Source organism: Flavobacterium olei (assembly GCF_039749035.1).
Taxonomy (GTDB): Bacteria; Bacteroidota; Bacteroidia; order Flavobacteriales; family Flavobacteriaceae; genus Flavobacterium; species Flavobacterium olei.
Genome location: NZ_JBDKWC010000006.1, coordinates 1 through 230,686, shown reverse-complemented (window position 1 = coordinate 230,686; position 230,686 = coordinate 1). Strand labels below are relative to the sequence as shown.

Below are 230,686 nucleotides of genomic sequence, written 5' to 3'. Positions count from 1 at the left end.
ACCGGCCGGGAGATATAAAGTTCCCGAAAGCTCTAATCCGTCTTTGCGTTTGTATTTAATAACTTCCTTACTTACGTCTTTGATGCTCTCAAACGGATTTTTAAAATCTGTTATAGGACTTAAGCTGTTTTGTTTTTTGATATTTCTGAAATAGTAATTCGGATATTCTGTTTTAGATTGTATCTGAACAAGAATTTTACCCGATTTAAAATCTTCAATTTCCAGAATGTCTTCTTTTTTATCTTTATAAGGAGACGTGTAGATACGTTTTGATTTTAATGTTACAAAATCGAATTCATCTACAAACGGAAATTGTCCTTCCTTTGTATATCCGTCTCCAATTCTGTAAAGATTATTTTTTTCGATGGCTAAAATATATTTATTATAGGCATTTTTTTTAGTTTCGAAAACCCCCGGATCTGAATATACATCTTGTGAGTTACGATCTGTAATTAATTTTGGCTGCTGAGCAGGATTCGCGGGATTAATTAAATAAGTTTTGGTATTTCTGGTATCATACCATTCATCTGAAAGTACTGCCAGATTATCATTTCCCCAAACAATGTCATTGTAACGCTGAGGTGTTTTTACCAGCGATGCAGCATCTTTATCAAAAGGAGCTTCCCACAGAAAAACTTCATCTCTAAATTCTACCTTATTGGCAGGATCTCCTTCGTCTAAGGCTACGACATAAGATAATGTTGCCGGCTTGTCATTTCGCCATGTCATTTCTCTTTTTCCTTTTCGAACAGCCATAAAACCTTTTGGCATAATTTCGTTTAAAGGAACTTCGTTTACCGTTTTAATCTCTTTTCCGCTAATATCATAAACTATGGTTTTAGATGGAAATCGGTTTAATGGAACCACATAAGAAAAAGGTTTTTGAATTGTCGTCAACATAATATAGTTTCCGTCAGGAGAAATTCTTTCTCCGGCAAACATGGCAGCGTCTTTAAACAGAACGGCGTCACCATTTACTTTTACTTTATACAATTCAGAGGTGACGCTGTTTTCAAAATTAGCTTCATCATTCTTGTTTTTCAGCATGTCCGGATAGGTCCTGTTTTGTGATTTTTGTCCGGAAGTGTTCGAAACAATCGGGCCGGTTGGTAAATCTTTTTTAGAATCTAAAAGCGGCTGTCTGTTTTTTGGAAGCATTTTCACTAAAATAGTTTCACTATCCGGAAACCAGCTAAATGGGTTTCCGAGATTAGCATTAACCCTTGCTTCTGTAAGTTTTACAGCCTGAGAAGAAGCAACATCTAAAACCCAAAGTTCTACACCCGAATTTGTCGTGTGGGAGAACAACACTTTCTTGTCGTTTGGTGACCATAAAATGTTCGTAATTTTAGGATTTTCAGGCAGACCTTTAACCTGAATTTCTTCTTTACCGCTAATTTTTCTTAATTTAAGATTAGTTGTATAAGTTGCTGTGCTCGAAATATTGGTAACAGGATTAATTCTTAAACCTGCTAAGCGCACTTCGTCCTGATTTAAATCGTCCAGGGTTTTATATGTGTTTCTGTACAAAAAGAGCATATTTTCCTTTTTCGTATCCATAGAGACAGTAGGAGCTCTTTGATAATCTACCAGATCTAAAATTGATTTTGAGGGTTTTTGGTATGTTAAATTCTCCTGCGCGTAAGAGAAAAAACCGATGTTTAAAAGCAATAACAACGTAACCTTTAATTTCATAAGTTGAATTTTATGGGTTTATAAAATGGTATTCAAAATGTTTGTCTAAGATACTTTTGTCTTGTTACATTTTTGTTCTTAATTTCAATTTTTTTCATTAATTCTGCCTAAAAACTAACTTTTTGTAAAACAATTTATTTTAAATACTCTTATAATTAAAGTATATTAAATTGATAATTACGAAAAAAAGAGTAATTTGTACTCTAATGTTTTAAAGTATACTTAAATTTGCATTCGAAATTTTAATAAATAAAATACATGATGTATCATTCAAAAATAGCTGGCTTAGGATATTATGTGCCTGATAATGTGGTAACAAATGATGATTTGTCTAAGATAATGGATACCAATGACGAATGGATTCAGGAAAGAACAGGAATTCAGGAGCGCAGACACATTATTCGTGGAGAAGATACTACAACTTCAATGGGAGTAAAAGCTGCTAAAATTGCAATAGAACGTTCGGGAGTTGCCAAAGAAGATATTGATTTTGTGGTTTTTGCCACATTAAGTCCGGATTATTATTTTCCAGGACCAGGGGTTTTAGTGCAGAGAGATTTAGGTCTGAAAACGGTTGGTGCATTAGATGTAAGAAATCAATGTTCCGGATTTGTTTATGCAATTTCTGTTGCCGATCAATATATTAAAACCGGAATGTATAAAAACATTTTAGTAATCGGATCTGAAGTTCATTCTACAGGATTAGATATGACAACCCGCGGGCGTGGAGTTTCGGTAATTTTTGGAGATGGGGCGGGAGCGGCAGTACTAAGCCGTGAAGAAGATCTGACAAAAGGAATTTTATCTACACACCTGCATTCAGAAGGGCAGCATGCCGAAGAGTTAGCTTTACAGGCACCGGGAATGGGAGCACGTTGGGTAACAGATATTTTGGCCGATAATGATCCGAATGATGAAAGTTATTATCCTTATATGAACGGACAATTTGTATTTAAAAATGCAGTAGTTCGTTTTGCAGAAGTAATTAACGAAGGTTTAGAAGCAAACGGACTTCAGGTTTCGGATATTGATATGCTTATTCCGCATCAGGCAAATTTGAGAATTTCGCAGTTCATTCAGAATAAATTCAAATTAAGCGACGATCAGGTTCATAATAATATTCAGAAATACGGCAATACTACGGCTGCATCTATTCCAATTGCTTTAACCGAAGCCTGGGAACAAGGAAAAATAAAATCTGGAGATACAGTAGTTTTAGCAGCTTTCGGTAGTGGATTTACCTGGGCAAGTGCTATTATCAAATGGTAGAATAATATCATCTTACCTTATATTTTTTAAAACCTGCTTCGTGTTTGAAGCAGGTTTTTTATTTCTATATTTTTATTTTGGCTGTCAGGCTGAGCGGAGTCGAAGCCCACGTTCCAATTGGATCGCCCTTCGACTCCGCTCAGGGTAACAAGTATTACTTTTATTGTTTTTATTTTAGATTGAGATATTTTTTTTGTCCGCTGAGCGAAGTCCAAACCTACGTTCTTATTGGCGCGCCCTTCGACCCGCTCAGGGTGACAAGTATTACTTTTAATTATTGTTTTTATTTTAGATTGGGATATTTTTTTTGTCAGGCTGAGCGGAGTCGAAGCCCACGTTCTTATTGGCGCGCCCTTCGCTCAGGGTGACAAGTATTACTTTTAATTATTGTTTTTATTTTAGATTGGGATATTTTTTTGTCAGGCTGAGCGAAGTCGAAGCCCACGTTCTTATTGGAGCGCCCTTCGACTCCGCTCAGGGTGACAAGTAGTATTTTGTTTATTTATTTATTTATTTATATTTCAGATTGAGAGAGTTTTTTTGTCAGGCTGAGTGGAGTAGAAGCCAACGTTTCAATTGGCGCGCCCTTCGGCTTCGCTCAGGGTAACAAAGATCTCATATAATTATAGTGGTAAAATAATGAAATAATTTTCTTACTTTTAATCAATTTAAATTTGAGAAAAAATGAAACTATATTATGTGTATATCTTAAAATGTTCTGATGCAAGTTACTACACCGGAATGACAAATGATATTAATAGAAGATTGACAGAACATAGTTATGGGTCCAATACAGAAAGTTATACTTATAATAAAAGACCATTAGAATTAGTTTTTTGCACAGAATTTAATGATGTCAATCAGGCCATTTTATTTGAAAAACAAATAAAAGGCTGGAGTCGAAAAAAGAAAGAAGCTATAATAAATGACAGATGGGAAGATTTGAAAAAACTTTCAGAATGTTTAAATAAAACAACTCATAAAAATTTTAATTAAAAGAATGTTTAGTGTTAAATTAGCGTTTGATCCTGCTTTAGATAATAGTCAGGTTTTTATTGAAGGTGAGAAATCTTTTTTAAAATTGAAAAAATGAAAAAAAACCAACTCGAAATAGCTTGTTTTAATTATGAGTCCGCTCTAATTGCTCAGTCAAATGGCGCGGACAGAATTGAACTATGTGAAAACATGAAGCTTGGAGGCACAACGCCAAATTCTATTTTAGTAGTTAAAGTCCGCGAAAGCTTACATATAAAAATGCATGTTATCATCAGACCGCGGGGCGGCGATTTTGTTTATTCTGACGAAGAGCTGACAGAAATGAAACAAGACATCAAACAGTATAAAAAACTCGGCGTTGATGGTTTTGTGTTCGGAATTTTAAAAGATAACGGAAAAGTAAATAAAAAACAAAATAAAGAGTTAGTGCATTTGGCGCATCCGCTTTCCTGTACTTTTCATAAGGCTTTTGATGTTGTTAAAAATCCTGAAAAAGCGCTGGAAGATATAATTGAATGTGGTTTCAAAACCATCTTAACATCCGGGCAGGGTGTCAATGTAGAGGAAGGAATCTTAGCATTAAAGAGAATTCAGGAATTGGCTGGCGACAGAATCGAAATTATGCCCGGCGGCGGATTAAGATCTTCAAACATCAAATTACTTCAAGAGAAATTAGATCTCACTTTTTATCACTCGTCGGCAATTACAGATGATTCCGAAACTGCGAATCCGGAAGAAGTAAAAGAACTTCGCAACTTCCTGTAAATAAAAAAAGTCCGGAATGGCATCTCCGGACTTTCTTCTACAAGAAATTATTCAAAATATTAAAAAAAGCTTTTAGCAGAGCATATTAAAACATACCTCCTCCGGCTTTATTTGTATTATCTTCTCTCTGTTTACGCTGTAAATTTTTAATCTTAGCGCCTCCAAAGTTGTATGTTAAACCTACGTAAACAGTCTGGCTTTCCCATGTAAATCTTCCTGTAACAGGATAAGGATACATGCTGTCAAAAGCATATCTCATAGTATTGAAAACATCATTAAAACGAACGCTAATGTTCATCTTGTTGTCTAACAAAGTGTAGCGTGAACCGATGTCCATTTTATACATTTCGTGGCTGTTATTCTGAAGTCCGTCGACAGCACCTCTGTAAAATCCGAATAATAAAAAGCTTAAACGTTTGTTGGCCTTAAAGTTTGAGTTCATACGGCCGTTGAATGCGGCAACCGTAACTTTTCTTTCTAACGGATTACTTGTATCTGTTGTAGCGTCGTATAAAAATACAACTCCCTGCTGGTTAATACTTGAGAAATCTATCGATGGAGAAATATCCCACCACTTTGTAATTTTATAATTAAATGAAGCTTCAAAACCATATGATGTATTATGATCGTAATTGGTAAAAGTCAGAATTTGTCTGTTACCACTAGGATCTGTATCATCCGGATATAAAATTCTACTAATCTGGTCATTGATGCTTCTCACAAAAACTCCCGCTGTAAAACTTCCTTTCTCAAGTGTTTTAGTATAATTCACTTCTACAGAGTTCGTAAACTGAGGTCTTAATTCAGGATTTCCTAATGAAGTTAACAACGGAGTAGAAAATTCACGAATTGGTTTAGTCTGTTCTAAACTTGGTCGGTCAACACGACGGCTGTAACTAAATTGCAATGTGTTTTTTTCATTAAGGTTATAAGTTAAATAAGCAGATGGATATAAGGTGATATAATCATCATCAAATTTAGTCTCGCCAAAATTTAAATTTGCCTGTACTTTATAACTTTCAAAACGTGCTCCTACCTGATAGCTGAATTTTTTGAACTTCTGACCAAATGTTACATAAGCAGAATATATATCGGTATCGTAAGTATAGTTTGATGATGGCATAGATGCTAAAGGATTTCCGGTGGTGTAATCATTACCGGTTCTTGTAATTCTGGCTTCAGCACCCGCTTCAAGAGTTGTTTTTTCGTTCAACGGATTAACGTAATCGATATTAAATGTACTTAATTTACGATCTGCTTTAATAAGATCATTGTACACTACACTATTACTGGAATTGTCCGGTGCTGTAGACTGCGTATCAAAATTTGCGTTCTGATCTTCTTTACTATCACTGTAATTCCCTTCAAAATCTAAAGTATGACCTTCTTTTTTAAAGATGTGTTTATAGGCCAAATTGTAAGTTCCTGTTTTTTCCGGGCCCCAATATCTCGATTTTTGGTACACGTTTAAAAAGTCAGGATCGTCGTTATTATAATCGATATTAGTGTTTACAAATCCTTTTCCTGTAGACTTGTTTTGATTGGTATAGATAGACAATGTGTTGTGATCATCGATTAAATAATCCATACCGATTTTGTACAGGTAAGAATCATTATCGTTCATTACATCAAGAGTTTGGGTAATATCCTGATCGTATCTTTTAATTAAACCATCATTAAAATAAGTTCCAAAGTTTTGTCCTACATTCCCGAAGAAATTTACTTTTCCTGTTTTATAATTCAGGTCTAAAGACTGATTGTATTTTGCATTTTTGCCAAAAGTGATTCCGCCGCTGTAACTTCCGTTAAAACCTGTATTAGCATTTTTGTGCAGAATAATATTAATGATTCCCGACATTCCTTCCGGATTGTATTTGGCACTTGGATTTGTAATCAGCTCAATTTTTTTAATAGACGTTGACGGAATTTGTTTTAACAATTGTGCCGGATCAATATTAGACGGGCGTCCATCAATCAATACACGAACATTATCATTTCCGCGAAGCGAAAGTTTTCCATCCTGATCCACATTCACAGAAGGAATATTGTTCATAATGTCAGATGCAGAAGCTCCGGCAGTTGTTAGATCTTTTCCAACATTAACCACTTTTCTGTCAATTTTTTGCTCAATTGTCGAACGTTCTGCCACAATGTTCACCCCTTTCAGTTGTGTAGCTTCTTCTTCCAAAGAAACATTTACAGTTGCGGCTTTTTTGTTTTCGCTTAAAAGCACAGAACCAATGTATTTTCTAAATCCAATATATTGAATTTCGATTGTATAGCTTTTTAAAGCAATGTTTTTAAACGAAAAATCTCCGTTGTCATCCGTGTTCACTCCAGAAATCACTTTTCCATTTTCTTTTAGAGAAACTGTGGCATAAGAAATTGGAGCCTTATTCGATTTTTCTGTAATTTTTCCAGAAATCGTTCCCGAATTCTGGGCTTGTGCGGTTGCAAATACCCCCAGTAATGCAAGCAGAAAGAATTTTAATTTCATGATTTTTTCCTGATTATTTTGATTTGATTGATGATGATTTTGTTTTGTTAGTTTTCTTTTTTTTTTGCGGCTTCAAAAAAATGAAGTCACTATTAAGACTCTTTAGTGCACGATATGTTACAAGAAAAATTAGAAAAATTTATATTTTTTTTGTGAGAGGCTGTTTTTTAAGAGATTAAGCTTTTGATGTTTTGATAATTTTGACAGTTTAAAATCTGGTTTTTTTATCGAATTGAAGCTGTTCTTCTAAATTTAATATGTTTTTGATTTTCTCTAATTGATGAATAAGCATTATCTTTGCTCACTTTAAAAATAAGTTTACATGTCATTATCACAAATTCTTACACCTTCTATACAAAAAGCAATACAGGCATTATTTGATGTTACTGTTGATAAAATCGAGTTTCAAACTACCAGAAAAGAGTTTGAAGGCGATATTACAATGGTCATTTTTCCGTTATTGAAGGTGATTAAAAATACTCCTGCCGAGTTGGGAAATAAAATTGGAGATTATCTGGTTGAAAATGTTTCTGAGGTAGCACGCTTTAATGTAGTATCCGGATTTCTGAATATTGTTATTTCTGACAGTTATTATGTAAACTTTTTTAACGCAATAAAAGATCAAAAACCATTTGGATTTGTTGCACCTAATCCGGCTGAAAAAGCGGTTATGGTAGAATATTCTTCTCCAAATACGAATAAACCCCTTCATCTGGGTCACGTTCGTAATAATTTATTAGGCTATTCTGTTGCCGAAATCTTAAAAGCTTCCGGCAAGAAAGTATATAAAACGCAAATTATAAACGACCGCGGAATTCATATTTGTAAATCGATGCTGGCGTGGGAGAAATTCGGTAATGGAGAAACTCCGGAAACTTCTGGTTTAAAAGGAGATAAATTGGTCGGTAAATATTATGTTGAGTTTGATAAAGCATATAAAAATGAGATCAATGGTTTAATTGAAAGTGGAAAGACAGAAGAAGAAGCCAAAAAACAAGCGCCGATTATTGTCGAAGCTCAGGATATGCTTAAGAAATGGGAAGCTGGTGATGAAAAAGTTATTGCGCTTTGGAAAATGATGAACCAATGGGTATATGCCGGTTTTGAAACTACGTACAGTAATCTGGGAGTTAATTTTGATAAATATTACTACGAAAGCAACACTTATCTTTTAGGAAAAGACGTTGTTCAGGTAGGTTTAGATAAGGGAGTTTTTGAAAAAGATCCCGACGGTTCGGTTTGGATAGATTTGACAGATGAAGGTTTAGACCGTAAAATTGTTTTACGTTCTGATGGTACAGCTGTTTATATGACACAAGATATTGGAACGGCAATTCAGCGTGTAAAAGATATGCCGGATGTGGGAGGAATGGTTTACACAGTAGGAAACGAACAGGATTATCACTTTAAAGTATTGTTTTTAATTTTAAAGAAATTAGGTTTCGACTGGGCTTCGAATCTTTATCATTTGTCTTACGGAATGGTTGATTTACCTTCCGGAAAAATGAAAAGCCGTGAAGGAACTGTTGTAGATGCAGACGATTTAATGCAGGATATGACGGATACTGCCAAACAGATTTCAGAAGATTTAGGAAAACTGGACAGCTATTCACAGGAAGAAAAAGCAAAATTATATAAGACAATCGGTTTGGGAGCTTTAAAGTATTACATTTTAAAAGTAGACCCTAAGAAACGTATTTTGTTTAATCCTGAAGAATCTGTTGATTTTGCCGGAAATACAGGTCCGTTTATTCAATATACTTACGCCAGGATTCAATCTATTATTCGTAAGGCCGATTTTGATTTCAATGTAACGCTGGATGAAGTTGAAGTAATTCACGAAAAAGAAAAAGAACTTTTAAAACAGATCGAACTTTTTCCTGAAGTAATTCAAAATGCAGCACAAAATCATAGTCCGGCTTTGATTGCAAATTATACATACGATCTGGTAAAAGAATACAATTCATTTTATCAGTCTGTTCATATTTTAGGAGAAGTTGATTTAACAAAAAAAATATTCAGAGTTCACCTTTCCCAAAAAGTTGCCGAAGTTATTAATTCGGCCTTCAGACTGCTGGGAATTGAAGTTCCCGAAAGAATGTAGTAATAAATAGAATGAATTTTAAAGCCAATAGTTTTATAAACTATTGGCTTTTTTTATTGTTTTTTTGGCTTTAAGAGACGTTTTTAAATTTAATTCAATTCTATTTTTGCCTCAGATTTATTGTTGTGAGGATAATCAGACAAAAAAACATAAAACTTAAAAAAAATCTCTGATATACGTTTTAACTATTTTGAATTAGTAAGCTTTTAGTAAAAATAATATAGGGTAGAAAACCGTCTTTAAAGGCGGTTTTTTTATTTCAAAGATTTAAATAATAAATTTAATCTTACAAATATTAATGTTAAATGTATTTAAAATCTTGTTAAAAATAATTTAATTATTTAAGTTGCGCCCCTAAATTAAAATAGCTATAGATGAGAAAAAAAATTAAACTGATATTAGCAGTGGTATTTGCTTTAACAACGCAAATATTTTATGCTCAGAATCGATCAATCTCAGGGATTGTATCAGATGGAAATGGTCCTATTCCGGGAGCGAATGTAGTGGTGAAAGGTACAAAATCAGGAGTGCAAACCGATTTGGACGGCAAGTATAGTATTAAAGCGAAAACAGGAGATGTTTTGGTTTTTTCTTACGTTGGTATGAAAGATTTAAATTTGACTGTTACATCAGGTACAGTTTTTAATCTTAAAATGAAGGAGGAAGGGGAAGAATTAAAAGAAATTGTTGTTGTTACAGCAATGGGAATTAAAAAAGAGAAAAAAGCATTAGGATATGCTACTCAGGAGATTAAATCTGCAGAATTAACTAAAGGAAATAATAATAGTCTTTCTGGTGCTCTTCAGGGAAAGTTAGCTGGAGTAAATATAACACCCTCGAGTGGGGCTCCGGGAGCTTCTTCTCAAATTGTAATTCGTGGTGCTCGTTCATTTACGGGAAATAATACACCTTTATATGTTATTGATGGGATGCCAATAGCATCAATGGCTGACTATACAACAGGGAATAGTGTTTCAGGATCCGATAGTGCAAACAGAGCGGTAGATATTGATCCGAATGACATTGAATCTATCAACATCTTAAAAGGACAGGCTGCATCAGCAATTTATGGACTTAGAGCTTCAAATGGAGTTATAGTAATAACTACAAAAAGTGGCAAGGGAGCTTCTAAAAATGGAAAGCCTACTATAAATTTTAGTAGCTCAGTTACTGCTGACAATATTTCCAGAAAAATTGATTTCCAAAATGAGTATGCTCAGGGAACAAATGCTGTTTATAATCCTACAAACTCATTATCGTGGGGCCCTAAAATTTCTGATTTACCGGATAGTCCAACTTACGGAGGTAATGTTCCTAACGCTTTGAATGGTGGAAATATAACATCTCATGCTGGCAAATATTATGTTCCACAAAGAGCTACAGCAGGTCTAGATCCGTGGGTCTCTCCTAAAGTTTATGATAATTTTGGTGATTTTTTTAAAACTGGAATAACTGTAAATAATTCGTTAAGTATTACGCAGGCAAATGATAAAAGCAATTATGCATTTAGTTTAGGATCTTCTAATCAGGATGGTTTTATACCTGAAACTGGACTTACACGCTATAATGCAAAAGCTTCTTTCAGCACTAAATTGGGAGATGACTGGAGAACTGGTTTTGTGGGTAATTATGTAAATACTAAAATTCAAAAAGCGACCAGCGCAAATGACTCATCGGTTGCAGGTGCATTTGCAAGTCCGGTTAGTTACAATTTAAAAGGAAATGGATTTGAAAGTCCAACAGATCCATATAAGCAGATTTATTACAGGCCAACAGGATTTAACAATCCTTATTGGGCAGCAGCCCATAATATATTTGACGAGCAAACGGATCGTTTTTATGGGAATAGTTATATTGAATTTACGCCAAGTATTTCGATGGATAATAAACATAAAATAACATTCCGCTACCAACTTGGTGCGGATATTTACACAACTAATTATAGAGATATCGAAGAATATGGAAATAAACAGACTACAGAAGGACATCTAAATATTTATGGAATTTCATCTCGAACTGTAAATTCATTACTTACTGCCAATTATGAATATAAAATTTCAGAAGATTTAAATTTAACCGCTTTAGTTGGTAATGAAATCAATGATAAATATGAAAAGACATATGAAATGATCGGTAATGATCTTAATTTTGGTGGTTGGGCTAATTTAGCTAATGCTCAGCAAACTATTGCCACAGATAATATTACTAAAAACAGAACCTTCGGTTTATTTGGAAATATAAATATTTCATACAAGAACTTCATTTTTTTAGGAGGTACTATACGAAATGATATAGTTTCTTCCATGCCAAGAAACAATCGTTCCTTTGTATACCCTTCAATATCATTAGGGGTTGTCTTAACTGAATTAGAAGCTTTAAAAGGAAATTCAGTATTGTCTTTTGCTAAATTAAGAGGGTCATGGGCTGAAGTGGGACAAGCCGGAAATTATTATGCTAATTACTATTCGGTTCCAAATTACGGTGGTGGTTTTTGGTCAAATGCTCCAGTAAGTTATCCTATTGCAAGTGTTAACTCATACATTCCAAATAATATAATGTACGATCCAAACTTAAAACCTCAAAATACAAGATCTTATGAAGTAGGTGGCGAGTTTAGATTCTTTAAAGATCTTATCAGTTTAGAATATACATTCTCAAAACAAAATGTTGTAGACCAAATTTTTCAAGTTCCCTTAGCGGGATCAACAGGAGCCGCAACTTTGGTTATGAATGGAGGAAAAATTCATACAAACAGTCATGAACTAGTTTTAGGTATAACACCAGTGAGATCTACTAATTTTGATTGGACTATATCTGTAAACTACACCCAAATAGACAATTTTGTTGATGAATTAAAAGAAGGAGTGCCAAATATTTTTTTAGGTGGATTTGTTACACCTCAAATCAGAGCTAGTATTGGAGAACGTTTCCCTGTAATTTATGGTACGGCATTCGCCAGAGATGATAAAGGAAATGTTTTAGTTGACGATAGTGGATTGGCAATAGCTGGTGAAACTAAATCACTTGGTGAAGTGGCTCCAAAATTCAATTTAGGTGGGACAACCTCTTTTAGATACAAAAAAATCACCCTGGCCGCTACTTTTGATTGGAAAAACGGAGGAAAAATGTATAGTGGAACAAATTCATTGTTAGATACTTATGGATTAAGCACTAAGACAGGAAACCGTGATGAATTATTAGTTCAAAAAGGAGTGACTACATCTGGAGAAGTAAACACAAAAGCTGCTACAAAACAAGATACTTATACGAGATATTCGAACATTGCAGAAACAGCTGTATATGATGCTTCTTTCGTGAAAATAAGGGAAATTTCATTAGGATATACTGTTCCACAGTTTTCAAAAGGATTCAACATGCGTGTTTCTGCATTTGCAAGAAACATTTTGCTATCCTCTAAAATCCCAAATTTGGATCCTGAATCATCACAAGGGAATAATAATATTGCGGGAGGTTTTGAAAGGTTATCTATTCCACAAACTACTAGTATAGGCGTTGGAATGAATTTCACAATTAATTAATAATTTAAATTATGGAAAAATATAAAATCATTTTGCTTTTATTGATTATGTCAATAACATTCAATTCTTGTTCAGAAGATAAAATGGACGATGTCAATAAAAACGTAAATAACCCACTAGATGTTCCAACTCGTTTTGCAATCACTGATGCGATGACAAGTACAGCATTTAGCAATACAGGTTCAGATATTTCATTTTATTCAGGTATTTATGTAGAGTTAAATGCAGGTGGGTTTGGTCAAATGTATAATGCAGAAACCAGAAATGGAGAACCTCAAAATCAAACCACTTTTAACAATTCCTGGAACAATCAATATCAAACAATGTATAATCTGAAGTTGATTATTGAGAAATGTACAAATGGTGAGGAAAAGGGTAATTATACTACATTAGGAATTGCACAAGTCTTATATGCATACAATTTAGCATTACTAACAGATATGTATGGAGATGTCCCTTTTTCAGAGGCTTTTAAGCCTGGAATAATATTTACACCTAAATTGGATCGCCAGGAAGATCTCTATAAAATTATTTTTACAACTTTGGGTGAAGCCATAAATAACCTTGAAAAGACATCTTCTTATCCACTTTTAGGAGCTCAGGATATAATTTACGCAGGAAATAAAACTAAATGGATAAAGGCAGCTAATGGATTATTGGCCCGCTATACTTTGCGTCTTTCTTTCGTTACTCCTGATTACGATAAGGTTCTGGCTTATGTAAGTAAATCTTTTACTAACAATAATGATGAATTTAAGACAAAAAATGACGGTATTCCAAATCCTTATTACCAATTGGATAATGACAGAGGATATTTATTTGCGAGTAAAAGTTTGCATGATAAATTAGTTTCAAGACCAAATGATCCGCGTGCTCAGGGCTATTTTGAAAAAATTCAAAAAACAACCGGCGCACCTTTTACAAATGAATTTTTTGTAAATGGAGTTAGTCCACAAAGTCAAAATTATTCTTACTCAGCTTTGCTTGATGCGACTAATCCCATATATATGTTGAGTTATCATGAATTATTATTCATAAAAGCAGAAGCAGAAGCAAGAAAATCTAATTCTTTTACAAATACAGCTAATTTAACTGCAGCAGTAACTGCAGCTTTTAATAAAAATGAATCAACTAATTTTTCAAATACCGATGCTGCGTCCTATGTCGCGGGGTTAAATATTTTGACTAATGCGGATCTATTAAAAGAAATTGCTGTACAAAAATACTTAGCTTTTTACGAAAACGAATGTGCAGAGGCGTATAATGACTACAGACGCTTATTGGCAATGTATGGATCTTCGGCGGCACACCCAATACAGTTGGCAAATCCTCTTAATTCCACAAAGTTTCCATTAAGATTACCTTATGGGAATTCTGATGTTTCTGCTAATAAGAATGTTAAAGAAGCATTTGGAGATGGTACATATGTTTACAAAGAAAAAGTATGGTGGGCAGGTGGTACAAGATAAATAATGTTGAATAAACCATGATCAAAACAAAAAGCCGGAAGTCTAAAACTTCCGGCTTTTTCATAACAACTAATTCTAATTACTTAACAAACTTGTCAATGATTTTATCTGTTTCTGCTTTTGCAGTATCTGGCTTTAAATCAAACAATAGAGAATAAAGTGCTTTACGGTCTACCTTGGCTTCTAAGTTTAAATCTTTGTTTCTGTCAAATAAGGTTTGCCATTTATCACGGACATTTTTCCATAATGCATTATTAGCAACCCACCATTTTTGAGCGGCCTGACATTTAATGTCCGGAACTTTAGTATAGACGTCAAATCCTTTTTCCTGTGCTAACAATACATCTTTACCAGAATCGTCGCGAATCAATTTGTCATTATCTTGTTCGTGATTCCATCCTGTAGCTGTAATTTCATGAATGTTTCTTCTCTTTAAAACATTATAATCATTACGTTTTGTCTGCTCTCTTCTTGGTAATGGAGCATCGGCAACATTTGCCCAATAATCTTTTCCGTCAACGTGAACCCAGGTTGAAGATCCTTCATATCTTGGACTGTCATCTACCTGATATACTTTTTGAGTCCATTGGCCTTTAACAGCTTTCTTGTCTAACTTTTTGTATTTCCACGAAGTTCCTTTATCAAAAGAATATAAATCTGTGTTTTCATATAACCAGTCTTGTCTCCAGTGTTTGATAATCATATCATCACTTACAATCAGTAAATGCTGCATTACAATTTTGTTGGGAGTATCTTCCAGTAATTCTACCCATTCTAAAGCAGACTCGTGTTTTGTTTCAGATGGCTTATAAGTCAGAGTATCTTTTGGATATGAAAATGTTTCAGTAAAATTAAATTTCACTTCATAACAACCACACATTGACTTAATCGACTTTATGTCTTGTTGTTTCTTGTCCTGACTAAATCCAAGACCACATGTTAAAGCCATTGCGGCTGACAAAAAAAGGCTTTTTGAAATCATAACTTATTGTTTGTTTTAAATTTCGGCAAATATATAAATTTTATTTAGAATAATTAAAAATAGTTATATATTTGCCTTGTTATTAAGACTGAATAAAAATAATGAAAATAAAAAATACCTTGTTTGCCGGCTTGCTAATTTCAACCTGTTCTTTTGCACAGCAGAGAGATACAATTAAATCGGCTGAAAAATTATCAGAAGTTGTGGTTACAGGACAATTTGAACCTCAATCTATTAAAAAATCTGTTTTTAATGTTCGGGTGATTTCCAGCAAAGACATTCAGAATCTGGCGGCGAATAATTTATCAGATGTGCTAAATCAATACTTAAATATTACCGTTAGACCAAGTGGAACAAGTGGTCGCTCCACTGTTTCTTTATTTGGATTAGATGCTCAGTATTTTAAAATTCTGGTTGATAATGTGCCCTTAGTAAATGAAGGAGGTCTTGGGAATAACACAGATTTGTCACAAATTAATTTGAACGATGTAGAAAGAATTGAAATCGTAGAAGGTTCAATGGGCGTAATTTATGGTGCGAATGCAGTGAGTGGAGTTTTAAACATAATTACAAAAAAATCTTCTCCATATAAATGGAATATAACAGCTTCTGTTCAGGAAGAAACGGTAAAAGATGAGTATGCTCTATTTGATAAAGGTCGTCATATCCAATCTTTAAGAGCCGCTCATACAATAGATGGCAATTGGTTTGTAAGTATTGGAGCTAACCGCAATGATTTTCAAGGTTTTTTGGATGATAAAAACGGGAAAGATTATTTCGAAAATGATCAAACAAGAGGTTACAGATGGCTTCCAAAAGAACAATTAAATGGTAATGCTTTAATTTCATACAGCAAAAATAATTTTAGAATATTCTATAAATTCGAATATCTGGATGAAGATGCTGATTATTATAATACAACAGTTCAGTCTGGTTATACTGCTTCTTTGGGTTCTTATCGTTATGCTAATGACAAGAGATACTTAACCAACAGATATTTCCATAATCTAAATGCTTCTGGCAAAATGTTTGCCCGATTAAACTATAGTGTTTCGCTTTCACATCAGAAACAAGAACGAAATGTGGAGGATTTCTGGTATTATCTCTACACTAAGACCGAAGCGAATAATACGACTGTGAAAGATCAGTCAATGGAGGTTCTTTATTCTACAGGAACTTTAAGTAATTTTTTTTCCAGTAAAAAGATCGATTTACAGATTGGTTATGAGTTTGCAAACAATCAGGGTTTTGCATTGGTTCAGGAAGGAAATAATATGTATTCTCCTGTTCGAAAAACATTAGAAAATTATGATTTTTTTGCCTCTTCGGAAATTATGGCAACATCACGATTTTCTGTACGACCGGGTTTGCGTTTTTCAGCTCAATCGCAATTTAAAGATCAGTATGCCTCTTCTCTAAATTTAAAATATTCATTTGATGGCGATTATGAGTTGCGCGGTTCTTACGGAACTTCATTTAGAACACCAACTTTTGATGAGCTTTATACTAAGCAGATTTTTGATGGTCACTTTTTTACCGGTAATGAAAATCTTATTCCGGAGACAAGTACTTCTTATGAGGCGAGTCTTAAAAAATCATTTTCGATTAGTTCAGACTTCAAAACTTCAAGCACATTTGCAGGAAGCTTCTTAGATGTAAATGACCGAATTGATATGGCTCTGGTAAGGTTTAACCCTGATACAGGAAATCCGGAATATCAATACATCAATATTAGTAAATATAGAATGTGGAATTTTTCTACAATGAATCAGTTTATGATTGGCAAACTGAATTTTAATCTTGGCGCTGCTCTTATTGGCGTTTCCAGAAAAATAGAAAATCTGGTTTTTGCTTCAGACAATAAATATCTCTATTCTTTTAATATTAATAGTAGTTTTTCATACCAGCTTCCAAAGTGGAATACCATTTTTTCTGCCTTCTACAAATACAACGGCAAAACTCAACAATATATTGAAGGATCTTCCTCTTATGTTTTATCTGAGGTTGATCCCAGTCATTGGCTGGATGCTTCAGTTCGTCAGGGGTTTTTCAAAAATCAATTAGAAGCTACCATCGGAGCCAGAAACATTTGCAATGTCACAAATGTTAGGCAAACCAATACAAATCAGACTGCAGGGCATGCTGGTTCATCAGAGATGATGCTGGCTTACGGGCGTTCTTATTTTATAAAATTAACCTATAATCTTAATCTTTAAATAAATATTTATTACCATGAAAAAGACAATTCTATTTCTATCATTCGCATTATTAACACTTGGAGCATGTTCCAGTGACGACGATACAGCAGTTGAAATACCTTCTGTAGGGGCAACAATTCCAGCTTCTGTCGGAGGAGGAAATCAGCCAAATCAATTGTACTTAGATTTAAGTACCGGAGAATCTAAATCTGTAAACAGAGCTTCTTGGGACTTTGGTTTTTCCGGCGGGGCAGACTTTAGAGTAGTAATTAATGGTTCGCTTAAAATGGCAGTTAAAAAATTAGCCACTTCAGATATTACACTTGTACAGGAAAGCGATGCTAATGTGACTGTTGGTGCGGGCACAACGGCAGCTTCAAATGGATTCGTTGATAATCCAACCGGAGTATTAGCGGGTGCTGGTTTAGGAATCGGAACTGCGATTGCTGAGATTTCTGCAACAGATGCAGACAACAAAGTTTACTTAGTAAATTTAGGAAATGCAGTTTCTACTTCAAAACCAACAGTAGGTTCTGTGATTGTTGACGGAGAGGCAAGAGGGTGGAAAAAAGTAAGAATTTTGAGAAGTGGAAATGGATACAAAATTCAATATGCAGATTTAGCTTCTACAACTTTTACTGAAAAAACAGTTTCTAAAGATGCTGATTTTAATTTTACATTCTTCTCCCTAACTACAGGAAACACTGTCTCTGTTGAGCCGCAAAAGGCAAAATGGGATCTAAACTTTACCACATTTACAAATTACCTGAACACGGGAACTGAAGTAACTTACGGATATTCAGATTTTATTGTTACTAATATGAAAGGTGGAACTCAGGCTTATCAGGTACTAACTACGGAAAAAACGTATGAGGCTTTTACTAAAGCAGATGTTGCTGTAGCAAACTTTACTGCTTCAGCAACAGATCAAAGAATAATCGGTGCAAACTGGAGAAATGGTGGTGGACCAACAACTTTGCCAAGTATTAGAACAGATCGTTTTTATATTATTAAAGATGCTGCAGGAAATTATTATAAAGTTAAATTCCTTACAATGGTAAACGCTGCAGGAGAAAGAGGAAATGTAACTTTGGAGTATGCAATTTTAAATTAAATCTTAGATGAAAATCCAAAACAATAAGATTATTTCATTCTCAAATGCAATGCAACGCATTCAAAATTTAGTTAATCATTAGCTTTGTTTTTTTTATTTTTTTTTTGATTAAGAGGTTAGATTCGTCTAGCCTCTTTTTTTTATCTACTTTCTTGTTAAAATGAAAGAGAAACAAAATGTTATTCTATCTTTGCACAAGTTTTTTCTGCAGTAAATTAACCGTGATTTTAATTGGTTTAGTTTTTGTTTGCAGTTCTTCAAATTATTATAATTATTAAGTGAATACAAAATCTTATTTTTTTCAGTCTTTTGCTATTGTGGCTTTGGCACTCGTAGCTTTTATTGGGTTTAAGCAAATCCTGCCGGACAAAATATTTCCTGAGAGTAAACTCGATTCTAAAAATATACTGATAGACAGTCTGCTTTTAGAATCTGTTGCCGAAGACTCTTTAGCGGTCGATAACGACAGTCTGGCGGCAAGCGAAAGAGCACTCAATAAACAAAAAATTGTCTTTGATGAAACAGAAGGAATTGAATTTCCCGCTGAAACTTTTGAGACTTACAAAGGGTATCAATATCTCATTCATTTTTATGAAAGATTGTATCAGTTAGAAAAAAATCCGCAGAATAAGGTTAGAATTGCTTACTACGGAGATTCCATGACCGACGGAGATTTAATTGTGCAGGATGTTCGAATGAACTATCAGGAGCGTTTTGGCGGAAACGGAGTGGGCTTTGTTTCGATCAGTTCTGAGTCTGCAGCTTCCCGTGGATCTGTAAAATCAACGTATTCTAAAAATTGGAAAGCACAATCGTACCTGAATGTCAAAAGACCTACAAGCCCTTTTGGCGTAAACGGCCATGTGTTTTTTGCAAATGATAAAACCAATACTACCTGGGTTCAATACGAGGCAGGATTGAATAAATATTCTACAACATTAGACAATCCGACTTTGTTTTATGGACGTGCTTCTAAAACAGGAAAAGTGAACTTTATTATCGGAAAAGATACGTTAAGAAAAACGTTGTCACCGAATAATTTAGTCAATACCTTAAAAGTTTCCTCCGGAAGTTTAAAAGCATTTAAAGCTAATTTTGTGCAGGCTGATTCGATTCCGATTTACGGATTTAATTTTGATAATGGAAGCGGTGTTCACGTAGATAACTTCTCGCAGAGAGGAAATTCCGGACTGCCTATTTCGATGTTTAATGCTGAGGTGATGAAAGCTTTTAATACTAATCTGAAATACGATTTAGTAATACTCCATTACGGTACCAATGTTTTAAATTACGGAACAAAGAACTATTCCTGGTACGAAAAAGGAATGACAAAAACGGTGAATAAAATTAAAGAATCGTTCCCGGGAGTTTCTATTTTAATTGTTTCTACAGCAGACAAATCCACCAAATATGATTTGGAAATGAAAACCGATTCGGCAGTTGTTCCTTTAATGAAGGCACAAAAACATTATGCCCTTGAAACCCAATCTGGATTCGTAAATTTATATACACTCATGGGTGGCGACGGATCGATGATTAAATGGGTAGAAGAAGTTCCTGCAAAAGCCAATAAAGATTACACTCATTTTAATCAGCGTGGTGCAAAGGCAATTGGGAATTTATTATACGGACAATTAAATAAAGGTTACGAAGAGTATAAAGTGCTTAGGGAAAAAAGAGATGCTGATGCAATTAAAAGAAAAGCGGCCAGAAAGACTAAGGCCGATTCCGTCTCAGTAACAAACGACAGCCTATGATAAATAAAATCATTATTTTCTTTTGTTGTCTTTTTTTCTCAACAAATGACAAGACGCCCAAAACAGATTCTCATGTAACTTCAAAAAATATGATTCAAAAAGTAGATACTGCTGCAAGTGAGATTTCTTCTGATGATCCCATTTATAATGCGAAAGTGTTAGAAGGCTTTTTTAAGAAATTAAAAGAGAATGAAAATCAGAAAAATCAAAAGATCAATATTGTCCATATTGGAGATTCCCACATTCAGGGAGATTTAATGACAAATGAAATCAGAAAACGTTTGCAGAGTCAATTCGGAAACGCAGGAAGAGGTTTGGTTTTTCCTTACCAGCTGGCAAAAACAAACGGATCTTACAATGAGCGCTTTAAATCCAACAGAACCTGGGGAAGTTATCGAAACATTCATCCCTTTAAAAGTAATCCAGTTGGTTTGACCGGTATTGGACTTTGGAGGGACACGGGAGGATTTGTAGTCGAAATGAATGTAAAAGATCCGGCATATAAATTCAATACAATCAAAATTATAACGCCTCAGAATCAGGATATGTTTGATCTGGCTATTTCTTCTAAAATCAATTCCATTCAGACAACAGAAAGAAAAGTCATTACGCATAAAATTAAGAAAGGTGAGGTATTGGGCAGTATTGCAGACAAATACAATGTCTCGATTGCTGAAATCAAAAGAGACAATCGTTTAAAGTCAAATGCTATTAGAGCAGGCAGAACTTTAAAAATTGCGACAAACGAAACCAGAGCAAAAACCATTTCGATGTCTGAGTTTGTATCTCTGGATATGCAGTCCGATTCTTTTTCACATTATTATAATTCAGAAAATGCTTTAAACCGGATTTTTTTGATTCCGAATAAAAAGGCTTCCAATTTTGAGTTAAACGGATTGATTTTAGAAAAAGATTCACCCGGATTAATTTACAGCGGAATTGGGGTAAATGGAGCCAAATTTTCAGATTATAATAAATATCCATTGTTTTTTGAGCAGTTAAAATCGCTTCATCCTGATTTGTTGGTTTTTTCGCTCGGCACAAATGAAAGTTATGATAAACTGGAATCCGGAAAGTACATTCAGGAATTAAGAGAATTTATCAGCAATATAAAAGCACAAAAAATAGAGGCTTCCATAATTGTCATGACGCCGCCTCCTTCATTATTAAGAAGAAAACCGAACACTTATATTCAGGATTATACCAAAGATATAATTGAAATCGCTAAAAAAGACGGTTTTGCTGTTTGGGATTTATACGATGAATTTGGCGGAATGAGCGGTATTCAACAATTAAAAGTTCAGGGATTAATTGGATCCGACTGGGTACATTATTCTAAAAAAGGATACGAAAAACAAGGTAAAATGTTTAGTGAAGCTTTAGAAAAAGCATACTATAATTATAAAAAATAAAGATCACATTGATAACAATTGAAAGCATCAATAACTGGTTTATTGAAAATTTTGGTGCCATTACAACAGAAAAAGCAGAAAGTTGGTTTGTTTACAATCCCGACGAAAAACTTTTGTTTAATACCGGATTATTCCTGGGCTTATTTCTGGTTTTCTATTTTGTATATGGTTTTTTACGCAAGACATTTTATTTGAGATTAACCTATGTTATTCTTTTTTCGCTTTTCTTTTATTATAAATCAAGCGGCATTTATTTTCTTTTACTACTACTTTCCTCTGTTGTCGATTATGGTTTAAGCCAGATTATTTACAGAGAAAGACGTGATAGCGTAAAGAAGGTATATTTGGTAATTAGTGTTATTTTGAATTTAGCACTTTTAGGCTATTTCAAGTACATGAACTTTTTGATTGTAACTTATAATGACATGTTTAGCGGTAATTTCGCATTACACAATGTATTTCTTCCGGTCGGAATTTCGTTCTATACTTTTCAGTCCATGAGTTATATTATTGAGATATACCGTGAAGAAATAAAACCCACAAAAAACTACATCGAATATTTATTCTTTGTTTCGTTTTTTCCACAGTTGGTTGCCGGTCCAATTGTACGCGCAAAAGATTTTCTTCCGCAGATTTATCAAAAATTAAATTTAACGAAACAAGATGTAAACAATGCTTTGTTTTTAATAATTGGCGGATTAATAAAGAAAACCGTAATCTCCAATTACATCTCGGTAAATTTTGTCGATCGTGTTTTTGATACGCCGCTGAGCTACACCTCTTTTGAAAATCTGATGGCTTCTTACGGATATGCAATACAAATTTATTGTGATTTTTCCGGATATTCAGATATGGCAATTGGTATCGCATTATTGTTAGGATTTAAATTACCCGAAAATTTTAGAACGCCTTATAAATCTACCTCTATTACCGATTTTTGGAGAAGATGGCATATTTCGCTTTCCACCTGGTTAAAAGACTTTCTATACATTTCCATTGGAGGAAACAGATCGGGATCTTTTGCCGGATATTTATTTCCAAGTTTATTTTTCTTCGGATTATTACTCTGGGGTATGGCAAATTATACAACCAGTATAATTCCGTTAATCGTAGCTTTTGCAAGTATTTTACTTTTCTGTTTATCATTTTTACTTTCCAGTAAAAGAAAACAGACTTTAGTAACCAATTTTAATCTCTTTACTACCATGCTTTTGGGCGGATTATGGCATGGAGCAGGAGCACAGTTCATTGTTTGGGGAGCGCTTCACGGATTGGCATTGGCAGTTCATAAAATTTTCATGGAATTCTTTCCTTCCAAAAAAGATAAAAGTCCAAATTTTCTATGGCGATTTTTCTCCATTCTGATTACATTTCATTTTGTGGTTTTTTGCTGGATTTTCTTCCGAGCCAGAGATTTTGAAACCGCTTTACAGGTAATCAACACTATCGGTCAGTTAACATTTGAGCCGGAACTTTGGAAAACAATAGTTTTAGGTTATAAAAATGTATTTGGTTTAATGCTGTTTGGTTATGTTTGGCATTTCTTACCAGAATCATTTACAACAGGAATGAAATCTGTTTTTGATAAAACACCTTTATTAATAAAAGCCATAATTTTAGGATTTGTATATTGGATAGTTTACGCAACAGCGGTAGCCGGTTCTCAGCCGTTTATTTACTTTCAGTTTTAGTCATAGGTAGAAAGGTTCAGAGCTACAAAGGCGCAGAGGTTTTTTCTTCTTGCGCTTTTTTTGTTGCTGCGAAGGCGCTAAAGCACAAAGTTTTTTTTCTCTCGCAGATTTAGCAGATTTATTTTGAGTTTTTGTTTCACGCAGATTCGGCAGATTTTAGCAGATTTAATTTTTTGATTATATAAAAATAGAAATCTGCATAATCTGCTTTAATCATTTTAAATCTGCGTGAAATAACTTTGCGCCTTAGCGCCTCTGCGAGATTTTTTTTCAATAATAAAATCAGCTTTATCTGCTAAATCTGCGGGAGAAAAATAATTAGAGAAATTAGTGCATTTCGTGGCGAAAAAAGCTTTGTGCCTTAGCGCCTTCGTGGCTGAAAAAAAACTTTGTGTCTTTGCAGCTATTAACCTTAAAAATAAAAATTGCCTGAAATATCTAATTAGATTATCTTTGCACTTCTAATAAAGAAAATGATATGTTTGATAATTTAAGTGATAAGTTAGATAAAGCGTTCCATATATTAAAAGGACACGGTAAAATTACAGAAGTAAACGTTGCCGATACCTTAAAAGAAGTTCGTCGTGCGTTGCTTGATGCCGATGTTAACTTTAAAATTGCTAAAGATTTTACGGCAAAAGTAAAAGAAAAGGCGATAGGTCAGGATGTATTGACAACACTTCAGCCAGGACAATTATTAGTAAAGTTAGTTAAAGACGAACTTACTGAATTAATGGGAGGAGATGTTGCCGGTGTAAATCTTTCAGGAAACCCGACAGTAATTTTAATGTCCGGTTTACAAGGTTCGGGTAAAACAACTTTCTCAGGAAAATTAGCCAACTTCTTAAAAACAAAGAAAAATAAAAAACCACTCTTAGTAGCGTGTGATATTTACCGTCCTGCGGCGATCAACCAGTTACATGTTGTAGGAGATCAAATTGGTGTTGAGGTATACTCAGAGCCAGAGAATAAAAATCCTGTAGAAATTGCTCAAAACGCAATTAAGCATGCAAAAGCAAACGGTTTTAATGTGGTTATCGTCGATACAGCAGGTCGTTTGGCAGTAGATCAGGAAATGATGGACGAGATTGCGCGTGTACACAAAGCAATTGAGCCACAGGAAACTTTGTTCGTTGTCGATTCTATGACAGGACAAGACGCAGTAAACACAGCAAAAGCATTCAACGATATCTTAAATTTTGACGGAGTTATTTTAACGAAGTTAGATGGTGATACACGTGGTGGAGCTGCCCTTTCGATCAAATCAATTGTAAACAAGCCAATTAAATTTGTAGGTACCGGAGAAAAAATGGAAGCAATTGATGTTTTCTATCCGGAACGTATGGCAGAGCGTATCTTGGGAATGGGAGACGTTGTGTCTCTTGTTGAAAGAGCGCAGGAGCAATTTGACGAAGAAGAAGCAAGAAAACTGCAAAAGAAGATTGCTAAAAACGAATTTGGTTTTGATGACTTTTTAACGCAGATTCAGCAGGTGAAAAAAATGGGTAATATGAAAGACCTTGTCGGAATGATTCCAGGTGCTTCTAAAGCTATGAAAGATGTGGAGATTGAAGATGATGCTTTCAAACATATCGAAGCGATTATTTATTCGATGACTCCGGGAGAAAGAAGTAAACCGGCAATTATCGACGTAAAAAGAAAAGCCAGAATTGCAAAAGGTTCAGGAACAAAAGTCGAGCAGGTAAACCAGCTAATGAAGCAGTTTGACCAAATGAGCAAGATGATGAAAATGATGCAGGGACCGGGCGGAAAAAACCTGATGAAAATGATGGGCGGTATGAAAGGAATGCCGGGCGGAATGCCGGGAATGCCAAAATAAAAATAATAAAAGTTTCAAGTTTCAGGTTTCAGGTTAAGAGACTGAAATTTGAAACTTTTTTCGATAAATAAATTGCGTTTCGTTTTCAACGTGAAACATGAAACCTGAAACAAAATAAATTTAAACCAGAAACACAACGACAATGCAAATATTAGACGGTAAAAAAACATCTGACGACATTAAAAACGAAATTGCAGCCGAAGTTCAGTCCATAAAAGATGCTGGAGGAAAAGTACCTCATTTAGCAGCCGTTTTAGTGGGAAACAATGGAGCAAGTTTAACTTACGTAGGAAGTAAAGTAAAATCCTGCCAGCAAATTGGCTTCGATTCAACTTTAGTAGCTTTACCGGAAACCATTACCGAAGAAGAATTACTCGCAAAAATAAAAGAATTAAACGAAGATGATAATCTGGACGGATACATCGTTCAGTTGCCATTGCCAAAACATATTAACGAAGAAAAAATACTTTTAGCAATAGATCCGGTTAAGGATGTTGATGGTTTTCATCCGACAAACTTTGGAAGAATGGCCTTAGAAATGGAAACGTTTATTCCCGCTACGCCATTCGGAATTATGGAATTGCTGGAACGCTATAAAGTAGAAACTTCAGGAAAGCATACCGTAGTTATAGGAAGAAGTCATATTGTAGGACGTCCGATGAGTATTTTAATGAGCCGCAAAGGAAATCCGGGAGATTCCACAGTTACATTAACGCACAGCCGTACTAAGAACTTAGCAGAATTTACTAAAAATGCCGATATCATCATTACAGCATTAGGAGTTCCGGAATTTTTAAAAGCCGATATGGTAAAAGACGGAGTTGTAATCATCGATGTTGGAATTACCAGAGTAGACGATGCATCAAACTCAAAAGGGTACGTAATAAAAGGTGACGTTGATTTTGACGGAGTAAGCAAAAAAGCCTCATTCATTACTCCGGTTCCGGGTGGAGTAGGACCTATGACAATCGCAATGCTGTTAAAAAATACACTTTTAGCACGCAAAATGAGAAGCGCACAAAACAAATAATTGTGACCTTAAAATATATTTTAAAAACCTGTTCCATTGAACAGGTTTTTTTATGCGCTAAATTTTTTGAACCCATAGCAATATAGATTTCAAGTATTTGAATAAAAGACAAAAAATGAAACTCATTTCTTCACACATAACTGATACAGGTAAAATACCTTTGCAAAAATAATATGAGCATTCAGCCTGCTTAAAAACCAAGCAAAGCGGTACTTTAATATATTATTAATACTTTAAACTTTCTTCTTCTAAAAATAAAGGATACTTTTGCAGCACCTTAAAAACACTTCTCCAAATGGACGATTATTATTATTCGTTAGTATTAAATTAAAGCAGCTTCTGAATTTTAAAATGCTGCAATAAACCTGTATTTTTGAAATGAAAGCCTTTTACACCAATAACAACGGATTAGTAGAAATCCCAAAATGGACTTCAGACTGCTGGATTCATATCGAAGCTCCAACCGAAGCAGAAAAAATATATTTACTCGAAGAACTGCAAGTTCCCGAAGCTTTTTATAATGACATCGAAGATATCGACGAAAGACCGCGTATCGAAATCGAAGACGGCTGGACGCTTATCATCATGCGTATTCCTGTAAAAAGTAACGATATCAAAATCCCCTTTCATACCGTTCCGCTCGGAGTCATTTTCAAAGACGATATCTGCGTCAGCATTACTTTTGACACCACAGAAATAATCCCTGATTTTGTACAATACTCACAACGTAAAAACATCATAATCGAAGACAATTTAAATTTAGTTTTGAGACTGCTTTTGTCCTCAAGTGTCTGGTATTTAAAATATCTGAAACAAATTAACCAAAAAATCAAACTGGCCGAAGATAATTTAGAGAAATCAATCAAAAATGAAGAATTGCAGGCTTTGCTTCAAATCGAAAAATGTTTTGTCTTTTTTATCACTTCCTTAAAAGCAAATGATGTTTTATTTCAACGAATAAAAAATCTAAAAGCGCACAAAGCCAGTTACGATTCAGAATTACTGGAAGATGTCGAAATCGAACTCAATCAGGCACAAGATACCGCCAATATTTACAGCAACATCCTAACCGGGATGATGGACGCATACGCCTCTGTAATCTCCAATAATATGAACAACATCATGAAGCAAATGACTTCCATTTCAATCATATTAATGATTCCGACATTAATTGCCAGTTTGTACGGCATGAACGTACCAAACGGTTTAGAAGAAAGCAAATACGGAATCTGGGTAGTATTATTCGTTTCTATACTTCTTTCTGTTTTCGGGGTTTTATTATTCAAACGCAGAAGATGGTTTTAAACATAAATCAAAAATAATTCAAAAGCTTTTTCGTTAGAAAGGCTTTTCGTTTTATTATTGGGGCGTGACCTTGTTATGGCAAGCGGGCAAAACACTTTGCGCTCATTCGCCCGCTTGCCATAACAAGGTCGGGCTATCCACGCTACTTCGGTAGCTTGCTCCTATCCCTCACGCTATCCGTTTTCAATATGAAATTCATGATTATATTTTTATAAAAGCATTAAATTTCAGTAAATGGGACACACCTTTTAGAAGATCATTGATAAAAAAATTGCAGCTATTGCACAGCTAAATATCACAAAGAAAAAACCTTTGCGTCCACAGGCTTCTGGACTACGAAAAATCCCTGCGTTTCTTTACAATAAACTATTTTGAAAAAAAACCAGATTTTAATTTGTCAATCCAAAATAAATAATAACTTTGTACTGCAAAGTACTTTAATTATGAATCAAAAGCACCAAGAAGATTTAGCACATATTCGTTCCATGATGGAGCGCTCTTCACGATTTATATCATTAAGCGGACTTTCAGGAGTTTTCGCTGGTCTTTCAGCTTTAATTGGCGGAATCTATGTGTACCAGTTGTTCAAGTCAAACGGGATGGATTATCTACAAGATGAGCATAGATTATATTCGGCAAATTTAGTTTCAGAATTATTTTGGATCGGAATCATAATCCTAATCTCAGCCTTTCTGTTCGGCATTTTTTTTACCATCCGAAAAAGCAAAAAATACAATTTACCCATCTGGACTTCGGCTACAAAAAAGATGTTGTTCAATCTTGCTTTGCCGCTTATTGCCGGAGGTATATTTTGTCTGGCTTTAATCTACCACGGATATTTTGGTTTGGTAGCCCCATCAACCTTAATATTTTACGGACTTGCATTAATAAATGCTGAAAAGTATACTTTTTCAGATATAAAATATTTAGGTTTTTCTGAACTAATTTTAGGATGTATTTCCCTTTTCTACATCGGTTATGGTTTGTTGTTCTGGATCTTAGGATTTGGTATCTTACATATCGTATACGGATTAGTAATGTTCAAAAAATACAAATAACCCAATGGGAATTATTGATAAACTAAATAAGGATTTTGAAAGCCGGGTCAGACTAGGAATTATGTCTGTTCTGATGGTTAACGACTGGGTAGATTTTACCGAGATGAAGACGCTTTTAAATATCACCGATGGTAATTTAGCAAGTCATTCCTCGGCGCTTGAAAAAGCCGCATATATCGAAGTTAAAAAAGAATTTGTAGGCAAAAAACCAAAAACATCCTATCAGGTAACAGATCTGGGGCGTGCCGCATTTAAAGAACATTTGTCCTATCTTGAAAAATTAATGAAATCCTAATATACTATTTTTTTATCCAAAAACTTTGAATTACAAAGTACTTTTAAACCTTAAGACAATGAAAAAACACCAAATTATCCTAGCTTGCAGTTTAATTTTCATACTGCTTTTTTACAACGAATCTGTCGGAATCAATCTTTCTGTTTTTGGCGTAGTACTAACGCTGCTAATTAGTTATTTCTTTCAGGAAAAGTTTGTAGACCGCTCACATCTTGTATTGGTCGTGACATCCATATTGTCCTGCTTTGCTTTTGCGTGGTATGGCGATGCTGCATCTTTTTTTTCTTTGGCATTATCCATACTGTTTTTGCAATTTAAAACCCAGGACGGACAACTGAAAATGATACAGGTTTTTCCGCTGATCTTCTTAAACGGCATTACTTCTCTAGGTCGGATATTTATCTTTAGTCAATGGCTGCCGGAAAGAAAAATTCACAACGATTTTGCTAAAAAGCTCGTTGCTTTTGTAATTATTCCCGTCGTTTTTCTGGGGCTATTTTTTATAGTGTATTCCTTCGGGAGCGATCATTTCTCCTCTATATTTACAGATTATCAGCTGGATATTAAATTCTATCAGTTAATTGCCATGTGCATTTTAGGATTTTATATTTCCTTCAGCTTTTGGAATTACTGGGTTCCGGATGTTTGTTATCCATACAATTCAAAATTGAATAATGATTTTACAAACGTTTCTGAAATCAGAAATCAAAGTACATTTTCATTTTTAGATCTCGAATTTGAGAGAAAAAGTGGCGAAATAACCTTGTTTTTATTAAATATTATGTTGCTGGTTTTTATCGGAACCTATAATTATGAGCAGTTTTTTGAGGTAGTAGAAAAAGCAAATCTGAGTTCGGATACACACGAACGTGTTAATGCTGTTATTTTTTCTATTCTGATGGCAGTTGGAGTAATTCTGTTTTATTTTAAAGGCGGCTTTAATTTTGATGAAAAAGCCGGTTCACTAAAGAAACTGGCTAAAGTCTGGATTTCCCTCAATGTGATTTTGATTATAAGTGCTATAATTAAAAATTCAGAATATGTATCATTTTATGGTTTGACATATAAAAGACTGGGCGTCTATGCTTTTCTGCTTTTGGCTATTATCGGATTAATGGTTTCGTTCCAAAAAATAAGAAGACAGAAAACAAATGCCTTTCTTTTCAATCAGATGATTTGGTATTTTTATGCGACAGTTCTTTTGTGCAGCTATGTAAACTGGGGAAGTTTAATCACCAACTATAATATTTCTGTAAAGAAAGGAGTAGAGCCGGTCTTTTTAAGCGGGTTAAACTTTAATGACGAAACAAGGCGTGCCTATTTTAAAACAAATCATCTGAACGGAAATTATCAGGAAAGTTCGAGAGAGCAAATGATTTCTAATTATCAGAATGAAAGTTTCTTGTCTAAAGCTTTGTATTATGAGTTTTTGGACAAAAAGAAATAAATCAAAAAATCCCATTCATTTTTAAAGTGAATGGGATTTTATATTTTTTAATTATCGCCTCTTTTCTTAAATCGCGGATCGTGTTTAGAAATAAAAGCATTTCTTCTTGTCGGAGTTGGTTTTGGAGCCTGAGTTTCAACTTTTGGAAAACTGGCTTCTTCCGTTTTACTCGATGGTTCAATTAATTGATTTAACTCTTTAATCTCATCATCTGTTAAATCACGATATCGTCCAACCGGAACATCCAAAGAGATATTAATGATTCTGATACGTTTAAGCGCTGTAACTTCATAACCTAAATATTCAGCCATTCTTCTAATCTGGCGGTTCAATCCCTGCGTTAAAATGATTTTAAAAGTAAATTTACTTATTTGTTCTACTTTACACTTTTTGGTAACGGTATCCAAAATCGGAACTCCATTTCCCATTCGCTGGATAAAACGTTCTGTAATAGGTTTGTTCACCGTAACGGTATATTCTTTTTCGTGATTGTTTCTGGCACGAAGAATTTTATTGACAATATCACCGTCATTGGTCATAAAAATCAATCCTTCACTGGCTTTATCCAGTCTCCCAATCGGGAAAATACGTTTTGGATAATTAATATAATCTACAATATTATTTCGGACTTCAAGATTGGTTGTACATTCAATTCCAACCGGTTTATTGAAAGCCAGATAAATCAATTTTTCGTTTTTTTCAACAATTAATTTACCGTCTATGCGTATTTCATCAGCAGCGGAAACCTTAGTTCCCATTTCAGCCACGGCACCATTTAATGTTACGCGTCCTTCTTCAATCAATTTATCAGCTTCACGGCGTGAACAGTAGCCTGTTTCGCCAATAAATTTATTCAGACGTTTTAAATTTTCTTCCATACTGCAAAAGTAGTCAAAAAATGTATTTTAGACTTCAGATTTCAGATTTTACATTCGTGAAAATCTGCACTGTCGCTTGAAGCTTCTTAGCGTTCAAACATTCCGAAGTCTCGTTTTGCATCTGCAATTCTCAAATGATAATTTTTAAAAATTTTATTTCTGCTTTTAGATTGAGCATATCTATGCATTTCTAGATTCGCCATTACGGATACTTTCTTGATCTTCCAGAAAGTATTTTAAGATTGTTGTTTAGACATTTTAGACTTCTGAGAATGAAAGAAAATTTGACTAATCCCAGAATCTCTGAACCTTTGTACCTCTGTTACTTTGAACCTTCAGAAAACAAAAACTCAATCACTTTCTGGTACAAGTCATCGTCATGCATTCCGTGTCCCAAACCGGTAGTTTCAATAAACTGACTGTTTTTCCAGTTACTGGCAATCTTTTTTCCTTCGGCAAATGCAACGATTTTATCTGATGTGTCGTGCGCGATAAATCCAGGGACATTAAATCCGGAAGCAAATTTTTGTCCTGAAAAATCTTCCAGTTTAAAATTGAACCGATCGAGAAATTTGCTTTCTAAGAGGGAAAACATTTTAGTATTCAGACTCAGCATTGAGATATAATTGTCAATCAAAGTTTTTAAATCTGATGGCGCTCCTAAAATTACCATTTTTTTGATACTGGTATCTGGAAACAAATGCTGATGATAAATGCAGGCTGCGCCGCCTATAGAATGTCCGATAATAATTTCGGGCTGGTATTTTTCTACGGCTTTATTAATAAACTCTGCATACAACGGGACATTAAATTCTTTTCCACTGCTCTGACCGTGGGCCGGCGCATCCAATGCAATAATGGTACTTCCTGATTTTTGAAGATGAGGCAATGTTTTTTTCCAGCGTGATGCATTACTTTCCCAACCATGAACCAATAAGATTTTAGTTTCGTTTCCTTTCCAGATGTACGTTTGAAAGTGATGATCATCATGATGAAAAGTTTCGGTCTCTGTATTTTGTAAAATTTTTGGAAGTGTTTCTTTTTGCAGCCGTCCAATTCTGGGCTGGCTAAAAAGTGCGTAGGAGAGTTCCATTGCTTTTTGCGGACGAACATAACTCAGAAAGTTGATATAAGACCCAACTGATTTTAATGTAATGAAACGAATTCCTTTTTTAATTCTCAAAACTTAAATTTTTAATATAGATATGCTTTTAAAAGATTTGCCACGAATCACACAAATTTAGCACGAATTTTTATTCTAATAAGAAGTAAAATAAAAATTAGTGTAATTAGTGAATTCGTGGCAAAAGTGATAATAAAAAAGTCCCGATTAAATCGGGACTTGATATTTAGAATTTTGTGAACAATTGTTCCATTTTTTCTTTTTCTTCTTCTGCTAAAGCACTGTCAACTAAAATTCTTCCTGAATGCTCATCAGTGATGATTTTTTTTCTTGAAGCAATTTCAACCTGTGTTTGTGGTGGAATCGTGAAGAAAGATCCTGCAGAAGCTCCTCTTTCGATAGAAACCACAGCCAATCCGTTACGAACACTAGTTCTGATTCTTGTATAAGCAGCTAATAATCTGTCTTCGATTTGTGCAGAGAACTCAGCAGATTTCTCAGTAAGGAATAATTCTTCCTTTTGAGTTTCAGCCATAATTGCATCCAATTCAGATTTTTTATGTTTTAAATGAGAGCTTTTTCCATCAAGTTTTTCTTTTAGATTAGAAATAACTTCTTTTTTGTGCTCGATAGAAGCTTTCATTTCTTTGATTTGCTTTTCAGCCAATTGAATTTCTAATTCCTGAAATTCAACCTCTTTTGTCAAAGAATTAAATTCTCTGTTATTACGAACAGATTCTTGTTGTTTAGTGTATTTTTTGATCACCTCTTTATGCTCGTCAATAGCATTTTTCTTTGCTTTGATTTGCTCCTCAATTACTTCAAGTTCACTTTTCAGTTTCTCTGAACGTGTGCTTAAGCCCGCAACTTCATCTTCCAAATCTTCAACCTCTAAAGGAAGTTCTCCTCTAACGTTTCTGATTTCGTCAATTCTAGAGTCAATAAGCTGTAAATCGTATATTGCTCTTAACTTGTCCTCAACACTTAATTCTTTCGTATTCGTCATATTCTATAAGTACTTAACTGGATTTGTATTTTCTTCCGATAAAATGATTGCAAAATTAAGAATTTTTTTTCGAAGATAATCAACAATATAATTTTTTGTATAGCGTTCGCTCTCAAAATGACCAATATCGGCCAAAAGCAACTTGTTTTCAGCCTCATAAAACTGGTGATACTTCAAATCTGCAGTCAAAAAAGCATCGGCTCCGGCCATAATTGCATTTTTTATAGCAAAACTTCCTGAGCCTCCCAAAACAGCAACTTTCTTTATTTTTTTGTTTAAAAATTCAGAATGACGAATTCCTTCTGCCAGCATTTTATCTTTTACAAAGTGAAGAAAGTCTTTTTCATCCATTTCGTTTTCCAGTTCCCCAACCATTCCCAAACCAATATTCTGATGTGAATTTTCAAGACTATAAATTTCATACGCCACTTCTTCGTAAACATGATTTGCAAAAAGCGCTTTCAAGATTTTGGACTGTAAATGTTTTTCAAACGTAACTTCTATTCTTATTTCATTGGTTTCACTAAGTTCGTGACGTTTTCCTATTACAGGATCACTGTTCTCATTTCCTTTATAAGTTCCGATTCCGCTGGAATTAAAACTGCATTCGTCATAATTTCCTATTGTTCCTGCACCAGCATCAAATAACGCCTGACGCACTTTTAGGGCATTTTCTGGCACAGTATAAGTGACTAATTTTTGAATAAAGTTTTGTTTCGGAATCAAAACTTTGGTATTTTTTAATCCTAATGCATCACAAAAAATTTTATTTACTCCCCGCGAATGATTGTCAAGTGCGGTATGGACGGCATAAATAGCGATATCATTTTTTATTGCTTTTAAAATAGCACGCTCTACATAATTTTTTCCCGTTATTTTTTTGATTCCAGAAAATAAAATAGGGTGAAAGCAAACTATCAAATTGCAATTTTTAGAAATGGCTTCCTCAATTACATTCTCCAAAGCATCGTGACAAACTAAAACACCTGTACTTTTGGTTTCAGAATCCCCGACTAAAAGTCCGACATTGTCAAAATCTTCGGCGTAAGCCAAAGGAGCCATTTCTTCGAGAACTGAGATTATATTTTTTATTTTCATTTTATTTTTTTGTTTGAAGTTTCAGGTTTTAGGCTTTCGCAATTTTGCAAAACTTGAAACTTGAAACAAATTTTTGAGAGCAGATTAACAAAACAAATTAACGAAAAATATTATACTTTCGTGAGATGAAAATAGATCTTATATATTTCTCCTATGTATTATTGCTTAGAAATATTTAGATAATTCATTTGTTTTTCAAAAAAAAACTAAATAAAAATAAACTAATTTCAGTATTCAATGGAATTAGTTTTTAAAAATAAGGAATGACTAAGAATAAAAAAATAAATGTTCAGGGAATTGATGTAGTGGTGTATGAGGACAATAAAGAAGATTTTATGTCATTAACTGATATTGCCCGACATCGGGATAGCGAACGCAGTGATTATGTATTGCAAAACTGGATGAGAAATCGCAGTACGATTGAATTTATTGGATTATGGGAAAAATTTAATAATCCTGATTTTAATTCCATCGAATTCGATGGAATTAAAAATTTAGCAGGTTCTAATAGTTTTTCTCTAACGCCAAAACGATGGATTGAAAGTACAAATGCTATTGGAATTATTTCGAAAACAGGAAGATACGGAGGAACATTTGCTCATAAAGATATTGCTTTTGAATTTGCCACATGGTTAAGTGCTGAATTTAAATTTTATCTTATAAAAGAATTTCAGCGGTTAAAGGAAGATGAAGGCAATTCTAAAAAAATAGAATGGAATGTACAAAGAACTATTTCTAAAATTAATTACTCCATACATACAGATGCGATCAAAGAAAATTTAATTCCACTGCTAATAGCTCATAGTGAAAAGAGTTTTGTATATGCTGATGAAGCTGATTTGTTGAATGTTGCATTATTTGGTAAAACTGCGAGACAATGGCGTGAAGAGAATCCGGATGAAAGAGGAAATATTAGAGATTCAGCTTCCATAGAACAATTGGTGGTTTTGTCAAATCTTGAAAGTATTAATGCTATGTTGATAAAACAGGGAATTTTACAAGATGAAAGATTATTAAAAATGAATGAAATTGCAATCTATCAGATGAAATCGCTAATTAAGTCTAATATTTCGAATAAATTAAAATGATGAAATTACTCCGCTACATCCTTTTCCCATTCGCCATTGTATATGGTTTCATTACTTCAATAAGAAATTTTCTTTTTGATAAAGAAATTCTAAAATCAACTTCATTTGATATTCCCGTTATTGCTGTCGGAAATCTAAGTGTTGGAGGAACAGGAAAAACGCCGCAAATAGAATATTTAATTCGATTATTATCGAATACATATAAAATCGCCACTTTAAGCCGCGGCTATAAAAGAAAGTCGGAAGGTTTTGTTTTGGCTGATAAAAATTCGAATGCCGAAATTCTCGGCGATGAACCTTTTCAATTCTATCAAAAATTTCCAAATGTTATGGCTGCCGTTGATGCCAATCGTACAAACGGAATTCAGCAGTTACTTTCGCAAAGCAAAAAACCAGAAATTATTCTGCTCGACGATGCTTATCAGCACAGAAAAGTAAAAGCGGGTTTTTATATTTTACTGACTTCTTACGGCGATTTATTTGCAGACGATTTTATGCTTCCTACGGGAAATCTTCGCGAAAGCAGGAGTGGAGCCGATCGCGCGAATATTGTGATTGTAACCAAATGTCCAAAAGATTTAACGAAAGAACAGCAAATTAAAATCAATCAAAAATTAAAATTAAAACCTTCACAGGAATTGTATTTTACTTTTATCGATTATGATGATTTTGTCTTTAATGAAAAAGAAAAAATAGCAGTTTCAGAAATCAAAAAAAAATCAAAACTACTTTTGGCAGGAATTGCAAAACCACAGCCGTTTTTTAATTATTTAAAAAACGAATCTGATGAAAGTTTGACTTTTCCGGATCATCATCATTTCTCAGAAAATGATTTAAAAGAGATTCAGAATAAAGCGCAAAATAGAAAAATAATCACAACAGAAAAAGACTTTGTTCGTCTTAAAGATTCAGGTCTTTCTAACTTATTTTATCTGCCAATAAAAAGTACCTTCATTAATAAAGGAAATAATTTTGATGCCATAATAATTGAGTATGCTAAAAAAAACTTAGAATCTTAGCAACTCAGGACCTTAGAACCTCAAAAAAATCTAATCAAAAAACTTAGCTATTGTGCTGTAAAATTCATCCGGAACAAAAGGTTTGGTGATCACATCATTCATCCCAAAAGAAAGCAGCATGTCGCGGTTTTCGTCAAGCGAAATAGCTGTCAGGGCAATAACAGGAGTAGATTTGTCAAATTCCCTAATTAGTTTGGTAGCAGTTGTTCCGTTGATTCCGGGAAGGTGAACATCCATTAAAATCATATCAAAACGTTTAATTTTTAGAAGCTCGACAGCGTCTTCACCATTGTCAACAATCTCGCACGTAATACTTTTGTTTTCCAGCATTTTGCGGGTTATCATTTGATTGATTTTGTTGTCCTCAATCAATAAAATCGATTTGTTTTTCAATTGTTTGTCATTATATGGTTTTACTTCCTCAATTACTTCAAGTGGTTCATTATTAATTTTAAAATTCAACCTGAAAGTAAAAGTAGAACCTTTACCGACTTCACTTTTTAATTTTATTTCGCCACCTAAAAGCTCGATTAGTTTTTTTACAATAGTGAGTCCCAGACCGGTTCCGCCATATTTTCTGTTTACCTCGATTGATCCCTGCGAGAAGCTTTCAAAAACGCTTTGAAGTTTGTCTTCGGGAATCCCGATGCCGGTATCTACAATCTCAAAATAAACCGTTGCGTTTTCGCCTTCCTGAGAATATAATTTTGCAATAACATTTACGTTTCCGTTTTGAGTAAATTTTAATGCATTGTTAATCAAATTCAGAATGATTTGCGATAATTTGGTAGGATCGCCCATTAAGTTATCCGGAATCGATTTGTCAATTTCCAGATTGAAATAATTTTTATTGGCTGTCGCTAATTCTTTTAATGAACTTTGAATATTAAAAAGAAGTTCCTTCAGATTAAAGCTGATATTTTCTATTTCAACTTTCGTAGAATCGATTTTATTGACTTCTAAAATTTCATTGATAAAAGTCGTGAGATAATTTCCTGAAAACTTTAGGGATTCTAAATATTTTAACTGCCTTTTCTTCGGATTATCTTCCAGTAAAATATGTGTAATTCCGTTAATGGCATTTAGAGGCGTCCGCAGCTCGTGACTTACCGTCGATAGAAACTCAGATCTTGCCTTTGAAGCTTTTTCTGCTTTATTTTTGGCGAGAATTAATTCTTTGTTCTTTTCGCGAAGTAATAAATTATTCTGATTTCTAATGATGTTGTTTTTGTACAATGCCAAACTTAAAAGCGATAAAATCGAAATCAGCGCAATTGCCAAAATACTGACCAGTTTGGAATAGCGATAAGTTTTTAGTTGGAATTTCTCTTCGCTTTCTTTTTTAATTGAATTATTTAGAGATTGATTTTTCTTGAACTTTGCAAATTCATTTAAATCAACTTTTGCATTTTTTAATTTTAAAATATAATTTTCAAGCTGATAATGTTCATCTAAATAAGAATAGGCTAAGTCGTAGTTTTTATTTTTTTTATAATACTGACTAATAGCCAGGACAATTTTTGATTTTTTTGCAAAATCATTGTTTTTAGCATTGTATTCCAATGCTTTGTCAAAATAAATTATAGCAGAATCATTTCTTTTAAGCTGCATCTCAATTAAGCCCAGTTGATAATAAGAATCAACTTTAGTATTTATAATAGATGAATTGTCGGGTTTAAGAGTTATTTTTCTGAAAGTGTTCGCGGCTTCGACAAAATCTTTGTTTGTTTTTAATGCGAAGGCTTTTTGATAATCTAAAAGATCAGCATGATCATTGATTTTTAGATTTTGTAATAAATCTTCGGCTTTTGAGTAATAAATATTAGCCGTTTGATAATCTCCTTTAGCTGTATTGCACAGTCCAATATAATGAAGTGCTAAAACTTTGGTACAGCTGGGTTTGAGGGTGTCAAATAAAGAAACGGTTTTGTGGAATTTTTTTAAAGCCTCTTCAAATTTCTGCTGGTTATAATAAATTCTGCCCAGTTTAAAACACTGGATAGCAAGGTTTGCTTTCTTGCCGTTGACCTCGCAATAATGAATAGATTTTTGAGTGACCGGCGCAGCGTGATCGTATTTTTTTTTACTAGTATTAGTACTTGCCAGTTTATTGTAATAGGTAACGCTATCTGTATTCTTTTTAGCCTGAGAATACAAAAACGAGTTAAAAAGACAAACAACAATAAAAAGGTAATACTTCATGTATGGCAATGCTTTACAATGAACCTTATTTTTTTCTTATTAGTAAAATTAAATCGATCAGTCTTGATGAGTAACCAATCTCGTTATCGTACCAGCCTACAACTTTTACCATTTTATCGATAACAGATGTTAGCTGAGCATCAAATAAACAAGAATGTGTATTGCCAATTACATCAACTGAGACAATCGGATCTTCTGTGTAATCTAATATTCCTTTTAAATTTGTTTTTGAGGCTTGTTGGAATGCGTTATTAATTTCTTCGATGCTAACGGCACGTTTTACATTGAAGGTAATGTCGGTTAATGAACCATCGGGAACCGGAACCCGAATACCACAACCGCCAATTTTATTGTGCAATTTAGGAAAAATTTTTGTTAATGCCTTAGCTGCACCTGTAGTTGTTGGAACAATTGACTGACTGGCGCCTCTCGCGCGGCGCAAATCCTTATGTGGCTGGTCATGAAGACTTTGATCGGTGGTAAAAGAATGTATTGTTGTGATGTAAGCCTGCTCAATTCCACACAATTCTTCAATGATTTTAATCATCGGAGCAGCGTTATTTGTTGTACAGCTTGCATTAGAAACTATATTTTCGTCTCCATTTAAAATAGTATCATTAACACCCAAGACAACAGTTTTAATCGTATCAACTTCAGAAGGTGCCGAAAGAATTACCTTTTTGGCCCCCGCGTCCAAATGAGCATGTAGTTCTTCGTGTGTTTTATATTTTCCTGTCGACTCGATCACAATGTCAATCGAATGCGATTTCCAGTCTAAGTTTTTAATGTTTTTTTCATGAAAAAAGAAAAAATGCCTTCCGTCAACAATGATGCTGTTTTCGTCATGACGTACTTCAAAAGGCAAAACACCGTGAATACTGTCATATTTTGTTAAATGCGACATGGTTTTGTTGTCTGCAATATCATTTATGGCAACGACTTCTATTTCCGGGTGATTTAAAAGTAAACGGAACAAATTTCTTCCAATTCTTCCAAATCCATTAATGGCAATTCTTGTTTTCAATGTTTTGTTTATTCGTGTAACTGTTTAATCGTTTAATCGGTTTTGCAATTAGACGATTAAACGATTAAACTTTTTTATAAAATATGTTTTTGTGCTTTATAAGAAGAACGAACAAGCGGTCCGCTTTCGACATGTCTGAACCCTAATTCAAGACCAAATTTCTCGTATCTTGCAAATTGTTCAGGCGTAATAAATTCCTTTACAGGAAGATGCTTTTTACTTGGCTGCAGGTATTGTCCAATTGTGACAACGTCTACGTTTGCATTTCGCAGATCGGTCATAGTCTGAAAAACTTCTTCTTCAGTTTCTCCCAAACCCAGCATAATTCCGGATTTAGTTCTGTTAATTCCTTTTTCTTTTAAGTAACGAAGTACTTCCAGACTTCTGTCATATTTTGCCTGAATGCGAACTTCACGGGTCAGACGTCTTACAGTTTCCATATTATGAGAAACCACTTCGGGATTGGCTTCAATAATACGGTCTAAGTTTCTTTCCATTCCCTGAAAATCCGGAATTAAAGTTTCAAGAGTGGTCTGCGGATTCATTCTGCGAATAGCTCTAACTGTTTCCATCCAGATAATTGAACCTCCGTCTTTTAAATCATCTCTGTCCACACTTGTAACTACCGCATGTTTGATGTTCATGATTTTAATAGAGCGGGCTACTTTTTCAGGTTCATCCCAGTCTACTGTTTCCGGTCTTCCGGTTTTTACGCCGCAAAATCCGCAGGAGCGGGTGCAGACATTTCCAAGAATCATAAAAGTTGCAGTTCCTTCGCCCCAGCATTCGCCCATATTAGGACAGCTGCCCGAAGTACAAATAGTATTTAAACTGTATTTATCAACCAAACCTCTCAGTTCAGTATATTTTTGTCCAATTGGAAGTTTAACCTTTAACCATTTAGGTTTTCCAGGCTGTACATTTTCAACGGCTGTTTCCATATATCAAAATTCAAAGTACAAAGATACGGAATGTTGTTTATTTGAAGACGTTAATTTAAGATTCGTTTATTTTTCCTTTAAAACGAATAATAAAGCATGTCTTAGTAAATAATGCCGCAAATAAAACAGGAGAAAAAGAAATAATGAATTAAAATCTTAACCGGAAAATGATCTAATTTGGCATGATTTTTATATATAATATTGAGGTTTAATTTCATATGTGATGATTTAATTTTTTTTATATTTAATAGTTCAAAAACAGAAGTTGATTTGAGAAAAATAGCATTTAGATATAGTACATTTGTTGTTAAATTGTAATTGTAAAAAAACATGAAAAAGAAATTTATAATAGCAGGACTTTTATTTGCAGCATTTGGTTTAACCAAAGTGACTGCACAGATTAATTTTGGAGATAAGGCAATTGGCGCAGTTCAGAAAGGAGTAACAGGTTTTACTTTTAGTAATGCCGATGCAGCAAAATTATCAAAAGAAGCTGTAGTTAAATTAGATGCAGAACATGAAATTGCTCCGGCAACTGATGGTTATGCTGTGAGATTAAATCGCGTATTTGGAAAACATGCCACAACAGACGGATATACTTTAAATTATAAAGTATATAAAATTAAAGAAGTAAATGCTTTTGCAACAGCAGACGGAAGTGTTCGTGTCTATTCAGGTTTGATGGATATTATGGATGACAATGAATTAGTTGCTGTTATCGGGCATGAAATTGGACATGTTGTAAACAACGATTCAAGAGATGCAATACGCGCTGCTTACCAAAAAGAAGCCTTAATGGATGGAGCATCTTCACAATCTGCCACTTTAGCGAGCGTAACCGATAGTCAGCTGGGTAAAATAGGAAGTGCAATTATTGACAGTAAATACAGTCGTAAACAAGAATCTGAAGCTGATTTATTTGCGTACAATTTCATGAAAAAGAATGGCTATAATGTTAACGCAGAAGAGTCTGCATTTAAAATTTTAGCTAAAATGAGTGAGGGTTCTCAGGCGTCATTTATTGATCAGATGATGAGTTCACATCCTGATTCTCAAAAGAGAGCAGACGACGCAAGGAAAAGGGCAGAAAAAGATGGTTTGTATAAACCTTATGTACAACAAAAGATTGCTAATACAGTTCCGGCTAAAAAAGCCACAACAAAGAAAACGACTGCAACAAAAAAGAAATAATTTTTTTTTAATTGTATAAGAAACCCGGCAGATTTAAATTTGCCGGGTTTTCTTTTTATCCTAATACATGAAATGCAAGAACTTTTTGCACATCATAAACGTTGACAGATTTATTGAATTGTTTTACAATACTTGGATAAAGTTCACTTGAAACCCAGATTTTTAATTCGGCATCAAGATCAAAAGTTCCCGCTGTTTCGATACTAAATCGTGTTATACTTTTATAAGCGATAGATTTATATTCGGTTTTGCTTCCGGTGATCCCTTGTACATCAACTAAGATTAATCTCTTGTTTGTAAAAATGAAAGTGTCGCGAATGAGTTTAAAACCCATTTCGATTTCTTCGTTATCAGTAAGAAGCTGTCCGTATTTTTTAATTAGATCTTCCTGGCTTACAGTACCTGCATTGCCCAGAATAGCAGAAAATATTCCCATTATTTTTTGTTTAAAATTAGTAAAAATTGATATTTGAAGTAGTAAAAGTAATAGATTTTAAAGTGATAATAAATAAAAAAAAGCAGAACCTAAGTTCTGCTTTTCTATGCTAAATAAAAATATATTATTCTACTTCCGTTTTTATTGTAATTGGAAGATTATATGCTGTTCTCACAGGTTTTCCGTCCAGAATTCCCGGATTCCATTTTGTTTTTAATGATTTTAGCACTCTGACTGCTTCTTTACCCATTCCGTATCCGGGATCGTTTTTAACGATAATGTCTGTAAGTGAGCCGTCTTTTTCAACAACAAAAGAAATGTATACTTTCAATGTTTTTTCAACATCCAGTTCCGGTCTGCGGAAGTTGTTTCCCACATATTTATAGAACTGACTAATTCCGCCCGGAAATTCCGGTTGTTTGTCCAGAATAGCTGAATTCACGGGATCGTTTGTTGGAGGTGCAACTGAAGCAACAACTCCATTTCCTCCTCCGTCTGTTGTTGGTAATACATTTGTAGAAGTTCCATTTCCGCTAGCATTCTCTACAACAGCTACATTTTGTTTGTTTGGAGCAATTTCATCGACTGCATTTTGAGTTGTTGCAACCACAGGATTGGTTAACTGAACTGCATCTGTTTTACTCGCCGCAGTTTGCTCAACTACAGGTGCAGGCGGAGCTGGCGGCGGTGGCACAACCGTAGGATCAATGTTTACCGGAGTAATCGGATCGTAAGGTATAGGTTCAGGCGTGGTTTCAACTGGTGTAGTTGTAAATTTGCTAATAACTGCAGACGCACTTCCTATAGCCGTTAATAACAGTAAACCCATAAACAGAGCGGTGACAGAATTTTTAGAATTCTCATGGCGTAATTGATATGCGCCGTACTCTTTGTTTTTGTTTTCGAAAACAAGATCAGTCCACTTGTTTTCATAAATACTTAATTTAGACATAATTTTTGGGTTTTAAGGTTAAGTAACTTTAAATCATACGCAAAAAAGTTTTAGGGTTGTGCTGACAACATGAAGTTGTAGTTTTAATGTTGTATAAATATATTTTTAAGAAATAAAATACGAATAGTTTATTCTTTGTTTAAAGATAGAAAATTATCTATTACGTTCGATGATTTCTGCTAATAATTTTTTAGCACGTAATAGTTTTACTTTTACACTGCTTAAAGGTTCATTAATCTTAATGGCAATTTCCTGATAAGACATTTCCTGAAAATAACGCAGCTGAATAACTTCCTGATAGTGGGGTTTAAGTTCTTTAATGCATAGAAGCAGGCGGGAAAGATTCTGTTCTTTAATTAGAGCATCTTCGGCAGATGGAGTAGGGTCGGCAATATTGTATGCCTGTTGGTCTTCGTTGTCTGTGATTTCGATAAAAAGATTGGTTCTCTTTTTTCGTAATAAATCAATATAAACATTTTTTGCGATCGCAATTAGCCAGGTATTAAACTGAAATTCCGGATTGTACGATGCAATTTTGTCAAAAGCTTTGGAGAAAGTTTCTATCGTAATATCTTCTGCAATAGTTTCATTTTCTGTGCGTTTAAGCATAAAAGCATAAACCTCATTCCAGTAGTGATCTAATAAAAAAGTAAAGGCGATCTGATCGCCTTTTTTTGCTTTTTCTATTTTAGAATTTATTTCCAATATACCGGTTTTGAAAAGATATTAGTTATAAAGATATTAATTTGCGTTAATATTAGCACTATCTCAACAACCGGAAACCAAATTTTAATGTCATTTTCTTTAAGTTTTCCTGCCGAGCATCCCACAACTGTCCAGACAACGGTATAGCGTGTTGCTAAAATGGCCAATACTGCAATCCACTGGAATTGAAAAGCCAACAGAATAATAACTAATAAAAAGAAGAATAATTGTGAGCAGTAGAATAGTCCCAACTGCATTCTGTCAAAAAATTTATAATGTTCTGCAGTAGAAACATGTCTTCTTTTTTGGGTAAACCATTCTTTATACGTTTTCTTTGGTTCTGAATAAGTAAAGCTTTCAGGAGTATAAGAAATAGTGGTATTCACTTTGTTAGAAGCCTGGTTTATAAACAAATCATCATCGCCGGAGCGAATTTGAATATGGTCTATAAAACCGTTTACGTTAAAAAACTCTTCCTTTTTATAAGCCAGGTTTCGACCAACTCCCATGTACGGAAAGCCAATTTTTGCCCATGAAAAATACTGAATAGCCGTTAAGATGGTTTCAAAACGAATGATTTTGTTTAAAAACGAACGTTCTATTTTCTCGTAGCCCCCATAACCCAGAACAATGGTTTTGTTCATCGTAAATTGGGAAGTCATAGAAGTGATCCAGTCTTTCGAATTTGGATAACAATCGGCATCTGTAAACAATAGATAATCCTTTTTTGCAGCCTTTATTCCAAGTGTCAAAGCGTACTTTTTGTTTCCCCAAAAAGCTTCATTGTTTTCCACTTTTACTAAACGTATGTTCGAAAACTCTTTTTCGAATTCTTCAAACACTTCCAGCGTTTCATCACTCGAAGCATCATCAATTAAAACGATTTCAAAATCCGGATAATCCTGCTGTGCCAGAAGCGGAATGTATTTTTTTACATTTTCTTCTTCGTTTTTAGCACAAACAACTACAGATACGGGAAGATTTTTTGAAGTAAAATGCTGCGGTTTGCTAAAAGCAAATTTTCCAAAAACGCCGAGATAATAAAATAGTTGAACAACAACAATAGCAATAAAAAAGTAAAATATGTATATAAGCATCTGATTTATTAAGTTCTATTAATTTCAAGTTCTGCGAGTACAAATGTACTTATGAATTGGCTAAATTCAATAGCTTAAGCCGATTTACTTTCGGCATTTTGACATTTCTTCTGCAATTGCAATAGACTGAGCGTTTTCAGTTTTCTTCAATTCAGAAATTATATTTTTATAATTGTGATCATCACGGTTTTGCGATAGTTTTTTGGTTGCCTGAATTTCGTCGATTTCGATTTCAAATCCAAATATTCCTCTCGCTTCCCGCATTGTTTTTTCTGATAATTCTTCAACTCTTACCGGATTCTCAGAGTGTTCTTCGTATTTATCAACCAGCTTTTTTAATTGCTCAACAGATTTTTCATACGCTACAATTTTAATTCTCCCGTAAACATGTACGGCTATATAATTCCATGTTGGAACATTTTCATGATCGTACCACGAAGAAGAAATATAACTGTGCGGACCTGTAAAAACCGCCAAAACCTGATCGTTTTCTTTAAAACCTTCCGCCTGCGGATTTAATTTTGAAATATGTCCCTGCAGAATTTCTTTTCCTTCAGCATTTATTTCAATTTCTATCGGAATATGGGTTGCGGTCAATTTCCCGTTCGTGTGATTAATCAGGATTCCGAAACTGTTATCTTTTAGAAAATTTCTGATTTCTTCCGGATTTTCGTTTTTGTATAAATCAGGTGTGTACATTTTTTTTCTTTTATAGGTTCAAAGGTTCAAAGAAGCAAAGCTTCAAAGGTTTGAAAACGTTGAGTTCTAAATTACATTCACTTCTGCTTCAATCTGAATTCCGAATTTTTCAAATACTGTTTTTTGAACTTCTTTTGAAACGGCTAAAATTTCCTGTCCCGTTGCATTTCCGTAATTTACTAAAACCAAAGCCTGATTTTTATGAACTCCCGCATCACCAAAACGTTTTCCTTTGAAACCTGCCTGCTCAATAAGCCAGCCAGCGGGAACTTTTACTTCAGTTTCTGAAACTTCGTAATATTTCATTTCCGGAAACTTTTGATGGATTTTTTCGAATTCAGATTTTGCTACAATCGGATTTTTAAAAAAGCTACCACTGTTTCCAAGCTCTTTCGGATCCGGAAGTTTACTTTGTCTAATTGCAATTACAGCATTACTAACATCTTTTAAAGTTGGTTCAGAAATGTTGTTGTTAGCTAATTCTGCTAAAATATCCCCGTAAGAAGTATTAATCTTATGATTGCGTTTTGTCAGTCTAAAAACCACAGAGGTAATGATATACTGGTCTTTTACTGCATGTTTGAAAATGCTTTCGCGATAGCCAAAATTACATTCAGCATTCGTAAAAGTTCTTATTTCCTGAGTCTCAATATTCATCGCTTCGCAGGAAACAAAAGTGTCTTTAATCTCAGTTCCGTAAGCACCGATATTTTGAACCGGAGTCGTACCTACATTTCCGGGAATAAGTGACATGTTTTCTAATCCTCCAAAATTATTATCAATTGTATACAAAACGAAATCGTGCCAGGTTTCGCCGGCCTGACTTTCAACCCATACAAAATCGTAATCTTCTTTAATGATTTTTTTGCCCTTTAAATCAATGTGAATCACCAGAGCATCAATGTCTTTTGTTAAAAGCATATTGCTTCCGCCTCCCAAAATAAATTTTTTCTCGGTTTTGTTTTCTTGTAGAATTGTTTTCAATTCTGCTGTAGAATGAACGGCAACAAATTGTTTTGCTTTGGCTTCAATACCAAAAGTGTTGTATTTTTTTAAAGAAAAATTAGATTGGATTTCCATAAATGAAAGGCTTTTTAATATGTCTTCAAAAGTATGAATTATAATTTTTGGTTTAACCTGAAAATGTAAAGTTTGTTGTCGAATTTTAACGCAAATATGCAAAGGTTTTATCTTAGTTTGGGCCTCAGAAAATCAAAAGTTCTCAAAGCTTTATGAGTAATAGCTTTGCGAACTTTGTGTAAACTTCGTGCACTTTGCGGTTAAATCATTTTTGAGAATCCAACAACTCATGATACTTATCCGCAATAACCTTCATGTTAATATCATAATTAGCATTTTCTTCAACAAATTTTCTATTCTCAATAATCGCCAGATTGCGAGATTCAACATTTTCAAAAGACCAAATTAATTCTTCGGCTAACATTTCAACATTATCAATTTCAATTAATTGTCCGTTTTCACGATGCGTGATCCAGCTTTGATTTCCCGGAATATCAGAAACAATTGGATAACAATTGCAAGCCATCGCTTCAAACAAAGAAGCAGAAACGCCTTCGGTAATTGGCATGCTGATGTATATGTTAGATTGCTGTAAAAGTTTTGGAAGTTGAGTATTCGGAATTCTTCCGGTAAAAATCACTTTATTTTCGATTTGTAATTCTTTTGCCAAATCTTTTAAAAATTGCAATCTCGTTCCGTCACCGACAATAGTCAATGAAAAATCAATTCCTTTTTGATTTAAAATTCCGAAAGCTTTTAGGATAGAATCATGTCTATATTCTGGCTGAAGCGAACGTGTTACAATGGCGCTAATTTTGTTTGAAGTATTTGTTAAAGGTGTAAAAAACGTTAAATCTATTCCTTTTGGGAGAACCAGAACTTTGCTCATGTCAACGCCATTTTCTCTCATATGAATTGTCATTACAGGACCCCACGCGTGAATCAAATGCGTTTTTTTGAAAGCATATTTCTGAATGATCTTTTTAAACGGATATAAGACAGAACCTTCAGGCCATAAATCGGTTCTTCCTTGCTGTGCAATCGCAATTCTTTTTGAGCCTGATAATGCAGCGAGAAAACCGTAACTTGTTGTTCTTTCAGCAATAACCATATCTGGTTTTTCCTGTCGAATAATTTTTCTAATCGAGATCGGAGAAAAGAGATATTCTGCAATACGTTTAAAACGGCTGGTGTTTGGTGTTTGAAGTTCCCAAGTAATGATTTCAAAATCGCCAAATTCTTTCAGACCTTTCATCCAGGTTATAGCGTCGGCGCGATAAGATTCTCCAAGAAAAAGTATTTTTCTTTTCATTATAAAAGTTTTTCGTTGCGAATTCACGAATTAATTTTGATAATTCGTGAATTCGTGGCGATTTTTTTATCTCTACAATTATTCAGTCTCTAAAGCACGATTGATAAATTCGTTCAAAGGCTTTAGAGCGATTAATTTCTGAGTCATTTTTTTTGCGAAGTCTTTTTTGGTAACTTCAGAAATGTCAAATTCCTGCGTTGCAGTATAACATTTCAATTTTAAAAATTCAATTGCCGGATGATCCTTTTCATAACCTCGCGGCATACTTTTAAGTGAGTTGTTTTCATTTATATCCAGACTTCCAAATTCCTTTTTAAAATTTTTGTCTGCTAAAATTGCTTCCAGATCTTCATGAAAAAAGGCAATCTCTTTTCGGACTTTTTTCAACTCACCTGCGTCCGGCGAATAAAAACCGCCGGCAATAAAACTGCCGCCTTTTTCGATATGGACATAATAACCCGAGCGGTTTGCGCCTTTTGCACCTGCAGAAAACCAAAGTCCCAAATGTGATTTGTAAGGTGATTTATCTTTAGAAAAACGAATGTCACGATTAATTCTAAAAGTACAATCTTTAATTTCTAATAATTCTAATGAAGGATCAAGAGGCTTCATTAAATCCAGAAATTCGGTTACCAGCTGATGATAATCTTTTTTAAAAACTTCATATCGTTTTTTGTTTTCCTGAAACCAGTCTCTGTTGTTGTTCTTTTTTAAATCGTCTAAAAATTGCAATGATTCTTTCGTTAGCATATACCTTTATATATTATTTATTGCAGTTAATGTTTTTGCTAATTTACTGATTTCTTAAAAGAAAGTTTGCCAACGAATTGTTTTTTGCCACGAATTTCACAAATTAACACAAATTTTATCCCTTTAATCTGAGGCGAAAATGTTGCCGCAAAGATTTCAACCACAAATTACACAAATTTTCGCAAATTAATTTCTAACCAGTGTATCTACAGATTTCATAGATGCGCACAGATTTTTAATCATACAATCCTCTATTCTGAGCCAAAAAATAATTTGTGAAAATTTGTGTAATTTGTGGTAAAACCTCTCAATCTATGGCTAAAATAATATGAGTAAAGTTAATTAGGGGAAATTTGTAGAATTCGTGGTAAACAAAAAACTTTATAGATTAAATATCTTATAACTCTGGTGCGTCGATTTTACAATTGCCTCCGTTCTTTCGGGATGGGTATCCGAAATAAATAGCTGTCCAAAAGTTTCGCTGTTAACCATTTCTACTATTTTCGCAACCCGGGTTTCGTCCAGTTTATCAAAAATATCATCAAAAAGCAAAATAGGTTTTACGCCGCTTTGTTTTTTCAGAAATTCAAATTGCGCCAGTTTCAGCGCGATCAGAAAAGATTTCTGTTGTCCCTGAGATCCGAATTTTTTTATCGGATGCGAATCAATTTCAAAAGATAAATCGTCTTTATGAATTCCGACAGTTGTATAATGAAGAACACGATCCTTATTGATACTTTCCTGTAAAAGTGTTAAAAGGTCTTTTTCAAACAAATGACTTTCATAAACCAGCTGCACATTTTCCTCAGAACCGGTTATGTCGTGATGGTGTTTATTAAATATAGGTATAAACTGCTGCAGGAACTCTTTTCGTTTTTCAAAAATCGATTTCCCATATTGATTCAGTTGCTCATTATATATAGATAAGGTGTCATTGTCGAAAACATGATTTAAAGCAAAATATTTTAAAAGTGCGTTTCGCTGTGTAATTACCTTTTGATAATTGATTAATTCATGCAGATAAGCCGAATCGAGCTGCGAAATCACGCTGTCCATGAATTTACGACGAGTTTCGCTTCCTTCAACAATCAAATCCCGGTCGGCGGGTGAAATAATTACAAGAGGAACAAATCCGATATGATCAGAAAATTTATCATACGCCTTACCGTTTCGTTTCAAAACCTTTTTCTGGCCTTTCTTTAAACTGCAGACAATCTGTTCGGTTCTTTCATTCTTTTCCAGTTCGGCATCGATCACAAAAAACTCCTCGCCATGCTTAATATTTTGCACGGCAAGCGGATTAAAATAGCTTTTTCCGTAAGCCAAATGGTAAATAGCGTCAAGCACATTGGTTTTTCCAATGCCATTTTTCCCTACAAAACAGTTGATCTTTGTGTCGAAATCAAAACTTGCTTCAGAAAAGTTTTTATAATTGAATAATGAGATTTTGTTTAAATGCATTTTTAAAGGAAAATCAAAGATAAATTACCGCTTTAAGACAGTAAAAATTTGAGGGTGCAAATTACCGAAAATTATCGATATAACAGAGTTAACGCAATTCGCAAACAAATTTATTTTGGCACTTCCGTGAAAGTAAAATTGAATAATAAATTTATTTGTTTTAAAATAGTGATAAAATTGAATTTTTTTACGTCAATTTCAATAAAAATTTTATTTTTGCCGTTCACTAAATAAATTTTAAATGGCAACTTACAATAAAAGAGGATATAAGACACCAAAAGAAAAGGAAATTACAGAGGTTACTGAAGAACAACAAGTAGTTATTGACGAAAAAGACAGTACTACAGCTGGTGTTTTCTCAAAATTAGATGAGACAGCTTCAAAAACTGAGGATTGGGTGGCTAAAAATCAAAAAATTATTATTGGTTTAGTTGCTGGTATTGCAGTTGCGACAATCGGATACCTTGCTTACCAAAAATTTATTGCAACTCCTAAACAAGAAGAAGCTGCAAGTGAAATGTTTGTTGCTCAGCAAAACTTCGAAAAAGCAGTAAACGGTGTTTCAAGTGATTCATTATACAAATTATCATTGAACGGTTCAGAAGGTAAATTTGGATTTATTAAAATCGCTGACGAATATTCAGGAACAGATGCAGGAAATTTAGCTAATTACTATGCAGGTATCGCTTATTTAAATACTGGTAAATACGATGAAGCGATTAAATATTTAGGTGATTTTAAATCTGAAGATGTAATCTTAAGCGCTTTGGCTAAAGGTGCAACCGGAGATGCTTATTCTCAAAAAAATCAACAAAAAGAAGCACTTGACTTTTACGTAAAAGCTGCCGAATCTAACAAGAATGATTTTACAACGCCTCGTTTCTTATTAAAAGCGGCTAAAACTGCTTTGGCTTTAGGGCAAAAAGAAGATGCTTTAAAATATTTAAACGACATTAAAGATAATTACGACAGTACTCCGGAAGCTGCATCTGTTGATGCTTTGATCGGATTAGCACAATAAAAATTTTAGTTCCGATGCTTCGGAATAGATTTTAGATTCGTAAATTAGCAATCTTAAATTTAATATCTAAAATATAAAATATAGAGATGGCTACTGAAAATAAAAATTTATCAGAATACGATAAAAACACAATCCCAAATGCGAAAGACTTTCGATTTGGGATTGTTGTTTCTGAGTGGAATGATACCATAACAGAAGGACTTTATAATGGCGCTTTTGACGCTCTGACAGATTGTAATGTACCGGCTCAGCAAATTATCCGTTGGAATGTTCCGGGAAGTTTTGAGCTGATTTATGGAGCAAAAAAAATGCTTCAGACACAAAACGTCGATGCAGTTATTGTAATTGGCTGCGTGATTCAGGGACAAACCAAACATTTTGATTTTGTTTGTGAAGGTGTTACACAAGGAATTAAAGACCTGAATGTGCAAACCGATATTCCTGTTATTTTCTGTGTTTTGACAGACAATAATATGCAGCAATCCATTGACAGAAGCGGAGGTATTCATGGAAATAAAGGAACCGAGGCGGCAATCGCGGCTATTAAAATGGCTTACATCCGTCAACAGGCTTCTATTGCTCATGCTTACAATCAGCCATTATTAGCTTCAGGGGCAATTCAGATTGAAGACACTCCAAGAAAAATAGAAAACGAATAAAACACAATTGTTTTAAAATAATTAAACCTGTACTGTGTAATGACGGTATAGGTTTTTTTGTTTTTTTTATGACAGCCGTTATTCTAAAACCAAACCAAAATTCACTAAATTTGTACCTCTTGGTTTATAAAACCTACCTAAACTTTAAAACTATTTTTGCTTAATGTCGAGTATTATTCAATTGCTTCCTGATCACGTTGCTAACCAGATTGCTGCTGGAGAAGTGGTTCAAAGACCCGCTTCAGTCGTAAAAGAATTATTGGAAAATGCCGTCGATGCCAAAGCAACTGATATAAAATTGATTATCAAAGATGCGGGAAAATCTCTAGTTCAGGTTATCGATAACGGTGTCGGAATGACGGTTACAGATGCCCGTTTGTGTTTTGCCCGACATGCTACTTCAAAAATCCGTCATGCCGAAGATTTGTTTTCACTTGGAACAAAAGGTTTTCGCGGAGAAGCGCTGGCTTCTATAGCTGCGATTGCGCATATGGAAATGAAAACGAAGCAGGATCAGGACGAACTTGGAACGCACATCGTCATTGAGGGCAGTAAATTTGTCTCGCAGGAAGTGGCGGTTTTGCCCAAAGGAACTTCTTTCTCTGTTAAAAACCTGTTTTTTAATATTCCGGCACGTCGTAATTTCTTAAAGTCAGACACAGTTGAGTTTCGTCATGTTATGGATGAGTTTCAGCGTGTAGCACTGGCACATCCCAATATTCATTTTAGTTTTTATCATAACGGAAGTGAATTGTACAATCTTCCGGCTTCTGGTTACAGGCAAAGAATTGTGGGAATCATGTCAGGAAAAACCAATGAAAAATTAGTTCCTGTAAATGAAGAAACTGAAATCATTAATATTCAGGGGTTTGTTTGTAAACCTGAATTTGCCAAGAAAAACAGAGGGGAACAATTCTTTTTTGTAAACGATCGTTTTATAAAAAGTGGTTATTTGCATCACGCGGTAATGTCTGCTTACGACGGATTACTTAAAGACGGCTGTCAGCCAAGTTATTTCCTTTATTTGCAGGTTCCTCCAAATACCATTGATATCAACATACATCCTACGAAAACCGAAATTAAGTTTGATGATGAGCAAGCGTTATACGCGATATTGCGGGCGTCAATTAAACATAGTTTAGGGCAATTTAACGTGGCACCGGTTTTAGATTTTGAGCGTGATTCTAATTTAGATACACCTTATCATTATAAAGATGTAGAGGCGGAAGTTCCTACAATTCAGGTAGATGGAACATTTAATCCGTTTACAGATGACAAAACCAATCAGCATTACAGTAAAGCGGGTTCAGCATCCTCCGGTTATAGTTCAGGTTCTTTATCTGCTGGAGGATCTTCCTATTCGGGATATTCTAAACGTGTAGAACCAACAGCAAGCTGGGAAAGTTTGTATGTGGGTCTGGACATCGAAAATCCCGAAACGATAGAAAGTTCACCTTTTACATTCGAAAATGAAGAAGTTACTTCTTCTTTGTTTAATGATGATGAAGTAGAACAGGCACCTCAGAGAACGTATCAGATCCATAAAAAATATATTGTTTCGCCAATAAAATCAGGAATGATCATTATCGATCAGCAACGAGCACATCAACGTATTTTGTACGAGCAGTTCCTGCTGAATATGACAGTCAACCAGGCTTCCAGTCAGCAATTATTATTTCCTTTAGATTTGTTTTATTCGTCAGGCGAAATGAAACTAATTGAGGAATTAAAACCTTCTCTGGAGACAACAGGATTTGTTTTTGACGAAAGTAAATCAGATCATATTATAATTTCGGGAATTCCTGTAAATATTACCGAAAGTGAAGTTTCTATGGTAATTGAGCAATTATTAAGTGATTTGCAGGACGGAATTCCGGCAAGCAGTTACAGTCAGAATGATACCATTGCCAAATCGATGGCTAAAAGTTTAGCGGTTAAAACGGGATCTTATTTAACCGAAAAAGAACAGGATAATCTGGTAAACGGACTATTTGCCTGTAAAGATCCCAATATTTCACCTTTTCAAAAACCAACTTTCATTACCATGCGTGTGGAAGATATAGATAAAAAGTTTGCCTTATGATGAATATGACACCAGTAGTTAAACAACTGCTTATAATTAATATAATATTTTTTATCGGATCTTGGTTAGTACCGGCATCTGAACAATATTTTGCTCTTTTTTTTCCTAGAAGTGATTTTTTTCAGTATTGGCAACCTTTTACGCATATGTTTATGCACGGTAATATTTTGCATATAGCATTTAATATGTTTGCAATGGTATCATTTGGTTCTGCTTTAGAGCATTTTTGGGGAGGAAAAAAATTTATTTTTTTCTATATTTCTTGCGGACTTGGGGCAGCATTGCTGCAAATAACTGTGAATTATTTTCAAATGCAATCTGCTTTAGAACCTGTCAGTAATTTAGCTTTTTCGGATAATACATTACATCAATTATTAAATGTGAATTTTTCTGATGGAATTAGTTATCGTGGAGATTTGTTCTTAGAGGGAATTAAACCAATTTTAGAGAACTCAGGTAAAACAAATTTGACTCAAGAAGGTTTTAAAGGTTTGTTTGATGCAGCGATTATTAATCAAACCCCTATGGTAGGTGCTTCAGGTGCTATTTACGGATTGTTAGTTGCTTTTGCTTTTATGTTTCCTAATGCAGAATTAGCTTTAATGTTTATACCGATTCCAATAAAAGCTAAATATTTTGTTCCTGGAATTTTGGCTTTGGATTTGTTTCTGGGTTTTAAAGGGGACTCTTTATTTGGAAGTGGAGGAACTGGCGTTGCTCATTTTGCTCACGTTGGAGGGGCAATTATTGGATATATAATGATGTTATACTGGAAAAAAAATCAGTTTAATAACAATCGTTGGAATTAATTTTTAACTTTAAAGTGCAAATTAAAAAAAGTAAATAAGTCTCTATGAATATTCTTGACGATTTAAAATTACAATATAAATTAGGCGGTATTGCAATGCGCGTTATTTATTGGAATATCGGGTGTTTTTTGATTTCCCTAATTTTCTATAATTTTTCAATTGGTGAGTTTTATATTCCAAACTGGCTGGCATTATCTTCTGATCCTCAGGTTTTTTTATACAAACCCTGGACCTTTTTAACCTATGCTTTTTTCCATTTTGGTTTTTGGCATTTGCTTTTTAATATGCTGGTTTTAAATTTTGCCAGTAATTTGTTCCTGACCTTTTTTACCCAAAAGCAATATTTAGGACTATACATTTTAAGCGCTATATTCTCTGGAGTCGTTTTTGCATTAAGCTTCTACTTTTTAGGAAACGCAGCTACTATAGTTGGCGCTTCGGCGGCAATTATGGCAATATTAGTTGCCGCAACCACTTATCAGCCTTTAATGGGCGTTCGCCTGTTTCTTTTCGGAAATGTTAAGCTTTGGCATGTTACCGCTGTAATTCTGCTTTTAGATTTGCTGCAGTTCCGCCTGGGCAATATGGGAGGCCACATTTCGCATTTAGCGGGAGCTTTATTCGGATTTGCTTATATTAAATTGCTGCAAAATGGCACTGATTTAAGTATCATAGTTTCTAAAATATTAGATTTTTTCACGAATTTATTTAAAAAATCTCCTTCGACCCCATTTACAAAAGTTCATAAAAATTACAAGAAACCTACCGAAAAACCTTCATCAAGAATTGTTACGAAAGACAAAACGCAACAACAGATCGATGAGATTTTAGACAAAATCAGTCAGTCCGGATACGATTGTCTGACAAAAGAAGAAAAAGAGTTTTTATTTAAAGCCGGAAAATAACTTGTAAGAAATAATATGAAAAACCTTTCTTGGTTTAATAAAATAATGTTCTTTTTGAATATAGTGCTGACTGTGCTTACCTTCAGCGTCTATCTTCTGCCTTTCTTAGCACCTAAAAGTTTCCCGCTTTTATCGGTGCTTACACTGTTTATGCCTGCTTTTTTTGTCGCAAACGGATTCTTCTTCGTTTATTGGGCAATTCAGTTTAAAAAACGCCTGATATTGTCAGGATTGGTATTGCTGACCGGAATTACTTTTATCAGTAAATTTTATAAATTTTCAGGAACAGAATATCTGGAGGATGAAAAAGATTTTTCTGTAATGAGTTATAACGTACGCCTTTTTAATGTCTTTAAATGGCTGGATCGTGATGATATTCCGTCGAATATAAAAGCTTTTATAGATGACAACGATCCGGATATTCTATGTATTCAGGAATATTCAAATTCGGCACATTTAGATCTAAAAGTATATCCGCACCGTTTTATCTTTATTGATGGAAAAAAAATAAAAACCGGACAGGCTATTTTCTCCAAATTTCCGATTATTGAAGAAGGAAAAATTGTTTTCCCAAAGTCAGACAATAATGTTGTATATGCTGATATTAAGCGGGGAAAAGACATTATTCGTGTTTACAATATGCACCTGCAGTCTATTCGGATTTCTCCTGATGTTAACGAAATTTCGAACGATATTGATAATGTCAACCAAAAGAAATCGCAGCTTATTTATAACCGAATCAGTAAAGGCTTCAGGCAACAGCAGGAGCAAGCCGAGATTTTTAAGGAGCATATTAAAAAGTGCAAATATCCTATAATAATCTGTGGCGATATGAATAACAGTCCTTTTTCTTATGTCTATAGAAGTATAAAAGGAAAACTAAAAGATGCATTTGAAGAAGCCGGAGAAGGTTTTGGAGCTACGTATAAATTCCGTTATTATCCTGCCAGAATCGACTACATCTTTACTGACAGTAAAATGAAAGTAAAACAATTTGAAAGCTTTTCTGATTTTGAAAACTCAGATCATTATCCGATTATGACAAGACTTTCGATGGAATGATTTTTTTTGTAAAAAGTAAGAAGTAAAAAGTAAGAAGTAAAAAGTAAGAAGTAAAAAGTAAGAAGTGAAAAGTGAAAAGTGAAAAAATTCATTTTACAATCACAATTTACATCTAACATTTAACATTTAACATTTCACAATCTATACTATTTTCTGCCCTTTCAAATAATCCATTGCAAATTTACCTTCATTAAATAGTAAATCCAGGACACTTAAGTTATTGATGAAACCATGTTTGTCATCAAAAACCTGAGTATATTTTTCAAAAGTATTGGTGTCTTTTTTCCCATTTGCCAGATATCTGAAATCAGTAAAATCGGGTGCTTCATGAAAGTATTCCGCAGTTTTTGCAAACTCTGTTTTCATTCGGAGGCACTTCGTTACAATGTCAAAAGCTTCAAAATTAAGATCCATTAAATAAATGTGTTTCTTTTCGAAAATAGGGGCGATATCATCTTCAAAGAACTCAAAGAAGGGCGAACTTCTATATGCAGCCTCAAGCGATTTAAAATGCTGTTTCTGCCAGTCAAATTCATTCTCAATCAAAATGTCTTTTGTCTTTTGATGTGCTTCCTTTGAATGTTTAACGGGAATATTTAATAACTGAATTCCGTTTGGACTGTAGATATAAGTTCTGTTTCTATTGGTCTGCTTCTGAAAATTATCTTCCATTTCAAAAGTAATGGTCTCAGATTGTGCAATAACTGCAAAATGACTAATAGATGGGAAATAAGTAGGAAGGATTAAGGAATTCATGATTATTGTATGTTTTAAAAAGTTTCAGGTTTCAAGTTTCAAGTTTGTGTAAACCTGAAACTTGAAACCTGAAACAAAAATAACACTATTTTTTATGCTTTATTTTCTCTTCTTTTTTTCCAGATAAAATCTCCCACGAAATAGATGGCAAGAAGTATAAGGAAATATTTGAAATAAGATTGTGGCTGACCTTCGCCATCTACAGTTGTAAATACTCTGTTCCAGCGAATTTTATTAATGCCTTTTCCGTTTGTATCCCAGCTCATCCAGATAAATACTGGTTTTCCAACAATATGATTTTCAGGAACGTACCCCCAGTATCTACTGTCTTCAGAGTTATGGCGATTATCTCCCATCATCCAGTAATAATTCTGTTTGAAAGTATAGGTTGTGGCGGGCTTTCCGTTAATTAAAAATTTAGAACCTTGAAGCTCCAGTTTATTTCCCTCATAATTTGTAATGATCTCTTTATAAAAAGGAAGAGATTCATTGTTTAAGGCAACTGTTTTTCCGGCTTCAGGGATATAAATAGGCCCCATATTGTCCTGACTTCCTTTATTGATGTGAGGGAATATTCTGTTATCGTCCTGATTGTCAATTATTCTTATTACTGCAGTAACTCCGGGAGTGTTTTTAAATCTTTGAGCTCCGGCTTCTGTTAATGAACCTAAATATAGAGTATCTCTTTTTTCAGTTCTAAAACCGGCAGGATCTGTAATGTCTAATTCCTTAAAAAGAGTTTCAAAATCAATTGATGTTTTGCCGTCTAAAGCAACCTTATAAGAATATTGAGGCCTCGCTCTTTCCGGTAAAATTAATTTTTTTCCGTTGATGAAAACAAAACCATCCTTTATAGATAAGCTGTCTCCCGGGATACCAACACATCTTTTGACGTAATTTGATTTTTTATCAATAGGTTTAATTACACCGGGTCTTCCTTTAGGTTCGAAAAAATAATGTACCGTGTCGACCGGCCAGTTGAAGACCACGATATCGGATCGTTTTATTTTCTGAATAGCAGGTAATCTTAAATAAGGTAATTGTGGCCAGCTTAGATACGATTTGCTTTTTGTTAATGGAATAGAGTCATGCACCATTGGCAATGCCACAGTAGTCATTGGAACTCTAGGGCCATAATTTAATTTGCTCACAAATAAGAAATCACCAATTAAAAGAGATTTTTCTAATGATGAAGTCGGAATTGTATAAGGCTGTACCACGTAAGTGTGTACTAAAGTCGCTACTATAATGGCAAATAATAAAGAGCTAATTGTGTCTCCAGTTTTATTTTCAGGAGTTAATTTCCTGTCTTTTCTATATTCTAATTTTTGAGTATAATTGACATAATAGATATAAAAACCTAAAGTAAAAAGTCCTAAAATGGTATCTAAAGTCGATCTTTTACCAAATGTTCTTAATGTTTCTACCCATACAACCGGAAACATGATCAGGTTAATAATGGGAATAAAAAGCAAAATTGTCCACCAGGTTGGGCGACCAATGATTTTCATTAAAACAATAGAATTGTATACCGGAATTGCAGCTTCCCAGCTTTTTCTTCCCGCTGCCTGATACAGTTTCCATGTTCCTAAGAAATGAATAATTTGTACGGCTAAGAAAAATACGAACCAAGCATAAAATGTCATAATAGTGTGTTTTTAAATTAAATTCAGAATAATGCTAATTCAGAATTCTTGTTTTTTTATTATAAGTTTAATACATCTTTCATAGTGAAGATTCCTTGTTTTCCTGCAAGCCATTCTGCTGCAATTACAGCACCAAGAGCAAAACCTTCACGATTATGAGCGGTATGTTTTATTTCGATACTATCTATCGCAGAGTCGTAATTTACAGTATGTGTACCAGGAACTTCGCCAATTCTTTTTGCCTCAATAGTAATTTGCTTTGTCTGTTCTTTATCGGTAGATTCATTTGCTTTACCATCTGCTAAAGTCCAGTTATTGTAGTCACTGTTTTCAATAACGCCCTGAGCCAGGGAAATTGCTGTTCCGCTTGGGGCATCCAGCTTATGGATATGATGAATCTCTTCCATTGATACCTTATACGAATCAAATTGTCTCATTATTTTTGCCAGATACTCATTTAGTCCGAAGAAAACATTAACGCCAAGACTAAAATTGGAGCTGGAAATAAATCCGCCTTTTTTCTCGTTGCAAAGTGTGATCATTTCATCATAATGTTCCAGCCAGCCTGTTGTTCCCGAAACTACAGGAACATTAGCATTGAAAGAAGCAGAAATATTATTTACAGCAGCAGAAGGAACACTAAAATCAATGGCAACATCTGCAGTTGAAAGTCCGTCATAAGCATTAAATTCATCTTTCTTTAAAACTATTTCATGACCTCTTTCTAAAGCAATTCGTTCAATTACTTTACCCATTTTTCCGTATCCTAAAAGCGCAATTTTCATTATGATATTTTTTTGATTTTACAATAGAATGAAATCTATCAAAAGGTATAATTAAAGGTTAGTCCTACATTTGGTTTAAATGTTACATCTGCAGGATAAATTTCGGGACGCATTGACAGTCTTTCGTTTACGTTAAACTGAATTAGCGCCGCGTCTACATTGGCGTCTATAATATTTAAGACATAAAAGCCAACAACAAATAAAGCAGACAAATCTCTGTTTCTCTGATAAAATTTCTGGCCCGCAATAAGTCTGCTTTCATCCAGAAATTGGTAATTATCGTCATTATAGCCTTCTAATCTTCTTTTGTAAGCGTCGCGATAATCGTGGTATTTTTTGTTGTTGTCTATGTAAAAATACAAACTGGTTCCTATAGCTCCGTAAACCAATGGGATTTTCCAGTACTTTTTATTATATGCCTGACCTAAACCTGGCAAAACAGCAGAATAAAAAGCTGCTTTAGCGGGTCTTAACGGGTCTATTTCTACTAAAGCAGTAGTGTCTTTTACGACCAAAACCGTGTCTTTTTTTACCTGGGCAAAAAGAGAAACGGTTCCTGTAAGAAAGAACAACAGACCGATGGGGACAATTTTATTCACTATCCGTTTATTAATTTTATAATTCTGTTAAAGTCGGCTTCAGAATTAAATGGAATTGTAATTTTTCCTTTTCCGTTACCAGCGACTTTTATATCAACTTTTGAACCAAAGTAATCGTTAAAAGTATTTTTTTGAGTTTCTCTTACCACAAATGCAGAGTCAACTTTAGGTTTTCCATCTGCTTTAGGCTGATTGCCTTCGTGATAATTTTTAACCAGAGCTTCTGTTTCGCGGACAGATAAATTCTGACTAACGATTTTTTGGTAAATATCGGTTTGAACGTCCAGATCATCAATATTTATAATTGCTCTACCGTGCCCCATGCTGATAAAACCATCGCGAATACCGGTCTGAATAATTGGGTCCAGTTTTAAAAGACGCAAATAATTGGCAATTGTAGAACGTTTTTTTCCAACGCGATCACTCATTTGTTCCTGAGTCAATTGAATTTCGTCAATCAAACGTTGGTAAGAAAGTGCAATTTCAATTGGATCTAAATCATGACGCTGAATGTTTTCAACCAGGGCCATAACCAGTGATTCATTGTCATTCGCAATACGAATGTAAGCGGGAACATGCGTTAAGCCTACTAATTTAGAAGCACGAAGACGACGCTCTCCGGAAATTAACTGATATTTATTAAACTCTAATTTACGAACAGTAATAGGCTGAATTACGCCAAGTTCTTTAATAGAAGTGGCTAATTCACGTAACGATTCTTCATTAAAATTGCTTCTGGGCTGAAACGGATTTATTTCGATAGCACTTATTTCAAGCTCAATGATGTTTCCAACAACTTTGTCAGCATTTTTATCTTCTACTGATTTAATATCGTTTTCCGGATCTTTTAATAATGCTGATAATCCTCTTCCTAAGGCTTGTTTTTTAATTGCTTTTGTCATAAAAACTATTTGCTGTTTTTCTTTATAATCTCCTGAGCTAAATGAATATAGTTTACGGCACCTTTACTTGTTGCATCATAATTAATGATACTTTCACCAAAACTTGGAGCTTCGCTCAATTTTACATTTCTTTGAATCACAGTATCAAAAACCATATCATTAAAGTGTTTTTGCACTTCTTCTACAACCTGGTTTGATAAACGTAATCTGGAATCATACATAGTAAGTAATAATCCTTCGATGTCAAGATCCGGGTTGTGTATTTTTTGAATACTCTTAATCGTGTTTAGTAATTTTCCTAATCCTTCAAGAGCAAAATATTCGCACTGAATAGGAATAACTACAGAATCTGCAGCTGTTAAAGCATTCAGGGTTAACAAACCTAGCGAAGGCGCGCAGTCGATAATGATAAAATCATATTCATCTTTTACACTTTCTAATGCTTTTTTAAGCATGTATTCGCGGTTTTCTTTGTCAACCAATTCAATTTCGATGGCAACAAGGTCAATGTGAGCAGGTATCACGTCAACATTTGGAGCCGTACATTTTAGGACAGCTTCCTTTGGTGTTATACTGTGCTCAAGAATCTGATAAGTCCCATTTTCAACGGTTTCTACGTCAATTCCAAGGCCAGATGTAGCATTCGCCTGAGGATCAGCATCGATCAATAAAACTTTTTTCTCTAAAACACCTAACGAGGCAGCAAGATTTACCGATGTAGTGGTCTTTCCAACGCCTCCTTTTTGATTAGCAATAGCAATGATTTTGCCCATTTATTTTCTGAATTTTGAACCGTAAAAATACAATTATTTATGGTTTTTGAAAATCTATTTTGTTAACATTTAAGAAACTTTGATTAATCGTTGTTTAATGGGTGTTCGACAGAAAATAATTGTAGTTATGAGTAAAATCGCCGTTAAGATTTGTATGAATTTAAATAATGTTTCTGATGTAAAAACAGCTGAATTTATTTTTTTTCAAAAAAAAGCTGTTCGCAAATTTTATCACAATACAAATTTCCCTGATTTTACTTTTTGTTTTTTCCCTGAAACAAATTGGTACTAATTCATTTGTCGCTTTTAATATATCTCATGATGTTTTTAAATAAAAAGTTTATTTGGGCTGATAAACCGCCAATTGTCGGACTTTGTATAGTTTTTGATAAGAAATTAGATCTCAAAACGGAACAGATGGGTTGAGGATTATTGCTATTTTAGGCTTCCTGAAAAACTTTATAATTATATCTATCAAACCACAAAAAATGAACATCTTTAAAAAAATGATTTCAATTTCAGCAGCGTCTTTATTTATGCTGATGCTATGCAGTTTTGTTTCTTCTTATTCACCTGATGAAAAAAATCAGCTTAATAATGTTGAACGCAAAATCGTTTACAACAAAAAGAAAAAAAACATAACTATATCATGGTCACCATTTGGTACCTCGGGGAATTATATTATTACGAGAGGAGGAAGTCGTCTGTCTTCGGATTTTATTGAAATCGGCTCAACCTCAAAATTATCTTTTACCGACAATAAGCCAAATTCAGACAAATATGAAAACTACTATAAAGTTACGCGTGGTTCTGAGGCAATACTTATTTCTTTAGAAAATCAGATTTTTGGAAATAATGTGTATTTCTATGACAGAAAATATGAGAAAGCAGAAAGCTCCAGAAACGAAATGAATTCACATTTTGCAACTATCGGATTGGGTGGTGCCAATGGTGAATGGACTACAAAACGTCAGGCTTATTATTTTAAGGCAAATGTAAAAGGTCAGACTTATGATTCCGGCGGATCAGGTTCTGCATCTTCGGCGGAAGCCAATTCTATTGAATTAGGATTTTATTCTCATATCGGAGGTCTCGGAAGATTGCCTTCAGATGTTAAATTAGGTTCGGTTTTTACAAGGCCTCATCTTTCGGGTGGGGCAAACGCAACCTGTACATTTTGGCGTTCTGTAGAAAATGTAGATGTCATGCGTGATTTTGCATGGACAGTATCCCAGTCAACAAGTGCACGCAGGATGCTGATTGAAAGTACTTCAAAATATATTTCAGATATAGGAAGTACTAACTTTTGGGGCAGTGGCGGTTTTATTGCCGATACTCATTATACTACAACACGACCAAATTGGGGTGGACAACAGCAATGGTACACCAGAAATGCTGTTTTCCCTGTTGGTTCAGGAGCAATGGGCGGTTCCTACAATATGGTTTGGCAGGGATGTATGAATCCGCCCGCGGCAGACGATGCCAATTCGACAATTGCTACGACACCTATTATTAAAGAAAAGCCTTTTTTGTTTATTGATACTGACGGTGAATACAAAATTTTTGTTCCGGCCTGGCAAAAGGACAGGATCGGGCTGTCATGGTCTTCATCAGATATGGGAAAAGGAGAAATTCAGGATTTGATAAGCAAATGGTATGTCGCTAAGGAAGGAGATACAGATGCAGAAATAAATGCTGCGCTAACGGCCGGTAAAAATATATTTTTTACTCCCGGACATTATTCGCTAAATGCTCCGATTCAGGTCAACAGAAAAAATGCCATTTTGTTAGGCGCCGGAATAGCCTCTGTAACTCTGGAACCAACTGAGAAAAACAAATGGGGCTGTATTTATGCCGATGATAAGGAAGGAATTATAATTGCAGGACTCCTTATGGATTCGCTGAATAGTACTACTTATCAGGTTAGAATTGGAAATGAAGAAGCGAATCAGGATCATTCTCAGAATCCGATTTTGCTCACAGATATTACCTGTAGAGTGGGTGGAGTACAATCTAAAAATATTCAGATCCAGGCTTCAATGCAGATTAACAGTAACAATGTGGTCGGAGATCACTTTTGGTTGTGGCGTGCCGATCATGGTTCGCAACCGGGAGGAGACGCAAGGTGGGTGAGGGACAGATGCAAAAACGGACTTATTGTTACGGGAGACGATGTTACACTTTATGGTCTTTTTACGGAACATTATCAGGAATATGAAGTGCTTTGGCTGGGCGAACGCGGAAGAACCTATTTCTTTCAAAACGAACCTCCTTATGATGCACCAAATCAGAAAAGCTGGAGCAGTCAAAATGGTAGAGTTGATGGGTATGCGGCATTTAAAGTAGCAAATTCTGTAAAAGTCCATAATAGTATCGGCATGGGATCGTATGCGGTTTTTACAGGAACTGATGGCAAGGTGAACAAACAAAACGGATTCGAAGCACCAAACAGCCCAAATGTCAAACTGGAGAAAATGTGTATAACACGTTTCGCTGGTCCGGGAAATGTTAAAAATGTGATTAATAGTACCGGAGGAAGCACGGCAACGGGAACAAAACGCGTGGCATTATACAATAATAATGATGGAGTACAGCCATATGATGAAGAATTTACTTTGCCGGATAAGGAATCGTATCCTGCTTATATAAGTATGGAGAAGTAAAATAATATGGTCTGTTTAGATATAAACTCTGAGGTATGATTCTTCAGAGTTTATTGTTTTATATATTTCCGATTTCAATAGGTCAATTCTATATTTGTGAATTTAAAGCAAAAAAAAAAGTCTTTTCAAATTTGAAAAGACTTTTGTCGGGGTGGCAGGATTCGAACCTGCGGCCTCCTGCTCCCAAAGCAGGCGCGATAACCGGGCTACGCTACACCCCGAAAGCGGATGCAAAGATAGAAATAAATTTCATTTTCAAAAGGAAAAATTGAAAATAAATAAAACTTATTTCGACATAGTTATTTAGGATTTATTTTCGACCTTATTTTTTATAATAAAGTTTACATTTGCAACTCAAAATAACTATTACTATGTCAGATACAATCGAAAAAATTAAATGCCTTATTATAGGTTCTGGTCCTGCAGGTTATACCGCGGCTATTTATGCAGCCAGAGCTAATATGAATCCAGTATTATATCAGGGAATGCAGCCTGGTGGTCAGTTGACTACGACAAATGAGGTTGAAAATTTTCCCGGTTATGTTGATGGAGTTACAGGACCGGAAATGATGGTTCAGTTACAAGATCAGGCAAAACGTTTTGGTGCTGATATTCGCGACGGTTGGGCAACAAAAGTTGATTTTTCCAAAGATATTCACAAAGTCTGGATCAATGATTCGATCGAATTACACTGTGAAACTGTAATTATTTCAACAGGAGCGTCGGCTAAATATTTAGGATTGCCATCAGAACAACACTACTTAAATATGGGTGGGGGAGTTTCGGCTTGTGCTGTTTGCGACGGATTTTTCTACCGTAATCAGGAAGTTGTAATTGTTGGAGCTGGAGATTCTGCCTGCGAAGAAGCACATTATCTTTCTAAGCTTTGTAAAAAAGTGACGATGTTGGTAAGAAGCGAAAAATTCAGAGCTTCTAAAATCATGGAAGAGCGTGTTCGCAGAACTGAAAATATCGAAATTTTAATGAACCATGATACGCTTGAAGTTCTTGGAGACAATCAGGTTGTTCATGCTATAAAAGCATTAAACAAAACAACCGGAGACGTGATCGAAATTCCTGCAACAGGTTTCTTCGTAGCAATTGGTCATAAACCAAATACAGATATCTTTAAAGATTACATTAAATTAGATGAAACAGGTTATATCGTAAATACTCCCGGAACATCTTTTACAAATGTTCGCGGTGTATTTGTTGCAGGAGATGCTGCAGATCACGTATATCGTCAGGCAATTACTGCTGCCGGAACAGGATGTATGGCTGCATTAGATGCTGAAAGATATTTAGCTTCTAAAGAGTAATTTTTTTGTTTCAGGTTTCAGATTTTTAATGTTAATCTGAAGCCTCTATAAATATAAAGTCCCGTTCGTTTGAACGGGACTTTTTTATTTAATATCGCCAAGTTTTTTCTTTGAAGTTGTCTTTGCGTCTTCGCGACTTTCCGGTGCTATATTCAGTATTTCAACTTGAAACCTGAACCTGAACCTTGAAACTTGAAACCTGAAACTTCAAACCTGAAACAAAAAACTTATTTAATCTTCTTAAACAATTTCGCCTCTTCAGAAAAACGGGTTAATTGTATCGTTGGATTTCCAAAAAGAGAAAGTTCGGCTTTGTCTCCAAGAGCTAAAGATAGCGTTGTTTCAGCAAGAATAGTTCCAACGGCATAATTCTCAGCTGTAACATTTGCATCTTTCAGCGTAAATTTTGCTCCGGTGAAAACCGAATTATTATCTAAACGTATAGTTGCTTTTTCTGCAATACCTTCAATTGCAGCAGTTGATTTTTGATATAAATCACATTTAAATTTGATAGCAGAAACCAATGTTTTTACCGTTGCATTTTTACTCAGTTGCAAACTTCCATCTTCAGCTTTCAGATTTAATTCTGTTTTTGATTTGTCATCGGCAATAAGGGTAAATTTTTTAGCATTCACATTCAAAAATAATTTAGAAAAGTCAACACAATTCATAGTAATGTCATCCAATTGTAGTTCCTGAATCGCATACACAATTGCTTCATTTTTCGTGATCACCTTATTTAATGATTTGGTGTAAGTAACCTTAACCGATAACTTTTTGAAAATGCTAGACTCTTTATTGGTATATAATCGAAGGGTTTTTTCTCTTAAATCCATTCCGATAATATCATGAAGATTATCATCGGCTTCAATTTTAATTTCGTTCTTTTCTCCTTGTTCCAAATAAACTTCCAGATTATCATCGACTTCAATGGCATCAAAACTTCCAACTTCTTTTACTGACGTTGTTACAACTTTAGAACCTTTAATTTTTTCCCTTCTTTGAGCGAAAGTAAGTGTTGTAACAAATAATAATAGGAGCAGCGCTGTACTTTTTTTCATTAATTCTAGATTTGATTTTGACAAATATAAAAAAATCATCCACTTTTGATGAATGATTTCGTTTATATTTAACAGTTAGAAAATTTAACCCTGGTTGATACTTCCTCCTGAACTTGCGGTTTTTTCAATTGTTTTAGGAACATTATTATAGTTAATGCTTCCACCGCTTGAAGCTCCGGCTTTCAGACTTAAAATTGGGTGTACTTCAAGGCTTCCTCCACTTGATGCGTCTGCTTCAATATCGTTTGCTAATAATTTTCCGGCATTTACACTCGCACCGCTGGAAGCTCTGAAAGATGTTTTTAAAGATTTTCCTTCAATTGTAATAGAACTCCCGCTGCTGGATCTTGCTTCGATATTATCCGATTCAATGTTCAGGTTCATGGTAGCTGCACTAGAGGTTTCCAATTCAACATCCTGACCTGCAATAACATTTTTGCTTTCGATACTGGATGCGCTCGAAGCTTCCAGTTTATTAATAACAGGCATTTTAACCGTTACCTTTTTCATTGTTACATTTCTGAAAGAACTGAATTTACAGCTGATTACAAGAGTCCCGTTTTCAACTTTAGTTACAATTTCTTTCTGAAGATTATCGTCAGCTTCCACTATGATTTCCTTAGTATCAGCTTGTTCGATAACCAAATCAATTGCGTTGCTTACTTTTACATTTGTAAAATCTCCAGAAACAGTTCTCTTTTCTGTTGTCACATTTCCGCTTCCTTCAATAGCATTTACATTGAAGTTGCAGGAAGCAAATAATAAAGCAGTAACAGTAGCAACTATAAATTTCGTAATATGAATGATTATTTTGATCATGGTTTTAGTTAATTTTAATTATTACTCCGTTTTTGTCAGTGGTTAGCTTTCCAGAAGTTTTTTTGCTGTTTAGAACTTCTTTTCCATTTATTTTAATAGATACTTCTTTTACAGTATCATTTTCGATTGTATTTATTTCCTCATTATTCTCGCTGTCCTCTTCATCAACCGGGCAGTTTAAGCATTTAGCTTTTGAACCGATTACTTTATAGGTGTAATCATCGTCATGGTTCAAATTAAAAAAGTCATCATCATAATTAAAATAATCCCTAACAGAAGAATCTGCTTTAATTAATTGTCCCTCTGGTAAGTACAAATAAATGTCAACTTCCTGTCCTCTGAACTTGTTTTTTACATCTGTCAGGAAAAAGTTATCCAAAATTAAGTGATTTCCAGCAACCTGAAGCTTATAATTAATTTTTTCTGCTCTTTTTTTAGCATTAGAAAGTGAATTTCCTCTTGCGCTTTTTTCAATCTGAAGATAAGGAGACGTTTCATCGGTATGCAAAACATGTAAACGTACATCATTAGAATAAATCAATTCGTTGTTTGCAGAATCCTGTACAAATTCAAATTCTCTGTAATGATTCAGGCTTTTTGCGTAATAATCGTTGTATCTGAATTTTACAAATAATGTATCTGTAGGTCTGATGGCAACAACTTCTTTTTGCACTACTTTATTTTCCTGCGAAATTTCAGTTGCCTGTTTAATTCCGATACTAATTGCAATTGCAACAGCGATAATCCAAACGGCTAATAAAGTATATTTTGCAATATTTCCAACTGGTTTTAAGTTTGGAGATAATAATTTGAATCCTAATAAAGTCAGGAAAAAAAACGGAATTCCGACTGCAAAAAGCATTAATAAACCAAATGACCAGATTGGATATTCTGTAAAGTTGCCGGCTTCAATAAAGTTCTGCCATGGAAAATCTATAAAAATATTAGTTCCCAACGTGAAGACTCCGATCAAAAGCATGATCAAAACTATGATTCCCGACATGATTAAAACTACTCCTAAAAACTTAGCAAAGATTTTAAAAACGGTCATTACAAAGTCTCCAAATGAACTACTTATTCTCCCAGCTCCCGACTTTACCTGGTTTCCCATTTTGTCATAATCTGCATTTTTAAATTTATCAGATAATGACTCGATTTCTTCACGAACCTTTTTTTCAATGTTAGAAATAGTCACCGGTTCTCCTGTCATTTCCAGTTTTTCTGAAGTGGTAACTGCTTCCGGAGTTACAATCCAAAGAACAAAATAAGCCAGGATTCCGGTTCCGAAACCTGCAAAAACAAAGATTAAAAAGATGATTTTAATCCAGACAGCGTCAATTCCGAAATAATGTCCTAAACCTGTTGCAACCCCACCGATCATACCTTTTTCTTTATCACGGTATAATTTTTTGTGTTTTCTTGCCGTATAATCATTAAAAGATTGGTTAGAATTTTCTTCGTCTTCAATTCGGTAATCTTCAGGTTGTCCCATTACCGCAATCACTTCGTCAACATCTTTCAGTCCAACAACATGTTTTTCACTTTTTTGTTTTTCTGTTAATAATTCAGAAACACGCATTTCAATATCTTTAATAATTTCATCCTGACCGGACGAGTTGTTAAGAGATCGTTTTATAGCGTCAAAATAGCGTGTCAATTTTAAATATGCATCTTCATCGATGTGAAAAAACATACCGCCTAAGTTAATATTTACTGTTTTGTTCATGACTTATTGATTTTGATTGGTGATTAGATTTACAGCGTCAGACAATTCTGTCCATGTGCCGCTAAGTTCGTTTAAAAAGGTTTGGCCTATCTCGGTTAGTCCATAGTATTTTCGAGGTGGTCCTGAGGTCGATTCTTCCCAGCGATAGTTAAGTAAACCGTCATTTTTTAGTCTGGTTAACAACGGATAAACAGTTCCTTCTACCACTAGTAATTTTGCGTTTTTCAGCGTGTCCAATATTTCAGAGGTGTAGGCATCTTTTTCTTTTAATACAGATAAGATGCAAAACTCAAGAACACCTTTGCGCATCTGTGCTTTTGTGTTTTCAATGTTCATAATTTCATTTTGTTTTTTTTTGATTGAACAATTCGTTTTTTGATTGATGATGATTGATTGATGATTGATCGTTTTTGAGGTTTCCCTCGTGAACTATAACTTTTAAGCTTTGTCACACTGAGCAATGTCAGGCTTCGGTAAAATGTTATTTTATAAAGGGAATTGTCATAGGATATTGGTATAATTCTCCGTTTGAAGCCTTTATCGAAGCGTAGATTACTAAAAAGAATTCAACAAATTTTAAAACCCCGAAAAGCACTACCGCTGTTAATCCGACACTTAGCAGGCCAATGTTTCCTTCAAAATGGAAGTTTCTGATAACAAAATCGTCATTAAAAACAGCTTCTATCGGAAGATTCTGCAGCAAAACCGTAATGAAAATCGGAATTGCAATAAGCGCTAAAATTAAGCTGTAAAGCAATATACTTAACTGAAAGTTTAAAGCCTGTTTTCCGTGGTGATCTGCAAATTCAGATTTGTCTTTGTAATTGGTCCAGATTACCAATGGCAAAATATAATTTCCAAACGGAATAATATATTGGCTCAAAGTACTCAAATGAGTAAATGCGGCTGTATTCTTTTCTGATGTTTTTTCCATGATGAGTGGTGTTGTTGTTTCCATGATTAAAAGTATATAGTAATTTCTTATGCAAATATATATCTAAAAGACAGTATCTTGTTTTACATAGTACCAAATATTAACATAAAATTAACAAATAGAACATTTTTAAATATCGGATATAGTATTGAAAATCATTGTAAAATACCGTGTTTACTAAGCGGAAGAGGATCTGCAAAGAATATATTGTGCGTGCATAGTTTTTTTGTATTTTTACATAAAAAATATATCACATGGCACTTTCTGCATCCAAATTCAATAAATTCGTGTTTTTTAAACTGCCTTCGGCATTTATTTGTGGAGTTCGTGTAAAAGCTATAAATGAAACTAGCTGCACCGTTACAGTAAAACACAGATGGATCAACCAGAATCCGTTTAACTCGATGTATTTTGCGGTGCAGGCAATGGCTGCCGAATTAGCAACCGGAGCTTTGGTTATTTCCCAGATTCAGCAAAGCGGAAAAAAAATATCGATGTTGGTTGCCAATAACAAAGGAAACTTTACCAAAAAAGCGACTGGTAGAATTACTTTCGTTTGTAACGACGGACATTTGATTGCAGATGCTATAAAAAAAACAATCGAGACAGGCGAGGGCCAGACATTCTGGATGAAATCTATCGGAACCAATGAGCAAGGTGTTCAGGTTTCTGAAATGGATTTTGAATGGAGTGTTCGATTAAAATAAAAACAGCCCCAATTTCTGAGACTGTTTTTATTGAAAAGTATAGGTGTTATTTTTTAATTATTTTAAAGCTTTCACTGCTTCCATTTTCAAAAATAACTTTGACAAAATAAATTCCGCTCATCAGATTTAATGGTGATACGTTTACCTGCGTATCAGTATTGTTTGTAAAATCCTGATTCCATACCTGCCTGCCGCTTGCTTCGTATATCGTGATTTGCGAAATGTTAGCTTCAGCTTTTACCAATTCAATTGTAAAAACTTCATTAAAAGGATTTGGATAAACCTTAAATAATTTGTTTGACGTAAAATCAAAATCTTCATTTCCTAAATTCGGATCGTAAGTTCCGGCTTCATTATTGTTTTTATCTAATGAAGTAACCACAATAAATTTAGTATCAACCTGATCCTGCGTTAGTGTAAATTGATTCCCAGCTGTTATTTCGATAATTTTTGAGCCATCATCTTTATTGGTTACCGCTTCTGCAGAATTGTTAAAGGCATAAATTACATATTTTACCGGTAAATCTCCATCAGCAGCCGCGGCCGGAGTTTCCCAGGCTAATGTTGTACCAGTAATCTGAATGTTTGCCGGCTTATTGGGACAAATTTCATCTTTGCCAGGAATAGGAGGAGCAAAAGATTTGTATTTATATTCTGCTGCGCTTAAATTGGTATTTATAGATTTTGAATTGGTTTTAATAGAAGCATAACTGTACGCAATCTGCCCGAAAGTTGCGTTCATGGTAGCAGCTCTGTTTTGAATCGTCTGATTTTGTAATTCTGTAGAAGTCCAGTTGTTGCTGTCATCCATTTTATAAAATGCCTGACTCACATATAATTGTTTGTTTCTGGCTTTTATCTCGTCATTCCACCACTGCGAAAGCTTTACATAATCCTGTGCTCCTGTAATTTTCCAATACAATTGTGGCGCGAGATAATCTACTTTTCCGGCGTCCAGCCAGGCAATCGGATCGTAAAATAAGTCATTATAAGAAGATCCTCCTGTTATGCCGGCTGGTACACCACTTTTCCAGATTCCGGACGGACTTACTCCAAAAACTACATTTTTGTTTAAATTGGTATTAATAACCTGAATAGCATCGTAAACCATTGCAATCAGAATATTTCCGTTTTCCCTTCTCCAGTTTGCCAACGTGAGTCCGTTGGGGTTATGATCAATGAAAGCCTGACTATCCTGATTATTTGGAGCTGCAGCCATCGAACCGCTTGGATAAAAATAATCATCAAAATGAATTCCGTCCACATCATATCGCACGGCAATATCCTGAATTATAGAAACAATATAATCGCGAACTTCAGGTAAACCAGGGTTTAAGATTTTTAAATTGGCATTATTGGCAGCTGTAATTACCCAAGATGGATTTTTATTTACAGGATGATTAGGCGCATTGGTGTACGTACCATTTTTGGCACGGTAAGGGTTTATCCACGCATGTAAGTCCAATCCTCTTTTATGAGATTCTGTAATGGCAAAAGCCAAAGGATCCCACACCGGATTTGGAGCAAGCCCTTCTGTTCCAGTCAAGTAATAGGACCAAGGTTCTGTAGCAGATACATACAGCGCATCACTGGCCGGACGAACTTGAAGAAAAACCGTATTGTAGCCATTGTTCTGAAGATTGTCCAGAATTGTAATTAATTCTGCCTGCTGAACAACGGGAGAAGACAGTCTGTTTGTGGGCCAGGTCAAATTAAAAACAGAAGGCAGAAACACGCCTCTCAAATCTCTTTTGGGAGTTGTTTTACTAAATTCTGCGTCTTGTATGCATTGTGCTTTTAATTGACAAAAACTCAAAAGCAGCCAAGTCAATATTGCATTTTTTAAAAAATGAAGAGTAGTTTTTTTCATGGTAAGTGGTTTTTTGGTATAATTATCTGAGGATAAATATATTAAAAAAAGCAACTTAGCTCAGTTATTTTGCATTTTATTATTTTTTATTTTTGATTTAGGGTTAAAAAACGCAAAAAAATGCAATTATTAATCTACTTGGTTATAAAATTTAGAAAGGGGAATAAAAGAAATCTTAACCTTGACGAGGAGATTTTTCAGATTTAATAATCCGCTTCATAACCATGGCCATTCTTTCCATAAAAAATCAACCATTTTGCTAAAGAAAATACAATGTGTAATTTGTTTTCAAGACTTGTTTCATCATCAGCCTCTTTTGGCGGATATCTTTCATCACATAAATATTCTAAATTATTTTTTTTAGCTATTAAAAGTGCAGCAGTCATTAATTGCTTTCCATAATTTAAAGTTTCATCAGCGGATTTTGTCTCCCATGCTTCCAAAACTACTTCTTCGCCAATTATATCCTTACAATCTAATAGAAAACTGCCTCTAAAAACATTTTCATCCTGCCCCATAGATCTGTAAATAGGAACGCCATCTTGTTCTTCGGCTAATTCGATGACATAATATCCATGATATTCAACATAAAAATCATCTTCAGATAGTAGTTTATCGCTTTCAGAATATTTATTTTTCAACCAGTTATTGGCAATTTGATCATATCCTACTCTTGGAGCTTTTATAGTTACGTAACCCGGTATTTGATTAGCAAACCATTCTTTGAGAAGTTCTTCCTTAGATAAAATTCTTTTACCTTTTAACCTGTCAAGAAGACTAATCTTCTGTTTTTCTTTTCCATCAATAATTCGCATTATCTGGTTAAATCTGTTTTCAAATCCGGGCTTGGGTTTTCCCATTGGTCTCATATCTAATCCCATTTCAAGCTTTATTAAATTAATACAATTAGAAACAGTAAAGATATTAAGATTTTTCTTATACAAAGATTAGTTCAATAAAAAAAGAACTCAAGAAATTAAGGTTGTTTTGATAAAGCAAATGGAAATGCTCTTAAGTAAGTAAAGCTTACTAATTTTCTCGGTATTTCCGGCTTTTATAAGTAAAAAATGACAGAATCTACCTTTATAATTTAATCTATTGGGGTATTTTCTAGATATACAGCTTCATGTTTGAAGTTGGAGTTGACGAGCAGTTTCAATTTTAGGTCACTTTTTCCTTGTTTAGGAATACAATATTTTGAGAAGGATCATCACTTATTAGAATAAACCAAAATGCAGGGTATTAATATAATGTTCTCATTCTTCTGAGTAATATTGGGAAACCCATTTATCAAAATCCTCTTTATATTCTTTTTGCGCAGTTGCAATAATAGCTTCTGTATCTTCTATAGTAACGGGATCAAGATTAAATTTTTCTTTAAGCCAATTTATATATTCCGAAAAGTTTTCACTTTCTTCATAATCTTCTTCGTCTTTATAAAAATACACTTGTTCATGATCTACAGAAATTTCATTATCAAATGTCAGCAATCTCATAAATTCGAAAATGTTTTTGGCAATAACATGATAGCCGCCTTCATCTCCAAAAACTATAACTGGAAGTTCGTTTAAAGATTTTCCAGAATCGTTATTCCACAAAACATACATAGAACCGGAGCCATTTGCCTGTGCGAAAGGCATTAATTTGTCTAAAAATGCTTCATCTTCAGACCAGCTTGCAATTCCGTCTTTCTCATCTAGCAATAAACCGAAACCCTGAGAATAATTCTCGAATCCCAGTTCGTCGTTTATTTCAAATAATGAAACTAATTTATCGGTAATTTGGCCGTCAAAATTCTTTTTGAAATCTTCTAATGTCATAAGGTTTATAATTTTAAATTATTATCGGATTGCTTCTTATTTCAAATATATAATTTAAATAAACTTAAATGACTTAAATGGTTTTAATAAATCAATAATTCAAATTGACCCCAAACCCAATTCCCATATCGCTGTCATAATGCGTTGTGATGCCAAAGTTTCTGGCAACAATATATTTCAAACCAGCCATATATTCTTTATCTGTATTCCACATTAAATTCATGCGCAAGCGTCTTGAAAGCGGGATATCTTTTCTTTCAAACTGCAAACGTACATTTCCATCGGTATAAACTTCAACTTGCGCTTTAATCAACATGGGTAAAGTATATTCCAGTCCGGCACTAAAAACAGAGCGATTGTCTTTGGTATTGCTTTGACGAAAAAGATTTTGTTCCTGTTCGTCCTTTCCCATTTTTCTGTAACGCCAGTCAAAACCGATGAACGGCATCAACCACTGATTTTTACCGATATATCTCCCAATATGTGTTTCCGTTTCATAACCATGTTTGTCATTGTAACCCAAACGCCATTCGGTTCCAATGCTCCATCTGGTATTGCTGAACATGGCTTCACCATCATTTCCATTCGTGGCAAAATCATTTTCTGCCATAAAATGAAACATTCGATCGTCCATTTTTAGCATTTTAAAAGCCATTTCCGGATGATGAATCAATGGATTTGGAGCTGAATTTTCATAACTGAAAATCCTTCCCATCCCCGCCATCATGTGATATAAAATATGACAGTGAAAAAACCAGTCACCGTCTGCATTTGCCTGAAATTCGATCGTATCGGTTTCCATTGGCATAATGTCAATTACATTTTTTAGGGGAGCATAATCGCCGTGTTCGTTCAGAATTCTAAAATCGTGTCCATGTAAATGCATCGGATGGCGCATCATCGAACCATTATATAAGGTAATGCGAACGTTTTCTCCTTTCTTAATTAAAATTTTATCGGTTTCAGATACCACTTTATTGTCCAGACTCCAGACATAACGGTTCATATTTCCAGACAACTCAAAACGAAGTTCTTTAACCGGAGCGTCTTTTGGAAGATTGGTTTTAAAAGGCGATTTCAGCATTCCATAATTTAAAGTGACCATTTCCGGAGTTTCTATGCTGTCACTTTGCATTTTCATTTGCTCCATATTATGATTAAAATGATCCGTCATCATGGATTTTTCGGTTTGATCTTCACCGGAAATTTCAGGATACATTACGGCATTCATATCCATTTTATTCAAAGACATATTCATGCCCATATCGTTCATTTCGCCATTCATTTTCATCATGTCGTTCATCATTTTCATTCCTTCAAAATATTTTAATTTCGAAAGATGATGAATGGGTTGTTTTTCTCCGTTTCCTAAAAACAGAGATGCCGATCCCGTTCGATCTTCGGCTGTAGCCAGAAAAGCAAAAGATTTATTGTCTTCGGGTATCGTGACCACAACATCATACGTTTCAGAAACCGCAATAATCAAGCGGTCCACTTCTACAGGTTCAACATCATTTCCGTCGCTGGCCACAACGGTTATTTTTCCGCCGCCGTAAGTCAGCCAGAAATAGGTTGAAGCACCTCCGTTGGCAATCCGTAAACGCACTTTTGAACCTGGTTTAAAATTAGAAAGCTGTTGTTGGTTTTTTCCATTCAACAAAAACTTCTCATAATACACATCGCTGACGTCCATCGCGTTCATTCGTTTCCATTCGTTGGTAACTTTGGTCGAAAAATGTTTTTGTTTTATTGCTTCGGCATAACTTTGAGTGGTTCCTTTTTTTATGGCAAACCAATCATTGGCATTATGAAGCATTCTCTGAATATTCTCTGGTTTCAAATCCGACCACTCGCTGAGAATAACCGGAATTGTCGGCAGATCATCGATTCCTTTTCGGATAGTGGAGTCATCTTTTTTCTTATTAATGATAAAAAGACCGTACAAGCCAATTTGTTCCTGCAAACCAGAATGACTGTGGTACCAATACGTTCCGTTCTGAATAATAGGGAACGAATATTTATGGGTCGTTCCTGCTTCAATCGGCATTTGGGTCAGATACGGAACGCCGTCTTCTTTATTCGGAAGAAATAATCCGTGCCAGTGCATCGAAGTCGTTTCTTTTTTTAATTGGTTATGAACGTAAATTTCCGCCATATCGCCTTCTGTAAAAGTCAGAGTTGGCATCGGAATTTGTCCGTTTACTGCAATGGCCCTTTTCTCTTTCCCCGAAAAACTGACAATTGTGTCACGAACATACAAATCGTAACGAACCACTTTTTGGGCTTTTAGCTGGAAAGCAATTAGAAAAATAATAAGGATATATTTTATTTTCATGATAATTACAATTTTAGATTTCTCAATCGCAGCGCATTCACAATAACCGATACAGAACTCAAACTCATTGCCACCGCGGCTAACATCGGCGAAAGCAGAATGCCGAAAAACGGATACAGAATTCCGGCAGCAACAGGAACTCCTAAAGTATTGTAAATAAAAGCAAAAAAGAGATTTTGCCTGATGTTTGACATAACGGCATGACTCAGGTTTTTGGCTTTTACAATTCCGTTCAAATCGCCTTTTACCAAAGTAATTTTGGCACTTTCGATAGCCACATCTGTTCCGGTTCCCATCGCAATCCCAATATTAGATTGGGCTAAAGCCGGAGCATCATTAATTCCGTCGCCCGCCATTGCGACCACTTTTCCTTCTGCCTGCAAGCGTTCAATTTCTTTTAGTTTGTCTTCCGGCAGGCAATCGGCTTTAAAAGAACTCAAATGCAAATGTTCGGCAACAGCTTTTGCGGTGTTATGATTATCGCCCGTCAGCATAATTACCTCAACACCCTGATCAATTAAATCTTTTATCGCTTGGGCACTGTTTTCTTTTATGGCATCTGTAATCGTTACGTATCCCATAACTGTTTTGTCAATTGCAATGTATGAAACTGTTTTTCCTAAATTTTGTTCGGTGATTACTTGATTTTCAAAATCTTGAGAGATCGAAGCTTCAATTTCATCCATTAATTTTTTATTTCCCAGAGCAATTTTTCTGTTTTCTATGTTTCCCAAAACTCCTTTTCCCGTAATGGTTTCAAATTCCTGGACATCTTTGGTTTTTATATTTTTTGCTTCCGCGAAAGCGAGAATGGCTTTTGCCAAAGGATGCTCACTATGCTGATTTAAGGAAGCAATGTTCTGAAGCAGAAAATCTTCATCGTTATTAATCGCATATATTTTTTCTACCGATGGTTTTCCCTCTGTAATAGTTCCGGTTTTGTCGGTTATTAACACATCGATTTTGTTCATGTTTTCCAGCGCCTCGGCATTTTTAATTAAAATTCCATGCTGCGCACCTTTGCCAACTCCCACCATAACCGACATTGGAGTTGCTAATCCTAAAGCGCAGGGACAAGCAATAATTAAAACGGCAATTGCATTGATTAATCCGTAAACATAAGCAGGTTCGGGACCGAAATTAGCCCAAAGAACAAAAGTCAAAACTGAAATTAAAACTACCGTAGGTACAAAATATTTAGAAACACGATCGGCCAGTTTCTGGATTGGTGCTCTGGATCGGCTCGCGTTATTTACCATTTCGATAATTTGCGAAAGCATGGTTTCTGAACCCACTTTTTCGGCTTTCATCACAAAGGATTTTGTGCCGTTTATAGTCCCTGAAATAACGGAATCGCAAATTTTTTTTTCAACCGGAATGGGTTCTCCTGTAATCATCGACTCGTCGACATGGCTTTCACCGGAAGTTATCTTTCCGTCAACGGGAATTTTTTCTCCGGGTTTTACCCGTAATAAATCGCCTTTTTTGATATTGTGAATTGAAATTACCTTATCCACTCCGTTTTCTACTAAAGTAGCTTCCGTTGGAGCTAATTTCAATAACTCTTTTATTGCTCCGTTCGTTTGTCCGTGTGCTTTGGCTTCTAACAATTGTCCCAGCAAAACCAAAGTGATGATGACTGTCGCAGCTTCAAAATACAAATGAATCGTTCCGTGATGTGACTTGAACTCAGACGGGAAAATATCCGGAAAAAACATTCCGGCAATACTGAATAAAAATGCAACGCTGGTGCCGATTCCGATTAGGGTGAACATGTTTAAATTCCAGGTAATAATCGATTTGTAAGCGCGGACAAAAAACATCCATCCGGTATAAAATAAAACCGGAAGTGAAAATAAGAACAGAACCCAATTCCATTTTTCAACAGACATTATACTATATAAAGGATTATTCGGAATCATTTCTGACATTGAAATAATAAAAATGGGAAGTGTGAACAAGACCGCGATTTTCATTTTTTTCCATAAATCAGAATAGGTTTTGTTTTCTTCATCAGAAGCCTGGATCGGGACTAAATCCATTCCGCAAATCGGGCAGTCGCCGGGTTCGTTGGAAATAATTTCAGGATGCATCGGACATGTATATTGGATGTTATTAATGGCAACCTGAGGAACCAAATCCATTCCGCAAACGGGACAATCTCCTGGTTTGTCATACGTTTTGTCTCCTTCACAATGCATGGGACAGTAAAAAACGCCTGTTGCATTTTGGGGCAAAACAGTTGTTTTTTTAGGATCGTGATGTGAATGTTCTTTTTTGGACGAACAGCAGGATTTTGCTTCTCCTGAATTTGCTGCGGTTTTCATCTCAATTGTATAATTTCCTGCAGCACTTAAAGCTTCCTGAAATTTCTCGGTTGAGACATGTTTGTCCATTTTGATTTCTGCCATTGGCGGATCTAAAGTAACTTCTGCCTGAATACCTTCTATTGAGTTTAAAGTTTTTTCAACCTTAGTCCGGCACCCGTTGCAGGACATTCCTGAAATTATATAGTGATGAGTCATTGTAGTAGTATTTAAGTATTACAATGCAAATTTCCGAAGTATTAATGAGGACAGTTTGTAGAATTTTAAGAATGATTTGTAAGATTTATAAAATCCCGAATAACGTTGAGATTTTTTTTCACGCAGGTTTAAAAAGATTTAGGTAGATGTTCACAGATTAGTTAATAAAAACATCCACATTATACTGTGACATCTGCATAGTATGTGTAAAAAAAAATCTTTATTCTTCCAATATAAATAGCTTTTCGAATTTAAAACTTGTTTATAATTTGCGCTTAAAAAACTGTAAAAATTATTCCACTGTGCATACATATTTGCGGTCTTAACGGTTAAAAAAAACCAAACATAATTAGTAAAAATAAAAACAGCACAATTTTTGTATCTTTGTATATATAATAATTAGATTATGACAACGATAACCATAAATGAGCGTACAAAAGCGGGCAAAACATTGCTTGAACTTGCGAAATTATTGGCTGTAACCAATAAAGGGGTTAAAATTGAAGAAGGAGAAAGTCCATATAATCCAGAATTTGTTGCTGAGATTCAAAAAAGATATGCTGATTATAAAAGTGGAAAATCTAAAACTACAGTAATTGATCCTAATGATATATGGGGAAGTTTAGGATTGAAATAATTCCGGAAGCCCAACTAGATATTGCAAAACATTTAAAGTCCGGCGATAAGGGAAGTATTAAGAAAATTGCAAAAATTCTGGAAGAATTGGCGGAACATCCATTTGAAGGAATTGGGAAACCAGAAGCTCTTAAATATCAATTTTCAGGATTTTGGTCGCGAGAAATAAATAAGAAAGACCGAATAATTTATAGTGTTGAGGAGGAAATTGTGACTGTCATTGTAATTTCTGCAATGGGACATTATTCAGATAAATAAAAAACGTGCTGATCATCTCAGCACGTTTTCTGTTTTAAATAAAACTACAAATTCTCCAGTTGAATACGCATTTTATCTTTAGATTGTTTGAAAGAAGTAGGAGTAAAGCCAGTGATTTTCTTAAACTGATTACTCAGATGAGCCACATTGCTGTAATTTAAAATATCGGCAATTTCGCTTAACGAATGCTCATCATAAACCAGTAATTCTTTTACTTTTTCAATTTTCTGACTAATAAAGTATTTTTCTATTGTTGTATTTTCAACTTCAGAAAATAAATTACTTAACGAATTATAATCCTGGTTGAGGTTTTTTGAGAGATACTCTGAAAGGTTAATTTTGAGATCATTGTTTTTATGATGTACCAAATCGACAATAAGATTCTTGATTCTTTCTACCGTTTTGGTCTTTTTATCATCGATTAAATCAAAACCTAAATTTTGAAGATTAGAAAGAAGTATGTCTTTCTGACTGTCTGTAATATTGTATTCAAGTTCAACTTCGCCCAATTCAACAGCAATAGCAGGAAGTCCAAGCTTTTCAAACTCAGACTTCACGACCATTATGCATCGGCTGCACACCATATTTTTGATGTAAAGCTTCATTTTTATTTAATCGTTTCGACCACGTTTCCGCAAGTTAGCATAGAAGAACCATAATAAGGGTTTTTAACCGCTTTTTCTTTGCTTAACCAGTCAGCATCTGCCATTGGGCAGTATTGTTTGTATACTGGCTGAGCAGGATTTGAAACTTTTAACAAGTCGTATGTGTTTTTAGATAATGACTTAAAAGTCTCGCGTTGCTTTTTTAGATCAGTTGTTGACGAAATACTTTTGGCATCGGCAGTTAGTTTTTTTACCACTTTCATCCAAACGGTATGTTCGTTACTTTTTAGTTTGTCCATTTTTACTGCAGTAATAGCCGTTAATAAAGTTGCAGCTTTCGCTGAAGTCAGTTTGCTGTCGCTTTTTATTAACGCATCTTTTACGGTAAAATAGGCATCATACACAGACTGAAGCTGACCCGCCTCTATAATTTCAGTTGTTTTTGTTGTGTTATTTGCAATACTATTATTAGTAGTAAATAATAAGGTAAAAACAGTTGCCAGTGCTATAAGTGATTTTTTCATTTGTAATAATTTAAATAGTGAAGAAATTTGATTTTCCGAATTAATTTTTCAACTTCAAATTTAGCTAAAAAATCGTCGTGGAATTGCTTTTTATGATTTCGCTAACTACAGTTTCTTATAATCGGTGGGTTTCATGTTTTTACGTTTTTTAAAATAATTGGTGAGATGACTTTCATCGGTAAAACCAAATTCGTAAGCAATCTGTTTGATCGGCAGTTGGTTGTTGTGGAATCTTTTTTCGATTAATGTTGTTCTTAAATTATGAATATATTCGCGATAACTTATACTAAATGTTCGTTTGAAGTACGCACTAAAATAACTTTCGGCAATATTAAAATTTGCGGCAATAACTTTTACCTGAACCAGCTTTGGCTGATAAATATTCTGATGGATATAGTTGGCAATTTGTTCATTATCCAAATGAGTCGATTTCAGCTGCAGGTTCATTCCGCGAATCGTCTCTTTAATTAAACCAAAAAGAGAAAGAATTTGATGGAATATAATTGGAGAGGCAGAAACATCATTTTTGCAATTGTATGCTGAAATGTTTTCTACTGTGTTTTTAAAATAGTCCTGCAGGGTTCGTCAAATTTTAAAACGGTTTCCTTTAATATTTTATCCCTCATAAAAACCTCTGGTGTATGAATAAGATATTCGTCGCAAGTAAGATTTTGTTGCGAGTTAAAATAATTGTCGGTGAATTTTATAAATACAAACCGGGTACTTTTCTTGATATCAAAATAATGTTCGTCATCTGGTGAAATTACAAATAGATCACCGGCTTTGTAAGGTAAGAGGTTGTTGTTTAAGTGGTGAATACCGCTTCCTTTTTTGATGTAAATGATTTCGTAATACGTATGCGTGTGGGGAGGAAGGTGAAATTTCTCTTCTTCGAATTCGTCAAGGACAAGCGTTTGAAACTGATTTAACTTCGGCATAACTTAAATATACAATTTTATATCGCAAATATACAAGTTCTTATTCGATTAACGGTGTTAATTTTGCAGTGTAGAAATCATTCCTTTCTACATTTAATAAAATGAAAAAAAGTCTTATTGCGCTCTCGTTGGGGGGCTTAACTATCGGAATTACAGAATTTGTAATGATGGGCCTGCTGCCCGACATTGCTTCAGATATGAAGGTTACAATACCTGTTGCGGGTTATCTAATTTCGGCTTACGCATTGGGTGTGGTTATTGGTGCGCCTTTACTGGTAATTGCGGGGAGAAATTACGCTCCTAAAAAAATGCTTTTAATTTTGGCTTTGATGCTAGCAGTTTTTAATGCTTTGTCTATTATTGCACCGGATTATAATATTTTATTTGCTTCGAGATTTCTGTCTGGGTTGCCCCATGGCGCATTCTTTGGCGTAGGAGCGGTGGTTGCCAGCCGTCTGGCTGATAAAGGTAAAGAAGCTCAGGCAATTTCCACAATGTTTGCCGGTTTAACAATTGCTAATTTAATCGGCGTTCCCATTGGAACGTATATTGGGCACCATTTTGTTTGGCGCTATACATTTATTTTAATTGCACTGGTTGGTTTCTTTACTTTATTAGCGATTTATTTATGGATGCCCAATCTGGAAAAAGGCGAAAGTGTGAATATGAAAACACAGCTTCAGTTTTTTAAGAAGAGAGAAGCCTGGCTCATTATCGGAATTACAGCAATTGGCTTCGGGGGATTGTTTGCCTGGATTAGTTATATTGCCCCTTTATTAATTAATGTGTCAAAATTTTCTCCCGAAGATGTATCGTATATTCTGATTCTAGCAGGATTAGGAATGGTCGTTGGTAATTTTACAGGAGGAAAACTTGCAGACCGATTTTCACCGGCCCCCACTACGCTTGCTTTATTAATGGTTATGTCTGTCGATTTAATTTTGGTGTACTTTTTCTCATTCAATCAGTATGTTTCTTTGTTTCTGACTTTCTTAACCGGAGCAATATCATTTTCTGTAATCGCGCCGATCCAGATGCTTATGATTCGTACTGCTAAAGGAGCAGAGATGATTGCCTCTGCATCACTTCAGGGAAGTTTTAATATCGGGAATGCTTTGGGTGCTTTTTTAGGAGGATTACCTTTAGCGGCAGGGTTCAGTTATTCTTCTCCTAATTTAATCGGAGTTCTGATGTCAATTATCGGAATGATTATTACCATTGTACTCATTCGATTGCATAAGAAAAAGATTCAGATACAGCCTGCATAAAAGATACCACATTTTATATTTAAGCCCTTAACATTTGTTTAAGGGCTTTTTTGTTTCATAACATTAATACTCCTTATAGTCAGAATTACCTTTTCTTTGATGGTTAGTCATCCTTTATAAGTAAATTCTTTTTAAATTTTTTTATTGGAAAATCAAAATTGAAATTTTTTTTAAGATGTTTTTAACTTTTTAAGTGTAAAAATAACACCTAATAATATTGCAACGAATTAAGATGTAATCGATTGTTTTTTTATAAAAAACAAATGAAATACCCAATTCGTAATAATATATTTAATGTTTTAAGTTCCTAAAAATTATACATCTTATATAAAAAAGTCATTATTTTTTTGATATATAATTTTATTTGGGAAATTTTTGTGAATTTTTATTTTTCATTTCAAAAAAATATCTATGTTTGTGTAATCGATTACAACTTTATTTGAAGTCTTCGCAATCGATTAAGTAAACAGAATGAAATTCTCCTTAATTAACTGCTTATGTGCGGTAATAAAAATTTTACTGTTAAATAAAAAACCTCAATAATAATTACGGCAGATTTAGATGTAACCACAAAAAACCACTTAAACTTAACTAAACGACTTTTAATAACTTAAACAATCAACCATGAACTTTAAAGAACTATTAAACAAAGGAGCAAATTTTTGCTTTAAACTTGTTTTCTTACTCTGCTTATTGATCGGTATTCAGGTACACGCCCAAGGCACAACCGTAGAAGGTACCGTGAAAGATGCTGCGGGACTTTCTCTGCCTGGAGTAAACGTCCTGGAGAAAGGGACGAAGAATGGAACCTCTACAGATTTTGACGGGCATTATAAACTTAAATTAACCAATCCAAAAGCTACATTAAGTTTTTCTTTCATCGGATTTAAAAGCATTGATGTTGCTGCAGATGGAAAAACGAAAGTAAATGCTACAATGTCTGAGGATTCTAATAACTTAAATGAAGTGGTTGTAATTGGTTATGGAACTTCTAAAAAATCTGATTTAACAGGTGCTGTTTCTACCATTTCAGGAACCGATCTGAAAAAAGTACCTGTTGCCAATGTAGCAGAAGCTTTAACAGGGAGAATTGCAGGGGTACAGGTAACTTCTTCAGAAGGTTCTCCTGATGCTGATATCAGAATCAGAGTTCGTGGAGGAGGTTCTCTAACGCAGGATGCTTCACCTCTAATTATCGTGGATGGATTTCCGATCAACAGCATGAACGATATATCTTCTTCAGATATCGATTCTATGACTGTTTTAAAAGATGCTGCTTCAACTGCAATATACGGATCGCGTGGTGCAAATGGGGTAATTCTTATTACAACAAAAAGTGGAAAAGACGGAAAGATTGCCGTTAACTTCAATATGTTTTATGGTATGAAAACCATGGCCAATCCGATTGATGTGCTGTCTCCTGAAGATTATACAAAATGGCAGTATGAATATGCGATGCTTTCTCAAACGGGAACAAAAGTGTCTTCTGATCCGGCTTCGTATACAAAATACTTTGGAAACTGGCAGGATCAGGATCTGTACAAAGGTTTAAAAGGAGATAATTGGCAAAAGCAGATTTTCGGGCGTACAGGAGAAGTTCAAAGTCGTGATTTAGGAATCAGAGGGGGAACAGATAAGCTTAATTATAATTTTAATTACGCTCACTATGATGAAAAAGCCATTATGATTGGTTCAAATTATAAAAGAAATAACCTTTCCCTGGCTTTAAAAAGTAAATTAAATGATAAGATTGATGTTGGTTTTACTGTTCGTTATTCAGATACGGAAATTGATGGCGGAGGAGTAAACGAACAAAATGAAAAATCTTCAGCAGACTCACGTATGCGTACTATTGTAGGTTATGCACCGCTTCCGGTAGCAGGTTTGACTTCTGAGGATGTTTCCGGTGATGGTTCAGATGTCTTGGTAAACCCTTTTAGATCGGTGTATGATAATGAGCGTCAGCAATTTCGCAAGAACTTTAATATGTTAGGAAGTTTTGGATGGGAAATTGTAGATAATTTAAAATTGAAGGTAGATTTAGGTCTTGATAATTTTAACACTTTAGATTATCGCTTCTACGGATTAACAACTTATTATATTGCAAATGCTCCGGTTGGTCCGTTGCAAGGTATGCCGGCAATGATTATGTCGGACGGCAAAGAGAGACGTTTTAGAAATGCAAATACGTTAAACTATGATTTCAAAAAGTTCATGGGAGAAAGTCATCACTTGACAGCTCTTCTTGGAGAAGAAAGCATTTCATATAATTCCAATACGGTAACTAATACAATTCACGGATATCCTACGTTTTTTGATTTTGAAAAAGCAAAAACGCTGACAACTCAAGGAACGCCACAATCGATAGAAAACTACTACAGCCCTGACGACAGATTATTATCGTTTTTTGGACGTGCTAATTACGACTATAAAAACCGTTATCTTTTATCAGCTACGTTTCGTGCAGACGGATCCAGCAAATTTTTAAATCAGAACCGTTGGGGTTATTTCCCGGCTTTTGCTGCAGGATGGAAAATTTCGGAAGAAAGTTTTCTGAAAAACAAATCCTGGATTGATCTTTTAAAAGTAAGAGCCAGTTATGGGGAGGCAGGAAATAATAACATTCCTGTGGGGCAGCAGGTTCAGATTTTTCAATCTACGGCAACAACCTGGATTAATGGCGTTACCAGTATTTGGGCACCTTCCAAAACAATGCCAAATCCAGACCTGAAATGGGAAACCACAGTTACACAAAATGTTGGTTTGGATTTTGGATTTTTCAAAAATCGTTTAAGCGGTAATTTTGATGTGTATAAAAATATCACCAGCGATCTCTTAATTAATTTCCCGGTTGCAGGATCAGGTTACGACTTTCAATACCGTAATATGGGAGAAACACAAAATACAGGTTTCGAGGCTACAATAAATGTTGTAGCGATTGAGAAAGCCAAATACGGATTGAATTTTTCTTTCAATATGGGAATAAATAAAAACCGTATCAATTCATTAGGCGTAATGAACAATTTCGGAGCTTCCACAGGTTGGGCTTCTTCGCAAATTGGAGATGATTATTTAATAGAGGTCGGTTCTTCACTAGGAACAATGTATGGTTATAAAAATGATGGAAGATACGAAGTTTCAGACTTTGATTATGTTGGAGGAAAATATGTATTGAAAAGCGGAGTAGTGAGCGCTGCGACAACTTTGGTTGGTGACGGAAGTTCTCTTAAACCGGGAGATATGAAATTGAAAGATGTTAATGGAGATGGTAAAGTAGACCTAACCGATAAAACGGTTATAGGTAATGTAAATCCTAAAAGTTCAGGTGGTTTTGTAATTAATGGAAATGCTTATGGATTTGACTTAATGGCTGCTTTTAACTGGAGTATTGGAAATGATGTATACAATGCCGATAAAATTGAATTTTCTACAGCGACCGCTTCAGGGCAGTATAAAAACCTGAATTCGACAATGGCTGACGGAAAAAGATGGACCAATCTGGATCCGGTTTCAGGTCAGTTAGTAACAGAGCCAAATGCATTAGCAGCTCTTAACGCTAACACTACAATGTGGTCTCCTTACATGAGAAGTGCAATATTTACAGATTGGGCAGTTGAAGATGCATCATTTTTAAGATTAAATACTTTAACATTAGGTTATACCGCCCCTGAGATGTTTACATCTAAACTTGGAGTTTCTAAATTGAGATTCTATCTGACGGCAAGCAATGTCTTTGTATGGACCAACTATTCGGGTTCTGATCCGGAAGTTTCAACAAGAAGAAAAAACCCACTTACACCAGGGGTAGATTCAAGTCCTTATCCAAGAAGCAGACAAATGGTTTTTGGGTTGAATCTTAATTTCTAATTTTAAATTATTACACAATGAAACATAAAATAATAATAGCGGGATTGATTATTGCGGCTTTATTTAATTCTTGCCAGCAATTTGAAGACGATTATTTAGATACAGAGGCACCATCAACATTAGATCCGGCTTTGATCTTTTCTGAACCCGGACTTGCCAAAGGAGCTATTGACGGAATAAAAGTACCCTTTGCAGAGACAAACTCTTACAGAGGAAGATTTTTGCCTTATTACGGACTAAATACCGACGTAGAATGGTATAATGCCTCTCAAACGGCAGGAGATAAAGCAGATTTATCTGTTTACGATGCAAAGCCTGGAAATACAGAAATGAATACTACGAATAATGCGTATTCTATGATGTTCTCTGGTATTGAGCGTGCAAATGTTTGTATTAAAGGAATACGTCAGTACGGAAATCCTGCTCCAGGAACAGAAATGGGACAATTGTTAGGGGAAGCCTTAACACTGAGAGCGATTTATTACGCTGATTTGCTTAAAGCCTGGGGAGATGTGCCGGCTCGTTTTGAACCGATTGCTACAGCGACCTTGTATTTGCCTAAATCAAGCAGAGATGTGATTTACAAACAATTAATTGCAGATTTAGGAGAGGCATCAACATTGGTTGCGTGGCCTAATCAAACCGCTTACACCAGTACTGTGGAACATGTAAATAAAGCGTTTGTTAAGGCTTTCAGAGCACGATTAGCAATGGTCGCAAGTGGGTATCAGCAATATCCTGACGGAGTAAGAAGAAGCTCGGATCCGGAACTTTCAGTTGCTAATATGTATGCACTGGCATTGAAAGAATCACGTGAAGTAATTCAGAGTGGAACGGCACATTTAGAGACCACTTTTGAAGGGTTATGGAGAAAATACAATGAAGAAAATACTACTGCAGGAGGAGAATCTCTTTGGGAACTTCCTTTTGCTGACGGACGTGGCAGAATGCTGTTTACTTTCGCCGTAAAACATACCGCTGCTCAGGATCAGTTTCAGGCAAATGGAGCAAACCGTGGTGGTGTAGCAGGGCCGTTGCCATTTGTTTTCTATGATTATGATCAGGCTGATACCCGTCGTGATGTTACCTGCGTACCTTATAAATATGGTGCTGCCGTTAATAATATTGCAAAACAGGAAGTGGGTACATTAGATACATGGTATTTTGGTAAATATCGTTACGAATGGATGAAACGTTATGTGACTTCTACTAATGATGATGGAGTTAATAAAATGTACATGCGTTATGCCGAAGTTCTTCTTATCGCTGCTGAAACAGCAAATGAATTAGAAGGTCCGGGCGCAGCAGCTCCTTATTTAAAAGAAATTCGCAGAAGATCATTTCCTGCAGCTGCCCATGCTGTTAAAGTAGAGGCATATGTAGATGCTCTTACCAGTAAGGAAGCCATGCTTAATGCGCTCGTTAATGAAAATAAATATGAGTTTACCGGTGAGATGGAGCGTAAACAAAACTTAATTCGCTGGAATTTATTAAAAGCAAAATTAGACGAAGCCAAAGTTAAAATGGCCAACTTATCTACCCGCTCAGGCGAATATGCAGATGTACCGACAACGTTGTACTATAAATTTAAAGCAGATAATGTATCTCTTGATATCTACGGATTAAACAGAGGAGAAAATATAAATCCGGGAACCGGTTATTCCTCTTCTGTCTGGACATGGACCGGAACAGCAGCAGATGCTAAGATAAATTCATTGTATAAACCGGGAGTTAATCCGGATAACAGACAATACTGGCCAATCTGGCAGGTGTTTATTGATGGAAGTAACGGTCAGTTAAAGAATGATTTTGGTTATTAGATCTTAAAAAAATAAAAAGTTATTATGATGAAAACAAAATATATATTTAAAGGATTAATAGCCATTTTAGTACTTGCGATTGGAATTTCCAGCTGCGAAAGTTATAATGAAGGGTTATCAGACGGAATAGGAAATAGCAGAGAATTTTCTCCAATTGGTCTGAAAGCGACAATTCGAAATCAGACCACAGTCGAATTAACATGGACGGTTAAAACAGATGAAAATGCAGATCATTATGTAGTAGAATTTAGTGCCGATGATCCTGAGTTTAAAACTATTTACAAAACTTTACAGGTCACAGCGGCGCAGTTGCCTATTCAGGTTCCTTTGGAAGGAGAAACCGTTTATTCTATCAGAGTAAAAGCGGTAAATGGTGCAGGCTTAGAAGATTCAAAATGGTCGGTTACAACGGCAACAACTTTATCTGAGCAATTATTTTCTACTGTACAACCAGTAGATATTGATGCAAAACAAGTTACTTTAAGATGGGTTCCTAATAGCTCAGTTACTCAAATTTCTGTAATGCCGGGAAATATTGTTCACGAAATAACTCCCGCAGAAAAAACAGCTGGTGTAGCTATCGTAACAGGTCTTACCGGAGAAACTGCATACACTGCTACTTTATTAAACGGCGTCAAGAAAAGAGGTGTTGTAACATTTACTACAGGCATTGACATAGGAACTGGTATATTGGTTAAAACAACTGATGATATATTCCAAAAAATTACTGATGCGCCTTCTGGATCTGTTTTAGTTTTTATGCCTGGTGATTACACAGCTCAGACAGGATTAATAGCGATAAACAAAACCTTAACGCTAAGAGGTTTGAAAACCGCTGACAAATCAAAACTGAAAGTTAATTTCACTCTTGCTAACAATCCGGCTAGTCCAAGTGAAGTGGTTAATTTTTCTTTAATAGATCTTGATTTAAGCGGATCAGGTTTAACTGGTGGTGCAATTGTCATTAGTACTGCGGCTCCAACACAATTAGGAGATGTTTTAATTAGCAATTGTAAAGTTCATGATTTTCCTTCTCAGTTAATGTATGGAAATGCATTGGCAAGATTAAAATCGTTCACAGTCGATAATAGTATTATTAAAAATGTGAATACAGCATCCGGAGCAGATTTTATCGACTTCAGAACTACGTATGTTGCAAATGTAAGCTTAACAAAAAGTACATTTGACACTTGTTCATCTCGTGATTTTATCCGTTTAGATGCTGCTGCGACATTATCAGGTGGAAGTTTAACGAGTACTGTGTTAATTGATGCCTGTACAATATATGCTCCTACATTGCCAGCTGCAAGTAGAATTTTATACGTACGTTTTCTTTCAAATGCATCAACAGTACGTAATACATTGTTCGCGGTTGGATCAGCAGTTTATACTAACTCAACTGCAACAGCTGCCCCGACGTTCTCAAATAATAATAATTTCAATTCGCCTGGTTTGCAGCTTGCAGGAAGTAATAATAGAACTGACACTTCTGCGACTTTACTGGATCCTCAATTTGCAAGTGCGGCGACAGGAAATTTCACACTTGGAAATCAAACTTTAAAAGACAGACAAGTAGGAGATCCTTTGTGGAGACAATAAAAAATAATCATGGTTGGTTAATTCTAAAAGAGGGATACACTTTATTGTATCCCTCTTTTTTTTAATTGTCTGTTGCTGTCTTATTCAATCGAAAGATCAAATTTTTGAAGCAGTCCTGCAAGTGCGGTATGCGAGACTTTAGTTCCTTTAATCTTGTTTTCTGAAGGATCAAAGGAATAATTTGCTGAGGTTCTAAAATCGGTTTTCTCCAGAATAGCTTCCACGAAAGTGGCACCGGAAAGATCGCAGCTTTTAAAAACCGCCAGAGACAAATCGGTATTAGAGAAGTCAGTTTCTTTTAGTGAACAATCTGTAAAGTTTGTTTTCTTTAATTTTTTATAAATGAAAGTTGAATAATCTAAAATACAGTCTTCAAAATTCATTGAAAATAAAAAACTGTTACACGCGCTAAAATCAAGTCCCATTAATTTACATCCAATGAATTTGATGTTTTTCAATCCGGTATTGCGTAAAGTCGTCAACGAAAGATTGCAATTTTTAAAAGTACAATCCAGAAAATCATTGTTGCTTAAATCGCTTTTAGAAAAATTGCAATTAATAAATTCGCAGTTAACAAATTCGGTATTGGCTAAACTCTGATCCGAATAATCGATCGTTTCAAAACTTCGGTTTTGGTATAATTTTGATTCCATAAATAAAAAAAAAGGCGTGTAAAGATTTTATTCCAATTCGGTACAATCGAAAATAGTATTGTTTTGAAGTAAAGCTGAAACATTCAGTTCGCTGTCTACCCTTAGAATATTATCACAATCTTCAAGATCGAAATTCCAGACAGAATCGGGAAGTAATTCGTTCAACAGCACAGAAGCCGATTCGAATTTGGACTGATTATCAACGGAAGTTTTAAAAACATAAATCATAATTTGCATTTTGAGCACGCAAATTTCTGAAAAACGGGTTCATATTTGTTAGGATTCTATAATCAATAATTAGGACTTATCAATCATTTTTCTGTATCGAATGGGAGAAATTCCTTCGACCTTTTTAAAAAACCTGCTAAAGTAAGATTGGTCATCAAAGCCTACCTGCGTTGCAATTTCGCCTACAGAAAGTGTGGTTTGAAACAGTAAATATTTGGCTTCTAATAATATGTTTTCGTCAATCCATTTTACGGCCGATTTTCCTGTTACCGTTTTAACACATTTGTTGAGATGATTGGGTGTTACGCTCAATTGCGAAGAATAATAATTGACCTGATGATGGGTTTTTATATTTTCATGAATCAGTTCCTTGAATTTTGAGGTAATCATTTCAGAAGCCGAAATACCTTTAGAAGTTTTAACGGCGTTTTTATTCATTTCATAAAACAAGGTAATGAGATAGGACTGCACAATATTCAAATCGGCAATCTCTGTTTCAGAATATTCTTTTCTTAAACGTTCTAATATATTTGTAACCGAAATAACATCTTTTGAAGTCAGGGTAATTTTAGGATTTCCGGAAATTTTCAAAAAATCAAAATCATTAAGCAATTCACGGCTGCCATATTTTCGAATCAAAATATCAGGGTGAAACTGGCAAATGTAGCCTTTATGTATATTGTTGACATTATCCAGAGAAAAAATCTGACCCGCCGGTATCATAATTATTTCATTATCGGTAGTGACATATTCCTGATAACCCAGCTTCATGGTGTGCTCACCCGAGGAAATAAAAATTAAAGTATGACAAGAATGTTTAGAAGGCGGCACAGGATGCTGCATTTTCATTACTTCTTCGATTTCGAGACAGAAAAAATGATCAGAATTCGATTTAAAAAGCAAATGAATGGGATTGTCTTCTCCCAGAAACTTCTCCCGAAATCCTGTTGGGCTGTAAGTCTTTATTTTTTCTGCCGGTTTCGTTTTCATATCTAATAATACAGCCTGAAATCCAGTAGTTTGCACAAATTGTAATGTTTGAGATATAAATCTTCCACCACTTCAATTAGATTGTCATTTTCCTGATAAAGACTAAAAAAAGCCTTGTCAATCGTACTGCAGCTAGCGATTTTATTATACGTAGATCCGTAACCTGAAATTGCCCGGGCACCGGTTATATCCAGAAAATATTGTGCTTCTTCTTCGTTTAAATCCAAAACCTTCAAATTTGCAAAATGAATGATTTTGCCTTTCATTTTTCCCTCAAACAATTCGGCAATTTCTTCGATGCTGTAATAATAATCATGTAGGCAAATGTTGTTTTCCTGTCCGGGCATGGCCAGATAAATGATTTCATAATCCTTAAAATTATGATCTTCATAAAGTAAAATGTTTAAACTTTCTTCTAAACCTTCAATTGTATCACAGGTTTTATGAATACTCGAAATACCCTGGTCAAAAGCCAGTTCTTCGAGGCATTTTACAACATGGGTTGGTCTTTGATCGTCTACATCTTTAACCCCTTCCAGGCAGAAAATAAATTTTTCACTATCCATGCAGTTTTCTCTTTCTGTTTTTAAGGATTGAAATTCTTTGTTTTATTGGTTCTGACAAAAGTATTTTTTCTAAAATAAAATCTATCATAGAAAGCAGAATTTAACGTGTTTTTTTGATTTTATATTTAGGTTGCAACTTCATAAATTTTTAACCGTATTTTTGTAACCGAAATAAATTACGCATGATACAAATTAACCAGACAGCCTCTTTTGCTGTTGAAGATATATTATTCTGTTTTGCACTAGAATCTGAGGCAGCAGAAGTTTTTAAAGAACAAAATGTTTTATTTACGGGAATCGGAAAAGTAAATGCCGCTTACGAATTGACAAAAGCCATTCAGAAGAAAAAACCTGCTGTGATTATAAATTTAGGATCGGCTGGAAGCAGCTGTTTTCAAAAAGGAGAGGTAATCTGCTGTACCAAATTTGTACAAAGAGACATGGATGTCCGCGGTTTGGGTTTCGCGCATTATGAAACACCTCTTTCCGGTCTGCCTCCGGTTTTGGAATATGGTTTATTAATGGATAATCTTCAGGAAGGAATCTGCGGAACAGGTGATAACTTCGAAATGGGACATTGCTCAGACGCGTACAATGTTGTAGATATGGAAGCCTATGCTTTAGCGATGATTGCCATGAAAGAAAATATTCCTTTTTTAAGTTTAAAATACATTTCTGACGGAGCCGATGATAATGCCGCGGAAGACTGGACGGTTCAGGTTCATAAAGCAGCAATTACTTATGGTAAAATTTTGGGGTTGATTGGAGAGGAAGTTGAAGAGTTTTAATTTTTTAGAGAACTATTGGCAAAAATTATATTTTTATAGATCTTGATCAATTGCAAATAGTGATTATGTACCATCTTTGTCATCCCGAGGAACGAGGGATCTTCGCAAGTAGCTCTGCATGTAAATATATCAATCTTAGGAATATAAATAATTCAAAAAATCTAAATTAGGATTTATACTTTTAACTAATTCTAATTTTTTATTTCTATTCCAGCCTTTTATTTCTTTTTCACGCATAATGGCTTCTTGTATCCAGGTGAATTTTTCATAATATAGAAGAAATTTAACATTGTATTTGGAAGCAAAAGTTTTATTTTTTAAAGTAACGTTTTCGTCATGCTGACTTAAACGCAGCCGTAAATTATTAGTGACTCCAGTATAAAAGACAGTTTTTGACTTATTTGTTAGAATGTAAATGTAGTATGTATGAAAACCTTCTGATAATTGCATTTTGGTAACTAGATATTTTTCTTTAAATGCAAATATAATATATAAGAATTTGCTTATTTATATAAAAATTTTTTATATCTCAAATATTATATTTTGGCGAGCTACGTGCGAAGATCCCTCGTTCCTCGGGATGACAAAGATTGTGTATATGCGTATGAGATTTGATAATAAGTGGAAATAGTTATATATATTTAAAATACCTTTAAATCAACCACTAAAAAGTACACTTACACCCCTAAAAAAGAAAAAAACACCGCCTTTTAATTTTCGCATAAACAGTATTTTGCAATCCATCCGATTTATTTTTTTCATAGGTTTATTATAATCAAATCATTCGGATTTTATTAAATTTCGTTTATGCAGCATATTAAAATCTACTATTTAAGTTTTATTGTTTTTCTCTCTATTTTTTTTGGTGCAAAAGCGCAGCAATCCGATTTGTATTTTGATCATATTGATTACGATGCGAGTTTTTCGCAAAGTATGATTTCGAGTATTCATCAGACCAAAAAAGGATTTATTTTAATCGGAACAGCAAACGGATTAATCAGTTATGATGGTTACGATTTTTTGAGATATGTGTACAACAAGGACATTCTCAACAGCATTAGCAACAATCATATTAATGTGATTTTAGAAGATAGCGAAAGACAGCTTTGGATCGGAACAAACAACGGTTTAAATCGCTACAACAAAAACGAAAAGACCTTTCTGCGTGTCGATGTTCAGAAAATAAAAGGTGGACGAAATTATATTTCATCCATAATTCAGGATGATCAGAACAGAATCTGGATTGGAACTTTTGGCGGCATCAAAAAATTAAACAAACAAAAATATATTTTAGAGGAAATCTCAAACGATCATAATTCGCCTTTTAGAAAAAGCAGGGTTTTATCTTTGTTTTATGATCGCCAGTATGGGGTTTTGGTTGGAACTTCTAAGGGCCTGGAGTGTTTTGATCCCAAAAATGGTTCGAAAAAAGCAGTTCCGAAAGCCGTGGCAGAGAATGAAGCTTTGATGAAATCGAAAATCTGGAAAATCATTAAAGAGAAAAACGGAGATTTATGGTTTGCAACCGAAGCAAACGGTGTTTTTAAATTGGATGCAGATAAAAACAGTATAAAAAATTATCTTCTGGATACCAATAACAGAAACAGTTTGCCGTCAAATTGGGTCAATGATATTGTGGCTGTTGACAATAATACCATTTGGTTTGCTACAAAAAATGGTTTGTGCGTATATAAAAAAGACAGAAATGAATTTACCAAATACGGGCACAATCCGTTGCAGAGTTACAGCCTTTCTGATGATGATATCAAATGCTTTCTCAAAGACCGCCATAACGATATCTGGATTGGGACAAATGGAGGCGGAGTTAATTTTTTTCAGAAAACCAACACCAATTTTACCAATATACGCGAAGTTATTAAACCCAATTTTGGTTTAAATGCCGCTTTTGTAAATGCTGTCGCGATGGAAAATGACCATTCCATCTGGGTGGGCACCAACGGAGGAGGATTAAATTATCTTGATTTCAAAAACAATAAAAACGCTTCGTATCAGATTGAAGGTTACGATTTTGACAAAAGTGTCAATATGATTACGGCCCTGGCCAATCAGGACGGGCAAAATCTGTTTTGCGGGACTTTCAACGGATTATTCAAATTCAATAAAAGCAGTAAAACATTTCAGTTTGTATCGCTTTCGCGGAAGGATTCCAAAGAACGCGAACGCCCGATTACCTGTTTGCTGATGGATCATGACGATTTGTGGGTGGGAACAAACGGCAACGGATTAAAGAAAGTGATGCCCGACGGAACAGTCGAAATCTACATGGCTGACGGCAGTTCCAATTCGCTCAGCGACAATTTTATAACCCACATTGTAAACAGAAAAGACGGACTCTGGATTGCCACACAGTACGGTCTGAACTATTTTGATAAAAAATTAAAACAGGTTACAAAGGTTTTTAAAACTGGTTCAAAAAGCGGACTTTCCAACAACAGTCTTACCGTAATGTTTACCGACTCTCAAAATAGGTTATGGGTGGGAGCTGAAAGCGGGGGTGTGAATTTGTTTGATGAAAAAAAAGGACGTTTCTTCGAAATCAACCGATCCATGGGGTTTACCGATGAAACAATCAAAAGTATTTCAGAAGATGCACAGGGAAATATCTGGATCAGCGACAATAATTTGTTGTATAAAATAAAAACAAAAGTACTGAGCCCAGTCCTTACTATTGCCGATTTTGAAATCACTTCTTTTTCGTCTAATGATGGATTGAAAGTAAAACAATTTTCGAATAACTGTAGTTTACAACTCAATGATAAACAATTAGTTTTCGGATGTTCCAACGGTTTGATTGTTTTTAAACCTCATAAATTAATTAAAACAGAAGACAAATCGCCAATTGTTCTCACGAAGCTGATCGTAAACAATGAAGAAATTAAGCCAGGAAATAAAGAGGTCTCTTTGGGAAAACGAATTAGCGAAACTTCAGAAATTACCTTAAAACACGATCAGGGTTATATCGGATTGGAGTTTAGTGCAATGAATTTTATTTCGCCTGAAAAAAATGAATATGCGTATAAATTGGAAAGTTCATTCAACAAAGACGAATGGCATAGTATTGGTTCACAGCATTATATAAATCTTACGAATTTAAATTCGGGAACTTATACGCTGAAAATTAAAACCTCAAACGGAGGCGGAGAATGGAATCCGACTATTAAAACGCTGAAAATTACCATGCTGCCGCCGTGGTGGAAAACCTGGTGGGCTTATTTGTTTTATATCGCGTTATTGACAGCCGCTTCGGTTTTATTGTTCCGATTTTTTAGAAATCGTGAATTGTTAAAACAAGCGTATTATCTGGAACAAATTGAAAAAGAGAGACAGGAAGAATTGTATAAAATGAAACTGGATTTCTTTACCAATGTTTCACACGAAATCAGAACACCTCTCACTTTAATCAGCGGTCCGGTTGAGGAACTTTTGAGCGGTGCAGAAAAAGGTTCTAACCTCGAGAATAAATTAAAAACGATCAAAAGCAATTCGGATCGATTATTAAAACTCGTTAATGAATTAATGGATTTTAGAAAAGCCGAAAAAGGAAGCATGAAAATCTATTGCGAACAACAGGATATTGTTTCATTTTGTTTTGATATTTATGAATCGTTCCGGGGCATTGCAGTCGAGAAAAAAATCGATTACAAATTTGTGCTGAATATCAACACGGCTTTAATCTATTTTGATAAGAATCAGATGGAAAAGGTGATTTACAACCTGCTTTCAAACGCTTTTAAATTTACGAGTAAAGGTGGAAAAATCACTTTGGCGGTCGAACAAAAAGACAATTCTGATGCTATAGAAATTAAAGTAAAAGACAACGGAATCGGTATTCCGGACAACCGAAAAAAGAAAATCTTCAAAAACTTTTTTCAGCTTGACGATCGTGGAAGCGCCAATTTAGGAAGCGGAATTGGTTTGGCTTTAAGTAAAAGTATTGTAGAACTGCATCACGGGGAAATTAAAGTACAGACAGAAGAAGATCCCAACTTCAATACCATTTTTACGATCAGGCTGAAAAAAGGGAAAGAGCATTTTAAGAAATCTCAAATCATCGAAAATGAAAGGACGTTGAGTGAAAATGCCAATCCGATTTCGGATGTAAAAACAGAAATTGATGTATACGACAGAGAAGATCCGGTAGAAACAGACGGCAGTAAAAAAACAATTTTAATTATCGATGATAATGAAGAAGTTTTGTCTTTTGTATATGATGTTTTGCATACAGATTACAGGATCTTAAAATTCACAGGTGCATCTGACGCATTAAATTTCATGGAAAGAGAAATTCCGGATCTTATTATTACCGACGTTATGATGCCCGAAATGGATGGTTTTGAATTGTGTACCATTTTAAAAACAAACCTCAACACAAATCATATTCCGGTTATTTTATTGACGGCGAAATCTTCAACTTTAAACAGAATTGAAGGACTTTCAACGGGAGCAGATGCTTATATTTCGAAACCTTTTAGTATCGAAGAACTGAAACTGACGATTGGCAATTTATTATCGGCTAAAGAAATCATGCGCCAGAAATACGGTGAAGGTTTTATTACAGATACAGAAAACGAAAGTATAAATACTCCGGAAGGTTTATTTGTTAAAAAACTGACTCAGATCATCGAAAATAATCTGGACAATACCGATTTTGATGTAAATGATCTCGTCAACGAAATCGGAATGAGCCGAACTGTCCTTTATAAAAAAGTACAATCCCTAACCAATCAGTCGGTTGCCGGTTTTATAAAAAATATGCGATTAAAGAAGGCAGCAAGTTTATTAGTCAATACGAGTTATTCTGTCTCCGAAGTAACCTATATGGTTGGTTTTAATGATCGAAAACATTTCAGTAAAGAGTTTAAAAAGTTTTATAGCCTTTCTCCAACGGAATATAAGAGCTCTCAGGGTAAATAGTTTTTAACCGAAATGACGCTAAGATTTTCGCAAAGTCCGCAAAGTTTTATTAATAGCTTTGCGGACTTTATGTTTTTAATCTTTGCGTGCTTTGCGGTTAAAGTATAGAATTGTTGCTTTTGAAAATCTCCCACAATTCATTTGTTTCTTCCTGATTAGGAATTCCGGCACTGCCACTTCTTTTGCAAACTTTATAGAGATAATTTAAAAATCTATTGTCTAAAGATGGCAATCTAAAATCTGTTTGTTTTTTAACTGAAAGTTTTGAGTCAATGCCAATTGTATTAGGTTCTGATCTGTCGACAGAATGTCCTCTTAAATATAATGCTTTTATAGGGTCGTAATAGTCCCGAGGTATCAATACTAGCTCTCCTTCCTCCAATTATGTTTCTTAATTCATTAAGTTCTTCTTGAAAATCTTCCATGTTTTATTTCATACAAATAGTATGACAATGTACGTAAAATTTAAAAGAGCTTTGCGGACTTTGTGCTTTTAATCTTTGCGTGCTTTGCGGTTAAATTAAATTATCATCAAATAAATTTAATTTTTTTACTGGTTGTATAATTTTTAAGTTTTTTATTACGAATACCTCGAAATAAGGCTTTTTTAGTTGTAAAAAAAACATTTACGCCCCCAAATGGGAATATTTTTCTCCCCTGCAAGCGTCATTTATTGGTCACATTTGCATTAAAATCATAACTGATTTCTATCTAACTAACCAATAAATAACTTATGAAAAAAAACAAACAGGAACAGATGTTCTTTCCTGGAGGGAATTATCTCAGACTAATTTTATTGTTTTTGATGTGTATCATGTATTCAAATATACACGCCCAGGAAACTCCCATTTCAGGAAAAGTAGTTGACCATGCAGGAATCCCATTACCAGGAGTAAATGTGCATGTAAAAGGTACTGCAAAAGGAACGCAAACCGATTTTGACGGTAATTTCACCATTAGTACTGCTCCAAAAAGTACACTCGTTTTTTCTTTTATCGGAATGGACGAAGTTTCGGTTGATACAGAAAATAAGAAAAACCTAAAAGTAGTTTTAAAAGAAAGTTCACAGGCATTAGACGAAATTGTCGTTGTGGGTTACGGCACCAAAAAGAAAAGCGACGTAATTAGTTCTGTGGCGTCTGTAAAACCGGGCGATCTCACCAAAGTTGCCACTTCAGACGTTGGGGAAATGCTTCGCGGAAAAGCGGCCGGAGTTCAGGTAAGTTTAGCCGATGGTGGTCCGGGAAGTTCATCTTCAATCCAGATCAGAGGAAAAAAATCGATTAACGGAAGCAACGAGCCCATTGTAATCGCCGACGGAATCGTGATTGGAAGTATCAATGATATCAATGCCAATGATATTGCTTCTTTAGAAATTCTAAAAGATGCCGCTGCGCAATCCATCTATGGCGCGAGAGCATCAAACGGGGTTATCTTGATTACGACCAAAAGAGGAAAGACCGGAAAGGCAAAAATTTCTTATAATGGTTTCTCCGGAGTTCAGACAATAAACAGGAATTTTGATGTATACAGCGGTGAAGAATTTGCACAGTTAAAAAGAGAAGCATACAGAACCAGTAACGGCGGCGTTTACAGACCCGACAATCAGGTTTTTACACCGTTGGAATTAGAATCGGTTCAATCCGGAAAATACATCGACTGGGAAAAACTGGTTTTAAAAACTGGCGTAACAAACAACCACAGTTTGAGTGTTTCATCGGGAACAGATAAAACGAGTATTTTTTCGAGTATCAACTACATCAATACTTCAGGAGTTGTTCCAAATTCCGATTATGATAAAGTGGCAATGAGAGTCAATGTAGATCAAAGAGTTGCAGACTGGCTGAAAATTGGAATGAATGTTTCGCTGCAGTTCTCAGAATCCAATCGTCCCAATGTAGGGAATATTTTAAACAATGCTATCAATACTTCGCCGCTTGGGCAAATCTATAATCCGGACGGGTCGTTCCGTTATTTGCCCGGAGGAATTCAGGAAACACCAAATCCGCTGATCGATATTTACGAAACCACCACAAATGAATTGAACCGAAATGATATCATGAATGTCTTTTTAGATATTAATCTGGCAAAGGGTTTCACTTATAAATTAAATGCCAGCCGAAGATCCTGGAATTATAAAGCGATGTCTTTTAATACTTCAAAATCACTCTCGGGAATTGCAAACTCTGGCCAGGGAAGCGGCTATATCGAGTATAAAGATAATGTCGAATATCAGCTGAGTAATATTTTACATTACAACTTTAATTTAGCCGAAAAAAATCACTTTAATGCGACAGGAGTTTACGAAATTACTTCATCAGAATACAATGATTTCAGAAACTCAGCGAGCAGAATTCCGAGTGATATTTTGGGAATTTATGGTCTTGAAAGTGCTTTCTTAAATACGCCATTAATTGGAGGAAATGAAAGATCGTTGATTTCTTTCGCAGGAAAACTGGAATACGATTTTGACAGTAAATATTATTTTACCGTTTCCGGAAGAGCCGATGGATCGTCTGTATTTGGTGCTAATAATAAATGGGGATTTTTCCCGGCAGTAAATGCAGCATGGAATGTTTCCAACGAAGCATTTATGAAGGAACATTTTCCCGTAATCAGCAATTTAAAATTGAGAGCCAGTTATGGAAAAGTCGGAAACCAGCCGAAAGATCCATATCAGAGTATGGCGACCGCGACGCAAAGAGATTATATCATAAACGGCGTAAAAGTTTCGGGTTATGTGCCGGGTTCGCAATTGTCTAATCCGGATTTAAGATGGGAGACTTCTACACAATTAAATCTTGCAGCCGATTTTGGTTTGTTCAAAAACAGACTGACGGGAACCGTGGAGGTTTATGATACCGATACTTCGGATTTATTAATTTATGAAACTTTAAATGCCAATACCGGTTATACAACCAAACTATCCAATATTGGAAAAGTAAACAACAAAGGTCTGGAAGTTACCCTGAATGGTGATGTGTTTAAAACGAAAGATTTCAGGCTGAATTTGGGTGCTACTTTCACTAAAAATAAAAACAGCATTGTAAGCATCTATGGAAAAGATGCAAACGGAGACGGAAAAGAAGATGATGCAGTTGGGAATTTATGGTTTATAGGGCAGCCGATTGATGTGTATTATCGCTACAAAGCGATCGGTATTTATCAGGAAGGCGAAAATATCCCGCTGGTTACCGGAACTACTTTGTATCCAGGAGACATCAAATTATACGATGCAGATCCGTCAAATGGAGCCAATCCTAATCCGGATCAGGACAGAGTGATCACTTCCAAAATGCCGGATTGGTTTGGAACCTTTTCTTTAGCTTTAGATTACAAACAATTCGATTTTTCTGCCGATATCTATACCGTGCAGGGAATCACGAGAGACAATCCATTTTTATACGATTATGTACGAGGAGGATCTTTGAGGGGTGTTAAAAACGGAATAAGACAAGATTACTGGACACCTGAAAATCCGGGAGGAAACTGGCCGAGGCCAAGAGACGGAAATGATCCGCCTTACATCAACACATTAGGGTTGCAGGATGCCTCTTATATTCGTTTGCAAAACGTTTCAGTCGGATTTAAATTTCCCGAAAATACCCTTAAATCTTTGGGATTAAGCAATATGAGACTGTATGTAACAGGAAGTAATTTAATCACTATCACAGATTACCAGTCTTATAGTCCGGAAAAGGAAGTCTACGATTATCCTGAACCTGTAACGTGTGTTATTGGTCTGCAGGTAGGTTTCTAATCAGACAGTTAAGACATTCAATAATAAAAATCACAAGATCATGAAAAATATAAATTTTCTATTTGTTTTGATGTTCGGACTTTTTCTGGGACTTACCTCCTGCGAAGAATTTCTGGACGAAACCGTAAAAGATCAGGTTTCGGTAGATTATATCTACAACTCTCCGGCCGGTTTAGAAGTCGGTGTAAATGCGCTATACAACCAGATGCGTTATTACAATCTGCCATCTGGCGACAACAGCGATTTGTGGGCAAACGTATTCTTTATGGTGGCCACCGATTTGGGTTTGCACAGAACGTGGAATACACCTTACGGGACAGGTCATAATCCACAGTCTTTCACAGGTTCAAAATGGATTCAGGGATATAAAATTATCGACAGATGTTCGGCTATTATTACATCGGCAAGATCGATTCAAATGGATGAAGCGGCCAAAAAAAGACTGGTAGCACAGGCGAGAGTAATCAGAGGCGAATTGTATCTGGATCTCAAACAAATGTACGGAGGAATTTTAATCGATACGATTCCGACAACTCCACAAAACATCAACGATCCGGTAGAATATAAAGTCGCGAGTGATGCAGATGTTTACCGATTAATCGATGCCGATTTGGATTATGCTATTGCGAATCTTCCTTTTAAAGTAGATCCGGGCCGTTACGGACAAGGTGTGGCAAGGCACATTCGCGGTAAAAGTGCTTTGTGGCAGCAGGACTGGGCAGGAGCAGCAGCACAATTTGATGCGATTATCAATGACGGAACACATGGTTTAGTGGCCCTGGCAGATGTCTGGGGACAAAATGCCAATCATAAAGAATCTCTTTTTACCTATCAGAAAGACTTTTTATTGGGGCCTGATGATAATCTGGCCGGTGGCGGCGGTTCCTGGTTAAGCAGTGTTTTTACACACAGAACTTACGAATTAAATACCAGCGAACTGGTTCAGGATGTGGCTTACGGCGGTCAGGCTTTAGGTTGGTTTTACCCAAATAATTATTTAAAATCACTTTACGATCAGACTAACGATTTAAGGTTCAGAACTTATTATTATTCTGATAATTACCTGGATTATAAAATCAATGTGCCATCCAATCCAAAATTCGGACAGCCCATTACAAACCCCGCAATTGCAGCACCAAACGGAAATTACAGAGCATGGCACTGGAGTCTGAAAAAATACCACGATACCGAGAAACTGCCAATGACATCCAACAGTTATAAAGATTATATGTATTACAGACTTGCAGAAACCTATTTACTGGCTTCTGAAGCCTATCATAATTTAGGAAATGACGGGAAAGCACTGCAATATCTGAATAAAGTAAGAAGAAGAGGCTATACCGGTAATCCTGAAAGTACGGTGACAACTTATGATTTGACAGCCTGGACATTAAACAATTATTTAGATGAATCGGCAAGAGAACTGGCTTTCGAGAACAACAGATGGTTTTTGCTGAAAAGGCTTGGACTTCTGGTCGAAAGACAAAATTTGTATTTCCGCTCAAGTCCGTCAGGAACACTTGCAGGAGAAGTGCCTTTAAAAATGACTCCTGTGATGGTGAATATGCCAATTCCGCAAAGTCAGATTGATTTAATGGGAAAACCGGAAGGATTTAATGTGGGCTATTAATAGTGTTTTCTAACAAATAAGTTGAAAAAAAAATAAGGTTAAAAGTTAGTAATTAACCAATCCGGGAATCAGGGTAAAATTTGATTTCCGGATTAAATCAAAACAAAATGATAAACAAAAAATATATTTTAGGTCTCGTAACCGTTTTGTTATTTGCTTCCTGCAGCAACGACGAAAAAGTAGTTTTTATTCAGGCAGATGAAGACGGCGGAACCAATCCGAATCCTATCACGCAGACATTGAAGGAGAAAGCAAAATTTAAAATTGGAGCTGCCGTAAAAATGAAAGATTTGCAGGAAGTCAATTATAAAACTGCGGTTTTAAAACATTACAATCAGATAACGGGAGAATTTGAAATGAAAATGGCCAGTATCTGGACTTCTTCTACATCTTCGAATTATACTGCTGCCGACTATCTGGTAAATTTTGCGAAAGACAATAATATGGAAGTGCACGGTCATACTTTAATTTGGTACAACTCCTTTCCGGATTGGTTTAAAAATGCCAAATACGACTCGATTGCTTTTGAGGCAAAAGTCAAAGTTTACATTACGGATGTTGTCGGACGTTACAAAGGCAGAGTGAAAAGCTGGGATGTTGTCAATGAAGTTTTTGCAGATGGGGGCGCTCTAAGAAATGAAGATGTTATAAAACCAACCTTTAAGGATCCAATCGGTTTTTACGGGAGATGTTTTAAATATGCAAAAGCAGCAGATCCGGACGCGAAATTATTCTACAATGATTACAGCGTGGTGCTGGATGGAGGAAAAAGAGCTGCGATTAAAAAAATGGTGGCCAGGTTCAAAGCCAACGGAATTCCGATTGACGGTCTGGGAGATCAGTTTCACTACGCCACCGATACCAACAGACAAACCATGAAAACCGGTTTTACAGATATGGCTTCAACAGGTTTATTAATGCACATTTCAGAATTGGACATCAAGGTCAATACTGCAAAATCCGATTCGTATGTTTTTAATGAAACCGAAAATCAAAAACAGTCTGAAACCTATAAATACATTGTTTCGATGTACGAAGAATTACCTCAGACCCAAAAATTCGCCATCACCACCTGGGGCGTGACCGATAAATATACCTGGCTGACGAGTTTCTGGCACTCCAGAGAATATCCGTTGCTCCTGGACGCTGACTATAATAAAAAACCGGCGTATCAGGGATTTTTAGATGGGTTGAAGTAAGAGTTTAGAAGATAGAAGGAAGAGGAAAGAAGCAAGAAGCAAGAGGAAAGAGGAAAGAAGCAAGATCCTAAGAAGTCTTTTCTCTTGCCTCAACACTCTCAAAAAAGAAGCAAGATTCTATAAGAAGTCTTTACTCTTACCTCTATACTCTCAAAAAAAGAAGAAAGATGAAAGAAGAAAGATGAAAGAAGAAAGAGGAAAGATCCTAAGAAGCCTTTTCTCTTGCCTTTACACTCTCCAAAAAAGAACCAGACTCCTATAAGAAGTCTTTTCTCTTGCCTCTTGCTTCTTTTCTCTTTTCTCTTTTCTCTTTTCTCTTTTCTCTTGCCTTTATACTCTCAAAAAAAAGAACCAGGATCCTATAAGAAGTCTTTTCTCTTGCCTCTGGCTTCTGTTCTCTTCCCTCTACACTCTCAAAAAAAAATAACCAAAAAACACCAAAATCATGACTATAAAACGAAATCATATATTCAAAGTACAGTATCTCATTTTAGTATTTGCGGCAGGTTTGTTTTCCTGTGAAGATGATGTACGCGAAGTATATTTATATAAAAAAGGAGAGCTTAGTGCAACCTCAACCAATACTTCTGTAAAAGCCGGTGAAACGATCACATACACCGATGCATCTACAAAAGTGCGTGCGGTAAAATGGACTTTTCAGGGCGGATCGCCGGGCGCTTCGATCGAGCCTAATGTTGAGGTTAAGTACGCTAAAGGCGGAAGCTTTACTACCACTTTAGAAATTACCTTTGTAGACAACACCGTGCAAAAGAAAACCTTTGCCGTTGAGGTTGAAGCACCTGCCATTCCACCCATAGTTATTCCGGCAGATGCGCTTAAAATCTATTCTGAAAATCCCGATTTTACCAAAACAGCTCCGGTTTTAAACTGGGTTTCAAGCAATCAGTTTGTGATTAAAGAAGTTGCCACTGACGGATATGAAGGAGCTTACAGAAACTTTTCGCTCCCGGCAACGCCACCCGCAGCCGAAGCAAAATGGGCAATGGGAATTTTGCAGTTTGTCAATTTTACAGACATTTCGTCGTACACGTATCTTAATCTGGCAGTAAGAACCACCAGTACCGGAAAAATCAGATTCAGAATGAAAGATGCTTCCAATACCGGTTATGTTGAATTTGATGCCACAAGCAATCTGTACGGACTAAAAAGAGATGGAAGCTGGAACATGGTTAAAATTCCAATTGCCGATTATAAAAAACAAAATGCGGCTTTAGACCTTACTAAAATCAAAGATATTTTGGTTTTAAGAAGCGTAGATCCGGAAGATGTAAGGGCTTTAAATAATTACATTTTTGATATTGATCACATCTATTTGTCTAAAAACTAAAGATAAGAAGCTTTGTCAAGGTTTTAAACTTTGACAAAGCTTTACATAAAAAATAAGCCCCAAATTCTCCAAACAATACTAATTAAAAAAATGAATTTTTAATGAAACATTCCATTTCTATATTGCTCTGTTTGATAAGCATGATTACCCTTCAGGCACAAAATAAAATTACTTATATGAAAGTCGAAGCCAGACAAAATGCTTTAGATCCAAAATGGGTAGCGTATGATGCCAAAACAATAGATAAACTTCCCGGATTTAAGACTAAAAAATTGGCTCCTCCGGGTTCGATTACCGGCGCTTCCAAAATGTGGCAAAAAGAGGCGACAGGATTTTTTAGAACCCAAAAAGTAGACAACAGATGGTGGATTATAGATCCGGAAGGTTATCCGTATCTTTTTAAAGGGGTGGCCGTTTTTAATGCCGGCCGTTCTGTAAATCAGCAAAAAGCATTTGATGCAAAATATGGAAGTAAGGAAAACTGGGTAAAACAAGAATCAAAATTACTTCGCGATAACGGTTTTAACGGTGTAGGAGCGTGGTCAAATGTAGATTTGGTGAGAAAGGCAGAAAGCCCGTTAGTCTATACTGTGATTGTTTCGCCAATGGGCATGTATCATTCCGACCATATTAAAAAATACGGCGGAAAATATAAAGAAGCAAGCTGGCAGAATTACCGTTTTGATCTGGTTATGGTTTTTGACAAAGAATTTGACGCCTATATCGACAAGGCGATGAAAGAAGTTTCTAAATATAAAAATGATCAGTATTTGATGGGTTATTTTACTGATAATGAGCTTCCGTGGTATAACGACGCATTAGATAAACATTTAACTTTATTGGCCAAAGACGAACAGGGATATCTGGCCGCAAAAGAATGGCTGGATAAAAGAAAAGGATTTGAGGCTAAAGTATCGGATATTACTCAGGAAGACAGAATGGCTTTTACCGCTTTTTACTTTGAAACGTACATAAAAAAAGTAACAGCAGCACTTCGCAAAGCAGATCCAAATCATATGTATTTGGGCTGTCGATTCAATCAGGATAAAGAACAGGAACTAACGAATCCGGAGATTTTTAAAGTGGCGGGAAAATACATGGATATCATTTCCATCAATCATTACAGAAAATGGGAACCGGATCAGGAACTGATGAATAACTGGGGCAAATGGTCGGGAAAACCGTTTTTGATTACCGAATGGTATACCAAAGGAGAAGATTCTGGTTTGCCGAATAATACAGGTGCGGGCTGGCTGGTGCGGACACAAAAAGAAAGGGGGCTTTTTTACCAGAATTTCACTTTAGAATTGCTCAAAAATAAAAATGCTGTCGGCTGGCACTGGTTCAAATATATGGATAATGATCCGCAGGATTTAAGCACCGATTATTCGAACAGGGATTCCAACAAAGGAATTGTCAACAGTAATTTTGAACCGTATCTGCCTTTATTAAAAGAAATGAAAATCATCAACGACAACGCCTACGAGCTGACGCGTTATTTTGATAATGAAGACAAGTAGTACTTAGTTCTTAGTCCTTAGTCCTTAGTCTTTAGTGCTAAGGACTAAGGACTAAAGGCTAAGAACTAAACACTCAAATCAATTAAAAATAAAAACTATGAAAAAAATTATAATGCTGTGTTGTACTTTTCTGTTGATGGGAAAAGCCATGGCGCAGGAAATTCCGTTAGTTTCCAATATTTCGGCAAGAAATAACATTACTTTAAACGGAAAATGGAGTTATATTGTTGATCCGCTTGAAAATGGTTATTATGATTATCGTCTAATGCCTTTTAAAAACAACGGATTTTTCGAAAATAAAAAATGGAACACCACAGATTTAACCGAATACAATTTCGCAACCTCAGCTACGATGGATATTCCGTCCGACTGGAATTCGAAAGACCAAAGATTGTTTTTTTACGAAGGAACTGTTTGGTTTCAGAAAGACTTTAATTATAAAAAAGACAGTAAAACCAAAGGAATACTTCATTTTGGGGCAGTCAATTACGATGCGAAAGTCTACGTCAACGGAAAAATGGCCGGAAGTCATGTGGGCGGTTACACGCCTTTCAATTTTGATGTAACCGATTTACTGGTCGACGGCAATAATTTCGTAGTGGTAAAAGTCGACAACAAACGCCATAAAGACAATGTACCGACGGTAAATATGGACTGGTGGAATTACGGTGGCATTACAAGAGACGTGACTTTAGCTCAGGTTCCAAATACATATGTGGAAGATTATCTGTTTCAGCTGGACAAAAAAGAAAAAGGCAAAATTTCTGGCTGGATAAAATTGAATAGTGAAACAGCCAATCAGTCGGTTTCGGTTTCTATTCCGGAATTAAAAATTAAAAAGAGCATTACAACCGATGCAAAAGGAATGGCATATTTTGAAGTGAAAGCCAATCCCGTTTTTTGGACTCCGGAAAACCCAAAATTATACGGCATTACTATTAGCAAGGCCGATGAAAATATTGCTGATCACATTGGTTTCAGAACCATTGAAACCAAAGGCAAGGAGATTCTGTTAAACGGAAAAAAAGTCTTTTTACGCGGAATCAGTATTCACGAAGAAGCGCCTTTTCGATCCGGAAGAGCCTGGTCTGATGAAGATGCCAAAACATTACTAACCTGGGCAAAAGAATTGGGCTGTAATTATGTTCGTCTCGCACATTATCCGCACAACGAAAACATCGTTAGAGAAGCCGAAAAAATGGGATTGATGATTTGGTCTGAAGTCCCGGTGTACTGGACGATTTCGTGGACAAATCCCGATACCTATGCCAACGCAGAACGACAATTGCACGACATGATTTACAGGGACAAAAACCGTTGTGGTATTGTAATATGGTCTATTGCAAACGAAACCCCGCACGGCGACGACAGAGATATTTTCTTAAGTAAACTGGCCAAATATGCCCGTACACAAGACAATTCGCGTCTGATTAGTATGGCTATGGAGGTTACTAAAAGTCCGAACAATGTTAATACTCTTCATGACAATATGAATGAATATGTAGATATAGTAAGTTTTAATCAATATCTGGGCTGGTACAGAGGAACCAATGAATCCTGTAAAGACATGCAATGGGTAATTCCCTACAACAAACCAGTCATTATCAGCGAATTTGGCGGCGAAGCTTTACAAGGCTTGCACGGCGATAAAAAAGAACGCTGGAATGAAGAATATCAGGAAGAGTTATATGTTCAGAATACGCAAATGTTCAATCGTATTGAAGGTCTGGCGGGAGTTTCTCCGTGGATTTTAGTCGACTTTCGTTCACCGAGAAGACAGTTGCCAAACATTCAGGATTTCTTCAATCGTAAAGGTTTAATTTCAGATCAGGGAATTAAGAAAAAAGCTTTTTATGTGATGAAAGATTGGTACGCACAGAAAGAGAAAGAATACAAGTAATAACTTCAAAAAGCAAATAACCCTTAAATTTTTACATTTAAGGGTTATTTATTTTATTAGAAAAGTAATTTCTACTTCACCGTGTAAGAAACCTGATCGGTCTCACAAAGTCTGAAATAGCCTAAAGCGAAATTATTGGCGTCAGAAGTATTTATAATATTTCCTCTGATGTTCCCCGGCGGTACAGAAAACGGATTAGAGCTTGAAGCTTCCAAAATTAATTTCATATAATTAAAGTAATTTTTAGAAACCCCACGATGTGTAATATTCAAAACATCTCCGGCTTTCATATCTTCATTAGAAAATCGGGTGCTTATTTCGTTTCCGTTATAAAACTCGTCATCTGTAATTTCATATTGCGGGTAAATTAAAAATGAAGACTGATAATCTGTTACATAAAAATTGGTCTGATCGGCCGGATCGTTATAATAAAAAGTCAGTTCGATGATATCTTCCCCGCCAAAATCAGGAACAATTTTTTGCTCAATTTTATTGATCGCACTTCCCGAAGTCAGTTTTTCTTTTGCGGTAAAACTTTGTCCTTTAACATCAACAAATAAGGTATAATCCATATTAATTACCGGAATAAAATTGGTGCATTTATACACTCCCGCTTCCGTTTCATTAAATGTAAAGACCTCACCGCTGCTGTTTTCAACGCGTACTTGTGCACCCGAAACTTTGGGCGTGGAGCCACTGTAATAAGACGCAGTTTCGCTAATTTTTATCGTTTGTTCATTTCCGGCAGTTCCTTTCTTCCATAAAATTTCAGCATCGATTACCAATTTTGTTTCGCCGGTTTCGAGATCCAGATTGACAACATCTTCGCAGGAAGTAAAAGAGAAAACAAAAAGAAGAGTTATTAATGCCAGTCCTTTTTTCATTATCGTATATTTTTTCAATTCATTCATAGCATTAAAATTTAAAATTATAAGAAACTCCCGGTACAATTCCGAAAATAGAAAGTCGCCTGCTTTCATTTGCTCCGGTATCTTCATTTGTTGTAAAACTCATAGAAGCTGCATTTTTTCTGTTGTACACATTGTAAAGACTAAACACCCAGTAACTTTGCCAGCTTTTCTTTTTATCGGGTTTTGGCGTATAAGTTGCCGCAAGATCCAAATGGTGGAAAAGCGGTAACCTGTTTTCATTTCGCAAAGAATAATTCGGAACGTGAATGCCTCCAATTTCATAATACCCATTCGGATATGTCACCGGCTGACCAGACTGCAAGGTAAAATTGCCATTAAAAGACCATTTCGGATTCAGTTCATAACTTCCTACAACACTTAGATTGTGCAGTTTATCGTATCCCGATAAATACCAGTCACCGTTTGCAATTCCCGGTTCTTCTGCTGTTCTTCCGGCTGTTTTTTGTTCGGCACGCGATAAAGTGTACGAAACCCATCCTGTAAATCTTCCGGTGTTTTTTCTAAATAATAATTCCAGTCCGTAAGATCGGGCTTTACCGTTTAAAATGACCTGCTCAATATTATTGTTAGCCAGGACATCAGCCCCGTCAATATAATCAATACGATTTTGTACCTTTTTATAAAATAATTCTGTTTCGAGAGAATAATCGCCGTCACGGAAATTTTTAAAATAACCCATTGCATACTGATCCAGAAGCTGAGGTTTGGTAAACGGTCCGCTTGGTGTCCAGATGCTCATAGGCAGTGGCGATTGGGTATTCGACAGAATATGAATGTACTGCGCCATTCTGTTGTAACTTGCTTTGACAGAAGTATTGTCATTAAAAGCAAAAGATAAAGCTGCCCTTGGCTCAAAATTATTGAAAGTACTAATGGCGCTTCCTTTTTTATAAGCGACGGTTCCGGTTGGTGTTCCTTCTTCATAAATTTTATAAAGCGGATTGTAAACCACAGACTGACCATTTTCATACGTAGTGATTTCTTCTGATCCTAAACGGAAAAATGTGCTGTATCGAAGACCATAACGAAACGTAAGTTTTTCTGTAATCTGATTTTCAAAATCTACAAAAGCAGAGGTTTCGAGTGCATATTTTTTATCCAGCTGTGTATAATTAAACTGAGAATCTGATTTTGTGGGCTGTACCACTCCGGGATTGAAATTATAGTATAAGCCGTCGATTCCGTAATTGATTTTAAACTTTTCAGACGGTTGATAATTCCAGTTGTACTTCAGTCCATAACTGCTGATGTTGCTTTCCCATTTAAAACTTTCAATCGGAATTTCAAGATTAAATCTGTAATCACTGTAAAAAGCTGATAAATTAGAATTTAGCTGATCGGAGAATTTATGCTTCCAGCTTAAAATTCCCATTGTACTACCGTAAGTACTTGCAAATCGGTCGTTAATGTCAAAGATATCATTTCCGAAGTAACCCGAAAAAGCCAGCGTATTATTAGCATCAAAGCGATAGTTTAATTTAGCATTCAAATCATAAAACATGGCAGAGTTAGTATTATCTGCAAGTTTCAGGAACAAATGCGCATACGAAGTTCTGCCAGAAAGGATAAACGAACTTTTATCTTTCTGGATTGGACCTTGTACTAAAAGTCTGCTTGAGATAATTCCGATTCCTCCGTTTACTTTATATTCGTTAAAATCTCCGGTTTGTTGTGTGACATCTAACACAGAAGAAACCCTTCCTCCAAATTTGGACGGAATTCCTCCTTTATACAGATCTAAACCACTCACTACATCTGCGTTAAAGATGGAGAAAAAACCAAACATATGAGAATCGGCATATACAGGTGCTCCGTCCAACAGAATCAAATTCTGATCTGCCGCACCCCCGCGAACATTAAATCCTGAAGAAGCCTCTCCAGCGTTGGTAACTCCAGGCAAAGTAAGTATCGATTTTAAGGGGTCAGGTTCACCCATGGCAACAGGGATTTTTTTAATTTCCTGCATCGAAAGTTTGTTAACGCTCATTTGTGTAGCTTTAACATCCACCGCTTTATTATTCATTACAATTACTTCTCCCAATTGCTGACTGTCGGAATCTATATTGAAATTAATCGTTACATCATCAGAAACAGTAATGTTTTTTTCCTGGTTTTTGAGTCCAACATAGCTAATGGCAACCGTATAATTGCCGTTTGGAATATCGAGAGCATATTTTCCGTTAACATCTGTAACGGCGGCAGTTGCCAGTTCTTTAATAAACACATTTGCACCAATGACAGGTTGTTTTTCATTATCAAAAACTTGTCCTTTTAACGTGCTTTTTTTTTTGCCCGTCTTCTGAGATTGCGATTTCTGTTTCACAAAAATATTATTGCCAACAATAGAAAATTGAACAGATGAAATTTTGTTTAATTCAGAGATAAGCTTCTCAATTTCGATTTGCTTAAACGTACTTTTTTTGGTAAAATACTTTTGATTGATATTAATCTGATCTGTAAAAGCAAATTTGTAATCGGTTTGAGTTTCAATTTGTTTAAAAAAGTCTTTTAAAGTTAGGTTCTGATCTACCATCACGGCAACGTTTTGGGCAGACATACACAGACTGAATAAAAAAAAGCATGCTGAAATTATATGCTTCATGAAATTTTGTATTTTTGAATATTATTAAATGGAATAACCTCGTGTTATCCTGAATGTTAGGAGGATGTGGAGTTTCGCGGCTTACATCCTTTTTTCTTTTCTATTGAAAAGTAATCTGCTTTAAATCTTCATTTACTTCGAAATTTAGGTTATACATTTCTGCTATTAATTGTACAATTATTTTTAAATCTTCTTTTTTATTGATGCGTATTGTCATTTTCTGATTCTGGTTTTCTAAAGGAATATTGACTTTATAACCATAATTTTCTTCAATGTACAGACTGACATCACTCAGTTTTTTGTTGTCAAAATCTACAAAACGATTGAATTCGATAACCGATGCCGTTTGGTTTCCGTAAGTAAATTTCTCCCCGGGCTTCAGGATCCATTTTTGGGTGTTCCCTTTTACAGTCATCTGCACGCTTCCTTCGTATAATTCAACTGTTATTTGCTCGTTTTCACTTTCGTTAACGGTAAAAGAAGTTCCTAATACTGTTGTGGTTGTTTCATCGCATAAAACCTGAAAAGGATGCTGTTTGTCTTTTTTAACTTTAAAATATGCAGTTCCGTCAATTTCGATTTTTCTGTTTAAAGCAAAATCAGAGCCGTACGAAATCTTAGAATTGGGACTCAGTTCTACTTTCGAATTATCGGGTAAAATGACATGTTTTATTTTGGAGGTGCGGTTTTCAATTATATTCTCCGCTACAAAATTGTTTTCGGACAGAGGTTTTTCATTAAAATAAATTCCGGTTCCAATTAAAACAAAAAGTAAAACTGCGGATGCACAATAGTAGCGCCACGGTTGCGATTTCCGTTTTTTGGTAAAAGCTCTAGAATGAAACTGCTTCCAGGAATTTTCTTTTTCAGTATCCGAATGAGAAAGCGGAGTTTCATTCCACAGTTTTTCAAAATCCTTATCAAAATTTTCGTTATCCATTTTGAGATATTAAATGATTTGACAATGAAATCCCTGTTTGGTAAAAACACCGTAAACTACTTCTTTGACATCTCTGTTGGTTTCAATTTTCAGGACTTTTTCACGTCCGTCGCGGTCAAAATTTATAATACAGTCAGAAATGACAAATTGTAAAAGAGCGACAAGGAGGCTTGCGTCTTTCTTGGTTTTGACATTAGTTTTGTAAGCTTCAATATGCATTTTAGTCCTTGTTTTTATATATAACAAACGAGAACTAGAAAGTTCCTAATGGTTTTCGATTTTTTTTCGAATAAATTTACTGGCAAGATAAATGTGATTGGCAATGGTCTTTTCAGAAAGATCCGTTATTTCTGCAATCTCCTTATAGCTAAGGTTTTCCAGTTTGTGTAAAGTAAATATCTTTTGTTGCTGCTCCGGAAGCTGGTTTATAAAATTTTGTAGCTTTTCCTGCCTTTCTTCAAAAATTCCCGAATCGGGTTCTTCCTGTGCAACCTCATCCTGAGAAGGATCAAGCTGAATTATTTTATTCTCCCGGTTGATATGATTGAGGATGAGGTTTTTGCAAATTGTAAAGAGCTGTTTGTCAAATAAAACCTCTTCGTTAAGCAATTCTTTTTTATTATATAACCGAATGAAAGTTTCCTGAACAAAGTCTTCGGGAGTAAAAACAGAATCATTAAATCGTCTGGCAATATTTATCAGTTTATCATAGTAATTGAAATATGCCTGTCTGAAGGCTTCTTCATTTCCTTTTTTTAAACTTAAAATAAACTTTTTATTGTCCATAACGAAAATATCGGCAATGAGATTACTACTCTAAACTCATCGGTTTCAATATTATTGCACCTAAAACGTAACAGTTTTAAATGTGCTTTGTAATTAGTTACAAAGAACTGCAATTTAATTTTATATTTTGACGCTGATTCTGAAAAATGTTACAATTAAAGATCAGTTTTTTTAATTCCTGAAAAGACATTTATTTCAGCAAATGGCTGTCGGAATTAGCATTTCTGCACATTTTGGGACGATAAGCGGATATTTTTACGTAAATTGTAATTTACAAAATCAAATATTATGACTTTAAAAAGACTTTTAATTTTAATCCTGATTCCTGTTATTATTTCCTGCAGTGATAAAAAAGAACGGGAACTTAACCAAAGAGAAAATGCCATTTTAGAGCGCGAACAAAAATTTGCCGATAAGGAAGCAGAATATGAACTTCTGTTAAAAATGAAAGACAGTATCGATCTGACGCTTCAGAAAAAAGATTCTGTTCCCGAAAACCGTGTTTGGCCCGACAGTCTCCGAATGAAATGGAGCAGTAAAATGGTTTGCCGCGAATCAAATTGCAGTAATTATGTTATTGGCGATCAGCGAAGCGAAACCTGGGATTTTGTTTCGGACTCAACCGGAATGTTTGTAAATGTTGTAAACAACAATCAGATAAAAAGAATATTTAAGGGACAATATTCAGGAAGTAAAATTGTACTGGATTCTGCAAAAGAAACTTCTTCAAAAAGTACCGTAAAAATTAGTGTTGTCTTAGATGAGATCAGAAAAAATGTAATAAAAGGTACGCAGACCATCACAGGGCAGGACAATTGTACGGCAAAATTCTCGGTCGAACTTTCGCCATCAAAAAAATAATTATGCAACTAAGTATACACCATATTAGTCTTCCGATCGAAGATCCGCTTTTAAAATTTCTAATAGAACTCATTATTATATTATGCATTCCGCTTTTATTAAATAAAATAAAAGTGCCGCATTTGCTTGGCCTTATCATTGCAGGTGCACTTATCGGTCCTAACGGATTTGGTGTTCTCTCGAGAGACAGCAGCGTTGTGGTTACGGGAACCACCGGATTGCTCTATATTATGTTTCTCGCCGGACTGGAAATTGATATGGCCGATTTTAAGAAAAATAAATGGAAGAGTGTTATTTTCTCCCTTTACACTTTTGCCGTGCCTTTCTTTCTCGGTTTGGTGGGCGGTTATTACATTTTAGGTTTTTCGTTACTGACATCGGTTCTTTTTGCCAGTCTTTTTTCTTCGCATACATTAATTGTTTATCCGATGGTAAGTGGTTTGGGTATTGCCAAAAATCTCGCAGTCAATATTACCGTTGGCGGAACCATGATTACAGATGTTCTTTCGCTTTTGGTTCTGGCAGTAGTGGTCGGAATGTCACAGGGCGAAGTTGGAACAGCATTCTGGGTAAAACTTTCTGTTTCGATGGTGCTTTTTGGTTTAATTGTACTATTGGTTTTCCCGATCATAGCACGTTGGTTCTTTAAGAATGTCGAAGATAAAATTTCGCAATACCTTTTTGTAATAGTAATGATTTATCTGGCTGCATTACTGGCAGAAATTGCCGGAATAGAATCTATCATCGGAGCATTTTTCGCCGGACTTGCCTTAAACAGATTGATTCCGCATACTTCTTCTTTAATGAACAGAGTTGAATTTGTCGGCAATGCCATTTTTATTCCATTTTTTCTGATTAGTGTCGGAATGCTGATTGATTTCAGTGCCTTTATTCAGAGTTGGGAAACACTGTGGGTTGCGGCGATTATGTTAGTAGCATCTATTGGCGGAAAATACGTTGCGGCGATTTTTACCAAAAAAACATTTAAACTTACCAACGACGAAGGCCAGTTAATTTTCGGGATGAGTGCGGCATCTGCAGCCGCAACGCTTGCCTCTGTGATGGTGGGTTATAATATCATTATCGGAGAAACAGAAGCAGGTGTGCCCATCAGACTTTTAAACGATCATGTCCTTAACGGAAGTATACTTTTGATACTTATTTCGTGTACCGTTTCTTCATTCGTTTCTATGGCAAGCGCACAGCGAATTGCCGAAGCTGAAAAAGACGATAAAGTATCCGGAAAAAGTGAAGAAAAAGAGAATATTCTTTTGGCACTTAATCATGAAGCAACGGTCGATAAAATGGTTAATCTCGGACTTATCATTAAAACCGCAGCCAATAAAGACCGCCTTTTTGCGGTCAATGTCATTAATGAGGAAGAAAACGAATCTTCTGCAAAAAATGCAGAAATGATATTAGGATCCGCAGTAAAGGCGGCTTCGGCAGCTGATGTAAAACTAAATCCAATTACACGTCACGATAATGATACAGCAACCGGAATAAGCAATGTAATCAAAGAAAAAGAAATTACAGATCTTGTGGTTGGTCTGGAGGAAAGAAAAGGCTTCTCGGCTTCTTTTGTATATAATTTGTACAATGGCTACCTGAAAAATAAGAATGTAAACCTGATAGTGTATCACGCCGTTCAGCCTGCGTCTACCATTAAGAAATATGTAGTACTTGTTCCTGAAAATGCAGAAAAAGATGCCGGATTTTTTCATTCTATTTTAAGGATTTGGAATATTGGACGCAATTCCGGAGCAAAAATGAATTTTTACGGTACAGACAAAACCATGGAAATCTTAAAGAGAATCGTAAAAAAAGCAACAATAGAAGCCACATTCAATTCGCTTAATTCGTGGGAAGAAGCTACAAAAACCGCATTTAATTTAGTAGAAGACGAAGGTCTGATTATAATGATGGCAGACAGAGGAATGTATTCTTATTTTTCACAAATGCGCGATGTACCGGATTTACTGAATAAAAGACTGAACAATAACAATTATATGCTGATTTATCCTTTTTCGAAAACAGAAAAAAATACAACAGAAAAGAGGGCAGTAAGCAACCATGATGATTTTGCCGAAGTCGGAAAAATGATTAGAAGTATTTTTAAATAATAATGAAACATTCATTCAAAACACAAAAGCCTTAATTTAGAAATTAAGGCTTTTTGTATTATATCGAAAAAGGTGTACTTTTTGTGTCGGGCAGATGGTTAACTTATTTTTCTGCTTCCAGATTGTCAACAGCAGAAATCTGATCTAAAATATTGGTTTGGTTGGGCGAAATGTAATTTTTTATCTCCGCAGGATTTTCTTTCTTAAAAAGCATGTCCAATGCATTATACAATTTTAATAAAACATCACGGTCTGCTTTGTCAATCTCCAAAGCAGTATTAAAATTAAAGACATAATTATTCGAATTTCGTACTTCTACTTTTATCGTTTTTGATGTGATTTTAAACTTAACTATATCCATGTTGCTTAATTAGAGATGCAAATTTAATTATTTTTATAATATCAGGCCTGTATAATTTTTTGAAACTAATGGCAATAAAAAATAAAAAACCCCTAAACATTTCTGTTTAAGGGTTTTGCCTTTTCGTAGCGAGGACGGGAGTTGAACCCGTGACCTCAGGGTTATGAATCCTGCGCTCTAACCAACTGAGCTACCTCGCCTGGACTGCTATCATGAATTCCTGATTGCGGGTGCAAAGATAGAAATAATATTAAAGCATACAAGTATAAAATCAAGAAAAAAAAATATTTTTAAAAATGCATTGTTTTTGGACATATATTCTTATATTTCGAAAAAATTAAAAGTAGCACATGGATTCAAAAATACGATACGAAATCGAGTTTCCGATCAATTCTTCGCCGCAATTATTGTATCAATATATATCAACGCCGTCGGGTTTATCAGAATGGTTTGCTGACAATGTGAATTCGAGAGGGGAATTTTTTACATTTATCTGGAATGATTCGCAGGAAAAAGCACGTCTGGCTTCAAAAAAATCAGGAGAAAAAGTAAAATTCAAATGGGTAGATGACAGCAGTAAAGACACCGAGTACTTTTTTGAACTTCATATTTTAGTAGATGAACTTACTAAAGATGTTTCACTAATGGTAGTCGATTTTGCAGAAAAAGAAGAAATAGGAGAAGCTAAGCAATTGTGGGAGAATCAAATCTCAGATCTGAAACATCTTATAGGATCTGTTTAGTAAAATTCTATTTTATACCTTATATTTGCCCTGAACAAAATTCAGGGTTTTTTTATGATTAATTTTAACGGAAACATTGCGCACGAAGAGACTGTACTAACTCAAAACCGCGCATTTTTATATGGTGATGGTATTTTTGAAACGGTAAAAATTATCAACGGAAAAATTCTGTTTCTGGAAGATCATTATTTTAGGTTAATGGCTTCTACCCGTATTGTCCGAATGGTGATTCCGATGAATTTTACCATGGAATATTTCGAGGAACAAATTATAAAATTAGTACAAGAGCAGGGAATTGCTGCTTCGGCCAGAGCCAGAATCACAGTGTATAGAAATGATGGCGGTTTGTATCTCCCGAAAAGTAATGATGTTTCGTTTTTAATAAGTGCGACGGCACTTGATAATACTTCTTATGTATTAAATACAAACGAATATGAAGTAGATTTATATAAAGACTTCTACGTGTCCAGACAATTATTATCGTCTATTAAAACTACTAATAAGATGATTAATATAACCGGAAGTATTTATGCAGATGAAAACAGTCTGGCCAACTGCATTTTGCTAAACGACAGCAAAAATGTAGTAGAAGCACTGCAGGGAAATATATTTATGGTTATTGGTAAAAAATTAATTACACCGCCTGTTTCAGAAGGAGCTTTAAACGGAATTATGCGTAAGCAAATTTTAGCTTTGGCAAAAAAAATAGAAGGCATAGAGGTGACTGAAGAGATAATTTCGCCGTTTGATCTTCAAAAAGCAGACGAATTATTTCTTTCAAATGTAATCATGGGAATACAGCCGATAACTAAATATCGAAAAAAGGAGTTTACAACAAATCTGGCGCATTTATTAGTACAGAAGCTGAATGAATCCATAACTGAAAATTAATTCAGATATGGATTTTCTGGTGCATTTGACCAAATAAGATAATCTCCGCCCAGCTCAATAATCTGCTCTTTCCAGAAGTGAGTGGTAGATTTGCCAATGATTTTATTTTTATAATTATTATCAGCAATGATCCAGGAATTTCCCTGCATCTCATTCTCAAGTTGATTTTCGTCCCAACCGGTGTAACCTAAGAAAAAACGAATATTATTTTTACTAATAGATCCGTCATTTATTAAGTCTTTGGTTGACTCAAAATCTCCTCCCCAATAAATTCCGTTAGAGATTTCCACACTATTTGGAATCAACTCGGGAATATTGTGAATGAAATAAAGGTTGTCCTGTTCAACCGGGCCTCCGTTATATATCTTAAAGTTGGCATCAATCTCCGGTATCAGGTCATTAATAGTGTATTTTAAAGGTTTATTAATGATAAAACCAATTGATCCTTCTTTGTTATGGTCTGCTAATAAAATTACCGATCTGTTAAATGATAAATCTCCAATTATTGAAGGCTCGGCAATAAGCAGGTGTCCTTTTTTTAATTTTTCTGAAATCATACGGTTACAATTTTTATTAAATTTAGTCATAAAAAAATTAAAATCACAAAAAAAATCGTTAAACCGCATAAAAAAACCTTCCCAAAGGAAGGTTTTAATTATATTATAAGTTTAGAGAACTTTCTTACTTAGTTCACTGCACCTTCTAATTCAGCTCCAGCTTTAAACTTTACTACATTTTTTGCTGCGATTTTGATCGTTTTTCCTGTTTGAGGGTTTCTACCATCTCTTGCAGCTCTTGCAGAAACTGACCATGATCCGAAACCTACTAATGAAACTCTTCCTCCTTTTTTCAAAGTTGTTCCTACATTACCTAAAAAAGACTCTAAAGCTAATTTCGCCGCAGCTTTTGTGATTCCTGCATCAGCAGCGATAGCATCGATTAATTCTGATTTGTTCATAATAATTAGTTATTAATTGTTGGTTAAAAAAAATTGTTAATACACAAATTTAGTAGGAAATCCGTTGCGTGCAAGTGTTTTCTTTATTTTTAGCAAAAATTGTTGATAACTTGCTTTTTTTGTTCATAAACAGTGTTATTCATCGATTAAAAACAGGTACAAACCCCTGTTTTACTGACGTTAATACACTTTTGCCGCTTCTGAAAAACTTACTCCATTTAATATTTCTGAAGCAAGCATTCGCTTTTTTCCTGGAAATTGTAGACTTAATAACTGTACAAACCCGTCTTTTATTGCAATTTTAATTTCTTTTTTTGTGCTAATTATTTTTCCCGTCTCATAAGAGTGTGGTTCTGATATCAGTTTTGCTTCGTATATTTTGATATTCAGTTCCTCATTCTGATCTTTTAAATAACACCAGGAAGCAGGATACGGACTCAAACCGCGAATAAGGTTGTTGATTTCGCTACCGCTTCTGGTCCAGTCAATTTTACAGTTTTCTTTGTTTAGTTTGTAAGCCGTTTTAATTTCTGCATCCTCTTTCTGAATAGTGGTTGTTACATTTCCGTTTTCAATAACTTTCAAAGTGTCAATAACAGTTGTGCTTCCTAAAACCATTAATCTGTCGTGCAGCTGTCCCGCCGTTTCTTCCGGTTCGATAGTGATTTCAGAATTTAAAATCATGGCACCGGTATCAATTTTGTCATCAATAAAAAAAGTGGTAACGCCGGTTTTTGTTTCTCCATTTATAATCGCCCAGTTAATTGGTGCCGCTCCGCGATAGTTTGGTAACAAAGATGCGTGAAGATTAAAGGTGCCGAGATCAGGCATTTCCCAAACTACTTTTGGCAGCATTCTAAAAGCAACTACAATTTGTAAATTGGCATTTAAAGCTTTTAGTTCTCCTAAAAAAGTTTCGTCTTTTAAATTGGTGGGCTGCAATAAATTTAAGTTATTCGCCAAAGCGTATTCTTTTACAGCAGAATATTTTATTTTTTGTCCGCGGCCTGCAGGTTTGTCTGCTGCTGTAATTACGCCGACAACTTCGTAGTTATTTTTAATTATAGTGTCCAAAATGCCAACGGCAAATTCCGGAGTTCCCATAAATATAATTCTCAATTTCTCCATTATGATTTTAAAGTGTATTTATTATTTGCCTGTATGGTAATATGATTGTTTTCGAGTAATTCCTGAAGAACTGCAAGAATATCTTTGGCGTCCATCTTAATTTGATTTTCAATTTCCCTCGAAGTTAAAGAAGCTGTGCGAAGCAAAGATAAAATCTTATCTGCAATAGAATCGGCTTCGGTTATTTTTCCTTTTTGTGTGATGCAGTACGAACAGATTCCGCAGTTTTCATTGGTTTCTTCACCGAAATAATCCAAAACCAATCTGTTTTTGCAGGTTTTGTTTTCTTTTATATAATGCAAAACAGATAAAAGCTGTTCTTTTTTAACCTGATTTTGTTTTTCTAAATATTTGGAAACCCTGTTAATAGTATGGTCGTCTTCGCGAACTTCGTTAAACAGAATAGTCGCGTCGTTGTTTTTAGATTTAAATTCTATAATTTCTTTTTCTTTCAGTTTTTCTAAAAGTGCCAAAACCTGTTCTTCGGTATGATTTGATTTCTTTGCAATTAAACCGAGATTCAAATTGGCTTTTACCTCATAAATACCGGGATAAGTCCTTAGTATTGCTAAAAGAACTTCTTCATCATTCGGATTAAGGCTTATGTATCGAATTACTTCTTTTGATTCGATAATAAACTTAATATTTATTTTTTCTAAAAATTCCTGAGACATCGTAATAATTCCCTGCTGATTCAGAAACTGCAAAGCATTATAGGTTTTCAGGGTCGGAAAATCATATTTGTTGCAAAAATGATTCATTTTAAATGAAAAAGTCTCATCTAAACCTTCGCCATACGCAATCTGGAAATAATTGCATAATTTGACATATACCGTTTTTAGGAATTTTTTGTCAGGAAGAATGTTCAAAAACTGCTGTTCGGTCTGTATCGCGTCTGAATTATTGTAAAGTAAAACCGAAAAAGCTTTGGCGCCATTTCGTCCCGCTCTTCCGGATTCCTGATAATAGTTTTCTAAATTTTCGGGAAGCTGCGTATGGATAACCGTTTTGACATTGTCTTTGTCAATCCCCATTCCGAATGCGTTTGTGGCTACGATTACCTGCGATTGTTCCGACATCCACAACTGCATGTTTTTGTCTTTTTCTTTTGCCGAAAGTCCGCCATGATAGTAAGTTGCGGTAAAACCTAAGGACTGTAATTGAGAAGCAATGTATAAACAGGATTTTCTGTTTCGAACATAAATTATGGACGGTTGCGGATTTTTTTTCAAAATCTGCTCTACACGATACAATTTGTCTTCTACCTCAAACACCATATAAGCGATATTTTTTCGCTCAAAAGACTGCTGAAAGTGATTTGGATTTTTTAATTCTAATTGTGATCTGATATCCTCGATAACTCTCGGAGTTGCAGTAGCCGTCAAAGCTAAAAACGGAATCTTAGGAAAATATTTTTTAAGCTCCGAAATTTTAAGATATGCCGGTCTGAAATCGTGCCCCCACTGCGAAACACAATGGGCTTCATCAATGGCAATTAAATTTATAGGAAGATTTTTAATGCGTTCCAGAATCCAGTCCGATTGCAGACGCTCCGGCGAAAGATAGAGGAATTTGTAATTTCCGAATTGACAATTATCCAGAAGATCAATAATCTCTTCGGTATGAATGCCGCCTGTAAGTGCGATCGCTTTAATTTCACGTTTCTGCAGGTTCATTACCTGATCTTTCATCAGGGCAATTAATGGTGAAATTACCAGACAAATTCCGTCCTGCATCATCGCGGGAACCTGAAAACAAATCGATTTTCCACCACCCGTCGGAAGCACCGCAAAAGTATCCTGACCTTCCAGAACAGAATCAATAATATCTTTTTGCAATGGTCTAAAACTGTCGTGTTTCCAGTATTTTAGAAGGATTTCCTGAGCTCCAAGCATGGCGTGAATTTTAAAGTTAAAAATTTAGAAATCAGCTTCTAGTTTCGCAACTTTAAACCCATTGCTAAATTTTATCTAAGATATAAAGAATTCTGTTTTCAACCGTATCTTTTGGAACCTCAATTAGTTCGTACCCATATTTTTTATATGTTTCGATAAGGTGTTCCTGAATTAACACAGCCTGATCAAAATTTTCGTACCGTTCTGCATCACTTTGGTAAATTTCTTCCCACGGCGGTAAAATAAAAGTTTTCGTATATTTATAATCCTCGCAGGCTTTGGAGAAATTTTCCGGATATTCATCGCCAATATAATCCATATACGCCACAACATCTGGAATTCCACGGTCGATAAAAACCACATTGTCAGGTTCTTCAAGAGCATTTTTGTATTGTTCAATACGGCCTTCCAATAACATTTCGCTAAACAAAAGAGGCTGTTCCAAAAACAATTGTTCAATACCTTCTTGTTGTGCTTTCATGGTTACCTGTCTGGAAATTTCAGGATAGCAGCAATAGCCGCGAGCGACTAATTCGTTAATAAGCGTCGATTTTCCAGTACCGGGACCACCAAGCAGGACTATAATTTCTTTTTGCACTTTCTAAAAATAAAGCGCAAATTTACCTAAACTTATTAATATATAAAAAATAATATTTGCTTTAAGCGAATGATTTCGCATTTTTTGAGGTATGTCCCGAGACTTCGGGACTGCTGTCCGCTGTAATCTTTTGCTTTTTACAGGAAATAGCAAAAGGATTTCCTCCCGAAGCTTCGGGCGATCAGGGCTGATAGAGAAAAATGTTTTTGTTTTTCGAATTAATCTTTTTTCTCTTCCGCGCTCCTGCAAGGTTTTCAAAAACCTTGTAGGTGTTTGTTAATTTAGGCAAGTTTAAAATTTATACCTACAAGGTTTTTGAAACCTTGCAGGAAACGTGATACATAATCTTACAGGTAATTTTATGAATTGCCGTTGGTTTCAACCAACGGAATAAAGTGTTTAGAAGAATTGGCTTCAGCCGAATATCTTCCACCATTTTTTTTTGACTTCTTCTATTGCTGTTTTAGGATTATCTTCAATTGTTTCTCCATCAAAATTGATTATATATTCATTCGATTCAAAATCAAATAATCTGATAAAGTTATTTTCAATTGTAAATTCAGGTTTATCTTCAGTATTTACCCAAATATCTCTTCCGCCGTAGCTCCAAATAATTTCTCCTTCTTTTGATATTCTGTAAATTTCTAATTCGCCATGTATTATAAAATCTTCTTCAACTTTATAAATAGAAAAATTGGTAAAACAATCGACTTCCTTTTTCCATTTTAATTCTAAGGAAGGTATTTCAAGACAATAAATCTTATTGCATGCACAAAGCCAAATTTTATCATCTTCAATTATAAAAGAATTTTTGCTAATTCCCGTTGATCCTCCAATCTCACAAATTATTGCAGTAGAAATTTCTTCTCCAAATCGTTTAATAATAATTGCATGTCTGCAAGATGGATTATATCGATCATCCTGATTTTCGATTTCAGTATAAATCTTGTCGTATATTCGCAAATTGTCAACTGACTTTAAGGTATAGGTTGGGTCATCTGCAATTTCAATTTCGAAATTTTTGTAATTTACTTTCATTTATTTTAAAGTTACTTAATCACAAAAAGGATATTTCCCCGCATCCTTACCTTTCTTCTCCGAAGGAACAATCAAATGCGATTGAAACTTTTTGCCATCCAAAACATCATTAACAAAATCCAGAACATATTGTTTTCCATCATGAAAAAGATAACCCGAAAATTCATGTCCGCCGCCGCAGAAAGTAATCAGTTCAATGTCTTTATGTAAATCATTCATGTGATTGTAAACGGCGTACGAACCAAAAAGAATCAGCCAGCCAGAAGCGTTGGTCGGGCAGGAGCGGTGCGAACCCGCATTGTACGGAACTGTATCATCACTGTTCCCGTGTGCCAGTAACATCGGAATCGCTTTTTCTTTCGTAATTAAATTAATATCCTGAATTGCACCAGAACCTCCGATAAAACCTTTGTATCTGAAGTTTTCAGGAAGATTACTTTTGTATAAATTCATCAGTTTATAATCCCAAAAACTGGCTTGAAAACCAATTTCTGCTCCTGCACTTATTCCGGAAATAAAGATTTTAGAAGTATCTAAATTGTATTTATTGGCATTTTCAATTAAAAATCCTGTTGCCTGCCACATATCGCTTACGCCAATCTGAATTGCTTTTATCTTTTCGGTCAAAGTTCCTTTACAGCCAAAATCTTTTCCTTTCATATACAAACTGTACGAAATGCTGGCAACCGCATACCCGTTTTGCGACATAAATTTTCCGAAATCTTTCTCGCTTGTTCGGTCTCCCCCAGAAAATCCGCCACCGAAAGCAAACATAATCAGTGGAATTTTTTCTCCGGCTTTTACTTTTGGTAAGTATAAATCTAAATCCAGTTTTAAAGTGTCGTTTTGAAAATAAGTTATGGTTTTAACTTCTTGTGCGTGAGAGTTGTAAAAAGTAAAAAATGTAAAAAGTAAAAAGATGATTTTCTTCATTGTGTTGTGTTTTAATCTCGCAAAGAGGCAAAGACTCAAAATTTTTTCGCCACGAATTTTCGCTAATTTTTATTTTAATGATTTGCCAAGATAAATAAAATTCGTGAAATTGAATTTTAGTTGAAAAGAATTAGTGCAAATTCGTGATCCCGATAGCTATCGGGAGTGGCAAAAAAGCATCCATTTTTTAGAGTCAAAAAATCTAAAATCTAAAATCCGAAATCTGAAATCAAAACCGTATCTTTGCCTTTATTTTTAATTACGAATGGAGAACGATAAAGAAAAAAATACAGCAGAATTTTACGAAAGGTTAAAAGTCGAACTAGATAACGCAAATACTTGGCCAGCAGAATACTTGTACAAATTTATTGTGCCATCTGTTGAAGATAACGTTGAGCGCGTCGAAAAAGCTTTCGACAGAATGGGTGCTGTAATAAAAACTACAAAATCTAAAACCGGTAAATTTACCAGCGTTTCTGTTGATGTAACTATGCACAGCTCTGATGATGTGATCAGTAAATACAAAGAAGTTTCTACAATAGAAGGTATAGTTTCATTATAACTTATGAACGAAAAATATATAAAAGAAGTAGCGAATGATGTGGTGTTTAATTTAGAATACAATTCTGAAAGACAACGTTTGATTATTCCCGAATACGGTCGTCATTTGCAAAAACTGATCGATCAGGCAACGTCTATCGAAGACGACGAGATGCGTAATAAAGCCGCAAAATATATCATTCAGGTTATGGGAAGTCTTAATCCGCATTTGCGTGATGTTCCGGATTTTCAGCATAAACTTTGGGATCAGCTTTTTATAATGTCTGATTTTAAACTGAATGTAGAATCGCCATATCCTATTCCGTCAAGAGAGGTTTTAGAACTAAAACCAGATGTTTTGCAATATCCTCAGAACTTTCCAAAATACAGGTTTTACGGTAACAACATTAAATACATGATTGATGTTGCCAATAAATGGGAAGATGGCGAAATGAAAAATGCATTGGTGATGGTGATTGCCAATCACATGAAAAAATCATTTTTAAGCTGGAACAAGGATACCGTAAAAGACGATGTTATTTTTGAACATTTGTTTGAATTATCAGGAGGAAGAATAAATCTGTTGGAAAGTACAGAAGAACTTTTGAACACAACAGATTTAATGCGTACCAATAAACGTATTTCCAATAAGACAGCTCCGGTTGGACAGCCGAAAATTCAAAACAATAAAAATAACAAAGGCGGAAAACCAAAAACTTTTCAAAAAAATAATAATCAGAAATAAAAAAGGAGCTAAGATAGTAAGGTCCTAAGATGCTAAGATTTTTTTAGCTTAGAACCTCAGAATCTCAGAACCTTAGAACCTAAAAAAGATCTATGGGAATATTTAAAATTGAAGGCGGGACACCTTTAAAAGGAGAAATCACACCGCAAGGAGCAAAAAATGAGGCATTACAAATTTTATGTGCCGTGCTTCTAACAGGAGATAAAGTAAGAATTAACAATATTCCTGATATTATAGACATCAATAAATTAATCACTTTGTTGGGGAATTTAGGTGTGAAAATTCAACGTAATGAAGCGGGTTCTATTACTTTTCAGGCCGACGAAGTAAATGTTGGCTATTTGGAAACAGAAGCTTTCAAAAAAGAAGGAGGAGCACTTCGTGGTTCTATTATGATTGTTGGTCCGCTTTTGGCTCGTTTTGGAAAAGGATATATTCCTAAACCGGGAGGAGATAAAATTGGACGCCGTAGATTAGATACGCACTTTGAAGGTTTTATCAATCTTGGAGCAAAATTCAGATATAACAGAGAGGATCACTTTTATGGTGTAGAATCTCCGGAAGAAGGATTACAGGGAACAGATATGTTACTGGATGAAGCTTCTGTAACGGGAACTGCAAATATTGTGATGGCTGCCGTTTTGGCAAAAGGAACAACAACAGTTTACAATGCTGCATGTGAGCCGTACTTACAACAGCTTTGTAAAATGCTAAACTCTATGGGGGCAAAAATCACCGGAGTTGGTTCTAACTTATTAACAATTGAAGGTGTCGAAAGTTTAGGCGGATGCGAGCACAGAATTCTTCCTGATATGATTGAAATCGGTTCCTGGATTGGTCTTGCTGCAATGACAAAAAGCGAAATCACAATTAAAAATGTAAGCTGGGAAAACTTAGGTTTGATTCCGAATACTTTTAGAAAACTTGGAATTACAATTGAAAAACGCAACGACGATATTTATATTCCCGCTCATACTGACGGATATGAAGTAAAAACCGATATCGATGGTTCGATTTTAACCATTGCAGATGCACCATGGCCGGGATTTACACCAGATTTACTAAGTATTGTTTTGGTTGTGGCAACGCAGGCAAAAGGAGATGTTTTAATTCACCAGAAAATGTTTGAAAGCCGTTTATTCTTCGTGGATAAACTAATAGATATGGGCGCAAAAATTATGTTATGCGATCCGCACAGAGCGGTAGTTATGGGACATAATTTTGAATCTCAATTGAAAGCTACAACAATGTCATCTCCGGATATTCGTGCCGGTATTTCATTGTTAATTGCTGCACTTTCTGCAAAAGGAACAAGCACAATTCAAAATATTGAACAAATCGACCGTGGATATGAGCGTATCGATGAGCGTTTGAGAGCGATTGGAGCAAAAATCGTGAGAGCATAAAAAATGTTTTCGCCACAATTCACGAATTTCAATCTTAAAGGATTATAAAAATAATTCGTGAATTCGTGGCGGAGAGAAAATAAATGTCACTAAATGACAAACGAACAAAAAGCTGTAAAAGCTACATACTTTAGTATTGTCGGAAATACCTGCCTGGCCTTGATAAAAGGATTGGCAGGTTTTTTTGGCAATTCTTACGCCCTGATTGCAGACGCAATAGAATCGACGACAGATATATTTTCGTCATTTCTGGTGTTGTTCGGAATCAAATATTCAAATAAACCGGCAGATGAAAACCATCCGTACGGGCATGGACGCGCAGAACCTTTAATTACATTTTTGGTTGTTGGATTTTTAATTACTTCGGCCACAATAATTGGTTACGAAAGTATTGCCAATATTCAGACATCACATGATTTACCAAAGTCGTGGACTTTATATGTTCTGGGGGCCATTATAATCTGGAAGGAATATTCGTTTCGTTTAGTAATGAATCGAAGCAAACAGACTAATAGTTCTGCACTTGCCGCAGATGCCTGGCATCATCGCAGTGATGCTATAACTTCTGTTGCTGCTTTTATCGGAATTTCATTTGCGTTGATCATGGGCAAAGGTTACGAATCTGCAGACGACTGGGCAGCGCTTTTTGCAGCTTGTTTTATTTTGTATAACAGTTATAAAATCTTCAGGCCGGCACTTGGCGAAATTATGGATGAAAATTTAAATGATGATCTGGTAGAAGAAATTCGTGTTGTCTCTTTAACCGTTCCGGGAATTTTAGGAACAGAAAAATGCTACATCAGAAAAGCGGGAATGCGTTATCACGTAGATCTTCATGCGATTGTTTCAGCTGAAATCTCGGTTAAGGAAGGTCATGATTTGTCTCATAAACTGCAGGATACTTTAAAAGAAAAGATTCCACAGTTGGGAAATGTGCTGATTCATATTGAACCGGATGATTATCACTGTTAGAGGTGCAAAGTTACAAAGTTACAAAGGTTCAAAGGGACAAAGCTTTTAAACTTTGAACCTTTGAACCTTTGTCGCTATGAGCCTTAATCTAATACATTCAAAATCTTCAATCCAAAAACAACTCCATTTTGCTGAACGCCGCTTTGGTAAGAATGAACATAATCGACTCTGAATAATTTAAACTTTCCGAAACCTAAGTTATCCAAACCGACAGTAAATTCTGTATACGGATTACGATCGGGAAGTGCCAGCGAATGAAACCCAATATTCATAGTTGATTTTAAAAGATTTAACAACGGAATTTTATTCATAAAAAATCCGGCATCATTGTATTCCGAATGTAATTCAAAGTAACTGTCGTTGGTACTATTGGTGTAATAAGGCATTAAATTGAAAACATTTAAGTAACGGGAACTTGTACCGATATGCGTTTGGTTTCCGTTAAAATGTCTGTAATCAATAAAAGAAATATTCTCTGCATTAAAGAATTTCCCGGCTCTGAAATTGGTTCCCAAGACTCCTTTATTCCCAAGAGATAAATCGTATTGAACAGAAGCACCGATTCTTTCATATTCATATTTTTTTTCACTACCGGCAAATGCTTTTTCAAAAGCTAAGTATACCGTTGGATATTTATCATTTTTAAAATTATATCTTCCGTCAGGTCTGGAAATGTATTTGTTGCCGAAGTTTATTCTGGTTGTAAAAAGGGCTTTAAACAAATGATGCTGACTGAAAGCCGGAGTACTAAAATCATCTGGCGCCCAGGGATTATTAGAAGAATAAAAATCATCTCTTTTAAAGAATGAATAATCAGTTGTGTTAAAGAGAGGTTTTCGTTGTTCGTAGCCAATTTTTCCTGTCAGGTTAATTCCGTTTGCAATGTCTTGTCCGTAATTAACTTCAACAAATTCTAAGTTATATAATTTCATATAATTGTCTTTAAAAAACAAAGAACTGATAGAATTGACAAACTTAGAAATAGGTTCTGCGTTATTAAACTGCGCTGTTTTAGTGCCTCCTGCACCCCAAATCGTCGCATAATTAATGGTGTTGAATCTATGGCTAAATTCTCCCGTAACCCGAAAACGCTCATCGGAAAAACCATAATTAAAAGTTGTGCCTATCGTTGTACTTTTTCCTTCTTCTTCATTCCATTTTTTAAAAGAAAATCCGGAATCCAGATTAAATCCCTGAACGGTATTGAAACTTAAAGAAGCAATATTTAATAAACCTTTATAATCAAAAGAATATTTCTTAAAGGTGTTTTTGTAGTCATAACCCATTAAAATATCCCAGACTTTGAACTTATTATTTTTGGCGTCAACCGAGTCAGTATATTTTTGTGATTTTCGAATCAACTGTAAACTGTCTTTCTTTGCGTAATCACTGCTTTCTTCTATTGTCAATGGAATGGGGCGAATTTCATTCCAGAATGCATCGTCTTTTTTGTTGGCATTAGTATCAAAAGCGACAATTTCATTTCCGAAAGTTTTTTTCTCAAAAGCAGCAGGAAATTCATAATTAGAATAAACATAATTAAAGTTTCCGGAAAATTTTACGCCAAAAAATCCGGCAGTAAAAGAAAGAGTCTGAGCATTTTTAGACCAGATTTTATTTTGTGAGTTGTAACTAAAGCTCTGTTTTAAATTCATAACCTCGGTAAACTCATTTTTCATTCGGTACCCTTTAATTTCCAGATCTATGGCATAAATTGCAAAACTGTCGTCTACAATATAAATGTAACCTTCAAAAACAGGTTCTTTATCACGTTTCGGAATAACCTTAATCTTGTAAACCTGCTGATTATTATCGTCATAAAATGTGCTTTCGAGTTTATATTTATAATAACTAAAAGCATTATCTGCGATTGGAGAAATAAGTTTGATGTCAAAATCTACGGCGTTATCGTAGAAATCATAAGTAGACAGAGCTGCCGTGTTGTAGCTGTAACCTCTGTTGTTTCCGGAGACTTTTGAAGCAATAATTTTTTCTTTTAACTTGTCCGGTTTTTCAAAGCTTACTTTGGAAATAGTTTCAGACAAATACAAAATACCGGTTCCGGTAGAATCGAGATTAGACGCCATATCGGCACCCAGATCAACTTTTTGTCCCAGTATTTTTTTAGGCAGATCTTTTACTTTAAACATTCCTTTCGAATAAAAATCGGCAGTAAACTTTCCTGTTTTATCTGAATTCTCTTTTTTATTCGCGATAGCACTTTTTATAATGGCATTCGCCGGATTATTTTTAGGATCGATAATTACTTCATTTAAGGAAAAACTTTCTTCCTGAAGCCTAACATCCAAAGTGATTGTTTTTGATTCTGGTGTAACGGTAATTTTTTGAGTTTTGAAACCCAGATACTGAAAAATGATTTTGTTTTTTCCGGGTTCTTTTACATTGAGCTGGTATTTTCCCTGTTCGTTAGAAGTGGTTCCCGTATAAGTGGTTTCTTCAAAAACAGATACATAAGGCAAAGGATTTCCTTTTTCGTCTGTTATAATCCCCTTGATTTGAGCAAAGTTTGAAATAGAAAAAAATAAAAATGCAACTAAAGTAAAGTTTCTCATGAACTGTGGTATCTCCTACAAAAATAGAACAACTTAAATCTGAGCCTATTAATAATTTGTTAAATTGTGAGAGACTAAAATTGCAATTAATATATAGAAAAGTTGCAGGGCTGGCAGAAGCCGAAGCCTTTCTTGTTAAGATTCCTTCAACTTCGCTCAGGAAGACAAACACTCTAAAGAATGTTCAAATCATTCTACATAAAAGACTGAATCGCTAGTTCGTAACTTTTAAGGCCAAAACCTAAGATAACGCCTTTAGCATTTCCTGACAGATAGGACTGATGTCTGAAACTTTCACGGGCATAGGTATTCGAAATATGAACTTCGATCACCGGAGTTGTCACGGCTTTAATGGCGTCGCCAAGACCAATAGAAGTATGCGTGTAAGCGCCGGCATTGAGAATAATACCGTCAAAAGAAAAACCTGTTTCCTGAATTTTACCAATCAATTCTCCTTCAATATTACTTTGATAATAGAAAAGTTCGATATTGGGAAATTTTTGTTTCAACGTTTCAAAATAATCTTCAAAGGTTTGACTTCCGTAAACTTCCGGTTCACGTTTGCCTAAAAGATTCAGATTTGGTCCGTTGATAATACAGATTTTCATAAGGTAATTTCTTTATAATTAGATGATGTGAAATACGTTTTACAAAATCATTTCACTAAAGTGTAAAAATAAAAAAACCGCGCTAATAAATAGAGCGGTTTTTATAAAAGTATGTGATATTCTTTTTAGAACATGTATCCAGCTGAAAGTTGGAATACAGAGTTTTTAAAATCTGCTTCTTCTGAAACTTCTGTCAGACCTATACCGTAACGTGCCTGAACAAAAAGTCCTCCTACAACTTTTAATCCTAAACCTGCATTAAGAGAAAAGTCAAAAGTTTTTGGATCTGCAACGTCGAATTCTTTTTTATTGCTCACAAGAAATGAAGCCTGTGGACCAAGTTCTAAGCTAAGTGATTTAGTCATATAAATTTTTGCCATTACCGGAATAGCAATGTAACCCATTTCGTTTTTAAATTCTGAAATAGCATTTTTATAAGTTGCACCTTGTGTTGTGTACAAAAGCTCTGGCTGAATTGAGAACTTTTCTAATAATTTAAGTTCAGCTACAAGACCTGCGTGGTAACTTGTAATACCTTCTTTGTCAACAGATATTCCATTAAAGTCAGAACCTCCTGTTTGATTAGCAAAGTTAACCCCTGCTTTAACTCCGATTTGAACAAATTGAGCATTCATCGTTGCTGATGTTGCTAGGAACAATACAGCGGCTACAATTATTTTTTTCATAAAAGTGTTTTTTAAATTTTGGTATTTTTTAATGTTATTTATGATTCAAAACTACACATTTGGCGTTTTATTGTATTATGTTTTAGATTAAATAATTAATAAAATTCCCACTCAAATACACTTTTGGCCTGTAAGATATCCCGATTTTATAGGTATCTAATTGATAATCAGTTTGATTTTTTCTGCCTTATTTTAATACTTTTTAAACTTCTTGTGGAGTTTTTTTTGTAAGTCTAATCTTAGTTTTGTCCGTAATAAATCAAAATTAATATTTAAAAATTATGAAAAAAATTGTTTTAGCTGCTATCGCAGTATTAGGATTTTCGTTTGCAAATGCTCAAACAACGGGGTTTTCTAAAGGAGATACCTTTATTGCAGGATCAGTAGGAATTGCATCTCAGAAAACAGGTGACAGTAAATCAAATGGATTTGAGTTGGTACCTCAAGCAGGATATTTTGTTTCTGAAAATATTGCTCTTGGAGGAAAATTAGGTTTCACATCTTTAAAAGATGAAAATGAAATTAAAACATCTGCATTTAAAGTGGGAGCTTTTGGTAGATATTATTTCACACCAGCATCTCAATTTTCTGTATTCGGGCAATTAGGTGTAGATTACACAGGATACAAAGTTAAACCAGGAGATTTTAAATCTAATGAGCTTGGTTTAGGATTAGGATTGGGAATGAGTTATTTCTTATCTAACCATTTTGCTATTGAAGCTAATTGGGCTGGTTTAGAATACAGTGTTAACAATAATGGTGGTCACGGAGCCGAGAAAACAAATTCCTTCTATTTAGGTTCTGATTTGGGAGCTGTAAATTTTGGAGTTTTGTATAAATTTTAAAGAAATTTAGTTAGTTTTTTTTGAGAGCCTCTCCAATTTAGGAGAGGCTTTCTGTTTTGTGTTAGATACATTTCCAATGAGATAATTTAACAATTTATACATATAATACTACTTTATTTGTTAAATTCCAAATGCCTTTTTGTGAAGAATATTTTTATATTTGATATAATTAATTTTAACTCAAAACAAATTAAAATGAAAAAAATAATTTTATCTGCCATTGCAATTATGGCTTTTGCATTTACAAATGCTCAGTCAACCAGATTTGGAATAAAAGGAGGACTTAATCTTTCGACCGTAGTAGGCGGGGACGTAGAAAATACTAAATCACTTGTTGGTTTCCACGTTGGTGGTTTAGCTGAGATTCATGTGGTTGAAAAGTTTTATATTCAACCTGAGGTTTTGTTTTCTGCGCAAGGAACGAAAGCAGATGATTTGGGATCTGATATAGACATCAAATTAAATTATTTAAATATTCCAGTTATAGCAAAATATTATATTGTAGATAAAAAATTTAATGTTGAAGCTGGGCCACAATTGGGAATTTTATTATCTGCTAAAGCTGAAGATTTTGATATTAAAGATGATACAAAGTCTGTAGATTTTGGATTTAATGTTGGAGCAGGTTATAGTTTTACTGATAATCTGTCAATTGGCCTTCGTTATACTATTGGTTTATCTCCACTTTGGGATGATGATATTGATAGTTCAGAAGAATTATACAACAGCGCAAAAAATAGTAATTTACAGCTTTCTTTAGCATATAAGTTCTAATCTTTATGTAAAGAAATTTTAAAGGCTTTCCATTTGGAAAGCTTTTTTTATATAATGTTTTTAGTGTTAAAATATATTTTTTTTCGTAAGTATTAGATTATATTTGCGCAACAAATTTAATCTAATATCGAAAATGAAAACAATTATTCTTTCCGTAGTTACCTTATTACTATTTGGTGTTGTCAATGCTCAAGATAATCATTTTAAGATTGGAGCTCATGTCGGTCTTCCAATTAGTAAATCTTATGAGTTATTTGATGTGAATATGGGGCTTGATGCAGCTTATTTATGGGGTGTTACTGATAAGTTTAGTGCGGGAGTAACTACTGGCTACACGATGTATATTAGTAAAACCTACATGGGTCAGTATGGGCCAATGACAAGAAGTACAAATCAGAATTTTGTACCCCTAGCAGGAACAGCTCAATATTCCTTATCCGATAAATGGTTTACAGGTGCAGACCTTGGATTTGCTCTTAATGTCAATGGAGATTTAGATCGCGCAATTTTATTTCAGCCAAAGTTTGGCTATCAAACAAAGAGAATAGAGTTGTTTGCTTCGTATAAAGGAATTGTAGATGACTATACTATTTCTTCTTTAAATTTAGGATTTAACTATAAGTTCTAACTTATGTATATTTATGGTTCACCTTCCTCATAAAGGAAGGTTTTTTTATGCAGAAAAATCACTTATTTTTGTATTATGAATTGGAGCCGATATATAAAAGATTATCAATCCTACTTAAGGATTGAGAGAGGTTTGTCTAAAAACACAATCGAAAACTATGGTTTTGATATCGAACGATTGTGTCTGTTCTTAGAAACCAATCAAATCGATGTTTCTCCTGTAAAAATCTCCGAAGAAACATTGCAGCAGTTTATTTATACAGTTGCGAAGGAACTAAATCCGAGATCACAGGCCAGGATTATTTCAGGGCTGAAAAGTTTCTTTAATTATCTGATTTTTGAAGATTACAGAAATGATAATCCGCTGGAATTAATAGAAGCGCCAAAAACGGGTCGAAAACTTCCCGATACGCTTTCTCTTGAAGAAATTGACAATTTAATTGAAAATATTGATTTGAGCACTAATGAAGGGGAGCGTAACAGGGCTATGCTCGAAACCCTTTATGGATGCGGACTGCGGGTGTCGGAATTAATTTCTCTCAAAATTTCAGATTTGTTTTTTGACGAAGGATTTATAAAAATTACCGGAAAGGGAAATAAGGAGCGGTTTGTACCAATCGGTCCGTTAACTCAAAAATATATTGATATTTACAGAACAGCAATACGAACTAATTTAAATATCAAAAAAGGTGCAGAAGATACCTTGTTTTTAAACAGACGCGGAAATCAACTTACACGCGCGATGGTATTTACTATTATCAAGGATTTGGCCGAAAAGGTGGGATTAAAAAAAAGTATAAGTCCGCATACGCTGCGTCATTCTTTCGCTACTCACCTGTTGGAAAACGGTGCAGATTTAAGATCCATTCAGTTAATGCTTGGTCATGAGTCTATTACCACTACAGAAATCTATGTACATTTAGACCGTAGTTTCCTCAAAGAAGTGATGCATAGTTTTCATCCAAGAAAATAATTTGGCAATTTTTGAGTTATTATTACAAAAATTTATATATTGTGTTAAAATCTTGTTTCAATAAAAACAAAATGACCGATAATTGTGATTTTTTAACTTTTTTTCGAAACAAATTTTTGAATGATTATTTACTTTAATAAGGTAGAATATGGTATTTGACATATATAGAAATGACGATTGCCTTGAGGTAAATAATTTTTATAAAAAATTGTTGGCCGAAATGCCCGATTTATTATTTCAATTTGTAATTGATGCAGATAATAAATACTCTTTCCCTCTTGTAAGTAAATCAGCAGACGAAATATTCGAACTTTCTGCAGCAGATTTTACTAATGAAAGTAAGTTGATAATTTACGAACGTATCATTCCTCAGGATCGTGATTATTTTTTTAAGTCTTTGGTGGAAGCTAAAAGAGAAATCAAACCATGGGAAATCGAATTCAGAGCTAATCTTCCTGTTAAGGGAATGCGTTGGTTTAAAATTTCTTCCAAAACAGAATCGTCTTATGATGGTAAAGTAATTTTTTATGGCCACGTTTCAGATATTACAGAATTAAAAGATAAAGAAGAGAAACTTAAAATATCAGAAGAACGTTTTCAGTTTGCTCTCGATGCTTCTACAGTGGGTATATGGGATTGGGATATGGTAACAAATAGTGTTTTCTATTCGTCTTTATCCCTTAAAATTTTAGAGTTAGAATCAAATGATATTTTTGATGATCCGGAGCGTTGGGATAAAATTGTGCATCCCGAGGATCTTCCAAAATATTATTCAGATATTCAGGAGCATTTTGATAATAAAATTCCGTTTTACGAAAATTATCATCGTGTAATGACATCAAGTGGCAATTACAAATGGATTTTAGACCGAGGAAAAGTAATAAAACGCGATGAAAACGGAAAACCTTTGCGTGTTATAGGTACCCACACCGATGTTTCTGCTCAAAAAGAAAAAGAACTGGAATTGGTCAAAACTATGAAATTGTACAGTGATCAGAACAGCCGACTGCTCAATTTTTCCCATATTGTTTCGCATAATTTAAATACTCAGGCCGGAAATATAAAATCGATTCTGGATTTTATAGATGCAGATGTTAATAAACAAACGATGGAAGAAATGCTGCAACATCTGCGTACGGTCTCCAACGATCTGAACGAAACAATTGCGAACCTGACGCAGATTGTAAAGACACAAAGTAATATTAATATTGCTGTGGTTCCGCTCAAACTATGTGAATATATCGAAAAAACAATATCTACTATAAAAGGTTATGACAAACAGCGAAACGTAACAATTATAAATAATGTACCCAAATATTTGACGATTAATTTTAATCCTGCTTACTTGGAAAGTGTTTTATTGAATTTTACAACCAATGCAATAAAATATGCGCATCCGGATCGTGATCCTGTTATTGCTTTTGATTTTGCACTGGAGCCTGAGGGTTTTAAATCGCTTACAATTACAGACAATGGATTGGGAATAGATTTAAAAGTTTACGGAGATTTGTTATTTGGAATGTATAAGACCTTTCATAAACATGAGGAAGCCCGTGGAATTGGATTATATATTACCAGAAATCAAATCGAAGCGATGAAAGGGACTGTTCTGGTAGAAAGTGAAGTAGGAGTGGGAACAAGTTTTAAAATCGTTTTTAATGATATGTAACAAAAAAATTATAAAATAATAAAGGCTGTCGATTGACAGCCTTTATTATTTTATATAAGATGAGAATTATTTCGCAATATTAACTGCTCTTGTTTCTCTGATAACAGTAACTTTTACCTGACCTGGATAAGTCATTTCAGTTTGAATTTTTTGTGAAATTTCAAAAGATAAGTTTGCAGCATTGTCATCAGAAACTTTTTCACTTTCTACAATTACACGAAGCTCTCTACCTGCCTGAATTGCGTAAGCGTTTTTAACGCCGCTAAATCCGTAAGCTACATCTTCAAGATCTTTCAGACGCTGGATATAAGAATCCAGAACCTGACGTCTTGCGCCTGGTCTTGCTCCCGAAATAGCATCACAAACCTGAATAATCGGAGAAAGTAAAGATTTCATCTCAATCTCGTCGTGGTGCGCTCCAATTGCATTGCACACTTCTTCTTTTTCACCGTATTTCTCAGCCCACTGCATTCCTAACAATGCGTGTGGTAAATCACTTTCTGTATCCGGCACTTTACCAATATCATGTAATAAACCGGCTCTTTTAGCCAATTTTACATTCAGTCCTAATTCTGCAGCCATGATACCGCAAAGTTTAGAAACTTCTCTTGAGTGCTGCAATAAATTTTGTCCGTAAGAAGAACGGTATTTCATTCTTCCGACTACTTTGATCAATTCAGGATGTAAACCGTGAATTCCTAAGTCGATAACAGTACGTTTTCCTACTTCGATAATTTCGTCGTCGATTTGTTTTGCTGTTTTAGAAACAACCTCTTCAATTCTTGCAGGGTGAATACGTCCGTCTGTTACTAATTTGTGTAAAGACAAACGGGCAATTTCTCTACGAACAGGATCAAAACAAGAAAGAATAATAGCTTCTGGTGTGTCATCAACGATGATTTCAACTCCTGTTGCAGCTTCAAGCGCTCTGATGTTACGTCCTTCACGTCCAATAATTCTACCTTTTACATCGTCAGATTCGATGTTGAAAACAGAAACGCAATTTTCAACCGCTTCCTCAGTTCCAACTCTCTGAATCGTATTGATAATGATTTTCTTCGCTTCCTGCTGAGCTGTAAGTTTTGCCTCTTCTATAGTTTCCTGAATGTGAGACATTGCTTTGGTTTTAGCTTCTGCTTTTAAACCTTCAACCAGTTGTTCTTTTGCTTCTTCGGCAGAAAGTCCAGATATTACTTCTAATTGTTGTAACTGACTTTTGTGAAGTTTGTCTACTTCAGCTTGTTTTTTGTCTAATACTTCAATTTTAGTTGCAAACTCTAAAGTTTTAGCTTCAAAATCATCATTTACTTTTTTAGCTTTAGAAAGTTCGTTAGAAACCTGAGATTCCTTGTCGCGAACGCGTTTTTCTACTTCTGCAACTTTTTTGTCTCTTGCCAGAATAACTTGTTCATGTTCTGATTTTAATTCAATAAAACGCTCTTTTGCCTGAAGGATTTTGTCTTTTTTAATATTTTCTGCTTCTAAATTGGCGTCTTTTAAAATGGAAGCTGCTTCTTTTTTAGCGTTTTTGATTAAGTTTGAAATATTACTTTTCTCGATAATTTTAGCTATTGCGAATCCTGCTGCAATACCTACAATACCAATAATGATCGTTATGGTGTCCATGTTTATTAGGGTTTATATATAAAAAAAGCCTACATTAATTGCTTGAATAAACTCGTAAAGACAAGTTTTGAGCTAACTCACTGTTCAAGTTTCCAAGCCGAAGCATGGCATACTATAGTAGCGACGATTTGCTCATTCTAAATTGTTAGTGTTGAGTTTACCAATTGTGAACTAATGTAGGCAGTATCTTAGTTTTTGTAAAGAACGTTTAATTTTCGAGATATTGATCTAAAAGCGAATTTAATTTTTTAATTCTCTCAATGGTGTCTTCTCCATCGATTGCGTTATCAATCTGTTTTTGTTCTACTTGCGATGCAAACTGCAATGCGCACATAGCCAGTACATCTTGTTTGTCACGAACTGCATAATTTTCTTCGAATTGCTTAATCATAGCATCAATTTTTTTAGAAGCGCTTCTAAGTCCTTCTTCCTGAGCGGGTTCAACCGTAAGCGGGTAAACTCGGTCGGCAATTGATATTTTAATTTTAAGCTTTCCGTCCATATTACTAATCTGATAATTGTGTTATACAGTAATCAATTTCGCGAATTAATGAATTTATTTTAAGCTTTGTCTCTCTCTTGTTATTGTCGCTGCCAAGCAACGAATTGGCGATCTTAAGTGTTTCATTTTGCTTTTTCAAAGCTTCCATTTCCTCAGATTGTTTCTGGATAATTTGCGCAGCTTTGGCTAATTCTAATCGTAAAGCCTGATTATTTCCCTCCAAACCTTTTGATTTTTCAAAAAGCTTTTCGACTTTATATTCAAGAGTATCAATTATTTCGGCAATTACACTCATTATACATCCTATTCATTACTTAATCATACAAAGTTAGTATTCCTTTTTATTAATGCAATTTTTTCTCGATTTTTTTGCGTTAAAAATAATCAAATTGATGAATTTCAGTTAATTGTATTTTTACAAGCAAATACTCGGTTTTACCCTGTTAATTTTCTATCTTAGCAAAAATGTTGTTTATGAGATTATCTGTACTTGCCCTTATTATTTGTAATTCTATACTTGCCCAGACGCAATATCCTAAAGATTATTTTCGCCCGCCACTTGACATTCCTATGCAGCTTTCCGGTAATTTCGGAGAGTTAAGACCCAATCATTTTCACGCCGGTTTCGATTTAAAAACCAACCAGAGGGAAGGTCTGAGTGTACATGCTATTGCAGATGGTTATGTGTCCAGAATTAAAATTTCTACATTTGGGAACGGTAAATGTATTTACATCACGCACCCTAACGGTTATACCTCGGTTTACGGGCATTTGCAGACTCCTGTCGGACCAATTTTAGAATATGTTAAAAATACACATTATAAGGAAAAGGCATATGAAATTGAAATGTTCCTTAAGCCCGATGAACTTCCGGTTACCAAAGGAGAGATTATCGGACTTTCCGGAAATACCGGTTCTTCAGAAGGACCTCATCTTCATTTTGAAATCAGGGATTCTAAAACAGAATTTGTGATCAACCCGATTTTCTTCGGCTTTGACCAAAATATTAAAGATTCTAAAAAACCGACTTTATCAGGTTTATATGTTTATCCTCTTGATAATTCGACTGTAAACCAGTCTAAACAGCCTTTATTGGTTAATATGACCCTTCAGAAAGACGGAACTTATCTGGCATCTAAGGTAAAAACAAACGGAAAAATTGGTTTTGGAATTAATGCTGTAGATACCGATGATGTTTCTTTTAATAAGAATGGGGTTTTTAATGTTTCTACTTTTGTAAACGGAAATCCCAATTATAATTATCAGTTTAATACCTATTCTTTTGACGAAATGCGATATATCAATGCGTTTATTGATTATCAGCGATACAAAAAAAATGGACAGCGTGTGCAGAAACTTTTTATGAAAACTCCTTTTGCTTTAAGTATTATTCATACGGACGAACTTCGTGGTATGATTACGGCTGAACCTAATCTGGAGTCGAATTACAGAATTGAGATTTCAGATTATTTTGGAAATTTAAATTCGGTTACCGTTCCTATTGAATATGATGCTGCAACACCGCTGATAGAGTCTGAGCCCGTTACCGGAAAATATTTTGTGAGATATAATAAAGACACCAATTTTGAAAAGGATAACATGTCGGTTTTCTTCCCGGCGGGGACTTTTTATGAAGATTTTAATATGAATTTTGATGTTAGAAACAACAAAATCTATATTCATGATGATACTGTTCCGGTACATTCCAACTTTACAATTACGATAAAAGATTCACTTTATCCGGCATCATTACGTGAGAAGGTTTACATTGGAAAAGGTACAAGTTACAATGGAACTCTGAGAAAAGATAACGTTTTTACTGCCAAGGCAAAAGTTTTGGGGCAATACGGTTTGGTGCTGGATACAATTGCTCCGGTTATAAAAATTGCAAAACCTGTTGAGGGAAAATGGATAAGTGATCAAAAGAAAATAGAGTTTACAATAGGCGATTCGTTGTCTGGAATTAAATCATATAACGGATATTTAAACGGAACCTGGGTTTTGTTTGAATATGAAAATAAAACAAGAAAAATCACCCATACTTTTGATAGTCAATATTTAGCTGAGGGAGAGAACTTTTTAAAAATTGAAGTTGTTGATAATGTAGGAAATACTACTATCTTTGAAACTCGTTTTTTCAGAAGTCAAAAATAAATCCCAAAATCCTTGAGTTACAACAGGTTTATAGTCGCTTTTCTTTTTTTGTTTTTCTGCTGTGTCCTTTCGGCTCAAAATGCCCGTATTACAGGAGTGATTCTCGATGGAGAAAAACATCCCGTTTCCGGTGTGAATATTTCGTCCCAGGGAAATGCTGTACAATCAGATTCGAATGGTTTTTTTGAAATTACAGTTACCGCAAACCGAAAAGTTTCGCTGATATTTACACATGTTTCATTAAAAATGATCAGTTTAACGGTGAGTTTAAAAGCAAATGAAGTTTTTGTTTTTAATCCGGTTATGAACAATTCACAGGAACAAATGGGCGAAGTTTTTGTTTCTTCGGGAAACAGAAAAAGAGTTCAGGGAATTGCAACAATCGACAGCGAAACCATAAAGAAAATTCCCGGTGCAAATGCCGGAATAGAAAATGTTTTAAAAACGCTTCCGGGTGTAAATTCTAACAACGAACTGAGTACGCAATATATGGTTCGCGGTGGGAATTATGACGAAAATCTCGTTTATGTAAACGAAGTAGAAGTATATCGTCCGTTCCTGATTCGTTCAGGTCAGCAGGAAGGTTTAAGTTTTACGAATACCGATTTAGTTCAGAATGTAGAATTTTCTGCAGGTGGATTTCAGGCCAAATTTGGAGATAAATTATCTTCTGTATTAGATATAACATATCGAAAGCCAACACAATTCGGCGCCTCTCTGGAAGCGAGTTTTTTAGGTGGAAGTGCTTCAGTAGATTTGGTTTCTAAAAATAAAAAATGGTCGGCTGTAACCGGTATTCGTTACAGAAATAATAGTTTGCTGGTCAATAGTCAGGATACTCAGACGAACTACAAACCTACCTTTGCAGACGTTCAGACCAATATTAATTATGATATTTCTGCAAAATGGCAAATGAGCTTTTTAGGAAATATTTCTCAAAATAAATATTCTTATGAGCCTCAGGTTCGCCAGACTAATTTTGGGACTTTAGATCAGCCAATGGCACTTTCGGTTTATTACCAAGGTCAGGAAAAAGACAGGTATGATACTTACTTTGGAGCTTTAAAAACAACTTACAAAGTTTCGCCTTCTTTAACTTTAAAATTAATTGGATCTTTATTTCATACCACAGAACAGGAACATTTTGATATTCTGGCACAATATCGGTTAGGGAATGTAAACGAGGAAGATCCAACAAATCCATCAACAATTGATTTTACACGCGGAATAGGTTCTCAATTAAATCATGCCAGAAATGATCTGGATGCTTTAATTGCCAATATGGAGCTGAAAGGAACTAAAGACTGGAAAGAAAGTCAGTTAGAATTTGGTTTAAAATATACGAGTGAATCTATACGGGACCGGGTAGTGGAGTGGGAGGTAATTGATTCTGCAGGATTTTCGATCAATCCTCCTTTAGTCATTTTACCAGAAAACAACCAGCCGTATACACCTTATGCTGGTCCGCTTCTGCCATACAAAAATATTCGTGCTACAAATTTTAACACTATAAACAGATTTTCAGGTTATGTGCAATGGAACAAACAGTCTGAGATTGGATCCAGCCAAATTTGGTATCATCTCGGCGCACGTTTTCAAAGCTGGAAAGTTTCAGGGGCTTTAGAAGAAGGAAAAATGCAGACTGTAATAAGTCCGCGCGCTCAGTTTGCGATAAAACCAGATTGGGACCGTGATATGGTTTTTAGAATCTCGGGAGGATTGTACCATCAACCGCCTTTTTATCGTGAATTGAGAGATTTGGACGGAGTTGTAAATCCGAATGTAAAAGCTCAGGAATCTGTTCATGTCGTTTTGAGTAATGATTATAATTTTAAAATGTGGAACCGCCCTTTTAAGTGGGTAACCGAGCTTTATTATAAATCGCTTTCAGATGTAAATGTATATTCTATTGATAATGTGAGAATTCGCTATGTTGCCAATAATAACGCAACAGCATATGCGCAGGGTCTTGATTTTCGATTGAATGGAGAATTTGTGCCGGGAACAGAATCGTGGATAAGTTTTGGTTATATGAAAACAGAAGAAAATTACGAGAACAAAGGTTACATCGCCCGTCCGACGGATCAGCGTTTAAAGTTTGCGATGCTTTTTCAGGATTATATGCCTAATATTCCAAGTGTGAAAGTATATTTGAATTTGGTTTATAACACCGGTTTACCAGGAGGTGCTCCGGCATATTCAGATCCGTATTTATATCAAAACAGACTAAACGATTACAGAAGAGCCGATATTGGTTTTGCTAAAGTTTTTGTAGACAGCGGTACGCAACATACAAAAACAGGCTGGCTGAAAAATTTTAAAGAGTTAACTGTTGGTTTGGAAATCTTTAATCTCTTCAATAATCAGAACGCGATTACCAATACCTGGGTTCGTGATGTGTATTCAAAAAATCAATATGCAATTCCGAATTATATGACTTCGAGGGTTTTTAACGTTAAGATAAATGCAAGGTTGTGATTTTAAATTCCGGTTGCACAGTAAAATTCAATAAAAACAAAAAATACAATCAAAAATAGTATATTTGATAATCGTATATAATCATCCAGATGAAAAAATATTTTAAATATATCGCCATAGTACTTGTCGGAACAGTTATAAGCTGCCGGGAAGAAGTTCAAAAGCCAAAAGTAAGTTACGGTGCTTCCAACAAAGTTAGTGTCACAAAAGCAGACTCTACACAAATTGAGATTGCCGATCTGCCGATTCAAATGGAAGGAACCGATTACCTGATTCATCCTGTAGGAGATTTAAGGGTTTCTGAGAGAGGTTCTAAAGCACGTTATGGATCGTCTAGTGTAAACGATGTAAGTTTCACCATTTCTAATTTAGGCGAATACGAAATAACAGGATATTTACAGAATTTAAAATTTCAAAAAGTCGATTCAGATTCGATTCGTTCTTTATCAGAAAAACCAATTTTAATTTTAACCGCTACTTATTTAAAACCTGTTGCAGATAAAATTCATAATAATATTATGGTCTATACTTTAACAGATTCTGATACTAATAAGGACGGGAAAATTGACACCAGCGATATTAAAACTTTGTATTTAAGTGATATCAGCGGAGAAAACTTTACTAAAGTTTCGGCAGATCTTGAAGAATTGATTGACTGGAGTCTGTTGGAGTCTAAAAACCGTTTGTATTTTAGAACTATAGAAGATACGAATCAAAACGGGCAGTATGATAAAAATGATGTTTTACATTATAACTATATAGATCTTACCGCTAAAAAGTGGGAAGTTAAAGCTTATAAGCCTATTTAAGGTTCTTGGATTGTAAGATTCTAAGTGGCTAAGCTTCTAAGCTTTCTATTGAGTGAAAGCGAAAAACGTTTAGAAATTTTAAATTTCTAAACGTTTTTTTATTTAAAAAGAAAAAAAATTTCTCATCATTTTGATCTGTAGCAAGAAAAAGACTCAGCATCTTAGCAACTTAGCGTCTTAGAAACTTAAATCAAAATATCACTTTCTAAATCTGATTTTTCGATTTCGAAACCAAAATCCAAACGTTCCACCAATTCGATTACGAGTTTTTTATACCAGTTTTCAGATTTTGGATGAATGTAAATTTTTTCTATTAACTGATTGATGTCAACATTGATTTTAAGACCATCGTTTAGTTTGATATCACTTTTGGAAGTATCGGTTAAAATACGGACTTCACGCTCGTACTGAAAGCTTTTTCGTTTGAATAAAAAAGGAAAAAATAAATCATCAAACGGAATGTATTCTTTTCTGTAATCAATGTAATTGACTTCTCCGATATACTGATCAAAATTGTTTTCTGGTTTTAAAGCCTTTTGTAATCTTCCAATGGTGGACTGAATTGCGAGACCTTCGCTGTTTTGGGTAAAAATCTGCCACATCGCAAACGATTCGTATTCGTTAATGTGCCAGCTGCTTATTGCTACTTTTTCGCGATGGGTTTTGTAATATTTTAGAAAGTCCGGATTGTCAATTGCAAGCTTTTTAATTTCCTCATAAGTAGGTTCGCTGAAAGTGCCTTCGTACTGATCTTCAAACTTGTCCGAACGGGACATGAATAATTTTTTCGAAAGCAATAAATCAAGAAATTTTGATAAGTCTAAATACTTCCAGACAATAGTGTCGGGATCTTCCGGAAGAGTAATGTGTGGGTTGTTAAGATACATTCTTTACAAATTAAATGATTATTCTTAAGCTACCCTAAAGTTATAAAAATAAACACAGATTAAAGAAATTAAACTGAGTTTTAATATTTCCTTAATCTGTGTAAACTAATTTATTTCAGGACATTTTACGATTCAAAAGACTGCATCGTAACGAGTTTGTTGTAAGTTCCGTTGTGGGCGATTAATTGCTCGTGAGTTCCCTGCTCTACGATTTTTCCTTTTTGCATAACCACAATTATATCTGCTTTTTGAATGGTCGAAAGTCGGTGTGCAATTACAATCGAGGTTCTGTTCTGCATCATGTTTTCAAGCGCAACCTGAACAAATTTCTCGCTTTCAGTATCGAGGGCAGAAGTTGCTTCGTCCAAAATCATAATCGGCGGGTTTTTTAATACGGCACGCGCAATCGATAAACGTTGTTTTTGTCCGCCTGAAAGTTTATTTCCGCTGTCTCCAATATTCGTGTAAATTCCGGCAGGTAATTCTTTTACAAATTCATAAGCATTTGCAATTTTTAATGCGTCTATAATTTCATCATCTGTAGCATCTAGTTTTCCTAATGCAATATTTGCTTTTATAGTGTCATTAAATAAAATACTATCCTGCGTTACAAGTCCCATCAAACCGCGAAGTGACTGCAGATTCAGGTCTTTAATATTGATGCCGTCAATAGAAATCGTACCGTCATTTACATCGTAAAAACGGGTCAGTAAATTGGCGATAGTGCTTTTTCCACTTCCTGATTGTCCAACAAGGGCGACAGTTTGTCCTTTTTTAATTTGAAGCGAAAAATCTTTTAAAACGGTTTCTTCTTCGTATTTAAAGTTGATATTCTGAATGTCTATTGTGCTATCGAAAGAAGTTTTTTCAATTGCATTTTCTTTAGAAGTAATTGGATTTTCCTGTTCCAGAATTTCAAGAACACGTTCTGCGGCAGCATTTCCTCTTTTTACACCGTAGGAAGCTTTAGAAATGGCTTTTGCAGGTGTTAAAATATTATATGCTAATCCCATATAAGCGATAAAAGCGGCACCTTCCAGAGTTTTGTCAATTAAAACCATCTGTCCTCCGTACCATAGTAAAATGGCAATTACGGTAATCCCCATAAATTCACTTGTTGGAGAAGCAAGGTTTTGTCTGTTTCCGATACTGTTTGATAGTTTAAAAAAACGTTCTGTCGAATTTTGAAATACATTATTGAAATAATGCTCAGAATTATATCCTTTTACTACTTTAAGTCCGCCAATAGTTTCTTCAATGGTTGATAGAAATAAACCTTGTTCCTGCTGCGCTTTTGATGATTGCTTTTTCAGTTGTTTTCCGATTAACGATATGATGTAACCTGAAACCGGAATAAAAATAAAAACAAACAAGGTTAGTTTAACACTGATAAGAAGCATTGCGACAATCGTGAAAATAATCGTTAAAGGTTCTTTTACAATTAATTCCAAAATAGCTAGAAAAGAAGTCTGAACCTCATTTACATCGGCAGAAATTCTGGAGATTACGTCACCTTTTCTTTTTTCAGAATAAAAAGATAACGGGAGTTCTAATGTCTTTTTATACAATGCATTACGCATGTCTCTTAAAATTCCGTTTCTCAGGAAATTAATAAAAAACATGGCCAGATAATCGGCTAAGTTTTTTAATAAGAATATCGAAATAATAATAGCAACCATAATCCCCAATACATAACCAGATTCATGGGTACCTTTGGTTGTAGTGATATAGTAGCTTAAGTAGTCTTCTCCATATTCCTTTATTTCCATAATTCCATTAAAGACAGGTTTTACGGTATTTTGTTTTGTTTTGTCAAAGAGTACCTGAAGCATCGGTATTAAAGCAACGAAGGAAAGCGTGCTAAAAAGGGCGTACAGCACATTGAAAAAAATGTTTAATAAGGCGTATTTTTTATACGGATATATAAAAGGGACTATTTTTTTGAAATTACTCATTTATTTTTTGATATTGTTTCTTTTGCTTCAGCAACTCTCCCGAGTGATTGTTTCGTAATTTTTTAATGCACAAAATTAATCCAATTGAAGTGTTTTCAATTTCTTTTTGCTTTTTTTTATAAAAAAAACTCTGTTCTGCATTTCGAGAATGCAAAACAGAGTTTTTAATATAGAGTTTAAGTTGTTGAAATACAGGTTTATTTCAGCCTCATATCAACAATAATATTCTGTATTTTCTGATCTAAGAATTTTTCTGCTTCGTCAAAGTCAGCTACAGATTCTAATTCAGCATTAACGCTAATGTAGAATTTAATTTTAGGTTCTGTTCCGCTTGGTCTTGCACAGATTTTAGATCCGTCTGCAGTGTAATAGATCAAAACGTTAGATTTTGGCATATCCATTACAGATTCTTCTTTTGTCAATAGATTTAATGCAGTAGACGACTGGTAATCTTCAACCATAATTACTCGTTCTCCATTGATTTCTTCCAAAGGATTTTCGCGTAAATTAATCATCATCTGGTTGATTTCTTCTAAACCTTCAATTCCTTTTTTGGTTAAAGAAACTAAGAATTCCTTGTAGAAACCATTTTCAACATAAAGTTGTAAAAGTTCGTTGTAAACAGAACTTCCGGCAGCTTTTGCCTGCGCGGCCACTTCACAAATTAATAATGTGGCGGCAACTGCATCTTTATCTCTAACAGCATCGCCAACCATAAAACCAAAGCTTTCTTCGCCACCGCCGATAAATTCAAGTTCAGGAAAATCAACAATCATTTTAGCGATCCACTTAAATCCTGTTAATCCCACTTTACATTCAACACCATAGCTTGTTGCCAGTTCCATCATCATTGGAGTAGAAACAATGGTTGAACCCACAAATTGTTTTCCGTTAATTTTACCTGCTTTTTTCCATTGTTTCAATAAGAAAGAAGTCATTAAAACCATGGTTTGATTTCCGTTTAACAGAATCATTTTGCCATCGTTATTACGAACGGCTACACCTAAGCGGTCACAATCAGGATCTGTTCCTACAACAATATCTGAATTTGTTTTGTCTGCTAAAGCCAAAGCCATGGTCAGAGCTTCAGGTTCTTCAGGGTTTGGAGATTTTACAGTTGGAAAATTTCCGTCCGGAACGGCTTGTTCAGGCACAATGTGGACATTTTTATAACCAGCTTGTGATAAAACGTCAGGAATAGATTTTATAGAAGTTCCGTGTAATGATGTAAAAACAATTTGAAGATTGTCTTTAGCCTCAGCCGGAGTATTGAAACTTGCGTTTTCGATAGATGATTTTATAAATGCCTTGTCAATTTCAGTATCTATATATTGAATCAAACCTTCGTTTGCGTTGAATTTGATTTTGTCATAACTCAAACTTTCAATAACGTTGACAATAGCTTTGTCCTGCGGAGGAACAATTTGTCCACCATCCTGCCAATAGACTTTGTAGCCGTTATATTCCGGCGGATTGTGAGAAGCTGTTAAAACAATTCCGCATTGGCATTTTAAATATTTAAGGGCAAAAGATAATTCCGGAGTTGGTCTTAAGTCAGAAAACAAATAAACCTGAATTCCGTTTGCTGAGAAAACATCAGCTACAACTTTTGCTAAAGTATTACTGTTATGACGGCAATCATAAGCAATAACCACTTTTAAAGGTTCATTAGGAAAAACTTCGTGCAGGTAATCAGACAATCCCTGTGTGTTTTTTCCAAGTGTATATTTGTTGATTCTGTTATTTCCAACACCCATTACGCCGCGCATACCTCCGGTACCAAACTCCAGGTTTTTGTAGAAACTTTCTTCAAGTTCTTTTGGAGATGTTGTCATTAAATCTTTAACTGCGGCTTGTGTTTCCTGGTCAAATGTTGGTGTCAGCCATTCGTTGACTGCATCTAATATATTAGGAGCAATATTCATGTAATTTCTTTTTATGTTTTAATATAAAGATAGTTTTTCTGTGAAATTTTTTTTGACTCAAAAAGATTTTTTTTTCCTGATTGGTATCAAAAATTTACTTCCCTTGCTACTTTATAACGTTCCTCATTATTTTTAGTTCTTAAAATAATTTCGCCTAAAAATCCCGCCAGAAAAAGCTGGGTTCCCAAAATCATTGTAGTTAAAGCAATATAGAACCACGGATTGTTTGTTATCAGGCTGTATTTCATTCCGTTATACAAATGGTACAGTTTTGAAATACCGATGTATCCTGTAGAAAGGAATCCGATAATAAACATAATTGAACCCATAAAACCAAATAAGTGCATGGGTCTTTTTCCGAATCTTGATAAAAACCAGATGGTAATTAAATCCAGAAAACCGTTTATAAAACGTTCCATTCCGAATTTTGTTTCCCCATATTTTCTTGCCTGGTGAATGACTACTTTTTCACCAATTTTACCGAAACCGGCGTTTTTAGCCAAAACCGGAATGTATCGGTGCATTTCTCCCGAAACCTCAATGTTTTTTACTACAACATTTTTGTATGCCTTCAATCCACAGTTGAAATCATTTAGTTCCACTCCGGAAGTTTTTCTTGCAGCCCAGTTAAATAATTTGGAAGGAAGATTTTTGGCAACAACAGAATCATAACGTTTTTTCTTCCAGCCCGAAACCAGATCGTATTTCTGAGCTGTGATCATTTCATACAATTCAGGAATTTCGTCCGGACTATCCTGTAAATCGGCATCCATTGTGATGATAACGTCACCTTTGGCTTTTGAAAAACCTGCATGTAAAGCCTGAGATTTTCCGAAATTTTTCATGAAACGAATTCCTTTTACATTCGGATTTTCATTAGAAAAACCTTCAATAATCTGCCAGGAATTATCTGTACTACCATCATCTACAAAAATGATTTCATAAGAGTAATTGTTAGACTGCATCACTTTAATGATCCATGTATATAGTTCCTGAAGTGATTCCTCCTCGTTTAGAAGCGGTATAAGTATAGATAAATTCATTTATGTTTTTATTCTTGTGTAGTTTTGCTTTTGAAAAATGCTGCGAAAATTAAGCCGAAAATGGCACTGATAACGATAGCAAAAACAGATCCTTTTAATAATTCAAGAGTAGAGTATGGATTGCTAAGTTTCATTTTGGCAACAGCGTCATTAATAGAAGAAGCCGGTGCGCCAAATTTCTGCATCATCCCTACAGTATATTTGATCATAATTTCGCTTAAAGTATCTTTTGCTCCCGGATCTATAACATTGAAAAGGATAATATTAAAAGTTGTAGAAATTAAAATTCCAATAACAGCTGCTATAAAATACGTAGTAAAAGCTTCTTTAAAACTAAAAACACCTTTAAGGTCTTTCTTTGTTTTTGAAAGTAAAATAATGCTGATCGTAAGACTAATTACAATTCCTATGATACCCATCCACCAGGCGGTAAAAAGGTTTAAATCAACAGCATATATTGTCGCGGTAAACAAAGCCGATGCAATTCCGATCATCACGCCGTAAGTAATACCATTCTTTTTTATAACTTCATTAATCATATTTCTATATGTTTTAAAATTAATCCACAAATATAGTAATTCCCACTATAATCGGAGATAAAAAAAGCTTTTCGAAATAAACTAAAAAAAAGTGAGCTAACTATTTGTTTATTAAAAAAGAATTGTAAATTTGCACACTCAAAAATAATTAAATTTTTAAACAAAAAGAGTATCATTTGTTTACACCTTTTTCCATCCATGAAAAAGCTTCAAAATAAAAATGCTCCAAACAATAAATAAAAAACAAGATGAAAAAAGGAATCCACCCAGAAAATTACAGATTAGTTGCATTTAAAGACATGTCAAATGATGAGGTTTTTATCACTAAATCTACTGCAGATACAAGAGAAACAATTGAAGTTGACGGAGTTGAGTATCCAGTTGTAAAAATGGAGATTTCCAGAACATCTCACCCTTTTTATACTGGTAAATCTAAACTTATCGATACTGCAGGACGTATTGATAAATTCAAAACTAAATATGCTAAACACGCTAAAAAATAATAGCTGTTTTAAATTATACAGAAAGCCTTCCAGATTTGGAAGGCTTTTTTATTTAAACGCAAAGGGCACTACGATTTACGCAAAGTTCGCAAAGTTTTTTACAAGCCTTGCGAACTTTGCGTTTTATACTATGCGAACCTTGCGGTTAAAATGTGTGTAAGTTATTTTATCATTAAAAATACAGCTATTTTTCAGAATAGGATAATACACGACAAATACTACAATTAAAATATTTGTAACTTTGACCCTAGGTAACCAAACTAATTTTTAATAAACACTCAATTATTTATGAACTACATTCTTTTCGACGGTCCCGTCCGGAATGCTTTATTGCCTTTTACTTTTACCAGACCTGTTGCTGATATTTTAATTGGAATTATGACCATTCGCCAGAAATGGGAAGCGCGTTTAGGTTCAACTATAACTACAATTACAGAAGAATATTTATCGGAAAAATATCCGATGGTAGAATTAGAAGAAAATGTAATGATCAATGCCGCGTATTTACCAAATGATACACTTGCAGAGATGGTTTCTAATTTAACTGAAAATCAGGCTATTTTTAAAGGTGAAGATGTAATTGCTTTTTTTGCCAGTGAAAATCAGGAAGAAGTCGATTTTGATTCTTATGAAATTATTCATTATAACGAGGACTGTATTACTATAGAACATACCTGGGATATTTTTTCTAAAAATGACGCTGCAATTCGTCAGGATTTTAAGTATTTGACAGAAGACCGTACATCACAGCCTATTCCTAAAAGCGTAAATGTAATAGCTCCCGAAAATATTTTTATTGAAGAAGGAGCAAAATTGGAATTTGTAACCTTAAATGCTTCAAACGGACCTATATATATAGGTAAGAATTCGGAAATAATGGAAGGAACTGTTATTCGCGGACCTTTTGCGTTGTGTGAGAACGCAATGGTTAAAATGTCGGCTAAAGTATACGGTGCAACAACTGTTGGTCCCGGATCAAGAATTGGCGGAGAAGTAAAAAACTCGGTACTTTTTGCTAATTCAAATAAAGGACACGAAGGATTTTTGGGAGATTCTGTTTTAGGCGAATGGTGTAACATTGGTGCAGACTCCAATAATTCGAACCTGAAAAATAATTACGAAGAAGTTAAGCTTTGGAGTTATGAGACAGAAGGATTTGCTAAAACCGGGCTCCAGTTTTGCGGATTAATGATGGGAGATCACAGTAAATGCGGTATCAACACCATGTTTAATACCGGAACTGTAGTTGGTGTAAGTGCCAATATTTTCGGATCTGGTTTTCCACGTAATTTTGTCCCAAGTTTTTCCTGGGGAGGCGCTGCAGGTTTCACAACTTATGTAACCAAAAAAGCATTTGAAACAGCTCGTTTGGTTCTTTCAAGACGAAATATAGATTTTGATCAGACAGAACAGGCCATCTTAGAACATATTTTTGAAAAAACCAAAAAGTGGAGAAAGGATTAAATTTATATAATTAGTCAATTTGATAATTAAATAATGATTTAGCAAACCCGACAGATTTTTAGAACCTGTCGGGTTTTGTTTTTTTTATATTTGAAAGTTTTGCAATCATCAGATTTACAAATTATCTAATTATCAAATTGACACATTTTCTAATTGCCTAATTCTCTAATTAATCTATATTTGCAGCTTCAAAAATACTTGCGTTACGATTATAAATCTAAGCAGTCTAAAAATCTAAAAATCTAAATGATTACAGTTAACGATATTTCGGTTCAGTTTGGCGGAACTACACTTTTCAGCGATGTTTCTTTTGCTATAAATGAAAATGATAAAATTGCCCTTATGGGTAAAAATGGTGCAGGAAAATCGACACTTTTAAAAATTATTGCCGGAGCAAACAAACCTTCAACAGGAAGTATTTCTGCTCCCAAAGAAGCTGTTATTGCTTATCTGCCACAGCATTTGCTTACAGAAGACGGAGCAACTGTTATGGAAGAAGCATCAAAAGCGTTTGGTGAAATTTTTAGTATGAAAGCTGAAATTGACGAAATCAATGAACAGTTGACTGTTCGTACTGATTACGAAAGTGATGCATACATGAAATTGATTGAAAGAGTTTCTGACTTAAGTGAGAAATTCTATGCCATCGAAGAAGTAAATTACGAAGCTGAAGTAGAGAAAATTTTAGTGGGTCTGGGTTTTGAAAGAGAAGATTTTTCCCGTCAGACTTCTGAATTTTCAGGAGGATGGAGAATGCGAATTGAATTGGCTAAAATTTTATTAAGAAAGCCAGATTTAATTCTTCTGGATGAGCCAACCAACCACATGGATATTGAAAGTATTCAGTGGTTAGAGGATTTTCTTTTAAATCAGGCCAAAGCAGTTGTGGTAATTTCACACGACAGGGCTTTCGTAGATAATATTACCAATCGTACAATTGAAGTTACGATGGGTAGAATTTATGATTATAAAGCTAAATATTCTCATTACTTAGAATTAAGAAAAGACCGTCGTATTCATCAGCAAAAAGCATACGATGAACAACAAAAAATGATTGCCGATAACAGAGCTTTTATTGATCGTTTTAAAGGGACTTTCTCTAAAACAGATGCTGTGCAGTCTCGTGTTAAAATGTTGGAAAAATTAGAAATCGTTCAGGTAGACGAAGTTGATACTTCAGCTTTACGATTAAAATTTCCACCAGCGGCACGTTCCGGACAATATCCTGTAATCGTAAAGGAAATGTCAAAATCATATGGCGATCATGTTGTTTTTAAAGATGCTAATATTGTAATCGAACGTGGACAAAAAGTAGCGTTTGTTGGAAAAAATGGTGAAGGAAAATCGACCATGATTAAAGCTATCATGAAAGAAATCGGAGTCGATTCGGGAAGTGTGGAAATTGGACATAATTCGCAAATTGGATATTTTGCTCAAAATCAGGCTGCTTTATTAGATGAAAATGCTACCATTTTCGAAACTATAGACGGGATTGCCGTAGGAGACATCCGAACTCAGATTAAAAATATTCTGGGAGCATTTATGTTTCATGGTGATGATATTACCAAAAAGGTAAAAGTACTTTCTGGTGGAGAAAAAACACGTCTGGCTATGATTAAATTATTATTAGAGCCCGTAAACTTGTTGATTCTGGATGAGCCATCGAATCACCTGGATATGAAAACCAAAGATATTATTAAAGATGCACTTCGTGATTTTGACGGGACTTTAATCTTAGTTTCTCACGACCGTGATTTCCTTGACGGATTAGCAACTAAAGTTTTTGAATTTGGGAACAAACGTGTTAAAGAGCATTTTGAAGATGTTGCGGGATTCCTTGCGCATAAAAAAATGGATTCTATGAGAGAGATAGAAAAGTAAAAATTAAACAGATATACAATTTTTTATAAAAGCATAAGTTAATTCTTATGCTTTTTTTTATGTCTGAAAGTTAAAATTGCTATAAGTGTGTAAAAATTAGAAGTATGATTTAAGTCATGCTTTGACCTCGACTTTGCAATTAATTTTACTGTAAGAATTAGAATACAAATAATTCATAACTAGTAAAATTAATTTATAATATTATGACGAGGATAGATGGTTTTTTAAGTTTTAGATTTTTTTTGCTGCTTTTATTATTTCCCGTTTTTTCCAACGGACAAAATAATGAAGCAAATGCAGAAAAGGAAATAAAATATCCGCAATTTAAATTTCAGGGGCTTTTTCAGGGCCGCTATTTAAGTGGATTTAGTGATGGCATTGATGCTGTAACAGGACTTCATCATGCAGACGGTAAAGCAGTAGAAAACACATTTGACATTAAGAGGATGCGAGTGGGAGTTACCGCGAAATTGGGTGAGAAATTTGATGTAGTGGTGCTTGCTAACTTTGCAGATTTTAAGTCAGATCCAAAAGGGAAAGTATTAGAAAATGCCTTTGCCCGATATACATTCAATAAGAATGTCGGTTTCCTGATTGGTCAGTTTAGGCCGGCTTTCGGTATTGAGGAAGCAAATCCGGCAGACATTCTGAAATCTTTTGATTATTCCAATCAATATAGCGAATTTGGAAATAATGGCTGGACCAGTTTCCAAATTGGAGCTTCGATGTTTGGTACTTTTAATCTGAACAAAATTCCTGTTAGCTATACGATTTCTGCAATTAACGGAAACGGAAAAGATCAGATTTCAGATAAAGACAACGGTAAGCAATATTCTTCCCGACTTGCCTTTGAATTCGATAAAAAACACAATATAAATTTTGGCGTAAATGGCGGAATTGGAGAAGTCTTCAATCAGAAAGTATTTGCAGTCGGACTGGATCTTACGGCAGATTTTAAACTGACAGACAAACTGATTCTTCAAACCCAGATTGAAGCAAAACAAGGAATTAATCACTACTTATATTATTCGCTTGCTGCAGATTCCCGTACAGCCAATCTGAATGAATATGTAATGCGCGGAGCGTACTTTCTGCCCAATTTAAGATATGAAATTAAATATCAAAAATTAACCGCTATTGAGTTTTCCTGCCGTTACGAGTATTTTGACAGAAGTTTTAAAATTAATTCAAATGCTAAGCAGACTTATACGCCTATGGCCGGATTAGAATTTGGAAAAGGATATACAGGAAGAATCGAAATGGGGATGCAGTTTGATAATTTCAAAAAAAATGTGGCGAATACTACTTCGTATGATAATAATCTTTTTATCGTACAATTTCAGGGAAGGTTTTTCTAATTCAGCTGTTTTCTAAATGTAAAAAATATTTATTATGAAAGAAATTAATTTAAAAAATTCACTTATCACTTTACTGATAGGTTTAGGAATTTGGTTTGTGCCAACACCAAAAGGACTTTCACCGGAGGCGTGGCATTTGTTTGCAATTTTCATTTCTACGATTATCGGTATAATTTTGAAAGCCGGACCGATGGGAACGATGTGTATGATTGCAGTTGCCATTACTGCTTTTACCCAGGTTTTAGCACCTGAGAGTGCGGGTGATTCTATAACTCTGGCTTTGGGAGGTTTTGGAAATAAAGTAATATGGCTTATCGGAATCTCTTTTTTTATTGCTCGTGGCTTTATCAAGACAGGATTAGGTAATCGAATAGCATTTTTATTTATTAAAATATTCGGCAAAAGTTCTCTTGGACTGGCTTATGGGTTAGGATTGGCAGATCTGGTTCTGGCTCCGGTTGTGCCCAGCAACACTGCCAGAGGAGGCGGAATTATTTATCCTATAATGAAATCTATGGCGATGAATTTTGGCTCGGATCCAGACAAACCGGAAACACGCCGTAAACTTGGAGCATTTCTTACTTTAAGCAGTTATAATGTCAATTTAATTGCCTCGTCTATGTTTTTAACAGGGACAGCAAGTAATCCAATGTGCCAGAAATTTGCCGAAAATTTAGGTATTCACATAACTTGGACATCCTGGGCGCTTGCAGCAATAGTTCCGGGTTTGGCTTCATTTTTTATCATTCCATTCTTATTATATAAAATCTATCCTCCGGAATTAAAACATACCGGTGATGCACCAAAAATTGCAGCTCAAAAATTAAAAGAAATGGGTGCGGTTACCAAAAATGAATGGTTAATGTTATTGACTTTCGTAATCTTATTATTGTTATGGATGACAGGAGATTTGTTTTCTATTGATGCTACAACAACCGCATTTATCGGATTGGTGGTATTATTGCTGACTTCTGTTTTGACCTGGGAAGACGTAAAAGGCGAAAAAGGAGCCTGGGATACTATTGTATGGTTTGCAGTATTGGTAATGATGGCAAGTTCCTTGGATAAACTGGGATTTATTTCCTGGTTTAGCGAAATTGTAAAGGGCGGCATGATCGGCATGAGCTGGCAGGTTGCATTTTTAATCATTATTGCGGTATACTTCTTTAGTCACTATCTCTTTGCCAGTGCAACAGCCCACGTCGCGGCTATGTACGCTGCATTACTGGCTGTCGGAATCTCATTGGGTATTCCCGGATTGTTTCTTGCTTTTATGCTGGGATTTGTTGGGTCTCTTTATGGAACTATAACCCATTACGGACATGGGCCTGCTCCGGTATACTTTGGAAGCGGTTATGTAGATTTAAAAAGCTGGTGGGTAAAAGGGCTGATAACCGGACTCGCAATGTTACTTATTTATTTGGTTTTAGGTGGCTTATGGCTGGATGTAATCGGTTATATTAAATAAATGATTGTATGTAATAAATGAAAAAGCACAAGGATTAACTTGTGCTTTTTGTCTTTTTTGCTGTTTTTAAATTCTTATTCCTGGAGGAAGTAATTCCTTGTATTTAGGATTTCTTTTGATAAACGATGCAATTTTTGGAGAAATAGGCATTATTCTAAATTTCTTTTCAACCACAATCTCCATAATGTTTTTAAGTAAATGGTCAATTACAGATTGATTGTCATAGCCTTCCGGTGTGTTGATCTTGGTTAAGAAAATCTTCTTTTCCTGAAAAGAATATTCTACAGCCAGCATTCCTTCGGGTACGACAGTTTCAAATTGACGAGCAAAAGTGTTGTCTTTAATTTCCATAGTTACGGTAGTTTCCATAATAAATTAATTTGGGGTTATGTCTAATAGCAAATTTGGGAACGTGAAATTATCCTGAAAGAAAATTCTTTATAACGTTTTTGATCAGGAATTGTTTCAGATACAAAGGTAATCATTTGATTTTCAATATTAAATTATTTTTTAAAGAAGCGATGTTACAGTTTTGATTTTTTTGAAATCGATTACATATTTAGGATCGAAATTTGATTGTGATTAGATTTAAAAAAGTAATTTTAATTTAAGAAATATTATCATAATCTCTGTTGGTGCTATGAGTAAAATTCCAGTTTATTTTATGCCAGGTCTGGCAGCCAGTTCATCTATTTTTGAAAGAATTAATTTGGATGAAACAATTTTTGAAATGTGTCTTTTAGAATGGGAGATTCCAAAGCCTAAAGAAACATTGTCAGATTATGCCTTACGTATTAGTCAAAATATTAAGCATGAAAATCCTGTTTTAGTCGGTGTGTCATTTGGCGGAATACTAGTCCAGGAAATGTCGAAACATATTAAGACGAGAAAAGTAATTATTATTTCAAGTGTAAGAAGCAATCTTGAATTTCCCAGAAGGATGAAAATTGGAAAGAGAACAAAGGCTTATAAACTAATTCCGATGCAATTGATTTTGAATGTCGAGAAACTCGCAAAGTTTTCGTTTGGAGAAAAGATCAATAAAAGAATAAAATTGTACGAGAAGTTTCTATCTGTCCGGGATCTTTATTATTTGCAATGGGCTGTAGAATCGGTTATTTTATGGGATAGAAATGAGATTGATGAAAATGTAGTTCACATTCATGGAGATAAGGACGAAGTTTTTCCAATCAAATATATTGATAAATGTATTTTGGTAAAAGGAGGGACGCATGTTATGATTTTGAATAAATACAAATGGCTGAATGAGAATTTGCCTTCGATAATATTGGAGTAGTTTATTGTTTCAGGTTTCAGGTTTGAAGTTTTAGGTTTTTTGTTTCAGGTTTGAAGTTTCAGGTTTGAAGTTTCAAGTTCAACTTGTCAAAGACGAATTTACAGTTTGTCCTCCTGAGCGAAGTCGAAGGACACGCAAGGAGAGCCTGAATAAATGTATTAAGCATGAAATCCTTCGACTTCGCTCAGGAGGACATAAAATGAGAATAAACCAAAGTCAAAACCAAACATGAGAATCTGTATAATAGTTTTAATTTTAATTTTGATAGGATGTAAATCGCCAAAGAAAGAGTATGATTTTACTTTTTATAAAGGTAATATCCATGAATCTTATTTTTTAAACTTTAATTCATCCGATACTTTGTATTTCACTGATGTCTATGGATATGATAAGGAAGAAACTTCTTTTACCATTTTGAGTAAAGAGGAAAAGGAAAAAATTGACGCTATTTTAGATACGATAACTTTTCCGAAAATGGATTCTTTTGGAAATATTAGAGGTGAGGATGGTGATGTAAGTGCTTTTGTATTAAAGAATGAAAATCAGGTAAACTCTCTTAGAATTCATGGAAGAGGGCCCGGTATATTGTGGCTTTTTGGTAAATCATTGCAACATTTAAAGTCCAGTCATGAGTTTATTAAAACAAATAAGAAGTTTGATTTGTATGAAATAGATAAATACTTATGGTTCCGCCTCCACCAATTATTGATTCTTTAAAATAAAAAAATCCCAAACTCTGTAGAATTTGGGATTTAAATATTGTTTAACAAAATGAAATTAGATCTTCTTCATTTGTTCTTTCATCATTGTAATTTGCTCTTTCAGCATTCCTTGTTTGTCTAATTTTTTAGCTTCGTTAAGTAAATTAGTCGCTTCCAGTTTTCTTCTGCGTGACATGGCAACTCCGGCAAGGTTTAATTTCGCTACAGCTAAATCCATATCCATTGATAGTCCAAGTTCGATCGCTTTTTTGAAATGTTTCTCTGCCTGGTTGATATTGGTTTGAGATAACATGATTCCTTGTAAATAATTTAGGTATCCCTGTTGTTTTCTTACTAATGCCCCCTCCGGGTTTTTAATGTATGATAACCATTTTTTTGCACCTTCAAAATCTTGTTTTCTTAATTTAAGGAAGGCTAAAAGGATAAATTCGTTTTTAAAATAAAGAAAAATCGGAATTGCAGTCAATAATATAAGAAATACACCATTCCCGATATTGCTTTCTGTAAATTGCCAAATGCCAGCAACAACAAGTAGTCCGGCCAAAATAAGTTTAATATTTTTGTGAAACATAATTAATGTAAATTTGTGATTGCAAAGATAGTAAAAGGAATTAAAAATATTTTTATAAAACTACTTGCCAGAAAAAAAAGTCTTTGTATATTTGCACTCGGTTTTTGAGCAAGGATATTCAAAACTAGAAAAAAGATATTAGATACCCATTTTAAAGATACAAAGCAATGAGCAAAAGAACATTTCAACCATCGAAAAGAAAAAGAAGAAATAAGCACGGATTTATGGACAGAATGGCTTCTGCGAATGGAAGAAAAGTTCTAGCGCGTAGAAGAGCAAAAGGAAGACATAAATTAACTGTTTCTAGCGAACCTAGACACAAAAAATAATGTTTGTATAAACATACATAAGGCGATTACTTTTTTAGTATCGCCTTTTTTTATACCTTGTCGGTAAAAAATTCCACAACATTCTAGTTTAGAATAGACTACGAATGTTTTTTAGAAGACTTTATATAACTACACAATACATACAACATGCCTAAAGACACATCAATAAAATCCGTTTTAATTATAGGTTCAGGACCTATCGTTATTGGCCAAGCGTGCGAATTTGATTATGCAGGATCTCAATCTGCACGTTCGATTCGCGAAGAAGGAATTGAAGTTATCTTGATAAATTCAAATCCAGCGACAATTATGACCGACCCATCTATGGCCGATCATATTTATTTGAAACCTTTAACTACAAAATCGATTATTGAAATTCTGAAGGAACATCCACAAATTGATGCTGTTTTACCAACAATGGGTGGACAAACTGCTTTAAACTTGTGTCTGGAAGCTGAAGAAAAAGGAATTTGGGAAGATTTTGGAGTACGATTAATTGGTGTTGATGTTAATGCAATTAATATTACAGAAGACAGAGAGCAGTTTAAACAGCTTTTAGAAAGAATTAATGTACCAACTGCACCTGCAAAAACCGCTACTTCTTACTTAGAAGGAAAAGAAATTGCACAGGAATTTGGTTTTCCACTTGTAATTCGTCCTTCGTTTACACTTGGAGGAACCGGAGCAGCAGTGGTTTATAAAAAAGAAGATTTTGATGAGCTTTTAACACGTGGTTTGGAAGCATCTCCTATTCACGAAGTTTTGATTGACAAAGCTTTAATGGGATGGAAAGAATACGAACTTGAACTTTTAAGAGATAAAAATGATAACGTAGTAATCATTTGTTCGATCGAAAATATGGACCCAATGGGAATCCATACCGGAGATTCGATTACTGTGGCACCTGCAATGACTTTATCGGATACTACTTTCCAAAAATTGCGTGACTACGCCATTTTGATGATGAGAAGTATCGGAAACTTTGCGGGAGGCTGTAACGTGCAATTTGCCGTTTCGCCAGACGAAAAAGAAGATATAGTTGCCATCGAGATTAATCCTCGTGTGTCTCGTTCTTCTGCATTGGCATCAAAAGCTACAGGTTATCCAATCGCAAAAATCGCTTCAAAATTAGCTTTAGGATATAACTTAGATGAATTACAAAATCAAATTACAAAATCGACTTCGGCTCTTTTTGAACCAACTTTAGATTATGTAATCGTAAAAATACCACGTTGGAACTTTGATAAATTTGAAGGTTCAGACCGAACTTTAGGACTTCAAATGAAATCTGTTGGTGAAGTTATGGGAATCGGACGTTCTTTTCAGGAGGCGCTTCACAAAGCAACCCAGTCTTTGGAAATTAAAAGAAATGGGTTAGGAGCAGACGGAAAAGGATATAAAGATTACGAACAAATTATAGAGAAGCTGACTTATGCAAGCTGGGATCGTGTTTTTGTAATCTACGATGCCATTGCAATGGGAATTCCGTTGAGCACAATTCACGAAATTACCAGAATTGATATGTGGTTCCTGAAACAATATGAGGAACTTTATGTTTTAGAGAAAGAGATTTCTAATTATAAAATCTCTAATCTTCCTAAGCAATTATTGCTTGAAGCGAAACAGAAAGGTTTTGCAGACAGACAATTGGCACACATGATGAATTGTCTGGAAAGCGAAGTGCATACGTTGCGTATGGAGCAAAAAATCAACCGCGTATTTAAATTGGTTGATACTTGTGCGGCAGAATTTAAAGCGCAGACTCCTTATTATTACTCGACTTTTGAGGCAGAAATCGAAAAAGCAAACGGCGAACGTTTTGTAGATAATGAAAGCGTTGTTACAGACAAAAAGAAAATTATAGTTCTGGGCTCAGGACCAAACAGAATCGGGCAGGGAATTGAGTTTGATTATTCTTGTGTACACGGAGTTTTAGCGGCTAAGGAATGCGGTTACGAAACAATCATGATTAACTGTAATCCTGAAACGGTTTCGACTGACTTTGATACAGCTGATAAATTATACTTTGAGCCGGTTTTCTGGGAGCATATTTATGATATCATCCAACATGAAAAACCAGAAGGTGTAATTGTTCAGTTAGGAGGTCAGACTGCATTAAAATTAGCAGATAAATTGTCTAAATACGGAGTAAAAATCATTGGAACTAGTTTTGATGCATTGGATTTGGCAGAAGACAGGGGAAGATTCTCAGATTTATTGACTGAATTGAATATCCCTTTCCCAAGATTCGGAATCGCTGAGACTGCAGACGAAGCTTCGAATTTAGCTGATACTCTTGATTTCCCATTATTAATTCGTCCTTCTTATGTATTAGGAGGTCAGGGAATGAAAATTGTGATCAATAAAAAAGAACTTGAAGAGCATGTAATAGATTTGTTGAAAACAATTCCAGGAAACAAATTACTTCTGGATCACTACTTAGCCGGAGCAATTGAAGCCGAAGCAGATGCCATTTGTGATGCAGACGGAAATGTTTACATCATCGGAATTATGGAGCACATCGAGCCTTGCGGAGTTCACTCGGGAGATAGTAATGCGACATTGCCTCCTTTTAACTTAGGAGAATTTGTAATGCAGCAAATTAAAGATCACACGCATAAAATTGCAAGAGCTTTAAAAACAGTTGGTTTAATCAACATTCAGTTTGCGATTAAAGACGATACGGTTTATATTATCGAGGCAAACCCAAGAGCGTCAAGAACGGTTCCGTTTATTGCAAAAGCTTACGGAGAGCCTTATGTAAACTACGCTACAAAAGTAATGCTGGGTCATAATAAAGTAACTGACTTTGATTTTAATCCGCAATTGAAAGGATATGCAATCAAACAGCCTGTTTTCTCTTTCAGCAAATTCCCGAACGTGAACAAAGCGTTAGGACCGGAAATGAAATCGACAGGAGAAAGCATCTTGTTTATTGATGACTTAAAAGACGATCAGTTCTACGAATTGTACTCAAGAAGAAAAATGTATTTGAGTAAATAAGCTCAGATTCTATTATAAAAGAAAAGCTCCAAATGTAAATTTGGAGCTTTTTGGGTTATGTGATTTCACTTAATTGTAATTTAATCCTATTTGTAATAACGTATTTACTTCCGAAAAAATTAAGATGAAGTAATTGAAAAAAGCTCCAATAAAAATTGGAGCCTTTCAAATATAAAGTAAGATGTATTTATTTTTTAAGCAACCCTTCTAAAGGTTTCAATTGATCCATATCGATCTTAGATTTCTGTAGTACAGACATCAATGTCATAATATTATTCGGATTCATATCTTTTCCTAAAACCCGAACCACTGCAAAACCAGTTTCTTTTCTGTTGGCGAAAATTACAAATTCGTTAATATGATCGTCGCTTCCAACATAACTTACAGAAGCTCCGTCTTTACCTGATCCGAATTTCATCAATTCCTGATATTTAGGATCTTTCAATATTGCTTTAACTTTTGTTCTTTCTGTTTCAAACTGTGCCTGATTTGTTTTGTCAGCCTTAAAAGCCAGAATGTTCATTTTTTCAAAAGAATTGACCGCTTCAGTTTGTTCTGCTGAAAGTTTTGTTTTATCAAGATTTAAGATGCTAGGAGAAATATCTACTGCAATAAAATCCTTATTCTCTGTGTTTTCAACAAAATACTTTTGCAGAGTTGGTTCAGAATTACAGCCTGCTAAAGTTAGCAAAGCGATAAGGGCTAAGGTTAAGATCTTTGTTTTCATGTTTATTTTTTGCCTTTAGAAGCTTTCTTTAAGTCTGAACCTCCGGGAAGCTGCATTTTATCTGTTAATACTGAAATTTCGTTGATGTCAAAATTACCGGTTAAAGATAATAAAACAGTTTCATCATTTTTAGCTCCGTCAACATACATTAATAGTTCTCTTATCTGAGTATCTACTGCACCTGACTTTACCATTATTTTGACGTTTTTTCCTCCGTCGTTTATACGCATTAATTCTTCAAGACCTGCAGTTTTTACATATTTGTCTGCAGTAGCTTTCATATCGGCCTCAATCTTTGGATTTTTGGTAGTAAACACTTTTAAATAGTCTAATTTTTTAATTAACTTAATGTATTGTTGTGTTTCTTTATCAGAAGCATCTACTTTCACCTTGCTCATTAAATCGAACATTTTTTTGTTTACAATTACCGATGTTACATCATCCTGACCATCAAATTTGTCAAAAGCACTTTGGGCATAAAAAGTGGTGCTAACCAAAGCGAATGCTAATGTTATAATAAAATTTTTACTCATGCTTAGTTTATTGTTTTTTCTGTATTCTTGAATCTTTGATTTCATGATATTTTTTGTTTAATTACTGTTTAAAAATTTTGTTTTTTGATTGTTCATATTCTTTAATGTACTGTACACTTTCAATACCTACATTAACATTATTGGATAATAAAGCCAAAGCCTTTTGAGTTGCTTTTAAAGCTTCTTCGGGATTTTCGTAAGTTCCCAATTCGGTCTGTGGTGCTTCTGCAATTGTACTGTTTTGCTCGCTCACATACAAATAGGTTCCTCCAATTCCCAGCAAAACAACAACTGATGCCGCAATCGATAACCACGCTACATTACGTTTCTTATTCCGCGATTTCGGAATTAATGGCATTTCATACGTCGATTTTTGTTCTTTTGCCTGAGAGAAATAACCAAACATAGGTTTGTATTGTTCCAAATGCTGCGCAACATCCGGAGAAGAAAAGTATTCTTTTAATTGATTTTCTTCAGCAATAGTTGTTTCTCCCTGAAAGTATTTTTCTAATATAGATTCTATTTTAGTTAGTTCCATAACGGTGTGTATTTGTCATTGATTCTCTAATTTTTTTTCTCGCTCTCGAAAGTGCAACGCGAATTGCAGTTTCATTCATATTCACAATTTTGGCTATTTCGTCAAATTCATATTGTTCAACGTCCCGAAGCTGAATTAATAACTGCATTTGTTCCGGCAGCTCGTTTATAATTTTTTCAACCCATTCTAAAGTGTTTTCATCTTCCAGTTTTTTATCCAGCTGTGGCTGCCTGTCGGTAAAATTATTATGGACAATCTGGAGGTTACCGGCTCTTTTCGATTTTAACTGGTCCAGACAATAATTCTTTGTCATTGTCATGGCCAGTGCTTCAACACTATTGTAATTTTCCAGACTTTCTTTCTTATTCCATAATTTTACTATTACCTCCTGAGTGGCGTCTTCGGCCTCCTCTGTGCTGGTAAGCAATCTTTTTGCCAGACGAAAAACTTTGTCTTTAAAAGGATTAATTAATTCTATAAATACAACTTGGTTCATTTATACGATGGTTTGTCGTTAGCTTATATAGTCAAGACGAGGTACAATTCTATTTGTTACAACAAAAAGTAAAATATTTTTTTATGTAAAAAAATACTGATTTTATGATAAAGCTAAAACTAAAGATATTACTTTTACGTTTATTCAGAATATAGAAATCTACACGATATGAAAACAATTTTAAAGAGTGCCCTTTTTCTTTTCTTATTCGCTTTTTCTTTGCAATCCTGCGAAGATAATGACGATGTTGCTGCTCCGGCAGATTTGCAGGTAAATAATTTTATCTGGCGCGGATTAAATGAAGTTTATTTATGGCAGGCAGATGTGCCTAATCTGGCGGACAACCGTTTTGCTACTGAAAATGATTTAAATCAATTTTTGAGAGGATATTCGAAACCGGAAGATTTATTTGAAGATTTATTGAATAAACCGGAAAGCAAATATCCAAATGGCGATGCAATTGATCGTTTTAGCTGGATTGTAGATGATTATACAGTTTTAGAACAGGAGCTTAGCGGGATAACAAAAAACAATGGTGTAGATTTCAGACTGAGCAGAATTGCTTCAGGGTCAGATGATGTGGTAGGTTATGTGAGATACATTATACCCAATTCTGATGCTTCGACTAAAGCAATCAAACGTGGAGATTTTTTTACCAGTGTAAACGGAACCAAACTTACGGTCTCTAATTATGAAAAATTATTACTAACTCCGGATAGTTATACTTTGAATTTATCTGATTATAATGGAAGTGCCTTCGTTTTAAACGGAAAATCGGTTGCTCTGACGAAAACTGTTTTAGAAGAAAATCCGATCTTTATTAATAAAGTGATTACCTCAGGAAGTCATAAAATTGGGTATTTAATGTACAATGGTTTCTATAATGAGTATGATGATAAACTAAATCAGGCTTTTGGCGAATTGAAAGCACAAGGTGTAACAGATTTTGTTTTGGATCTTCGTTACAACGGAGGAGGAGCAATTTCATCTGCTGCTAAACTTGCCAGTATGATTACAGGACAATTTGATACGCAGATCTTCTCTAAAATGACATTTAACAGCAAACAAATGCAAGGTTTAAGCACTGCAGACTTAGAAGATTTAAACGTAAGATTTGTTAAGAATCTAAACAGTTTAAATATGAGCACCGTTTATATCCTGACAACTGCAAGTACAGCTTCTGCGAGCGAATTAATCATTAACGGCTTAAAACCTTATATTAATGTAGTTCAGATTGGAGAAACCACTACCGGTAAAAATGTTGGGTCGTTTACCGTATATGATTCCCCATCTCTAACCTCTAAAAGCGGTATTAATCCGAATCATAAATATGCAATGCAGCCTTTGGTTTTAAAAATTACCAATTCTCAAAATTTTGGAGATTATACCCAGGGTTTACAGCCAACCTATCAGCAATATGAGCAGGTTACTTCTTATGGAGTTTTAGGAGATCCGTCTGAGCCGTATCTTAATCTTGCAATTTCTAAAATTACAGGTACTACTGCTAAAAGAGTCTTTAACGAGTCTGAACCAAACCGACCTTACTTAACAGATTCTAAAATCATAAACGGTTTAAAACACGGAATGTATCTTAAATCAGGATTAAAAGTATTTTAATATTTAGAATACAAAAAAAGGCTTTCAGAAATGAAAGCCTTTTTTATAAAAAAAAACAAAAACTAATTCTAAAAAGGTAATTAATCGTTGAAGTAGAAACCGTTTGATCCTGCTCCTGTCGCTAGTTCTTTTTGTAAAACTCCTGATAAGTTGTAGATAAATGCCTTACTGTCTCCGTCAAATTTTGCGTCGGCAATGTAAAAACGGTTATTGTTTACTGCAAAGCCATAGATGTAACTAGCAGGTGATGTAACAATTGCAGTAGTTGAGGCAGTAGTAGCATTAATTCCCATAGCATAAACAGAACTTCCTGCTGTATAATATATCTTATCGCCTTCAACATCCATAAAACCAGTTCCCGCTAAACTTGCAGGAAATGCTATTTTGGAAATTGATTTGTCTGATATTTTTACTTTTACTAATTCGCCACTTCCGGTAAAAGGGGCTCTTAAGATAAATAAAGAACCATTTTCTTCTTCAATACAATCTGCGCTATACCCAATTTCTAAACTTTCTACAGCTTTGGTAGCAATATTTACAATCAATAATTTATTGCTGCTGTTAGGTTCAGTGATGTACAATTTACCATTATCTAAAACCAATCGGTTTGCTGTCGCATTTAATTCGATTTTTGATTCTACTTTATTTGTTGCTAAATCAATTACAGCCACAAAATCATCAGTATCTCCTGTTGCAGGATTAATATAAGAATAGGTATTGGCATTGGTTACATATGCTTTTCCATCTTTTACAACGCCATATCGTGGAGTTATAAGACCAGAATCAATTTTAGCAATTAATTTGAAAGTGTAACGGTTTACCACATTAATTACATTCGATCCACCTGAAATTATATAGGCTTTATCTCCGTCAAAAAAGATATTTTGTAAAAATCCTCCAACCAGATCACTTCCGTTTTCAGCTTTGTAAGCGTCTTTCGTAAATAAACTGAAATCATTACTCGAAAAGGAAACACTTCCTACGCTGGAACTTCCTTCATTCAAAATAAAAAAACCATTATCATAAGCACCTTTAGGAGTATCGTCGTCATCGTTCGAACAAGAAACGAATAATGAAATGCTTAACGCCATTAAAAGTAATTTACTAAACTTCATATATTAAAATTTTAAGATTAAATACACATTGAAATTGCGACCGGGCATCGGTCTGTTTTCTAAACTTTCGTAATCTTTGTTTAAAAGATTTAAAACCTGAAAACCTACTTTAAAAGAATTTAAAAGTTTGAGATCGTAATCAATTCCGATATTTGAAATAAAATAATCATTTACGATTTCATTCGGATTGTTATTTGCGCTTGTATACACAAAACCATTGTAAAGCATTTGATAATAGGCGCTAAACTTATTTCTTGCATAGGAAATTCCTCCCGTTGCTTTATGAAAAGGGACAAAAAAGATCTGGTTTTTTGTCTTTTCATCTTGAGAAACGGTGTATGCATAAGTTGCATTTACAGCAAAAATATTTTTGCCATAAGCCTTTTTCCAGTTTAATAAAGCTTCAGTTCCGTAACTGTTTACTTTATCCTGATTTAAAGGCGACCAGATTCCATTTGCGCCGGGAACCCATTGCAGCATATCTTTTATTTTTATATAATAGAAATTCTGCGTCCAGCTGAAATTTTTAAAAGTGAAAACATTTCCAATTTCTGCCTGATGTGAACTTTCAGGCTTCAGATCCGGATTCCCTCCGGTATCCCAATACAAATCATTATAAGTTGGAATTCTAAAATTTCGGGAAAGATTTAATTTAATAGTATACCAATCTTCAATTTTATAAGAAGAACCAAAATTGAATAAAAGCGGTGATTTGTAATTATTGGTAAATTCTTTTCTAAAGCCTAATTCGTTTTTCCAGCTGCTTCCAATGTCCTGCCTCACCAATAAAGATGCCGAACTTATCTCTCTGACGTGATCTCCAAAACTGGTTCCGTAACCATTGGTACGGTTGTAATCAACAATTCCGTTAAGGTAGGTAGATTCAAACAAATGATAATCCAGATCTAATTTTGTAATTAAACTTTCTGTTTTTCCGTAAGTGTAATTATTAGTGCTGTTATCTGCAAAATACTGATAGTTTTCGAAAATGTAAGCTGTTTTAAAATTCGTTGCCAGTTTCCCGAAGCTTCCATCATATTCTAATAAATTTCGGTTAAAACCATTTACATACTTGCTTTTGGTTTCTGTTTCTGTAATAAGCGAAGTATTGCGATCTGTATTGGAAGTCTGACTGTATAACTTTAAAATATGATCTTCATTGAATTTATAACCCATATTTGCACTGAGTGTCACAATATCATATTGTCCGTTCTGGTTCCGGCGTTGTTCGCCCCGCCAGGTATAACGATTTAAATATTTATAATCGTTTGTAGAACTGTTTTTTGAAAATCCAATTTGGGCGCTCCATTTCTTGTTGGAAATCGTGCTTTTATAATTGATGCCAATTGTATTGAAACTGCCGTAATCCAGTCGTACATTATTTTCAAAGCGGTTGTAAAACAGCATGTCGTTATTTAAATGAACAGTTCCTCCAATGGCGCCGCTTCCATAAATAACACTTCCGCCGCCGGCTTTTACACTAACAGAATTGTAATCGGAACCTGCGATTGTATTAAAATCCGTACTTCCGTTCATTTGTGAATTGATGTTTATTCCGTTCCAGATGACTGCTGTCTGAGAAGATGAAGTACCTCTAAAGGAAACTGTAGAAAGCATTCCGCGTCCGTATTCTTTAAAATATAAAGTAGAATTGAAATTTAGTAAATCGGTTAATAGTGATTCATTTTTATTAATAATAGAATCGTTGAGCTTTATAACAGATTGAGAAGCAGAATATTTTTTTAAATTTTTGTCTGAAATGAGAACTTCTTTCAGTGTAGTAACAGAATCGTTTTGCGCCGAAATAATCTGGCACAGCAAAAGCATACAAAAAGCAAAAAGTTTTTTTAAAGTCATAATTTCTAAACTCTTTTTCCCGAGAGTTCGATATTTGTTATAAAAGGCAGGTCTCCTGGCTTGCGTTTTGTTGTAGACCTTCCCATCACAATTAGTGACAGTGGTTTTGCAGTTACAACAAACATTCTTTTAGAACTTAGCTTACAGTTGCGGGTACAGCTCAAGATATTACTTGATTCCCTTTTAATGCGTTTACTAAAAACGCAACCTTAATTTCGTGCAAAGATAAAGTTAAAATTATTGATTATTCAAATTGTTTTTGCTTTTAATGTAAAAATGTAAACAAATCCCTTTAAAAGTCAATTTTTATAACTTGTCCAAATTCGACTTTATTAGTAAAAGCCTCCTTTAATGGCAGTGAAGTCTGATGGCATAAAATACTTCTGATAACTCCGGCATGAGTAACAATAATGATGGGCTGATTTGTTTTTGAAAATTTTTCTGAAATAAAACTTCCAACTCTTTCGTGCAGTTCTACAAAAGATTCACCGTTAGCAACCTGAATATTTACAAAATCTTTCATCCACGGATTGAGTTCCTGAGGCGGAATATCGTTCCAGTTTTTTAATTCCCAATTTCCAAAATTCATTTCTTTCAGACGCTCGTCTTCCTGATAGGAAATGGCATCTATGTTTTCCTGAATATGTTTTGCCAACACAACACAACGCTTTAACGGACTCGAGAAAATAACTGCTTCTTTTGGCAATTCGGAAATAATTCTGTTAAAAATCTCCTCGGCAGGTTCCAGAATATTAACGTCAGATTGGCCGTAACAAATTCCTTTTTTGCAAATCGTTTCGGTATGACGAACTAGATAAATTTCCATATAAATAAAAAACTAAGATAGAAAATAACCTCGCAGACTTGCTGTGTTGCACCCAAACAATCTCCGGTGTAACCACCAATCCATTTTTGAAAATATCGTGCTAAAAAATATCTCATTATAAAAACCGGAATTACCGCCAAAATAATTTTATAATCGAAATAAGAAAATATTATTATCGGAACCAATCCAAAGAAGAAGGATCCAAAGACTTCTTTCCAGGAATGTTGCTTCGCTATCGGTTTGCTTTTACTAGAGGCATCTTCACGAGAATATTCGTGAGTAAAAATAATGCTTATGGCAGCCAGTCGGCTCAAAGAATGCGCTGTGATGAATAAAAGGAAAACAGAAAAAAGGTTATCATTAAATAGTGAAATGGATTCTGAAAGCAGTTTAAATTTTAGTAAAAAAAGTAAAATCAATCCGATCGCGCCGTAAGCACCAATTGCACTGTCTTTCATAATCAGTAAGATTTTTTCTTTGGTCCAGCCTCCGCCAAAACCGTCGCAAACATCTGCAAAACCGTCTTCATGAAAAGCCCCGGTTGTTATAACAGAAATAACAATTGCAAAAATTACGGCAATTTCTGTAGAAAGGAATTGAGAGAAAATATAAAAAGCTAAGAAAGAAATGCTTCCCACAATCCAGCCTATAAATGGAAAATAACGAGTGGCTTTATTTAAGTAATCGGGATCATGTGTAATGTTTTTTGGACAGGGAATTCTGGTGTAGAACATTAAGCATGTAAAGAATATATCGAGTTCTTTTTTCATTTTAAATTGGGGTTCATTAAGTATGTCTTTTCGACGAAAGGGGAAATCACACGCGAAATTCGATAAAGATTCGCAGGCAGGACTTCTAGTGTGATTTCTCCTTTCGTCGAAATGACAAAAATGCGAAATATTTTCAATAAAACTGATATTGGAAAAAACCACGGCTGAAAATTACTTCCTGCTAATTCCAGCACTTTCAAAACTCGCCATTTCATTTAAAAATGCTTCAGCCGATTTCAGAATTGGAAAAGCAATGGCACAGCCTGTACCTTCGCCCAAGCGTAAATCTAAATTTAAGACCGGTTTTGCATCGAGAAAATCCAGTAATATTAAATGTGCTTTTTCAGCAGAGCAATGGCAAAAAACTGCATTTTGCTTAATGTTCGGATTAATTTTAGAAGCAATTAAAAAAGCTACCGTGCAAATAAAGCCATCTACTAAAATTAACATTTTATTTTCGAAAGCCGCTAACATTCCGCCGGCCATTTGAAGAATTTCAAAACCTCCAAAATAAGAGAGTTGCGATAGTATTTCGGCCTGACCGGAATAATTTTCGATTGCTTTTTTGAGAATATTTTGTTTTTGAATTAGTTTTTCATCAGAGACTCCGGTTCCTTTTCCTACGCAATCTTCAATAGTAAAGCCAGTCAAAATACTCATTAGAACAGAAGCTGTAGAGGTATTGCCAATTCCCATTTCGCCAAAACCAATGCAGTTTGAGCCTGATTTTGCAATATTTTCTACTATAGATTGTCCTTTTTCAAAACACAATCTGACTTCAGATTCGCTCATCGCAGGAACATGAAGAAAAGATTGCGTTCCTTTTGCCATTTTCGCATTGATCAATTTTGCATTTGTTGGAAAATCGTAATTAACACCTGCATCTACAATTGATAATTCGATATTATTTTGATTGCAAAAAGCATTGATTGCAGCTCCGCCTTCCAGAAAATTAGTGACCATTTGTCTCGTAACATCTTGAGGATAATCACTTACGCCATGATTGGCAATTCCGTGATCTGCTGCAAAAACAACAATATTTGGTTTTATAATTTTTGGATTTAAGGTTTCAAAAACCGTTGCGATCTGAAATGCCAATTTTTCTAATGTGCCTAACGAACCGACAGGTTTTGTTTTAGAATCTATTTTTTCTTTAAGAAGCGTAGCAAAATCAGAATTTGATTTCGTTTCTGTTTCGAATTGTTTTAAATCAGGAATATTTATTTTTTTCAGGTCTTTGATTTCAGTACAAACCGGAGCTTCAGATTTTTGTTTCCAATTCAGTTGCTGCAACATGGGCTGGTTATTGTAATTGGTAGCCGGTTTTCCGATACAGAAATAGCCTAAAGGTTCAATATTTTCGGGTAAATCCAGAATTTTTTTAAACTGATAATAATTAAGAATTGAAACCCAGCCCATTCCGTAACCTTGTTCTGTCAGTGAAAGCCAGATATTTTGTGCAGCGCAAACCGAGCTAAACTTTACCGCTTCATTACTTCCGATGGTTCCAATTGTAAACTGATTCAGAACCGAACGATCGTACGCGATAATAAGTCCGATTGGTGCTTCTTCAATTGCTTCTAATTTCAGGGATTTGTACAGTTCCTTTTGTTCGGGATTATCAGTCAGTTCTTCGGCTTTTTTATTATAATCTAAAAATAGATTTTTAATAGAAGATTTAACTTCCTCAGACTTAATAATAAAATACCTTGTAGCATCGGTAAGGCCGACAGAAGGCGCCCAATGCCCGGCCTGTAAAGCTTTTTGAATCACTTCTTCAGGAACTTCGTCGGTCGTAAAATGTCGGGTATCGCGTCGGGATTTTAATATATCGTCTAAATGGCTCATTTCTTAATTCCAATGTATTTAATTCCAAATTCAAAATCCGAAAATGGAAACATTCTAGTAAAGATAAAGTATACCTTCGGAATTTGAAATTTTTCAATTGATATTTATCCCTTTATTTTGACCGGAATTCCAGAAACCATCAAAACAACTTCATGTGCATTTTCTGCCAGGAATTGATTCATCCAGCCTTGAAGTTCGACAAACTTTCTTCCGATATGAGTTTCGGCATGAACGCCCATTCCAATTTCGTTTGTTACGATAATTATATTGGCGTTCTCATGATTGGCAATTGCGAGAAATTCTTTTTTAGCTTCTTCTAAACTTAAGTTTACATCATTTTTATGATCTACAAAAAAGTTGGTAAGCCAAAGTGTTACGCAGTCTACAAGGGCAGTTTTTCCAGAGAAATCAATCTTGCTTAAATACTTTTCTTCTTCAATATTAGTCCATCGTTCGTCTCTTTCCTTTTGATGGCGATCAATTCGGTTTTCAAAATCGGTATCCCATTTTCGGGCTGTTGCGACATACATAGGAGCATCAGAAAGTTCTAAAGCCAATTTCTGAGCGTAGCTGCTTTTTCCGGAACGCTCGCCGCCGGTAATTAAGTAAAACATTTGAGTAGTGATAGGTTAAGAATTGTTAATATGAATTTGTGGCAAGTTATTAATTTATTGCAATAATTAACAATTAATAAGGGCAATGACGGCAATCATTCCCGCAGCAATTTCCTCTTTTTAAATGAAACCACGATTTAAAAACATATTTTCCGTCTTCGATATAATAATCAATACCTTCAATCAGATTATCTGTTTTTGGCAGGGAAATAGCTTTGTTGCTAAGCGCTTTTTCGGGAGTAAGAGTCTCCACGTACGCGTCGATTTTGTCTTCGCAGGCTTCTTTAAAACAAATCGGACAAAGACAATCTCCGCCTTCGGAAAGATTGAAGATTGGCGGATAATCGTTGCACCAGCATTTTTTTTCTGCTGATATATCTCCACAGCTGAATTCAGATTCACAGCCTGAGCAAATTTTCATTTTTGTGGTATTCATGGAGTAAAGATACGATTGTTTGAATTTGTAGGAATAAAGTTAAACAAAAAAAATATAAAAAACTTTACCTTTGTTTCGATTGAAAACCTAAAACATGAGACATTTATTCCCTAAATTTATTTTAATAGCTTCTTTTTTTCTAGTTTTTGGATGTAAGAAGAACGAGAAAACAGAGACCTTAATAGTTCAAAATGCAAAAAATAGTATTGAATTTGCAAGTGGACTTTCTATTGTGAAATATGAGGATTATTCTGTAGTAACGGTCTCCAACCCATGGCCAAACGCAAAAGGTGTATTTAAATATGTGCTGAAAGAAAAAGAGGCAAAAGTACCTGATAGTCTTCAGGATTATACTTCAATTCAGGTTCCGTTAGAATCCATAGTGGTAACCTCAACCACCAATATTCCTTTTTTAGAGATGTTGGAAGTAGAAAATAAGTTAGTTGGATTTCCAAATACAGATTATATTTCGTCTGAAAAAACCAGAGCATTAATAGACAAAGGATCGGTTAAAAATGTTGGGCAAAATGAAAAACTAAATATGGAGCAGCTAATCGAATTGTCTCCCGATCTGATTGTTACGTTTGGAGTTGATAACAATAATCCAATGCTGGATAATCTGAAAAAAAGCGGCTTAAATGTTTTGGTTCAAGGTGACTGGATGGAGCAATCTCCACTGGGAAAAGCAGAATGGATTAAATTATATGGTGCACTTTTTGGAAAAGAGGATAAAGCAAAAGAACTTTTTGATAAAATTGTAGATAGTTACAATAAAGCAAAAAAATTGGTGGCAGATAAACCGGCGACTTCAAAAGTGTTGTACGGATCCATGTATGAAGATGTGTGGTATGTGGCGAAAGGAAACAGCTGGGTGGCGCAATTTATGAAAGATGCGCAGGCGAATTATTTATGGGCAGACCTGAAAGGAACAGGAAGTGAAGGTCTGTCTTTTGAAAAAGTTTTGGATAAGGCTAAAACAGCAGATATCTGGATTGCATCCGGATCATTTAAAAGTCTGGACGAATTGCAAAAAGCAAATCCGCATTATGCAGAATTTGACGCTTTTAAAAATAGAAATATCTATAGTTTTGAAAAAACTTTGGGTGCAGCCGGCGGTACAGTTTATTATGAACTTGCACCAAGCCGTCCTGATCTGGTTTTAAAAGATTACATCAAAATTTTTCACCCGGATTTACTGTCAGCTTACGAATTTACTTTTGCATCAAAACTGGATTAAATTGGCGAATAAAAAACGAAATACCATTTTATTTGTGGTTTTAGCTTTGGGGCTTTTGCTGATGTTTTTTGCAAGCATAAGTTTAGGATCGGTTAACATTCCGCTAAAAGATGTTTTGGCAAGTTTAACCGGTGGTCAGGCTACCAAATCGACCTGGGAATATATTATTCTTAATTATCGTCTTCCAAAAGCTATTACAGCAGTTTTGGTAGGAACCGGACTTTCAGTCAGCGGACTTTTGATGCAGACTTTATTTCGTAATCCGCTTGCGGGTCCGTATGTTTTAGGTCTAAGTTCGGGGGCAAGTCTTGGTGTTGCTTTTGTGATTCTGGGTGCCGGGTTATTGCCTTCGTTTCTGAGTGTAATTGCCTTATCATCTTACGGAATTGTAATTGCTTCTACATGTGGAAGTACATTAGTTTTACTATTAGTACTTTTAGTTTCTCAAAGATTGCGGGATACGATGGCAATTTTAATTGTGGGTTTAATGTTCGGAAGTTTTACAACTGCAATTGTAAGTGTTTTGACTTATTTTAGTACAGCAGAGCAACTTCAAAAATTTACATTTTGGTCTATGGGAAGTCTGGGAAATCTCTCCTGGTCGACAATAGGAATTTTAACTGTATGTGTGATAGTAGGGTTACTGCTAAGCGCCAAAAGTATTAAACCTTTAAATGCATTGCTTCTGGGCGAAAATTATGCAAAAAGTATGGGACTAAATTTTAAAAAGGCACGGCTAATAATCATATTGGCAACCAGTATATTATCTGGCGCCATAACCGCTTTTGCGGGACCGATCGCCTTTATTGGACTGGCTGTCCCGCATATTGCAAAGCTTACTTTTCAAACCAGTAACCATACTGTTTTGTTTTGGAGTACATTGTTTTTCGGAGCAATAATTATGTTGTTTTGTGATATTGTTTCTCAAATGCCGGGGTTTGATGTTACGCTTCCAATAAATGCAATTACATCTATCATTGGAGCACCGGTGGTTATTTGGTTATTGGTTAGAAAAAGAAATTTTCAATAATTTATTTAGCCATAGTTTTAAATGATTCTCACAGATCTTAAATCATCTAAATCATTTTAATCTGCGGAAAAAAATACAGCAAATGAATATACTAAAAACCACAAATCTCCATATTGGATACAAATCCAAAAAAGGTGCGACCACCATTGCTGAAAACCTAAACCTAAATTTAGCTCAAGGAAAATTAATAACATTAATTGGAGCAAACGGAATAGGAAAATCGACCTTACTGCGCACAATTACAGGAATTCAGAAACCTTTATGCGGAGAAGTTTACTTGAGTGGAAAAAATATTTTAGATTATAAACCTTTAGAACTGGCGGAGAATTTAAGTTTGGTTTTAACAGAAAAGCTACCGCCAAGTAATTTTTCGGTTTTCGAATTAGTGGCTTTGGGTCGTCAGCCGTACACGAATTGGGTAGATAAATTATCTGATGACGATTTTTTAAAAATTAAAGAGGCGATGCAACTGACACAAATAGAGCATTTAGCATCAAAAAAACATTTTGAAATTAGCGACGGTCAGCTTCAAAAAGTGCTCATTGCAAGAGCTTTGGCACAAGATACGCCATTAATTATTCTGGACGAACCTACAACACATTTAGATCTACTGCACAAAGTTTCTTTATTCAAACTACTGAAAAAGCTCACGAAGGAAACTCAGAAGTGTATTTTATTTTCAACACACGACATCGATCTGGCAATACAGTTAAGCGACGAAATGATCATGATGACACCGGAAAATATTACACAAGATGAGCCGTGTAATTTAATTTCAAACGGGAGTTTCAGCAATTTATTCAAAGACGAAAATATTGTTTTTGATTCAGAAAAAGGAAAGTTTATTGTGACTTAAGAGGTAATTTAAAGTTCCTGCAATCCCGAAGCTTCAAGACAAAACCTTGTAGGTATGTTTTTTTTGCGACTTATTTAAACCTACAAGGTTTTGGAAACCTTGCAGGAAAGTAAAAATTAAATTTTCTTCAGACCAATTTGTCTCTTAGCTTCCCCAATTACAAAAGCAACAGAATTGGCGATATTAAAACTTCGAATTAATTTGGACATCGGAATTGTCAGATGATTTTCAAAAAGCGCTAAAACTTCTTTACTAAGTCCGACACTTTCTTTTCCGAACACCAGCCAGTCACCATCCTGAAATTCAGTTTCCAAATATGATTTTTCAGCATGAGAGCTCATTAGAAATACTCTAGATTTATCTGGGATCTGTTGCATCCATTCTTCCACATTTTGATATTCGGTCACATCCAGATGTACCCAGTAGTCCAATCCGGAACGTTTCAGGTTTTTATCATTAATTACAAATCCGAATGGGTGAATTAAGTGCAGCCGGCTTTCTGTACCTACACAAAGTCTGCCAATGTTTCCGGTATTGTTTGGTATTTCTGGTTCTACAAGAACTACGTTTAGCATTTTATTTTTTTTAGTTTGAAAGTGACAAAGGCGCAAATGTTCAAAAGATTTAGAATCTAATTCTCTAAATCAAAATCCGAAACTTCGCGAACTTCTCCTGCTTTTAAGTTTTGCAAATATACATTTCCTATACGAACGCGAACTAATCTTAAAGTTGGAAAACCAACTGCGGCGGTCATTTTCCGAACCTGACGAAATTTGCCTTCTCTCACCGTAATCGAAGCCCATGAAGTTGGACCGTGACGCTCGTCCCTGATTTTTTTGGCTCTCGCCCCAAAATCCGGAATTTCGGTTATGATAGAAGCTTTACAACGTTTGGTTTTGTATTTTCCTCCGTCAAAGCCAATTTCTACACCATCCTGCAATTTTTCAATCGCTTCCTGAGTAATTAGGCCATCAACCTGAACAAAATATTCTTTTTCTACTTTTTTACTTCTAACAAGCTCGCTCATATTACCGTCTGTTGTTAAAAAAAGCAAACCTTCAGAATCTTCATCGAGGCGCCCAATTGCCATGGTTCCTTCCGGAAAATCAAACAATTCGCCCAAAAGTTTTTTCTTTCGCTTCAGCTCATAAATAAACTGACTCAGATATCCGTAAGGTTTAAAAAGAATAAAATGTCTGTGCATGCTCAATTTTTACTGCAAAGATAGTTTTGTTTGAAGACATTAAAAGTAAAAACTCACATAGAAGTATTTTTTAAAATTTGAGAATGAATATGTCTTCCAATCACTAAATAAAACTGTGGCTTTTTGTAATAATGGATGTAAAATAATCACCGCTAATTTAGACAGGATAAGTTCATTATTCAGCCAAATCAATGTTAAATGACTTATTTATCTTTTTGAAAATTCGTAATATTATAATACTAACTTTAAAATAATAATATCATGGAAAAGAATAATCTTGGAACGAAAAAGATAAACGGTACTCAAAAAGATATTAACGAAAAAGGGACTAATGTTTCTCACGATCAGGATTTGAACGATCCTCAACTTAACACAGAGGTTGTTACGGATGCTGATGGTGACAAAAAAATTGTGGAAAGAGCCCGAAATGAAAATGAAAATATTCAGAAAAAAGCGCCAAAAGTTTCAAATGAAAATCCGAACTCAAATCGAGGTGTTGCCACAGATCAGGAAGCAGAAAAGACAGTAGAAAACAAAGATCGTAATTCTGATATTGAAGCCAATCGATATCCAAATTCGCATCCCGACAATCATGAAGACAGAGGTAATATGAAACTCGATGAAGAGTAATATTGATACAAAATTTTCAACAGAAAAAGATCATTTTTACATCAAATAACAAAACATTAGCGCTAAGCGTTAATCTTATTGTAAACCCTTTTGAAAGCTAGGTGAGATAGTCGATGTCTTCGTAAATTAGAAGTATCAATTTTAAAATATAATAAAATGGCACTTTTAGAAAATAAGGTAGCATTTGTATCTGGAGGCGGTTCAGGAATTGGACGCGCAGTTGCAGAAGCCTACGCCCGTGAAGGAGCAAAAGTAGTATTATCCGACATCAATGTAGAGCACGGTGAAGAAACCGTAAAAATTATAAAAGAAAAGGGTGGAGAAGCTTTTTTTGTGAAAGGAGATTCGTCCAGCGCCTCAGATAATAAACACATGGTTGAGGTGACAGTTTCTAAATACGGAAGACTTGATATTGCCTGCAATAACGCCGGAATGGGCGGGCCTGCAAAGCCAACCGGAGAATACGAGCCCGAAGCATGGGATAAAGTTATAGCACTAAATTTAAGTGGTGTGTTTTATGCCTGTCGTTATCAATTGGAGCAAATGGAGAAAAATGGAGGAGGAAGTATCGTGAATATTGCATCCATTCACGGAGAAGTAGCTGCACCAAATAGCGTTGCTTATACCGCAAGTAAACACGGAGTGGTGGGGCTGACAAAAAATATTGCAGTTGAATATGCGCAAAAGAATATTCGATGCAACGCAGTAGGACCGGGATACATTGAAACGGCACTTTTAAAAGATAATCTGAATAAGGAAATGATGGAAGCCATCGCGGCAAAATCGGCTATGAATCGATTAGGAACTGCAGAAGAAGTTGCTGAACTGGTTGTCTTCTTAAATTCTGACAAATCATCATTTACTACGGGAAGTTATATTATTGCAGATGGAGGTTATACAGCGGTATAACAATTTTTTAGAGTACATAACAATCGAAGAAGCAGTAGACGCAAGTTTACTGCTTTTTTTATACTGTTTTGCTTAATCTTTGCCAATCGATATTCTCCTGATCTGTAAAATCAAAAAAATAATTCAATTGCCATTTTTGTGTTTTTTGGGCTTGTTTACTAGTAGTTTCATCCCAGGCCGGATAAACCCTCATAGCTCTTATTCCTTCCTTATCGGAAGTAGAAAAAACACCTTTTTCAAACAGAATTTGTTCAGGAAAAATAAAAAGTCCCCAATTTTTCTCTTTTCGAACATTGATCATTACAAAATCTATTTCATCAGAATAATCAAAGGGTGCGATAATACCGGTGAGATTTCGCTTCCATAAGGTTACAAATTGCCCGGTTTTGGTTGGAGTAATTTTTGCTTCCCGATAACAAATATTTTTATGGTTTAATTGAAAACGGTAGGCGTTGTATTCCTGGCTTTCCTTCTCTTTTTGTAAAGCAGCTATTTTTAAATCAGCTTTACAAAAAACAATTTCTATTGCGGATAATAAATCATTTGAAATTGATTTTGAATCAATTGAAAGAGTAGTAATATTCATGAAAATCTAAGATTTTAATTTTTCTGAAAAGTACTACAAAACCAATTAAAAAGAAACATTTAAACCAAAATTTAATCCCCACTGAAACTGGTTGAATGACTGGTTGTTCAACGGATTTATATAATAATTCATCGCCGGCTCAACAAAAACATTTGTTTTTTTGTAAACGCGGTATTGAACTGTACTGCTCAAAGTTGAGCCATATACATAGTCATTTGCGCTTACATTTTGTCCAATAGAATGTCCGTCTAAAGCAACATTATTTGAAATCAGTTTACCCACAAAGCCACCCGTGTTTAAATTGATGCTCGCCCTGTTTTTATTAAAAACAGAATAGGAAACTTCCAAGGGCATTTCGATATATCTCAGGTTTTGGTCCAGGCTTCCGCTTTGCACGTTGTCACCTTTCAGCGCTTCTTTTGTGCTGTTGGAAACCAAAATATATTCTGAATTTCCTATCGGGGCAGCGTTTGCATCATTGGTGTAAGCCACACCGGGAACAAACAGAGAATTATTTTTAGCACTTACATAAGAAACGTTGGCAACGCTTTGTCCTAATTCATTAAACTTTAAACCAGAACTTACTGCCCATTTATTACTTATGTTATATTTCGTTTTAACACCATAAGAATTGGACTGTTTAGAGTCGTTTACATTGCCTAAAGTCTTTTCGTTTCTTGTATTTTCAGAACTGGCTACACCCGCAAAAACGGCAACTGCCCATTTTTCTTTCAGATCAGATTTTTTATCTTTTTTCTCTTTCTTGTCTTTTTTCTCTTCCGGAGCTAAAATTCCTTTTTCTAAGTTTTGAAGTTCTGCCAGTTGTGCCGAATCTATTTTCGTTAAAGCACTGCTGTTAAACTTAGAATTGTCTTTTGAGCTATTTTTAAAATTTAATTCTGAAGAAGTATTTTCACTAATTGCCTTTGAGGTACTCTGTTTTGTCGAAGTATTATTTCCTGTCGAACCAGAGGTATTGAAAGCAATATTTTTATTGCTTTTAGAATTCAGCTGTTCTTCAAAAATAGAATTAGAAAGTTGTTTGTTTGTTGTTGAATTAAATCTGCTTTGTTTTCCAAATGCAATTCTTTCCTCAACAATTGCTTTTTTTGAAGATTTAGGATTATTTTCAGGAATAGCTTTTTTTGACGGTGCCACAACCGTTTTACTTTCTGACGGAGCGACAGAACCAAAAGCAATCGGCTGATTCGGAGCATTAGCAGGAAGCTGCATATCAGACTCAGAATTCTTTTTATTGTTTTTGTTTTTAGAATTGGTATTTGCAACAGAAGTTTCAGTTTTCTGAATTCCTGTGGTATTTTGAAATTGATTTTTGACAGAAGAATTATTTGAAGAATCAGCTCCTGTTTCAGAAGTATTTTTATTTAAATGATTATTGTTGGTTTTTTCAATATCGCTGTCATTCTTATCCAGGACAACACTATTATTTTGAACATCAATTTTGTTGCCGTTTATATTTTCAGTCGATGAGGTAAAATGTAATATTGAAGGCAGAAGAAGCCCCAATAATAAGCATGCAGCAGCCGACCACCAAAGAACAACTCTTTTCTTCTTTTTAGGTTTATCTAATTTTTCTTCAATCTGGCTCCATAACTCAGGAGGCGGAACACTCGAAAAGTCTTCCATTGATGAAAAAATATCTTCTATTTTTTGCTTCTTCATGCTGTCTTAAAATTTTTTATGCTCAAAATTCGCTTTTGTAAAATATGTTTGGCGCGATTTAAATTTGATTTTGATGTTCCTTCTGAGATTTTCAATAGTTCGGCAATTTCCTTATGTTTCAATTTTTCAAAAACATAAAGGTTAAAAACCGTCCGGTACTGGTCGGGCAAATCCCGTATGTATTCCAGTAGTTTTTCCTGCTCGATGGGAATGGCTTCCAGTTCTTCTTCCTCTACAAAATCGGTGTCAGGATCAAAAACATCCAGAAAGAAACTTTCTTTTTTCTTCTTGTTGAGTGTTTCGATTAGTTTGTTAATGAAAATCCGTTTTAACCATCCTTCAAAACTTCCTTCAAATTTATATTGCGCTATTTTCTGAAAGGCAATTACAAAAGCTTCCTGAAAAACATCTTTTGCATCGTCCTCGTTTTTCATATACTTCAGACAAATACCATACAAAACAGGAGAGAACAACTGATAAATTTTCAGTTGTCCCTCCCTGTCATTTTTTATGCACAGTTTGATGTATTTTTCTAACTCGTCTTTCAAGAAATGGTTCAAATTTGATTTTGCAAAAATAGTTTATAATAGTTTACAAAACTATCTTTTAAAAATTGTACGGGCACCGTCACGATTGTTAGAAACAATGGTTAGGTTTTGATTATCAAGGTTTTCGATAACGTAAGTCTTGCCTTCAAATGTAATTAGATCATGTTCTGACTGATCAGAATATCCTGTTCCTTTTTCTACCTGATAAGCGCTGTTTCTAATTTCAATATCGTTTTTATACGTAATAACTCTGCCGTCCTGAGTAAAGACAATTTTCTTGGTAAACCCGGTTGTTTTTGGTGTAGCCACATAGGGATTATCGGATCCTCCAACAGATTTTTCCCAAATCCATGTATTTACTATTGATGTAGAAACTGTTTTAGCAGAATCTAATGAAGCCATCGTGATAAAAAGAAAGCAGGCAATAAAAGGTATAAAGAGTTTCTTCATAATTAAATTATTTTAAGCTTGTAATTTTCGCTGCAATTGCTTTTTTGAAAGTTATAATGGCAGGACTTTGATCAGGAGTATCGTTGTTATCAATATAAATTTTGGTAACGCTTGCACCCTGACGTAATTCAAAGTAAATCCCTCCCTGATCTGCCGCATCTGGTGAACCGTAAGTTTTGGTTTGTCCTTTAAGAGCTGTAATTTCAGCAGGGATTTCTTTAGAAAATGCTGTGAATTCACCTCTTTTAATTGTTGGAATATATTTGTACTGACCAAAATCATATTGACCTGCCACAACATTTTGAAATTTTAAAGTATTATAGTCATTCAGCTGAAAGAATTTCTGACAGTCTGCACCAGTGCACTGGCTTGCAAAAGTTCCAATCACAATATTGTCAGCGCTTTCCGTTGTTTTGTTAAAAATGAAACCTTTTGAAGTTTTCGGAATCAAAACAAAATCTGAAGGATATGTTGGGTTTTGTGTAACATTTTCACCAGTTGCCGGCGCTTTTTCGTAATAATTAACAACGATCTGGCAATTGTTTTCTACGATAGAAGTAATTTTAACTGCGTAGCCATTTGTAGCTTTTACACCCGAAAAAATCGCAACCAGATATTGTTTTGTAAAATCAATTTTAGGATCGCTTGCAACGGGACAGCTTCCGGGATGTTTTGTAAACAATTCATCCATTTTTTCCTGCGTCGCGATAACAGCAACAGCTGGATTGTTTGGAGGAGTCTTTACACTATAGTTGCATAAGAACGGAAATCCGGAAAATTCTACATTGGTATTAGTTCCGCAATCTACATATTGGTTATTATCATCGCTCAGGGAACAAGCACTAATTCCGAAGGCTACAAACAAGCCAATCATTAATTTTTTCATGAATAGTATTATTAGGTTTATATTCTGTAGATGGAAGTTTTAAAAAAAGGTTGCGTTGCCATTTTATTTTTTTAGAAAGAAAAGTAAAATGTTGGTTTAGTTTGAATTGAATATGAATTCGTGAAATTTTTATTTTTAAAATAGCCAACTACGTATTATTGCGTACTTTTACGTAAAATAAACTTAGTTATGTTGGAGTTTCTACCTTTTTTAGTGGGTTTTGTTGTTGCACTTTTTATTGGCATCTACGTAGGTAAAATACTTGCGTCATCAAAATCCCAGTCAGAAAAAGCAATTTCTGATGAAAAATTAAATGCATTTAATGCGCAGCTTCAAATGCAGAAAGAGCAATTTGAGAGTGAGAAATACAATTTGCAGAAACAATTGCAGCTTACCATTTCTGAAAAAGAAAGTATTCGGACAGAAAAAGACAGTCTGGCTATTCAGCTATCTAAAAAAGAAGTTGATTTTGAAAATTTATGGGAGCGTCATAAAGAACAAAAAAGCGAAATCAACGAACTTCAGGAAAAATTTACCAAAGAATTTGAAAACCTCGCCAATAAAATCTTGGAAGAAAAATCGGCTAAGTTTACCGAACAAAATACTGTAAATATGAAAAGTATTTTGCTGCCATTACAGGATAAAATTCACATATTTGAACAAAAAGTAGATCAGACACACAAAGAAAGCATTGATTACCATGCGGCGCTTCGCCAGCAAATTATTGGCTTAAGCGAGATGAACGCACAAATGAGCAAAGAAACCTTAAACCTGACCAAAGCGTTAAAAGGTGACAGTAAAATGCAGGGAAACTGGGGCGAGCTTGTTTTGGAGCGCGTTTTAGAAAAATCCGGTTTAGAGAAAGGGAGAGAATATGAAGTGCAGCAAAGTTTTACAAACAGTGAAGGAAATCGCGTTTTTCCTGATGTTGTAATTAATCTTCCCGATGGTAAAAAAATGATTGTCGATTCTAAAGTGTCTCTGGCAGCTTATGAAAAATGGATCAATGAAGAATCGGAACTTTTAAAAATAGAATTTTTAAAAGAACATGTTTTATCTATAAAAAGACACGTCGAGCAATTGGGAAGCAAAAATTACCACGATTTATATCAAATGGAAAGCCCGGATTTTGTATTGCTTTTTATTCCGATGGAACCGGCTTTTGCAATTGCGCTAAATGAGGATCCGACTTTATATACAAGAGCATTCGACAGAAATATTGTAATTGTTACACCGAGCACACTTCTTGCTACTTTACGTACAATTGACAGCATGTGGACCAATCAGAAACAACAGGAAAATGCGTTGGAAATTGCAAGACAAGCAGGCGCCTTATACGATAAATTTGAAGGCTTTGTGAGTGATTTGGTTCGAATTGGCAATAAAATTAAAGATACTAAAACCGAATACGAAAGTGCAATGAATAAACTCGTTGACGGAAAAGGAAATCTTATTTCTAGTGTAGAAAGACTAAAAAAAATGGGAGCAAAAGCAAAGAAATCCATTCCGGAAAGTATCATCGCAAGAGCTTTGAATTCAGATGAAAATGAATTGCTGAATTAGTTTTAACTCTCTTTGGTCCTTAGTCTTTGGTGTATATCTGAACCTGGGTTTTTAATTTTCAGGACTAACAGAGTAAATACCAAGAACTAGAAATACTAAGGACTATGTTACTAAAAAACTAAGAACTTAAAAAAACATACCAAAAACAAAAAACATGACTACAGATTTTAAACCCGTTTCATCCTCAAAAATCAGCATTTCAGAATTAATGCTGCCTTCGCATACCAATTTTAGCGGTAAAATACACGGAGGATATATTCTACAGCTCTTAGATCAGATTGCTTTCGCTTCAGCGTCAAAATTCAGCGGAAATTATTGTGTTACCGCTTCTGTCGATACAGTTAACTTTCTAAAACCAATAGAAGTTGGAGAATTAGTAACGATGAAAGCATCTGTAAATTACGTTGGAAGAAGCTCCATGATTGTGGGTATTCGCGTTGAAGCAGAAAATATTCAGACCGGCGCTGTTAAACATTGCAATTCGTCCTACTTTACAATGGTTGCCAAAGATAAGGAAGGAAAAAGCGTTCAGGTTCCGGGATTAATTTTATCCAATTTACAGGAAGTCCGCCGTTTTAGAAAAGCTGTAAAACATATCGAAGTACGAAAAGAAGTCGAAGAACACGAAAAACTGGCCAATATCAACTCGATCGAAGATTTGGCAAGTTTAGAAAAATACAATGTTCTTTTAGAAATCAGCTAATTTAATTTTCTTATATTTATTTCTTACACATTAATTAATAGAAAATATGATAAAGTTTGGATATACAATTCTTTACGTTGAAGACGTAGAAGAATCGATTTCATTTTATGAAAATGCTTTTGGCTTTTCGAGAAAATTTGTTTCACCGGATAATGATTATGGCGAATTAATTACAGGAGAAACAACGCTTTCTTTCGCATCAAAAAATTTAGCACAGCAAAATTTTAAAGATGGTTTTATAGAAAGCAGTCTGGAAGACAAGCCATTTGCAATAGAAATTGGTTTTGTAACAGATAATGTGCCGGAGGTTTTACAGAAAGCAACCACTTTTGGAGCTGTAATAGTTTTGGAACCTGAAGAAAAACCTTGGGGACAAATTGTGGCTTATGTGCGGGATTTAAATGGCTTTTTAATAGAAATTTGTACTGAAATGAAAGGATAATTTTTTAAATTTTATATTTTTTTTTAATTTGATCTATTTCAGCATTAAATAAAAACATTCACATATATTTAGCATTTCCGACAGGACCCTGCGTGTAGAAATTTCGTAACTTTAAGTATAATTATTGGGTTACGGGATTTTTCACTGAGTACTGTCGTTCTGTTTTTCGGGCTAATTTGAATCTGAATTTTATTTCTTTTTAATCAGAAAACATAGAATGGCATAATTGTTTAAGTGTAGACGATTATGAAAACAACTACATTATTATTTTTATTTTTTACCGCCTTTTCTGTACTTGCCCAAGACAAGTTTTATACCAATACGGGTACGATAAACTTTGAAGCATCTGTGCCTTTATTCGAAGAAATAAAAGCAGTAAACAGACAGGTTGCCATTGTATTAGAACCCAAGTCAAGTACCTTTGTGTGCACTGTTGTGATTAAAAATTTTCAATTTAAGCACGAGATGATGCAGGCGCATTTTAACGATAACTATATGGAAAGTAATCGTTATCCGAAAGCCGTTTTTAAAGGTAAAATTGAAAAGTTTGATGTTAAGGATATTGATGAAGTTGAAAAACAATATCAGATAAAAGGAAAATTGAATCTTCGCGGAAAATCGAAAGAAATTGTGGTAAATGCTTTGATCAAAAGAGTTCCGGAAGGAATTCAGGTGATTTCGGATTTTCCTATTACGGTTTCAGATTTCAATATTGCTATTCCAAACCCGATTGCGGCGAAAATTTCAAAAACAGCCAATACGGAATTAACGGGAATTGTGCGTAGCGAAGAAACAATGCTAACTTTAAAATAAAGCCGAGTTTAGAACGCAATAACGTAAATATAAAATCTAAAATCCGTTTTTATCTGCGCTTTCGCGGAAGCGAATCAGTGAAATCCGTGGAATTAGAGATTATTTCAAACAATTTATTAATGTTTTTTCCAAATCTGTAAATTGAAATTCAAAACCAGTTTGCTGTATTTTTTCTGAAGAAACCCGTTGCCCTGTTAATACAACTTCGCTCAGTTCGCCTAATAAAATTTTTAAAACAAAAGACGGAATTTTAGGAAGCCAGATCGAATAGCCATAAAATCTTGCCATTATTTTAGAAAGCCTGGAGTTTGTAGTATTATCAGTTATGCACGCATTGTACGGACCTTCAAGTTTAGAATCCTGAACACTTTTCAGATAAATATTGGCTAGGTCTTCAATATGAATCCAGGGGAGATATTGTTTACCCGATCCTAAAACGGCACCAAAACCAGATTTAAAAGTAGGGATCATTTTTTTTAGAAAGCCTTCCTCTTTTCCAAGTACTATACCTGTTCTAATTTTTACGGTGCGAATTTGTAATGAACCGATTTTATCGACGGCATTTTCCCATTTCTGGCAGGTTGCTCCCAGGAAATCATCTGCCGGTGGTGTACTTTCTGTACAAATTTTATGGCTGGTAACAGAGCCGTAAATTCCAACAGCAGAAGCCGAAATAAAGCCTTCCAGTTTTTTATTGTTACTTTCTAAAATCGAAAAAATCATCTCAATAGGTTTTATACGACTTTCTAAAATATCTCTTTTTCGTTTTTTCGTCCATCTTTTATCTGCGATTCCTTCGCCGGCGAGATGAATAATATAATCGGCATTTAAAACTGCATTGTTGTCTATATAATTTTTATTTAAATCCCATTTATAATATGTAATTTCTGGAGTGTTTTCTTTATCAGAACGGCTCAGAACCGATACGGAAAAACCCGCTTCAATTAGAACAGCTGTCAAATTTTTTCCAATGAAACCACTTCCCCCAGTTAATAGAACATTTTGAGCCATAATAGTTTATAATATATTTAACAGTGCATATTGTTTAAGGTATAGTAAAGATACTTAAACAATGTTTACCTTTATAGCAAATTCTAAATTTTAATAAAATGGAGACTCAAAATAAGATAATTACCAAAGAAGAAATCGTTTCGAAATATATGGATGAGGTTTTGGAGAGAGGGCAAAGACCGAAATCTGTTTCTCATTTTGCAAAAGATAATGGCTTCGCAGAAACTGATTTTTATCCTTTTTTTGGAACATTTGAAGCTCTGGAAAAAGAAATATTCAGAATGTTTTTTGAAAACGCCGTTACTCTTCTCAAAACTACAGAAGAATACCAGCAATATGATATGAAAAACAAGATGCTGAGTTTCTATTTTACTTTCTTCGAGATTTTAACGGCCAACAGGAGTTACGTTTTACAGTCACTTAAATTGGATCGCAATCCGTTGAAGAATTTAGTTCAGTTAACTACGCTTAGAAATAGTTTTAAAGAATATGTTTCTGAAATCTTAACAGACGATTACAGACTGGAGCAGGAGAAATTTCAAAAATTTCAGGAAAAAGCTATTCAGGAATCTTCCTGGCTGCAATTGATGCTTACACTTAAATTCTGGATGCAGGATGAGTCTGCAGCATTTGAGAAAACTGATATTTTTATAGAAAAATCAGTTAATGCATCGTTTGAATTAATGAATGTTGCGCCAATAAATCATCTTATTGATTTTGGAAAATTTTTATTCAAAGAAAAAGTATACAGTAAATAAATGAAAACAATCGATTATATTCCCACTTCAAAAATTGAACGTGCAGGTAAACTGGTTCAGACCGGGGCAAAGATCGGAGTAAATTATGTGAAGCATTATGCAGAAAAAATAGTGAATCCGGATTTAAGCCGTGATAAACTGAACGAAAATAATGCGGAGGATATTTACGACGGACTAAAAAGCTTAAAAGGAAGTGCACTTAAAGTTGCTCAAATGCTGAGTATGGATAAAAACTTTCTGCCTCAGGCGTATGTAGAGAAATTTTCGCTTTCGCAATTTTCTGTACCGCCGCTTTCTGCTCCATTAGTATTAAAGACTTTTAAAAATAATTTTGGGAAAACACCTTACGAAATCTTTGATGAATTCAATCCCAATTCGATAAATGCTGCCAGTATTGGGCAGGTGCATTTAGCGAAGAAAAATGATAAAAAACTCGCTGTTAAAATTCAGTATCCTGGTGTCGCCAACAGTATTTCCTCAGATCTGTCTTTGGTAAAACCAATCGCCATCAGAATGTTTAATCTGCAGGGAAAAGATTCTGACAAGTATTTTAAGGAAGTAGAAGACAAACTGATTGAAGAAACCAATTATTTGCTGGAATTAAAACAAAGTCAGGAAGTTGTAGATGCCTGCGCTAAAATTGAAAACATTACCTTTCCCAATTATTATCCTGAATTTTCTTCGGAGAAGATAATTACTATGGATTGGATGTCGGGCATTCATCTATCTGAGTTTACTGCCATAAATACAGATCAGGAAGCTGGCGACAAATTAGGTCAGGCGCTTTGGGATTTTTATATGTACCAAATTCATGTTCTGCGAAAAGTCCATGCAGATCCGCATCCGGGTAATTTCCTGGTCGACAATCAAAATAAACTTATTGCGCTTGATTTTGGCTGTATGAAACAAATTCCTGACGAATTTTATACACCTTATTTCGAATTAATCAATCAAACGGTAATTACAGATAAAAAGCTTTTTAACGATAAATTATTTGAGTTGGAAATCCTTCGTAAAGATGATACTCCGGAAGAGATTGAATATTTTACTGAAATGTTTCATGATTTGCTGTCGCTGTTTACAAAACCTTTTCAAAGTGAAACATTTGATTTTGCCGATGAAAAGTTCTTTAATGAAATTGCCGATTTGGGCAAACGTTTCTCAGCAGATACTAATTTGAAAAAAATGAACGGAAACCGTGGTTCTAAGCATTTTATTTATATGAATCGAACTTTCTTTGGTTTGTACAATTTAATGTTCGATTTGAAAGCGAAAATTGTGGTAAGTAATTATTTGAAATATTAAGTTTTGTTTCTTTTGTTTCAGGTCTCAAAGTTTCAGGTTCTTATAATTGATTGTAATCTTTGTCAAAGTTTTAAACTTTGACAAAGATCTCGTATATTGATTTAGTTTCAGGTTTGTTTCTTTTGTTTCACGTTTCAGGTTTTCTTAGCAGTGAAAATAAGCTTTGTCAGAGTTTTAAACTTTGATAAAAATCTCTAATATAAATTTTTTGTTTCAGGTTTTATATGTTCTCCCTGAGCGAAGTCGAAGGATTATAATAATGTAGTACTGTGTGTCTTCACTTTGCGTATCCTTCGACTTCGTTCAGGAAGACAAAGATTGAGTTCAATCTTATTAACCTTAAACCTGAAACTTAAACCTGAAACTTCAAACTTCAAACTTACATGAAACTTGAAACATGAAACTTCAAACCTGAAACAAAAAAATCTTATTTAACAATTCCTGCCTTATAAGTGGCAATTGCGCGATCTCTGGCGAAAGCGTGGTCTATCATTGGTTCGCTATGACCAAAATCAAATTCAGGGATCCATTTGCGGATATATGCTCCTTTTTCGTCGAATTTCTTTTGTTGGATTTCCGGATTAAAAACCCTGAAGTAGGGTGCGGCATCACAGCCTGTTCCTGCTGCCCATTGCCAGTTTCCAACATTGGAAGCGAGTTCAAAATCCAGCAGCTTTTCTGCGAAATAAGCTTCGCCCCATTGCCAGTTTATTAACAAATGCTTGCACAGAAAACTTGCTACAACCATTCGTACACGATTGTGCATATAACCGGTTTCATTTAATTGGCGCATTCCTGCATCTACCATTGGGTAACCTGTTGTACCTGAACACCAGCGTTTAAAATCGTCTTCGTTATTTCGCCACTGAATACCGTCGTAACTGGATTTAAAATTATGATTGACACATTTGGGAAAACTAAAAAGAATCTGGATAAAGAATTCGCGCCAGATGAGTTCGCTCAGGAAAGTCTGATTTTTTTTGTGTGCCCAATTTACCAATTTTCTAATACTGACTGTTCCAAAACGCAGATGTGGCGAAAGATAAGAGGTACCGTCTAAGGCTGGGAAATCTCTGATTTCTTTATAATTTGTAATTTGTTTCAAATTATGAGGAAGAACTTTGATCGTACTTACTTCGAAACCAATTTGAGCCAAATCAGGAAATTCAAATTTACTTTTTGCAAAATTAGAATAGAAAGGCGTAGTATCATTTTCCGGACCAGATCCTGAAAGATGGTATTTCTCCAGCCATTTGTTTTTATAAGGTGTGTAAACAGTGTAGGGAAGTCCATCTGCTTTTGTAATTTCCTTTTCTTCGAAGATTACATGGTCTTTAAAAGGAAAAGATTCAATGTTATTTTTTTGCAAGATAGCCGTAATTTCTGCATCACGCTTTATTGCATAAGGTTCATAATCTTTATTATAGAAAATGTTTTCGATGTCGAATTCCTCAACAAGCGATTTCCATACTTCTTTTGTTTTTCCTTTTTTAATTAAAATTGAAGATTGAATCTTTTTTAGTTCTGAATTTATTTCTGAAAGTGAATCATAAATAAAAGTTACTCTGGCGTCATTCTTTGGAAGATGTTCTAAAATATCCTCATCGAAAATGAATAGCGGAATTACGGGAAAACCAGATTGCAGGGCATGAAATAATCCGGTGTTGTCTTCTAAACGCAAATCACGTCTCAACCAGAAAAAGGTAACTTTTTGTTTTGTCATTGTAATTTAATCTTTTTTGCCACAGATTTTGTAATCCTTTATTTGTGGTTTACTTTTTTGCATTAAATAGTTCTTCGATTTTATTGTATCTGTAATCGAAGATGCTTTTTAGTTTGTTTTTCACGACGAGTTGATTCATGATTCTGCCTAAAAATCCGAATGGAAGTGCGTAATGTACAATGTCGGTCATTTTTGTCCCTCCGTCTGGAGTAGGTTCAAAAAAATGCTTGTGATGCCATAATTTATAGGGTCCAAATTGCTGAATATCGACAAAATACTCGTTTTCTCTGCATGCTGTTATTTCGGTTACCCAGGACATTTTGATTCCGAAAAGCGGTTTAAGGGTATAGGTTATAATTTGTCCGTGATACATTCGCTTATCGTCGTAATCCTGAATTACGAAATTCATATTGTCGAGCGTAATGGTTTGCAGGTTTTTTGGACTGGAGAAAAAATCCCAGCATTGTTCTACGCTGGCATTGATATGTTGTACGGTTACTATCTTGTATAATTTCATAAGCACAAATCTTTCTTGTAGTACGTGAGCGTTAGGGATTAAAGTGGAGCTCTTTTTGTAGAAGGCTTTTTCTGCCTTTTGCAAAAAAGCGGGAATGCAAAGCCCGACCCGGAGGGTAACGCCCAAATTATTTTGATGTTTTTACTTCATAGCAAATTGTTAAACCATGAGTTTATTTACATTTTATAATATTTTAAGGGCACAAACAGCATTCCGAAACATTCTCCATGTTCCTTGTTTAGATGCTTATGATGAATTTTATGAGCTTTTCTTAATCCGATGAGGTATTTGTTTTTGGTGTTTTTGAACCATTTAAAACGCTGATGAATTAAAACATCGTGAATTAAAAAGTAACAAATGCCGTAAGATGTTATACCGCATGCGATGAAAAAAAGATAGTTGAATCCGCCCTGAACACCAAAATAGAATAAAAGTATACTTGGAATAGCAAAAATTACAAAGAAAATATCATTACGCTCGAAGGTGTCTTCGTACTTGGGCTGATGATGATCTGCGTGGAAATACCACATAAATCCGTGCATGACGTATTTGTGGGTAAGCCAGGTTACACATTCCATGAACAGAAAAACGCTTAAAAAGATTAGAAAGGAAATCATTTTTTTATTGTTGATGTTAAAATTATATGGCACTTCGACTTCGGCCAGCGTGACAAACTGTAGGAATTACTAAATTTACACAAGCTTTAGTTTGTAAGTTACAAAACTCTGGGCTAAAAGGCCGGCTTTTGTATAATTGGAAACCCTGATTCTGGAATTTCCGATTTCGTTGTACGGTGTATTTTTCAGTTTTTTAAGTAACTTTTTATAATATACGTAAGCGGTATAAACTCCAAATTTGGCTTCGATTGGAAGTTTTACAATTCCCTGATAGGCGATTCGAAAATCTTCTTCAATCTCTTTTATAATTTCGGTTTTTGAATCTTCGGTAAAGTTGCCCAGGTTGATTCCCGGAAAATACGTCCGGTTCAGGATGATATTGTCATCTCTTAAATCTCTTAAGAAATTCACTTTCTGAAAAGCCGATCCCAAACGCATGGCTTCGCTTTTTAATTGTTCGTATTTATGTTCTTTTCCCGAAACGAAAACTTTAAGGCACATTAAACCTACTACATCTGCAGAACCATAAATGTAATCGATGTATTCTGACTGGGTCTGATAGTTGGATTTTATAAGATCCATTTTCATGCTTTTTAAAAAAGCCTGAACCAAATCATCTGTTATATTGTACTCTTTTACAGTGTGTTGAAAAGAATTTAAAATAGGATTAAGGCTGATTCCTAATTCCATTGCTTTGTAATATTCTTTTTCAAAATCGTCTATTAAATATTCCTTTTCATAATCATGAAAAGAATCTACGATTTCGTCTGCAAAACGGACAAATCCATAAATGCTGTAAATGGCATCGCGTATGCTTGGCGACAGCATTTTTACGGCAAGTGAAAATGACGTACTGTAATTTTTAGTTACGAGTTTACTGCATTTGAAAGAAACGGCGTCGAATAGTGATTTCATTTTTTTAAGATCTAAAAGATTTTTGAATTAATTCAGCTGCTAGTTTTCCTGAAATTAAGGCAGGCGGAACACCTGGGCCAGGAACTGTCAACTGTCCTGTAAAATATAAATTCCTGACTTTTTTGCTTTTTAATTTTGGTCTTAAAAAAGCCGTTTGCATTAGTGTATTTGCCATTCCGTATGCATTTCCTTTGTAAGCATTATAGTCTGTTACAAAGTCATTTTTGCAGAATGATCTCTTAAAGATAATATTATTTTTAATTTTTTGCTGCGTAAGCTGCTCAAAACGAGTGATTATTTTTTCGAAATATTCTTCTCTTAATTTTTCACTGTCTTCGATTCCCGGTGCAAGCGGAATTAAGAAAAATCCGGATTCCATGCCTTCGGGTGCTGCAGTCTGATCTGTTTTAGAAGGAAAGTTGGCGTAGAACAATGGTTCTTTTGGCCATTTCGGCTCATCGTAAATATCAATGGCATGCTGATTAAAATCGACGTCAAAAAATAAGGCGTGATGTGAAATGTTTTCAATTTTTTTATCAAAACCTACAAAAAACAAGAGAGCGGAGGGAGCGAACACGCGGCTTTCCCAATATTTATCCGAATACATTTGGTGTTCTTTATCTAAAAGTGTTTCGGTGTGCTGATAATCGGCACCGCTTAAAACAATATCTGATTTCAGAATTTCTCCGTTAATTACAATTCCGGTCGCGGTTTTATTTTCGACCAGAATTTTTTCTACCGGAGAATTGGTTTTAATTGTTACCCCAAGTTCCAATGCCAGTTTTTCGATTCCCTTAATAACATCAAACATTCCTGTTTTTGGATGCCAGGTTCCGAGACCAAAATCGGCGTAATTCATAAAATTATAAAAAGATGGCGTTTTGGTTGGTTTTGCGCCCAGGAATAAAACCGGGAATTCCAGAATTTGAATTAATCTTTCGTTGGTGAATTGTTTTCGTATATCAGCACTTACATTGCTTAAAAACTGCCCCAGTTTTAAGGTGGTTTGAGGCGTAATTAATTCTAAAGGAGAAACTCCGGGACGATATACCAGATCTTTTATTGCAATATCGTAATTGCTTTTTGCCTGATTTATAAAGTTTTGGAGTTTCTGCGCACTTCCTTTTTCAATGCTTTCAAAAGTAGCTTTGATGTCTTCCAGATTATCAAAAATGCTGATGAAATCATTAATTCCGAAATAGACCCTGTAAGCAGGATTTAGTTTGATGAGCTCATAATAATCGGAAGGCATTTTGTCGAAATCTTTAAAGAAGCGTTCGAAAACGTCGGGCATCCAATACCAGCTTGGTCCCATATCAAACGTAAAACCGTTTTCTTTAAATTGTCTGGCGCGTCCTCCAATGGTGCTGTTTTTTTCATAAACAGTCACGCTGTTTCCTTGTTGGGCAAGATAACATGCAGCGGCTAAAGAAGAGAAGCCGGAACCTAGTATTTGGATAGTTTTTCTCATTTGTTTAACAAATATAAGAAAAACTTAAACAAAAATAAATCAGATCATGTTAATAGTTTCTTCCATGGAGTCAAAAACCTTAATTTTGTCTGTTAGGACCTTTGGATCAATGTGTTCCACCATTTTACCCATCAACCAGATTTCGTTATTATTTTGTAATAATTTCTGTCCCATAGATTTAACATATTGGTTGATTACGCTTCTGTCGGGCTGAACGGTCATAAAAGAAACAAAGGTTATGTTTTCAAAATGTCTGGTTAAGTCCTGAAGGTTTTCAATGGGCATGCTTTCCCCCAGATAAATGGTTTTGTATCCTTTATCGAGAATTTCATATTGAAGGTATAATAATCCGATTTGGTGAATTTCATTCAGCGGAAGCGATAGAACAAAAATACGGTCGGTTTTAGTTGGTTTCCGGATTTGAAGGCTTTCGGTATAAATCAATATTTTCTGCTTGATTAAATGACTCATAAAATGTTCATTAGCAGGGGTAATTGTTTCAGATTGCCATAATAGTCCGAGCTCTTTTAATAAGGGTAAAAAATGATCTTTAAATACTTCTTTAAAAGTTTTTTCTGAAATAAGCCAGTCAAATGTGTTGAAAAATAATTCCTGGTCGAAGTTCATCATTGCCATTTTGAAAGAAGTGATGGCAAAGTTTTGAGAATTTTTTTTCGAAATTATTTCGCGAACCAGCTGTGGAATTTTTTCTTCAGGATAGGTTGCAATTTTGGAAATCTTATAACCGTATTCGTGTAGTAAGCTGATGTTAAGAAGTTTCTGAAGATTTTGAAGATTATAAAATCTAATATTGGTGTCCGTTCGCATAGGTTCAAGGACATTGTATCTTTTTTCCCAGATGCGAATTGTATGTGCTTTAATACCAGATAAGTTCTCCAGATCTTTAATACTGAAAACAGTTTTAATATTGTTTACCATTTGTTGCAATTAAGTCAACAAATGTAAAATAAAATCTCAGACGGCACCTTAAAACTACATTAAAAAGATAGAGATTTAGAGGCTGAAGTATTAATAATATATTTTACTGATAAAAAAGTATACTGATTTTTTAGGAAATTTATTACTTTGATAAAATTAGGCCAATCTGCGTTTGGAAATTGTGCAGATTGTCCTAATTTTTAATTTGTTATTTACAAAAAGTGGCTTTGTTTTTTATGGCGCTTTGGCTTCCTAATTCAATTGCTTTTGTAAAATCTTTGCAGCTGTTTTTTTTGTCCCCAATTTTATTATAAGCCAAACCTCTAAGGTTATAAGCGATATAGTCTTTCGGATTTAAACCTAAAGAAGCAGTGCAGTCTTCTATGGCTCCCTGAAAGTTTTGTAATTTATAATTTACGTTGGCTCTTCCGGTAAAGGCATCTGCATTCATATCGTCTAATTCGATAGTTTTAGTGAAATCAGATTGGGCTCCTTTTAAGTCGTTTAATTTTAATTTTGCAACGCCCCGATTTTGATAAGCTTCAACAAATTTAGAATCGAGATTAATAGCTTTTGTGTAATCTGCAATGGCGCCTTTTGTATTTCCGGCCTCGGCCTTTTTCATGGCTTTGTCGAAATAGCCATTGGCAGATTGTGCCCATGAAGAGCATGCGATCATGAGGAATGATGCTAATAGTAGGTTTTTCATAAACTAATTTGGGATTAGTGATTAAATTATTTGCCCACGAATTTAAGAAAGTTTTGTTTTGAAAGTGTATTTCGTAAATAAAATTACAGTTAGTACCTGAGAAGTTTTTAATTACAGGAAGTGCAATAATTTTACTGAGATACCATATAAAAGAAAAAGGTTAAGTAAAATAAATTACTTAACCTTTTGTGACCCGACTGGGGCTCGAACCCAGGACCCCATCATTAAAAGTGATGTGCTCTACCGACTGAGCTATCGAGTCATTGTTTTTCTAATGAGGGTGCAAATATAAGGACTTATTTTAGCTTACCTGTCTTTTTTTTGAAATGATTTTCAATAAATTCGAGGTATTTGTGTAAAGCCTTATTTAATAGCAAATTAAACTTTAATTTTTTTTTAAGTGACCATGGAGGGATTTGAACCCTCACGCCCTTGCGAGCACCACCCCCTCAAGATGGCGAGTCTACCGTTTCTCCACATGGCCTAAAGAAAAAAGGTCGGGTAAAATAAATTACCCGACCTTTGTGACCCGACTGGGGCTCGAACCCAGGACCCCATCATTAAAAGTGATGTGCTCTACCGACTGAGCTATCGAGTCATTGCTTTCAAGAAATTTAATTTGTTTATCACAAAATTTGTGACCCGACTGGGGCTCGAACCCAGGACCCCATCATTAAAAGTGATGTGCTCTACCGACTGAGCTATCGAGTCATTTAATTTCTTGAATGCGGGTGCAAATATAAGGAGTTTATTTTGAAGTTTCCAAGCTATTTTATTATAAATTTGTCTTTTTTTTGGAAAAAATTCCAATTGCTTAGTTTATAAGGTTTTATTAATATGAAAAAAATAGTGTTGTTAGGTTATATGGGTTGCGGAAAGTCAACAATTGCCCAAAATTTGTCGAAAATTACTAAAATTCCGTTTTTAGATCTGGATGAATGTATCGAAAAAAAAGCAAATTTGTCTATAAATGAAATTTTTTCTAAACATGGAGAGGTCTATTTTCGAAAATTAGAGCACGAAATGTTTGTAGAATTACTCCATTCTCCGGAAAATTATATTATCGGACTGGGAGGAGGTACTCCCTGTTATGCCAATAATCATGAATTATTAAAAGGAGAGGAAGTAGCTTCTATATATTTAAAGGCGTCAATAGATACCTTATATAATAGACTGGTTTATAATAAAAGCAAACGTCCCTTAATTGCTAATATGGATGAAGAGGAGATGAGGGAGTTTATTGCGAAACATTTATTCGACAGAAGTTTTTATTACAACCAGGCGCAGCATAAAGTCGTAGTAGACAATAAATCTGTCGAAGAAACGGTTCAGGATATATTAAAAATCTTAGCTTAAAGAAGCGTAATCACCACTTTCTGAGTTGAAAACTACCTGTACATGCTCTAATAATGAGGTTGAAAGTGAGATTCCTTTAAAATCGGCTTTTACCGGATATTTTTTGTGATTTCGATCTACAAGTACTGCTGTTTTGAATTTCTTAAGCGGAACATCTAAGAAATGACGAACAGCATATATTAGAGTAGTTCCGGAGTTTAGTACATCGTCTACCAGAACGAGTCCTTTGTTTTTGTATTCGTCAGGTGTCAATGAGGTTTGTATCTGTTCCTGCGGATTTTGCTTGTTTACTTTTACTTCGCAGATAGAAACTTTTAAAGTAGAAATGCTGCTGAGTGCTGCGGCAATTTTTTCGGCAAAAAGAAATCCGTTAGAAGCAATTCCGGCAATAACAACTTCTTCTTCGTTTACAAAAGTCTCGTAAATTTGATAGGCAATACGGTTGATTTTATGTTCGACTTCCTGATGGGTTAAAATGATATTATTGCTCATAAATGTAATTTTTTGCTAATGTACAAATTTATTGAAATTGGAATTATTTGAATTTATCTGAAATTTCCCCCGGAATGACTTGGTTTTCTTTTAAAGATCCGTTTTTTCCTCGTCGTATATTTCGTCTCCGTAATCGTCGATATCCCGTCGGTCTTTTTTAGTAGGACGTCCCGTTCCGGCTTTACGATAATGTTCTTTGGAAAGTTTTAATAATTCGAGATGTGCATAAGCTTCGGCAGGAGTTTCGTTTTTGCGGTAGATGTCTACTAATTTTGCTCCCACACGGCTTTCCGGAATATCCAAAACAGTGATGATTTGAGTAATCTGGTCTTTTCTGAATGTAATCCGGTCTGTTGGAAAAACTTCTTTGGAAGGTTTGGCCACTTGTCCATTTACAGTAATATGATTCTTTTTGCAGGCTTCTGTAACCATGTTTCTGGTCTTGTAATATCGAACGCACCACAGGTATTTATCTATTCTCATAATTTTTCTAAAATCCAAGTTAAATTCTTTACAAAAATAAATCAATATTGTATCTTGCGCACCTAAAAAAATGATAATAATGAATAAATTAAAATATTATTTTGTTTTGTTACTTGCTGGTATTGCCATCGTTTCTTGTAATAAAAAAGATGATGATGAAGCGGTAGTTGTTCCTTTAAGGAATTATCAAGAACAATTTAATACTGATAATGCAGATATTGAAGAGTATTTAAACACAAATTATATTACGGTTAGTGAAAATATGGATGTTACTTTTACGAAAATAACGGATCCTGCAACACAACCTTCTATAATGTCTTATTTGAATAGTGCAACATTTCCTAAATTGGTTTTAAGAGAGATACCATACGTTCATGGAATAACGTATAAAATGTATTATCTTGTTTTAAGAGAAGGTATTGGTACTGCACCAATGAATACAGATGGTGCGGTGGTTGCATATAGGGGAGAGTATTTAAGTCGTGTTGATAAAACGACCACAGAACCAAGTTATTTAAAAACTACATTTTTTGAAGAGGTAATTTATCCAAAAAGTGCTACTGATTTGTATGGTGTTATTTTGGGGTGGAGCGAAATTTTTCCTCAATTTAAAACTGGGACAACTACTTATAATGCTGACGGCACAGCTAGTTATAAGGATTTTGGAGCAGGAGTATTGTTTATTCCATCAGGACTAGGGTATTATGCTACCGGCAGTTCTTCTGGAGCTATTCCAGCTTATTCACCTTTGATTTTTACCATCAAATTATATGATTTTAGTAGGTTAGATCACGAAAATAATGGTTATTCTTCTACTACTGGTGCATTATTGGTGAATCCGGACGGTGTTCCAGATTATGAAGAAGATATAAATGGAGATGGTTATGTTAGAGATTACAGAAATACAACCTTATATCCTAATCCTCCGGCAAACCCGGACGATACAGATTTAGACGGAATTCCTGATTTTCTGGATCATGATGATGATGGAGATGGTTTTACTACAAAATTTGAGATTACTAAGCCTACGGGAGAAGTTGGTGTTGTTAATGGATTTAATTACGGAATCAGTCTGTATTATCCGTGGGATCCGAAAGCAGATAATCCCGTGACACCTAATGTAGATGAAACGGAGCCTCGAGGAATTCCTAGAAGACCAACTGGTGCTCTGACTAATCCAAACGATCCGGTAGAGTCTGCAAATAACCCTAAGAAATATACGGAAGAAGATTACACAGCTCCTGGAAGATTAAGGATTCATCTGGATAAAAGTTATCCGATAAAAATAAAATAAATTATATTACAAAAAAGACCTGAAATTACTTTCAGGTCTTTTTTTTTGATAACAGAAAAACATTAAATATAGTATTAAATTCAGTGCTTTATGTATTGATATTCAGTTGTTTGGTTTTATTTATAAGAATTAATCTCTTTTTTACGGTATTCCGTAAAGAATTTATTTCATTTTTATATATTTTTGAAAGAATAATATTAAATATTTATAAAATGAAAAAATTAATTGCATTGTTTTTAGGTATTACAGTTTTGTCATGCAGTAGTGAAGATCAGTTAAATAATGAAGTTGTCTCTACAGCAGACACCTCAGCTTCAGTTTTAGATGGCAAAATGTTGTCATTTAAAAATGAAGAATCTTTTGTTAAAGAATATTCTGAATTATCATTACTGAGCAATGAGGATATTAAAAAGTGGGTATCTTCTAAAAAGTTGATTTCTTTACAAAGTATATCGGAAAATATTTCAGATATGGAAGGAGATGAATTGTCTGAGACAAGAGTTATTTATTCCGAAGCATTAAAGTCAATATTGAATTTTGACTCTAAAGTTAAGATTGATGGTAAAGCTTTATGGCTTAATGAACGAACTTTTTATTTACTTTCAGTAGATGAAATAAATAAATCATCTGAACAGCTTATTGCTGAAAAAGATAAATTGGAAGTTTACGGAAGTTTGTTAAGTGTTTCTAAGCCTGATCAAAATTTAACAGCCAGAAATGTTCTTCCAAATGAGAATAGAATAAAGACTTTTGTTACTGATGAGGGTAGTTTTAATGTGCCAGGCAGTAGAATTAGACATGTTTTGGATTTATACAACGAAACAATTGTTTTGAATGATGAAATACAATCTAGCAAAATGTTTTTGAGATCTACATTGCAATATAGATCATGTTCTACTTGGAGATGTACATGGAAGGAAGCTTCTAATATAAGGTCGATAGATACTTATAGTTTGACTGGATCAAATTCAGTTCTTTGGAAATTTTCTCTTCTCCAAACTGCTACATCTACGACGAGTACATTTTTGTTGGCTACTTGGAATCCTTCGAATCTTCCTGCACCTGCTAATCCGTCTCAGTGGTTCACAAATTTTAATGTTTCAGGACCTTTCAAAATTTACGTAGGAAATGGACCTTGGCTAGAAATTCCAATTTCTTGGTATTAAATATTTTAAAAATACAAAACCCTCGAAATGTCATTTCGAGGGTTTGTTATAAGTAAAAAAACTATATTATTTTCTTTTAAGAACTCTTTCTACAGCTTCAACAATCGCCTGATTGTTTAACTTGTATTTCTCCATTAACTGCTCCGGAGTTCCAGATTCACCAAAACTATCTTTAACTGCAACAAATTCTTGCGGAGACGGATTGTTTAAAGCTAATACTCCAGAAACACTCTCTCCAAGACCTCCAAGGTAATTGTGTTCTTCTGCAGTAACCACACATTTAGTTTTAGCAACAGATTTTAAAATAGCTTCTTCGTCAAGTGGCTTAATTGTATGGATATTGATTACTTCAGCAGAAATTCCTTTTGCTTCTAAAGCTTCAGCAGCAATAAGAGCTTCCCAAACTAAATGTCCTGTGGCAATAATTGTTACATCTGTTCCTTCATTTAACATAATGGCTTTTCCAATCACGAAAGGTTCGTCGGCAGGAGTGAAGTTAGGTACTACAGGACGTCCGAAACGTAAATAAGCAGGACCGTGGTGGTCTGCCAATGCTAAAGTTGCTGCTTTTGTCTGATTGTAATCGCAAGTGTTGATTACAGTCATTCCCGGCAGCATTTTCATTAAACCGATATCTTCTAAGATCTGGTGCGTAGCTCCGTCTTCTCCAAGAGTTAATCCAGCGTGAGAAGCACAAATTTTTACATTTTTATCTGAATAAGCCACAGACTGACGAATCTGATCGTAAACTCTTCCTGTAGAAAAGTTGGCAAAAGTTCCTGTAAAAGGAATTTTTCCGCCAATTGTTAAACCTGCAGCAATTCCGATCATGTTAGCTTCGGCAATTCCGATTTGGAAAAAACGTTCCGGATGATTTTTCTTGAATTCATCAAATTTCAATGATCCGATTAAATCTGCGCAAAGCGCAACAACGTTTTCGTTTTTCTGACCTAGTTCTGTCATTCCCGCTCCAAAACCTGAACGGGTATCTTTACTTCCTGTATTTGTATATTTTTTCATCTTTAATTTTGCTGTATGCTTTACGCTGTAGGCAATAGGCTTAGAGCTTATCGCTTAAAGCTTTTAGCTTTTTTTAATAATCGTGCTGATCTTTAGAATAATTTTGAGCCAATGCCGCTGCTAACTGATCATTGTTTGGCGCTTTTCCGTGCCAAGCATGCGTATGCATCATAAAATCAACTCCGTTACCCATTTCAGTGTGTAATAAAATACAAACCGGTTTTCCTTTTCCTGTTCTTGATTTTGCATCTGTTAAACCAGTAAGAATTGCATCGATGTCGTTTCCTTGCGGAATATCTATTACATCCCAGCCAAAAGCTTCAAATTTTGCGCGGATACTTCCCATTGGCAGAACTTCGTCGGTTGTTCCGTCAATTTGTTTTCCGTTTAGATCGACAGTTGCAATTATGTTGTCTACTTTTTTTGCAGAGGCATACATAATAGCTTCCCAGTTTTGACCTTCCTGTAATTCTCCGTCTCCGTGTAAGGTATAAATTAAGTGATTATCTCCGTTTAATTTTTTAGCCTGCGCTGCTCCAAGAGCTACAGATAAACCTTGTCCTAATGAACCAGAAGCAATACGAACTCCAGGTAAACCTTCGTGCGTAGTTGGGTGTCCTTGTAAACGTGAATTTAATAATCTGAAAGTAGCTAATTCTGAAACTGGAAAATAACCGCTGCGTGCTAAAACGCTATAGAAAACCGGAGAAATATGCCCGTTTGAAAGGAAAAACAAATCCTCTCCAATTCCGTTCATATCAAAACCTTCTTTGCGGTCCATGATATTTTGATATAGTGTTACCAAAAATTCAGTACAGCCTAAAGATCCACCCGGGTGGCCTGAGTTTACAGCATGTACCATTCTAAGAATATCTCTTCTTACTTGGATCGTTAAATCGCTTAATTGTTGTGTGTTAGGCTTCATTTATATGTAAAATTTTAAACTTTAGCAAAAGTAATCGTTATTTTGCGGGGAGACAAATCATTTTTTGCTTTAGTTTGCTTCAATTGTTAAATTTTTTATTCTTTTTTTTACTTATCGTTGAAAAAATAGTGGCATCTAATCGGTTTTGCATAAAAAATTGCCACAGATTAAATAGATTAAAAGGTTGAAAAAATCTCCTAATCTATAAACCTGTGGCAAAATATTTTATTGGAATTAAATATTCCTTTGTTGCGTGACCTGTAATTAATCTTTAATTGGTGTCGCCTTCGCTGTAAAAGTTATTCTCTTCGTCTTCTGAACCGATATCTTCCAGTTCATCATCTAATTCGGAACCGGGGACGTCTAAATCATTTCCGATTTTGTCGCTGTTTTGTTTCCATTCGTGATTGTCCTGATTGATGATACGCTCTCCTGAAATTTCTTCAGGATTGATGTCTTCGAGCTTATTGTCCTGATTGTAGATATCTTCGTTTGCTGGATAATCCATATTCTCAAGGTTTCTTTCTATTTGATCGTCCTTGATCTGATCTAATTTTTCTTCGGCATTTATCATGATTTCTATATTTTAGTTTGACCTTGTTTTATATATGTAACAGATATAAAATTACAAAATGAACCGTCTTATTATGTTACACTTTATCGGTTTGATCTTGTAGTTTTTACATTCACGATATTTGTAATGGAGACGTGTTTGCGTTAGGGATAGCAGCGGCATCCTTTTGCGACAAACGTTTGGTCTTAATTAAAAATGATTGGTTCCGGAGCAAAAGATACAGCGGATAGCCCGACCGGAGGGAACGCCCAAAGAAAGTTGTTAGTAAATAGTCCTTAGTGATTAGTTTTTAGTCCCTAGTTTTAGTGTTGAGTCCTTAGTTCGGGTTCAATATTTGCCGAAGTGTGAAAATTATCTAATTTTTTAATTTTCTAAATTATTGAATTAACATATTTTCTAATTGCCAAATTATCTAATTAAATTTTCCTGAAATTAGATTATCTTTGCCGTCCCGAACAATTGGGCGAAAAACGAATATGAAGTTTGATTTATTACAAAAAGATCCGCAGTCTAAAGCTAGAGCGGGAAGTATTACTACCGATCACGGGGTTATAGAAACTCCTATTTTTATGCCCGTTGGAACGGTTGCTTCTGTAAAAGGAGTGCATCAGCGTGAATTGAAAGAAGAGATTAACCCGGATATTATTCTTGGAAATACCTACCATTTATATTTGCGTCCGCAGACCGAAATTTTGGAAAAAGCCGGCGGACTGCATAAATTTATGAACTGGGATCGTAATATTTTGACCGATTCCGGAGGGTATCAGGTATATTCTCTTTCTTCAAATCGAAAAATTAAGGAAGAAGGAGTGAAGTTTAAATCGCATATTGACGGTTCTTACCACTTTTTTACTCCTGAAAATGTAATGGAAATTCAGCGTACAATTGGGGCTGATATTATCATGGCTTTTGATGAATGTACACCGTATCCTTGTGATTACAGATACGCACAGCGTTCTATGCATATGACACATCGTTGGCTGGATCGTTGTATCAATCATTTGGAGAAACTTCCATATAAATATGGTTATGAGCAGACTTTTTTCCCGATTGTGCAGGGGAGTACTTATAAGGATCTTCGTCAGCAATCGGCAGAATATATTGCAAATTCAGGTCAACAGGGAAATGCAATTGGAGGACTTTCTGTAGGGGAACCGGCAGAAGAAATGTATGCCATGACTGAAGTGGTTTGCGAAATTCTTCCGGAGGATAAACCGCGTTATTTAATGGGTGTTGGTACTCCGATAAATATTTTAGAAAATATAGCGTTAGGAATTGATATGTTTGATTGTGTTATGCCTACCCGTAATGCCAGAAATGGTATGTTGTTTACGGCGAACGGAACAATCAATATTAAAAATAAAAAATGGGAAGCCGATTTTTCTCCAATTGACGAAATGGCGCACACTTTTGTTGATACAGAATATTCTAAAGCGTATCTGCGTCACTTATTTGCTGCCAATGAGTATTTAGGAAAACAAATTGCAACTATTCACAATCTTGGTTTCTATATGTGGTTGGTTCGTGAGGCGAGAAAACATATCTTAGCAGGAGATTTTAGACCATGGAAAGAAATGATGGTTAAAAATATGAGTCAGAGACTTTAAAAAAGAAGTTTCAGGTTTTTTTAGTTTCAGGTTTCAGGTTGCCCGGCGTAACTGAAACCTGACGCTAGCCAAAGCAAACTGAAACCTGAAACCTGAAACAAAAAACTTATGCTTTCAATAATAGATAAATACATTTTAAAAAGATATCTGGGAACTTTCTCTGTTATGCTTCTTTTATTTGCGCCAATCGGAATCGTTATTGATGTTTCTGAAAAAGTCAATAAAATGCTGGAGAACAAAATTCCGTTTATGGATATTGCTTTCTATTATTACAATTTTACAATCTATTTTATTAATTCGCTGTTTCCTATATTTCTGTTTTTGTCGGTAATCTGGTTTACCTCTAAACTGGCAAATAATACAGAGATTATTGCAATTTTGAGTTCGGGAATTTCTTTTACTCGATTTTTGCGTCCTTATATTATCGGGGCAACAATTGTTTCGCTTTTTGTATTGCTAATGGGATTTTTTATTGTTCCTGCTGCAAGTGAAGGTTATAACAATTTTAGATATACCTACCTAAAAGGAAACGGAAAAGAGCTCATGCGTGGCGAAAACACAAATGTCTACAGACAGGTTAACGATCACGATTTTATATTTGTAAATAGTTTTAACGAAGAATCTAAAACTGCCTTTAATTTTTCGTTAGAACATTTTGAAAAAGAAAAGCTTACTTATAAAATTACTGCAAGTCGTATTAAATGGGACCCGAAGAAAAAAGTGTACGTTTTATACGATTTTACCAAACGAACGATTGGCGATTTAAACGATGTGATTGAAAAATCTCCTGAAAAAAATATAGCTTTTAAGTTCGAATTGGCCGATTTAACTCCGGTAGTATATATCGCAGAAACGCTTACGCTTGGTAAATTAGTTGATTTTATAGACAAAGAGAGAAAGCGTGGTTCGGGAAATATAAATACATATCTCGTTGTGCTGTACAAAAAATATAGCGTGCCGGTTTCGGCTTTTATTTTAACAATTATTGCTGTTTCTGTTTCTGCAATGAAACGACGTGGCGGAATGGGAACCAACTTAGCAATCGGGATTGCAATTGCTTTCTCATTTGTGTTCTTTGATAAAATATTTGGTACACTTGCCGAAAAATCTACTTTCTCACCTTTATTAGCTGTCTGGTTCCCGAATATTGTTTTCGGAATTTTGGCTGTTTACTTATTACGTAATGCGAAACGATAATTTAAAAAGTTATTTAAATCTTCATTTAATTGTTTTTATCTGGGGTTTTACGGCTATTTTGGGCGCACTAATTACAATTGATGCAGAAAATCTGGTTTGGTTCAGAATGTTATTGGCGGGTATTTTCCTTGGCGGATTTATCCTTTATAAAAAACAATCTTTTCAGGTTCCGGTAAGGGAATTTTTCAAATTGATTTTTGTCGGATTGCTGATTGCCCTGCATTGGATTTTCTTTTTCAAAGCCATCCATGTTTCCAATGTTTCTATTACGCTTTCCATATTTTCGCTGGGTGCATTCTTTGCCTCATTATTAGAGCCTTTATTTTATGGAAGGAAGGTATTATGGTATGAAGTTTTTTTCGGACTGATTATCATCGCTGGTCTGGGATTGATTTTACAAGTTGAAATTAAATATCTGCAAGGTGTTTATTTTGCATTAGCTTCTATTATTCTTGGAGTCGTATTTACTTTAATGAATGGTAAATTAATTGCAGATCATGAACCTTCGGTAATAACTTTTTATGAATTTGGTGCAGGGGTTTTCTTTATTTCTGTTTATTTTTTGTTTGAAGGAAAATTTACAGCAGACTTCTTTTCCTTATCATTAAATAACTGGATTCTATTACTGGTCCTGGCTTCTGTCTGCACAGCTTACGCCTTTACCGCCTCTGTAAAAGTGATGCAGAGATTAACACCTTATACTGTAATGTTAACCACCAATTTAGAGCCTGTTTATGGTATAATTCTGGCTTATTTTATATTAGGAGGAAAAGAGAAAATGAGTGTTGAATTTTACATTGGAGCAGTTATAATTATCATAACAGTAATACTGAATGGTGTATTCAAACATTATCAGAATAAGAAGGAAAACTTGTAATAGTTTCCTTATTTTTAGATTGCATTTTTATACTTTAAACAACAATTAACTTCACCAATGATATAATATTTTTATATTTGCGGTTCGATTTACAAACAAAATTCAAAAATCCATGGAATATTTAGATTTTGAGCTTCCAATTAAAGAACTTGAAGAACAGTTAGAAAAGTGCGTTATAATTGGGAAAGAATCTGACGTTGATGTAACGCCAACTTGCAAGGAAATCAACAAGAAATTAGTAGAAACTAAGAAAGAAATATATAAAAACCTTACCGCCTGGCAGCGTGTTCAGCTATCCAGACATCCAAACAGACCTTATACTTTAGACTACATCAGAGCAATCTGCGGAGAAAGTTTCTTAGAACTTCACGGAGACAGAGGTTTTAAAGATGATAAGGCAATGGTAGGCGGACTAGGTAAAGTAAACGGACAATCGTTTATGATTATCGGTCAGCAAAAAGGTTATAATACAAAGACACGTCAGTACCGTAATTTTGGTATGGCAAATCCCGAAGGATACCGTAAAGCTTTGCGTTTGATGAAGATGGCAGAGAAATTCGGAATTCCGGTTTTAACTTTAGTAGATACTCCTGGTGCATATCCGGGGCTTGAAGCTGAAGAAAGAGGACAGGGAGAAGCAATCGCCAGAAATATTTTTGAAATGGTTCGTCTTCAGGTTCCAATTATCACCATTATTGTGGGTGAAGGAGCTTCAGGTGGAGCATTAGGAATTGGTGTTGGTGACAAAGTTTATATGTTAGAAAACACTTGGTATTCTGTAATTTCTCCTGAATCGTGCTCTTCTATTTTATGGAAAAGCTGGGAATACAAAGAGCGTGCAGCAGAAGCTTTAAAATTAACTTCTTCTGACATGAAAAAACAAAAATTAGTAGATGATGTAATTCCTGAGCCATTAGGAGGAGCACATTATGACAGAGAAACTACTTTTAAAACAGTAGCAGAATATATTACAAAAGGATATAACGAATTGAAAGACTTATCAACAGCCGATTTAATTGCCCAGAGAATGGACAAATACAGTAATATGGGCGAGTTTAAAGAGTAAATTCATTTAATATGAAGAAAAATCCGAAGCCCTGCGGTTTCGGATTTTTTTTTGGTTATGAACAAATCAGAATTATTTATAAACAATTAATAGTTATAACTCGATAGCATATTTTTTTTAAATTTTGCTACTTTCGCTATATGGAAAATTTCAAAAATTTTAGCCCTGTAAAGGTCGACAAAACCACAATTATTAATCTGGAAAAAGGCAAGCTTCCTCCACAAGTTATTGATTTAGAAGAGGCTGTATTGGGAGCGATGATGATTGATAAAAAAGGGGTAGATGATGTAATTGATATTTTACAGCCAGATGCTTTTTACAAAGACGCGCACAAACATATTTTTGAAGCAATTTTGCAGCTTTTTACCGAAACGCAGCCAATTGATATTCTTACCGTTTCAACCCAGTTAAAGAAAAATGGAAAACTGGATGTAGCAGGGGGAGATTTCTATCTGATTCAGTTAACGCAAAAAATTGCCTCGTCTGCCCATATTGAATTTCACTCGCGTATTATTCTTCAAAAATTTATTCAGAGAAGTTTAATTAGAATTTCTTCTGAAATTATTGAAGAGTCTTACGATGAAACGACAGACGTTTTTGATTTATTAGATAAAGCAGAATCTAAATTATACGAAGTTACGCAGGGAAATATCAAACGTAGTTCTGAAACCGCACAGAGTTTAGTTTTACAGGCAAAGAAACGTATTGAAGAAATTGCAGGTAAAGAGGGCTTAAGTGGTATTGCAACAGGCTTTGAAAAATTAGATGAAGTAACTTCCGGCTGGCAGCCTTCGGATTTAATTATTATTGCGGCTCGTCCGGGTATGGGTAAAACGGCTTTCGTACTTTCGATGGCAAGAAACGTTGCCATACAGTTTGGACATGCGGTTGCTGTGTTTTCTCTGGAGATGGCGTCTGTACAGTTAATTACAAGGCTTATTTCGTCAGAAACAGGATTGTCTTCTGAGAAATTAAGAACAGGTAAACTGGAAAAACACGAATGGGAGCAGTTAAGTACAAAAGTAAAAAACTTAGAGAAAGCACCATTATTTATAGATGATACACCTTCGCTTTCGATTTTCGATTTACGTGCAAAATGTCGTCGTCTGGCTTCGCAACACGGAATTAAATTGATTATCATTGATTATTTACAGTTAATGACTGCAGGTGGAAACGGAAAAGGAGGAGGAAACCGTGAGCAGGAAATTTCTACCATTTCGAGAAACTTAAAGGCTTTGGCAAAAGAGTTAAACGTGCCGGTAATTGCACTTTCGCAGCTGTCCCGTGCGGTTGAAACGCGTGGTTCGAGTAAACGTCCGCTTCTTTCGGATCTTCGTGAATCCGGAGCGATCGAACAAGATGCTGATATTGTATCGTTTATTTATCGTCCTGAATATTATAAAATTGAAGAATGGGATGATGATGAAGCATCTCCAACTGCAGGACAAGCAGAATTTATTATTGCAAAACACCGTAATGGTGGTTTGGAAAATATTCGTCTGAAATTCTTAGGACATTTAGGTAAATTTGATAATCTTGAAGATTTTACAGGCGGTTATGATGATTTGCCTTCTAAAATGAATCATGATGATAATCCTTTCATAACAAAAAACTTACCATCAGCCAATGAGGCATTTGGAAGTAATTTAAATGATGATGATGACGACAGCGATGTTCCATTTTAATACACTATAGAGCCTTATTTATAAGGCTTTTTTTTTGCCCTAAAGTTAAATCTTTAAGAAAATTGACTAGTTTAGCCAAACCAAATCCAGACTAGCATTTATTTGATTAATAACCAATAACCAATTGAATTATGAATGAAGAATTAAATTTAGGAAGTATTGAAATACCTTTATCAGAAGGTATTTTGTGGGCAGATGAGTACCGTAGAGATTTTCAGACTGAGGAAGGAAGAAGAAAGAAAGTAGATGGATATCTCATTCCGCTGCAAACTTTAAAGTCAGTTTTAGATCAGGATATTCAGGCAGTTCGCGCTTACAAAGCAATCAATAACGCCGGAGAACAAACACTAATATTTGTTGGCGCGGTCTGGGATGCTACAGAAAAAATCTATAAAGATGTTTTCAAAAACAATGGTGTCGGAAATGGAGAAACTGTTGTTTATGATGGAAGCCGACCAGTGCCGCCTTATGGAGATCCTAATAGTCCGTTGAATCCTTAAAAATGGCAGATTTCATCATATATCTAGGTTACTTTATTTTATTTATTGACCTGATTTTATATACATATAGCTTTTTTCGGGAGAAAAAAGCTAATGTTTTTTTTGTTATATATCTTGCTTTCTCCTTTGTGTTACAGTGTTCAATGGAGATCATGTATCATTTCCGTTTGAATAATTTATTTCTTGTAAATATTTTTATCATTGGACAAATGATATTATTAGGATTGTTTTACAATTCCCTTTTCAATTTAAAAAGTCAAAAAAGGTTTGTAATTATTAGTGTTGTAGTTGCAATGGTAATATTGGCAATTCAATTCATTATGGACTGGAATCAATTTTTGCGTTTTAATTTGTTTGAGATAACATTGACATCCTTATTGGTGGTGATCTTTTCACTGATTCATTTTTATAACATGCTTACAGAGAGTAAAAGATATTATTACATTAGTGTAGGTATTGTTTTTTACTTGTTGGCCAGTACTGTATTGTTTTTAATCGGCAATCTGACTCATAATTTGAGTAATGAATTTAAATTTTTAAGCTGGCAGCTTAACTCGGTTTTAATAGTTATTTATTACACATTATTTTTATATGACTGGAAAAGAGACCGTTTAAATAAATCCCGTTAATTAGTTATGAATGTTAATTCGTTACCAGAAAAAGAGATTGTAGCAATTATTTTATATGTCTCTATGTTTCTAATGATTTTAGCAGTGGTTCTGATAATCTTCTTTTATTTTTCCAGACAGAAAATCATTCAAAAAGAATTAGAAAAAGTAGATTTGATCCTTCGGTACCAACGAGAACAACTGCATGCCGTTATTATAACACAAGAAGAAGAACGTAAAAGAATTGCACAGGATCTGCACGATGATATTAGTTCTAAATTAAACATTGTTTCGCTAAACAGTCACTTGCTGACGGCACCTAATCTTACTGAAACTGAAACCGCTGAGATCACAGAAAACATTATTAATTTAACAACTAAAGCTTTAGAAAATTCGAGAAAGATTGCTCATAATCTGCTTCCTCCTGTGTTCGAAAAATTCGGATTAAATGCCGGAATTGAAGAATTGTGCGAAGAATTTGAAACCAGTAAATCTGTCAAAACGTATTATAAAAATGAAATCAATTTTGATGAAAAAGACATCGACAGGCATTTACATGTTTTTAGAATTTTACAGGAGTTAATGAATAATTCACTTCGTCACGGAAAAGCTACAGAAATCTGGATTTCATTTACAACTAAAAATGGCGTAAATACTTGTGATTACGAAGATAACGGAATTGGTTTTGATAATTCAGATACAGTACATCAAAAAGGTCTGGGAATGAAAAATATAGATAGCCGGATTTCATTTTTAGAAGGAACGATTAAGATTACTTCTGAAATTAATAATGGAATCGCAGTAAATTTCACATTTTAATGTTAATCTTAGTGTATTTTAAAGATTTTAATTAATAAAAATTAGTAATTAAGCTTTTTATAAATCATATTTTGTAATTTCGGCAGACCAAAAAACGAACTAAAACCAAATAAGATGAATGCCGCTATTAAAATTGCACTAGTCGATGACGAAATTTTATTTCGCAAAGGAATTTCTTTTTTATTGCAAAGAGAACAAAATATCGATATTATTTTTGAGGCTTCAAACGGAGATGAACTTATTTCGCATTTAGAAAAAAACGAAATTAAGCCCGACATCATTATAATGGACTTAAAAATGCCAGTTTTAAACGGTGTCGAAGCAACCAAAATTATTCGAAAAGCATTTCCCGAGATCAAGATAATTGCATTGACAAGTTATGATACAAAATCATTTATTGCCAATATGATTCAGGTAGGTGCCGTTTCTTATTTAATAAAAAATACCACTCCAAAAGATTTAATTCATACCATCAACGAGGTCGCTGTTAAAGGATTTTATTATAATGAAAGTGTTTTAAAAACAATTCAGGACACTATAATATCTCCTAAAAATTCAAAAGGCGGTTTAGAAACCAATTTCCTTTCTCCCCGGGAAGTTGAAATTCTGCAATTAATCTGTCAGCAGAAAACTACCGCCGAAATTGCAGACCATCTTTTTTTGAGTCCCAGAACAGTGGAAGGGCACCGAAATAATCTGCTTCTTAAAACAGAGTCCAGAAATATTGCAGGATTGGTGGTATATGCCATTCAAAATGATCTTGCTGTACTCACGCTATAAACTTTATGCCGTAAGAAACTGGATTGACAATACATAATAAAGTATAATTGTGAAGACAAGAACACATATTCCTGCTTTTTGAATTATATTCATTCCCTTTTCCTGATTATTACTATCATTAAACTTCATGGTGGTTTCTTTTTTATACATTTGATTAGTTTTATGACTTGGGATAGCAAATGTATATAGAATATTTAAGCATGCTATAGGTGTTTATACCCGTTTTTTAGGATGATGTAAATCAGGTATTTATACTTGTTTTATAATTTAACATTGCATTAAGTTAGAAAACTTTCTAATGATTCTGTTTTTCCATACTTCCTTTATATCTTTACTAAAATAATTTTCGAATGAATAGGAGTTTATTCTGCATTTTTATACTACTTGTTACATTTAATGCAAAGGCATCGTTCTTATTACTTCCGATGGACGAATCGACACAACAGAATCATTTAAAAGCTTACGGTATCACATATTGGTGTTTAAGCAGGGATTACAAAGCAAGCTGGTTATTAAATTATCGCGGCGGCTCTTTTTTGCTTCCAGATGTGGAGGAAATTAGGAAAGAATGCAAAATTAGAGGAGTTAGCTTTGAAGTAATTTCAGATAGTGAGCAAGCTTCAATTCTAAATGAAATTTCAAGTCCTTCGCAGAATATGGAATCTGTTATTTTAGAGAAAGCTCCAAAAATTGCTGTATACACTCCAAAAGGGAAGCAACCCTGGGATGATGCAGTAACGTTGGTGCTGACGTATGCCGAAATTCCGTTTACACCTATTTATGATGAGGAAGTTTTAAGCGATCAATTGTTAATGTATGACTGGCTGCATCTTCATCATGAGGATTTTACAGGTCAGTACGGTAAATTTTACGCCGCTTATAAAAATACTCCATGGTACATAGATCAGAAAAAAGATGCCGAAACATTAGCAGCTAAATTGGGATATCAAAAAGTGTCTCAGGAAAAAGGGGCAGTTGCGAAAAAAATCAGAGATTTTGTAATAGGAGGTGGTTTTATGTTTGCCATGTGTTCTGCAACAGATAGTTTTGATATTTCTCTCGCAGCAGATGGGGTAGACATCTGCGAAACCATGTTTGATGGCGACCCAAGTGAATCCAATTATCAGTCTAAATTGAATTATAATAATTCGTTTGCTTTTAAGAATTTTACTCTGGAAAGAAAACCGGAGGTTTATGAGTTCTCAGATATTGATATGACGACTAAAAGGCGTATTTTAATGGAGAAAGATTATTTTACTTTAATGGAATTTTCTGCAAAATGGGATCCGATTCCCAGTATGTTATGTCAAAACCACACCCAATTAGTAAAAGGATTTATGGGACAAACAACATCATTTGATACCTCGCTCATAAAATCCAATGTTTTAATTATGGGAACCTGCGAATTAAATGGTGAATCCAGATACATTCATGGTGAAAAAGGAAAAGGAATGTTTACTTTTTTTGGAGGACATGATCCGGAAGATTTTCAGCATCAGGTGGGTGATCCGCCAACCGTTTTAGATTTGCATCCCAATTCTCCGGGTTATCGCTTAATTTTAAATAATGTTCTGTTTCCTGCGGCACGAAAAAAGAAGCTTAAAACTTAATTTATAGAAAATTCAAACCAAACCGGAATATGATCTGATACTTTTCTGGCGTTTTGAAGCGAATCAAAATCTTCGTAAAATTTAATTATTCCTGCATTCGATACTTTTAGGCTGGCTGTTTTGTAAAAAATATTGTCAAACTCAGATGCGAGACAAATATCGTTTTTACATTTTTGCTTCAGTGTTGTCTTTTGATTTTTTAAAATTGAAGCATATCCCATTTTTTTTAAGGGAATAAAAACCGAATGTTTTTCGGGACAATTAAAATCACCCAGAAAAACGAGATTTAAATTAGGATATTGGTTTGGTAAAAACTTGAAATATTTAATTTCAGTTTCAGGTTGCATCTTTTTGGTAATAGCATGAAAATTAACTAAAGTAATAGTTTTTCTGTCGATTTCGAAAGTACCAAAATACGGTTCCCGATCAATCTCAAGATTGTATTTTTGTTCCAGCCATGGCTTGTCTTTCAATCTGGCTTTATGGGTTTTCCAGATAAAAGCATATCGTTCGGTTTTATAGCTGCTGCTGCTTGTTGGATTACTAATTCTGTAATCCCATTTGGCTCCCTTCTCATTAAGTAATTGCGCAAGCTTTGCAACAGTTTGAGCGCCGCCCTGACCTGCAACAATTTCCTGAAGAGCAATTATATCATAATTAGAAATAGTTTTAGCGATGTAATTTAACTCCGAATCAGATTTTGATTTGCCAAAGTTTTCCAGATTCCAGGAAAGAACTTTGGTTTGTCCGAAAGATAAAAAGGCAAATAATAGTAAAATAGCGCTGAGAACGTTTTTCATGTAAATTAAAATAGAAATCAAAGATAAATATTCTTATCTACAATTATCAGGCCTTTCACATCATGAATTAATGCTTTTTGTATCTGTTTTTTAAAGCAGTGCTAATTATAATAATTTGTAAAACTAATAATGCCGGAATAAATATTATTTTCCATTCAATTTCAAGCCAGCCGGTTTTTTCAGAAACAAAAGCAAAACTTATTGATAAAAAAAGACAAAGTAACATTGTTTTCATTATGATCATATTTTGAGTTGTATTGATTTTTGCGAATAAGGTACTCGCGCTATTTCTTGGTTTCATTTGTTGGTTAATAGATGGTTATAAATTAATAGTCATAAGCACTTTGATCCTTTACTCAAATCTTAAGGAACAAAATGTTATACTAATCCAAAATCCTTTGCAATTGCTATAAGATGAACATTATTATTGGCTTTAAAATAAATTTTTAGTTTATTAATTCTTTTCTCAATGCTGCTTGTGCCGTTTGGTGTTATAGACAAATCTTTAAATTCTTTTGATATACTCTCCAAAATATGTCCCTGCGAAAGAAGTTTTAAGATTGAAATATCATACGATTCAATTTCAATTAATGTTCTGTCATTAAAACTAAAAGACAAATCTGAAGAAAGTACTTTTTCATCATTATTATAGGTACTTTTAATGGCATTTTTTAGTTCAGTAATACTATTTCTTCCTTTAGAGACATAAGCATTAATTCCTAGTTCATTAAAAAGAGTTTTAATTCTGTAATTCTTATCTTCAATGGAAAAAACAATTTTTTTAAGCTTAGGCTGTACTTTATTTATTGCCTCAATAAGTTCGTCTCCACTATTTAAAGTTACTTTTCTGTGATCTGTTTTAAACGAAAGATCCGTAATTAATAAATCGTAGGGCTCTTGGTCAACTATAGCTTTTTTTACTTTGAGCAAACCTTCATCGCAATATTTTACGTGATGAATTACTGGAATTTGTAATTCTTCAAGTACTTGAATTACAGCTATACTAATACTGTCGAGGTCCTCTGCAACTAAAACTTTTTTAAACATATTCTGGTCTTATATTGGAAATGTGAAACTAATCTTAAGTTTGTTTTCTAAACTTGTTTCAAAATTAAGTTTTCCTTTTATTGTTTTAATACGGTTTTCCACATTTTGTAGTCTTTTTTTTAAGAGGCTTACTTTTTTATAAGTTTCGCTGCAATTGTCCGTATAACTTATTGTTATTTTTTTATTGTCATTTTTAAAAGTGATACTAACCAGGGAGGCATCATCCAGAACTTTCATATTTCCAAAAATTTCCTGAATAACTCTAAAGACAGTAATTTTTTTTACACGATCAATTCTAGACCATGTAATAGTATTCAATCCATTTACAATGATATTTACATGAGAAGAAGTAAAAACGGAGATCATTTCTTTTAAACCATTTTCATAGTTTTCGTCAGTAAGAATGATGCTGTTTTCTTTGGAGATGTTTCGTGTTTTGATGTAAATATTATTTAAATCGACCAGAAATTGTTCCTTATTTTCTTCGATTTTAAAATTACTGTTTTTTGCAAATGTTAAAACCTCGAGAATGTTTTTGGTGAGTTCGGTTTGAAGTTTTGTTGAAATGCGCATTTCGCTTTTAAACACAATGTCATTTCTCTCTTTTTTATCCTTCATTCTTAAATAAATAAATAAAGAAAGTGAGATTATTATACTTATAAAAATTACAATATAAGAGATGAAACTTCTGTTTTTTTGTCTTTCCAATTCTAACTCATTTTCTATTTTTTGATTCTTAAGTTCTAGATTTTCTTCCTTGTCTTTTTTTGCATCATATTGAATACTGGCAAATTCATTTTTCGATTTTTTTAAGCTAACAGTTACACTATCAATAAGTCTGTTATAAACCGCCCAATGTCTTTTTGCATTTTGAGCATCATCAGCTTCGATGAGATTGCCCAATGTGCTGATTTGATTGGTCATCGATTCTGCTCTTTTGGCGCAGTCATACGCCTTCTGGGCATTTATTCTTTTTAGTTGCGGATTTTCGTATTTTTTATAATATAAATAAAGAGCATAATAATTACCGATCAACTCATAATCATCGTGGGTTGGGAGAGTTAGATCTAAACTTTCGTTAAAGCACTTTAATGCCAATTCTTTATGATTACCCAGACGTAAATAACACAGGCCAAGATTATATAGTTTTGCAGAGTACTGAACGTCGGTGTTTGGAGGATCTATTTTGTCCCTAATCTTTCTTTTGATAAGTGGTGCTAGTAAATCTATTGCCTCCTTATATTTTTTTTGGCGCATGTATATAAATGCGATATCAGATATTATACACGATTTTCTAAATGTGGATACAGCCTTTTTTAACGCTTTCCGCTGGTAAAAAAGCGCTTTTTCATTATCTGAAGTTCTAAAGTAATTATTTCCCATTAGTGAATAGACATTAATGGTAAATTTGGGCATTGATGTTTTTTCTAAATACGGAAATGTCTTGGTGAGAGTAGTTTCAGCTTCGTAGAAATTCCCGCATCTTTGCTGTACATCTGCAATACTTGTCAATGATCTTACATAATCATCTGTGTACTCCCGTTTTGGATTGCATAATAAATTTGCTTTCGTATAGTAGAAAACAGCGCTGTCACTTTTTCCTGACTCGTAATAGAAATCTCCTGTTTTCAGCAATTCCTTTATTTCAGCCTTATTTTTGTTCTTTGGTATAGCGTTTTGCTTTTTGTTCTCGCAAGAGGCGATTACAAAAAGCATCGTAAGGAATAGGAATGAAATTTTAATTGAATGGGAAATTTTCATTTGAGCTTTTAATGAAATGTTTAATTAGAGTGGAATTTTTATTACAACCTTAAAACCTTGATTCGGACTTGAAGATACATCTATAGCTCCTTTGATTTTTAGAATTCTGCTTTCTACATTATGAAGGCCATTTTTAAATATGATTTTTTCTGTATCAATGCCCTTTCCGTTATCGTTATAATTAATTAACATGTTTTTTTCCAGTTGTTTAAAGCTGATTCCAACAACAGAAGCTTCGCTGTATTTTCGCATATTTACCAATAATTCCTGTAACACACGATAAATGGTGATTTTTTTATCTTTCTCAATTTCCTCCCATGGAATAAGATCGAGTCCGTTTAAAATTAAATTTATGTTTAAGGTGGTGAAACCGGAAATCATTTCTTTCAGTGAGGAAATATAGTTCTCATCAGTAATAATGTAGCAGTTTTCTCTTGAGATATCTCGGGTTCGGGAATATATTGCAGCCAAATTACTTAATAATTGTTCTTTATTTTCTGCGAGAGATAAATTTCTGTTTTCGGCGAAAGCCATCGTGTGATAAATATCGTTTGCCAATTCATCATGCAATTTTTTTGAAATTCGGGTTTCACTATTATAAGCAGCTTCGATTTTATCTTTATTGGCTTTAGAGGTCAGATAATAGTATAAAATTAAAATGAGGCAGATACTCAGAATTATGATGATATAAGATATGATGTTTCTGTTTTTTTGTCTCTCCAGTTTTAATTCATTTTGAGACTGATATGTTTTTAGTTTTAAATTTTCTTGCTTCTCAAGTTTAGAATCATATTTTATTTTTGCAAATTGATTTTTAGCTTGTTGTCTTACTTCAAAAATGCTGTCTACTAACCCAACATATATAAGAGAATATTTTTTTAAATCGATGGGAGAACTATTTTTTATTATAATTTTTATAGCATTGAGTTTGTCGTCTATATTGCCCAATTCTCTAAAACTTTTATAAGCATTTAATGCATGTTTTTTTGCCTGCGAAGAATCTTTATAGGTATCATAATAAGTGGCAAGATTTAAATTACTCGCACCAATACCAGAACTATCTTTGATTTTATTTCTAATCTGTAACGCCTCATCCAAATATTCAATACCTCTGGGATCTTGTGTTTTAAAATAACAAAAACCAATATTATCTAATGCATTGGCATAGCTTTCAGGTTTTTGTCTGATTTCTTTTTTTATAGATAAGCGCAGAAATATTTTTAATGCTTCCGCATATTTTTGTTGGGCGATAAGAAGATTTGCAATATTACTTTTTGTTAAGGATTTTCTGTTTTCATCAATATTTAGATTCAATGCTTTATTGAAATATTTTTCAGCAACTGTAAAACGATAGGTTTGAAGAGCGTTGCTGCCTAAGATAGTGTAGGTATTCCAGATCTGCGTTTGGTCTTTTACAGATTTTAAATAAGGAAGTGCATTCTTGATCGTTGTTTCACTGCCAAGAAAATCACCGTGATGTGACTGAATCTCTGCCATGCAGTTAAGGATGCTTACATAATTACCGGGATCTGTATTTGGATCACAAATTAGTTTTGCCTTATTATAGTAAAAAAATGCGCTGTCGATATTATTATGATTTTTATAAAACTGTTCTGCCTGAGTGATATTATTTTTAATTTCGATTTTATTATTTAATTCTTTTACCATATTTCCAGTTTTTTGCTGACACGAAAAAAGAGTTATTATAGTAATAATAAAAAAGATAATTATTTGAATTCTTGGTATCATGCGCCAAAAATATATAATTCTATAAATCTCAAAAGAGTATAAATACGGTATTTTTAATTATTTTCAATTTGCTGTTTTTTTGATTCTCATTCTTAAATAAATAGAAAAGCCCTTTAGTAATAAGGGCTTCATAATTGTTAAATGTTGTAAATTTATACTGATAAATTACACGGCGCGTAATCCGGTAGTAATGGCAAGTCTATTCCATGAATTAATTGCAATAATGGCCAGGATAATTTCAGCAAGATATTTTTCATCAAATAATTGTGCTGCATTTTGATAAACTTCATCTGTAACATGATTGGCAATTAATGTTACTTGTTCTGTTAAAGCTAAGATCGCTTTTTCTTCTTCAGAATAAATATCGGCTTCACGCCATGCACTTAGCAAATAAATCTTTTGTTCCGAAACTCCATATTTTCTGGCGTCGGCAGTATGCATATTTATACAAAATGCGCAGCCGTTAATTTGTGAAGCGCGGATTTTAATTAATTCTTTATGTTCAGCGGTTAATGAAGTGGTAGAAATATATTTTTCTAAATTCATTAAAGCCTGATAAGCATCTGGAGCAACTTGCGGAATAACAATTCTTGATTTCATTTTTATTTGTTTTAAAAGTTCATTACAAAGGTCAGTAATGTATTCCCCAAAAAACTTGAACTACTTCAAGAAATTGTTTTTTAAACTTTTCCGGCTCGTATCTTGCTCATAAATTCTGCGGAAAAGTCGAGATAAGATGCCAGCATATATTGCGGAACACGCTGAACAAAATCGGGATTCAGATTATTGAAATGATTGTAGCGCTCCTCTGCAGACATTGTAAAAAGAAATTTAATGCGCATTTGTGCAGCGCCAAAAGCTTTTTGAGCAACAATTCTAAAATATTTTTCAAGTTGTGGAATCTGATCTAATATAGAATCCAGCTCAGATTTGTCAAGAGCAATAACTTCGGTGGTTTCAACAGCCTGAATATAAAAGTGAGAAGGGGAGTTGTTGTGATAACTTAGATAATCAGTGATCCACCAGTTTTCTACACCAAACTGCAAAGTTTGTTCTGTACCTTTAGAATTTATAATATATTGGCGCATGCAGCCTTTTGCAATAAAATACATTGCATTGCATATTTGCCCTTCCTGTAAAACGTGATCTTTCCTTTTTATTTGAGAAACGTTCAGGCAGGATTTTAGTACGTTAACTTCTGAAGGTTCCAGATGGACAAACTTTTGAATGTGATTTATAATGACGTTCTCCATTTTAAGATAGATTATAATAGTAAATTTAATGTATTATAGTTTAATAACTTTTCAGGTTTATATAAAAATAAAAAACCATTCGCGTTAACGAATGGTTTTTTGTATATAAGTAAGTAATCTTAAATTGAGTTTATAAAACGTTTATTTTACTTTATTAAGAATAGCTTTGAAAGCTTCCGGGTGATTCATAGCTAAATCTGCAAGAACTTTACGGTTCAATTCAATTCCGTTAGCTTTAACTTTTCCCATGAATTGAGAATAAGACATTCCCTCTAATCTGGCTCCAGCGTTGATACGTTGAATCCATAATGAACGGAAATTTCTTTTGTTTTGTTTTCTATCGCGGTAAGCGTAGCTCATCGCTTTCTCTACTGCATTCTTAGCAACCGTCCAAACGTTTTTACGTCTTCCAAAGAAACCTTTGGCTTGCTTCATTATTTTTTTTCTTCTTGCTCTTTTAGCAACTGAATTTACCGATCTTGGCATAATTTTAATGTGTTTTTGTAGCAGGCGTCCCGAATCAAATCAAGAGAACTTAAAGGCCATACTCCAAGGTTATATAAATAATTTTTAACCTAAAGAAAATCTTTAGTCTAATGTTTTAAGTCAAAGGTCAAAAGTCAGCTACTGACTTTTATACTTTATGACTTTCTAACTTTTGACTTATAATTAGATAATTCTTAATTGTTGTTTAATGCTTTTCATATCTGTTTGGTGAACTAGCGCTGAGTGTGTCAAAGCTAATTTACGTTTTTTAGATTTTTTAGTCAAGATGTGACTTTTAAAAGCATGCTTTCTTTTAATCTTTCCAGAACCAGTAACTTTAAAACGTTTCTTGGCGCTAGATTTTGTTTTCATTTTAGGCATTTTTCCTAGTGTTTTAATTTATTCTTACTTACTTATTTCTTTCTACGCTTTAGGCTTTTTGGCTTAGACTTTACGCTTTTGAAAAGTCTATACATTTGCAAAAGCGTATTGCTTACAGCTTAAAGCTTACGGCAATAGTTATTTCTTTTTTTTCGGAGCAATGAACATAATCATTCTCTTTCCTTCCAAAACTGGCATTGCTTCAACTTTACCATGTTCCTCTAAATCCTGAGCAAGACGCAATAAAAGAATCTGACCTTGATCTTTATAAATGATAGAACGTCCTTTAAAGAAAACAAAAGCCTTTAATTTAGAACCTTCTTTTAAGAATTTTTCAGCATTTTTTCTTTTAAATTCATAATCATGCTCGTCAGTCTGAGGACCAAATCTAATTTCTTTTACGACAACCTGAGACGACTTAGCTTTTAATACTTTGTCACGTTTCTTTTGTTCGTAAACAAATTTCTTGTAATCCATGATTTTGCAAACCGGTGGTTCAGCGTTTGGCGAGATCTCAACTAAATCCAATTCAAATTGATCAGCTAAACGTAATGCCTCTGCTAGTTTAAAAACACCTGGTTCGATGTTCTCTCCAACTAGTCTCACTTCTTGTACACCACGAATAAAATTGTTTATTCTGTGTGCATCTTTTTTTTCTACTCGAGGTTGAAAACCTCTGTTGCTTCTTATTGCTATGACTTTATAATTTAAGTTAAACTGTAAAAACTTTTAGTGTCTTATTTATTTCTTCGTTTACAATTCTGACAAATTCTTCGATTGTAACTGTAATATTCCCTTTTCCTTCCTGTCCGTGACGACGAATAGAAATCGTTCCATTTTTCTCTTCTTCCTCACCCACAATCAGCATAAACGGTATTTTCTGCATTTCTGCATCTCTAATTTTCTTACCGATAGTTTCATTTCGGTTGTCAATTAGGGCGCGAATTTCGTGATTTTCTAGCAAATCTAAAACTTTTTTAGCATAATTTTCGTATTTCTCGCTCAAAGACAATATAATAGCCTGTTCAGGCATTAGCCAAAGTGGGAAATTTCCTGCTGTATGTTCTAGTAAAATTGCTATAAAACGTTCCATAGATCCAAAAGGAGCTCTATGAATCATTACTGGTCGATGTAATTCATTATCAGCACCTTTATAAGTCAACTCAAAACGCTCCGGCAAATTGTAATCTACCTGGATAGTTCCTAATTGCCATTGTCTTCCAAGTGCGTCCTTAACCATGAAATCTAGCTTTGGTCCGTAAAATGCAGCTTCGCCATATTCAACAACAGTATTTAAACCTTTGTCTTTGGCTGCATTGATAATTGCATTTTCAGCTTTCTCCCAATTTTCATCAGTACCAATATATTTTTCTCGGTCTTCCTGGTCTCTCAATGAGATTTGAGCAGTGAAATTTTCAAACCCTAAAGAACCAAATACGTATAGTACAAGGTCAATTACTTTTTTAAACTCTTCGTCTAATTGCTCCGGAGTACAGAAAATATGGGCATCATCCTGAGTAAATCCTCTAACACGGGTTAAACCATGTAATTCACCAGATTGCTCATATCTGTATACTGTACCAAATTCAGCATAACGCTTCGGTAGATCTTTATAAGACCAGGGTCTAATATTGTAAATTTCGCAATGATGAGGACAGTTCATTGGTTTTAATAAAAACTCTTCGCCTTCTGCCGGTGTGTGAATTGGCTGAAAACTATCTGCACCATATTTTGCGTAATGGCCTGAAGTAACATATAATTCCTTCTGTCCAATATGTGGAGTAACTACCTGTTCATAACCTGCTTTCTTTTGGGCTCTTTTTAAGAATTGCTCCAAACGATCGCGAAGGGCAGCTCCTTTAGGTAACCAAAGAGGTAAACCTTGTCCAACCTTTTGAGAAAAGGCAAACAATTCAAGTTCTTTCCCTAGTTTACGGTGATCACGACGTTTAGCTTCCTCAAGAAGTTCAAGATACTCCGTTAAATCCTTTTGTTTAGGAAATGAAGTTCCGTAAACACGAGTCAATTGTTTGTTCTTTTCGTCTCCTCTCCAGTAAGCACCAGCCACACTCATGATTTTTACAGCTTTGATAATCCCGGTATTCGGAATATGACCTCCACGGCATAAATCAGTAAAAGTAGCATGATCACAAAATGTAATAGTTCCGTCTTCAAGATTAGAAATCAATTCTGTCTTGTAAACATTGTCTTTATACATTTCTAAAGCTTCTGCTTTAGTTACAGGACGCATTTTAAAGTCGTATTTCCCTCTTGAAATCTCCAAGATACGATCTTCGATCTTTTTAAAATCAGCTTCAGAAATTTTCTGATCTTCAAAATCCACATCATAATAAAATCCATTAGCAATTGCGGGTCCTAAAGTAAGTTTAATTCCAGGATACAATTCCTCAAGAGCCTGAGCCATTACGTGCGAAGTCGAATGCCAGAAAGCTTTTTTTCCTTCAGCATCATTCCAGGTATATAAAATAAGATTACCGTCGGTCGTTAATGGAGTTTCGGTTTCAATAGTTGTACCATTAAAAGATGCAGAAATAACATTTCTTGCAAAACCTTCGCTAATGTTTTTAGCGACCTCCATTGGAGTTACGCCCGAAGCGAACTCTCTAATTGACCCATCGGGTAAAGTAATCTTGATCATTGTTTATAATTTTGTGAATGCAAATATAGCGCATTAGTAAAATACATACAATATATATGTAGAAGTTTATACTAATATAATAAGAGAGTATAAGTAAGGTGTGTCTAGAATTTTATGTTCATATATATATAATAGTATAGTTTGTGCCACAACCCAACAGGTTTTCCAAAACCTGTCGGGTTTGTTTTTTATACATTATATATAAGTAGAAGTTTAATCTCCTAACAGGTCTCCAAAACCTGTTAGGTGTTTCGAAGGCTTTGTCAGGCTGAGCGAAGTCGAAGCCCTAGCGGTATTAGAATAAAAATAATAAGGAGCTTAATCCTGCTGTTCTTCCAAATCTTTTCCCTCCCATCAGGGCTATGGCAGCAGTTTTCAAGAGAAACTTACAGAGAATTGGAGATCTTTAAGGTTCTCAGAATATATATAGAAGATAAAACAAGCTTAAATCTTAAAAATTCCGCAAAAAAGAGAAACGCACAATGGCAGAAATTGTCAATAAAGCATCATTTTTAAGAAAAAACATACAGAGAGTCAAAAAAAGCGTATCTGTAAAAATTACGTTATCAGTGTGTTAGGAAAAAGAATAAAAAAACATGGAAAAAATGCAAC

The 230,686-nt window shown here is 34.7% G+C and carries 205 protein-coding genes, 6 tRNA genes and 1 riboswitch (1 of these 212 cut by a window edge); of the genes, 93 read left to right on the top strand and 118 right to left on the bottom strand.

Annotation, left to right across the window (positions count from 1 at the left end; translation table 11 throughout):
• A protein-coding gene (locus tag ABEB31_RS16945) for an alpha/beta hydrolase family protein (RefSeq protein ID WP_347052838.1) crosses the window boundary here: on the bottom strand, window positions 1-1,695 show its 5' portion. It extends 717 nt beyond the left edge of the window; 1,695 of the gene's 2,412 nt are visible here — the first part of the coding sequence; the start codon lies at window positions 1,693-1,695; the stop codon falls past the left edge of the window.
• A 261-nt stretch (window positions 1,696-1,956) separates the two neighbouring features.
• Between ABEB31_RS16945 and ABEB31_RS16940 the strand changes: the two genes are divergently transcribed.
• The 3 genes from ABEB31_RS16940 (at window position 1,957) to ABEB31_RS16930 (ending at window position 4,725) form a co-directional block, all read left to right on the top strand.
• Window positions 1,957-2,964, top strand: coding sequence for a 3-oxoacyl-ACP synthase III family protein (locus tag ABEB31_RS16940; protein WP_347053022.1), 1,008 nt, complete (start codon window positions 1,957-1,959; stop codon window positions 2,962-2,964).
• Between the two features lie 684 nt (window positions 2,965-3,648).
• Window positions 3,649-3,960 (top strand): GIY-YIG nuclease family protein, encoded by a 312-nt coding sequence (locus ABEB31_RS16935; protein WP_347052837.1) that lies wholly within the window; start codon window positions 3,649-3,651, stop codon window positions 3,958-3,960.
• 93 nt (window positions 3,961-4,053) lie between these two features.
• On the top strand, window positions 4,054-4,725 hold the full coding sequence (locus ABEB31_RS16930) for a copper homeostasis protein CutC (RefSeq protein ID WP_347052836.1): 672 nt from the start codon (window positions 4,054-4,056) through the stop codon (window positions 4,723-4,725).
• 85 nt (window positions 4,726-4,810) lie between these two features.
• Here ABEB31_RS16930 and ABEB31_RS16925 read toward each other — a convergent pair whose 3' ends face one another.
• The gene (locus ABEB31_RS16925) at window positions 4,811-7,222 is read right to left on the bottom strand and encodes a TonB-dependent receptor (RefSeq protein ID WP_347052835.1); all 2,412 of its coding nucleotides are present in this window, start codon (window positions 7,220-7,222) and stop codon (window positions 4,811-4,813) included.
• A gap of 322 nt (window positions 7,223-7,544) precedes the next feature.
• Here ABEB31_RS16925 and argS point away from each other — a divergent pair, with 322 nt between their 5' ends.
• The 3 genes from argS (at window position 7,545) to ABEB31_RS16910 (ending at window position 14,334) form a co-directional block, all read left to right on the top strand.
• A complete protein-coding gene (gene argS / locus ABEB31_RS16920) occupies window positions 7,545-9,326 on the top strand; it encodes an arginine--tRNA ligase (protein ID WP_347052834.1) in 1,782 nt (593 codons plus the stop codon).
• A 374-nt stretch (window positions 9,327-9,700) separates the two neighbouring features.
• Window positions 9,701-12,865: a SusC/RagA family TonB-linked outer membrane protein gene (locus ABEB31_RS16915; protein ID WP_347052833.1), complete on the top strand. Its 3,165-nt coding sequence runs from the start codon at window positions 9,701-9,703 to the stop codon at window positions 12,863-12,865.
• Between the two features lie 11 nt (window positions 12,866-12,876).
• On the top strand, window positions 12,877-14,334 hold the full coding sequence (locus ABEB31_RS16910; RefSeq protein ID WP_347052832.1) for a SusD/RagB family nutrient-binding outer membrane lipoprotein: 1,458 nt from the start codon (window positions 12,877-12,879) through the stop codon (window positions 14,332-14,334).
• 79 nt (window positions 14,335-14,413) lie between these two features.
• On the opposite strand, the gene ABEB31_RS16905 is transcribed toward ABEB31_RS16910, so the two are convergent.
• Window positions 14,414-15,316: a DUF6607 family protein gene (locus ABEB31_RS16905; RefSeq protein WP_347052831.1), complete on the bottom strand. Its 903-nt coding sequence runs from the start codon at window positions 15,314-15,316 to the stop codon at window positions 14,414-14,416.
• Window positions 15,317-15,417: 101 nt separating this feature from the next.
• Between ABEB31_RS16905 and ABEB31_RS16900 the strand changes: the two genes are divergently transcribed.
• The 11 genes from ABEB31_RS16900 (at window position 15,418) to ABEB31_RS16850 (ending at window position 30,463) form a co-directional block, all read left to right on the top strand.
• The gene (locus ABEB31_RS16900) at window positions 15,418-17,532 is read left to right on the top strand and encodes a TonB-dependent receptor plug domain-containing protein (RefSeq protein ID WP_347052830.1); all 2,115 of its coding nucleotides are present in this window, start codon (window positions 15,418-15,420) and stop codon (window positions 17,530-17,532) included.
• Window positions 17,533-17,548: 16 nt separating this feature from the next.
• A complete protein-coding gene (locus ABEB31_RS16895) occupies window positions 17,549-18,628 on the top strand; it encodes an HmuY family protein (RefSeq protein WP_347052829.1) in 1,080 nt (359 codons plus the stop codon).
• Between the two features lie 278 nt (window positions 18,629-18,906).
• A complete protein-coding gene (locus tag ABEB31_RS16890) occupies window positions 18,907-20,385 on the top strand; it encodes an SGNH/GDSL hydrolase family protein (RefSeq protein ID WP_347052828.1) in 1,479 nt (492 codons plus the stop codon).
• 89 nt (window positions 20,386-20,474) lie between these two features.
• On the top strand, window positions 20,475-21,797 hold the full coding sequence (locus ABEB31_RS16885) for a GDSL-type esterase/lipase family protein (RefSeq protein ID WP_347052827.1): 1,323 nt from the start codon (window positions 20,475-20,477) through the stop codon (window positions 21,795-21,797).
• Window positions 21,798-21,805: 8 nt separating this feature from the next.
• The gene (locus ABEB31_RS16880) at window positions 21,806-23,488 is read left to right on the top strand and encodes an MBOAT family O-acyltransferase (RefSeq protein WP_347052826.1); all 1,683 of its coding nucleotides are present in this window, start codon (window positions 21,806-21,808) and stop codon (window positions 23,486-23,488) included.
• A 478-nt stretch (window positions 23,489-23,966) separates the two neighbouring features.
• Complete coding sequence (gene ffh, locus ABEB31_RS16875) at window positions 23,967-25,328, top strand: signal recognition particle protein (protein WP_347052825.1); 1,362 nt, start codon at window positions 23,967-23,969, stop codon at window positions 25,326-25,328.
• 142 nt (window positions 25,329-25,470) lie between these two features.
• Window positions 25,471-26,358 carry a bifunctional 5,10-methylenetetrahydrofolate dehydrogenase/5,10-methenyltetrahydrofolate cyclohydrolase gene (locus ABEB31_RS16870; protein WP_347052824.1) on the top strand — a complete coding sequence of 296 codons (888 nt, stop codon included), beginning with the start codon at window positions 25,471-25,473 and terminating at the stop codon, window positions 26,356-26,358.
• 378 nt (window positions 26,359-26,736) lie between these two features.
• On the top strand, window positions 26,737-27,663 hold the full coding sequence (locus ABEB31_RS16865; protein ID WP_347052823.1) for a magnesium transporter CorA family protein: 927 nt from the start codon (window positions 26,737-26,739) through the stop codon (window positions 27,661-27,663).
• A gap of 443 nt (window positions 27,664-28,106) precedes the next feature.
• The gene (locus ABEB31_RS16860; RefSeq protein ID WP_347052822.1) at window positions 28,107-28,721 is read left to right on the top strand and encodes a hypothetical protein; all 615 of its coding nucleotides are present in this window, start codon (window positions 28,107-28,109) and stop codon (window positions 28,719-28,721) included.
• A 4-nt stretch (window positions 28,722-28,725) separates the two neighbouring features.
• Complete coding sequence (locus tag ABEB31_RS16855) at window positions 28,726-29,016, top strand: winged helix-turn-helix domain-containing protein (RefSeq protein ID WP_229354810.1); 291 nt, start codon at window positions 28,726-28,728, stop codon at window positions 29,014-29,016.
• Between the two features lie 58 nt (window positions 29,017-29,074).
• Window positions 29,075-30,463, top strand: coding sequence for a DUF4153 domain-containing protein (locus ABEB31_RS16850; RefSeq protein WP_347052821.1), 1,389 nt, complete (start codon window positions 29,075-29,077; stop codon window positions 30,461-30,463).
• Window positions 30,464-30,510: 47 nt separating this feature from the next.
• Here ABEB31_RS16850 and rluF read toward each other — a convergent pair whose 3' ends face one another.
• From rluF to ABEB31_RS16830, 4 genes are all read right to left on the bottom strand, one after another.
• On the bottom strand, window positions 30,511-31,341 hold the full coding sequence (gene rluF / locus ABEB31_RS16845) for a 23S rRNA pseudouridine(2604) synthase RluF (protein WP_347052820.1): 831 nt from the start codon (window positions 31,339-31,341) through the stop codon (window positions 30,511-30,513).
• Between the two features lie 322 nt (window positions 31,342-31,663).
• A complete protein-coding gene (locus ABEB31_RS16840; RefSeq protein WP_347052819.1) occupies window positions 31,664-32,524 on the bottom strand; it encodes an alpha/beta fold hydrolase in 861 nt (286 codons plus the stop codon).
• Window positions 32,525-32,690: 166 nt separating this feature from the next.
• On the bottom strand, window positions 32,691-33,470 hold the full coding sequence (locus ABEB31_RS16835) for a zinc ribbon domain-containing protein (protein WP_347052818.1): 780 nt from the start codon (window positions 33,468-33,470) through the stop codon (window positions 32,691-32,693).
• 3 nt (window positions 33,471-33,473) lie between these two features.
• A complete protein-coding gene (locus ABEB31_RS16830; RefSeq protein ID WP_347052817.1) occupies window positions 33,474-34,568 on the bottom strand; it encodes a Nif3-like dinuclear metal center hexameric protein in 1,095 nt (364 codons plus the stop codon).
• A gap of 263 nt (window positions 34,569-34,831) precedes the next feature.
• Between ABEB31_RS16830 and ABEB31_RS16825 the strand changes: the two genes are divergently transcribed.
• Together ABEB31_RS16825 and lpxK are read left to right on the top strand one after the other, a co-directional pair.
• Window positions 34,832-35,656, top strand: a complete 825-nt coding sequence (locus ABEB31_RS16825) for a KilA-N domain-containing protein (RefSeq protein WP_347052816.1) — start codon at window positions 34,832-34,834, stop codon at window positions 35,654-35,656.
• Window positions 35,656-36,675 (top strand): tetraacyldisaccharide 4'-kinase, encoded by a 1,020-nt coding sequence (lpxK, locus tag ABEB31_RS16820; RefSeq protein WP_347053021.1) that lies wholly within the window; start codon window positions 35,656-35,658, stop codon window positions 36,673-36,675. Before ABEB31_RS16825 ends, lpxK begins: the two co-directional genes overlap by 1 nt.
• Before the next feature lie 30 nt (window positions 36,676-36,705).
• Here lpxK and ABEB31_RS16815 read toward each other — a convergent pair whose 3' ends face one another.
• The 3 genes from ABEB31_RS16815 to lipA all read right to left on the bottom strand — a co-directional run bounded on the left by ABEB31_RS16815 (window position 36,706) and on the right by lipA (window position 40,842).
• Complete coding sequence (locus tag ABEB31_RS16815) at window positions 36,706-38,877, bottom strand: tetratricopeptide repeat-containing hybrid sensor histidine kinase/response regulator (protein WP_347052815.1); 2,172 nt, start codon at window positions 38,875-38,877, stop codon at window positions 36,706-36,708.
• 25 nt (window positions 38,878-38,902) lie between these two features.
• Complete coding sequence (gene gap / locus ABEB31_RS16810; RefSeq protein ID WP_347052814.1) at window positions 38,903-39,901, bottom strand: type I glyceraldehyde-3-phosphate dehydrogenase; 999 nt, start codon at window positions 39,899-39,901, stop codon at window positions 38,903-38,905.
• A gap of 74 nt (window positions 39,902-39,975) precedes the next feature.
• Window positions 39,976-40,842, bottom strand: coding sequence for a lipoyl synthase (lipA, locus tag ABEB31_RS16805; RefSeq protein WP_347052813.1), 867 nt, complete (start codon window positions 40,840-40,842; stop codon window positions 39,976-39,978).
• Between the two features lie 330 nt (window positions 40,843-41,172).
• Between lipA and ABEB31_RS16800 the strand changes: the two genes are divergently transcribed.
• Window positions 41,173-42,033, top strand: coding sequence for a M48 family metalloprotease (locus tag ABEB31_RS16800; RefSeq protein WP_347052812.1), 861 nt, complete (start codon window positions 41,173-41,175; stop codon window positions 42,031-42,033).
• A 55-nt stretch (window positions 42,034-42,088) separates the two neighbouring features.
• Here ABEB31_RS16800 and ABEB31_RS16795 read toward each other — a convergent pair whose 3' ends face one another.
• The 9 genes from ABEB31_RS16795 to recF form a co-directional block, all read right to left on the bottom strand.
• Window positions 42,089-42,469 (bottom strand): PH domain-containing protein, encoded by a 381-nt coding sequence (locus tag ABEB31_RS16795; protein ID WP_347052811.1) that lies wholly within the window; start codon window positions 42,467-42,469, stop codon window positions 42,089-42,091.
• A 124-nt stretch (window positions 42,470-42,593) separates the two neighbouring features.
• A complete protein-coding gene (locus ABEB31_RS16790; protein WP_347052810.1) occupies window positions 42,594-43,421 on the bottom strand; it encodes an energy transducer TonB in 828 nt (275 codons plus the stop codon).
• A gap of 153 nt (window positions 43,422-43,574) precedes the next feature.
• Window positions 43,575-44,126 carry an RNA polymerase sigma factor gene (locus ABEB31_RS16785; RefSeq protein WP_347052809.1) on the bottom strand — a complete coding sequence of 184 codons (552 nt, stop codon included), beginning with the start codon at window positions 44,124-44,126 and terminating at the stop codon, window positions 43,575-43,577.
• Window positions 44,117-45,223, bottom strand: coding sequence for a glycosyltransferase (locus ABEB31_RS16780; RefSeq protein ID WP_347052807.1), 1,107 nt, complete (start codon window positions 45,221-45,223; stop codon window positions 44,117-44,119). The genes ABEB31_RS16785 and ABEB31_RS16780 overlap by 10 nt, the downstream gene beginning before the upstream one ends.
• Window positions 45,224-45,307: 84 nt before the next feature.
• Entirely contained in the window at window positions 45,308-45,922 is a 615-nt protein-coding gene (locus ABEB31_RS16775; protein WP_347052806.1) for an FMN-binding negative transcriptional regulator, read from the bottom strand.
• Window positions 45,923-45,988: 66 nt separating this feature from the next.
• A complete protein-coding gene (murB, locus tag ABEB31_RS16770) occupies window positions 45,989-47,002 on the bottom strand; it encodes a UDP-N-acetylmuramate dehydrogenase (RefSeq protein ID WP_347052805.1) in 1,014 nt (337 codons plus the stop codon).
• Between the two features lie 205 nt (window positions 47,003-47,207).
• Window positions 47,208-48,254: a glycosyltransferase gene (locus ABEB31_RS16765; protein ID WP_347052804.1), complete on the bottom strand. Its 1,047-nt coding sequence runs from the start codon at window positions 48,252-48,254 to the stop codon at window positions 47,208-47,210.
• A gap of 78 nt (window positions 48,255-48,332) precedes the next feature.
• Entirely contained in the window at window positions 48,333-49,004 is a 672-nt protein-coding gene (locus ABEB31_RS16760; protein WP_347052803.1) for a DUF2461 domain-containing protein, read from the bottom strand.
• 381 nt (window positions 49,005-49,385) lie between these two features.
• Window positions 49,386-50,465, bottom strand: a complete 1,080-nt coding sequence (gene recF, locus ABEB31_RS16755; protein WP_347052802.1) for a DNA replication/repair protein RecF — start codon at window positions 50,463-50,465, stop codon at window positions 49,386-49,388.
• A gap of 241 nt (window positions 50,466-50,706) precedes the next feature.
• Between recF and ABEB31_RS16750 the strand changes: the two genes are divergently transcribed.
• From ABEB31_RS16750 to ABEB31_RS16725, 6 genes are all read left to right on the top strand, one after another.
• Complete coding sequence (locus tag ABEB31_RS16750) at window positions 50,707-51,486, top strand: tetratricopeptide repeat protein (RefSeq protein WP_347052801.1); 780 nt, start codon at window positions 50,707-50,709, stop codon at window positions 51,484-51,486.
• Window positions 51,487-51,572: 86 nt separating this feature from the next.
• Complete coding sequence (gene ribH, locus ABEB31_RS16745) at window positions 51,573-52,145, top strand: 6,7-dimethyl-8-ribityllumazine synthase (RefSeq protein ID WP_347052800.1); 573 nt, start codon at window positions 51,573-51,575, stop codon at window positions 52,143-52,145.
• Window positions 52,146-52,308: 163 nt separating this feature from the next.
• Complete coding sequence (gene mutL, locus ABEB31_RS16740) at window positions 52,309-54,228, top strand: DNA mismatch repair endonuclease MutL (protein ID WP_347052799.1); 1,920 nt, start codon at window positions 52,309-52,311, stop codon at window positions 54,226-54,228.
• Window positions 54,225-55,037, top strand: a complete 813-nt coding sequence (locus tag ABEB31_RS16735) for a rhomboid family intramembrane serine protease (protein ID WP_347052798.1) — start codon at window positions 54,225-54,227, stop codon at window positions 55,035-55,037. The genes mutL and ABEB31_RS16735 overlap by 4 nt, the downstream gene beginning before the upstream one ends.
• A gap of 44 nt (window positions 55,038-55,081) precedes the next feature.
• Window positions 55,082-55,942 (top strand): rhomboid family intramembrane serine protease, encoded by an 861-nt coding sequence (locus tag ABEB31_RS16730; protein WP_347052797.1) that lies wholly within the window; start codon window positions 55,082-55,084, stop codon window positions 55,940-55,942.
• Window positions 55,943-55,957: 15 nt separating this feature from the next.
• Window positions 55,958-57,004 (top strand): endonuclease/exonuclease/phosphatase family protein, encoded by a 1,047-nt coding sequence (locus ABEB31_RS16725; protein ID WP_347052796.1) that lies wholly within the window; start codon window positions 55,958-55,960, stop codon window positions 57,002-57,004.
• Between the two features lie 141 nt (window positions 57,005-57,145).
• Here the strand turns inward: ABEB31_RS16725 and ABEB31_RS16720 are convergent, their stop codons facing one another.
• From ABEB31_RS16720 to ABEB31_RS16695, 6 genes are all read right to left on the bottom strand, one after another.
• Entirely contained in the window at window positions 57,146-57,760 is a 615-nt protein-coding gene (locus ABEB31_RS16720) for a WbqC family protein (protein WP_347052795.1), read from the bottom strand.
• Window positions 57,761-57,852: 92 nt separating this feature from the next.
• Window positions 57,853-59,406 carry a signal peptidase I gene (gene lepB, locus ABEB31_RS16715; RefSeq protein WP_347052794.1) on the bottom strand — a complete coding sequence of 518 codons (1,554 nt, stop codon included), beginning with the start codon at window positions 59,404-59,406 and terminating at the stop codon, window positions 57,853-57,855.
• Between the two features lie 59 nt (window positions 59,407-59,465).
• Window positions 59,466-60,191 (bottom strand): 4-hydroxy-tetrahydrodipicolinate reductase, encoded by a 726-nt coding sequence (gene dapB, locus ABEB31_RS16710; protein WP_347052793.1) that lies wholly within the window; start codon window positions 60,189-60,191, stop codon window positions 59,466-59,468.
• 38 nt (window positions 60,192-60,229) lie between these two features.
• Entirely contained in the window at window positions 60,230-60,790 is a 561-nt protein-coding gene (locus tag ABEB31_RS16705) for a DUF5683 domain-containing protein (protein WP_347052792.1), read from the bottom strand.
• Window positions 60,790-61,692, bottom strand: a complete 903-nt coding sequence (locus ABEB31_RS16700; protein ID WP_347052791.1) for a ParB/RepB/Spo0J family partition protein — start codon at window positions 61,690-61,692, stop codon at window positions 60,790-60,792. The genes ABEB31_RS16705 and ABEB31_RS16700 overlap by 1 nt, the downstream gene beginning before the upstream one ends.
• Before the next feature lie 5 nt (window positions 61,693-61,697).
• Window positions 61,698-62,465 carry a ParA family protein gene (locus ABEB31_RS16695; protein ID WP_347052790.1) on the bottom strand — a complete coding sequence of 256 codons (768 nt, stop codon included), beginning with the start codon at window positions 62,463-62,465 and terminating at the stop codon, window positions 61,698-61,700.
• Between the two features lie 506 nt (window positions 62,466-62,971).
• Here ABEB31_RS16695 and ABEB31_RS16690 point away from each other — a divergent pair.
• Window positions 62,972-65,128 (top strand): hypothetical protein, encoded by a 2,157-nt coding sequence (locus tag ABEB31_RS16690; protein ID WP_347052789.1) that lies wholly within the window; start codon window positions 62,972-62,974, stop codon window positions 65,126-65,128.
• Window positions 65,129-65,274: 146 nt separating this feature from the next.
• Here the strand turns inward: ABEB31_RS16690 and ABEB31_RS16685 are convergent.
• Window positions 65,275-65,349, bottom strand: a tRNA-Pro gene (locus ABEB31_RS16685).
• Window positions 65,350-65,499: 150 nt separating this feature from the next.
• On the opposite strand from ABEB31_RS16685, the gene trxB reads away from it, so the two are divergent.
• On the top strand, window positions 65,500-66,447 hold the full coding sequence (gene trxB, locus ABEB31_RS16680) for a thioredoxin-disulfide reductase (RefSeq protein WP_347052788.1): 948 nt from the start codon (window positions 65,500-65,502) through the stop codon (window positions 66,445-66,447).
• A gap of 227 nt (window positions 66,448-66,674) precedes the next feature.
• Here the strand turns inward: trxB and ABEB31_RS16675 are convergent, their stop codons facing one another.
• The 5 genes from ABEB31_RS16675 to ABEB31_RS16655 all read right to left on the bottom strand — a co-directional run bounded on the left by ABEB31_RS16675 (window position 66,675) and on the right by ABEB31_RS16655 (window position 71,011).
• Complete coding sequence (locus ABEB31_RS16675) at window positions 66,675-67,508, bottom strand: GIN domain-containing protein (RefSeq protein ID WP_347052787.1); 834 nt, start codon at window positions 67,506-67,508, stop codon at window positions 66,675-66,677.
• Between the two features lie 84 nt (window positions 67,509-67,592).
• On the bottom strand, window positions 67,593-68,327 hold the full coding sequence (locus ABEB31_RS16670; RefSeq protein ID WP_347052786.1) for a head GIN domain-containing protein: 735 nt from the start codon (window positions 68,325-68,327) through the stop codon (window positions 67,593-67,595).
• Between the two features lie 4 nt (window positions 68,328-68,331).
• Window positions 68,332-70,053 carry a PspC domain-containing protein gene (locus ABEB31_RS16665; RefSeq protein ID WP_347052785.1) on the bottom strand — a complete coding sequence of 574 codons (1,722 nt, stop codon included), beginning with the start codon at window positions 70,051-70,053 and terminating at the stop codon, window positions 68,332-68,334.
• Window positions 70,054-70,056: 3 nt separating this feature from the next.
• A complete protein-coding gene (locus ABEB31_RS16660; protein ID WP_008464689.1) occupies window positions 70,057-70,389 on the bottom strand; it encodes a PadR family transcriptional regulator in 333 nt (110 codons plus the stop codon).
• A gap of 145 nt (window positions 70,390-70,534) precedes the next feature.
• The gene (locus ABEB31_RS16655) at window positions 70,535-71,011 is read right to left on the bottom strand and encodes a DUF4870 domain-containing protein (protein WP_347052784.1); all 477 of its coding nucleotides are present in this window, start codon (window positions 71,009-71,011) and stop codon (window positions 70,535-70,537) included.
• Between the two features lie 230 nt (window positions 71,012-71,241).
• On the opposite strand from ABEB31_RS16655, the gene ABEB31_RS16650 reads away from it, so the two are divergent.
• On the top strand, window positions 71,242-71,694 hold the full coding sequence (locus ABEB31_RS16650; RefSeq protein ID WP_347052783.1) for a DUF4442 domain-containing protein: 453 nt from the start codon (window positions 71,242-71,244) through the stop codon (window positions 71,692-71,694).
• A 46-nt stretch (window positions 71,695-71,740) separates the two neighbouring features.
• On the opposite strand, the gene ABEB31_RS16645 is transcribed toward ABEB31_RS16650, so the two are convergent.
• From ABEB31_RS16645 to ABEB31_RS16625, 5 genes are all read right to left on the bottom strand, one after another.
• A complete protein-coding gene (locus ABEB31_RS16645; protein ID WP_347052782.1) occupies window positions 71,741-73,564 on the bottom strand; it encodes a family 10 glycosylhydrolase in 1,824 nt (607 codons plus the stop codon).
• 203 nt (window positions 73,565-73,767) lie between these two features.
• On the bottom strand, window positions 73,768-74,445 hold the full coding sequence (locus ABEB31_RS16640) for a hypothetical protein (protein WP_347052781.1): 678 nt from the start codon (window positions 74,443-74,445) through the stop codon (window positions 73,768-73,770).
• A gap of 375 nt (window positions 74,446-74,820) precedes the next feature.
• Entirely contained in the window at window positions 74,821-75,384 is a 564-nt protein-coding gene (locus ABEB31_RS16635) for a hypothetical protein (protein ID WP_347052780.1), read from the bottom strand.
• A gap of 91 nt (window positions 75,385-75,475) precedes the next feature.
• The gene (locus ABEB31_RS16630; protein WP_347052779.1) at window positions 75,476-77,719 is read right to left on the bottom strand and encodes a multicopper oxidase family protein; all 2,244 of its coding nucleotides are present in this window, start codon (window positions 77,717-77,719) and stop codon (window positions 75,476-75,478) included.
• 5 nt (window positions 77,720-77,724) lie between these two features.
• Window positions 77,725-80,244 carry a heavy metal translocating P-type ATPase gene (locus tag ABEB31_RS16625; protein ID WP_347052778.1) on the bottom strand — a complete coding sequence of 840 codons (2,520 nt, stop codon included), beginning with the start codon at window positions 80,242-80,244 and terminating at the stop codon, window positions 77,725-77,727.
• 406 nt (window positions 80,245-80,650) lie between these two features.
• Between ABEB31_RS16625 and ABEB31_RS16620 the strand changes: the two genes are divergently transcribed.
• Window positions 80,651-80,881 carry a DUF2683 family protein gene (locus ABEB31_RS16620; RefSeq protein WP_347052777.1) on the top strand — a complete coding sequence of 77 codons (231 nt, stop codon included), beginning with the start codon at window positions 80,651-80,653 and terminating at the stop codon, window positions 80,879-80,881.
• The gene (locus tag ABEB31_RS16615) at window positions 80,857-81,138 is read left to right on the top strand and encodes a Txe/YoeB family addiction module toxin (RefSeq protein WP_347052776.1); all 282 of its coding nucleotides are present in this window, start codon (window positions 80,857-80,859) and stop codon (window positions 81,136-81,138) included. The genes ABEB31_RS16620 and ABEB31_RS16615 overlap by 25 nt, the downstream gene beginning before the upstream one ends.
• Window positions 81,139-81,182: 44 nt before the next feature.
• Here ABEB31_RS16615 and ABEB31_RS16610 read toward each other — a convergent pair whose 3' ends face one another.
• From ABEB31_RS16610 to ABEB31_RS16595, 4 genes are all read right to left on the bottom strand, one after another.
• A complete protein-coding gene (locus ABEB31_RS16610) occupies window positions 81,183-81,743 on the bottom strand; it encodes a helix-turn-helix domain-containing protein (RefSeq protein ID WP_347052775.1) in 561 nt (186 codons plus the stop codon).
• 2 nt (window positions 81,744-81,745) lie between these two features.
• Window positions 81,746-82,267, bottom strand: coding sequence for a DUF3347 domain-containing protein (locus ABEB31_RS16605; RefSeq protein ID WP_347052774.1), 522 nt, complete (start codon window positions 82,265-82,267; stop codon window positions 81,746-81,748).
• 105 nt (window positions 82,268-82,372) lie between these two features.
• Complete coding sequence (locus tag ABEB31_RS16600; RefSeq protein ID WP_347052773.1) at window positions 82,373-82,714, bottom strand: helix-turn-helix domain-containing protein; 342 nt, start codon at window positions 82,712-82,714, stop codon at window positions 82,373-82,375.
• A 104-nt stretch (window positions 82,715-82,818) separates the two neighbouring features.
• Complete coding sequence (locus tag ABEB31_RS16595; RefSeq protein ID WP_347052772.1) at window positions 82,819-83,205, bottom strand: AraC family ligand binding domain-containing protein; 387 nt, start codon at window positions 83,203-83,205, stop codon at window positions 82,819-82,821.
• Between the two features lie 101 nt (window positions 83,206-83,306).
• Here ABEB31_RS16595 and ABEB31_RS16590 point away from each other — a divergent pair, with 101 nt between their 5' ends.
• The 4 genes from ABEB31_RS16590 (at window position 83,307) to ABEB31_RS16575 (ending at window position 91,759) form a co-directional block, all read left to right on the top strand.
• Window positions 83,307-84,473: an MFS transporter gene (locus tag ABEB31_RS16590; RefSeq protein ID WP_347052771.1), complete on the top strand. Its 1,167-nt coding sequence runs from the start codon at window positions 83,307-83,309 to the stop codon at window positions 84,471-84,473.
• 624 nt (window positions 84,474-85,097) lie between these two features.
• Window positions 85,098-88,340 (top strand): SusC/RagA family TonB-linked outer membrane protein, encoded by a 3,243-nt coding sequence (locus ABEB31_RS16585; protein WP_347052770.1) that lies wholly within the window; start codon window positions 85,098-85,100, stop codon window positions 88,338-88,340.
• A gap of 17 nt (window positions 88,341-88,357) precedes the next feature.
• Window positions 88,358-90,160: a RagB/SusD family nutrient uptake outer membrane protein gene (locus tag ABEB31_RS16580; RefSeq protein ID WP_347052769.1), complete on the top strand. Its 1,803-nt coding sequence runs from the start codon at window positions 88,358-88,360 to the stop codon at window positions 90,158-90,160.
• 27 nt (window positions 90,161-90,187) lie between these two features.
• The gene (locus tag ABEB31_RS16575) at window positions 90,188-91,759 is read left to right on the top strand and encodes a DUF5123 domain-containing protein (RefSeq protein ID WP_347052768.1); all 1,572 of its coding nucleotides are present in this window, start codon (window positions 90,188-90,190) and stop codon (window positions 91,757-91,759) included.
• Between the two features lie 80 nt (window positions 91,760-91,839).
• Here the strand turns inward: ABEB31_RS16575 and ABEB31_RS16570 are convergent, their stop codons facing one another.
• From ABEB31_RS16570 to ABEB31_RS16555, 4 genes are all read right to left on the bottom strand, one after another.
• The gene (locus ABEB31_RS16570) at window positions 91,840-92,412 is read right to left on the bottom strand and encodes a pentapeptide repeat-containing protein (protein ID WP_347052767.1); all 573 of its coding nucleotides are present in this window, start codon (window positions 92,410-92,412) and stop codon (window positions 91,840-91,842) included.
• Window positions 92,413-92,439: 27 nt separating this feature from the next.
• A complete protein-coding gene (locus ABEB31_RS16565) occupies window positions 92,440-92,640 on the bottom strand; it encodes a hypothetical protein (RefSeq protein WP_347052766.1) in 201 nt (66 codons plus the stop codon).
• A 69-nt stretch (window positions 92,641-92,709) separates the two neighbouring features.
• Entirely contained in the window at window positions 92,710-93,666 is a 957-nt protein-coding gene (locus tag ABEB31_RS16560; protein ID WP_347052765.1) for a helix-turn-helix domain-containing protein, read from the bottom strand.
• On the bottom strand, window positions 93,633-94,196 hold the full coding sequence (locus ABEB31_RS16555; protein ID WP_347052764.1) for a DUF6642 family protein: 564 nt from the start codon (window positions 94,194-94,196) through the stop codon (window positions 93,633-93,635). Before ABEB31_RS16555 ends, ABEB31_RS16560 begins: the two co-directional genes overlap by 34 nt.
• Before the next feature lie 182 nt (window positions 94,197-94,378).
• Between ABEB31_RS16555 and ABEB31_RS16550 the strand changes: the two genes are divergently transcribed.
• Window positions 94,379-94,984 (top strand): 5'-methylthioadenosine/S-adenosylhomocysteine nucleosidase family protein, encoded by a 606-nt coding sequence (locus ABEB31_RS16550; RefSeq protein WP_347052763.1) that lies wholly within the window; start codon window positions 94,379-94,381, stop codon window positions 94,982-94,984.
• A 135-nt stretch (window positions 94,985-95,119) separates the two neighbouring features.
• On the opposite strand, the gene ABEB31_RS16545 is transcribed toward ABEB31_RS16550, so the two are convergent.
• Window positions 95,120-95,434 (bottom strand): GIY-YIG nuclease family protein, encoded by a 315-nt coding sequence (locus ABEB31_RS16545; protein ID WP_347052762.1) that lies wholly within the window; start codon window positions 95,432-95,434, stop codon window positions 95,120-95,122.
• Between the two features lie 357 nt (window positions 95,435-95,791).
• Between ABEB31_RS16545 and ABEB31_RS16540 the strand changes: the two genes are divergently transcribed.
• The 7 genes from ABEB31_RS16540 (at window position 95,792) to ABEB31_RS16510 (ending at window position 111,276) form a co-directional block, all read left to right on the top strand.
• Window positions 95,792-99,919, top strand: a complete 4,128-nt coding sequence (locus ABEB31_RS16540) for a two-component regulator propeller domain-containing protein (RefSeq protein WP_347052761.1) — start codon at window positions 95,792-95,794, stop codon at window positions 99,917-99,919.
• A 733-nt stretch (window positions 99,920-100,652) separates the two neighbouring features.
• The gene (locus tag ABEB31_RS16535; RefSeq protein WP_347052760.1) at window positions 100,653-103,679 is read left to right on the top strand and encodes a SusC/RagA family TonB-linked outer membrane protein; all 3,027 of its coding nucleotides are present in this window, start codon (window positions 100,653-100,655) and stop codon (window positions 103,677-103,679) included.
• Between the two features lie 40 nt (window positions 103,680-103,719).
• Window positions 103,720-105,309 carry a RagB/SusD family nutrient uptake outer membrane protein gene (locus ABEB31_RS16530; RefSeq protein ID WP_347052759.1) on the top strand — a complete coding sequence of 530 codons (1,590 nt, stop codon included), beginning with the start codon at window positions 103,720-103,722 and terminating at the stop codon, window positions 105,307-105,309.
• A 107-nt stretch (window positions 105,310-105,416) separates the two neighbouring features.
• Complete coding sequence (locus ABEB31_RS16525) at window positions 105,417-106,508, top strand: endo-1,4-beta-xylanase (RefSeq protein ID WP_347052758.1); 1,092 nt, start codon at window positions 105,417-105,419, stop codon at window positions 106,506-106,508.
• 445 nt (window positions 106,509-106,953) lie between these two features.
• A complete protein-coding gene (locus ABEB31_RS16520) occupies window positions 106,954-107,856 on the top strand; it encodes a hypothetical protein (protein WP_347052757.1) in 903 nt (300 codons plus the stop codon).
• A gap of 101 nt (window positions 107,857-107,957) precedes the next feature.
• Entirely contained in the window at window positions 107,958-109,376 is a 1,419-nt protein-coding gene (locus ABEB31_RS16515; RefSeq protein WP_347052756.1) for a hypothetical protein, read from the top strand.
• Window positions 109,377-109,473: 97 nt separating this feature from the next.
• The gene (locus ABEB31_RS16510; protein WP_347052755.1) at window positions 109,474-111,276 is read left to right on the top strand and encodes a glycoside hydrolase family 2 protein; all 1,803 of its coding nucleotides are present in this window, start codon (window positions 109,474-109,476) and stop codon (window positions 111,274-111,276) included.
• 71 nt (window positions 111,277-111,347) lie between these two features.
• On the opposite strand, the gene ABEB31_RS16505 is transcribed toward ABEB31_RS16510, so the two are convergent.
• The 5 genes from ABEB31_RS16505 to ABEB31_RS16485 all read right to left on the bottom strand — a co-directional run bounded on the left by ABEB31_RS16505 (window position 111,348) and on the right by ABEB31_RS16485 (window position 116,536).
• The gene (locus tag ABEB31_RS16505; protein ID WP_347052754.1) at window positions 111,348-112,187 is read right to left on the bottom strand and encodes a DUF4249 domain-containing protein; all 840 of its coding nucleotides are present in this window, start codon (window positions 112,185-112,187) and stop codon (window positions 111,348-111,350) included.
• 4 nt (window positions 112,188-112,191) lie between these two features.
• Window positions 112,192-114,810 carry a TonB-dependent receptor gene (locus tag ABEB31_RS16500; protein WP_347052753.1) on the bottom strand — a complete coding sequence of 873 codons (2,619 nt, stop codon included), beginning with the start codon at window positions 114,808-114,810 and terminating at the stop codon, window positions 112,192-112,194.
• 100 nt (window positions 114,811-114,910) lie between these two features.
• Complete coding sequence (locus tag ABEB31_RS16495) at window positions 114,911-115,750, bottom strand: FecR family protein (protein WP_347052752.1); 840 nt, start codon at window positions 115,748-115,750, stop codon at window positions 114,911-114,913.
• Between the two features lie 9 nt (window positions 115,751-115,759).
• The gene (locus tag ABEB31_RS16490; protein ID WP_347052751.1) at window positions 115,760-115,969 is read right to left on the bottom strand and encodes a hypothetical protein; all 210 of its coding nucleotides are present in this window, start codon (window positions 115,967-115,969) and stop codon (window positions 115,760-115,762) included.
• 45 nt (window positions 115,970-116,014) lie between these two features.
• Window positions 116,015-116,536, bottom strand: coding sequence for an RNA polymerase sigma factor (locus ABEB31_RS16485; RefSeq protein ID WP_347052750.1), 522 nt, complete (start codon window positions 116,534-116,536; stop codon window positions 116,015-116,017).
• Window positions 116,537-116,824: 288 nt separating this feature from the next.
• On the opposite strand from ABEB31_RS16485, the gene ABEB31_RS16480 reads away from it, so the two are divergent.
• The gene (locus tag ABEB31_RS16480) at window positions 116,825-117,397 is read left to right on the top strand and encodes a hypothetical protein (protein ID WP_347052749.1); all 573 of its coding nucleotides are present in this window, start codon (window positions 116,825-116,827) and stop codon (window positions 117,395-117,397) included.
• A gap of 2 nt (window positions 117,398-117,399) precedes the next feature.
• Window positions 117,400-119,520 (top strand): cation:proton antiporter, encoded by a 2,121-nt coding sequence (locus ABEB31_RS16475; RefSeq protein WP_347052748.1) that lies wholly within the window; start codon window positions 117,400-117,402, stop codon window positions 119,518-119,520.
• Between the two features lie 103 nt (window positions 119,521-119,623).
• On the opposite strand, the gene ABEB31_RS16470 is transcribed toward ABEB31_RS16475, so the two are convergent.
• Entirely contained in the window at window positions 119,624-119,881 is a 258-nt protein-coding gene (locus tag ABEB31_RS16470) for a hypothetical protein (RefSeq protein ID WP_347052747.1), read from the bottom strand.
• A gap of 126 nt (window positions 119,882-120,007) precedes the next feature.
• A tRNA-Met gene (locus tag ABEB31_RS16465) sits at window positions 120,008-120,081 on the bottom strand.
• Between the two features lie 150 nt (window positions 120,082-120,231).
• Between ABEB31_RS16465 and ABEB31_RS16460 the strand changes: the two genes are divergently transcribed.
• Both ABEB31_RS16460 and ABEB31_RS16455 read left to right on the top strand, forming a co-directional pair.
• Window positions 120,232-120,624, top strand: a complete 393-nt coding sequence (locus ABEB31_RS16460; protein WP_184167403.1) for an START-like domain-containing protein — start codon at window positions 120,232-120,234, stop codon at window positions 120,622-120,624.
• 54 nt (window positions 120,625-120,678) lie between these two features.
• Window positions 120,679-121,515 (top strand): aminotransferase class IV, encoded by an 837-nt coding sequence (locus ABEB31_RS16455; RefSeq protein WP_347052746.1) that lies wholly within the window; start codon window positions 120,679-120,681, stop codon window positions 121,513-121,515.
• Here the strand turns inward: ABEB31_RS16455 and ABEB31_RS16450 are convergent.
• The 7 genes from ABEB31_RS16450 to ABEB31_RS16420 form a co-directional block, all read right to left on the bottom strand.
• Entirely contained in the window at window positions 121,512-122,072 is a 561-nt protein-coding gene (locus tag ABEB31_RS16450) for a YqgE/AlgH family protein (RefSeq protein WP_026727618.1), read from the bottom strand. The two genes, ABEB31_RS16455 and ABEB31_RS16450, sit on opposite strands and share 4 nt — an antisense overlap.
• A 128-nt stretch (window positions 122,073-122,200) precedes the next feature.
• Window positions 122,201-122,473, bottom strand: a complete 273-nt coding sequence (locus tag ABEB31_RS16445) for an HU family DNA-binding protein (protein WP_095952182.1) — start codon at window positions 122,471-122,473, stop codon at window positions 122,201-122,203.
• Window positions 122,474-122,653: 180 nt separating this feature from the next.
• A complete protein-coding gene (fmt, locus tag ABEB31_RS16440; RefSeq protein WP_347052745.1) occupies window positions 122,654-123,601 on the bottom strand; it encodes a methionyl-tRNA formyltransferase in 948 nt (315 codons plus the stop codon).
• The gene (locus tag ABEB31_RS16435) at window positions 123,601-125,496 is read right to left on the bottom strand and encodes a RecQ family ATP-dependent DNA helicase (RefSeq protein ID WP_347052743.1); all 1,896 of its coding nucleotides are present in this window, start codon (window positions 125,494-125,496) and stop codon (window positions 123,601-123,603) included. The genes fmt and ABEB31_RS16435 overlap by 1 nt, the downstream gene beginning before the upstream one ends.
• Window positions 125,497-125,560: 64 nt before the next feature.
• Window positions 125,561-126,094: an AAA family ATPase gene (locus tag ABEB31_RS16430; RefSeq protein WP_347052742.1), complete on the bottom strand. Its 534-nt coding sequence runs from the start codon at window positions 126,092-126,094 to the stop codon at window positions 125,561-125,563.
• Window positions 126,095-126,508: 414 nt separating this feature from the next.
• On the bottom strand, window positions 126,509-127,132 hold the full coding sequence (locus tag ABEB31_RS16425; RefSeq protein ID WP_347052741.1) for a hypothetical protein: 624 nt from the start codon (window positions 127,130-127,132) through the stop codon (window positions 126,509-126,511).
• Window positions 127,133-127,147: 15 nt separating this feature from the next.
• Entirely contained in the window at window positions 127,148-128,065 is a 918-nt protein-coding gene (locus ABEB31_RS16420) for an alpha/beta hydrolase (RefSeq protein ID WP_347052740.1), read from the bottom strand.
• A 265-nt stretch (window positions 128,066-128,330) separates the two neighbouring features.
• Between ABEB31_RS16420 and ABEB31_RS16415 the strand changes: the two genes are divergently transcribed.
• The 4 genes from ABEB31_RS16415 to ABEB31_RS16400 all read left to right on the top strand — a co-directional run bounded on the left by ABEB31_RS16415 (window position 128,331) and on the right by ABEB31_RS16400 (window position 131,728).
• Window positions 128,331-128,627, top strand: coding sequence for a DUF493 family protein (locus ABEB31_RS16415; protein ID WP_347052739.1), 297 nt, complete (start codon window positions 128,331-128,333; stop codon window positions 128,625-128,627).
• A 3-nt stretch (window positions 128,628-128,630) separates the two neighbouring features.
• Window positions 128,631-129,350 (top strand): DUF4290 domain-containing protein, encoded by a 720-nt coding sequence (locus tag ABEB31_RS16410; protein ID WP_347052737.1) that lies wholly within the window; start codon window positions 128,631-128,633, stop codon window positions 129,348-129,350.
• Between the two features lie 92 nt (window positions 129,351-129,442).
• Window positions 129,443-130,756, top strand: a complete 1,314-nt coding sequence (gene murA, locus ABEB31_RS16405) for a UDP-N-acetylglucosamine 1-carboxyvinyltransferase (protein ID WP_347052736.1) — start codon at window positions 129,443-129,445, stop codon at window positions 130,754-130,756.
• 93 nt (window positions 130,757-130,849) lie between these two features.
• Window positions 130,850-131,728: a cation diffusion facilitator family transporter gene (locus ABEB31_RS16400; protein WP_347052735.1), complete on the top strand. Its 879-nt coding sequence runs from the start codon at window positions 130,850-130,852 to the stop codon at window positions 131,726-131,728.
• Between the two features lie 83 nt (window positions 131,729-131,811).
• Here ABEB31_RS16400 and ABEB31_RS16395 read toward each other — a convergent pair whose 3' ends face one another.
• The 3 genes from ABEB31_RS16395 to ABEB31_RS16385 form a co-directional block, all read right to left on the bottom strand.
• Window positions 131,812-134,301, bottom strand: a complete 2,490-nt coding sequence (locus ABEB31_RS16395) for a DUF5686 and carboxypeptidase regulatory-like domain-containing protein (RefSeq protein WP_347052734.1) — start codon at window positions 134,299-134,301, stop codon at window positions 131,812-131,814.
• 194 nt (window positions 134,302-134,495) lie between these two features.
• A complete protein-coding gene (aroQ, locus tag ABEB31_RS16390; protein ID WP_347052733.1) occupies window positions 134,496-134,909 on the bottom strand; it encodes a type II 3-dehydroquinate dehydratase in 414 nt (137 codons plus the stop codon).
• 125 nt (window positions 134,910-135,034) lie between these two features.
• A complete protein-coding gene (locus tag ABEB31_RS16385; protein ID WP_347052732.1) occupies window positions 135,035-135,595 on the bottom strand; it encodes a porin family protein in 561 nt (186 codons plus the stop codon).
• A 281-nt stretch (window positions 135,596-135,876) separates the two neighbouring features.
• Here ABEB31_RS16385 and ABEB31_RS16380 point away from each other — a divergent pair, with 281 nt between their 5' ends.
• The 5 genes from ABEB31_RS16380 (at window position 135,877) to ABEB31_RS16360 (ending at window position 140,483) form a co-directional block, all read left to right on the top strand.
• Entirely contained in the window at window positions 135,877-136,440 is a 564-nt protein-coding gene (locus tag ABEB31_RS16380) for an outer membrane beta-barrel protein (protein ID WP_347052731.1), read from the top strand.
• A gap of 195 nt (window positions 136,441-136,635) precedes the next feature.
• Complete coding sequence (locus ABEB31_RS16375) at window positions 136,636-137,214, top strand: porin family protein (RefSeq protein WP_347052730.1); 579 nt, start codon at window positions 136,636-136,638, stop codon at window positions 137,212-137,214.
• A 133-nt stretch (window positions 137,215-137,347) separates the two neighbouring features.
• Window positions 137,348-137,842: a hypothetical protein gene (locus tag ABEB31_RS16370; RefSeq protein WP_347052729.1), complete on the top strand. Its 495-nt coding sequence runs from the start codon at window positions 137,348-137,350 to the stop codon at window positions 137,840-137,842.
• A gap of 75 nt (window positions 137,843-137,917) precedes the next feature.
• Window positions 137,918-138,814: a site-specific tyrosine recombinase XerD gene (gene xerD / locus ABEB31_RS16365; RefSeq protein ID WP_347052728.1), complete on the top strand. Its 897-nt coding sequence runs from the start codon at window positions 137,918-137,920 to the stop codon at window positions 138,812-138,814.
• A gap of 148 nt (window positions 138,815-138,962) precedes the next feature.
• Window positions 138,963-140,483 (top strand): PAS domain-containing sensor histidine kinase, encoded by a 1,521-nt coding sequence (locus ABEB31_RS16360; RefSeq protein ID WP_347052727.1) that lies wholly within the window; start codon window positions 138,963-138,965, stop codon window positions 140,481-140,483.
• Between the two features lie 66 nt (window positions 140,484-140,549).
• Here the strand turns inward: ABEB31_RS16360 and rny are convergent, their stop codons facing one another.
• The 3 genes from rny to ABEB31_RS16345 form a co-directional block, all read right to left on the bottom strand.
• Window positions 140,550-142,109 carry a ribonuclease Y gene (gene rny / locus ABEB31_RS16355; protein WP_347052726.1) on the bottom strand — a complete coding sequence of 520 codons (1,560 nt, stop codon included), beginning with the start codon at window positions 142,107-142,109 and terminating at the stop codon, window positions 140,550-140,552.
• 208 nt (window positions 142,110-142,317) lie between these two features.
• The gene (locus tag ABEB31_RS16350) at window positions 142,318-142,611 is read right to left on the bottom strand and encodes a cell division protein ZapA (protein WP_347052725.1); all 294 of its coding nucleotides are present in this window, start codon (window positions 142,609-142,611) and stop codon (window positions 142,318-142,320) included.
• A 4-nt stretch (window positions 142,612-142,615) separates the two neighbouring features.
• Entirely contained in the window at window positions 142,616-142,906 is a 291-nt protein-coding gene (locus ABEB31_RS16345) for a hypothetical protein (protein ID WP_347052723.1), read from the bottom strand.
• A 179-nt stretch (window positions 142,907-143,085) separates the two neighbouring features.
• On the opposite strand from ABEB31_RS16345, the gene ABEB31_RS16340 reads away from it, so the two are divergent.
• From ABEB31_RS16340 to ABEB31_RS16330, 3 genes are all read left to right on the top strand, one after another.
• Window positions 143,086-144,765 carry a M23 family metallopeptidase gene (locus tag ABEB31_RS16340; protein WP_347052721.1) on the top strand — a complete coding sequence of 560 codons (1,680 nt, stop codon included), beginning with the start codon at window positions 143,086-143,088 and terminating at the stop codon, window positions 144,763-144,765.
• 12 nt (window positions 144,766-144,777) lie between these two features.
• Window positions 144,778-147,243: a TonB-dependent receptor gene (locus ABEB31_RS16335; protein ID WP_347052720.1), complete on the top strand. Its 2,466-nt coding sequence runs from the start codon at window positions 144,778-144,780 to the stop codon at window positions 147,241-147,243.
• A gap of 89 nt (window positions 147,244-147,332) precedes the next feature.
• The gene (locus tag ABEB31_RS16330) at window positions 147,333-148,052 is read left to right on the top strand and encodes a CREC-EF hand family protein (RefSeq protein ID WP_347052719.1); all 720 of its coding nucleotides are present in this window, start codon (window positions 147,333-147,335) and stop codon (window positions 148,050-148,052) included.
• A gap of 185 nt (window positions 148,053-148,237) precedes the next feature.
• Here ABEB31_RS16330 and ABEB31_RS16325 read toward each other — a convergent pair whose 3' ends face one another.
• From ABEB31_RS16325 to ABEB31_RS16305, 5 genes are all read right to left on the bottom strand, one after another.
• Window positions 148,238-148,939, bottom strand: coding sequence for a DUF2971 domain-containing protein (locus ABEB31_RS16325; RefSeq protein ID WP_347052718.1), 702 nt, complete (start codon window positions 148,937-148,939; stop codon window positions 148,238-148,240).
• A gap of 125 nt (window positions 148,940-149,064) precedes the next feature.
• The gene (locus tag ABEB31_RS16320; RefSeq protein ID WP_347052717.1) at window positions 149,065-150,894 is read right to left on the bottom strand and encodes an ABC transporter ATP-binding protein; all 1,830 of its coding nucleotides are present in this window, start codon (window positions 150,892-150,894) and stop codon (window positions 149,065-149,067) included.
• A 197-nt stretch (window positions 150,895-151,091) separates the two neighbouring features.
• Entirely contained in the window at window positions 151,092-152,819 is a 1,728-nt protein-coding gene (locus ABEB31_RS16315) for a phospho-sugar mutase (RefSeq protein ID WP_347052716.1), read from the bottom strand.
• Window positions 152,820-152,905: 86 nt separating this feature from the next.
• Window positions 152,906-153,862, bottom strand: a complete 957-nt coding sequence (locus ABEB31_RS16310) for a glycosyltransferase family 2 protein (protein ID WP_347052715.1) — start codon at window positions 153,860-153,862, stop codon at window positions 152,906-152,908.
• Window positions 153,863-153,870: 8 nt separating this feature from the next.
• Window positions 153,871-154,401, bottom strand: a complete 531-nt coding sequence (locus ABEB31_RS16305; RefSeq protein ID WP_347052714.1) for a DUF4199 domain-containing protein — start codon at window positions 154,399-154,401, stop codon at window positions 153,871-153,873.
• 248 nt (window positions 154,402-154,649) lie between these two features.
• Here ABEB31_RS16305 and ABEB31_RS16300 point away from each other — a divergent pair, with 248 nt between their 5' ends.
• From ABEB31_RS16300 to ABEB31_RS16280, 5 genes are all read left to right on the top strand, one after another.
• A complete protein-coding gene (locus tag ABEB31_RS16300; RefSeq protein WP_111363726.1) occupies window positions 154,650-154,904 on the top strand; it encodes a type B 50S ribosomal protein L31 in 255 nt (84 codons plus the stop codon).
• Window positions 154,905-155,192: 288 nt separating this feature from the next.
• Complete coding sequence (locus ABEB31_RS16295; protein WP_347052713.1) at window positions 155,193-156,368, top strand: GlmU family protein; 1,176 nt, start codon at window positions 155,193-155,195, stop codon at window positions 156,366-156,368.
• A gap of 246 nt (window positions 156,369-156,614) precedes the next feature.
• Entirely contained in the window at window positions 156,615-158,249 is a 1,635-nt protein-coding gene (locus ABEB31_RS16290) for an ABC-F family ATP-binding cassette domain-containing protein (protein ID WP_347052712.1), read from the top strand.
• A 203-nt stretch (window positions 158,250-158,452) separates the two neighbouring features.
• A complete protein-coding gene (locus ABEB31_RS16285) occupies window positions 158,453-159,607 on the top strand; it encodes a porin (RefSeq protein ID WP_347052711.1) in 1,155 nt (384 codons plus the stop codon).
• A 34-nt stretch (window positions 159,608-159,641) separates the two neighbouring features.
• Window positions 159,642-161,075 (top strand): DASS family sodium-coupled anion symporter, encoded by a 1,434-nt coding sequence (locus tag ABEB31_RS16280; RefSeq protein ID WP_347052710.1) that lies wholly within the window; start codon window positions 159,642-159,644, stop codon window positions 161,073-161,075.
• A 66-nt stretch (window positions 161,076-161,141) separates the two neighbouring features.
• On the opposite strand, the gene ABEB31_RS16275 is transcribed toward ABEB31_RS16280, so the two are convergent.
• Window positions 161,142-161,444 (bottom strand): GNAT family N-acetyltransferase, encoded by a 303-nt coding sequence (locus ABEB31_RS16275; RefSeq protein WP_347052709.1) that lies wholly within the window; start codon window positions 161,442-161,444, stop codon window positions 161,142-161,144.
• A gap of 271 nt (window positions 161,445-161,715) precedes the next feature.
• On the opposite strand from ABEB31_RS16275, the gene ABEB31_RS16270 reads away from it, so the two are divergent.
• Entirely contained in the window at window positions 161,716-162,372 is a 657-nt protein-coding gene (locus ABEB31_RS16270; protein ID WP_347052708.1) for an alpha/beta hydrolase family protein, read from the top strand.
• Between the two features lie 228 nt (window positions 162,373-162,600).
• Window positions 162,601-163,089, top strand: a complete 489-nt coding sequence (locus ABEB31_RS16265; protein ID WP_347052707.1) for a hypothetical protein — start codon at window positions 162,601-162,603, stop codon at window positions 163,087-163,089.
• Between the two features lie 60 nt (window positions 163,090-163,149).
• Here ABEB31_RS16265 and ABEB31_RS16260 read toward each other — a convergent pair whose 3' ends face one another.
• Window positions 163,150-163,665, bottom strand: a complete 516-nt coding sequence (locus tag ABEB31_RS16260; RefSeq protein ID WP_347052706.1) for a DUF2892 domain-containing protein — start codon at window positions 163,663-163,665, stop codon at window positions 163,150-163,152.
• Window positions 163,666-163,832: 167 nt separating this feature from the next.
• On the opposite strand from ABEB31_RS16260, the gene rpmH reads away from it, so the two are divergent.
• Window positions 163,833-163,994: a 50S ribosomal protein L34 gene (rpmH, locus tag ABEB31_RS16255; RefSeq protein WP_008464848.1), complete on the top strand. Its 162-nt coding sequence runs from the start codon at window positions 163,833-163,835 to the stop codon at window positions 163,992-163,994.
• Between the two features lie 147 nt (window positions 163,995-164,141).
• Complete coding sequence (carB, locus tag ABEB31_RS16250; RefSeq protein WP_347052705.1) at window positions 164,142-166,997, top strand: carbamoyl-phosphate synthase large subunit; 2,856 nt, start codon at window positions 164,142-164,144, stop codon at window positions 166,995-166,997.
• Window positions 166,998-167,184: 187 nt separating this feature from the next.
• Here carB and ABEB31_RS16245 read toward each other — a convergent pair whose 3' ends face one another.
• Genes ABEB31_RS16245 through ABEB31_RS16230 form a run of 4 tightly spaced genes read right to left on the bottom strand, consistent with a single transcriptional unit; the run spans window position 167,185 to window position 169,291 of the window.
• On the bottom strand, window positions 167,185-167,724 hold the full coding sequence (locus tag ABEB31_RS16245) for a DUF4252 domain-containing protein (RefSeq protein WP_347052704.1): 540 nt from the start codon (window positions 167,722-167,724) through the stop codon (window positions 167,185-167,187).
• Between the two features lie 2 nt (window positions 167,725-167,726).
• On the bottom strand, window positions 167,727-168,302 hold the full coding sequence (locus ABEB31_RS16240) for a DUF4252 domain-containing protein (protein ID WP_347052703.1): 576 nt from the start codon (window positions 168,300-168,302) through the stop codon (window positions 167,727-167,729).
• Between the two features lie 16 nt (window positions 168,303-168,318).
• A complete protein-coding gene (locus ABEB31_RS16235) occupies window positions 168,319-168,795 on the bottom strand; it encodes a hypothetical protein (protein ID WP_347052702.1) in 477 nt (158 codons plus the stop codon).
• Complete coding sequence (locus ABEB31_RS16230; RefSeq protein WP_347052701.1) at window positions 168,782-169,291, bottom strand: RNA polymerase sigma factor; 510 nt, start codon at window positions 169,289-169,291, stop codon at window positions 168,782-168,784. Before ABEB31_RS16230 ends, ABEB31_RS16235 begins: the two co-directional genes overlap by 14 nt.
• Before the next feature lie 168 nt (window positions 169,292-169,459).
• On the opposite strand from ABEB31_RS16230, the gene ABEB31_RS16225 reads away from it, so the two are divergent.
• The gene (locus ABEB31_RS16225) at window positions 169,460-170,908 is read left to right on the top strand and encodes a S41 family peptidase (RefSeq protein ID WP_347052700.1); all 1,449 of its coding nucleotides are present in this window, start codon (window positions 169,460-169,462) and stop codon (window positions 170,906-170,908) included.
• Between the two features lie 80 nt (window positions 170,909-170,988).
• Here the strand turns inward: ABEB31_RS16225 and ABEB31_RS16220 are convergent, their stop codons facing one another.
• From ABEB31_RS16220 to ABEB31_RS16190, 7 genes are all read right to left on the bottom strand, one after another.
• Window positions 170,989-172,023: a YncE family protein gene (locus tag ABEB31_RS16220; RefSeq protein ID WP_347052699.1), complete on the bottom strand. Its 1,035-nt coding sequence runs from the start codon at window positions 172,021-172,023 to the stop codon at window positions 170,989-170,991.
• A gap of 3 nt (window positions 172,024-172,026) precedes the next feature.
• Window positions 172,027-173,880 carry a TonB-dependent receptor plug domain-containing protein gene (locus ABEB31_RS16215; protein ID WP_347052698.1) on the bottom strand — a complete coding sequence of 618 codons (1,854 nt, stop codon included), beginning with the start codon at window positions 173,878-173,880 and terminating at the stop codon, window positions 172,027-172,029.
• Window positions 173,881-173,907: 27 nt separating this feature from the next.
• Window positions 173,908-174,107: riboswitch (cobalamin riboswitch) on the bottom strand.
• Window positions 174,108-174,172: 65 nt separating this feature from the next.
• A complete protein-coding gene (gene cobC / locus ABEB31_RS16210) occupies window positions 174,173-174,706 on the bottom strand; it encodes an alpha-ribazole phosphatase (RefSeq protein WP_347052696.1) in 534 nt (177 codons plus the stop codon).
• The gene (locus ABEB31_RS16205) at window positions 174,691-175,476 is read right to left on the bottom strand and encodes an adenosylcobinamide-GDP ribazoletransferase (RefSeq protein ID WP_347052695.1); all 786 of its coding nucleotides are present in this window, start codon (window positions 175,474-175,476) and stop codon (window positions 174,691-174,693) included. Before ABEB31_RS16205 ends, cobC begins: the two co-directional genes overlap by 16 nt.
• 171 nt (window positions 175,477-175,647) lie before the next feature.
• Window positions 175,648-177,324: a nicotinate-nucleotide--dimethylbenzimidazole phosphoribosyltransferase gene (gene cobT / locus ABEB31_RS16200; RefSeq protein WP_347052694.1), complete on the bottom strand. Its 1,677-nt coding sequence runs from the start codon at window positions 177,322-177,324 to the stop codon at window positions 175,648-175,650.
• A gap of 104 nt (window positions 177,325-177,428) precedes the next feature.
• Window positions 177,429-177,938: a bifunctional adenosylcobinamide kinase/adenosylcobinamide-phosphate guanylyltransferase gene (gene cobU, locus ABEB31_RS16195; RefSeq protein ID WP_347052693.1), complete on the bottom strand. Its 510-nt coding sequence runs from the start codon at window positions 177,936-177,938 to the stop codon at window positions 177,429-177,431.
• Between the two features lie 73 nt (window positions 177,939-178,011).
• Complete coding sequence (locus ABEB31_RS16190) at window positions 178,012-178,359, bottom strand: C1orf53 family protein (RefSeq protein ID WP_347052692.1); 348 nt, start codon at window positions 178,357-178,359, stop codon at window positions 178,012-178,014.
• A gap of 109 nt (window positions 178,360-178,468) precedes the next feature.
• On the opposite strand from ABEB31_RS16190, the gene ABEB31_RS16185 reads away from it, so the two are divergent.
• From ABEB31_RS16185 to ABEB31_RS16175, 3 genes are all read left to right on the top strand, one after another.
• Window positions 178,469-179,611: an ABC transporter substrate-binding protein gene (locus ABEB31_RS16185; RefSeq protein WP_347052690.1), complete on the top strand. Its 1,143-nt coding sequence runs from the start codon at window positions 178,469-178,471 to the stop codon at window positions 179,609-179,611.
• Between the two features lies 1 nt (window position 179,612).
• Window positions 179,613-180,641, top strand: coding sequence for a FecCD family ABC transporter permease (locus tag ABEB31_RS16180; protein WP_430408233.1), 1,029 nt, complete (start codon window positions 179,613-179,615; stop codon window positions 180,639-180,641).
• A gap of 82 nt (window positions 180,642-180,723) precedes the next feature.
• On the top strand, window positions 180,724-181,497 hold the full coding sequence (locus ABEB31_RS16175) for an ABC transporter ATP-binding protein (protein WP_347052689.1): 774 nt from the start codon (window positions 180,724-180,726) through the stop codon (window positions 181,495-181,497).
• Window positions 181,498-181,613: 116 nt separating this feature from the next.
• On the opposite strand, the gene ABEB31_RS16170 is transcribed toward ABEB31_RS16175, so the two are convergent.
• Both ABEB31_RS16170 and ABEB31_RS16165 read right to left on the bottom strand, forming a co-directional pair.
• On the bottom strand, window positions 181,614-182,072 hold the full coding sequence (locus ABEB31_RS16170) for a tRNA (cytidine(34)-2'-O)-methyltransferase (RefSeq protein ID WP_347052687.1): 459 nt from the start codon (window positions 182,070-182,072) through the stop codon (window positions 181,614-181,616).
• A 56-nt stretch (window positions 182,073-182,128) separates the two neighbouring features.
• Complete coding sequence (locus tag ABEB31_RS16165) at window positions 182,129-182,701, bottom strand: pseudouridine synthase (protein WP_347052686.1); 573 nt, start codon at window positions 182,699-182,701, stop codon at window positions 182,129-182,131.
• 261 nt (window positions 182,702-182,962) lie between these two features.
• On the opposite strand from ABEB31_RS16165, the gene ABEB31_RS16160 reads away from it, so the two are divergent.
• Both ABEB31_RS16160 and ABEB31_RS16155 read left to right on the top strand, forming a co-directional pair.
• Window positions 182,963-183,331, top strand: a complete 369-nt coding sequence (locus tag ABEB31_RS16160; RefSeq protein ID WP_347052684.1) for a hypothetical protein — start codon at window positions 182,963-182,965, stop codon at window positions 183,329-183,331.
• Between the two features lie 156 nt (window positions 183,332-183,487).
• Entirely contained in the window at window positions 183,488-184,240 is a 753-nt protein-coding gene (locus ABEB31_RS16155) for an SDR family NAD(P)-dependent oxidoreductase (protein WP_347052683.1), read from the top strand.
• Between the two features lie 58 nt (window positions 184,241-184,298).
• On the opposite strand, the gene ABEB31_RS16150 is transcribed toward ABEB31_RS16155, so the two are convergent.
• From ABEB31_RS16150 to ABEB31_RS16130, 5 genes are read right to left on the bottom strand one after another with little or no spacing between them, the layout of a single operon-like run.
• A complete protein-coding gene (locus tag ABEB31_RS16150) occupies window positions 184,299-184,826 on the bottom strand; it encodes a MepB family protein (protein WP_347052681.1) in 528 nt (175 codons plus the stop codon).
• Between the two features lie 45 nt (window positions 184,827-184,871).
• Complete coding sequence (locus ABEB31_RS16145; RefSeq protein ID WP_347052680.1) at window positions 184,872-186,509, bottom strand: outer membrane beta-barrel protein; 1,638 nt, start codon at window positions 186,507-186,509, stop codon at window positions 184,872-184,874.
• A complete protein-coding gene (locus tag ABEB31_RS16140; protein ID WP_347052679.1) occupies window positions 186,506-187,057 on the bottom strand; it encodes an RNA polymerase sigma factor in 552 nt (183 codons plus the stop codon). The genes ABEB31_RS16145 and ABEB31_RS16140 overlap by 4 nt, the downstream gene beginning before the upstream one ends.
• A gap of 51 nt (window positions 187,058-187,108) precedes the next feature.
• Window positions 187,109-187,507 (bottom strand): hypothetical protein, encoded by a 399-nt coding sequence (locus ABEB31_RS16135; RefSeq protein ID WP_347052678.1) that lies wholly within the window; start codon window positions 187,505-187,507, stop codon window positions 187,109-187,111.
• A 7-nt stretch (window positions 187,508-187,514) separates the two neighbouring features.
• Window positions 187,515-188,393 carry a protease complex subunit PrcB family protein gene (locus ABEB31_RS16130; RefSeq protein ID WP_347052677.1) on the bottom strand — a complete coding sequence of 293 codons (879 nt, stop codon included), beginning with the start codon at window positions 188,391-188,393 and terminating at the stop codon, window positions 187,515-187,517.
• A gap of 189 nt (window positions 188,394-188,582) precedes the next feature.
• Here ABEB31_RS16130 and ABEB31_RS16125 point away from each other — a divergent pair, with 189 nt between their 5' ends.
• The 4 genes from ABEB31_RS16125 to ABEB31_RS16110 all read left to right on the top strand — a co-directional run bounded on the left by ABEB31_RS16125 (window position 188,583) and on the right by ABEB31_RS16110 (window position 191,914).
• Window positions 188,583-189,956, top strand: coding sequence for a DNA recombination protein RmuC (locus ABEB31_RS16125; RefSeq protein WP_347052676.1), 1,374 nt, complete (start codon window positions 188,583-188,585; stop codon window positions 189,954-189,956).
• A 154-nt stretch (window positions 189,957-190,110) separates the two neighbouring features.
• On the top strand, window positions 190,111-190,659 hold the full coding sequence (locus ABEB31_RS16120; RefSeq protein ID WP_347052674.1) for an acyl-CoA thioesterase: 549 nt from the start codon (window positions 190,111-190,113) through the stop codon (window positions 190,657-190,659).
• Window positions 190,660-190,705: 46 nt separating this feature from the next.
• Window positions 190,706-191,101 carry a VOC family protein gene (locus ABEB31_RS16115; protein ID WP_347052673.1) on the top strand — a complete coding sequence of 132 codons (396 nt, stop codon included), beginning with the start codon at window positions 190,706-190,708 and terminating at the stop codon, window positions 191,099-191,101.
• Between the two features lie 246 nt (window positions 191,102-191,347).
• Window positions 191,348-191,914, top strand: coding sequence for a YceI family protein (locus ABEB31_RS16110; RefSeq protein ID WP_347052672.1), 567 nt, complete (start codon window positions 191,348-191,350; stop codon window positions 191,912-191,914).
• Between the two features lie 99 nt (window positions 191,915-192,013).
• Here the strand turns inward: ABEB31_RS16110 and ABEB31_RS16105 are convergent, their stop codons facing one another.
• Complete coding sequence (locus ABEB31_RS16105; RefSeq protein ID WP_347052669.1) at window positions 192,014-192,925, bottom strand: TIGR01777 family oxidoreductase; 912 nt, start codon at window positions 192,923-192,925, stop codon at window positions 192,014-192,016.
• Window positions 192,926-193,023: 98 nt separating this feature from the next.
• On the opposite strand from ABEB31_RS16105, the gene ABEB31_RS16100 reads away from it, so the two are divergent.
• On the top strand, window positions 193,024-193,683 hold the full coding sequence (locus ABEB31_RS16100) for a TetR family transcriptional regulator C-terminal domain-containing protein (RefSeq protein WP_347052668.1): 660 nt from the start codon (window positions 193,024-193,026) through the stop codon (window positions 193,681-193,683).
• The gene (locus tag ABEB31_RS16095; RefSeq protein WP_347052667.1) at window positions 193,684-194,988 is read left to right on the top strand and encodes an ABC1 kinase family protein; all 1,305 of its coding nucleotides are present in this window, start codon (window positions 193,684-193,686) and stop codon (window positions 194,986-194,988) included.
• A gap of 427 nt (window positions 194,989-195,415) precedes the next feature.
• Here the strand turns inward: ABEB31_RS16095 and ABEB31_RS16090 are convergent, their stop codons facing one another.
• From ABEB31_RS16090 to ABEB31_RS16040, 11 genes are all read right to left on the bottom strand, one after another.
• Window positions 195,416-196,711, bottom strand: coding sequence for a cryptochrome/photolyase family protein (locus ABEB31_RS16090; RefSeq protein ID WP_347052665.1), 1,296 nt, complete (start codon window positions 196,709-196,711; stop codon window positions 195,416-195,418).
• Window positions 196,712-196,760: 49 nt separating this feature from the next.
• On the bottom strand, window positions 196,761-197,228 hold the full coding sequence (locus tag ABEB31_RS16085; protein WP_347052664.1) for an SRPBCC family protein: 468 nt from the start codon (window positions 197,226-197,228) through the stop codon (window positions 196,761-196,763).
• Between the two features lie 176 nt (window positions 197,229-197,404).
• Complete coding sequence (locus tag ABEB31_RS16080; protein WP_347052662.1) at window positions 197,405-197,845, bottom strand: sterol desaturase family protein; 441 nt, start codon at window positions 197,843-197,845, stop codon at window positions 197,405-197,407.
• Window positions 197,846-197,920: 75 nt separating this feature from the next.
• Window positions 197,921-198,760: a phytoene/squalene synthase family protein gene (locus ABEB31_RS16075; RefSeq protein ID WP_347052661.1), complete on the bottom strand. Its 840-nt coding sequence runs from the start codon at window positions 198,758-198,760 to the stop codon at window positions 197,921-197,923.
• A gap of 4 nt (window positions 198,761-198,764) precedes the next feature.
• Window positions 198,765-200,231: a phytoene desaturase family protein gene (locus ABEB31_RS16070; RefSeq protein ID WP_347052660.1), complete on the bottom strand. Its 1,467-nt coding sequence runs from the start codon at window positions 200,229-200,231 to the stop codon at window positions 198,765-198,767.
• A gap of 39 nt (window positions 200,232-200,270) precedes the next feature.
• A complete protein-coding gene (locus ABEB31_RS16065; RefSeq protein ID WP_347052659.1) occupies window positions 200,271-201,170 on the bottom strand; it encodes a MerR family transcriptional regulator in 900 nt (299 codons plus the stop codon).
• A 208-nt stretch (window positions 201,171-201,378) separates the two neighbouring features.
• Entirely contained in the window at window positions 201,379-201,879 is a 501-nt protein-coding gene (locus ABEB31_RS16060; protein WP_347052658.1) for a tetratricopeptide repeat protein, read from the bottom strand.
• A gap of 189 nt (window positions 201,880-202,068) precedes the next feature.
• Window positions 202,069-202,141, bottom strand: a tRNA-Lys gene (locus tag ABEB31_RS16055).
• A gap of 139 nt (window positions 202,142-202,280) precedes the next feature.
• Window positions 202,281-202,363: transfer RNA gene (locus ABEB31_RS16050), tRNA-Leu, on the bottom strand.
• Between the two features lie 41 nt (window positions 202,364-202,404).
• Window positions 202,405-202,477, bottom strand: a tRNA-Lys gene (locus ABEB31_RS16045).
• Between the two features lie 40 nt (window positions 202,478-202,517).
• Window positions 202,518-202,590 (bottom strand) — tRNA-Lys (locus tag ABEB31_RS16040).
• 126 nt (window positions 202,591-202,716) lie between these two features.
• On the opposite strand from ABEB31_RS16040, the gene ABEB31_RS16035 reads away from it, so the two are divergent.
• Window positions 202,717-203,235: a shikimate kinase gene (locus tag ABEB31_RS16035; protein WP_347052657.1), complete on the top strand. Its 519-nt coding sequence runs from the start codon at window positions 202,717-202,719 to the stop codon at window positions 203,233-203,235.
• On the opposite strand, the gene ABEB31_RS16030 is transcribed toward ABEB31_RS16035, so the two are convergent.
• Both ABEB31_RS16030 and ABEB31_RS16025 read right to left on the bottom strand, forming a co-directional pair.
• Window positions 203,227-203,727, bottom strand: a complete 501-nt coding sequence (locus ABEB31_RS16030) for a phosphoribosyltransferase domain-containing protein (protein ID WP_347052656.1) — start codon at window positions 203,725-203,727, stop codon at window positions 203,227-203,229. The two genes, ABEB31_RS16035 and ABEB31_RS16030, sit on opposite strands and share 9 nt — an antisense overlap.
• A 90-nt stretch (window positions 203,728-203,817) precedes the next feature.
• Entirely contained in the window at window positions 203,818-204,210 is a 393-nt protein-coding gene (locus ABEB31_RS16025; RefSeq protein WP_347052655.1) for an RNA-binding S4 domain-containing protein, read from the bottom strand.
• A gap of 79 nt (window positions 204,211-204,289) precedes the next feature.
• Here ABEB31_RS16025 and bamM point away from each other — a divergent pair, with 79 nt between their 5' ends.
• Window positions 204,290-205,504 carry a BamM family beta-barrel-assembly machinery protein gene (gene bamM, locus ABEB31_RS16020; protein ID WP_347052654.1) on the top strand — a complete coding sequence of 405 codons (1,215 nt, stop codon included), beginning with the start codon at window positions 204,290-204,292 and terminating at the stop codon, window positions 205,502-205,504.
• 212 nt (window positions 205,505-205,716) lie between these two features.
• Window positions 205,717-206,670, top strand: coding sequence for a hypothetical protein (locus tag ABEB31_RS16015; RefSeq protein WP_347052653.1), 954 nt, complete (start codon window positions 205,717-205,719; stop codon window positions 206,668-206,670).
• A 66-nt stretch (window positions 206,671-206,736) separates the two neighbouring features.
• Here ABEB31_RS16015 and ABEB31_RS16010 read toward each other — a convergent pair whose 3' ends face one another.
• From ABEB31_RS16010 to ABEB31_RS16000, 3 genes are all read right to left on the bottom strand, one after another.
• Window positions 206,737-207,690 carry a transketolase family protein gene (locus tag ABEB31_RS16010; RefSeq protein ID WP_347052652.1) on the bottom strand — a complete coding sequence of 318 codons (954 nt, stop codon included), beginning with the start codon at window positions 207,688-207,690 and terminating at the stop codon, window positions 206,737-206,739.
• Window positions 207,691-207,763: 73 nt separating this feature from the next.
• Window positions 207,764-208,615 carry a transketolase gene (locus ABEB31_RS16005; RefSeq protein WP_347052650.1) on the bottom strand — a complete coding sequence of 284 codons (852 nt, stop codon included), beginning with the start codon at window positions 208,613-208,615 and terminating at the stop codon, window positions 207,764-207,766.
• Between the two features lie 271 nt (window positions 208,616-208,886).
• Entirely contained in the window at window positions 208,887-209,189 is a 303-nt protein-coding gene (locus tag ABEB31_RS16000; protein WP_347052649.1) for a hypothetical protein, read from the bottom strand.
• A gap of 476 nt (window positions 209,190-209,665) precedes the next feature.
• On the opposite strand from ABEB31_RS16000, the gene tgt reads away from it, so the two are divergent.
• The 10 genes from tgt to ABEB31_RS15950 all read left to right on the top strand — a co-directional run bounded on the left by tgt (window position 209,666) and on the right by ABEB31_RS15950 (window position 219,938).
• The gene (tgt, locus tag ABEB31_RS15995; RefSeq protein WP_347052648.1) at window positions 209,666-210,796 is read left to right on the top strand and encodes a tRNA guanosine(34) transglycosylase Tgt; all 1,131 of its coding nucleotides are present in this window, start codon (window positions 209,666-209,668) and stop codon (window positions 210,794-210,796) included.
• 108 nt (window positions 210,797-210,904) lie between these two features.
• Window positions 210,905-211,993 carry an LptF/LptG family permease gene (locus ABEB31_RS15990; RefSeq protein WP_347052647.1) on the top strand — a complete coding sequence of 363 codons (1,089 nt, stop codon included), beginning with the start codon at window positions 210,905-210,907 and terminating at the stop codon, window positions 211,991-211,993.
• Entirely contained in the window at window positions 211,980-212,870 is an 891-nt protein-coding gene (locus tag ABEB31_RS15985) for a DMT family transporter (protein WP_347052646.1), read from the top strand. The genes ABEB31_RS15990 and ABEB31_RS15985 overlap by 14 nt, the downstream gene beginning before the upstream one ends.
• A 112-nt stretch (window positions 212,871-212,982) precedes the next feature.
• On the top strand, window positions 212,983-213,936 hold the full coding sequence (locus tag ABEB31_RS15980) for an acetyl-CoA carboxylase carboxyltransferase subunit alpha (protein ID WP_347052645.1): 954 nt from the start codon (window positions 212,983-212,985) through the stop codon (window positions 213,934-213,936).
• Between the two features lie 140 nt (window positions 213,937-214,076).
• Window positions 214,077-215,621: a replicative DNA helicase gene (gene dnaB / locus ABEB31_RS15975; RefSeq protein ID WP_347052644.1), complete on the top strand. Its 1,545-nt coding sequence runs from the start codon at window positions 214,077-214,079 to the stop codon at window positions 215,619-215,621.
• Window positions 215,622-215,752: 131 nt separating this feature from the next.
• Window positions 215,753-216,121: a hypothetical protein gene (locus ABEB31_RS15970; RefSeq protein WP_347052643.1), complete on the top strand. Its 369-nt coding sequence runs from the start codon at window positions 215,753-215,755 to the stop codon at window positions 216,119-216,121.
• Between the two features lie 2 nt (window positions 216,122-216,123).
• Window positions 216,124-216,750, top strand: a complete 627-nt coding sequence (locus ABEB31_RS15965; RefSeq protein WP_347052642.1) for a hypothetical protein — start codon at window positions 216,124-216,126, stop codon at window positions 216,748-216,750.
• A 6-nt stretch (window positions 216,751-216,756) separates the two neighbouring features.
• A complete protein-coding gene (locus ABEB31_RS15960; RefSeq protein ID WP_347052641.1) occupies window positions 216,757-217,548 on the top strand; it encodes a sensor histidine kinase in 792 nt (263 codons plus the stop codon).
• A gap of 114 nt (window positions 217,549-217,662) precedes the next feature.
• Complete coding sequence (locus ABEB31_RS15955; RefSeq protein WP_347052640.1) at window positions 217,663-218,328, top strand: response regulator; 666 nt, start codon at window positions 217,663-217,665, stop codon at window positions 218,326-218,328.
• Between the two features lie 350 nt (window positions 218,329-218,678).
• Window positions 218,679-219,938, top strand: coding sequence for an asparagine synthetase B (locus ABEB31_RS15950; RefSeq protein WP_347052639.1), 1,260 nt, complete (start codon window positions 218,679-218,681; stop codon window positions 219,936-219,938).
• Here the strand turns inward: ABEB31_RS15950 and ABEB31_RS15945 are convergent.
• The 11 genes from ABEB31_RS15945 to thrS form a co-directional block, all read right to left on the bottom strand.
• Window positions 219,935-220,738, bottom strand: coding sequence for an endonuclease/exonuclease/phosphatase family protein (locus tag ABEB31_RS15945; RefSeq protein ID WP_347052638.1), 804 nt, complete (start codon window positions 220,736-220,738; stop codon window positions 219,935-219,937). The two genes, ABEB31_RS15950 and ABEB31_RS15945, sit on opposite strands and share 4 nt — an antisense overlap.
• A 67-nt stretch (window positions 220,739-220,805) precedes the next feature.
• Window positions 220,806-220,973 carry a hypothetical protein gene (locus ABEB31_RS15940; RefSeq protein WP_347052637.1) on the bottom strand — a complete coding sequence of 56 codons (168 nt, stop codon included), beginning with the start codon at window positions 220,971-220,973 and terminating at the stop codon, window positions 220,806-220,808.
• Window positions 220,974-221,116: 143 nt separating this feature from the next.
• Window positions 221,117-221,785 carry a response regulator gene (locus ABEB31_RS15935; RefSeq protein ID WP_347052636.1) on the bottom strand — a complete coding sequence of 223 codons (669 nt, stop codon included), beginning with the start codon at window positions 221,783-221,785 and terminating at the stop codon, window positions 221,117-221,119.
• Between the two features lie 9 nt (window positions 221,786-221,794).
• Window positions 221,795-223,546 (bottom strand): ATP-binding protein, encoded by a 1,752-nt coding sequence (locus ABEB31_RS15930; RefSeq protein ID WP_347052635.1) that lies wholly within the window; start codon window positions 223,544-223,546, stop codon window positions 221,795-221,797.
• 24 nt (window positions 223,547-223,570) lie between these two features.
• Window positions 223,571-225,214 (bottom strand): sensor histidine kinase, encoded by a 1,644-nt coding sequence (locus tag ABEB31_RS15925; RefSeq protein WP_347052634.1) that lies wholly within the window; start codon window positions 225,212-225,214, stop codon window positions 223,571-223,573.
• A gap of 246 nt (window positions 225,215-225,460) precedes the next feature.
• Window positions 225,461-225,895, bottom strand: coding sequence for a carboxymuconolactone decarboxylase family protein (locus ABEB31_RS15920; protein ID WP_347052633.1), 435 nt, complete (start codon window positions 225,893-225,895; stop codon window positions 225,461-225,463).
• A gap of 80 nt (window positions 225,896-225,975) precedes the next feature.
• Window positions 225,976-226,548 (bottom strand): Crp/Fnr family transcriptional regulator, encoded by a 573-nt coding sequence (locus ABEB31_RS15915; protein ID WP_347052632.1) that lies wholly within the window; start codon window positions 226,546-226,548, stop codon window positions 225,976-225,978.
• Between the two features lie 141 nt (window positions 226,549-226,689).
• Window positions 226,690-227,034, bottom strand: a complete 345-nt coding sequence (gene rplT / locus ABEB31_RS15910; protein WP_008464948.1) for a 50S ribosomal protein L20 — start codon at window positions 227,032-227,034, stop codon at window positions 226,690-226,692.
• Between the two features lie 183 nt (window positions 227,035-227,217).
• Complete coding sequence (gene rpmI, locus ABEB31_RS15905) at window positions 227,218-227,415, bottom strand: 50S ribosomal protein L35 (RefSeq protein ID WP_026727505.1); 198 nt, start codon at window positions 227,413-227,415, stop codon at window positions 227,218-227,220.
• Window positions 227,416-227,553: 138 nt separating this feature from the next.
• Complete coding sequence (gene infC, locus ABEB31_RS15900) at window positions 227,554-228,105, bottom strand: translation initiation factor IF-3 (RefSeq protein ID WP_347053019.1); 552 nt, start codon at window positions 228,103-228,105, stop codon at window positions 227,554-227,556.
• A gap of 22 nt (window positions 228,106-228,127) precedes the next feature.
• Window positions 228,128-230,074 carry a threonine--tRNA ligase gene (thrS, locus tag ABEB31_RS15895; RefSeq protein WP_347052630.1) on the bottom strand — a complete coding sequence of 649 codons (1,947 nt, stop codon included), beginning with the start codon at window positions 230,072-230,074 and terminating at the stop codon, window positions 228,128-228,130.
• Between the last annotated feature and the right edge of the window lie 612 nt (window positions 230,075-230,686).

What these genes read in the sequence shown, in the direction of transcription:
- ABEB31_RS16940 (WP_347053022.1), top strand. Translation starts at nt 1,957, where the DNA reads ATGTATCATTCAAAAATAGCTGGCTTAGGATATTATGTGCCTGATAAT.
- ABEB31_RS16935 (WP_347052837.1), top strand. Translation starts at nt 3,649, where the DNA reads ATGAAACTATATTATGTGTATATCTTAAAATGTTCTGATGCAAGTTAC.
- ABEB31_RS16930 (WP_347052836.1), top strand. Translation starts at nt 4,054, where the DNA reads ATGAAAAAAAACCAACTCGAAATAGCTTGTTTTAATTATGAGTCCGCT.
- ABEB31_RS16925 (WP_347052835.1), bottom strand. Translation starts at nt 7,222, where the DNA reads ATGAAATTAAAATTCTTTCTGCTTGCATTACTGGGGGTATTTGCAACC.
- argS (WP_347052834.1), top strand. Translation starts at nt 7,545, where the DNA reads ATGTCATTATCACAAATTCTTACACCTTCTATACAAAAAGCAATACAG.
- ABEB31_RS16915 (WP_347052833.1), top strand. Translation starts at nt 9,701, where the DNA reads ATGAGAAAAAAAATTAAACTGATATTAGCAGTGGTATTTGCTTTAACA.
- ABEB31_RS16910 (WP_347052832.1), top strand. Translation starts at nt 12,877, where the DNA reads ATGGAAAAATATAAAATCATTTTGCTTTTATTGATTATGTCAATAACA.
- ABEB31_RS16905 (WP_347052831.1), bottom strand. Translation starts at nt 15,316, where the DNA reads ATGATTTCAAAAAGCCTTTTTTTGTCAGCCGCAATGGCTTTAACATGT.
- ABEB31_RS16900 (WP_347052830.1), top strand. Translation starts at nt 15,418, where the DNA reads ATGAAAATAAAAAATACCTTGTTTGCCGGCTTGCTAATTTCAACCTGT.
- ABEB31_RS16895 (WP_347052829.1), top strand. Translation starts at nt 17,549, where the DNA reads ATGAAAAAGACAATTCTATTTCTATCATTCGCATTATTAACACTTGGA.
- ABEB31_RS16885 (WP_347052827.1), top strand. Translation starts at nt 20,475, where the DNA reads ATGATTCAAAAAGTAGATACTGCTGCAAGTGAGATTTCTTCTGATGAT.
- ffh (WP_347052825.1), top strand. Translation starts at nt 23,967, where the DNA reads ATGTTTGATAATTTAAGTGATAAGTTAGATAAAGCGTTCCATATATTA.
- ABEB31_RS16870 (WP_347052824.1), top strand. Translation starts at nt 25,471, where the DNA reads ATGCAAATATTAGACGGTAAAAAAACATCTGACGACATTAAAAACGAA.
- ABEB31_RS16865 (WP_347052823.1), top strand. Translation starts at nt 26,737, where the DNA reads ATGAAAGCCTTTTACACCAATAACAACGGATTAGTAGAAATCCCAAAA.
- ABEB31_RS16860 (WP_347052822.1), top strand. Translation starts at nt 28,107, where the DNA reads ATGAATCAAAAGCACCAAGAAGATTTAGCACATATTCGTTCCATGATG.
- ABEB31_RS16855 (WP_229354810.1), top strand. Translation starts at nt 28,726, where the DNA reads ATGGGAATTATTGATAAACTAAATAAGGATTTTGAAAGCCGGGTCAGA.
- ABEB31_RS16850 (WP_347052821.1), top strand. Translation starts at nt 29,075, where the DNA reads ATGAAAAAACACCAAATTATCCTAGCTTGCAGTTTAATTTTCATACTG.
- rluF (WP_347052820.1), bottom strand. Translation starts at nt 31,341, where the DNA reads ATGGAAGAAAATTTAAAACGTCTGAATAAATTTATTGGCGAAACAGGC.
- ABEB31_RS16835 (WP_347052818.1), bottom strand. Translation starts at nt 33,470, where the DNA reads ATGACGAATACGAAAGAATTAAGTGTTGAGGACAAGTTAAGAGCAATA.
- ABEB31_RS16830 (WP_347052817.1), bottom strand. Translation starts at nt 34,568, where the DNA reads ATGAAAATAAAAAATATAATCTCAGTTCTCGAAGAAATGGCTCCTTTG.
- ABEB31_RS16825 (WP_347052816.1), top strand. Translation starts at nt 34,832, where the DNA reads ATGACTAAGAATAAAAAAATAAATGTTCAGGGAATTGATGTAGTGGTG.
- lpxK (WP_347053021.1), top strand. Translation starts at nt 35,656, where the DNA reads ATGAAATTACTCCGCTACATCCTTTTCCCATTCGCCATTGTATATGGT.
- ABEB31_RS16815 (WP_347052815.1), bottom strand. Translation starts at nt 38,877, where the DNA reads ATGAAGTATTACCTTTTTATTGTTGTTTGTCTTTTTAACTCGTTTTTG.
- lipA (WP_347052813.1), bottom strand. Translation starts at nt 40,842, where the DNA reads ATGGAAACAGCCGTTGAAAATGTACAGCCTGGAAAACCTAAATGGTTA.
- ABEB31_RS16800 (WP_347052812.1), top strand. Translation starts at nt 41,173, where the DNA reads ATGAAAAAGAAATTTATAATAGCAGGACTTTTATTTGCAGCATTTGGT.
- ABEB31_RS16795 (WP_347052811.1), bottom strand. Translation starts at nt 42,469, where the DNA reads ATGGGAATATTTTCTGCTATTCTGGGCAATGCAGGTACTGTAAGCCAG.
- ABEB31_RS16790 (WP_347052810.1), bottom strand. Translation starts at nt 43,421, where the DNA reads ATGTCTAAATTAAGTATTTATGAAAACAAGTGGACTGATCTTGTTTTC.
- ABEB31_RS16780 (WP_347052807.1), bottom strand. Translation starts at nt 45,223, where the DNA reads ATGCTTATATACATATTTTACTTTTTTATTGCTATTGTTGTTGTTCAA.
- ABEB31_RS16775 (WP_347052806.1), bottom strand. Translation starts at nt 45,922, where the DNA reads ATGTACACACCTGATTTATACAAAAACGAAAATCCGGAAGAAATCAGA.
- murB (WP_347052805.1), bottom strand. Translation starts at nt 47,002, where the DNA reads ATGGAAATCCAATCTAATTTTTCTTTAAAAAAATACAACACTTTTGGT.
- ABEB31_RS16765 (WP_347052804.1), bottom strand. Translation starts at nt 48,254, where the DNA reads ATGAAAAGAAAAATACTTTTTCTTGGAGAATCTTATCGCGCCGACGCT.
- ABEB31_RS16760 (WP_347052803.1), bottom strand. Translation starts at nt 49,004, where the DNA reads ATGCTAACGAAAGAATCATTGCAATTTTTAGACGATTTAAAAAAGAAC.
- recF (WP_347052802.1), bottom strand. Translation starts at nt 50,465, where the DNA reads ATGCATTTAAACAAAATCTCATTATTCAATTATAAAAACTTTTCTGAA.
- ABEB31_RS16750 (WP_347052801.1), top strand. Translation starts at nt 50,707, where the DNA reads ATGGCAACTTACAATAAAAGAGGATATAAGACACCAAAAGAAAAGGAA.
- ribH (WP_347052800.1), top strand. Translation starts at nt 51,573, where the DNA reads ATGGCTACTGAAAATAAAAATTTATCAGAATACGATAAAAACACAATC.
- mutL (WP_347052799.1), top strand. Translation starts at nt 52,309, where the DNA reads ATGTCGAGTATTATTCAATTGCTTCCTGATCACGTTGCTAACCAGATT.
- ABEB31_RS16735 (WP_347052798.1), top strand. Translation starts at nt 54,225, where the DNA reads ATGATGAATATGACACCAGTAGTTAAACAACTGCTTATAATTAATATA.
- ABEB31_RS16730 (WP_347052797.1), top strand. Translation starts at nt 55,082, where the DNA reads ATGAATATTCTTGACGATTTAAAATTACAATATAAATTAGGCGGTATT.
- ABEB31_RS16725 (WP_347052796.1), top strand. Translation starts at nt 55,958, where the DNA reads ATGAAAAACCTTTCTTGGTTTAATAAAATAATGTTCTTTTTGAATATA.
- ABEB31_RS16720 (WP_347052795.1), bottom strand. Translation starts at nt 57,760, where the DNA reads ATGAATTCCTTAATCCTTCCTACTTATTTCCCATCTATTAGTCATTTT.
- lepB (WP_347052794.1), bottom strand. Translation starts at nt 59,406, where the DNA reads ATGACATTTTATGCTTGGTTCGTATTTTTCTTAGCCGTACAAATTATT.
- dapB (WP_347052793.1), bottom strand. Translation starts at nt 60,191, where the DNA reads ATGAAAATTGCGCTTTTAGGATACGGAAAAATGGGTAAAGTAATTGAA.
- ABEB31_RS16700 (WP_347052791.1), bottom strand. Translation starts at nt 61,692, where the DNA reads ATGACAAAAGCAATTAAAAAACAAGCCTTAGGAAGAGGATTATCAGCA.
- ABEB31_RS16695 (WP_347052790.1), bottom strand. Translation starts at nt 62,465, where the DNA reads ATGGGCAAAATCATTGCTATTGCTAATCAAAAAGGAGGCGTTGGAAAG.
- ABEB31_RS16690 (WP_347052789.1), top strand. Translation starts at nt 62,972, where the DNA reads ATGATTTCAATTTCAGCAGCGTCTTTATTTATGCTGATGCTATGCAGT.
- trxB (WP_347052788.1), top strand. Translation starts at nt 65,500, where the DNA reads ATGTCAGATACAATCGAAAAAATTAAATGCCTTATTATAGGTTCTGGT.
- ABEB31_RS16675 (WP_347052787.1), bottom strand. Translation starts at nt 67,508, where the DNA reads ATGAAAAAAAGTACAGCGCTGCTCCTATTATTATTTGTTACAACACTT.
- ABEB31_RS16670 (WP_347052786.1), bottom strand. Translation starts at nt 68,327, where the DNA reads ATGATCAAAATAATCATTCATATTACGAAATTTATAGTTGCTACTGTT.
- ABEB31_RS16665 (WP_347052785.1), bottom strand. Translation starts at nt 70,053, where the DNA reads ATGAACAAAACAGTAAATATTAACTTAGGCGGTATGTTTTTTCACATC.
- ABEB31_RS16660 (WP_008464689.1), bottom strand. Translation starts at nt 70,389, where the DNA reads ATGAACATTGAAAACACAAAAGCACAGATGCGCAAAGGTGTTCTTGAG.
- ABEB31_RS16655 (WP_347052784.1), bottom strand. Translation starts at nt 71,011, where the DNA reads ATGGAAACAACAACACCACTCATCATGGAAAAAACATCAGAAAAGAAT.
- ABEB31_RS16650 (WP_347052783.1), top strand. Translation starts at nt 71,242, where the DNA reads ATGGCACTTTCTGCATCCAAATTCAATAAATTCGTGTTTTTTAAACTG.
- ABEB31_RS16645 (WP_347052782.1), bottom strand. Translation starts at nt 73,564, where the DNA reads ATGAAAAAAACTACTCTTCATTTTTTAAAAAATGCAATATTGACTTGG.
- ABEB31_RS16640 (WP_347052781.1), bottom strand. Translation starts at nt 74,445, where the DNA reads ATGGGATTAGATATGAGACCAATGGGAAAACCCAAGCCCGGATTTGAA.
- ABEB31_RS16635 (WP_347052780.1), bottom strand. Translation starts at nt 75,384, where the DNA reads ATGACATTAGAAGATTTCAAAAAGAATTTTGACGGCCAAATTACCGAT.
- ABEB31_RS16630 (WP_347052779.1), bottom strand. Translation starts at nt 77,719, where the DNA reads ATGAAAATAAAATATATCCTTATTATTTTTCTAATTGCTTTCCAGCTA.
- ABEB31_RS16625 (WP_347052778.1), bottom strand. Translation starts at nt 80,244, where the DNA reads ATGACTCATCACTATATAATTTCAGGAATGTCCTGCAACGGGTGCCGG.
- ABEB31_RS16620 (WP_347052777.1), top strand. Translation starts at nt 80,651, where the DNA reads ATGACAACGATAACCATAAATGAGCGTACAAAAGCGGGCAAAACATTG.
- ABEB31_RS16615 (WP_347052776.1), top strand. Translation starts at nt 80,857, where the DNA reads ATGGGGAAGTTTAGGATTGAAATAATTCCGGAAGCCCAACTAGATATT.
- ABEB31_RS16610 (WP_347052775.1), bottom strand. Translation starts at nt 81,743, where the DNA reads ATGAAGCTTTACATCAAAAATATGGTGTGCAGCCGATGCATAATGGTC.
- ABEB31_RS16605 (WP_347052774.1), bottom strand. Translation starts at nt 82,267, where the DNA reads ATGAAAAAATCACTTATAGCACTGGCAACTGTTTTTACCTTATTATTT.
- ABEB31_RS16600 (WP_347052773.1), bottom strand. Translation starts at nt 82,714, where the DNA reads ATGAACCTGCAGCTGAAATCGACTCATTTGGATAATGAACAAATTGCC.
- ABEB31_RS16595 (WP_347052772.1), bottom strand. Translation starts at nt 83,205, where the DNA reads ATGCCGAAGTTAAATCAGTTTCAAACGCTTGTCCTTGACGAATTCGAA.
- ABEB31_RS16590 (WP_347052771.1), top strand. Translation starts at nt 83,307, where the DNA reads ATGAAAAAAAGTCTTATTGCGCTCTCGTTGGGGGGCTTAACTATCGGA.
- ABEB31_RS16585 (WP_347052770.1), top strand. Translation starts at nt 85,098, where the DNA reads ATGAACTTTAAAGAACTATTAAACAAAGGAGCAAATTTTTGCTTTAAA.
- ABEB31_RS16580 (WP_347052769.1), top strand. Translation starts at nt 88,358, where the DNA reads ATGAAACATAAAATAATAATAGCGGGATTGATTATTGCGGCTTTATTT.
- ABEB31_RS16575 (WP_347052768.1), top strand. Translation starts at nt 90,188, where the DNA reads ATGAAAACAAAATATATATTTAAAGGATTAATAGCCATTTTAGTACTT.
- ABEB31_RS16570 (WP_347052767.1), bottom strand. Translation starts at nt 92,412, where the DNA reads ATGGAATCAAAATTATACCAAAACCGAAGTTTTGAAACGATCGATTAT.
- ABEB31_RS16565 (WP_347052766.1), bottom strand. Translation starts at nt 92,640, where the DNA reads ATGATTTATGTTTTTAAAACTTCCGTTGATAATCAGTCCAAATTCGAA.
- ABEB31_RS16555 (WP_347052764.1), bottom strand. Translation starts at nt 94,196, where the DNA reads ATGGATAGTGAAAAATTTATTTTCTGCCTGGAAGGGGTTAAAGATGTA.
- ABEB31_RS16550 (WP_347052763.1), top strand. Translation starts at nt 94,379, where the DNA reads ATGATACAAATTAACCAGACAGCCTCTTTTGCTGTTGAAGATATATTA.
- ABEB31_RS16545 (WP_347052762.1), bottom strand. Translation starts at nt 95,434, where the DNA reads ATGCAATTATCAGAAGGTTTTCATACATACTACATTTACATTCTAACA.
- ABEB31_RS16540 (WP_347052761.1), top strand. Translation starts at nt 95,792, where the DNA reads ATGCAGCATATTAAAATCTACTATTTAAGTTTTATTGTTTTTCTCTCT.
- ABEB31_RS16535 (WP_347052760.1), top strand. Translation starts at nt 100,653, where the DNA reads ATGAAAAAAAACAAACAGGAACAGATGTTCTTTCCTGGAGGGAATTAT.
- ABEB31_RS16530 (WP_347052759.1), top strand. Translation starts at nt 103,720, where the DNA reads ATGAAAAATATAAATTTTCTATTTGTTTTGATGTTCGGACTTTTTCTG.
- ABEB31_RS16525 (WP_347052758.1), top strand. Translation starts at nt 105,417, where the DNA reads ATGATAAACAAAAAATATATTTTAGGTCTCGTAACCGTTTTGTTATTT.
- ABEB31_RS16520 (WP_347052757.1), top strand. Translation starts at nt 106,954, where the DNA reads ATGACTATAAAACGAAATCATATATTCAAAGTACAGTATCTCATTTTA.
- ABEB31_RS16515 (WP_347052756.1), top strand. Translation starts at nt 107,958, where the DNA reads ATGAAACATTCCATTTCTATATTGCTCTGTTTGATAAGCATGATTACC.
- ABEB31_RS16510 (WP_347052755.1), top strand. Translation starts at nt 109,474, where the DNA reads ATGAAAAAAATTATAATGCTGTGTTGTACTTTTCTGTTGATGGGAAAA.
- ABEB31_RS16505 (WP_347052754.1), bottom strand. Translation starts at nt 112,187, where the DNA reads ATGAATGAATTGAAAAAATATACGATAATGAAAAAAGGACTGGCATTA.
- ABEB31_RS16500 (WP_347052753.1), bottom strand. Translation starts at nt 114,810, where the DNA reads ATGAAGCATATAATTTCAGCATGCTTTTTTTTATTCAGTCTGTGTATG.
- ABEB31_RS16495 (WP_347052752.1), bottom strand. Translation starts at nt 115,750, where the DNA reads ATGGATAACGAAAATTTTGATAAGGATTTTGAAAAACTGTGGAATGAA.
- ABEB31_RS16490 (WP_347052751.1), bottom strand. Translation starts at nt 115,969, where the DNA reads ATGCATATTGAAGCTTACAAAACTAATGTCAAAACCAAGAAAGACGCA.
- ABEB31_RS16485 (WP_347052750.1), bottom strand. Translation starts at nt 116,536, where the DNA reads ATGGACAATAAAAAGTTTATTTTAAGTTTAAAAAAAGGAAATGAAGAA.
- ABEB31_RS16480 (WP_347052749.1), top strand. Translation starts at nt 116,825, where the DNA reads ATGACTTTAAAAAGACTTTTAATTTTAATCCTGATTCCTGTTATTATT.
- ABEB31_RS16475 (WP_347052748.1), top strand. Translation starts at nt 117,400, where the DNA reads ATGCAACTAAGTATACACCATATTAGTCTTCCGATCGAAGATCCGCTT.
- ABEB31_RS16470 (WP_347052747.1), bottom strand. Translation starts at nt 119,881, where the DNA reads ATGGATATAGTTAAGTTTAAAATCACATCAAAAACGATAAAAGTAGAA.
- ABEB31_RS16460 (WP_184167403.1), top strand. Translation starts at nt 120,232, where the DNA reads ATGGATTCAAAAATACGATACGAAATCGAGTTTCCGATCAATTCTTCG.
- ABEB31_RS16455 (WP_347052746.1), top strand. Translation starts at nt 120,679, where the DNA reads ATGATTAATTTTAACGGAAACATTGCGCACGAAGAGACTGTACTAACT.
- ABEB31_RS16450 (WP_026727618.1), bottom strand. Translation starts at nt 122,072, where the DNA reads ATGATTTCAGAAAAATTAAAAAAAGGACACCTGCTTATTGCCGAGCCT.
- ABEB31_RS16445 (WP_095952182.1), bottom strand. Translation starts at nt 122,473, where the DNA reads ATGAACAAATCAGAATTAATCGATGCTATCGCTGCTGATGCAGGAATC.
- fmt (WP_347052745.1), bottom strand. Translation starts at nt 123,601, where the DNA reads ATGGAGAAATTGAGAATTATATTTATGGGAACTCCGGAATTTGCCGTT.
- ABEB31_RS16435 (WP_347052743.1), bottom strand. Translation starts at nt 125,496, where the DNA reads ATGCTTGGAGCTCAGGAAATCCTTCTAAAATACTGGAAACACGACAGT.
- ABEB31_RS16425 (WP_347052741.1), bottom strand. Translation starts at nt 127,132, where the DNA reads ATGAAAGTAAATTACAAAAATTTCGAAATTGAAATTGCAGATGACCCA.
- ABEB31_RS16420 (WP_347052740.1), bottom strand. Translation starts at nt 128,065, where the DNA reads ATGAAGAAAATCATCTTTTTACTTTTTACATTTTTTACTTTTTACAAC.
- ABEB31_RS16415 (WP_347052739.1), top strand. Translation starts at nt 128,331, where the DNA reads ATGGAGAACGATAAAGAAAAAAATACAGCAGAATTTTACGAAAGGTTA.
- ABEB31_RS16410 (WP_347052737.1), top strand. Translation starts at nt 128,631, where the DNA reads ATGAACGAAAAATATATAAAAGAAGTAGCGAATGATGTGGTGTTTAAT.
- murA (WP_347052736.1), top strand. Translation starts at nt 129,443, where the DNA reads ATGGGAATATTTAAAATTGAAGGCGGGACACCTTTAAAAGGAGAAATC.
- ABEB31_RS16400 (WP_347052735.1), top strand. Translation starts at nt 130,850, where the DNA reads ATGACAAACGAACAAAAAGCTGTAAAAGCTACATACTTTAGTATTGTC.
- ABEB31_RS16395 (WP_347052734.1), bottom strand. Translation starts at nt 134,301, where the DNA reads ATGAGAAACTTTACTTTAGTTGCATTTTTATTTTTTTCTATTTCAAAC.
- aroQ (WP_347052733.1), bottom strand. Translation starts at nt 134,909, where the DNA reads ATGAAAATCTGTATTATCAACGGACCAAATCTGAATCTTTTAGGCAAA.
- ABEB31_RS16385 (WP_347052732.1), bottom strand. Translation starts at nt 135,595, where the DNA reads ATGAAAAAAATAATTGTAGCCGCTGTATTGTTCCTAGCAACATCAGCA.
- ABEB31_RS16380 (WP_347052731.1), top strand. Translation starts at nt 135,877, where the DNA reads ATGAAAAAAATTGTTTTAGCTGCTATCGCAGTATTAGGATTTTCGTTT.
- ABEB31_RS16375 (WP_347052730.1), top strand. Translation starts at nt 136,636, where the DNA reads ATGAAAAAAATAATTTTATCTGCCATTGCAATTATGGCTTTTGCATTT.
- ABEB31_RS16370 (WP_347052729.1), top strand. Translation starts at nt 137,348, where the DNA reads ATGAAAACAATTATTCTTTCCGTAGTTACCTTATTACTATTTGGTGTT.
- xerD (WP_347052728.1), top strand. Translation starts at nt 137,918, where the DNA reads ATGAATTGGAGCCGATATATAAAAGATTATCAATCCTACTTAAGGATT.
- ABEB31_RS16360 (WP_347052727.1), top strand. Translation starts at nt 138,963, where the DNA reads ATGGTATTTGACATATATAGAAATGACGATTGCCTTGAGGTAAATAAT.
- rny (WP_347052726.1), bottom strand. Translation starts at nt 142,109, where the DNA reads ATGGACACCATAACGATCATTATTGGTATTGTAGGTATTGCAGCAGGA.
- ABEB31_RS16350 (WP_347052725.1), bottom strand. Translation starts at nt 142,611, where the DNA reads ATGGACGGAAAGCTTAAAATTAAAATATCAATTGCCGACCGAGTTTAC.
- ABEB31_RS16345 (WP_347052723.1), bottom strand. Translation starts at nt 142,906, where the DNA reads ATGAGTGTAATTGCCGAAATAATTGATACTCTTGAATATAAAGTCGAA.
- ABEB31_RS16340 (WP_347052721.1), top strand. Translation starts at nt 143,086, where the DNA reads ATGAGATTATCTGTACTTGCCCTTATTATTTGTAATTCTATACTTGCC.
- ABEB31_RS16330 (WP_347052719.1), top strand. Translation starts at nt 147,333, where the DNA reads ATGAAAAAATATTTTAAATATATCGCCATAGTACTTGTCGGAACAGTT.
- ABEB31_RS16325 (WP_347052718.1), bottom strand. Translation starts at nt 148,939, where the DNA reads ATGTATCTTAACAACCCACACATTACTCTTCCGGAAGATCCCGACACT.
- ABEB31_RS16320 (WP_347052717.1), bottom strand. Translation starts at nt 150,894, where the DNA reads ATGAGTAATTTCAAAAAAATAGTCCCTTTTATATATCCGTATAAAAAA.
- ABEB31_RS16315 (WP_347052716.1), bottom strand. Translation starts at nt 152,819, where the DNA reads ATGAATATTGCTCCTAATATATTAGATGCAGTCAACGAATGGCTGACA.
- ABEB31_RS16310 (WP_347052715.1), bottom strand. Translation starts at nt 153,862, where the DNA reads ATGAATTTATCTATACTTATACCGCTTCTAAACGAGGAGGAATCACTT.
- ABEB31_RS16305 (WP_347052714.1), bottom strand. Translation starts at nt 154,401, where the DNA reads ATGATTAATGAAGTTATAAAAAAGAATGGTATTACTTACGGCGTGATG.
- ABEB31_RS16300 (WP_111363726.1), top strand. Translation starts at nt 154,650, where the DNA reads ATGAAAAAAGGAATCCACCCAGAAAATTACAGATTAGTTGCATTTAAA.
- ABEB31_RS16295 (WP_347052713.1), top strand. Translation starts at nt 155,193, where the DNA reads ATGAACTACATTCTTTTCGACGGTCCCGTCCGGAATGCTTTATTGCCT.
- ABEB31_RS16290 (WP_347052712.1), top strand. Translation starts at nt 156,615, where the DNA reads ATGATTACAGTTAACGATATTTCGGTTCAGTTTGGCGGAACTACACTT.
- ABEB31_RS16285 (WP_347052711.1), top strand. Translation starts at nt 158,453, where the DNA reads ATGACGAGGATAGATGGTTTTTTAAGTTTTAGATTTTTTTTGCTGCTT.
- ABEB31_RS16280 (WP_347052710.1), top strand. Translation starts at nt 159,642, where the DNA reads ATGAAAGAAATTAATTTAAAAAATTCACTTATCACTTTACTGATAGGT.
- ABEB31_RS16275 (WP_347052709.1), bottom strand. Translation starts at nt 161,444, where the DNA reads ATGGAAACTACCGTAACTATGGAAATTAAAGACAACACTTTTGCTCGT.
- ABEB31_RS16270 (WP_347052708.1), top strand. Translation starts at nt 161,716, where the DNA reads ATGAGTAAAATTCCAGTTTATTTTATGCCAGGTCTGGCAGCCAGTTCA.
- ABEB31_RS16265 (WP_347052707.1), top strand. Translation starts at nt 162,601, where the DNA reads ATGAGAATCTGTATAATAGTTTTAATTTTAATTTTGATAGGATGTAAA.
- ABEB31_RS16260 (WP_347052706.1), bottom strand. Translation starts at nt 163,665, where the DNA reads ATGTTTCACAAAAATATTAAACTTATTTTGGCCGGACTACTTGTTGTT.
- rpmH (WP_008464848.1), top strand. Translation starts at nt 163,833, where the DNA reads ATGAGCAAAAGAACATTTCAACCATCGAAAAGAAAAAGAAGAAATAAG.
- carB (WP_347052705.1), top strand. Translation starts at nt 164,142, where the DNA reads ATGCCTAAAGACACATCAATAAAATCCGTTTTAATTATAGGTTCAGGA.
- ABEB31_RS16245 (WP_347052704.1), bottom strand. Translation starts at nt 167,724, where the DNA reads ATGAAAACAAAGATCTTAACCTTAGCCCTTATCGCTTTGCTAACTTTA.
- ABEB31_RS16240 (WP_347052703.1), bottom strand. Translation starts at nt 168,302, where the DNA reads ATGAAATCAAAGATTCAAGAATACAGAAAAAACAATAAACTAAGCATG.
- ABEB31_RS16235 (WP_347052702.1), bottom strand. Translation starts at nt 168,795, where the DNA reads ATGGAACTAACTAAAATAGAATCTATATTAGAAAAATACTTTCAGGGA.
- ABEB31_RS16230 (WP_347052701.1), bottom strand. Translation starts at nt 169,291, where the DNA reads ATGAACCAAGTTGTATTTATAGAATTAATTAATCCTTTTAAAGACAAA.
- ABEB31_RS16225 (WP_347052700.1), top strand. Translation starts at nt 169,460, where the DNA reads ATGAAAACAATTTTAAAGAGTGCCCTTTTTCTTTTCTTATTCGCTTTT.
- ABEB31_RS16220 (WP_347052699.1), bottom strand. Translation starts at nt 172,023, where the DNA reads ATGAAGTTTAGTAAATTACTTTTAATGGCGTTAAGCATTTCATTATTC.
- ABEB31_RS16215 (WP_347052698.1), bottom strand. Translation starts at nt 173,880, where the DNA reads ATGACTTTAAAAAAACTTTTTGCTTTTTGTATGCTTTTGCTGTGCCAG.
- cobC (WP_347052696.1), bottom strand. Translation starts at nt 174,706, where the DNA reads ATGGAAATTTATCTAGTTCGTCATACCGAAACGATTTGCAAAAAAGGA.
- ABEB31_RS16205 (WP_347052695.1), bottom strand. Translation starts at nt 175,476, where the DNA reads ATGAAAAAAGAACTCGATATATTCTTTACATGCTTAATGTTCTACACC.
- cobT (WP_347052694.1), bottom strand. Translation starts at nt 177,324, where the DNA reads ATGAGCCATTTAGACGATATATTAAAATCCCGACGCGATACCCGACAT.
- cobU (WP_347052693.1), bottom strand. Translation starts at nt 177,938, where the DNA reads ATGTTTTACTTAATTACCGGCGGCGAGCGTTCCGGAAAAAGCAGCTAC.
- ABEB31_RS16190 (WP_347052692.1), bottom strand. Translation starts at nt 178,359, where the DNA reads ATGAAAATTTGCTCAGGCTGTGAATCTGAATTCAGCTGTGGAGATATA.
- ABEB31_RS16185 (WP_347052690.1), top strand. Translation starts at nt 178,469, where the DNA reads ATGAGACATTTATTCCCTAAATTTATTTTAATAGCTTCTTTTTTTCTA.
- ABEB31_RS16175 (WP_347052689.1), top strand. Translation starts at nt 180,724, where the DNA reads ATGAATATACTAAAAACCACAAATCTCCATATTGGATACAAATCCAAA.
- ABEB31_RS16170 (WP_347052687.1), bottom strand. Translation starts at nt 182,072, where the DNA reads ATGCTAAACGTAGTTCTTGTAGAACCAGAAATACCAAACAATACCGGA.
- ABEB31_RS16165 (WP_347052686.1), bottom strand. Translation starts at nt 182,701, where the DNA reads ATGCACAGACATTTTATTCTTTTTAAACCTTACGGATATCTGAGTCAG.
- ABEB31_RS16160 (WP_347052684.1), top strand. Translation starts at nt 182,963, where the DNA reads ATGGAAAAGAATAATCTTGGAACGAAAAAGATAAACGGTACTCAAAAA.
- ABEB31_RS16155 (WP_347052683.1), top strand. Translation starts at nt 183,488, where the DNA reads ATGGCACTTTTAGAAAATAAGGTAGCATTTGTATCTGGAGGCGGTTCA.
- ABEB31_RS16150 (WP_347052681.1), bottom strand. Translation starts at nt 184,826, where the DNA reads ATGAATATTACTACTCTTTCAATTGATTCAAAATCAATTTCAAATGAT.
- ABEB31_RS16145 (WP_347052680.1), bottom strand. Translation starts at nt 186,509, where the DNA reads ATGAAGAAGCAAAAAATAGAAGATATTTTTTCATCAATGGAAGACTTT.
- ABEB31_RS16135 (WP_347052678.1), bottom strand. Translation starts at nt 187,507, where the DNA reads ATGAAGAAACTCTTTATACCTTTTATTGCCTGCTTTCTTTTTATCACG.
- ABEB31_RS16130 (WP_347052677.1), bottom strand. Translation starts at nt 188,393, where the DNA reads ATGAAAAAATTAATGATTGGCTTGTTTGTAGCCTTCGGAATTAGTGCT.
- ABEB31_RS16125 (WP_347052676.1), top strand. Translation starts at nt 188,583, where the DNA reads ATGTTGGAGTTTCTACCTTTTTTAGTGGGTTTTGTTGTTGCACTTTTT.
- ABEB31_RS16120 (WP_347052674.1), top strand. Translation starts at nt 190,111, where the DNA reads ATGACTACAGATTTTAAACCCGTTTCATCCTCAAAAATCAGCATTTCA.
- ABEB31_RS16115 (WP_347052673.1), top strand. Translation starts at nt 190,706, where the DNA reads ATGATAAAGTTTGGATATACAATTCTTTACGTTGAAGACGTAGAAGAA.
- ABEB31_RS16110 (WP_347052672.1), top strand. Translation starts at nt 191,348, where the DNA reads ATGAAAACAACTACATTATTATTTTTATTTTTTACCGCCTTTTCTGTA.
- ABEB31_RS16105 (WP_347052669.1), bottom strand. Translation starts at nt 192,925, where the DNA reads ATGGCTCAAAATGTTCTATTAACTGGGGGAAGTGGTTTCATTGGAAAA.
- ABEB31_RS16100 (WP_347052668.1), top strand. Translation starts at nt 193,024, where the DNA reads ATGGAGACTCAAAATAAGATAATTACCAAAGAAGAAATCGTTTCGAAA.
- ABEB31_RS16095 (WP_347052667.1), top strand. Translation starts at nt 193,684, where the DNA reads ATGAAAACAATCGATTATATTCCCACTTCAAAAATTGAACGTGCAGGT.
- ABEB31_RS16090 (WP_347052665.1), bottom strand. Translation starts at nt 196,711, where the DNA reads ATGACAAAACAAAAAGTTACCTTTTTCTGGTTGAGACGTGATTTGCGT.
- ABEB31_RS16085 (WP_347052664.1), bottom strand. Translation starts at nt 197,228, where the DNA reads ATGAAATTATACAAGATAGTAACCGTACAACATATCAATGCCAGCGTA.
- ABEB31_RS16080 (WP_347052662.1), bottom strand. Translation starts at nt 197,845, where the DNA reads ATGATTTCCTTTCTAATCTTTTTAAGCGTTTTTCTGTTCATGGAATGT.
- ABEB31_RS16075 (WP_347052661.1), bottom strand. Translation starts at nt 198,760, where the DNA reads ATGAAATCACTATTCGACGCCGTTTCTTTCAAATGCAGTAAACTCGTA.
- ABEB31_RS16070 (WP_347052660.1), bottom strand. Translation starts at nt 200,231, where the DNA reads ATGAGAAAAACTATCCAAATACTAGGTTCCGGCTTCTCTTCTTTAGCC.
- ABEB31_RS16065 (WP_347052659.1), bottom strand. Translation starts at nt 201,170, where the DNA reads ATGGTAAACAATATTAAAACTGTTTTCAGTATTAAAGATCTGGAGAAC.
- ABEB31_RS16060 (WP_347052658.1), bottom strand. Translation starts at nt 201,879, where the DNA reads ATGAAAAACCTACTATTAGCATCATTCCTCATGATCGCATGCTCTTCA.
- ABEB31_RS16035 (WP_347052657.1), top strand. Translation starts at nt 202,717, where the DNA reads ATGAAAAAAATAGTGTTGTTAGGTTATATGGGTTGCGGAAAGTCAACA.
- ABEB31_RS16030 (WP_347052656.1), bottom strand. Translation starts at nt 203,727, where the DNA reads ATGAGCAATAATATCATTTTAACCCATCAGGAAGTCGAACATAAAATC.
- ABEB31_RS16025 (WP_347052655.1), bottom strand. Translation starts at nt 204,210, where the DNA reads ATGAGAATAGATAAATACCTGTGGTGCGTTCGATATTACAAGACCAGA.
- bamM (WP_347052654.1), top strand. Translation starts at nt 204,290, where the DNA reads ATGAATAAATTAAAATATTATTTTGTTTTGTTACTTGCTGGTATTGCC.
- ABEB31_RS16015 (WP_347052653.1), top strand. Translation starts at nt 205,717, where the DNA reads ATGAAAAAATTAATTGCATTGTTTTTAGGTATTACAGTTTTGTCATGC.
- ABEB31_RS16010 (WP_347052652.1), bottom strand. Translation starts at nt 207,690, where the DNA reads ATGAAAAAATATACAAATACAGGAAGTAAAGATACCCGTTCAGGTTTT.
- ABEB31_RS16005 (WP_347052650.1), bottom strand. Translation starts at nt 208,615, where the DNA reads ATGAAGCCTAACACACAACAATTAAGCGATTTAACGATCCAAGTAAGA.
- ABEB31_RS16000 (WP_347052649.1), bottom strand. Translation starts at nt 209,189, where the DNA reads ATGATAAATGCCGAAGAAAAATTAGATCAGATCAAGGACGATCAAATA.
- tgt (WP_347052648.1), top strand. Translation starts at nt 209,666, where the DNA reads ATGAAGTTTGATTTATTACAAAAAGATCCGCAGTCTAAAGCTAGAGCG.
- ABEB31_RS15990 (WP_347052647.1), top strand. Translation starts at nt 210,905, where the DNA reads ATGCTTTCAATAATAGATAAATACATTTTAAAAAGATATCTGGGAACT.
- ABEB31_RS15985 (WP_347052646.1), top strand. Translation starts at nt 211,980, where the DNA reads ATGCGAAACGATAATTTAAAAAGTTATTTAAATCTTCATTTAATTGTT.
- ABEB31_RS15980 (WP_347052645.1), top strand. Translation starts at nt 212,983, where the DNA reads ATGGAATATTTAGATTTTGAGCTTCCAATTAAAGAACTTGAAGAACAG.
- dnaB (WP_347052644.1), top strand. Translation starts at nt 214,077, where the DNA reads ATGGAAAATTTCAAAAATTTTAGCCCTGTAAAGGTCGACAAAACCACA.
- ABEB31_RS15970 (WP_347052643.1), top strand. Translation starts at nt 215,753, where the DNA reads ATGAATGAAGAATTAAATTTAGGAAGTATTGAAATACCTTTATCAGAA.
- ABEB31_RS15965 (WP_347052642.1), top strand. Translation starts at nt 216,124, where the DNA reads ATGGCAGATTTCATCATATATCTAGGTTACTTTATTTTATTTATTGAC.
- ABEB31_RS15960 (WP_347052641.1), top strand. Translation starts at nt 216,757, where the DNA reads ATGAATGTTAATTCGTTACCAGAAAAAGAGATTGTAGCAATTATTTTA.
- ABEB31_RS15955 (WP_347052640.1), top strand. Translation starts at nt 217,663, where the DNA reads ATGAATGCCGCTATTAAAATTGCACTAGTCGATGACGAAATTTTATTT.
- ABEB31_RS15950 (WP_347052639.1), top strand. Translation starts at nt 218,679, where the DNA reads ATGAATAGGAGTTTATTCTGCATTTTTATACTACTTGTTACATTTAAT.
- ABEB31_RS15945 (WP_347052638.1), bottom strand. Translation starts at nt 220,738, where the DNA reads ATGAAAAACGTTCTCAGCGCTATTTTACTATTATTTGCCTTTTTATCT.
- ABEB31_RS15940 (WP_347052637.1), bottom strand. Translation starts at nt 220,973, where the DNA reads ATGAAAACAATGTTACTTTGTCTTTTTTTATCAATAAGTTTTGCTTTT.
- ABEB31_RS15935 (WP_347052636.1), bottom strand. Translation starts at nt 221,785, where the DNA reads ATGTTTAAAAAAGTTTTAGTTGCAGAGGACCTCGACAGTATTAGTATA.
- ABEB31_RS15930 (WP_347052635.1), bottom strand. Translation starts at nt 223,546, where the DNA reads ATGAAAATTTCCCATTCAATTAAAATTTCATTCCTATTCCTTACGATG.
- ABEB31_RS15925 (WP_347052634.1), bottom strand. Translation starts at nt 225,214, where the DNA reads ATGGTAAAAGAATTAAATAATAAAATCGAAATTAAAAATAATATCACT.
- ABEB31_RS15920 (WP_347052633.1), bottom strand. Translation starts at nt 225,895, where the DNA reads ATGAAATCAAGAATTGTTATTCCGCAAGTTGCTCCAGATGCTTATCAG.
- ABEB31_RS15915 (WP_347052632.1), bottom strand. Translation starts at nt 226,548, where the DNA reads ATGGAGAACGTCATTATAAATCACATTCAAAAGTTTGTCCATCTGGAA.
- rplT (WP_008464948.1), bottom strand. Translation starts at nt 227,034, where the DNA reads ATGCCAAGATCGGTAAATTCAGTTGCTAAAAGAGCAAGAAGAAAAAAA.
- rpmI (WP_026727505.1), bottom strand. Translation starts at nt 227,415, where the DNA reads ATGCCTAAAATGAAAACAAAATCTAGCGCCAAGAAACGTTTTAAAGTT.
- thrS (WP_347052630.1), bottom strand. Translation starts at nt 230,074, where the DNA reads ATGATCAAGATTACTTTACCCGATGGGTCAATTAGAGAGTTCGCTTCG.